The organism is Polynucleobacter necessarius (assembly GCF_900096765.1).
In the GTDB taxonomy this organism is placed as follows: domain Bacteria; phylum Pseudomonadota; class Gammaproteobacteria; order Burkholderiales; family Burkholderiaceae; genus Polynucleobacter; species Polynucleobacter necessarius_F.
On record NZ_LT615228.1, the window covers coordinates 1,658,187 to 1,825,583 of the forward strand.

The window sequence follows — 167,397 nt, forward strand, 5'->3', positions numbered from 1 at the left end:
CCCTCTCAGAAGGAATTCATTTTGAGCGTCGTTTATTCCATGCTTGTTTTGGTATGAATGATCAAAAAGAGGGCATGGCGGCGTTTATGGAAAAAAGACCAGCTAAATTTACCAACTCATAGTATTTTTTTAATACAAGAAAAATTACTTGAGGTAGCGCTGAGCTAGGGTTACCCAGTAGCTCGCGCCTACCGGAATAAGGGCATCATTGAAATCATAGGATGGGTTGTGTAGATGACATGGTCCCATGCCGTGACCCACGGAGCGATGATCGCCATCCCCATTTCCTAAAAAAACGTAGCAGCCCGGTTTTTCTAAAAGCATAAAAGCAAAATCTTCAGCGCCCATAGTGGGGTCAATGGAGGTATCTACATTTTGCTTGCCCACAAGATCACTCATGACTTCGCTCGCGAATTGAACTTCATTGGCGTGATTAATGAGTGGCGGATAATTTCTAGTGAAGGTAATTTCAGCCTGACAATCAAAGGCGACAGCTATGCTATGGGCAACCTCTCTCAGTCTTAGTTCGATGAGATCTAACACCTCAAGTGTGAATGTGCGTACAGTTCCACTGATAAAAGCGCTATCTGGAATGACGTTACTGGTTTCGCCAGCATGAAATTGGGTCACAGAGAGAACGGCTGCATCTACTGGTTGTTTATTGCGAGTGATGATGCTTTGGAGTGCTAAAACAACTTGCGCTCCTGCGAAAACCGGATCCGCACTGTTATGTGGAAGCGCCGCATGACCGCCTCTGCCTTGAATGGTGATTTCAAAAGTATTGCTGGAGGCCATCATAGGCCCTTCTGTTACACCGAAATGGCCTTCTGCTAATCCTGGCCAATTATGCAATCCAAATACGGCATCGCAAGGAAATTCTTTAAAGAGACCATCTTTAATCATTTCACGTGCACCTGCGCCACCTTCTTCGGCTGGCTGAAAAATAAAGATGATCGTGCCTTTAAAGTCGCGATGATTGGATAAATATTGAGCCGCACCTAACAGCATGGCTGTGTGACCATCGTGCCCACACGCGTGCATTTTTCCAGGGTTGCGGGAGGTGTGCTCAAATGCATTGTGTTCTTGGAGTGGCAGCGCGTCCATATCAGCACGTAAGCCAATCATTTTTCCGGGGCCCAAATCTCCATCTAGTCGACCAACAACACCCGTTTTGCCCATGCCGCGAAAAACAGAGATACCCCAACTTGATAAAGCCTCTGCAACTAAATCAGATGTACGATTTTCTTCAAAACGCAACTCAGGATGAGCATGAATATTGCGTCGAATATCTTGAATATCGTTTGCGGAATCGACAATTTCAGGGATTAAATGCATCCCTTCATCTTATCCGAAAAATAGTAGGCAGTGCTTGCCCATCGGTTTAGCTAGGATTATTAATCTGGCAATACGATGTGCTGCGCAGCAAATTGCATTGCCTCAATCGAGTATGGCTTGTTGATGGGTTTTTCAATACTTTTTGGAAATGTTGGAATAAGACCTAAAAAAGGTGCTTCAATTCTGGAGCGTAGAGTTTTGATGTTTTCATCTAAATATGACATTTCAGTTGATAAGGTATTGGCAACCCAGCCCGCAATTTTGAGATCTTTATTTTTAATAGCTGCGCAAGTCAGCAGGGCGTGATTAATGCAGCCCAGTTTCATGCCAACCATCAAGATCACTGGTAAATCAATTGCCTTCGCAAAATCACTTAAATCTTCCTTGTGATTGAGGGGAGTAAAAAAGCCTCCAGCACCTTCGCACACAACCCAATCGCATTTAGCTCTGATGCCGTGATAAGCCTCCAGCATAGTGCCAAGTTCCAGATCTATTCCCAAATCTTGAGCTACCAAATGTGGAGCTGCAGGAATGTCTAAAACATAGGGACATAAATTTTCTTCACCTAGCTTAAGGCTGGAAGCAATTCGGAGTGTTTCCAGGTCTTCATTGAATAATTGGCCGTCTAGGCTCGTATAAGTTCCGGCAACAACTGGCTTAAATCCAAGTGTATTCTTATTTAAATGACGTAATTTCAAAATGAGGGCGCCGCTTACTAAAGTTTTGCCAACTTCAGTATCCGTACCGGTAATAAAAAAGCCAAGATGTTTGCGCATCATACAGTTTTTCCAATAACAATTTTCTCAATCGCTTGAAGTGTTTGAATGAGTGCTCGAACATCATCTTCCGAGTGATTCGCAGAAAAAGTGATGCGTAAACGTGCGCTTCCTTGTGGAACGGTGGGTGGACGTATGGTCGGAATCCAATAGCCAGCCTCATCTAGTAGTTTGGCTGCCAGAAGGGCATTGGCGTTGCTACCAAGAATGAGAGGCTGTATTGGTGTGCACGAAGCAATTTTTCCCCATTGAGAAAAATGCATCTCTGTTTGCCAGATATCGATGAGCTTATGAAGCTGCGTGCGACGCTGTTTGCCTTGACCGGATTCGATAATTTCCAAACTTCTAAGGAGTGCATGAGCAATTGCTGGTGGCGTTGCAGTGCTGTAAATATAGGGTCTACCTTTTTGAATGAGCCATTCAATAAATGAGTCTTGGGCACAAATAAATGCACCACTTACACCAGCGGCTTTTCCAAGCGTGCCAACGTAGATGATGCGATCAGAGTAAATACCCTCTTGCTCTAAGATCCCGTGTCCTTTTTTGCCAAGAACACCAAATCCATGTGCATCATCGACGAGAAGAAGGGCGTCAAATTTTTCAGCAATAGCAAGCAAGTCTTTAACTGGTGCGAGATCGCCATCCATGCTAAAAACACCATCTGTCACAATGATTTTGAGAGGGCGATGATCTTTTTTGAGTGCGTCAATCAATGAGCTCAGTTGAGTGTGTTCAAACAAGGTGACCGTAGCACTAGTTTGTGAGCTAGCAAGACGCACGCCATCAATGAGTGAAGCATGATTGAGTTTGGCTGAGTAGATGCTGGCTTGTCCGTTGGGCCCAAGCCTTGTTAAACCAGTGATGGCCGTAATATTGGCGAGATAGCCAGTACTGAAAAATAGAGCGCGTGCATCTGGAATATATTTTGCTTCAAAGTTTGCCAATCTTTTTTCGAGTAACTCATGAGCAATGCTGTGGCCGCTGATTAGATGAGATGCGCCACTTCCAACCCCATATTTTTGGGCACCCAAAGCTAAAGCTTCAGCAATTTGAGGGTGGTTAGCAAGCCCAAGGTAATCATTGCTACAAAAGGCTTGAAGTTGTCTTTGGTCTACTAGTGATTTGGTATCGCATGGTGAGCTTGTGATTCGTAATTTGCGCTTGAGAAGCTGTAAGTCCAAGTCTGCAATTTGGTCTTTTACAAGCTGGAATGCATGAAAGGACTTGTTCATACCAAAACCTTATCAAGCGCACGTGCAATAGACAGACCCATTTGGGCTGATTCGTCTGCGGTCAGAATATAGGGCGGCATAACATAAACTGTATTGCCGATCGGTCTAATTAGCACGCCCTCCTCTAAGCATTTAGCAAACATTTCGCGTGGAAATGATTTTGGGTTTTTTAATGCGGAATTTTTTACATCAAATGCAATGATCATTCCCTGTTGACGCCAATGCTCAATGCGCGAATCCGTTCTTGCCCAAGCAAAAGCATTTGCTAAATCTTTTGCTCGATCAATATTTTTTTCAAGCACTTGTTCTGTTTGGAAAATTTCAAGACAGGCTAGCGCTGCTGCGCATGCTAGTGGATTGCCAGTGTAAGAGTGCGAGTGTAAAAAGCCCTGTTGAGTTTGATCGCTGTAAAACGCTTGATAAATTTTCTCAGTCGTCATGCATAACGATAGGGGTAGATAACCGCCACTAATCCCTTTGGAAAGTGTTAGGAAATCAGGCCAGATATCAGCATGCTCGCACGCAAAGAATTTACCGCTTCGTCCACAACCGACAGCGATTTCATCTGCAATCAGATGAATCTCATAACTATTACAAAGATTTCTTACGAGACGCAGATATTCTGGGGAGTGCATGGCCATTTGACCGGCGCATTGCACTAATGGTTCAACAATAATGGCGGCAATATTGTGATGTTCTTTTTCAAAGAGTTCTGCTAGCTCGGCAGCAGCTTCTTTCGCAACATCTTCAGAACTTTGGCCAGGCTTTGCTTTGCGTGCATCTGGGGACCGAGTGGTAAAAACATCTTGCAACAGCGCCCCATAAGCATCTCTAAAAATAGCAACATCTGTTACAGCCAGCGCACCAAGTGTTTCTCCGTGATAACCGTTTTCAAGACAAACAAATTTTTTCTTATTGGGTTTGCCGCTCAATTGCCAATAGTGGTGGCTCATCTTCAGAGCAATCTCTACAGCAGAGGCCCCATCAGAGGCGAAAAAAACATGCCCTAAGTTTCTTTTTGTGAGTGCGCAGAGTTTTTCAGAGAGCGCTACAACTGGTGGATGAGTAAAGCCAGCGAGCATGACATGCTCAATTTTTTCGAGCTGTTCTGTTATTGCACCATTAATTCTGGGGTTGGAATGACCAAATAAATTGGTCCACCAAGAGCTGATGCAATCGAGCAGCGCCATCCCTTGTTCATCGTATAGCCATGGTCCCTTACCTTTGGTGATGGCGACCAGCGGCATAGATTCGTGATGTTTCATCTGGGTGCAGGGGTGCCATACTGCTGCTAGGCTGCGATCAACGAGTGTGGGTTGATTTGGATCAGAAATAACCTTCATGTTTGATATTTGACCACTAGTTTTTCCAAATACAGGCCTGTATCTGTTATGTTTATGGCTAGAATTCATTTATTTTCTGGAATTTACCCATGTTGGATGCTCAAACTGTAGAAAAACCCCTTACTCACGTCAAATCTAAGGCTGATGTTCTTAAAGAGGTAGATGCGTCCGGCAAGTGGTCAGTAGCTGAGGTCGAGGCACTATTTGCCCTCCCTTTCAATGAGCTTTTGTATAAAGCTCAAGAAACCCACCGCACCCATTTTCCTGAAGGGGATGTGGAGTTAGCAACCCTGCTATCGATTAAAACTGGTGGATGCCCTGAAGATTGTGGTTATTGTCCTCAGGCGGCGCGTTATGACACTGATGTCAAAGCCGAAAAGCTGATGGGTCTCGAAGAGGTTTTAGAGGCTGCGAAAGCCGCTAAAGCAGCTGGCTCAAATCGCTTCTGCATGGGGGCTGCCTGGCGCGAACCAAAGGATCGTGATATCGAAAAAGTCACTGCCATGATTAAAGGCGTAAAAGCTTTGGGTTTGGAGACTTGCGCTACTTTAGGTATGCTTGAAGCAGAGCAAGCAAAGGCATTATCAGATGCCGGCCTTGATTTTTATAATCATAATTTAGATACAAGTGAGGATTTTTATCGCTCAGTAATTTCTACGCGCGGTTACCAAGATCGTTTAGATACGATTTCTCATGTTCGCTCAGCTGGAATGTCTGTCTGTTGCGGTGGCATCGTTGGCATGGGTGAATCTCGTCAGCAGCGAGCTGCCTTCTTAGCTCGCTTAGCAAATTTAAGTCCTTACCCCGAGTCTGTTCCGATCAATCATTTGGTGCCTGTTGCTGGTACGCCATTAGCCGAACAAAAGCCTTTAGATCCACTCGAATTTGTGAGAACTATTGCCGTTGCTCGCATCACTATGCCAAAGGCGCGTGTCCGTCTTTCTGCAGGTCGTCAAGAGCTCGGAAGAGCTGTCCAGGCCATGTGTTTTCAGGCTGGAGCCAATTCCATTTTCTATGGTGAGCAACTACTCACTACTGGCAATCCCGAGGCAGAACAAGACCGTGAGCTCTTGGCCGAGCTTGGTCTCAAGACCAAACAAAGTTGCAAAGCCGAGGTTTTGGTCTAAAGATTTTTTGTGATGTCACCCATAGATCGTTTCATTGCTGAGTTTGATACCGCTCTGCGTTCGGTTGTTGGTGGAGCAAATGCACAGCGACCCACTCCAGGTTCTGGTAGTGCTTCAAATCAAGCTTTAGATTCTGCACAACGTCAGCATGCTGCTGGTTTGATGCGGGTCAATCACGTCGGTGAAGTTTGTGCACAAGCCTTGTATCAATCTCAAAAATTGCTTGCAAGAGACCCTCAAATTCAAAAGATGCTTGAGCATTCAGGCCTAGAAGAAATGGATCATTTGGCATGGTGCGAAATACGTCTGCAAGAGCTTGATTCACATACAAGTTATCTGAACCCATTCTGGTACGCAGGTTCTTTTGCAATTGGATTGCTTGCAGGCTTAGCTGGCGATAAGTGGAGCTTGGGCTTTGTGGCTGAAACTGAAAAGCAAGTTGAGAATCATCTCGAAAGTCATCTTGAAAAATTACCAGAGGAAGATTTTCGTTCGCGAGCCATTGTTGATCAAATGCGAATCGATGAGATTGAGCATGGACAGTCTGCATTGCATGCAGGCGGAAAAGTTCTTCCGGAATCGATTCAAAAAGTAATGCAGGCAATGTCAAAATTCATGACCACAACAGCCTACAAAATCTAAAAAAGGTTCGTGTCCCCTTTTCATGGTTTGCAGCAAATATTGAATTATTTTGACTGGATTATTTTTCATATACTGTATTTAAATACAGTATATTTTTAGATTATCCTGCTCTATAGCTAAGACCTATTCTTAAGTGTATTTTCCAAGCTATTGTTTCAAGTAACTATTTTATTATCACCAATTTATTAACACATGACGCTAAGTGTTTGTAAACACTAGAGAAATTCCCAAAAAATACCCAAAAACACTTGACCCCCTTATTGCGATCCTCTAAAGTGGGAGGAAGTGTGAAAAAGTGGGGAAAATGGTGTTTCAAGGTGCGTCAGCTCTTAATTTAGATGCAAAAGGTCGGATGTCTATTCCGGCAAAGCATCGCGACGCCCTAATAGTGCAGGGTGAGGGCAGAATTACGCTCACCAAGCACCCAGATGGATGCCTCCTGCTATTCCCAAGACCCGAATGGGAAACTTTTAGAGCCAGGGTTGCGCAACTTCCAATGGATGCCCATTGGTGGCGCAGAATTTTTCTTGGTAATGCTGCAGAGGTGGAGCTTGATGGTGCTGGTCGCGTGCTGGTCAGTCCAGAACTGCGTTCGGCTGCAGGAATCGAAAAAGAAGTGATTTTGCTTGGCATGGGAAGTCACTTGGAGTTGTGGGATGCGGCAACTTATGCCGCAAAAGAACAGGCAGCAATTGCGCAAGGCATGCCTGATGCACTCAAGCAATTTAATTTTTAATGACAGGCTGCCATGAACTTATCTCATCGCCCAGTATTACTGGCCGAGGCGGTGACGGCGCTGATCAGTGGTCCGCTCATTCAAAAACAAACAGCAGAAAATCCCATTGTGGTAATCGATGGAACATTTGGGCGCGGTGGTCATACGCGAGCCTTGCTAAAAGAGTTGCCATCATCAGCACGCATGATTTCTTTCGACAAGGATTTGGATGCGATAGCAGTCGCAGAAAAAATCAACGATTCACGTTTAACCATCGTGCACGACAGCTTTGCGCAAATGGATCAGTATGCCCAAGCAGAATCAGTCGATGGGATTTTGTTGGATCTCGGAATCAGCTCTCCGCAGGTGGACGAAGCTCACAGGGGCTTTTCCTTTCGCCGCGAAGGTCCGCTCGATATGCGGATGAATACAGAGCATGGTTTAACAGCTGCACAGTGGTTAGAGCAAGCCCCGTTGGAGGAAATCACGCACGTGATTAAGACGTACGGAGAAGAGCGTTTTGCATTTCAAATCGCAAAAGCCATTGTGGCAAAGCGAGAAGCAGGATCGTGCCCAAAAACCACAATGCAACTTGCTAGCTTAATAGCCAGTGTTGTTCAGACTCGTGAGGTTGGGCAAGACCCAGCCACTCGTACATTTCAGGCTCTGCGTATTTTCATTAATCACGAATTAGAAGACCTAGAGCTTGGGCTGAAAGCTGCGTTGAAATTATTAAAGCCCGGAGCAAGGTTGGCTGTCATTAGCTTCCACTCTCTGGAAGATCGTATTGTTAAGCAATTTTTGCAGTCTCATGCAAGGATTGAAATTCCTCGTGGCTTGCCAGTACGTGAAAAAGATTTGCCCCAAAGTGATCTTGAGATTATTGGTCGTGTTAAGCCAAGCGATCACGAGGTCTCTGAAAATCCACGCGCTCGTTCTGCAATTATGCGTGTCGCAGAAAAACGTATGGAGGCGCAAGCATGAATCGCGCAACTCTAACTCTATTAGCGCTACTGTTGATTTGCGCTTTATCACTGGTTGCTGCCCAACAGCGCGCACGTACACTGTTTATTGCTCAAGAGCGTGCTCAGATTGAGGAGCGTAAGTTAAATCAAGAATGGTTGCGCTTAGAGTATGAGCAACGCAATCTTTCTAAATCGGCGCGGATTCGCGATGTGGCGCGTAATCAATTGCATATGGTGCCGATTACTCCTGAACGTACTCTGTACCTGAAGGAGTCTCAATGAGGCCGGTTGGATTTTCTACAACTCCAAATTTAGTCTTGCGTCTTCCGATGTGGCGCGTAATCAATTGCATATGGTGCCGATTACTCCTGAACGTACTCTGTACCTGAAGGAGTCTCAATGAGGCCGGTTGGATTTTCTACAACTCCAAATTTAGTCTTGCGTCTTCCGATGTGGCGTTCGAGACTAATGCTATTCCTTTTATTTTTCGTATTCATGATGTTGCTCTTAAGGGCTTTTTGGATTCAAGGTCCAGGCAATGCTTTCTATGAGGCGAAAGGTGTCCGTGGAACGCAGCGAGAGCTAGAGCTTCCAGCAAGTCGCGGAAAAATTTTAGATCGTAATGGTCAAGTGATTGCTACCAGTCTTGAGGCAAAATCGGTCATCGCCTATAACGACACAGTGTCAGACGATTTAGCGGCTGACAAGTTGCACAAATTAGCCAGCTTATTGCAAATCAGCGAATCAGAGTTGCGTAAAAAACTCAAGGATGAGCGCAAACAGGTTTTCTTAAAGCGTCAAGTTGATCCAGATGTCGCCCTACAGATTAAGCAATTAGAAATTCCCGGTATTGGCCTGAATAACGAATATCGCCGTTTCTATCCAGAGGGTGAAGCGATGGCTCATGTAGTGGGCTTCACCAATGTGAATGACAAAGGTCAAGAGGGAATGGAGCTTTCTCGTGAAAATGAGCTTGCTGCGCATCCCGGCCAAAGGCGTGTTGTAGTGGATCGTTTGGGTCGTGTCGTTGAGGATGTGGCCATTGAGCAGTTGCCGCAAAATGGAAAAGATCTGCAACTTTCGATTGATAGCAAGATTCAGTATTTGGCGTACAACGCGGTTAAGAGCGCTGTTGAGCAGCACCATGCTAAAGCCGGAGGTACGGTAGTTTTGGATACACAAACTGGTGAAATTCTTGCGCTAGCCAATTATCCAAGCTACAACCCAAATGACCGTAGAAATTTAAGTGGTGAGCAGTTACGCAATCGAGTCTTAACTGACACGTTTGAGCCTGGCTCAACAATGAAGCCATTAACTATTGCTATCGCATTAGAAAAAGGTGCGGTCACTCCAAATACCAATATGGTGATTGGTGCAAAGTATTTAGTAGGCCCCAAGCCGATTACTGATACACATCCTTATAGCAACTTAACCGTTGCTCAGGTCATTCAGAAATCAAGCAATATTGGTACCGCAAAGATTGCGATGAATAATCTCTCACCTGAAGAGATGTGGGATTTTTACACTGCAGTTGGATTAGGTCAGGCTTCCAAAATCGGATTCCCTGGCGCAGTGGCAGGTACAGTACATCCATTTAAAAAATGGATGCCAACTGATCAGGCGCGTATTGCATTTGGTTATGGCATTTCTGCATCACTTTTTCAGGTAGCTCGGGCTTACACCATTTTTGCGCGGGATGGCGAGCTAGTACCACTCACTATTGAGCGTAGCCCTGACGTCAAGCAAGGCACACGAGTTCTTTCAGCAAAAACTGCCATAGAAATGCGTGAAATGATGGAGACGGTTACTGAGCCTGGTGGCACAGCCGTTAAGGCTCAAACTGAAGGGTATCGCGTAGGCGGTAAGACTGGTACGGCTCACAAGTTAGTAGGTAAAGGATATGGAAATTCTTACCGCGCTTACTTTGCTGGCTTAGCCCCAATTAGTGCTCCCCGTATTGTTGTTGCCGTCATGATTGATGAGCCCACTGGTGGTAGTCACTATGGTGGTGATGTGGCAGCACCAGTTTTCTCAACCATTGTTGGCGAAACTTTAAGGACCTTAAACGTAGTTCCCGACAGTAAGTTGAATCAAATGGCTCTAGATGACAAAACTCCTCTAGAGATCCGTACTGCAAATGTACAAACTCAACACGTGGCTTTGAAAAGATGAGGGTGGCTTTGAATATAGAACCCAATCACTTGATTGACCACTTGCACACCTTGGCAAATCCAGCTGCTAAGGTAAGTGCAGATAGTCGCCAGATTGAACCTGGCGATATTTTTTTTGCTTACCCGATTGGACATGGGAACGCCCAACGAGATGGACGCCACTATATTCATGCTGCAATAGAGAATGGTGCAGCAGCCGTAGTATTTGATCCAGAGAATATGGGTGAACAATATTCAGATCATCCTCAGTGTTTTCCAGTTCCTAATCTTGCAAAGAGGGTTGGTGATCTGTGCGCACAATGGTATGGCTATCCTAGCAAGCACATGAACGTGATTGGGGTTACTGGAACCAATGGTAAAACTAGTATTACTCAGTGGTTGGCACAAACGCTCGATCAAGCTGATCATCGTGCGGCTGTAATTGGAACCTTGGGAACAGGATTTCCTGGAAAATTATTTAAAACTGGCTATACAACGCCAGATGCACCAAAACTGCAAACCCAATTCAAAGAGCTGCTTGAAGCGGGGGCTAAGCATGTAGCTATTGAAGTTTCGTCGCATGCCTTGCATCAAGATCGCATTACGGGCACTTGGATTAATTGCGCAGTATTTACAAATCTCACGCAAGATCATTTGGATTACCACGGCAGCATGACTGAATATGCTGAGGCAAAAGCAAAATTATTTAAACAGCAGGGCTTAGAGCACGTAGTTGTTAATTTTGATGATAGCTTCGGTCGCGAATTAGCACTAAATTTGTTAACAAAAGGTGATGTACAAGTTTGGGCTTACTCTTTAAATCAGGATGCTTTTAAGGGATTTGAAAAATTTACTGATCGCTTGCGCTCTGTTTATGCGAGCGGAACAAAATTCAGTAATGCAGGCTATGACTCGGTGTTTTCATATGCCGGATCTACTAATTCACTACATATTCCCTTGTTGGGTGAATTTAACTTAAGTAATGCTATTGCTGTTTGGACGGTGTTGCTGACGCAGGGTCTTAGTGCTGAAGAGGCCAGTAAGCGTGTGAGTCAATTGCATCCAGTCCTTGGCCGAATGGAGTTAATTTCGTTATCTAAAAATGCAAAAGCTGAAGGCCCATTAGCTGTAGTGGATTATGCGCATACTCCAGATGCTCTGCAAAAAACTTTACAAGCACTTCTTCCTATAGCAGCACAACGTGGCGGCAAGCTCTGGTGCGTTTTTGGATGTGGGGGCGACCGAGATAGTGGAAAGCGTTCGCAGATGGGGGCAGTAGCAGAGAGTTTTGCTGATCAAATTATTATTACCAGTGATAACCCAAGATCAGAGGATCCTCAGGTAATCATGTCGATGATTCGTGATGGCATGGATCCCTCATCTACTAAGGTCCAGGTAATTACCGATAGAGCTTCCGCTATTTTGGCTGCGGTAAGACATGCCGGGACGCAGGATATTGTCCTGGTGGCTGGCAAGGGTCATGAGACAACGCAAGAAATCGCTGGCAAGAAATTTGATTTTTCTGATCAAGAACACATTCGCTTGGCAGCAGGGGGAATGGCTTAATGACCCCCATGACAACACTTGCTCAAGTATGTGCCATGCTACCTACAAGTAGTTTGGTGAATATTTCTATGGAGGCCGCAAAGGAAGTTTCCATTACAAGAGTTGGTACCGATAGTCGTCAGATAGACACGGGGGAGTTATTTGTTGCCTTAGTTGGTGAGCGATTTGATGCACATGATTTTTTATCGGATGTAACTTATTCAGGTGCAAGTGCAGCTTTAGTCAGTAACATTAGTAAATGTCCAAAAGATTTTCCTGCAGTTTGTGTGGACGATACAAGAACTAGTTTAGGTGAGTTAGCAAAAACCTGGCGTAGGCAATTTGACATACCGCTTGCAGTAGTAACTGGTAGCAATGGCAAGACAACAGTAAAAGAAATGATCGCTGGGATATTTAAGGCGGCAGTAGGCGAAGGTCATGCCTTAGTTACTCAAGGCAATTTAAATAATGACATTGGTTTACCGCTAACTGTATTAAAGCTACGCTCGAGCGATCATCTTGCTGTAGTTGAGCTGGGCATGAATCATCCGGGTGAAACAGCAATATTGGCAGATATTGCAAAACCAACTATTGCATTAATTAATAATGCCCAACGTGAGCACCAAGAGTTTATGGCAACAGTATCTGCGGTTGCGCAAGAACATGCAGATGTGATTCGCGCCTTGCCACAAGAGGGCATTGCTGTATTCCCAGCAGATTCAGAATTCACACCTGTTTGGCGTGAAGCCGCTGCTAAACGTGTTGTGATGGATTTTGCTTTAGCCTCTGAGAAAAATAATGTGGCTGCTTCAGTAAAGGGCCAATTATTAAGTAATGGATGCGTAGAACTATCGACAGATAGCGGCTCTATAGAAATTAAGCTCAATACTTTAGGCAGTCATAACGTTCGCAATGCGCTGGCTGCTAGCGCAGTTGGCTTAGCTGCGGGCATCAGTTTAGAAAAAATTAAACAGGGCCTGGAATCATTTACTCCGGTGAATGGTCGCATGCAGTCTAAAAATATCACCTCCAATTACACACTCATTGATGACAGCTATAACGCAAATCCTGATTCAGTCAGGGCGGCAATTGATGCATTAAAGCAATCTGGAAATATTTCTTGGCTCATTCTGGGAGATATGGGTGAGGTTGGCAATCAGGGCCCTGAGTTCCATCGTGAAGTGGGTGCATATGCTGCCGAGCAAGGCGTTGCTAAATTATTTGCATTAGGCGAGCAATGCCAATTTGCAATTCATGGTTTCGATGACGCAAATAAAGCGAATTCTGTGCAGGCGATTCATTTTTCGGATATGGATAGCTTGATTGCGCAGTTACGCAATGCCGTATATGCCCAGTCAACTTGCAGCAATCAGCATCTCAATATTTTAGTTAAAGGTTCACGTTTTATGCGCATGGAGCGTGTGGTGCAAGCCTTATTAGAGGAGGCTAAAACATGCTCTTAATTTTGGCTCAGTGGTTGCAAGAAGATTTTGGATTCTTCCGAGTTTTCAACTACATCACCTTTAGAGCGGTGATGGCAACGGTAACCGCATTACTAATTGGTTTAGCCGCTGGTCCTTGGGTGATTCGTAAGTTATCAGAATTAAAGATGGGGCAGGCTGTTCGTACAGATGGGCCGCAAACTCACCTGGTGAAATCTGGAACGCCTACGATGGGTGGTGTATTGATTTTGATTGGTATTTTTGTCTCTTGCATGTTGTGGGCTGATTTAAGTAATCGCTTTATCTGGATTGTGATGATCGTGACATTTGGATTTGGAGCGGTAGGTTGGGTTGATGACTATCGGAAGGTAGTTCGCAAAGATCCCAAAGGTATGGCTTCAAGAGAGAAATTCTTTTGGCAAACCTTGATTGGATTGTTTGCTGCGATTTATTTGGCCTTCTCTGTTTCTGAGGTTAATAACCTCAAGGTATTGCAATTATTTTATGAATGGCTTAAGAGTGGATTTGCATTAGATCTGCCAGCAAAGACAAACTTACTGCTGCCATTTATGAAAGAGGTGAGCTACCCCTTGGGAATGATGGGCTTCATCATTTTGAGTTACTTAGTCATTGTGGGAAGTAGTAATGCTGTAAACCTAACTGATGGACTTGATGGCCTGGTCATCATGCCGGTCATTTTGGTAGGTGCTGCATTGGGTGCATTTGCCTATGTCATGGGTAATGCTATTTATGCCAAATATCTATTATCTCCCTACATTCCTGGGGCTGGTGAACTCATGATCTTCTGTGGTGCGATGGGTGGTGCCGGGTTGGCATTCCTTTGGTACAACACCCACCCTGCACAAGTGTTTATGGGTGATGTCGGTGCGCTCGCTTTAGGTGGCGCTCTTGGAACGATTGCTGTGATTGTTCGTCAAGAAATTGTGCTGTTTGTGATGGGTGGAATCTTTGTTGCTGAAACTGTTTCAGTCATGATGCAGGTCGTTTGGTTTAAGTTCACCAAAAAGCATTTCGGAGAAGGACGCCGCATTTTCCGTATGGCGCCTTTACATCACCATTTTGAATTGGGTGGTTGGAAAGAGACGCAAGTGGTTGTGCGCTTTTGGATTATCACCATCTTATTGGTATTGATTGGTTTGTCTAGCTTGAAATTACGGTGAGCCAAAGAATAAATATGCGTAATTTAGAAAACACTTTCGCCAATCCAGATGCAGTAGCTAATCCTGGCTATCAGGCCCCGCATCGCTTTTTGATTATGGGTCTGGGTGAGTCTGGTGTTGCCATGGTCAAATGGTGCTTGCGCAATGGCGCTGCAGTCCGTTTGGTCGATACCCGTGATCAATCTAAATTTACTGAGCGTCAATTAGCGTGGCTTGAAGAGTTACGTGTTGCAGGACTGAGCGATATTCAGTTTGGGCCCTTAGAAGATGAATTGCTAACTGATATTGATGTTATCGGAATTAGCCCTGGTTTATCACCAATTCAAGAGCCAACCGAATCATTCTTGATTAAAGCGCGCAAGGCACGCATTGATGTTTGGAGCGAAATCGAATTTTTTGCCCGCGCTATTGCAGCATTAAGTCGCATGGCTCAGGCAACTGAATCAAGCTATGCATCTACAGTGCTCGCGGTTACTGGTACTAATGGCAAAACTACTACAACTGCTTTAACGGGCCAATTATGCGAGCGTGCTGGCAAGAAGGTGGCGGTTGCTGGAAATATTAGTCCAGCTGCACTGGATAAATTGATGAGCTGTCTTGATGGCGCTGATCAAATTGAAGATATGCCAGAGATCTGGGTATTAGAGCTATCAAGCTTCCAGTTGGTACACACCTATTCATTAAATGCAACTGCTGCTGCGGTGCTGAATATTACGCAAGACCATTTAGATTGGCATGGCGATATGTCTGCCTATGCACAAGCAAAATCTCAAATATTTGGTTCTAATACGATTTGCATCCTTAATCGCGATGATGCCTTGGTGGTGAATCTCATTCCCGAAGATCAAAAAGTGGATAGATCTATTGTGACCTTTGGGTCAAGTAGGCCAGATGAGCAGGGTGCTTTTGGTATAGAGCATGATTTACGCGCCGGTGGGATTGATTGGCTGGTATGGGCTGAATTAGCTGAAGAGCTTGACTCAACATCTAAGCGCCGCCGTAAGTCTGCCGTGATTGAGGAGTCTGAGCCACTACGATTAAAGCGTTTGATTCCGGCTGATGCGCTTCGTATTCGTGGTCGTCACAATGCCTTGAATGCCCTGGCTGCTTTGGCTTTAGCGCGTTCCGCCGATTTGCCAATGAATGTGTTGTTACACGGTTTACGTGATTACCATGGTGAGCCACATCGAGTACAGAGTATCGCTATTCATAATGATGTGGAGTATGTAGACGACAGCAAGGGTACTAATGTTGGCGCAACAGTTGCAGCACTAAATGGGCTGGGAAGTAATGAGGCTGATAAGCGAATTTGGCTGATCGCTGGAGGCGATGGTAAAGGTCAAGATTTCAGCCCACTTCGCGAGCCAGCTTTGCGCTTTGTAAAGGGTGTTTTTTTAATCGGCAAAGATGGAGAAAAAATTGCTGAAGTGATCGGAAAAGATATTCCATGCACTATCAGTGGTGATTTGCCTTCAGCAGTTCAGGCTGCGGCTGCTCAAGCGGTTTCTGGCGATTTAGTTTTGCTCTCGCCAGCGTGTGCCAGCTTAGATCAGTTCCATGACTACAAAGAGCGCGCTCAAGTATTTACGTCTGAAGTTGAAGAACTGGGAATGCGCTTCGAAGGGGTTCGGGTATGAATTTAAAAGAAAAAATATTCCCGGAAAACAGCTTAGGGTTAGACCGCTTCTGGAATTTCTCTAGAGGAGGCATTGATAATTTCCGAAGTGGTTTAAGAGATGCCGTTACTGGAGTCGAACAAACGCGCTCGCGAATGATGGAATACGACCAATTATTGGTTTGGGCAGTGCTGTCTTTGGCTTTAATTGGTTTGGTGATGGTGTATTCCGCATCTATTACTTTGGCTGATGGTCCAAAGTACGCTAATTACAGCAGCAACTTTTTCTTAATACGCCATTTGATTTCTCTGGCAATTGCAATTGTCGTGGGCATTTGGGCATTTAAGATTCCCACTAAAGTTTGGGATCGTTATTCGCCGGTGGTCTTTGGCTTTGCAGTTCTATTGCTCATCGCCGTGTTGATTCCTGGTATTGGCAAGGGAGTGAACGGTGCAAAACGTTGGATCCCTCTGGGCTTGATGAACTTTCAGCCATCTGAGCTAATGAAATTTGCTGCAGTGATCTTTGCAGCAAGTTATACGGTTCAGCGTCAAGACTACTTGCACTCATTTGCAAAAGGAATGTTGCCAATGGGTATCGCAGTTGCACTAGTAGGCGGTCTCTTAATGAAAGAGCCTGATATGGGCGCGTTTGTAGTGGTTGCCTTAATTGCATTTGGCATTTTGTTTTTAGGCGGTATCAATGCAAAATTATTTGGAGGCTTGATCGCAGTTGGATTGCTTAGTGGAGCTGCGATGATTGCTCTCTCTCCATTCCGTCGCGGCCGGATGTTAGCTTTTATGGATCCTTGGCAAGTAGATAACGCTGCAAATAAGGGTTACCAACTTACTCATTCATTAATGGCCTTTGGTCGCGGCGAATGGTTTGGCACCGGCTTAGGTGGGAGTGTCGAGAAGCTTCATTACCTACCTGAAGCACATACTGACTTCATCATGGCGGTGATCGGTGAAGAGCTTGGCTTTGTTGGTGTAGTGGTGATGATCTTCTTGTTCTATTGGATCGTACGTCGTGCCTTCATGATTGGCCGTACTGCACTTCAGTTGGATCGAAGCTTTGCTGGTCTTGCTGCAAAAGGTGTGGCGCTTTGGATCGGCTGGCAGGCCTTTATCAACATGGGTGTGAACTTAGGTTTGTTGCCAACAAAAGGTTTAACTTTGCCTTTAGTAAGCTATGGCGGCTCTGGCATTTTGATGAATGCAGTTGCTGTTGCAATGTTGCTTCGAATTGATTACGAAAATCGTATTTTGATGCGCGGAGGGAAGTTGTGACAAAACCCTCAATTTTGGTGATGGCTGGTGGTACTGGCGGGCATATTTTCCCAGGGCTTGCTGTTGCTGAATATTTGCGGATCTGCAGTTGGAATGTCTCTTGGTTGGGCAACCAAAATGGTATGGAATATCGATTGGTTAAAGCTTGTGATTTTCCATTTGAGTCAGTCGAGTTTGGCGGACTGCGTGGAAAAGGAATCAAAGCTAAGCTCATGCTGCCGGTAAATTTAGCTCGTGCATGTTTCCAGAGCTGGAGGATTATGCGTCGCTTAAAACCTAGCGTTGTTCTTGGTATGGGTGGGTACATTACATTCCCAGGCGGTTTAGTGACAAAGTTATTAAAACGTCCACTGGTCTTGCATGAATCTAATTCTGTGGCTGGTAGCGCGAATCGTGCCTTAGCGAAGATTGCGATGCGCACACTGACTGGCTTTCCAGATACGATGGAAAAAGCAGAGTGGGTTGGTAACCCTATACGTCAAGAGTTTGAGGTAATGAAGTCGCCTGCACTTCGCTATGAAGAACGTCAGGGCCCGCTCTCTATTTTGGTTGTTGGTGGCAGCTTGGGTGCAGCAGCACTTAACGAAAATATACCCGCAGCCTTAGCCCTCATCCCCATTAATGAACGTCCTAAAGTCATACATCAAGCAGGTGAAAAACACTTAGCTGATTTAGAGCGGCGCTATGCTGATTTAGGGGTACAGGCTGATATTCGTCCTTTTATTGACGATATGCCAACAGCATATGCTCAGGCAGATTTAGTAATTTGCCGTTCTGGCGCTATGACTATTTCAGAGTTAGCGGCGTGTGGTGTTGCCTCTTGCCTGATTCCGTTCCCTTATGCGATTGATGATCATCAAACGGCAAATGCGAAATTTTTATCGGATGCGAAAGCTGCTGTATTGCTACCTCAGCAATATCTGAATGCTCAGGATCTAGCTTTGCTGATTCAAAATTTTAATCGTGTAGATTTAAAAGAGATGGCTATTCGTGCTCATGCCTTAGCAAAGCCTCATGCTACTCAACGTGTTGCAGAAGTATGCGCAGATTGTGCGGGGGTGGGCGTATGAAGCATATAGTTCAGCAAATTCACTTTATTGGTATTGGTGGTGCCGGTATGAGCGGCATTGCTGAGGTGCTTCTCAACTTGGGATACCAGGTTTCTGGCTCTGATCTTGCTGAAAGTGTTGCTACCAAGCGTCTCAAAGATTTAGGTGCGGTGATTCATATTGGCCATGATGCCAAAAATATTGGTACTGCTGAGGCTGTGGTGATTTCTACTGCGGTCGCTGGAAATAATCCTGAGGTATTAGCTGCTCGAGCAGCAAAAATTCCCGTGATTCAGCGTGCAGTCATGTTGGGCGAGTTAATGCGTTTAAAGCAGGGTATTGCGATTGCTGGAACACACGGCAAGACCACCACCACTAGTTTGGTCGCATCTGTATTGGCGGAAGGTGGGTTGGATCCAACTTTTGTCATTGGCGGCAAGCTCAATTCTGCTGGCGCTAATGCTCGTTTAGGTCGCGGCGATTTTATTGTGGTTGAAGCAGATGAATCCGACGCTTCTTTCCTGCAGTTATTCCCAGCGATGGAGGTGGTTACCAATATTGATGCTGATCATATGGATACCTATCAGCACGATATGGCGAGACTAAAACAGGCATTTGTGCAGTTCATTCAACGAATGCCTTTTTATGGCGTAGCAGTTTTATGTATTGATGATGCCAATGTGAGAGATATTATTCCCTTTGTATCTCAACCTGTATTGCGCTACGGTTTATCTGATGATGCGGATATCCGTGCAAGCAATGTTCGTGCTGATGGAACACGTATGCACTTTATAGTGGAGCGTCGCACTGTTCGTCGCCATGGAAATAAGCCTGGCCCGCTCGATGTAACTCTCAATTTACCTGGCCTACACAATGTTCGCAATGCTTTAGCGGCAATTGGCATCGCAACTGAATTAGGTGTTGGTGACAAGGCCATTGTGAAAGCATTGTCTGGATTTGGCGGTGTTGGCCGACGTTTCCAGCGTTATGGAGACATTCCTCTCGCGGCCGGTGGCAGTTTTACTTTGATTGATGATTATGGTCATCACCCAGTAGAGATGGCTGCTACTTTAGCTGCTGCACGGGGGGCTTTTCCAGATCGGCGTTTTGTTCTCGCATTTCAGCCTCATCGCTTTACAAGAACCCGCGATTGTTTTGGTGAGTTTGTGCAAGTCCTTAGAAACTTTGATGCTCTCGTGTTGACCGAAGTATATCCAGCTGGAGAAGCAAAAATTCCAGGGGCTGATGGCAAGAGTTTGATGAAAGCGGCGATAGCTGAAGACAAGTCAGCAAAGTTTTTGCTTAACTCTAACGCAGTGCTGTTTGCATCAAATGTAGCTGAAATGCAAGAAAAGTTAAGTCAAGTATTAAAAGATGGGGATGTATTGATTACGATGGGCGCTGGTTCCATATCTGCTTTGCCTCACACTTTATCGGAGGCGAATAATGTTTAATCAAAATCTTAGCTTGTGGGGTGATCGTGTAAAAGCTCGATTGGCCAATTTAGATGTGATGTCTCTGGGTCGTGTAGGTGTTTTATTAGGCGGGCGCTCAGGTGAGCGCGAGATTTCATTAATGTCAGGCGATGGTGTTTTGCAAGCACTCCTATCTAAAGGGGTTGATGCACATGGCTTTGATCCAGGTGAACGCGACCCTACTGAATTAGTGGATGAAAAATTCAATCGGGTGTTTATCGCACTGCATGGTCGATATGGAGAGGATGGAACTATTCAAGGATTGCTAGAGATCTTAGGATTGCCTTATACCGGCAGTGGAGTTTTGGCTTCTGCATTAGCGATTGACAAGATTGCGACTAAGCAAATCTGGATTAGCAATGGCTTATCTACTCCTGAGTTCGAGGAGTTAACTGCTACCAGTGATTGGAATGCGGTGGTTAAGCATCTTGGCTTGCCCTTAATTGTTAAACCAGCCCATGAGGGGTCCTCACTTGGTTTAACTAAGGTGAAATCGGTTGAAGAGTTGCCGGCAGCCTATCAACTAGCCGCAGGTTTAGATAGGAAAGTAATTGCAGAAACTTGCATCATTGGTGATGAATTAACTTGCCCGTTGGTTGGCTACGGTGAAGCTGCAGAAGCTTTACCGGTAATAAAAATTATCCCGCCGCAAGCCAATTACGACTTCCACAATAAATATTTTTCTAATGAAACCCGGTACCTATGTCCAACTGATTTAGCTCCCGATGTTAATGAGTGGGTACAAGAGCTCGCTTTGGCTGCATATAAGGCTTTGGGTTGCCGCACCTGGGGTCGTGCAGATCTCATGTTGGATCAAAAGACTGGCAAGCCTTATTTATTGGAGATGAATACATCTCCTGGGATGACCTCACATTCATTGGTGCCTATGGCAGCTAAGGCTGTTGGTGTTGAGTATGCAGAACTAGTGCTTTGGTTATTGAGTCAGACGCTAGAAGAAAAAGAGGGTGTTGCTGTATGAGTTCTTTTATGGACCGGTTCGGTGAAATTTTCACCATGCTGATGTCTCCCCTTTGGAATCACCCAGAGAGGATGCAAAAGCTTAGCCGTTTCTTGATGAACTGCTTCTTTGTAATGTTGGCTATTGGCATTTTCGTTTGGTTAAGCCAGCGGCCAGTGTTCTCTTTAAAGCAAATACAAATCGAACCAGTGGCTGGTCAAACCTTAAAACATATTAATAAGTCGATTGTGAAGCAACAAGTTTCAGAGACTGTGCAAGGTAATTTCTTTAGCGTTCGATTAGAGGATGTGAAGCGTGGATTTGAAGGTATGCCTTGGGTACGTCACGCAAACGTTCGGCGTGTGTGGCCCAATGGCCTGATCGTCAGTATTGAAGAGCAAAAGCCATTTGGTACCTGGGGTGGAGTAGATAGTCATGTCTTGATTAATAGTCATGGAGAGATTTTTGCCGGTCGTATTTCTGAGATCGGTGATGACGTGCGTTTGGTAGATTTTTATGGTCCCGAAGATGCGGGCAAAGAAGTGATGAGTCTTTATGAGAAAGCAAACAATTGGTTTAAGCCTTGGGGTGCTGAGATTGTTAGCTTGGCTCTTACTGAGCGCTATGCATGGCATATCAAGCTTTCTAATGGAATGAAGATTGAGTTTGGACGTGATGAAGAGAGCTCTGACAAGTCATTAACTGAGGAGCGGGTTGCGCGTCTCTTTAAATATTGGCCGCAGGTACAAGAGAGGTGGTCAAACCGAATTGATGGAGTGGATCTTCGTTACGCAAACGGTTTTGCGGTTCATTTGGCTTCTGCAAGTTTGAAGAAGAGTGATGTTGACGGCAAGAAAAGTGAACTGAAGCAATGAGGAATGTGAATGAGTAAAGATAATCGCGACTTGTTAGTCGGCTTAGATATTGGAACCTCTAAGGTGGTTGCCTTGGTTGCTGAATTGGCGCCGGACGGTCAGTTTAATGTTGTCGGTGTTGGTCAAACAGCCTCAAAAGGTTTAAAAAAAGGGGTCGTAGTCAATATTGAAGCTACCGTTCAGTCAATTCAAAAGGCATTGGAAGAGGCTGAGATCATGGCAGATCGTCAGATTGTTCAAGTCTTTACAGGTATTGCTGGCAACCACATTGTGAGTTTTAACTCTAGCGGCATGGTTGCGATTCGGGACAAAGAAGTCAGTGCTGGCGATGTTGAGCGGGTGCTAGAGACTGCCAAAGCAATCAACATTCCGACAGATCAACAAATTCTCCACATTCTGGTTCAAGAATTCATTATTGACGGCCAAGAGGATGTGCGTGAGCCGATTGGTATGAGCGGTTTACGTTTAGAAGTGAAAGTTCATATTGTCACGGGTGCAGTGAGCGCGGCACAAAATATTGTTAAGTGTGTTCGTCGTTGCGGACTTGAAGTCAATGATTTGATATTACAGCCTTTGGCTTCTAGCCTAGCGGTGCTAACTGAAGATGAAAAAGAGCTTGGCGTGGTTTTGGTTGATATTGGTGGCGGTACCACTGATATTGCAATCTATTGCCAGGGTTCTATTCGTCATACTGCGGTGATTCCAATTGCCGGAGATCAAATCACCAATGACATAGCAATGGCATTGCGTACCCCAACTATTGATGCAGAGGATTTAAAAATTGCTCATGGTATTGCTCGTCAAGAAATGGCCGATCCAGCGGCGATGATCGATGTGCCAGGCGTTGGTGATCGCGATCCGCGTCCAATGTCTAAGCAGGCATTGGCTGCCGTAATTGAGCCGCGTGTAGAAGAGCTATTTACTCTAGTCAGAGGTGTGGTTCGAGACTCAGGTTATGAGGACATGGTCTCTTCTGGAATTGTGCTGACTGGTGGCACCTCCTTAATGCCGGGGATGGTTGAGTTGGCGGAACAAGTATTTTTACGTCCAGCTCGTATTGGCACCCCTGAATATCGTGGACATTTACATGAGGTGTTACGTAGTCCTCGATTTGCCACCAGTATTGGTTTGCTAATGGAGGGTCAAGCACAGTTATTGCGTGGTCGTCGAGTTTCCCAATCAGGCGCGTTGCAAGGTGTTATCTCACGCATGAAGGAATGGTTTGCAGGAAATTTTTAAGTTTTTCGTCGTCGTCAATGTAGTAAGTTTTTTACCTAGGAGGGTATATGGAATTTGAAATGTTAGATCAGGAAACAGCCGGTAAAACCATTATTAAAGTGGTTGGAGTCGGTGGGGCTGGTGGTAATGCGGTCCAACACATGATCCGTCGTGGAGTTAACGGCGTAGAGTTCATTTGCATGAACACCGATGCTGGCGCGTTACAGCGTTCAGAGGCATCTGTGAATTTGCAACTGGGTTCTAGCGGATTGGGTGCTGGCGCTAAACCAGAAATCGGTGCGGCTTCAGCTGAAGAGGCGCGCGCCCGTATTGCTGATGTATTGCAAGGAGCACACATGGTATTCATCACTGCTGGCATGGGTGGTGGTACTGGTACTGGAGCGGCGCCAATCGTTGCTCAGGTGGCAAAAGAGATGGGTATTTTGACTGTTGGCGTTATCAGCAAGCCATTTGACTTTGAGGGTGTGAAGCGACTGAAGGTTGCTGAGAATGGCGCAGCTGAGCTCGAGTCTTATGTGGATTCATTGATCGTGGTTCTCAATGAAAAGCTATTTGAAGTCATGGGTGAAGATGCCGAGTTTGATAAAGCGTTTGCTTGCGCTGATGATGTATTGCATAACGCGGTTTCAGGCATTGCAGAAATCATCAATGTGCAAGGTTTGATCAACGTAGACTTTGAAGATGTGAAGACTGTAATGGGTGAGCAAGGTAAAGCCATGATGGGGACAGCGACTGTTTCCGGTATGGATCGTGCTCGCTTAGCAGCTGAGGCTGCTGTTGCATCTCCGCTTTTAGAGGGTGTAGATTTATCAGGTGCGCGTGGTGTACTCGTCAATATCACTGCTAGTCGTTCATTGAAGTTGTCTGAAACTCGTGAGGTAATGGCAGCAATTCGTGGTTATGCTGCAGATGATGCAACGGTAATTTTTGGTACTGTGTATGACGAGAGCTTGGGTGATGCCTTGCGCGTGACAGTAGTGGCAACAGGTTTGAACAATCCGCAAGCACGTCAAAACCATCAACCAGAAGTTGTTTGGAGACAGGCTACTGGTACGCATGATGCAATGCCAACGATGGCTGATCTCAATAGCTTTGCTCCTGCCAGTGCATCTGCTGCTATAAGCAAAGTCAATTTAGATTCTGCCTTAAGCACTAGTGCTGGCATGGCCTTGACAGGTTCTGCTAGTACGCTTGCGACCACTGCTCAATCAGCAGCTGGTGGCGTTGATTACAGTCAATATGACTTGCCACGTGTTTTTCGTAGCTCTCGTGAAGCGACTTCTGCGCCTACTTTAGGTGCGGATAGTTCTCCTCAAGCAAAAACCTTGCTTGATAAAGGGGCTGATTACTACGAAATCCCAGCTTTTTTGCGTAAGCAAGCAGACTAATTGACTGCTCAATACAATAGGTGATTGCTAAATGCCAGCGCGGCGCCCCTCCGGACGACGAATCCCGCGCTTGCGTTGGCATAATTACTAACAATGACTTATTGGAGACGCCATGATCGCTGTCGGACAAAAATTACCAAACGCTACCCTGTATGAATTCTTTAATGAAGAAACTGAGGGTTGCGCTTTAGGACCAAATGCCTTTGAGGTTGAAAAGCTTGCGGCTGGAAAAAAAATCGTGATCTTTGCTTTGCCTGGAGCATTTACTCCAACCTGTTCCGCTAAACATGTACCAGGATACGTTGAGCACTACGATGCGATTAAAGCAAAGGGTGTTGACGAGATCTGGTGTATTTCCGTAAATGACCCATTTGTAATGGGTGCCTGGGGGCGTGATCAAAAGGTTGGTAAGAAAATCCGTATGCTTGGTGATGGCAGTGCTGAGTTCACCAAAAAAGTTGGCTTAGAGTTAGATCTCACTGGTCGAGGATTTGGTGTGCGTTCAGATCGTTATGCCATGATTGTTGAAGATGGCGTAGTCAAATCTTTAGATCGTGAAGCTCCTGGAAAATTTGAAGTGAGTGACGCCGCTTCTATTTTGAAGAAGCTCTAACTCCTATTTATTCATTTTCCTGAAGTTAGAGAAGTCATCATGATGAAGCAAAGAACGATTGCCACCCCGGTTAAAACCGTGGGGATTGGTTTGCATTCGGGTCGCAAGGTGACTATCTCTATCAAACCTGCCCCCATTAACTCTGGGGTTCAGTTTGTGCGAGTGGATACGCCAGAGCAATCAGTTGTGCCAGCAACCGCTTTGGCAGTATGTGATACCCGCTTAGCTTCTGTTATTCAAAAAGATGGCGTTCGAGTTTCTACAGTAGAGCATCTACTCTCTGCTTGTGCTGGCCTGGGTCTAGATAATTTATTGATTGAGTTGGACGGTGAAGAGGTGCCCATCATGGATGGAAGCGCCGCTTCATTTTTATTCTTAATTGAATCGGCTGGCATCGTAGAACAAGACGCTCCTCGACAGTTTGTAGTCATTAAAAAACCAGTAGAAGTGCGTGATGGCGATAAGCTTGCCCGTCTTGAGCCATTTTTTAGTTTTAAGCTGGATTTCACAATCGACTTTAAACATCCGGCTGTTGATAAAACGGGTCAACGCTTTGTAGTGGATTTTGCAGAACATACCTATCGTAGTGAAATTGGTCGTGCTCGCACCTTTGGCTTTGCTCATGAAGTAGAAGCATTACGCGAGATGGGTTTAGCGCGCGGCGGTAGTCTGGATAATGCAATTGTTTTGGATGAGCACCGAATTCTCAATAACGAAGAATTACGTTATGAAGATGAATTTGTGCGCCATAAAATTTTGGATGCGATTGGAGATCTCTTTTTAGTTGGTCATCCGATTGTTGGGGCATATGTCGCTCATAAGTCAGGTCATGCCCTAAATAATGCGCTCTTACGCAAGCTTTTAGAGGATCCAAGCACTTACGAAATCAGCTCTTTTGCTGAAAATAAAGCCCCTGAGGCGTATTCACAGGAAAACCAACCCTTATTTTTTTGAGGCTTTTGGCCTATTTTGAGTTATTTTGGAGTAGCCGTTCAACGGTCTTGCGAAGTTCGGAGTCCGGAGCGAGCTTGCCGAGCAAGTCTTCCCAAGATTTTTTTGCGATTTCGTTAAAACCCTTTGGCGTATCCAATTTTTTATCGCCTGACCGCGGCTTGATTTCCCACTGTGATGGCGCGGGCCTTATTTTGACTTTAATGGCAGTGCACCGTACCCCCAAAATCCCTAACTCATTGATTAAACTAGGTAAAATTTGTTGTAAACGTGCAGCCATACTGGCGTTACTCACGAGCAGAAATAGCTCTTCTTTCCCGCCAGCCTGCCATCCAACCTCAATTTTGGATTGAATCTGGTCTAAACCTAACTTATCTAGGGCTTTGCCGAGTGAAACTTTCAGTTTGGCTAGATCCTCGGTTTTAGCCAAGATACTGCCTAGACCATTGGATTCCCGCAGGTAATCAAGCCAATCATGGGCTGTTTGCTTGCGGGTGGGTTTAAGGGAGAAGTTCATAAAAAAGGTTGCGAGTGATAAACTCAAGGACTTAATTTTCTTCAATATCCCATGGTAATCGGTCTTCTTAAAACCCTGGTCGGCAGTCGTAACGACCGCCTCTTGAAACAGTATCGCAAAGTTGTTGCTAAGGTTGCCGCTTTCGAGCCAAGCCTGCAGTCTTTGGATGATGCCGCACTTGCAGCCAAGACTGCAGAGTTTAAGTCGCGACTTGCATCTGGCGAGTCATTGGATGATATCGCTCCTGAGGCATTTGCGGTGGTGCGCGAGGCTAGCGTGCGGGTTATGAAAATGCGTCACTTTGATGCACAGCTCATCGGTGGTCTCGCCTTACATCAAGGCAAGATTGCTGAGATGGGAACGGGCGAAGGAAAAACTTTAACTGCTACCCTTCCTGTTTACCTAAATGCCTTGACGGGCAAAGGTGTCCATGTGGTTACCGTCAACGATTACTTGGCGCAGCGTGATGCTGAATGGATGACCAAGCTGTATAACTTTTTGGGAATGCAGGTTGGTGTCAATCTCTCGCAGATGGATCATGCTACCAAACAAGCTGCCTATGCGGCTGATATTACTTACGGCACTAATAATGAATTTGGGTTTGACTACTTGCGTGACAACATGGTCCAAGATTTAGGCCAACGTGTTCAGCGTGGTTTAGCTTATGCAATCGTCGATGAAGTTGACTCTATTTTGATTGATGAGGCACGTACGCCTTTGATCATTTCTGGTCAAGCTGATGATCACACAGATCTTTACATCAAAATTAATGCCTTGCCTGCTTATCTTGAGCGTCAAATTGGTGAGGAAAAAGCGGATGGCACTGGCGTTGAGAAGCCAGGCGACTATTGGGTTGATGAGAAATCTCAACAAGTATATTTAACTGAGCGCGGCCACGACAAGGCTGAAGAAGTTTTAGTGAAAATTGGCACATTAAATGATGGGGATTCGCTTTATGCTCCACAAAACATTACCTTAATGCACCATGTGTACGCCGCTCTGCGTGCCCATACTTTGTACAACCGTGATCAGCAATATGTTGTGCAGAACAATGAAGTCATCATTGTGGATGAGTTTACTGGCCGCCTAATGCAGGGTCGTCGCTGGTCTGATGGTTTGCATCAAGCAGTAGAGGCCAAAGAGGGTGTGCCGATTCAAAACGAGAATCAAACATTAGCCACTATTACATTCCAGAATTACTTCCGCATGTATGGCAAGTTAGCCGGTATGACTGGTACTGCGGATACTGAAGCCTATGAATTCAAGGAAATCTACAACCTAGAGACGGTAGTTATTCCACCAAATCGTATTAGCCAGCGTATAGATAAGCAGGATCAAATTTACAAGTCTTCACGCGAACGCTATGACGCAGTAATTAAAGATATTGAAGATTGCTACCAGCGTGGTCAGCCTGTATTGGTGGGTACTACGTCGATTGAAAACTCAGAATTAATTTCTGGTTTGCTAGATAAGCGCAAATTACCCCATCAAGTGTTAAATGCTAAGCAACACGCGCGCGAAGCCGAAATCATTGCGCAAGCGGGTCGTCCTAAGATGATAACAATTGCAACCAATATGGCTGGTCGCGGTACTGACATTGTGTTGGGGGGTAATGTAGGTAAGCAATCTGCCTTAATTGAGGTTGATGAGACCTTATCTGATGCAGAAAAGGCTGCAAAGATTCAGCAACTTCAAGATGAATGGCAAAGCATTCATGATCAAGTGCTTGCGGCTGGTGGTTTACACATTATTGGTACAGAGCGCCATGAGAGTCGTCGTATCGATAATCAGCTAAGAGGTCGCTCGGGCCGCCAAGGCGACCCTGGCTCCTCACGCTTCTATTTATCCTTGGATGACCCTCTGTTACGTATTTTTGCAGGCGACCGTTTGCGTGCAGTGATGGAACGCTTGAAGATGCCTGATGGCGAACCTATTGAGGCAGGCATGGTTACCCGCTCCATTGAATCCGCACAGCGCAAGGTAGAGGGTCGTAACTTTGATATTCGTAAGCAATTATTAGAGTATGACGATGTTGCAAACGATCAGCGTAAAGAGACTTATCGCCTCAGAAATGAAGTACTCGAGAGTGTCGATATCGGTGATTTGATTGCTAATTTACGTGAAGATGTGCTTCGCACAGTCTGCTCTTTCTATGTCCCTGTAGATTCAATGGAAGAACAGTGGGATCTTGCTGGCTTGGAGAATGTTCTGGCTAATGAGTGGGGCCTTGTCGTTGATTTGCGCAACTGGGTAGAAGGTTCTGCAAGTATTGAAGACGCTCAAATCATCGACCGTGTCCTTCAAGTCGCTAGAGAATCTTATGATGCAAAAGTAGAGTTAGCGGGTCGTGAATCTTTTGCTGGATTTGAGCGATCAGTTCTTTTGTATAGCATTGATACCCATTGGCGTGAGCACTTGGCGGCGTTAGATCACCTACGTCAAGGTATTCATTTGCGCGGCTATGCTCAAAAAGATCCAAAACAAGAATATCGTCGTGAAGCCTTTGAGCTTTATGGCGAGCTATTGAATGTTATCAAGAATGATGTAGTGAAAAGCATTATGTCAGTGCAGATTCGTAGCGCAAGTGAGTTAGATCGCGCTTCTGAATCTATGAATGAAGATTTAGCTAAGCTAAAAGATTTGCAATATCAGCATGCCGATGCTGATATGGAGGTTGCTGGTTCAACTGGGGATCGTGGGGCTGCAATGGATATTCAACCTGCACCAGTTCGTACTGGTCCTAAAATTGGTCGAAATGACCCATGTTCTTGCGGTAGTGGCAAGAAGTATAAAAATTGTTGCGGCGCATTGGCTTAAAAGCAGAATCAATTTATTCTCAGTATTGGAATGGCCCAGATCACTCTGGGCCATTTTTCTTGGTGGAATCCCTAATCATTTTCGTAAGCAGGAGGTAGGCATATCTGTCATGATTTGCGGGTACACAATCCGTTCAATTTTCACTTTTTAAGGGGGCGTCATGGCCGTTTCATTTACTCTCAATGGCAAAGCGATTACCTTTGATGGCGATCCCGAAACTCCGATTCTTTGGGTATTACGAGATCATTTAGATGTGACAAGTCCAAAGCATGGCTGTGGAGCAGGCCTATGTGGTGCTTGCACTGTTCACCTTGAGGGCGCTGCGATTCGATCTTGTTCAACGCCAATATCTGCGGCATCAGGCAAAACGGTTACCACTTTAGAGGGTCTCTCTGCAAAAGTGGGTAAGGCATTGCAAGATGCCTGGATTGAATTTGATGTTCCTCAATGCGGCTATTGCCAAACTGGGCAAATGATGTCTGCCGCTGATTTATTGGCTAAGAAAAAGCAACCAAGTAGCGATGACATTAAAAATGCCATGAGTGGAAATATTTGTCGCTGTGGAACATATTCCCGTATAGAAAAAGCAGTCAAGCGCGCTGCTGATAAATTGGCTTAAGGGGCAGATTAAATGAAAAATCATTCTTTAAAAAATCAAGGCCGTCGTCAGTTTTTGCAACAAAGCACAGCGCTTACGGGTGCATTTGTTGTTGGAATGTACTTGCCTTTATCAAGCGATGCTGCGACTTCTGCGAGTAGACAACCTACACTTGCGAATGCCTGGATTCGTATCACGCCCAGTAATGAAATTACCTTAATCTGTGCTCGCTCAGAAATGGGGCAAGATGTTTACACTTCTTTGCCTGCATTGCTTGCGGAAGAATTGAATTTGCCACTATCGATGATTCAGGTGGAAATTGCTGGTGTTGCCCCGGTATATATCAACGCGATGTTAGGTGGACAGATCACCGGTGGATCAACTTCGGTGCGCGAAGCATTCGATAAGCTCAGAACTGCTGGTGCGGCAACGCGGGCTGTGTTGGTGCAAGCTGCCGCTCAACGTTGGAATGTAGCAGTTGCAGATTGTAAGGCGATGAACGGCAAGGTGACCCATGCAAGCTATGGTGAATTAGCTGCAGACGCTGCAAAACTGCCTTTACCTGATAAGCCAGCTCTGAAGTCTCCGACCAATTTCATGGTTATTGGTAAAGAATCAATGCGTCGCTTAGATACTCCAGCCAAAGTGAGTGCTATGGCGGTTTATGGAATAGACGTAAAGATTCCTGGAATGGCTATCGCTTCTTTGGCCCAGTGCCCTGTTATTGGTGGAACGCCTTCATCCTATGATGCCTCAGAAGCTCTGAAGGTATCGGGCGTGCTTAAGGTAGTACAAATCTCTGATGGTGTTGCAGTTCTTGCAAAAGATTTTTATGCTGCTCGTAAGGGTCGTGATGCACTCAAAATTACTTGGAACGAGGGGGCTAATGCTTCCTTAAATAATGCCGTTGTGCGTAAATCACTTGAAGACGGCTTATCTAAAAAAGGAGCAGTCATTAAGACCATTGGCGATGTCAGCGCCAATGTGTCAAATGGTAAGTCAATCAGCGCTCAATATTTCTTGCCTTATTTAGCCCATTCGACTATGGAGCCGGTCAACTGCTCTGCTGATGTATCCAATGGCAAATGCAGAATTATTGGACCAATTCAGTTCCAGCAAGGTGGTCAGGCTGTTGCGGCGGCCGCTGCAGGGGTTAAGCCAGAGGACGTCACCATTGAAACTACCTTCTTGGGTGGCGGATTCGGGCGCAAATTAGAGCTCGACTTTATTCGCTAGGCCGCAGAAATTTCTAAAGCAGCAGGTATGCCGGTAAAAATGCTTTGGACAAAAGAAGATGACATTACACATGACTTTTACCGTCCAATGAGTATTCATCAGGTGGATGGCGTCTTAGATGCCAAGGGTCAATTGGCTAGTATGAAAGCCAAGATGGTCTCTCAATCAGTGACAGCGCGGGCCTTCCCAGGTTTCGTAAAAGATGGTTTTGATCCTTTCATGGTGGAAGGCTCCAATAACATCACGTACGACATTCCAAATATGGAAATCACAAATGTGATTACTGATACAGGCTTACGGGTTGGTTACTGGCGTTCAGTGAGCAATGCTCTAAATGCATTTGCAATTGAGAGTTTTGTGGATGAGGCTGCAAAAGCGGCAGGTAAAGATCCGGTTGCTTATCGTTTAGCTGCATTAGGTAAACATCCTCGCGCAAAAGCGGTATTAGAAACTGCCGTTAAGAAGTCAGGATATACATCGGGTAGTAAGCGTTTTGGTGTGGCACAGATGGAGTGTTACGACACCTACTCAGCCTGTATTTTGGAGCTGGACACCTCGGCGCCCGACACCAAGGTGAAGAAAATCACCTTTGTATCGGACTGTGGCATTACAGTCCACCCAGATCAAGCTAGAGCTCAGCTCATGGGAGGAGTGATTTATGGTTTAAGTGCTGCACTGGGTAATGCCATTACGATTGAAAATGGCCGAGTTCAGCAAACGAACTTTAATAACTACCCGAGTTTGCGCCAGAATCAGGTGCCAACCATTGAGGTTCATCTAATCGCCAGTCAAGAAAAGCCGGGTGGTCTTGGGGAAGTTGGGGTGCCTTTGGTAGCTCCTGCCTTAGCTAACGCGATTGCGGCTGCTACTGGTAAACGGATCAGGGAGTTGCCAGTAAAAGCTTAGAATTTGAACTTCTCAAACAGAGTAAAGCGCGTCTTCCCAAGGTGCGCTTTATTTTTTTTAGGCCTCATCTACAATAATCAAACTATGACAGTTAATCTACCTCTCCCCCAAAAAGCCGAGCTTAAACCCGTTAAAGGTTTTGAGATGGGCATTGCGCAAGCCGGCATAAAAAAGGCAAATCGTAAAGATGTATTAGTGATGACTCTTGCCCCAGGATCTCAAGTAGCAGGTGTATTTACCTTAAATCGCTTTTGTGCCGCACCTGTTCAAGTATGTCGAGAACATTTAGCGCAAGCAGGTCGTCATGGAGAAATTCGAGCTTTGGTCGTCAATACCGGTAATGCAAATGCTGGCACAGGAGAACAAGGCATGAAGCATGCGCTTGAGACCTGCGCTGCTTTAGCAAAAGACCTGAAGATTAATCCTGAGCAAATCCTGCCTTTTTCTACTGGTGTGATTTTGGAGCCATTGCCAATTGAGAAAATTGTGGCAGCACTACCTAAGGCTGTTGCAAATTTGGGTGCTGACCATTGGTTCGATGCCGCTGAGGCAATCATGACCACCGATACTCAGCCTAAGGCTAGCTCTATCACAGTGCAAACGCCTGCCGGTTCAGTTGTAATAACTGGCATCTGCAAAGGTGCCGGCATGATTCATCCAAATATGGCAACCATGTTGGGCTTTATTGCTACCGACGCTGGTTTTGCTCCAGGCTTATTAACTGAACTCACACGTGAAGTGGCCGATCTCTCGTTTAATGCAATCACGATCGATGGCGATACTTCAACGAATGATTCGTTCATCATCATGGCTACTGGACAATCGTCCGTTCAAATCCAAACTGCTAGTGATCCAAGTTATGTAATCGTACGTGATGCACTTGTAGGGTTAGCTCGAAAACTGGCCCAAATGATTGTGCGTGATGGTGAGGGTGCTACTAAGTTCATGACCATCGAAGTGGTTGGCGGAAAGACGGCGGATGAGTGTCGCTTGGTGTCCAAAGCAGTGGCGCATTCACCATTAGTAAAGACAGCATTCTTTGCAAGCGATCCTAATTTAGGACGAATTTTGGCGGCGATTGGTTATGCTGGCATTGCTGACTTAGATGTCAACCGTGTTCAAATGTGGCTTGGGGATGTTTGGGTCGCTAAAGATGGTGGTCGTAACCCAAGTTATCAAGAGGCAGATGGTCAAAGAGTGATGCAGGAGGCGGAGATTACTGTCAAGATTGATTTAGGTCGTGGCTCTGCTGCTCAGACCATGTGGACTTGTGATCTCTCTCATGACTATGTTTCCATTAACGCAGACTATCGCTCTTGAAGCATTAATCCGAAATGAATGAAAAATTAGACCGTCTTTTAGAGCATTTAGAGACTTTCTTGCCCAAACCACTTACTGAGGAGCAGTGGAAATCATCGACTGCCTTTAGATGGCGTCGTAGAGATAGTATTTTTGGCAGCATTGGTTTCTTGCAACCTGTCAAGCATGTGTCTGATATTACTTTTGAAGATCTACAAAATATTGACCGTCAGCGTGATGCTATTCGTGACAATACTAAAAACTTCATTCAAAAAAAAGCCAGCCAATAATATTTTGCTCACTGGTGCCAGGGGGACCGGTAAGTCTTCCTTGATTAAAGCATGCTTACAGGAATTTGCTGGACAAGGCTTACGCTTGGTAGAAGTTGAAAAAGAACATCTGGCGGATCTAGCCGAGATTACTGAGCTACTGGCGGACCGCCCTGAACGTTTCATTATTTTCTGTGATGACCTCTCCTTTGAGGATGGTGAATCAGGATATAAAGCCATGAAGTCAGCGCTTGATGGCTCTGTTTCAGCTCAAGTTGATAATGTTTTGATTTATGCCACCTCAAATCGTCGTCATTTATTGCCTGAGTATATGAAGGATAACGAGGGTTATGTGCACAGTGACGATGGAGAAATTCATCCTGGTGAAGTGGTTGAAGAAAAAATTTCTCTTTCAGAGCGCTTTGGTTTGTGGCTTTCCTTTTACCCACCCAAGCAAGATGAGTATCTTGCAATTGTTGGTCACTGGTTGAGTCATTTTGGTTTAAGTGCTGCGCAAATTGATGCTGCACGCCCCGAGGCTCTGGTATGGGCATTGGAGCGAGGCTCAAGATCAGGTCGCGTTGCTTGGCAGTTTGCTAAGCACTGGGCAGGGTCACACTCTTAAATCATTGTTTGTATGGTTGAAAATACTCGCCCTGTTACCGAGGTGGCTGCTGGAATTTTGCTGGATAAAAATGGCTGTTTTCTTTTGGGTCAAAGGCCAGAAGGAAAGCCTTACGCTGGATACTGGGAAGTGCCGGGCGGGAAGATTGAAAATGGTGAATCTGTGTTTGAGGCTTTGCGGCGTGAGCTTCAAGAAGAGCTGGGAATTGATATTCGGTCCAGCCAAGAACTGATAATCTTGGAGCACGATTACCCTCATGCTTATGTGCGCTTACACGTGAGCATTATTCGAGATTGGAATGGTACCCCAAGGGGTTGTGAGGGGCAGGCGTTTTCTTGGGAGCCATTAAATGCAGAAAAGCCCAGTGTTCAGCCTTTATTGCCAGCCGCTTGGCCAATGCTCGAGAGGCTGAAAGCCCTTTTAGCTTAGAACTGACAGAGGGTCAGCTTGAAGCCGACATCTTTATTCACAGGCTGAGCTTTTTTATCGCGGTCTGACTGCATAAAGCGAACGGATAAAAGATATTTATTGGCACTGATTTCAGAAAACAGAGTGTCATCATCAATTGCAATGCGCATTAATTGGTAGACTTTTCCAGAGGGCGCTTGTTGAAAAGAGCCATTGTGAGCAACCACATCCTTTGCTTCACCAGATTGTCGTAGTAAGCGCAAGAATAATTGGCACGCATCCTGCCAAGGCGAAAGCGGGGAAGCAAAACTTTCTAATAATTTGCGGCGCTCAGACGACGGGCTATTTTTCCAGGCGTGATAACTTGGTAAATCAATTGGACTTGTACCGCCGGGAATATTCAAGCGTGTGCGAATGGCGTTTAGCCACTCACTCTCGGTAATGGCTAAATTTGGCCTACCAGCAGACCGATTGATGTTGCTTGCAACGACATCAATTTCTGCCATAGTTTGGCTGAGTGCCTCCTGGTCTACTTTTTGAGATGACTTTAGGCCATTCAATGCGTATTTTTGACGCTCAAATTCTTTTAACAATAAAGACTTGATATCACCACGGGCGCCAATATCTCCGAGATCAAACAAAATAGAGATCGCATTGTGATGAAGTTCGGGATCATCTGAGCGAACAAAATGATTGAAACGGGCGAACAAATACTCCAGTCGAAGCATGCTTCGAACTAATTCGTTGAAGGGGTATTCGTAAACAATCACAAGCCCATATTCTATGACGAACTGAGCTGATCTTTCTTAATCTGTAGGATTTTTTGATGCAATTGGGCCACATCGGCCTCTAATTCTTTCAAGTTGCCTTGATTTTCGAGAACTATATCTGCGTGTTTCAAGCGATCTTCCCGAGAGGTTTGGGCCTGCAAAATTTTCTCTACCTCAGCGCGGGTTAAATTGCTGCGCTGCATTACTCTTTGGATTTGAAGTTCTTTAGGGCAGTCAACCACCACTAAAAGATCTGGCACACCGTGCCAACTGGTAGATTCAATCATTAGAGGCACGACAAAAACTAGGTAGGGAACGCCATTCTGGTCTAGTTCCTTTGCCAGTTTGATGGTCTCTTGTCTGATTAAAGGATGGGTAATTGCCTCTAGCTGTTTTCTTGCTCCAGAGTCTGTGAAGACAAGGGCGCGCATTTTGCTGCGATTGAGCGCCCCAGTGGCATCAATAAATTCGGCGCCAAATTTTTGCTCAATCGCTTTAATCGCACTCCCATTAGGCGCAGTGATCTGGTGAGCAATTAAGTCGGTGTCGACGATGCCGGCGCCAAGCTTACCAAGTAGCTCACTTACTGCCGTCTTCCCTGAGCCAATGCCCCCAGTTAAGCCAATCAGTGGAATGAAGCCTTTAAGCGAGTTAAGGTCAGATTGATCTGAATCGGTGTTTTGATGAAATGAGGCCATAACAGCTCAATAATGCCAGCAAAGGTAAGAAATGGTCCAAAAATGACAGTTGCAAATATTAAGTCATTAAAAAAGCGCAGATTCATTAAACCAGTAAAAGAAAGTTGTTAGGCCAGGCATTAAACAATCTGTCCTAAATTAAAGATCGGTAGATACATGATGATTACTATGCTACCGATAATGATTCCGACGGTGATAATGAGAAGGGGTTCCAGAGTTTGGCTTAGTTAACTTAATCGATTGCTTAATTCAGATCCTAGCGTGTTAGCCCGCTTGTTCAACATTTTTGGCAAGAAACCGCTCTCAGATGAGATATGAAGTAATTGTAAAGTTTCTGTATCAAATAGGACACGCTTAGGATCTGCTTTTTTAAAGCCTCACCCAAAGGCCACCCACGGGTTAAATGCTTAAAAACTTCAGCACTGCAGTCGTGAGTGAGCCAGTGGTTTGATGATTGTGCGGTGACTCGAAGAGCATCTGGCAAAGGTAGTCCTGAATCCAGTAAATGCCCTAAGGTTCGGCACCAATAGGTGAGAGTTGCTAAGCGGAATAATTGACCAAGTATGGGGATTTGAAAGCACCATAGATCACATTTCTTTTGAAAGTTTGCGGATTTAAACCATGCCAAGAAGAGCAGGGCGGCAATGCTCAGAATACATAAACTTATTTCGATAAAAAAGTGATTAATAGCTGATGAAACTTGAATTAGGACTTTTGTCGGCAGTGGTAGCTCTGCTTGAAATTGAGTAAACACATCCTTAAAAACGGGTACTACCCAAATCATCATGATTACTACCAGTATTAAGGAGCTGAATAATGTAATGAGGGGATAGCTCAGTGCTTGCTGTAGCTTGTGTCTTAATTCCAGCTGCGCTTCAAATTGTGCAATGATGGTCCGTAAGGCAAGTTTGATATCCCCAGTGCGCTCACTGACGCGGATGAGATTAATAAACTCAGGGCTAAAGCCATTCTTTGTGAGTGCTAGACTTTGAGAAAAGCTATTACCATTTCGTAGGTGGCTTTGTATCTCCTCAAGCCAGCATTGCCATTTCTTTGGTGCAGAAGCTTGAATTAGTTCAATTGCATTGAATAGGGCAAGACCAGCATCAAGTACGTTGAGCAACTGCTGAGCAAAGTCTAGTTGGCTTTGCTTATCTAATGCCATGTGCCAACCTCATCATCTAGAGAGGATTGATCAATCAATCCTTTTTGAACGTGCTGTAAGCCGGCCTCATAAAGATCAAGGCTGGGAAAGGTTGGATTAATTAGGTGCGCTGTGCTCAGTACTTCATGTACCCCTATTCGCCCAAAGAAACCACTGCCAGAGCATTTGATGCAAGTCTTACTAGGTTCTCGGTTGAATGGATTTTGGCAACTAGGGCAGATTTTGCGTATCAAGCGTTGCGAGCTGACACAACGCATGCAGGAGAGAAGAGTATCTTGATCTATGCCCAAACTTTGCATCCTGAAAGTGGCCGCTCTTGCATTTCGAGTATGGAGGGTGCTGAGAACTAGGTGGCCTGTCTGTGCGGCTTGAATCGCTATCTTGGCAGTTTGGCTGTCTCGAATTTCTCCAATCATGATGACATCTGGATCTTGCCGTAGAAGCGCTCTAATGATGACTGGAAAATCTAGACCTGCACGAGGGTGATATGCCACTTGATTAACACCTGGTAAACGAATTTCGATAGGATCTTCAATCGAGCATAAATTGCGATGGCTTTGATTGAGTGCATTTAAGCAACTATATAAAGTACGTGTTTTGCCACTTCCTGTCGGGCCGGTTACTAAGATAAGTCCGTTGGTTTGAGCTATTGCATTTTGGAAAATCGCTAACTGCTCAGGTAAAAGACCGGTTTGGTCTAAGGCTAATTCTTTTATTTGACTTTGTAGTATTCGAATCACTGCTTTTTCTCCGTGAAGTGTGGGCAGTATCGAAACCCGACAGTCAATATTGGGATTTGAAAAATTATGGCCTATGCATAAGCGCCCGTCTTGTGGAATACGCTTTTCAGCAATATCTAGGCGGGCTAATACTTTGATTCTGGTAATGAGTCGTTCGTGTAGTTCAATTGAAATTTTTGAGAGAACCTGCAACCAACCATCTACCCGAATCCGAATTATTGTCTCTTGTGCGCCCGCTTCAATATGAATGTCGCTTGCTCGAGCACGAAGCGCATCTGTTGCGATTTCATGCCAGGCGCGAATGATTAGAGAGTCATCATGTTGATTGCTCAATCTTGATTGTTGCTAGGGGTGGGTCGGTAGAGCTTGACGGTTTTTACGCCTTGATCGTCAAATTGAACAATTTCCATGACGATACCAGCAATTTTGAGGCTGACATCATGGTCAGGAATGGCCTCCAGTTTTTCAAGAATAAGGCCATTGAGGGTGCGCGGACCCTCTAGCGGGAGCTCTAAATTCAGAAGGCGGTTGAGGTCTCGCAAGGAAGCGCCTCCACTCGCTAGATAAGTTCCATCAGCTAGATAAGTTCCATCAGCCAACCAATGGGGATCGGTTGAGAGGTTAGAGAAAGATGTGGTGAACTCGCCAATGAGTTCTTCCACAATATCTTCAAATGTAACTAAACCTAGTACTTCACCATATTCATTGACGACCAAGCTCAGACGCTGTTGATTATCTTGAAAAAATTGCATTTGCTGTAAAACAGGCGTGCCGCTGGGAATGAAGTAGGGGTCGTTCAATAAAGATCGAAAATCTTCATGTTTTAAATCAGAATCGCCCAATAGGGACAACGCTTTTTTAACCGACAAAATACCAACAATGCGCTCTGAGTCGCCATCGCAAACAGGCAGTTTATTGTGATAGCAAGTTTCTAGTTGTTGCACTACTTCGTCAATAGGCCTGCCAAGATCTAACACCTCAATTTTGGATCTTGGGGTCATGACGTCATCGACAGTAATATTCTCTAAGTTAAAGAGATTTAACAAAATATTACGGTGGTGGGTTGAAACAAAGCGATTTGACTCAAGGACTAGGCTTCGCAACTCTTCCTTACTCATGGTTCTACTGTCTGCAGAAGACTGGAGTCCGGATACTCTCATCAGACCAGAAACAAAATTGTTGATAAACCATAGCAAGGGCTTGAGAACATATGTCAGAGGCAGAATTAACCAACCAACATTCGAGGCAATCTTTTCCGGGAACGCTGCCCCAATCACTTTTGGGGTAATTTCGCTAAAAATGATGATCAATAGAGCAACTATGAGAGTTGCAATTGAAAGTACAAATCCACTATCCCCAAAAAGATGTAATGCAATGCCGGTTACTAGAATCGGCAAGATCGTATTAATGAGATTGTTAGAAATCAGCAGAACAGATAGCAAGGAATCAATTCGCTTTAAAAGCCTCTCGGCTAATAAGGCTCCTGAGTTTCCATTATTAGCCATTGCCCTTAAGCGGTGCCGATTCGAAGACAGCATGCTCGTTTCAGTCATTGAAAAAAATCCAGAGAGAGCGAGCAAAAAGAGGACTAGAGCAACCTGACCATAGAGCGGCCAATCGTCAAAAAAAGTGTCCATAAAACCTGTCTACAAGAAAGTTATGAGGATTCAATATAGCAAAGTAGCATTTGATAGGCTATATCTAGCCCGGAAAAGCGGTGTGCTATGGCGCTCACAATTCTGTAAGATTCATTCAGAATGACTTTGCCAACCAATTCCTCCTCTATCAAAAGTAACGATTACTGCGTTATTGCTGCGCCCTTTGGCCGCTTGGGTATCCAAACTGAAATGGTTGAGGGCAGTTTGATGGTGTCCAGGATTGATTATTTGTCTGCAAAGGTGGCGCTGATCTTTCCTAAAAATCACCTTGCTAAAAAGGTGGCAGTGCAATGCCGGGAATACTTCAAGAATCCTGCAGCAAGGTTTGATTTGCCATTAAAGCCGCTTGGCACACAGCACCAGCAACGAGTGTGGAGTTACATTCGTGACATTCCAGTGGGTGTATCCAAAACATATGGTGAGATTGCTGCAGTGATTAAAAGTGGCCCACGAGCTGTCGGCTCTGCTTGTGGTGCCAATCCCTTCCCTTTGGTAACTCCTTGTCATCGAGTAGTTTCTGCCCAAGGAATTGGGGGATTTGTGAAGGAGAACTCGCCTGGTTTATATCGTCAAATTAAGATTTGGCTCTTAAAGCATGAAGGTGTTTTGTAGCGCTTAGGCCTTCTTGCTGAGAAATCTCCCGGCAATAATGAAAAATATTCTCATGAGACTATCGCTAGCCACGGCAATTTTTGTAAAAGCATAGAAAGTCATGACAGTCTTTCTGGAGAGTTTTATCTCACTCTGACCGTGCCAACTTTTACGCTCAGAAATTTTGGATAGTGTCATGACGGCCAAGCCAAAAGCTAAGAAGCAAAAACGCCTCATACCAGGCTCACTCTTGGGAATGAGGAGAATGTAGTCTAGAGCGTCTTTTGGCTTGCTATGTGCAATGTTGAGTAGGCTTGCTTGACTGATGTCTGCAGGTTTCCATGAAACACCGCGAGCTATGTCTTCCGGGGAGTCTTTGAGAATATTGGTCATTTGTAGTGCTTGTCCAAAGTCAATTGCTAAGGGCTCATGACCTTGAATGCGTTTTGCAAATGCGGGAGAGTGGTTGCTAAAAATAGTGGTCAAGAGCTCACCCACCACACCCGCTACTACATAGCAATACTCTTCAAACTCCTTGAGGTCTTTTAAGCCCGCACCAGTTTGTTTGCCGTGAAAGCGAGACATGCCTTCTGACATGATGGAAATACACCGACTTACTGCTGCTTGATCATTTGCCGAATAGGTATGCAAAATTCTGAGTACTGTTGGGGTGTGGGCAATTAAATCTAACTCGTCCTGATTTCGGTAATTTTGTAGCGCCAAAAGGCATGGCTCAACAAAAGACTCTACGGTTGTTCTTTCAAGCACAGCATCAAGAAATAGTTTTGAGAGCGCTTGCTTAGTTTCTGGACTTAAATCCGAGGCATCTTCAATGGTGTCTACGATTCGACAGAGCAGGTAAGTATTTCCAACCACCTTCTCAATTACCGGGGGCAATAGGGGAATCGTGAGAGCAAAGGTTCTTGAGACCGAGCCAAGAATTGCTTTTTGGTAGGCTAGGTCAGTGTCTAGGCTCTGGTTGGGCTGTATGAGGGATGAATGCACCCATGAATTATGTCAGACCTGTATGCTCTAAATTGGCCTTAATTCCCTTACTGGCAAAAGTGACATGGCCATATAATTTCACAAAATTCTGGAAGGAGAAGTAGGGCGTGCTCATTTGGTTCGTCATTATTTATTGGGTTGTCTCTGTTGGCATTGGTCTGTGGGCTGCGCTACGCGTCAAAAATACGGCCGACTTTGCTGCTGCTGGTCACAGCCTTCCAATGCCGATTGTGACGGCTACAGTTTTTGCTACTTGGTTTGGCTCTGAGACTGTCTTGGGAATTCCGGCAACTTTCTTAAAAGAAGGTTTAGGCGGGGTTGTGTCTGATCCGTTTGGATCCTCCTTGTGCTTGATTTTGGTTGGTCTATTTTTTGCGCGTCATCTTTACAATCGCCGCATGCTGACCATTGGTGATTTCTTTCGGGAAAAGTATGGTCGCACTGTTGAGGTCTTAGTAACTCTTTGTATTGTCGTTTCCTATTTGGGTTGGGTTGCGGCTCAAATTAAGGCATTGGGTTTGGTCTTCAATGTGGTTTCTGAAGGCAGTATTTCTCAAACGGGTGGAATGTTGATTGGCGCGGCCAGCGTTTTGATTTACACCCTCTTTGGTGGCATGTGGTCTGTAGCCATTACAGACTCTATCCAAATGATCATTATTGTGATTGGTATGCTCTATATCGGTGGGGAAATGACTATTCAAACAGGCGGTATTGGGGTAGTGATCGAGCATGCAAGTGCAGCTGGTCAGTTCAGTAATTTCTGGCCTGATCTGAATCTTGCTTCGATTCTTGGATTTGTCGCTGCTCTCTGTACCATGATGCTGGGCTCTATTCCACAGCAAGACGTCTTCCAGCGAATTACCTCTAGCAAGAATGTGAATATCGCTGTGAATGCAGCCATTCTTGGTGGCGTCTTGTATTTTATTTTTGCATTTGTGCCAATGTATTTGGCTTACTCTGCAACCTTAATTAATCCTGATTTGGTGAAGCAATATTTGGACAAAGACCCACAAATGATATTGCCAAAGTTAATTTTGAATCATGCGCCGATCATTGCTCAGGTCATGTTCTTTGGTGCATTGTTGTCGGCAATTAAGAGTTGCGCGAGTGCAACTCTCTTGGCGCCCTCGGTAACCTTTGCAGAAAATATTGTGAGGGGCTTTTTCCGACATCTTTCAGATCATGATTTGCTGAAGGTGATGCGAATAACTGTCTTGTGTTTTGCGGTGGTGGTGACCTTCTTTGCGGTGAACTCAGAGTTATCCATTTTTAAGATGGTAGAAAGCGCCTATAAGGTGACATTAGTCGCAGCGTTCGTGCCATTGGTCTTTGGGGTTTATTGGCCCAGAGCAAACTCTCTGGGTGGATTATTGGCAGTTGTAGGGGGTTTAACCATTTGGATTAGCTGTGAAATTTTGGCCCCAGATTCAATTGTTCCCCCGCAATTAGCGGGTTTATTAGCCAGCATTGCGGGCATGATTTTAGGTAGCCTAGTTCCAAAAGATGAGCTAAAAGCAGTTTTAAGCAAAATTTGCTTAAAAATTAGGCGATATAAATTGTTGCACCGCAAAATGTTCTCAACTAATATGACATTAATTCAAAAATTTTTGTTCTTATGGAGTTTTTATGAAAATCTGTGTGATCGGTGGGGGCGGCGCAATCGGCAGCTACCTAGCTGTCATGTTGGCTAGGGCGGGTAACGACGTTACTGTTGTCGCTCGTGGCGCAACATTGGCTGCGATTAAAGAGCGTGGCCTAGCGCTAATTGTGGATGATCAACCAGAGCCCTTAGTGGCTCAGGTCAAAGCGGTTGAAAAAATCCGTGATGCAGAGACGCCAGATGTTGTCATTCTCGCGGTAAAGGCTCACCAAGTTGAGCCAATTATTGATGACTTGGCTGCAATTATGGGTCCCGAGACCATCTTGATTCCAATGCAAAACGGTATCCCTTGGTGGTACTTTCAAAAGCTGGGCGGTGAGTATCAAGATCACTCTGTTGAAACTGTTGATGCAGGCGGACTTGCTAAGAAGGCGATCAATCCAAACAACATCATTGGTTGTGTAGTGTATCCAGCAACCTTTACGCAAGCCCCTGGCGTGATTCGTCACGTAGAGGGTAATCGTTTCCCTTTAGGTGAATTAGACGGCAAAACTACTGAGCGTATTCAGAAGATTTCAGAGATGATGGGTGCTGCAGGCTTTAAGTCACCTATTTTGGATGACATTCGATCAGAGATTTGGCTCAAGCTCTGGGGCAATATGACTTTCAACCCGATTAGCTCTTTGACGCACGGCACTCTTGAGGGTATCTGTCAGTATCCATTGACTAAAGAGTTGGCTCGTAACATGATGGCTGAAGCGCAAACTATTGCAGAAAAATTAGGTGTTACTTTCCGTGTCGATATTGAGCGACGGATTGCTGGCGCTGAGAAGGTTGGCAAGCATAAGACTTCCATGTTGCAAGATTTGGAAGCTGGCCGTAGCTTGGAGATTGATGCATTGCTTGGCTCTGTCATCGAGCTCGGCAAGATTACTCAAACCCCAACCCCATGCCTCAATACGGTATTCGCATTAACCAAGTACTTAGATGAGAATGTTCAAGCCTCTAAAGGTAGCTTGGCTTTGCCATCTGTATCGGGCTACTAAACGAAATAACTGCTACAGCAGTATATTTTGAGTGTTAAATACCCTTGCTAATAATTTAGCGAGGGTTTTTGTTTTGGGTAGGTCGAGATTATTCGAAACGATTGTCTAGACGCCCAACCCCATCAATGATGATGCTGACATTGCTGCCGGGTTTCATGGAGCCTACCCCAACAGAAGTTCCGCAGGCAATGATGTCACCCGGTTCTAAGGGGACATCTTGAGAGATGAGGCTGACCAATTTAGCGGGTGGGAAAATCATGTCTGCCACCGGATAATTTTGACGCTCTTGATCATTCAAAATAGTTTTAATGGTTAGTTTGCTAGGATCTACATCAGTGGTGATGTATGGGCCAAATACACCAAAGGTATTAAAGCTTTTTGAGCGCGTCCATTGTGCATATCTAGGATTACGATTGAGGATTTCAATAGCGGTGACATCGTTGATGCAGGTATAGCCAAAAATAGCTTGCGCCGCTTGAGCTTCGCTGACTTCATGGCAGCGCTTGCCGATCACAATCCCTAGCTCACCTTCGTAGACTACTTTTCCAGAGTAAGACTTCGGAGTGCGAATGACTTGCTTCGCAGCCAAGAAGGAGTTGTTGCCTTTGAGAAAGTACAGTGGCTCTACAGGCACAGCATGCTCAAGCTTAGTCACTAAGGCGTGGAAGTTATCAACCATTGCCACCATTTTGGATGGGGTGCAAGGAATATCGATGGTGACTTCAGCTAGAGTGAGTAGATCACCTGTTGGTTTGGGTTGGTTAAAGAGGTCGCCTGAGTAAACGGCAATTTGATCGCCTTGAACTTGCCCCAGTCCACTTTTTCCTTGGTGTGTAAACCTTAATCATTGAGCCATGATGTGTTCCTTAAAGTAAATGTAAAGTTTAAGTTTGGCGCGTGAGCGAATAGCTGCACAAGTTGCGTAGTGCTTTCGTGGCCTCATTTTCTGGAAAGTCTTGAATGCATTCCAGAGCTAAATCTGCTTCACGTTTAGCTGTCGCCTGGGTGTAGTCGAGGGCGCCAGAGTTTTGTACAGTTGCTAATATTTGTTCAAATACATCGTCCGGTAAGTCTTGATTTTGTTCAATGGCAGCGCGCACTAATAGTTGCTCCTCATGACTGCCATTTTCTAGCAAATAAATCAGTGGGAGCGTAGGTTTGCCTTCACGCAAATCATCGCCAGCATTTTTCCCCATCTGAGCAGCATTTGCGGTGTAGTCCAAAAGATCGTCCATCAATTGGAAGGCCGTTCCAATATGTCTACCAAATGCGCTTGCCTGCTCACGTTGCGAATCACTGGCTTTGGTCAAAATGGCTCCAAGCTCGGTAGAGGCTTCAAACAGTTTGGCAGTTTTGTAGCGAATCACTTGAAGATAGCTAGCCTCATCCACTTCAGGGTCATTCATATTGAGAAGTTGCAAGACTTCGCCTTCAGCAATCGTGTTGGTGGCATCAGACAAAATTTGCATTACCCGCAGATCCTCTGGTCCCACCATCATCTGAAATGCTCGGGAATATAGAAAATCTCCGACTAAAACGCTGGCGGCGTTACCAAATGCAGCATTGGCGGTCTCTCGGCCCCTACGCAAGGTAGATTCATCAACCACATCGTCATGTAAGAGGGTGGCGGTATGGATAAATTCGACAACCGCCGACATTTCTAGAATATGTGGGGTGGGTTTGCTGTTGGCAAGAGCCTTGGCCACCAACATCAAAAGGGCGGGTCTAACCCGCTTGCCACCGGCCTGGATGATATAAGTGGAGATTTGGTCAATTAGGGCGACTTTTGAGGCTAGTCTTTGGCGGATAACCTCATCTAAGGCCTTGAAATCTAAGGCAATTGGGGCCAGAATTTGGCTTAAGTCATTGGTTTTGACAGTGCTCGTCATGCAAGATATAATGATCGGCTTAGCTTCTCCGGGGTGGATTAGCTTAAATATAATAAATTGAGGTTTCAAACCATGTACGCGGTCATAAAAACCGGTGGCAAACAGTATAAAGTTGCTGCAGGCGAAAAATTGAAAATAGAACAGATACCAGCGGAAATCGGCAGCGAAATCACTCTTGACCAAGTCCTCGCCGTTGGCGAAGGCGCTTCACTGAAATTAGGTGATCCATTGGTTAATGGTGCAGCTGTGATGGCCACTGTCGTCTCCCAGGGACGTCACGATAAAGTGACAATCTTTAAGATGCGCCGTCGCAAGCATTATCAAAAGCACCAAGGCCATCGTCAGAATTTCACTGAAATTTTGATCAACACCATTAAAGCCTAATTCAAGGTAGGAGAAAGATATGGCACAGAAAAAAGGCGGCGGCTCAACACGAAATGGCCGTGACTCAGAATCGAAACGCCTAGGCGTTAAGGTATATGGCGGCGAGCATATCAATGCTGGCAGCATCATCGTTCGTCAACGTGGCACACGTGTTCATCCAGGTGCTAACGTTGGTATTGGTAAAGATCACACTTTGTTCGCTTTAATTGACGGCCAAGTGGAATTCGGCGTCAAAGGTGCTTTGAAGAAGGCCCAAGTTTCAGTTTTGCCTCGTTCATAAGGTGCCTGACTGAGACTCGTTTGATTCAGATTTATTCCGAATTTAACTCTTAGGAACAGGCCTCGCTAAGCGAGGCCTTTTTTATTCATGAAATTTATAGACGAAGCACGCATTGAAGTCATAGCAGGCCAGGGTGGCGCCGGGAGCGCCTCTATGCGCCGCGAGAAGTTTATCGAATTTGGTGGTCCTGATGGTGGCGACGGCGGCAAAGGTGGAAGTGTGTGGGCAATTGCCGATCGCAACATTAATACCTTGATTGACTATCGCTATGCAAAAACCCATACAGCTAAAAATGGTGAGCCAGGGCGAGGTGCAGATTGCTACGGTCGTGCTGGTGACGATATTGAATTGCGTATGCCAGTTGGAACCATTATTTCTGACTACGAAACAGGTGAGCCGATCGCCGACTTGACTACGCATGGTGAGAGCTTATGTCTGGCGCAAGGTGGTGTAGGTGGGTGGGGCAATATTCACTTCAAGAGCAGTACCAACAGGGCGCCACGTCAAAAGACAAACGGCAAACCTGGTGAGCGTCGCAAACTCAAGTTGGAATTAAAAGTATTGGCTGACGTTGGGTTATTAGGCATGCCTAATGCTGGTAAATCTACTTTGATTACAGCGGTTTCTAATGCAAGACCAAAAATTGCAGATTACCCATTTACGACTTTACACCCTAACTTGGGCGTAGTACGGGTGGGTAATGAGCGGAGCTTTGTCATTGCCGATATTCCGGGATTGATTGAAGGTGCCGCTGAGGGTGCGGGATTGGGGCATCGCTTTCTGCGTCACTTGCAGCGCACAGGTGTTTTATTACACCTTGTTGATCTAGCTCCTTTTGACGAGAATGTTGACCCAGTTGCCGATGCAAATGCGATTGTGAATGAACTTCGCAAATACGATGAAGCTTTGCTTGAAAAGCCGCGTTGGTTAGTGTTGAATAAAGTAGACATGATTCCGGAAGAGGATCGAAAAAAAGTAGTGGCTGACTTTGTGAAGAAGTTTAAGTGGAAAGGTCCAGTTTTTGAGATTTCCGCGTTGACTGGCTTAGGTTGCGAAAAGCTGTGTTATTCCTTGCAGGATTATTTGGATTCTGTGCGTCGCGATCGTGATGATGCTGAGGAGCGTGCCGCAGATCCTCGCTATCAGAATCAGGCTGAAGACAAAACTCCAGATTAAAGTATGGAATATTCTTTTTTATGAACCTGGTTAAAAATAAACGTATCGTTGTTAAAGTGGGCTCTAGCCTAGTCACTAATAATGGTGAAGGCCTAGATTATGCTGCGATTGCAATGTGGGCTGAGCAAATTGCTGCCCTCTTAAAGGCTGGGCATGAGGTATTGATGGTGAGTTCGGGTGCGATTGCCGAGGGTATGCAGCGACTCGGATGGGTAAAGCGTCCACAAGAAATTCATCAGCTTCAAGCAGCAGCAGCTGTCGGGCAAATGGGTTTAGTGCAGGTTTACGAAAGTGCGTTTGCGAAATTTAATTTACGTAGCGCTCAGATTCTGCTTACAAACGCAGACTTAGCCCATGACGAGCGTAATGCAAATGCAAAAGCTACTCTGGATACTCTACTGAAACTCGGTGTAGTTCCTATCATCAATGAGAATGATACGGTTGTTACCGATGAGATTAAGTTTGGTGATAATGATAGCTTGGCTGCATTAGTCACCAATTTAGTCCACGCTGATTTATTGGTAATTTTGACGGACCAAGGCGGTTTGTTCACTGCCGATCCTCGCCAAAATCCTGATGCAACTTTGCTGACAGATGCCATTGCCGGTGATCCTGCCTTAGAGCGCATGGCTGGTGGTGCTGCCAGTGAGCTGAGCAAAGGCGGTATGTTGACTAAGGTCTTGGCTGCAAAGCTTGCTCAGCAAACTGGGGCCTCAACGGTGATTGCTTCTGGGCGCGAACCCCACGTTCTTACTCGTCTTCTAGATGGGCAGAGAATTGGTACGTGCCTTAGACCCCAATAAGTACATTCCAAAAATATTTATTGCTATTGCACCCCAAAAGAATTGGTTGGCTTGGTGCCGCCAGTAAATGATTTGGGATTTAGTGATTCAATGATTGTCCTGAGGTTTTTTTCTTGAGAAGTGAAATTGCAAAATGCGCCTTGCGCTAAGGCTGCTTGATATCGGTTTGGAGATTTGTCTTTGATATCTAGCCAGCTCGATAGGGGATTTTCTCTCCAAGTGCCATTCTCTAGAGTTCCATATAGGCGCCACTGAAATGAATCACACCGAATACCTTCATATTGGGCTTGATCATTACCATTTGGGCTTGTAATCACCACGATATAGCGGGTGACGCCATCTGCGCCAATCAGAATTGAATCAGTGTCTACTGCGAACTTAAAGCTGGTCCCTGCAGAGACGTAAAACTTCTGCAGGGTAGATGGATTCGGAGGATTGAGGGGCATTTTAGTAGCGCCCTCCTTAAATACCATTGGCGCAAATGGATCAAGACCACTTTCCATGGGGTCTCCCGCGCATCCAAAAAGCGCGGTGGTAACGGCAAGGGTAATGAGGCAGTAGCTCAGCGGGCGAAAGAGCGAGTTCATATCAATGATCTTTATCCGATTTGGGGGTCTGATTAGAGGCCTCTTCATTTTTGGGATAAAAAGATTGAAGTAGGTCGAGCGGATAGCCCCATGCCAATTGTTGCATGCGGACCCCCTTTGCAAGATAGCGAGCTAACTCGGAGAGGGCTAGTTGATAAACCTCTCTTTTGAAGTCAATAACAGTATCCAATTGAACCCAGAAGGGAACCCAGCGCCAGGCATCAAATTCTGGTTGTTCTGTAGCGCGAAGTTGAATATCTGAATCTAGGCCAATAAAACGAAGCAGGAACCAAATCTGTTTTTGACCGCGATAAGCCGCGCGATGGATGCGGGTTGCATGTTGACGGCGCAGGTACTCCTCAGGGACGTCGTAGCGAAGCCAGTCCCTAGTTCGTCCAATAATCTGGACGTGTTCCGGTAGTAAGCCAACCTCTTCATGCAATTCGCGGTACATTGCCTGCTCAGGGCTCTCGCCATGAGCAATCCCGCCCTGCGGGAACTGCCACGAATGCTGCCCAACGCGTTTTCCCCAGAAAACCTCGTTACGGCTGTTGAGGAGGACAATGCTGACATTGGGTCTATACCCTTCACGGTCAAGCATGATCGTGCCCCAAATCCTTTAAAATCAATGATTTGATTATATCCATACATGATGATTATATCCATACATGAAAGCCATACATATGAAAGCATCACAATCATTTCTCGCTACTTTAAAAGAAGCCCCCTCTGACGCAGAGGTAGTTTCACACAAGCTTATGGTGCGCGCAGGCCTTATTCGCAAGCTGAATGCTGGCATTTATAACTATTTACCTCTCGGGTTAAAAGTCATTCGTAAGGTAGAAAACATCATTCGCGAAGAAATGAATCGTGCGGGCGCGATTGAATTGTTGATGCCAATGATTCAGTCAGCTGAACTATGGCAAGAGACTGGTCGCTGGGACAAAATGGGTCCTGAGTTGCTTCGCATTAAAGATCGTCATGATCGTGATTTTTTAATTCAGCCAACTTCCGAAGAAGTCATCACTGATTTAGCTCGTAATGAAATCAAGAGCTACAAACAATTACCGGTCAATTTTTATCAGATTCAAACGAAGTTTCGTGATGAGCGTCGTCCCCGTTTTGGCATTATGCGTGGTCGCGAGTTCAGCATGAAAGACGCCTATTCGTTTGATCGTGATGCAGAAGGCTTAAAAAAGTCTTATCAAAACATGTTTGATGCCTATACCCGTATCTTCAGGCGTATGGGCCTGCAATTCAGAGCAGTGACAGCGGATAACGGGGCTATTGGTGGCTCAGGTTCACAAGAGTTTCATGTGATTGCAGAAACTGGTGAAGATGCGATTGTCTATTGTCCAAATTCTGATTACGCAGCTAATCTTGAGGCTGCTGAATCTCTGACATTAATTGCGACGCGCGGTCCTGCAAATGCATCGATGACTAAGGTAGCAACCCCAGATCAAACCAATTGCGCTGATGTTGCTAAGTTCCTCAATATCCCACTTCATAAGACCGTTAAATCTTTATTGTTTGCCGCTGATCAAGAAAAAGGTCCAGCCAAACTGTTTATGTTGTTGATTCGTGGCGATCACGAACTTAATGAAGTCAAGGCTAGCAAGATTCCAGGAATGACCCAGTCTCGCTTTGCAACTGAGGCGGAAATTAAACAAGCATGCAATGCGCCTGCCGGATATCTCGGTCCTGTAGGTGTTAGCGCTGATGTTAAGGTTGTGGCAGATCGTACAGTTGCCAATATGTCTGATTTTATCTGTGGTGCCAATGATGCTGGTTACCACCTGACTGGCGTCAATTGGGTGCGTGATTTACCTGAACCATTGGTAATGGATATTCGCAATGCCGTAATCGGTGATCTTTCTCCTGATGGAAAAGGTGCGGTTGATATTTGCCGTGGCATTGAAGTTGGCCACGTTTTTCAGTTGGGTACGCGCTACTCTGAAGCAATGGGATGTACGTATTTGGACCAACAAGGAAAAGCGCAGCCGATGGTGATGGGCTGCTATGGCATTGGTGTGACTCGTTTGCTTGGTGCTGCAATTGAGCAGGGTCATGACGATAAAGGGATCATTTGGCCAATTTCAATGGCTCCTTTTGAGGTAGTGATTTGCCCAATGGGCTATGAGAAGTCTGAGGCGGTGAGAGCGGCATGCGATCAATTGCACGATGAATTACTCGCTGCTGGTATTGATGTGATTTTGGATGATCGTAACGAGCGTCCCGGCGCGATGTTTGCTGATTGGGAGTTGATCGGTGCACCATTCCGCGTAGTGATTGGTGATCGTGGTTTAGCTGATTCTCAAGTGGAATTTAAAGGCCGCACTGACGTTGAGTCACAAAATATTCCGTTGGCGCAAATTAAAGAGAAGGTGATTGCCGCAGTTCAAGCTGCTAAAACCCTTGTGAATTAATTCATTCACAAAACTAAGCACTAAGTACACGTATTGAGTTATTTTTTAAAAAGTCCGCCAATACCCTTGGCGGCTCCTTTGGCAGCCATCGCTGCCATCGTGCGGGCCATTTTCCCGCCTTTGAATTGTTTCATCATGGCCTGCATTTGCTCGAACTGAGCTAGCAGACGATTGACTTCTTGAACTTCTACGCCAGCACCGGCAGCAATGCGACGTTTACGGCTGGCTTTGAGTAATTCAGGTTTGCTGCGCTCGCGTGGCGTCATGCTGTCAATAATTCCACGCATACGTTTGGTTTGTTTGTCAGCGTTGCTCAGATTTGCTTTGGATGCCGCTTGCGCCACTTGACTAGGTAATTTATCCATCAAGCTGGCCATGCCACCCATTTTTTGCATTTGCATGAGTTGATCTCGAAAGTCTTCTAGATCAAACCCGCCTTTAGATATCTTGCTCGCTAGTTTTTCTGCCTTTGCAACATCCACATGTTGCTGCGCTTGTTCCACTAGAGCCAGAATGTCGCCCATTCCTAAAATGCGGTTAGCCATGCGCTCCGCATCAAAGGCTTCAAGACCATCCATCTTTTCTGCCACACCAATGAATTTCAGTGGCACACCAGTAACTTGGCGAACTGAAAGTGCGGCACCCCCACGGGAGTCGCCATCTAATTTGGTGAGGATGACGCCAGTGAGGGGAAGCGCCTCATGGAAGGCTTTAGCAGTGTTGACCGCATCTTGTCCGAGCATGGCGTCAACGACAAACAGAGTTTCAATCGGATTGAGGCTGGCGTGCAAGGTCTTAATTTCTTGCATCAATGCCTCATCAATACCAAGGCGGCCTGCAGTATCCACAATCACCACATCAAAATAGTGGCGGCGCGCCCAATCGAGTGCGGCTGTTGCAATGTCATTTGGCTTTTGATTGACGTTGCTTGGGAAAAATTCTGCACCTACTTGTTTTGTAACGGTCTCTAACTGTTCGATAGCGGCAGGGCGATATACGTCACAAGAAACTGTTAAGACTTTTTTCTTCTTTTTCTCTTGCAGCCATTTGGCCAGCTTTCCCACGGAGGTCGTTTTACCAGCACCTTGCAGACCTGCCATCAAGATGACCGCAGGAGGTTGGGTGGCTAAATTGAGTTCACCACTCTGATTGGCTTCGCCCATCATGACTTGGGCAAGTTCGCGTTGAACAACTCCTACTAACGCCTGTCCAGGGCTCAGGCTGCCAACCACCTCCTCACCCAAGGCTTTAAATTTAATTTGCTCGAGCAAAGACTTCACTACTGGCAGGGCAACGTCAGCCTCGAGCAAGGCTAGACGTATCTCCCGCAGCATTTCTGCGGTATTGGCTTCAGTGAGGCGGGCTTGCCCCCGCATGGTTTTAACAACGCGGGATAGACGGTCGGTGAGGTTTTCTAGCATTTATCGATTAGACTTTCCAGATGGATATTTTAGGTCACTCAAGTTACGGCTTGCTTCCCAGCGCACTTTACTTGCTTCTTTTGCTCTTTTTGAGCTTGAGATCAAAGGGTGGCGCCGAGTCCTTAGGCTCTACTGGACTAGTTCAAGTGTTCATTTTGATGATTTTGGTGATTCATGGAGTGGTCTTACATGAATCTGTTTTTACCGCCCAAGGTTTTGTATTTGGTTTTGCTCAAGACTTATCTCTCATTGCATGGGTTGGGCTTGCCTTTTATTGGTTTCAGTCCTGGTTCTTGCCGATTGCCAGTCTGCGTTGGCTTGCCGTTCTGTTTGCCTTGGTCTGCTCGTTGTTGCCAAGCTTATTTCCTGGAAATCTGATCTCTCCTAAGGCGGTTTCTGACCCTTGGTTTAAAGGGCATTTTATTGTGGCAACGATCTCAGTTGGTTTGCTCAGCTTGGCCGCCATGCATGCTATGCTTATGAGCATTCAGGACCGCGCCTTACATCGCCAGCTTGCTATTGTTCCCGATAGCCGAGTAGCGCATTGGTTGGAAGATTTGCCGCCTCTCATGACTATGGAAAGCTTGTTATTTAATTTGCTGTATGTTGGTTTTGCACTCTTAAGCTTGACAGTATTTTCTGGTCTACTTTTCTCTCAAACATTGTTTGGTAGACCCTTGGTCTTTGACCATAAAACCATCTTTGCTTTAATTTCTTGGTTTTTATTCGCGGGCCTGTTGTTGGCGCGTTGGCGAGTGGGCTTGCGAGGCCGGGCTGCGATTAGGTGGGTATTAAGCGCGTACACAGCTTTGTTACTTGCTTATGTAGGTAGTCGTTTTGTTTTAGAAGTGATTCTTCAAAGAGCATGACCCTTGATTAAATGGCTTTTATTAATTGCGATCGGGTATTTTTTCTATCGCTGGCTCAAGCTGCAAAAGCAAGCCAAAGAGAATGTAAATAATCCCTCCAAACCTATGTCAGATAAGGCTTTGGATTCAGAGCCAGTAGTCCAATGCCAGTCTTGCCAAGTGCATCTTCCAAGATCCGAGGCGCAGATCTATGACTCCCGTTTTTATTGCTCACAAGAGCATCTCAAAAGCATGGATGAGCAAGGTTGGCTTGGTAATGCGCATTGGCGTTTATCACCCAATCAAGATGATCGACCTGAAGAAGTGCGGCCTGATTTAGTGGTAATCCATCATATTAGCCTGCCACCCGGAGAATTTAAATCTGGCGAGGCTACTCAGTACGTCGTAGATTTTTTTCAAAATAAATTAAATCCCAATGAGCATCCATATTTTGCACAGATTGCCGATCAAAAAGTATCTAGCCATTTTTTGATTAGCAGATCTGGTGAGTTGTTTCAGTTTGTTTCCATTCAAAAGAAAGCTTGGCATGCAGGAGTTTCTTTCTTTAAGGGTCGAGAAAAGTGCAATGACTTTTCAATCGGAATTGAGCTCGAAGGTGATGGAGACACCCAATTTGAGCAGGCCCAGTATGAAACACTTGCCAATCTTGTCCGTGAACTAGCAGTGCGTTACCAGCATCTGCAATTTGCTGGACATAGTGATATCGCCCCGACTCGAAAGACAGATCCTGGAATCTTCTTTGATTGGAAAAGATTCCAAAATGACGCAGGTATTTCTTCCGATCGGCTTCCATACGGAATTGCTAAGCGTTAATCCTTTTTGTTTGTGAGCGTACGCTTACTTTTTTAGCCTTTTCCTAAAACGGTCTAAAAACTACGCACCAAAATAACCCTCAAATTGCTGAATTGCTTAGTAAAAATACTGATAAGTTTTTGTCAGAAAAACCTTACCAAACACTCAATATTTCCCTATACTTAGTGCCTAATACACTTTAAAATACTAGATGTAGTGTTTTAACCAAGCAATACTTCATTGTTTTTTAACGATTTTTTGTCCAAATTACTATATAGACGAGCAGGAGCAACATGACATGCGCCAATCCACAGACAGCAGGCCAAACACCCGGAGCAAATAACCCAGGAATGAGCCCTGCAGGAACAATGAATCAAGCTCCTTCTGCTAGTTTTGTAGCCGGTGGTGTTGGTGGTACTCAGGCAATCCAATTGTCTGAGTACAAAATTATTCGTCGTAACGGCTCAGTGGTGGCTTTTGAGCCATCCAAGATTGCAATTGCAGTAACAAAAGCATTTTTGGCGGTTAACGGTGGCCAAGGGGCTGCTTCTGCGCGAGTGCGTGAGCAAGTTGAGCAGCTTACTCATTCAGTAGTGCGTGCTTTGTTGCGTAGTCGTCCGAATGGCGGAACATTCCACATTGAAGATATTCAAGACCAAGTTGAATTGGCTTTGATGCGCAGTGGCGAGCACAACGTTGCGCGTGCATATGTTCTTTACCGTGAAAAACGCAATCAAGAGCGCGCTGCTCAACAAGAAGTTTCTCAAGATGCTCAAACAGCAAACCAAACTGCTGAGTCAGGTATTAAGGTAACCGACAATGGTGTCGAGAAGTGGCTGGATATGGCTGCCTTGCGGACTGTGATTGAGGCCGCTTGTGAAGGCTTGGGCAATCATATTGATGCCACTCCAATTATTACTGAAACGATTAAGAATTTGTATGATGGTGTGCCGATGGCGCAAGTATATGACTCTGCAATCTTGGCCTCACGTACATTAATTGAAAAAGATCCTGCATACAGTCAGGTAACCGCTCGCATCTTAATGCACGTGATTCGCAAAGAGATCTTAGGTAGGGAAGTATTACAAGGTGATATGCAGGCTGAGTACACCACCTATTTCGCTAAGTACATTAACGAAGGTATTTCTGCCGAATTGCTAGACCCACGTATGCGTGAGTTTGACTTGCCACGTCTGGCAGCAGCTTTGAATGCCAGCCGTGACTTGCAGTTTAACTATCTCGGTTTACAAACTTTGTATGACCGCTATTTCTTGCACATTGAAGATCGCCGTATTGAGATGCCACAAGCGTTCTTTATGCGTGTTGCAATGGGCTTGGCCTTAAATGAATTAGACCGCGAGCGTCGGGCTATTGAGTTCTATGAAATTCTCTCGACATTTGATTTCATGTCCAGCACTCCAACCTTATTCAACTCAGCGACAACTCGTCCGCAGCTCTCTAGCTGCTACTTGACTACTGTTGAGGATGATCTTGATGGCATCTATGAAGCACTAAAAGAAAATGCTTTGTTGTCTAAATTTGCTGGTGGCTTGGGTAATGACTGGACCAATGTTCGCGCATTGGGCAGCCATATCAAAGGTACTAACGGTAAATCACAAGGTGTAGTGCCCTTCCTAAAGGTGGTCAATGACACAGCTGTTGCTGTGAACCAAGGCGGTAAGCGTAAAGGTGCGGTTTGCGCCTACTTAGAAACCTGGCACTTGGATATTGAGGAGTTCTTGGAATTGCGTAAGAACACTGGTGACGACCGTCGCCGTACTCATGATATGAATACCTCTAACTGGATTCCTGACTTGTTCATGAAGCGCGTCATGGAAAACGGTGATTGGACACTGTTCTCGCCATCTAACACTCCAGATTTACATGACAAGTTTGGCAAGGCATTCGAAGAGGCTTATGTTGCTTACGAGCAAAAAGCGGATCGCGGTGAGTTGAAACCATTCCGCCGCATTCCTGCGCAGCAATTGTGGCGCAAGATGCTCGGTATGTTGTTTGAAACTGGCCATCCATGGATCACTTTCAAAGATCCTTGCAATATCCGTAGCCCACAACAACATATCGGTGTTGTGCATTCCTCTAATTTATGTACGGAGATCACCCTCAATACAAACGAGGATGAGATTGCGGTTTGCAACCTGGGTTCTGTGAACTTAACTGCACATATGACTACTGACGCGAACGGTAAGCTGGTTCTAGATCACGAAAAACTCCAAAAAACCGTACGTACTGCAATGCGTATGCTTGATAACGTAATCGACATCAACTACTACGCAGTAGCAAAGGCACGTAATTCCAACTTGAAGCACCGTCCAGTTGGAATGGGCATCATGGGCTTCCAGGATTGCTTACATATGCAACGCATTCCTTATGCAAGCGATGAGGCAGTGAAGTTTGCCGATTCTTCAATGGAAGCAGTTTGCTACTATGCTTACCAAGCTTCTAGCGAATTAGCTGAAGAGCGTGGCGTTTACAGTACTTATAAAGGTTCTTTATGGGACCGTGGCATTCTCCCGCAAGATTCAGTAGCTTTGTTGGCTGCTGAGCGCGGTGGTTATGTTGAGGTGGATAATTCCTCTACCATGGATTGGAATAACTTGCGTGCCCGTATTAAGCAACACGGCATGCGTAATTCTAATTGCGTAGCGATTGCTCCAACGGCAACGATTTCCAATATTATTGGCGTTTCAGCTTGTATTGAGCTTACCTTCCAGAACTTGTTTGTGAAATCTAACCTTTCAGGTGAGTTCACAGTGGTTAATGAGTACCTGGTACGTGATTTGAAAGATCGTGGCCTGTGGGATGAGGTGATGATTGCTGATTTGAAGTACTTTGACGGTACTTTGTCCAAGATTGATCGCATTCCACAAGATTTGCGCGATTTGTACGCAACCGCCTTCGAAGTAGAGCCAAGCTGGTTGGTTGAGGCAGCTTCTCGTCGTCAGAAGTGGATCGACCAAGCTCAGTCACTAAACATCTACATGGCTGGTGCATCTGGCAAGAAACTCGATGACACTTACAAGTTGGCATGGTTACGTGGCCTCAAAACTACTTATTACTTGCGCACTATGGCTGCAACTCACGTCGAGAAATCAACTGTTGCCAGCGGTCAATTGAACTCTGTATCCAGTGGTGGCGGGGTGAATGGTACCGATGCAGCTGCAGTTGCTAATGCTGCAGGCGCAGTAGAGGCGGATGGTCCAGTTTGCACAATGCGTCCAGGTGATGCAGGATTTGAAGAATGTGAAGCATGCCAATAAGCCATTTGCTTATTGGCCACAAATAGAAGAATTTAGGAGAAAGTTATGTTGAATTGGGATGAGGAAGTTGCTCCAGCACTGGCGAAAGCTGGGTTTGCACCGCAGCCGGTTGCAGTGGAGCCACAACGTCCACAGCCAGATCAAGCTGCAATGCCTGCACAAGATCAAAGTGCGCCTGCTGTGGGCGCAGCTATTGGCGCGGAAATGCGTCGTGTGAATGTGGCTGATAAGCGCGTGATTAATGCCAAGACTGACGTTAATCAGTTGGTTCCGTTTAAATATAAATGGGCTTGGGAGAAATATTTAGCTGGTTGTGCAAACCACTGGATGCCACAAGAAATCAATATGAATCGCGATATCGCTCTCTGGAAAGACCCAAATGGTCTTACTGAGGATGAGCGTCGCATTATCAAGCGCAATCTTGGTTTCTTTACCACTGCCGATTCTTTAGCGGCAAACAATATTGTTTTAGGTACATACCGTCAAATTACTGCTCCAGAATGCCGCCAATACTTATTGCGTCAAGCTTTTGAAGAGGCAATTCATACCCATGCATATCAATATATTGTTGAATCTTTGGGTTTAGATCAGTCCGAAATCTTTAATGCGTATCACGAGATTGACTCGATTCGCGCTAAAGACGAGTTTCTTATTCCATTTATTGACGTATTAACTGATCCAACATTTAAGACTGGCACATTAGAAAACGATCAAAAATTACTTCGTTCTCTAATTGTTTTTGCCTGCGTAATGGAAGGTTTGTTCTTTTATGTTGGTTTTACGCAAATACTTGCTATGGGTCGTCAAAACAAAATGACGGGTGCTGCTGAGCAGTATCAATACATCCTTCGTGATGAGTCAATGCATTGCAATTTTGGTATCGATTTGATTAACCAAATTAAGCTGGAGAACCCGCAGTTATGGACTTCCGCGTTCAAAGATGAGATCAAATCGATCTTCGAAAAAGCGGTCGAATTAGAGTACCGTTATGCTGAAGATACGATGCCTCGTGGAGTGCTCGGATTGAATGCTCCAATGTTCAAAGGGTACCTAAGATACATTTGTAATCGCAGATGTTTGCAAATAGGACTTGACGCGATGTTCCCAAATGAAGAGAATCCATTTCCATGGATGTCAGAAATGATTGATCTTAAGAAAGAAAGAAACTTTTTTGAGACACGCGTTATTGAGTATCAAACTGGCGGTGCGCTAAGTTGGGAGTAGTAAGTAGCAAGTAAGCGCATAGCCGGCTAAATAGGAGATTAGATGGTTGGATAGTTTAAGTAGTCAGCAAAAACAGACTCAAATCCAAAATCCCTCGCGTAAGGGTACCTGGGCTATTTCCCCTATTTTTTCCAGCAAATTTAAAAAGCCGTTGTCCTTCGGGGTCACGGCTTTTTTCCAAGATTCATTAGCGTGCAGCACTTAGCTTCAAGCCGCGCGCCGATGAATGGCTCGCTCGTCAGCTCCAAGGGGTTGCAAAACCCGGTGGAATTAGATGGTCGGGTCTTCTTAATGTAGTTTTGTACTAATCCTCACGTGAAGGAGTAACACACATGGCAACAAAGAAAAAACCTGCTGCAAAGAAACCGGCTGCTAAAAAAGTAGCTGCTAAGAAGCGTCCTGCTGCTAAAAAAGTAGCTGCTAAAAAAGTAGCTGCTAAAAAAGTAGCTGCTAAGAAAGTAGCTGCTAAGAAAGTAGCTGCTAAGAAAGTAGCTCGCAAAGTAGCAACTAAGCGCGTCGCAAAAAAAAAGTAATTAAGCCTGCTGCGAAGAAAGCGGGACCTGCTGTAAAAAAGCCCGCGGCTAAAAAAGCTGCCCCAACGACTAGTGCGTTGAATCCTGCAGCTGCTTGGCCCTTCCCAACTGGCACACGTCCTTAATAGACGGATGTTATTAGAAGGGGTCTCTTACGAGACCCCTTTTTTATTGGTCAAAGTTTGCATTTAAAAGCTAAATCCGAACGCTGATTTGAATTGTTCGACAATCTGCGATTTGCTGGTTTGGTGATTTTGTGGTCCTTGATGGGTAATTTTGATTGAACCCATTAGGCTGGCTAAGCGACCAGTAGTCTCCCAGCCCATACTATTTTCTAGTCCAAACAAAAGACCTCCGCGAAATGCATCGCCACAACCAGTGGGGTCTACTACTTTTGCAGCTGGTACAGGTGGGATGGCGATACATTTACCCTCGCTGTAGATATCTGCACCCTCAGCGCCTTTAGTAACGATTAAGGCTTTGACGCGCTCAGCGATTTTGGCCAAGCTCAATCCTGTTCTTTGCGAGAGCATCTCACCTTCGTAGTCGTTAACTGCTAAGTAGCTGGCGATATCGATCAGCTCTAGAAGCTCTGGGCCATCAAACATTGGCAAACCTTGGCCTGGATCAAAGATAAAAGGAATATTGGCCTCTGCTAACTGGTGGCAGTGCTCCCACATTCCTTGGCGCCCGTCGGGGGCTACGATTCCAAATTTAGGAACGCCCTTGGCATTTTTATTGCGCTCTGCAACTACAGCAGCAACTTGGTTTAAGTGAGACTCTCCCATAGCGCCTGGGTGGAAGGCAGTTATTTGATTATTCATTTGGTCAGTGGTGATCATGGCCTGAGCTGTAAAGGCGTGATCAATCTGACGAATATGGCTTGCATCAATTTTGAGATCTTTGAGTCGACTCAGATATGGTGCGGCATCAGCACCTACCGTTGCCATGATGATCGGATCGCCACCCAAAAGATTGAGGTTGTACGCAATATTGCCGGCGCAACCACCAAATTCACGACGCATACTGGGTACTAAAAAAGCAACATTCAGAATATGAATCTGGTCAGGCAGGATTTGATCAGCAAATTTGCCTTCAAAGTTCATGATGGTGTCGTATGCGATAGAGCCGCAGATCAGGCTAGCCATAAATTACTTTCTGTAGAGATGTAATTGAAATAAAAGGTTAAAGAAATTATTTACTGGGGGTAAGCAACGCGCAGTCGGTACCCCGCGGCATTTGTGGGCAAAGATATTGGTAATTCCGCTTGAATGATTTCACCGGAAGGTGCGCCTATTTTTAAAAAATCTGGATGAGATTCTTGCCAGCTAGCTGGTAACCACTCTTTTGGGCTGAGTAAAATGACTTTGATCTCAGATTCTTCCGCATCGGTGAGAGAAATTTCTAAATTAGGCAGCAAAATTGGTATTGCAAGTCGATTTTGTATTTCAACACGCAGCATGGATTGATTTGTAGTGCTTTTTAGGCCCTCTGTCACGTTTTCAGGAGATAGTGCGGCTTGAAATTATTTTCCACGCAGCAAAATCGCTTACAGGGCGATTTAGACATCCTAACGCATGACACAGTTTTTCATCAAAGCGCTGCAATATAGAAAATGCTTGCACGTAAACGGATGAGGAGCTTCCATCAACACGAGGCGCTAATGCAGGCAGCAATGAATTTCTGGAAAGATGCTCACCAAATGCGAGCAATACAAGAAAAAGTAGACTAAGAAAAACTAGCTTGAGAGATTTACTACTTTTTTTTTGAGTCAAAGTTGAAGGGGTGCCAGATTCTTTATTGCTTAAGACGCCATGTAGACAAACCCATCCTTCACTTTCTTTCCACACCGAAAGTGAGAGCCACTGGCTATAGGTGGCAATGACTTCATCTGCTTGTCTTGCTAACACTCCGGAGAGCACAATTTGACCGCCAAGCTTCATCTTGTTGACCAAAGCAGGAGCTAAGACCTGCAGAGGGTTGGCCAAAATATTGGCCATGACGATGTCATATTTGGTTTCTGCTGCGAGCTCTGGCGCGCCTTCATTCGGGAGTACAAAGCTGATGGTAGTGTGATTAATCTCTGCATTGCTGCGCGCCGCAAGCATCGCTTGAGGATCGATATCGGTCCCAACCACAGGATTGCAGCCAAGTTTTGCCGCAGCAATTGCCAAAATTCCCGAGCCGCAACCGTAATCGAGAAGACTTTGGTTTTTGAGCGTTGAATGTTCTTCTAGCCATAAGAGGCATAGGTGAGTTGTGGGATGGCTTCCTGTCCCAAATGCAAGTCCTGGATCAACTGCTAAGCAGATTGCGTTTGGATCGCTTGGTGCGTCGTGCCAAGACGGCACTACCCAAATGCGTTTTCCTATTTGGATGGGAGCAAATTGGCTTTGGGTAAGTCGTACCCAATCTTGTTCTTCTACTGTTCTTTCTTGGGGTGGGTCTAAATGAAACCCAGCCTCTAGGAGATCAGAAAGTAGTTGTCCAATAAAGTCCGGACTATTTGAGTTGTCCAGTTCTGGATTAAAAAGCGCAGTAACGGAAGATCTATCCCAGGCCTGTACTTCTGGCGATAAACCCGGCTCACCATACAGTGGGTTTTCATCGTAACCACCTGCAGCATCATCTTCAACGGTGACTGAGAGAGCGCCCAATTCCAGTAAAGCATCACCTAAGGGCTCAGCAGTTTGAGCTGCGACCGTGAATACGAGCTCACGATAAGACATGGGCTACTCGCATTAATTAAGATTTTCCGCGGCTCGCTGCCTGCTCTTCTAGGCGGTGCTCCAGATAATGAATGCTGGTGCCACCTTCCATGAAGTTGGGGTCGAGCATCAATTCGCGATGGAGCGGTATGTTGGTGGTGATGCCATCAATCACCATCTCAGAAAGAGCAATTTGCATCCGACGAATTGCTTGTTCGCGTGTATTGCCATAAGCAATTAGTTTACCAATCATGGAGTCGTAATTTGAAGGCACCATGTAGCCGCTATAAGCGTGTGAATCAACGCGAATGCCAGGACCGCCAGGCATGTGGAATGAACCAATGCGGCCAGGACTTGGAGTGAATTTGAATGGATCTTCGGCGTTTAAGCGGCACTCAATAGCATGGCCACGGAAAATAATATCTTTTTGGCGGTAACTTAACTTCAGGCCAGCCGCGATACGAATTTGCTCTTGAACGATATCAACCCCAGTAATCATTTCGGTTACAGGGTGCTCCACCTGAACGCGGGTATTCATCTCAATGAAGAAGAATTCACCATTCTCATAGAGAAATTCAAATGTACCTGCACCGCGATAGCCAATTTTTCTACATGCTTCTGCGCAACGCTCGCCAATTTTGGCGATCAGGCGACGATCAATACCAGGCGCTGGAGCTTCTTCAATCACTTTTTGATGGCGGCGTTGTATGGAGCAATCGCGTTCGCCCAACCAAATTGCATTCCCGTGAGTGTCGGCCAAAATTTGGATCTCTACGTGGCGAGGTTTTTCTAAAAACTTCTCCATATAGACTTCTGGATTGCCAAAAGCACGACCCGCTTCTTCGCGCGTCATATTGACCGCATTGATAAGATGCGCTTCAGTGTGAACAACACGCATTCCGCGGCCACCACCACCGCCGGCTGCTTTAATGATGACTGGATAGCCAACCCTCTTGGCTGTAGCAATAATTTCTTTCGGATCATCTGGTAAGGCGCCTTCCGACCCAGGAACGCAAGGTACGCCCGCTTTAATCATGGCGCGCTTCGCGGAGACTTTGTCGCCCATCAAGCGTATCGATTCTGCACGCGGACCAATAAAAGCAAAGCCGGATTTTTCTACACGCTCGGCAAAATCAGCGTTTTCAGAGAGAAAGCCATAACCCGGATGAATTGCTTCTGCGTCTGTGACCTCTGCAGCAGAAATAATGGCAGGCATATTGAGATAGCTCTGCGGTGATGGTGCTGGCCCAATACAAACAGCCTCATCTGCAAGCTTTACATACTTAGCTTCTTTATCGGCAGTGGAATACACCACCACAGTTTTGATTCCCAACTCGCGACATGCGCGTTGGATACGGAGAGCAATTTCTCCCCGATTGGCGATCAGAATCTTATCGAACATGTCGGCTCTGAGTTAATTTAATGAGTGGAAAGGGGTGCTAAGAAAATTTATGCAATGACAAATAGAGGCTGATCAAACTCAACGCCTTGGCCGTTTTCGCAAAGGATTTCTTTAATAACACCATCTTTTTCTGATTCGATTTCATTGAGTAACTTCATGGCCTCAATGATGCAAAGGGTTTGACCAACTTTGACGGTATCGCCGATGTTGACGAAATTTGGCGACTCTGGGTTTGGAGCGCGGTAGAAGGTGCCTACCATTGGTGAGCGTGCTACAAATCCAGACTCCACCGCAGGTGCTTCAGTCGCTGGTGCTGCTACAGCGGCCGGTACTACAGGGGAGGCTTGCATCATAGGTGCAGGAGCAGGGTTGGCGTAGACGACTTGTCCTGCGGGTGCTGGAGAGACTGCATTCACAATACGAACACGGTCCTCGCTTTCATTCACTTCTAGTTCAGAGATGCCTGATTCAGAAACTAGATCAATCAAGGTTTTGAGTTTTCTTAGATCCATTTAAGTACGTCCTCTCTTGAAATTCTTTCAATAAATTATTTTTGTAAACGGGCAATGGCAGCTTGTAGTGCTAGCTCGTAGCCAATTGCCCCTAGGCCACAAATGACACCAGTGGCGATATCGGATAAGTAGGAATGCCTACGAAATTCTTCGCGCTGATGAATGTTTGATAAATGTACTTCTGTAAAAGGAATGGCAACTCCGGCTAGCGCATCCCGAAGGGCAACACTAGTGTGTGTAAATGCGCCTGGATTGATGATGATGAAATTCACCCCATCTTTTTTAGCCTGTTGAATACGATCAATCAACTCGCCTTCATGGTTACTCTGATAAGTATCTAGTTCCACCGATTGGGCATTTGCAAGCTCACCCAGTCTATTGTGGATGTCTTGCATAGTAGTTTTGCCATAAACCTCTGGCTCACGAGTTCCCAATAGGTTTAGGTTTGGGCCTTGAATCACGAGAATTGAAGCTTTTTTCGACATAGATCCCTATTTTTAAAAGCAGTTAGGTGTCAATTGTTTAATTTGGCTGTTAGCCACCTGCGTACATCTTGCTTCACTTGTTATGGAGGGAAGTATACCTTTTTCGAGTTTGTATTAGGTTAAAAATTGGATTCTGAAGTTAAATTTTCACTACTCTTTTAAGCGCAAATATTGGAAATTAATGAGTTCAATGTCTTTTATTCGTGTATCAAAGAGTATGGTAATTTATCTGATTATTTGTTAAAAAACGCTATAAACTTTTATTTATAGCGTTTTTGATGTCATCTTCATTTATTTTTCCTAATTTTGTATAAATGGACTTGCCCTGAGGATTAATGATCACAGTGCAGGGTAGGGCTCCTTGAGTGTTTCCCATTTGTTTAGCAATATTGCTACCCTCCAGACCGCCAATCACTATCGGGTAGGAAACAGGGTTTTTTCCAGAAATTCACGTATGTTAGACGGTGAATCGATACCGATACCAACAATTAATACATTTTTATCTGCGTATTGCTGAGAGATTTTGTTTAAGGCGGGCATTTCCTCTACGCAGGGGGGCGCCAGGATGCCCAAAAATTCACAACGAGGATTTTGTTACGCCAATTTTCGGAATTTGCTGCTTTGCCATCTGCGGTTTGCCAAGAATTGCCAAAAAATGCCTTGATTGAGGGGTCACTCGCTAGCCCAGTTTGAGATATCCAGCGCGATGACACTACGCCAGCGAGAAGCGCAAGAATACAAACAGCGCCAGCAATAATCCATTGTCTTCGGTTCAAGGCAACTCCTTCGCTAAAATTCGCAGATGCATATACATATCTTGGGCATTTGCGGTACTTTTATGGGCGGCATTGCTGCAATCGCTCGGCAGGCCGGACATCGTGTTACGGGTTGTGACGCCAACGTTTATCCCCCAATGAGTACTCAACTTGAGGCTCAAGGTATCGAGCTGATCGAGGGATTTTCGCCAGACCAATTATTACAGTTTGAGACCATGCCTGATTTATTCGTGATTGGCAATGTGGTTTCTCGAGGCAACCCTCTGATGGAGGCTATTCTTAATCAAGGGTTGCCCTATATTTCTGGTCCCCAATGGCTTGGTGAGCAAGTTTTATATGAACGTCATGTTCTAGCGGTTGCTGGCACGCATGGGAAAACCACCACCTCTGCAATGCTCGCCTGGATTTTGGAATTCAATGGTTATAAGCCGGGCTATTTAATTGGCGGAGTGCCACTGAATTTCACTGTGTCAGCCCGCTTAGGCGAGAGTCAATATTTTGTGATCGAGGCTGATGAATATGACACTGCTTTTTTTGATAAACGCAGTAAGTTTGTTCACTACAGACCACGTACCGCTTTATTGAATAATTTGGAGTTTGATCACGCAGATATTTTTGCTGATCTCGCGGCGATTGAAACCCAGTTCCACCATTTGGTGCGTATTGTCCCAAGCGACGGTCTGTTAGTGGTGAATGGTGAGGAGCCAGCCTTAGAGCGGGTTGTCGCACGCGGCGCCTGGGCCCCAGTAGAACGTTTTGGTCATGATGACGCTAATGAGTGGTCCTTGGTTTCGCAAGAGGATGATGGCTTTATTGTGCTTAAAGCTGCCAAGGATGTAGCGATCGTCAAGTGGGCGCCAGATTCAGGTGTGATGGGGCGACATAATCAACTCAATGCTTTGGCCGCTATTGCGAGCGCAAATCACATTGGTATCTCACCAGAAAATGCTGCGCGAGCTTTGGCTGAATTTAAGAATGTGAAACGCCGTTTGGAAACCATAGGTATTGCAAATGAGATCACTATTTACGATGACTTTGCTCATCATCCAACTGCCATTACGACAACGGTTGATGGCCTTCGTCGCCGGGTAGGTAAGGCCCGCATATTGGCAGTCTTAGAGCCACGTTCGAATACGATGAAGTTGGGGGTTATGAAAGCGCAATTGCCGGACAGCCTGCAAAAAGCCGATCTGGTGTTTGCTTATGGTGCTAATAGCGGTAAAGAGTCTTTGGGTTGGGACTTGGCAGAGGTGTTATCACCCCTGAACTCCAAGATTGCTGCTAAGGCCCATGCTTTTGATGATCTCAACGTACTTGTCAGTGCTGTTGCTCAGGCGGCTAAGCCTGGTGATCATATCCTCGTAATGAGTAATGGTGGTTTTGGCGGAGTACATCAAAAAATATTACAAGCGATCACTGTTTAATGTGGTCTAAGCTAACTAAGTGAATACATTCTGAGAGTACATCATGAGCAATCGATTGAAAGATAAGGTAGCAATTATTACTGGTGCAGCAAAAGGAATTGGTTTTGCAACTGCACAACGTTTTGCGCAGGAAGGTGCGAAGGTCATCATTGCAGATATGAATTCTGAGGCAGTGCAAGCTGCGGCTGAGCTGATTCCTCATTCTGAAGCCCATGCAATGAATGTAACTGATCGCGCCAGTATTCAAGCGGTGGTGGACGAGATCATACAAAAACATGGTCAGATAGACATTTTAATTAACAATGCAGGCATTACTCAGGATGCTCGATTAATTAAGATGACGGAAGCGCAGTTTGATACCGTGATAGATGTCAACCTTAAGGGCGTCTTTAATTGCACGCAATTAGTTGTGCCACATATGCTAGAGGCGGGCTCTGGCGCCATCGTCAATGCCTCAAGTGTGGTGGGTTTATATGGCAACTTTGGACAAACAAACTATTCAGCAACTAAGTTTGGTGTTATTGGGTTTACCAAGACTTGGGCTCGTGAGTTAGGTCCAAAGGGCATTCGTGTAAACGCAGTCTGTCCAGGTTTTATTGCTACTGAAATGGTGAAGGCAATGCCAGCAAATATCTTGCAAGACATTGAGCGCAGAAGTTGGCTTGGCCGCCTTGGTACCCCTGAAGAAATGGCTAATGTGTATTTATTCTTGGCTAGCGATGAAGCAAGCTATGTCAATGGAGTGGCATTAGAAGCTAGCGGCGGGATATCCCTCTAAGCATGAATCTAGTCTATGAAGAAGGTGGTGATATCAAAATCGCTACAGTGCAGTCTGCATCTGGTTCGGGAGATGCTGAGTCATGGCATGCCACGAGTCTTTCTGGGAAAAAGATTAAGTTAAAAGCTAAAGAAGTGTGGTTGCGCTTTGCACAGCCAGAAGCCCAATCTGTGATGGATGAAGCAAATACTTTATCCAAAGATATCGATCTGCAATTGCTCTGGGATTGCGCACCTGAAGAAGAGTTTGCGCTAGCAGATGTCTCGCAAGAATATTTTGGGTCGCAATCGAGCGTTTCTCAGCAGGTAGCTCTGGCTATTGCTTTACAGGGCGCACCAGTTTTCTTTCGCCGCAAAGGACGCGGCCGTTTCCAGCGTGCTCCCTTAGAGCAATTACAAGCCGGTCTTGCTGCGCTTGAGCGAAAACAAAAAGAATTAGAACAGCAATCGGCTTGGCAAGCAGAATTGGTTGCTGGAGCTTTCCCGCAGACGCTCAAATCATCGGCCAATCAACTACTTTTTTCACCCGACAAAAATACAACTGCCTATAAAGCCTTAGTGGCAGCCTGTACCGAAACTGGAGAATCTCCTGCGCAGTTGATGATTCGTTGCGGCGCAATCGATTCACCATTGGCATATCACCAAGGAATGTTTCTGAAGGCGCATTTTCCAAATGGCGCTACTCATCAGGAGATCGGGGTTGATCAGGCTGCTTATGCTGCTGCAGTTGCCGGGTTGCCATTAGCGCAAGTCCAAGCATTTTCAATTGATGACTCCGGCACCACAGAGATTGATGACGCGCTATCAGTCACCGAATTGCCTGATGGCGGCCATCAGATTGGCATTCACATTGCAGCGCCAGGTTTGGCAATTTCAAAAGATGACCCCTTAGATCAAGTAGCTCGCAGCCGTATGTCTACGGTGTATTTCCCGGGCGACAAAATTACGATGTTGCCTGACTCGGTAATTGAGCAGTTCTCGCTTGATGAAGGAGCTCCAAGGCCTGCGCTATCGATTTATGTTGATCTAGATGCCGATGGCTTGGTGAAAAGAGGGTCATTACAAATGCGTACTGAGATGGTGCCGATGGCAGCCAATTTGCGCCTTGAAGATATTGAGCATCTTGTGAGTGAAGAGAGTTTGGCCGATGAGGGCGCAAATTATCCGTATCGCAAAGAGTTAGTAATTTTGTGGCGCTCGGCAAAGTTATTGCATGCAGGACGCCAAGAAAAGCGAATTGCAAATGGTCTTCGTGCTGAGCAGCTAGGTGTGATTGACCCCAATGCTTTGGCACGTGACTTTCATTTTCAAATCAAAGATGTTGATGATGTGCAGCGTGTTGAGATTGTTCCGTGTCAACGCGGATCAATTTTAGATACCGTGGTTGCTGAGTGGATGATTTTTTGTAATAGCGCCTCTGGTCAACTGCTTGCCGATCATGGTCTACCAGGGCTTTTTAGAACTCAAAAGGGTTGGGGCCCATTGCGTACGCGTATGCAAACTACCCCAGGACCCCACGAGGGTCTAGGCTTAGATTACTACGCTTGGTGCACTTCTCCTTTACGCAGATACTCGGATTTGGTAAATCAATGGCAATTGATTGCGCTTGCCAAGCATGGTGTTACTGCCAAGATGGTTGCTCCATTTCCGCCGCGTGATGCGGGTTTGATGGGAATTGCTGCCGATTTTGAAACTTGCTATCAAGCTTATGGTGAATATCAGGATCGTCTAGAAAAGTATTGGTGCTTGCGTTGGATTTGTCAGGATGAAGGCTTTAAGAGTGTTCACATGCGACATCTTAAAGAGGGTATGTCGAGAGTAGAGCCTATACCTCTGCACTTAGCTGTGCCAGAATTGGCGAGCCATCCCAGAATGACACGTGCGCAAGTCGAGATCTCTGATGTTGACTTGTTGCAACTGACTGCCGCAGTTCGGGTTCTTGACATTGAGACTAAGATAGATCAAGACGTCAAAACGCCAGATAGCTCTGAAGAAGATGTTAGCCCAGATTAAATCGCTCGAATGTCCGCGCTCTGACAAATGGTGTAGAGCAATACTCTATTTACAGCACGCTTGGCAACGTCATCCATTTCGTCTAGCGCTTTGTGCCTCACTGCTGATCCATGTTGTGTTCTTGTCCTTCCGCTGGGGTGTGGGGGAGATTCAAAACCGGCGCCTCAATACACCCCTCAGCGTAGTCTTGGTCAATGCCAGCAATAAAGCACCGCTAAAACAAGCCAACAAATTAGCGCAGGCTGATTTACAAGGCGGCGGTAATACACCGGATCAAGATGCCACTGCTTTGCATCGAGCCAGGTTGGGTGCCCAGGCGCGTCTAGAGGTTTTGGAGAAACAACAAAAGCAGATGTTGGCAAAGCTAGATGAGCAGCGAGCTCGTTCTAGCGGCCGTAAAAGTGGTGATGAGCAAAAAGCAGCATCCCAACTCAATTCTCTGGAGGCTGAGTTGGTCAAACGCTTTCAGGCTGATGGACGTGAGCCACGACGTAAGGTAATAACGGGTACCAATACTAAGGCAGTGAGTTTTGCGCATTACTACGATGCCATGCGGCAAAAAATCGAAGCCTATGGCAGCGCATTTTTCCCGCGTGCTAATGGCCGACCGCTTTATGGAAGCTTGATTATTGTGGTGAGTGTGGATTCACAGGGAAAAATTACCAATAATGCTCAAGGCAAAGATGGGTTATCGATCGGACGCAGCTCTGGCAACCCTGAGTTAGATCGTCAGGCATTGGCTATTGTTCGGGCGTCAGCTCCATTTGGTCCCTTCCCATCAGAAATGCGCAATCAGATCGATGTTTTGGATTGGGTTTCTACTTTCGAGTTCACACGAGACGGTGATGATCGCTTGGAATTAAAGCAAGTAAAGCATTAATCATTTTTAGAAATTGATCACAATTTGCCTTATTCTCTAAGCAATATGAACCCAGATAATTCCAGCGACCTCCATACTGATCCAAGCCAATATCCCGGCCTGGATGTCTATGCAGTTGCTGGTAATCCAATCTCCCATAGTAAGTCACCATTAATCCATGAGCAGTTTGCAAAACAGGCAAAACAAGCTATGTACTATGGCCGCTTGCAACCCGAGCTGGGATCTTTTGCGCAGGCTGCTAATACATTCTTTGCAGCAGGCGGTAAGGGTTTGAATGTCACAGTACCTTTTAAGTTGGATGCACAAGCGCTTGCTGCTGTTGTCAGTCCAAGGGCGCAACTGGCTGGTGCGGTCAATACTTTATGGTGTGAAGATGGCAAGATTATTGGTGATAACACCGATGGCGCTGGTTTAGTGCGTGATTTATTGGCGCAAGGCATTGCGCTTCACAGTGCGCGTATTTTGTTATTGGGAGCTGGCGGTGCTGCTCGAGGAGTTATAGGGCCTTTGTTAGAGCGGTCGCCTAAATGCATTGTGATTGCCAATCGCTCACCTGCTAAAGCAGATGAGTTAGTAAAGCTTTTTGCAAACTTGGCAGCCGCTAATGAGGTTTCATTAGAGTCTCGCACCTTGGCGGATCTAGAAGATTCGGAAAAGTCACCATATCCTTTTGAATTGGTGATTAATGCCACTGCAGCGGGACTCTCGGATGCATCACCCTTGAGTAGATTGGCGGTAAATAATATTTTTACGCCAAGTTCATTTGCGTATGACATGGTTTATGGCAAAACTACAGCGTTTATGCAGCAAGCCTTGCAAAGGGGCGCCAGAATTAGTGATGGATTGGGAATGTTGGTGGAACAAGCTGCCGATGCCTTCTTGCTGTGGCGTGGCGCTCAGCTAGCTTCAGCAATTGATCCGCGCGCCGTTCTATCTCAATTACGCAGCTAGCCCTTTTAACTCTCTTAGTAATGCGCTGGCTCGCTTACCCCATTAAATGTCTCTTTTGTGGTTTGCTGGCTATGCAGACCTATTTTGCAATTCAAATCCTTTTGTGGATCAGCCTAGATCCAATTAGTACGGCCTTTCAGAGAGCTGAGCAGTGGCGTCTCTGTTCTTGGCATTGGTCATGCTCGGTGCAATCGAAATGGACCCCTTACGACAAGATTTCCAATAATCTCAAGCGGGCCGTACTGGTCAGTGAGGACGATATTTTTTTTCAGCACAAAGGTGTGCGTGTCGAAGATATGCAAAAAGCCTGGGAAAAGAATCAGGAAAAGATGCAGTCAAAAAATAAAGCTAAAACTGCTTTAAGAGGTGGTTCCACGATTACACAACAGCTTGCTAAAAATTTATTTTTATCTTCAGAGCAAAATTATTTTCGTAAAGGCCAAGAGCTAATCATCACTGGTTTATTGGAATTCATACTGACTAAGCAAAGATTATTTGAGATTTATCTCAATTCAGTGGAGTGGGGCGAAGGTATTTTCGGAATTGGTGCTGCTGCCTCACATTATTACGGTATTAGTCCTGCCGCATTAGATCTTGAGCAATCTGCAGCCTTAGCATCTGCTTTGCCTGCGCCAAAATGTTTTGACAAAGAGAAATATTGCCGCAGGGGGAGTATTAATTACTCTGTCCGCCAAGAATTTATTTTAGAAAACATGGGGCGCGTGGCTTTGGCGCCTATACCAATACCTAAAAAAGCTAAGTAGCGGCTTTTAGCGCATCGCGTGTGCTCAGCGCAACTTTTCTGGCTGCCTGAGCAAAATCACTTCCTGAGCTGGCATACAAAATTGCTCTAGATGAGTTGATGATCATGCCTGTGCCGGGTTTTCCCGCGATGCTACCTGCCTTAACAGTTGCTTCAATGTCACCACCTTGTGCGCCAATGCCGGGGATCAGTAATGGCATATTACCCACAATGGCGCGCACCTTGGCAATTTCTTCGGGGAAGGTTGCGCCAACTACAAGACTAATTTGACCGCTGACATTCCATTGAGTGGCAGCCAGCTTAGCTACATGTAAATACAGAGGCTCACCACTGGGCGATACATTCAGAAACTGCAAGTCTGATCCCCCTGGGTTAGAGGTGCGGCATAGAACAATGACCCCTTTGCCACTATGTTTCAGGTAAGGCTCGATGGTGTCAAAACCCATGTAGGGATTGACGGTAATTGCATCTGCCCCATAACGTTCAAACGCCTCAAGGGCGTAATGGTCTGCAGTGCTACCAATATCTCCCCGCTTGGAATCGAGGATGACTGGAATGTGAGGGTATTTATTTTTTAGGTGGGCAATGAGCTTCTCAAGTTGAGCTTCCGCCCTTTGCGACGCAAAGTAGGCAAACTGAGGCTTAAATGAGCAAACTAAATCTGCCGTCGCATCAGCAATATCACGGCAGAACTCAAAGATCCCCTCGGGCTTACCTTGAAGGGCTGTAGGCAAGCGTTTCGGGTCGGGGTCAAAACCAACGCACAGCATGCTGCCTTGGGAAGCCCATGCAGACTGGAGTTGCTGGTTAAAGGTATTTGAGCGAGAGTTCATTGGGTTTGGATTTATTTTAGTGAAACTGTCATGGTCTATAGGATAAACTAGCGCACATTCCCTAGGAGTTCACCATGATCAACTTGTTCGTCCTGCAAAATGGCCGCCTCTCTCAAGAGCAAGTCGAAGATCGCAATGAATTATTGCAATATGCCAATCCTATCTGGATTGATGTGGTTGATCCAGAGGAAGAAGAGCTTATTTGGATTAAAGAGGCATTTGGTGTGCTTTTGCCTGAGCTCGATGACTTGGGTGACTTGGAGGCTTCCGCTCGCTACTTTGAGGCCGATGACGGCCATCTCCATATTCGTACTGACTTCCTCCTGGATGAAGAAGAAACCTCTCGTAACGTTCGAGTTGCTTTCGTGCTCACTAAGCAAGTCTTGTTTTCTATTCATGATGAAGATTTGCCCGTATTCCGCTTAATGCGTTTGCGTGCGCGTTTGCGTCCAGGCTCGGTAAGTAATGCAAAAGATGTGTTGCTTGACCTATACTCAACCGATGCCGAGTATTCCGCTGATGCCTTAGAAGAGGTCTATGAAAATTTGGAGCAGGCTGGCAAACGTGTTCTCTCAGACAACATTAATGATGCTGATGCTGCTGAGGTTTTAGAGACTATTGCAACTGAAGAAGACACCAACGGGCGCATTCGACGTAATGTAATGGATACCCGGAGAGCCTTATCTTTTTTGATGCGCAGTAAACTTCTCTCAGATGAGCAGCAGGAAGAGGCCCGTCAAATTTTGCGCGATATTGATTCTTTAGAGAATCACACTGCTTTCTTATTCGATAAGATTAACTTCTTAATGGATGCCACAGTGGGTTTCATTAATCTGAACCAATCCAAAATTATTAAGATCTTCTCGGTGGTATCTGTCGCCTTAATGCCGCCTACCTTGTTGGCGAGTATTTGGGGAATGAACTATAAGCATATGCCAGAGCTCGATGCGACTTGGGGTTATCCCATGGCGATTATCGCAATGATTATTTCAGCGATCATTCCATTATGGTACTTCCATCACAAAGGCTGGATGAAGTAATGCATTTCTGAGAAGGCAGAGCTAGTCCTGTTAGTTTTTCAGCAGCCTCAGTAACTCGCTCAGAACAAAATCACGCGCTTGCTCACGTACGCTTTGGCGGTCTCCAGTGAAGTGCATCGTTTTACTCAGCACACGGTTGCCAGAGTCTCCTCGAATCGCCCACCCAAAACATACTGTTCCAATCGGCTTTTCTATTGACCCGCCGCTAGGCCCAGCAATACCGGTAATGGAGATAGCGATATTGACTCCTGCTTGTACTTGGGCGCCCTCTGCCATGGCGATGGCTGTGGGCTCACTCACGGCGCCATGCATTTCAATTAACTTGGCTGGAATCCCTAAGTATGCAGACTTAGCCTCATTGCTGTAGGCTATAAAGCCACGTTCAAACCAATCGCTGGAGCCGGCTAGTTCGGTCAGTGCTGCACACACCAGTCCACCGGTGCAGGATTCGGCTGCCGCCATTTGCCAATTTCGAGAGCGCAATATTTCTGCTAATACTTTGATAGTCTCAATCGTGCTCATATCAGTCTCCATCCATTTTGTTGCATATAGAGTTGGAGTAAGGCGATGACTAAAAGTGTAAAAAATGCTGCAGCAAGGTCATCAACCATGATGCCAAATCCACGCCAAATGATTTGCCTGAAATTAGATGGTCCATCATGATGTTCAAGATCCTTAAAGTGACGATCAATCATGCCAATAGGACCTGGTTTGACTGCATCAAAAAACCGAAAGAGTGCAAATGCAATGATTTGTATCCAAATGCTGGTGGGCATGATCAAAATAAGAACGAGCCAAAAGGCTAGCATTTCATCCCAAACAATTCCGCCGAAATCTTTTTTACCAAGCTCCTCGCTCACTTGACCGCAGATCCAGCAGCCAAGTGGTATTCCGCCGACAATAATCCAAAAGATATCTTCGGTGGTGAAGAAGTGTTCGCCAATCAAGAATGCCGCCCAAGCCCAAAGGGTGCCAACTGTTCCTGGTGCTATGGGACTAAGACCGCTACCAAATCCGAACGCTAGCGTACGACTAGCAGTTTGAAGCATCCATTTAAAGCTAGGCTTTATTTCGGTGTGCACAAATTCAGTCATATTGCAAAGTGATTGAATGATTTTAGAAGTATGGCTGTTTGCGTCTCGTTTACGATACTGCCATCGGTATTGAAAAGACGGATTTCAGGAGTGTTGTTTTGAATAGGCACGATTTTGCCTATACGTGTCAATGGAAGATTGAATTCATTGCTGATCTTTAACAGATTAGCGCGATGACTTTCAGGTGCTGTGAAGCAAAGCTCATAATCATCGCCGCCACTCGCGGCGTATAGATTCTGGATTGAAATTTCTTGCTCTTGTAGTGTTGCCGATTTAGGGAGTTGATCTAAAACAATTTCAGCGCTTACTTCAGATTGGCGCAAGATATGTCTGAGGTCTCCAAGTAAGCCATCTGATATATCTAGAGCGGCGCTAGCAATTTCTCGTAAGCGTTTTCCAAGTTCTAATCTGGGCAACGGTTGATGCATTCGATTTTCAACCAGCTTTAGGGCCTTTTCAGTGAGGTGAATTTCATGACGCAGTGCAGCAAGTGTGAGGCGTGCGTCACCCAAAGTTCCCGAAACCCAAATATCATCATCAATTTTTGCGCCTGATCTGCGAATAGCTTTCCCGCTTGGAATGCTGCCAAATGCAGTAATCGAAATTGTGAGTGGGCCTGCGGTGGTATCGCCACCAATCAGTGGACAGGCAAACTGGTTTGCAAGATCCAACAAGCCCTTGGAAAACGCGCCTAGCCAAGCTTCATTGATTGCAGGTATGGAGATAGCTAGGGTAAAGCCAAGCGGGCTTGCCCCCATCGCTGCTAGGTCAGAAAGGTTTACTGCAAGAGCTTTGTGGCCTAGTTGTTCTGCATCCGTTTCTGCAAAAAAATGCCTGCCTTCAACCAGCATGTCGCTAGTAACGGCAATTTCTTCGCCGACAGGGGGGTTAATAAGGGCGCAGTCATCACCAATACCTAGTTTTAGAGTAAGGTATGAGTTTTTGAAGAGGGGATTGGCCCTCGTTTTGAAAAAACGATCAATCAGGTCAAATTCCCCAAGGGGGCTAGGTTGGGAATGCATGTCTCATTTTATGGCTCTTAGGAGTACGGTGTCCGAGAGGAATAGAATTAAAGTCTAATAAAACTGATATAAAACGAGTTAGCGAGTTAGTTGATGAGCAAAGAAAACAATAAAGAACAGCAAATTGCAGCCCTCAGAGAAGCTGCCCTTCATTATCACGAGTTTCCAGTTCCCGGAAAGATTGAAATTGCCCCGACCAAGCAACTCACGAATCAGCGAGACTTGGCGCTTGCATATACCCCTGGAGTAGCGGCACCTTGCGAAGAGATTGTTAAAGACCCGGCCAATGCTTTTAAGTACACAGCGCGTGGAAACTTAGTAGGCGTGATTACCAACGGCACAGCTGTCCTTGGCCTTGGAAATATTGGCCCTCTTGCGAGTAAGCCGGTAATGGAAGGCAAAGCAGTACTGTTTAAGAAATTTGTAGGTATCGATGTTTTTGATATTGAAGTCAATGAAAGCGATCCTGAAAAGTTGGTAGAAATTATTGCGGCTTTAGAGCCAACATTTGGTGGCATCAACTTAGAAGACATTAAGGCTCCGGACTGTTTTGTGGTTGAGCGCAAGTTACAAGCTCGCATGAAGATTCCAGTCTTTCATGATGATCAACATGGCACAGCTATTGTGGTTGCTGCCGCCATCCTCAATGGCTTGAAGGTAGTTGGCAAAGAGGTTGGTGATGTGAAATTGGTTACCTCTGGTGCCGGGGCAGCCGCACTAGCGTGCTTGGATTTATTGGTTGACTTAGGTATTCAGCGTAAAAATATTTGGGTAACCGACCTTGCTGGCGTGGCATATAAAGGCCGCAAAGAATTAATGGATCCAGAGAAGGAGCCCTTTTGCCAAGAAACAGATTTGCGTACCCTAGATCAAGTGATTGAAGGTGCGGATATATTCTTGGGTCTTTCTGCTGGTGGCGTTCTCAAGCAAGAGATGGTTAAAAAGATGGCTGATAAGCCATTGATTTACGCTTTGGCAAATCCAACCCCAGAAATTCTTCCGGAAGAAGTAAAGCTCGTTCGTCCTGATGCGGTGATGGCAACTGGGCGTACTGATTATCCAAATCAAGTTAATAACGTCTTGTGTTTCCCATTTATTTTCCGCGGAGCTCTTGATGTTGGTGCAACCACCATTACTCGTGGCATGGAAGTCGCTGCTGTAAAGGCAGTAGCAGAGTTAGCGCAAGCCGAGCAAAGCGAAGTAGTCACCTCAGTGTATGGAATTGAAAACCTTTCCTTTGGTCCTGAATACTTAATCCCAAAACCATTTGATCCGCGATTAATTACGGTAATTGCCCCTGCAGTAGCTAAAGCTGCAATGGATGATGGCGTAGCATCTCGTCCAATCAAAGATTTCGATGCATATCGCAATCAGTTACAGCAATTTGTGTATCACTCTGGCACTTTGATGAAGCCTCTCTTTAGTATTGCCAAGAGGGTACCTGCCAATCAAAAACGCATCGTCTTTGCTGAAGGTGAAGATGAGCGGGTATTGCGTGCAGTGCAAATTATTCTTGATGAAAACTTGGCAACCCCAATATTGATCGGCCGTCCTGCTGTTATTGAACATCGTATCGAAAAGTTTGGTTTGCGTATGAAGGCGGGTGATGATTTTGAGATCGTCAATCCTGAAAATGATTCGCGCTTTCGTGATTTTTGGCAAACCTACCTCGCACTAACAGAACGCAAAGGTGTGACCCAATCATTTGCTAAGTTAGAAGTACGTCGCCGCAATAGTTTGATTGGTAGTTTATTGATTCAAAAGGGCATGGCTGATGGCATGATTTCTGGTACGGTAGGTAATTTGGCTACGCACCTCAAGTATGTCGATGAAGTGATTGGTCGTGAGCCAGGTGCAAATGTGTATGGAGCAATGTCCGGCCTGATTTTGCCTGGCCGCCAAGTCTTCTTGGTTGATACTCATATCAATATCGATCCAACTGCAGAACAATTATCAGAACTAACTATGATGGCTGCAAGCGAAATGCGTAAATTGAGCTTGGTTCCTAAAGTCGCCCTGTTATCGCATTCAAACTTTGGATCGAGCAACGCCCCATCTGCAGTCAAAATGCGCCAGGTATTAGCTCTGTTGAAAAATGCAGATCCGACTCTCGAAGTTGATGGAGAGATGCATGGTGATAGCGCATTGGATGCAAGTATCCGCGAAGGTGCCGTGTCTTCATCCACCCTAAAGGGCGATGCGAATCTTTTGGTGCTTCCAAATATCGATGCTGCAAACATTTCCTATAACTTACTGAAGACGGCTGCGGGCAATGGTATTGCGATTGGACCTCTGTTGTTAGGTGTTGCCAAACCTATTCACATATTGACTCCAGCTGCGACAGTTCGCCGGATCGTGAATGTGACGACTTTGGCTGTTGTAGAGGCTGCAAGCAACGCCAGAGGCATTACTTAAGCCCTAGAATTTATGTAAGTTAGTAAAAACTTACATAAATTAATATTATATAAATCAATAGTTTATAGAAAATGCACTGTATTTGGGCTTGATTTGATGGCGTGTTAGGGGTAACCTAGCACCCATCATGAATAATCGCTATGAAAACATCAATACAGCAAGCTTTGAAGAAAATAGTCGCGCTGAAAGTTGGGATAGTAATGATCGTCTAGAAATAGAGTCATCTGCTGCCAATGTCTATGCTCAGGGCGGTTTATCTCGTTTACAAACCTATGCAGCAAATCAGGTGTCGGGGAAAAAAGTGACAGCTTCTTGGCGTGCCGCTTTAGCAGTTCGCGATGCCGGACCTCCGGCTATGTTGCGCAGTGTGCGTACCAATATCGTGCAATCGATACGTGCTTTCCGGACTCCAGATCTGCAGGAAGCAGCAACTGAGCTTGGTCAGCATTTTATTTACGCCAATTGCGTTAATGCAATGACCAAGGGCGAAGTACTTGAAGCTATTGCTATTGCTTACTCCTTCACCAAGCAACAGGCTAAGAACTTTGATCCCCTATTAGATGCCTTGACTACTACTACTGATAAGGCTGGCCAGCAGCCTGGATTTGTAGTGGTGCTTGAAGGGCTACCATGTACACAGAAATTTGATAAAGAAGCTCGTGAAACCTTGTTAGATGTTTTCCGTGATGCCGTGGATTACTGGGCTGAGCGTCGCACGCCTTATCGTGTGTTCTATTCTTTCGCGTAATCCAGTTAGTTTTTAAGTTCCTAAAAATCGCCTCTATTTGAGGCGATTTTGCATTTCCGGATTCCAAACGCTGTGAACTGCAGAGATTGCCACTACGCCAGCCGTTTCAGTGCGAAGAACACGCTCTCCCAGTGAAACAATTTGGTAACCTGCAGCTTGTGCTTGTGCTTCTTCTTGCGGGGAATGACCACCTTCCGGTCCAATCATCAGGATGATGTCTTGTGGGTCAGATTCAATTAACACTGAATATAGACTTTTGGTGGCATCTGGGCTCAAGAGAAGTTTTAGGGCTGGCTTTCCGCTATCACTTAAATATGCTTCAAAGGTTTGAATTGGCTCCAATTTGGCTAGGACGGTTCGGTCACATTGTTCACATGCGGCTTGAATAATCCCCTCCCAGTGGGATAGGCGTTTTTGAGCCCGATCCTGATCGCTTGGACGGGTTAATTTGAGGATCGAGCGTTCGCACTGCATCGGTGTAATGATTTGGGCACCAGTTTCTACCGCTTTTTCAATGATCCAATCCATTTTGTCGCTCCCGGCTAAGCCTTGGGCCAAAGTAATGGCATACGGGGTTTCGCGATGGGTATCAGTGCGAATGTCGCTGAGCTGGGCTAAACCACTTTTTCCACTCAAAGAAAGTAGTTCAGCCTTGGCTACAAGCCCCTTTCCATCGAATACCGGGAAGGATTCGCCGGTTTGGATGCGTCGAACGCGCAAGTGATGGGCAACCTCAGGGGTGAGGGTGGTCGGCTTTTGGAATTCCCATGGTCCGGGAAGATAAAATTGAGGCATTACTGAAATATAGCCAATTTATTTTCCTAGAGACCACTTTTACGATGTCAAACCTTCAAATTCGTATGGCCAATGCCATCCGCGCCTTATCTATGGATGCAGTACAACAGGCAAATTCAGGACACCCTGGTATGCCAATGGGTATGGCTGATATTGCTGTTGGATTATGGAATGAGCATTTAAAACACAACCCAACTGATCCCCGCTGGATTGATCGTGATCGTTTTGTTTTATCAAATGGCCACGGCTCTATGTTGTTGTACTCACTCTTGCATTTGACTGGCTATGACTTGCCAATGGAAGAGTTAAAAAATTTTCGCCAGCTGCATAGCAAAACTCCAGGACACCCTGAGTATGCAATTACACCAGGAGTAGAAACGACCACCGGCCCTTTGGGCCAAGGCATCTCTAATGCAGTGGGTATGGCATTGGCTGAAAAATTATTGGCCGAAGAATTTAATCGCCCCGGCCACAACATCATTGATCACCACACCTATGTATTTTTGGGTGATGGTTGTTTGATGGAAGGCATCAGTCATGAAGTGTGTTCTTTAGCTGGAACGCTGAAACTCAACAAGCTGATTGCTTTGTGGGATGACAATGGTATTTCAATCGATGGCAAGGTGGTTTCTTGGTTTAACGAAGATACCCCAACACGTTTTGAGGCTTATGGCTGGAACGTCATTCGTGGCGTTGATGGTCATGATGCAGAGGCGGTATCGGCCGCTATTGCTAATGCCAAAAAGAGTGATAAACCAACTCTGATCTGCTGCAAGACTGCGATTGGCCAAGGTTCACCGTATATGGCTGGCAGCGATAAGGTACACGGTTCACCATTGGGTGTCGCTGAGATTGCTGCAACCCGTGTTGTATTGAATTGGCCGTATGCACCTTTTGAAATTCCAAAAGATATTTATGCTGCTTGGGATTTTAAAAAGCGCGGCCAAGCAGCGGAACATGAATGGAATAAAGAATTCCAAAAATATAAAAATAAATTCCCAAAACTTGCTTCTGAATTGCAACGTCGTATGCAAGGGGACTTGTCGACAGACTTTGCAGAAACGCTAAATGCCTATCTCAAGACCTGCCAAGCAAAATCGGAAACTGTGGCAACCCGTAAGGCAAGTCAAAATGCAATAGAAGCACTTGCGCCTGTATTGCCAGAATTTATGGGCGGCTCTGCAGACTTAACCGGTTCTAACTTGACGAATTGGTCTGCCTGCAAACCGGTTCGCGCCGATCAGTGGGGCAACCACATAAACTATGGTGTACGTGAATTTGGTATGAGCGCGATCATGAATGGGATTGCCTTGCATGGCGGCTACATCCCATTTGGCGGAACTTTTTTAACCTTCTCAGATTACAGCCGCAATGCCTTGCGTATGGCTGCTTTAATGAAGTTGCGCAGCATTTTTGTATTCACTCATGACTCCATTGGCTTGGGTGAAGATGGCCCAACCCACCAGTCGGTGGAGCACGTTGCTAGCTTGCGTTTAATCCCAAATCTCATGGTTTGGCGTCCGTGCGATACCACTGAGAGTGCAGCAGCTTGGGGCGCAGCAATTGAACGTAAAAATGGCCCTAGTGCGTTGATTTTTAGTCGTCAAAATTGCCCATTTGTTTCTCGTACGCCTAAGCAAATCAAAGATATTGCTCGTGGAGGCTATGTATTACGTGATCCAAAGTTAGGCAAGATTGATGCAGTCATTATTGCAACTGGTTCCGAAATTGCCTTGGCACTACAAACTGCAGAGCAGTTAGATAAAGAAGGTTTGGGTATTCAAGTGGTTTCAATGCCGTCAACTACGGTCTTTGATCAACAAGATGCAGCTTATAAAGCAAAAGTTTTACCTGCAAACATTCCGCGTATTGCGGTTGAAGCTGGTGTGACTGATTTCTGGTGGAAGTATGGTTGTGCCGCAGTGCATGGTGTGGACACCTTCGGTGAGTCTGCGCCAGCGCCTGTGCTGTATGAGCATTTCGGTTTAACTACAGATTACATTACCAAGACGGTAAAGCAATGCATCGCGCAGAAGTAATGGGCAATAAATTTAATATTAGCTAGGGGAAATCAATGACAATTCGTGTCGCAATTAATGGTTATGGTCGTATCGGACGCATGGTTTTGCGTGCTTTGTATGAAGATCAAGTCAACGGTAAGCCACGTCGTGATATCAAGATCGTTGCAATTAATGCCATGGGCGATATCGCAATCAATGCCCATCTAACCCAGTATGACTCTGCTCACGGCCGTTTTCCTGCAGACGTTTCTGTTGATGGCGACTGCATGGTGGTCAATGGCGATCGCATCAAAATGTTCTGCACACGTAACCCAGCTGAGACACCTTGGGGTGAGTTGGGTGTAGATTTGGTATTGGAATGCACTGGCAAATTTACTTCCAAAGAAAAAGCCATGATTCATATTGAGCAGGGCGCGAAAAAAGTATTGATTTCTGCTCCTGGGGAAAAAGATGTGGATGCCACCATCGTTTATGGTGTAAACCAAAACGTTCTGAAGCCAAGCGATGTGGTTGTTTCTAATGCAAGTTGCACTACAAACTGTTTGGCACCATTGGTTAAGCCATTGTTAGAAAAGATTGGTATCGAATCTGGCTTGATGACAACAATTCACGCTTTTACTAATGATCAAGTTTTAACCGATGTGTACCACAAGGATATGCGTCGCGCGCGTTCTGCTGTTAGTAGCATGATCCCCACAAAAACTGGTGCGGCTAAAGCAGTTGGTTTGGTGTTGCCTGCGCTTGCCGGTCGTTTTGACGGTTTTGCGATGCGAGTACCAGTGATTAACGTGTCTGTTGTGGATCTCACATTTGCAGCAACTCGCGTTACTAGCGTGGATGAGGTGAATTCGATCCTCAAGATTGCAAGTGAGGGTGAATTAAAAGGCATTTTGGGATTTAATACCCTGCCACTAGTCTCCATCGACTTTAATCATGATCCGCGCCCAAGTATTTATGACGCTTCTCAAACTCGTGTATCTGCTGACGGTAAGTTAGTCAAAGTATTGGCTTGGTATGACAATGAATGGGGCTACTCAGTTCAAATGCTCAACGCAGCAGAAGCATTAATGGCTGTAAAGTGATTAAAAGTTCTTAAAAGTTTTTAAAAGTAGCTAAATAGTAAAAAAGACCTCTATTTGAGATCTTTTTTACTATTATGGGTTCTGAAAAACCCTCTAATAGACTTATTTCTGCAGTTTTTCTTCTGGCAATGGCCATACATCGCTAGTGAATGCTCCTGGAGCTTAAATCCAAGGGATTTGGCGATATCACGTTGCCTTTTTTCAATCGCTTCATCGACAAATTCCTCTACATGCCCGCAATCGAGGCAAACCAAGTGGTCATGATGTCGACCTTCATTGAGCTCATAGATAGCGCGGCTATCACCTTTGCTGGACTCAAAATGGCTTCGAAGCAGTAGGCCCGCCTGCTCAAACTGGCTTAGCACCCGATAAACCGTTGCTAAGCCAATTTCCTGGTCATCCTTGGCCAAGGCCATGAACACATCTTCGGCGCTGAAGTGGGTACCGCCATTCTGATGAAAAAAATCCAGAATTTTCATGCGCGGGCCAGTCGCTTTGAGGCCAATGTCACGCAAATTTTCGGGTGTAGGGTTTTGAGTCGTATTCATTGCTTTGGGAGCTAAAATCAATGTCTTAATGATACGGCCAGCCATGCAAAATTGCCTCGAACTTTTTAGTCGTTTTTTTCACCCCCTGCAAAAGGGGGATTTGTCCCTTGCTAGGGTATTTACAGTGGTTGTTACCATTTCTGGTCTTCTAGCTCTTGGAGGTTGTTCTTCAGCGGTTGACGACACTCAGCGCGCCTGGATGAATAAAATTTTTAGGCCATACGTTCCTGATGTTGTTCAAGGTAATTTCATTTCCAGCGAACAATATGCCAAGTTGCAGTTGGGCATGACTCGCGAACAAGTTCGCCAAATTTTAGGCACACCATTGTTGGCTAGTTATTTCCATGCTAATCGTTGGGATTACGTTTTTGAATTTAAGCGTAGCGGTCAACGCGTTGGGGCAGAACGTCACGTTACTGTGTACTTTGACGGCGATAAATTAGTGAAGTTTGAGGGTGACGCGTTGCCAACTGAAGTTGAATTGGTTGCAGAGATTGATAATTACTCTAAAACAAAACGCTCTTTCTGGGATGTGATGACCGGCTCCAATAAGCCGCCAGTAACACCACCTCTGCAGCAGCCTGAAGTAATGGTGCCTAGCAAGGCAGATAATTTACCGGCCGGAGTGGCCGTTCCTGCGGTCCCCGCTGAAAGTAAAAGCTCATTCTGGGAATTTTTTAGTTTTTCAAAAAAACCAGCGGATGGACAGTCTTTACCGCAGTCCGAAACTTTGGGGCCAGGCGCTTTAAATACTCCACCAGCTTCAGAGGTGAAGTAGTAAATCTGACTTTTGTATCGATGCTCCGGTAGTGGAAGGCATCCTAAAAAATTTTTATGAGAAGTGATGACACAGATGATGAAGATAGCAATTGCCGGATCAACAGGCCGCATGGGAAAAATGTTGATTGAGGCTGTTCTTAATGTAGCTGATTTTCAACTGGTTGGCGCGCTTGAGCATCCCTCATGCCCTCTATTAGGTGAGGATGCGGGCGCTTTCTTGGGCAAGAAAACAGGAGTAATTATTTCTTCGGATGTTGCTGCAGTCCTGGCTAATGCTCAGTTTCTGATTGACTTCACTAGACCAGAAGGCACGATGGCTCACTTGGCTGTAGCGGAAAAAACGGGGACCAAAATGATTATTGGAACTACCGGTTTAAATCAAGATCAAATTACCAGCCTACAAAAAGCATCAGAAAAGCTAGCCATTGTTTTCGCTCCGAATATGAGCGTAGGTGTTAACGCAACTTTCAAGCTACTGGAGATTGCTGCCAAGATGCTCAATCAAGGTTACGACATTGAAGTGATTGAAGCGCATCATCGACACAAAGTAGATGCGCCTTCTGGCACTGCACTCAAGATGGGTGAAGTCATTGCAGAAGCGCTTGGCGAAAATCTCGAGGATGTTGCGGTATATGCGCGTGAAGGACATACCGACGAGCGCAAAGAAGGCTCTATTGGTTTTGCAACCATTCGAGGGGGCGATATTGTTGGTGATCACACGGTCTTATTTGCTGGTGATGGTGAGCGTATAGAGATCAGTCATAAGTCATCAAGTCGTCAGTCATATGCTCAGGGTTCTTTGCGTGCAGCCCGTTTTCTACAGAACCAAGCAACCGGTCTATATGACATGCAGGATGTATTAGGTTTACGTAAACAATAGAAGAAAAGAGTTGTCTTGAATGAGTAAGGATTACGACTACCGCAGCATTGAAGCGGCGGCACAGGCTGACTGGGAGAGTGCGCAGGTTTATCAGGTTACCGAGAATGCTATCGATTCAAATGGAAAACTGAAGCCAAAGTATTACGCCTGTTCTATGTTGCCCTACCCATCCGGTAAATTGCATATGGGGCACGTGCGCAACTACACCATCAATGATGTCATGGCACGACAGTTACGTATGCAAGGTTATAGCGTTTTGATGCCAATGGGCTGGGATGCTTTTGGTATGCCCGCTGAAAATGCAGCTATTCAGAATAAAGTGCCCCCAGCTAAATGGACCTACGACAACATTGCTTACATGAAAAAGCAAATGGCCGCGATGGGTTTGGCGATCGACTGGTCACGCGAGATTGCTACTTGTAGTCCTGACTACTATCGCTGGAATCAATGGCTATTTTTGAAAATGCTTGAAAAAGGGATTGCTTATCGCAAGACCCAAGTAGTTAATTGGGATCCAATTGACCAAACAGTACTTGCAAACGAGCAGGTGATTGATGGCCGTGGCTGGCGCTCGGGTGCCTTGGTCGAGAAGCGCGAGATTCCAGGCTACTACTTAAACATCACTGCCTATGCAGAGCAGTTGCTATCTGGTTTGGAGAGCCTGGGTTGGCCCGAGCGTGTCAAGACGATGCAGCAAAACTGGATTGGCAAGAGTCGCGGCGTTCGCTTTGCCTTTAAGCATGAGATTGATGATGAGCATGGCAACTTCATTCAAGATGGTTTGTTGTATGTTTTCACGACGCGTGCTGACACTATTATGGGTGTGACATTTTGTGCGGTGGCCGCGGAGCATCCATTAGCGGCTAAGGCAGCTCAAAATAATCCAGCACTGGCAGCATTTATTGAGAAATGTAAAACAGGTAGCGTGATTGAGGCTGATTTAGCTACCCAAGAAAAAGAGGGTATGTTTACCGGGCTGTACGTCACACATCCATTGACTAATGAGCCTATCCCGGTTTGGGTTGGTAATTATGTGCTGATGTCTTATGGCGATGGTGCGGTGATGGGTGTACCAGCCCATGATGAGCGTGATTTTGCTTTTGCTCTTAAATATGATTTACCAATCAAACAAGTGATTGCGTTCAAGGGTGAGTCACCAATGTTTAATGCAACGCGTTGGGAAGATTGGTACGCGCAAAAAGAGGGTGTGGTTTGCTTGAATAGCGATCAGTACGATGGCTTGTCTCATGAAGAGGCTGTCAGCGCAGTTGCTAAAGATCTTGAAAAGATGGGTATCGGCGCAATCAAGACGACCTATCGTTTGCGTGATTGGGGAATTTCTCGTCAGCGTTACTGGGGAACACCCATTCCAATTATTCATTGCGGTGATGACAAGAATCCGGGATGTGGTGCTGTTCCGGTCCCTGAGGCAGATTTACCGGTAGTGCTACCAGAAGATTGCGTTCCAGATGGTAGCGGTAATCCTCTCAATAAGCGTGCTGACTTTTTGAATGTGAACTGCCCTCAGTGCGGAAAGCCAGCTCGTCGCGAGACAGACACAATGGATACCTTTGTTGATTCATCTTGGTATTTCATACGCTATACAGGTCCAAACGCAAAGACAATGGTCGACGAGCGGAATGAATATTGGATGCCAATGGATCAGTACATTGGCGGTATTGAACATGCCATTTTGCATTTACTCTATGCTCGCTTTTGGACTAAGGTCATGCGCGATTTGAATTTGATTCATTTTGATGAGCCATTTCAAAATTTATTAACGCAAGGAATGGTACTCAACGAAACGTATTATTCCGAAGAGGCATCAGGCAAAAAAACTTGGCTCAATCCTTTGGATGTGGAACTAGAGCTTGATGAAAAAGGTCGTCCACAAGGCGCTAAGATCAAGGGCGACACCACTGGTACCCCCGTCATGATTGGCGGCGTGGAGAAGATGTCCAAGAGTAAAAATAATGGGGTTGATCCACAAGCCTTGATTGATCAGTACGGCGCCGATACCGCTCGATTGTTTGTGATGTTTGCAGCTCCTCCTGAGCAACAGCTGGAGTGGTCGGGTGCCGGTGTTGATGGCGCATCTCGTTTCTTGCGTCGCGTATGGATGTATTCATGCAGTCAAGCGAATGCTATTCGTGAAGCTGGTGATATATTGTCTGCGAACTTAAGTGATACTGAAAAGGAATTGCGTCGTGAAGTGCATTCCATCCTCAAGCAAGCTAATTTTGACTATCAGCGTCGCCAATACAACACCGTGGTTTCTGCGGCCATGAAAATGCTCAATGTTCTCGAGCCAATCAAGTTGGATCAAGTTACGAATATTAGCGCGCCAGTATTGCGGGAGTGCCTCAGTATTCTTCTGCGCATTCTCTATCCAGTAGTGCCGCATTTAACCCATGTACTATGGAAGGACATAGGCTTTGCTAAGAGCTTTGGTCCACTTTTAGATGCCCCTTGGCCTCATGTAGATGAAGCTGCATTAGTTCAAACTGAAATTACCTTAATGCTGCAAATTAATGGCAAGCTTCGTGGAGAGGTAAAAGTTCCGGCCGATGCTAGCAAAGAGCAAGTTGAAGCTCTAGCCTTGGAAAGCGAGCCAGCAACAAAGGCTTTAAATGGTGGCGCACCGAAGAAGGTGATTGTGGTGCCTGGTCGTTTGATTAATATTGTTGCCTAATCGAATAGAAATCCACATGAGCGTTAATCTTCCTAGACGAACACTTCTTAGCTTCATTGCTAGCGTACCCTTAAGTGGATTGATCGCTTGTGGATATCGTTTGCGTGGAATGGTGGACTTACCATTCACGGCAATTGCAATTACTGGAAATCCTTCTCCACCCCTGCGTGCAGATATTCAGACATCGATTTTGACGGGAACTGGTGCCAAAGTGGCCATTAGCCCCAAAGATGCCGATTTAATTTTGGAAATCACAAACGATATTAGCGGCCGCGAGATTTTGGCATATAACTCAGCAGATCAGGTATCCGCTTATCGTTTGAATATTCGTGTTGGATTTAGAGCTTACGACTTAGCGGGAGCTGATGTTGTACCAGAGAGTGAGATCTACATGACTCGCGATATGGATTTCTCTAACACTACCGTTTTGGCAACCGATGTACAGCAACAACAATTTTTATCTTTAATGCGTAAGGATCTAGCCGTTCAGATTTTGCGCCGCGTTTCTGCTGCTGCTCTTTCACCGCAAGCGAAATCTTTCTAAAGAAAGATGCTGACCGCATGGTTAAAGTAGATGCTCTGCAAACCCATCTCAAAGCCTTGAGTTCGGGTACTGCAATGCTCCCCCTTTATGTATTTAGTGGTGATGAGCCTTTGCTGATGATGGAAGCAATGGATCAGTTGCGACTAGCTGCTAAGAAATTAGGTTTTACAGAGCGTGAGGTTTTGCTGCAAGAGCACGGATTTGATTGGAGTGCTCTCATGAGCGCCGGTCAAACGATGTCTTTATTTGGCGATAAGCGTTGGGTAGAGCTGCGGATTCCAACGGGTAAGCCTGGGCGTGATGGTGCGGATGCATTAAAGCAATTTGCCGCACAGATTGAATCGCAAATCAACCCACCCGAAGGGCCGGGTACCGTGGTGTGCATTATTTTGCCAAGACTCGATGGCAAAACAAAAACCTCTGCTTGGTTTACTGCCTTAGATGAAGCCGGTATGGCCATTCAGATTGATTCTTTGGATCGTTCACATTTGCCGCATTGGATTTCTGGAAGGCTAAAAAAACAACAACAAGAGGTAGAACCAGGCCCAGAGGGTCGACGTGCGTTGGATTTTATCGCTGACCAGGTTGAGGGCAATTTAATTGCTGCCCACCAAGAAATTCTCAAATTAGGTTTGTTATATCCCGCTGGGGTGTTGACTGAAGAGCAAGTTCGCTCATCGATATTAAAGGTTGCGCGTTATAACGTCTTTGAGTTGACTGAAGCAATGCTAGCAGGTGATTTGCCAAGATTAAATCGTATGCTGGATGGCCTAAAAGGAGAGGGTGAGCCCTTAGTGCTGATTCTCTGGAGCGTAATTGAAGAGCTTAGGCTACTATCTAAACTAAAGGCTGCCAGTGACGCTGGCGAGTCTGTGCAGCAGTTAATACGAGCTAATCGTATTTGGGGAAACAAAGAGCGTTTATACCCAGCTGCGCTCAGACGGGTGCAGCCCTTGAAATTGCGTAAAGCAATGCAGGTAGCTGCTGGATTAGATCGCCAAGTAAAGGGTTTGAAGGCTAGTGAGTTGCCGCCTGATCCCTGGGATGGTTTGCGCTTAGTTGGAAATTTATTGCGGTAAGCATTGTTAAAAGTAGAGCAAAAATACAGATTTAGAAAGTTAGGAATATGAGTACTGAGATGAGCACTGAGAAATCTTCTGCAATTCATGAATTGATGCAAGAGATTGGTCAGCGAGCACGCAATGCATCGCGTGCAGTTGCTCGTGCATCAAGCGAGCAGAAGAATCAGGCCTTATTGCATATTGCCAAGCTAGTTTGTGAAAAAACTGAGCAGATTCAAAAAGTAAATCAAGTAGACGTTGAGCGCGCTAAAGCCAATGGCCAAGATGCCGCATTCGTAGATCGTCTGACGATGACTCCTAAGACGATTGAAATCATGGCTTTAGGTTTAGAGCAGATCGTAAATCTAGAGGATCCTATTGGAAAAATTACGCCATTACAAAAACAAGCCTCTGGTATTGAGATTGGCCAGATGCGGGTTCCCCTCGGTGTAATAGGCATCATTTACGAATCTAGGCCTAATGTCACGATTGATGCTGCGGCATTGTGTTTAAAGTCAGGTAACGCGGTAATTTTGCGTGGCGGTTCAGAAGCAATCGACTCCAATACTTTGTTAGCTCAGATCATTCAAGAAGGCTTAACTGCCGCTGGCTTGCCTAAGGATGCTGTTCAGGTGGTGACAACTACTGATCGCAGCGCTGTCGGTGCGATGATCACGATGACTCAATACATCGATGTGATTGTGCCGCGTGGAGGTAAGAGCTTGATTGCGCGCCTAATGGCCGAAGCCCGCGTGCCCATGATTAAGCATTTAGATGGAATTTGCCATACCTACATTGATGCCGAGGCTGATGTTGCGATGGCTATCAAGGTATGTGATAACGCTAAGACACAACGATACGCACCATGTAATGCAATGGAAACCTTATTGGTGAATAAAGATATTGCTCCAAAGGTGTTACCAAGTCTTTGCAAAATTTATCAAGATAAAGGCGTGGAGCTCAGGGTTGATTCACTGACGCGCTCTACTTTAGAGGCGAATGGCTTTCAGAATTTAGTGGATGCCACAGAGGAGGATTGGCATACTGAATACCTGGCGCCAATTTTGTCGATTAAGACAGTAGCCGATATGAATGAGGCAATAAATCATATCGAGCGCTATGGTAGTAAACATACCGATGCGATTATTACGAATAATCAGGCACAAGCGAATCGCTTCTTGCGTGAAGTCGATAGTGCTAGCGTGATGGTCAACGCCAGCACTCGCTTTGCAGATGGTTTTGAATATGGTTTGGGCGCAGAAATTGGTATTTCTAATGACAAGCTGCATGCTCGGGGTCCTGTTGGTCTAGATGGCCTGACGTCCTTAAAGTATGTAGTGATGGGTCATGGCGAGATTCGTGCTTAATAGAGTGCTAATGGACTCAACAGTGAATTCAGCAAGGATATAAGTAAATCATTCATGGCAAATGCATACCTTTGGGTAAAAACTCTTCATATCGTCATGGTTACTTCATGGTTTGCGGGCCTGTTTTACCTGCCTCGTATTTTCGTGAACTTAGCTGATGAGAAAAATCCAGAAGTCTATCCTCGACTTCTGGGGATGGCCGATCGCCTCTTTCGTTTTATGACTATTTTGGCTGTGCCGGCAGTCATTCTAGGTTTATTACTCTGGCTATTTTTTGGTATCGGTATCGGTAATGCCTGGATGCATGCCAAACTCTTTTTTGTCGTGTTGGTCATTGGTTATCACCATGCATGCTGGAGTTTATTAAAGAAGTTTCGTTCTGGTAGCAACACTAGGTCAGGTGTCTGGTATCGCTGGTTCAACGAAGTTCCGGTTATTTTGTTGTTGGTGATTGTTGCTCTGGTCATTTTTAAGCCTTGATTTTGGTTTCCTTTTTAGACTGTTAGCCCCATGAGATTTTTTGTTGTTTGCCCAGGCGGTTTGGAAGTACCACTCGCACAGGAGTTAGCGGAGATTTCGCAGCGTCCGGATTGCAAGGCCTTGGGTACTTGGGTGATAGATCCAACTCCAACTAGCCCAACCGGCGGTATTGGTTTGGCTGGCCCAATCTCAGCAACAATGGCCCTGAATTTGCATTCGCGTATTGCAAGTCGCGTCTTAATGCAAATGGCACAAGCCCCCTACAGACAAGAGGATGACCTATATAAATTGACTAGCGGTTTGGCATGGGAAGATTGGTTTGGCTCCAAACAAACTTTGCGGGTTGATGTCACAGCACATCGCTCTCCTTTGAAGAGTTTAAATTTTGCAACACTCAAAATTAAAGATGCCATTGTGGATCGTCTGCGTGATGTCACAGGCGATCGTCCAAGTATTGATACAGCCTTTCCAGATGTACGGGTTCAGGCTCATCTCACTGCTACCCAAGTCACAATTTATTTAGACACCTCGGGTGAAGCGTTGTTTAAAAGGGGTTGGCGCGATGAAAAAGGCGATGCTCCTCTAAAAGAAAACTTAGCTGCTGGAATTCTATCGATTACAGGTTGGAAGCCTGGTCAAACACTATTTGACCCAATGTGCGGTAGCGGAACATTTTTAATTGAAGCCGCACAGATGGCGCTTGCTATACCTCCGGGCGCTATTCGCTCGGGAATGTATGGGGATGAGGTCAAGCCTAGTCGCTTAGCCTATCGTCCTCTAGTGACTTCTTCTCATGGCTTTGGTTTTCAAAGGCTTAAGCCTTTTCAAGAAGCTGCCGAGCAAAAGCGTTGGACAGCTTTAAAAGAATCTTCTTTAAATGAGATTTTAGAAAAGCGGAAGAGCTATCCTGATGCCAAATCCTTGGAGATTAGTGGCGGCGATATTAACGAGAAGTTAGTTTTGATGTTTAAGGGTAATTGGCAAAGAGCGCAGTTGCCAGATCAACCGGTCGTGCGCCAGATTGATGCGCTCGTTAGTAAGCCTCCGGGCAATCAGGGTGGGGTGATGCTATTGAACCCGCCCTATGGAGAGCGCCTGGTGATTAAGGGTGGACGTGGTCAGGATCGTGCAAGCAAAGCCGCTGACTATGAAACTGAGGAGCCTGAAAATCGCTTCGAGCTCAATCTTGAAACTGGTCGCCAAAGCGCCAAACGTTCAAGTCGTGAGTCCTTGAAAAAATTGCAGGCACAAGAAGAGCAAGACCCCAAGTTTGTAGAATTTTTGCGTCAGTTCGGGCAACACTTAAAAGATGCATTTGGTGGCTGGAATGTATTTGTCTTAACTGTGGATATGGCGCTACCTGGACAGCTTCGCATTAAGGAATCTAAGCGCACCCCTTTATTTAATGGTTCTTTGGAGTGTCGCTTATTTAAGTTTGAAATGCACCTTAAGCCTTCCATCTCTTCTGTATCACAAGACTGATGAGTGCTTAAAATGGTCACCTTGAAATACATGAAATTTCGGAGAATGAAGTAATGGAATTTAAAACCTATATGTGTTTAATTTGCGGCTGGGTTTACGATGAAGCTGCTGGTTTGCCTGATGAAGGTATTGCGCCAGGAACACTTTGGAAAGACGTGCCAATGAACTGGACATGCCCAGAGTGTGGTGCTCGTAAAGAAGACTTTGAAATGATGGCAATTTAACTTTGAAATTGCTTTAAAAAGAAATAGATTGAGAAAATAGTGAGTCAAAACGACGTTTTATTCGAGCGGGCACAAAAGACCATTCCTGGAGGAGTCAATTCACCTGTGCGTGCTTTCCGTCAAGTAGGCGGTACACCCCGTTTTGTCACTAAAGCTAAAGGCCCTTATTTTTGGGATGCCGACAATACACGTTATATCGACTTAATCATGTCTTGGGGTCCCATGATTGTTGGACATGCCAATTCTGAGGTGGTAGAGGCTGTACAAAAAGCAGCAGAAACAAGTTTTAGCTATGGCGCTCCAACTGAAGGTGAAATCGAGTTAGCCGAACGCATTTGCGCTTTGATGTCGAGTGTTGAGCAAGTACGCATGGTATCGAGCGGTACTGAAGCGACTATGAGCGCTCTGCGTTTGGCGCGCGGCTACACTGGTCGTGATCTGATAATTAAATTTGAGGGATGCTATCACGGCCATGCAGACAGTTTGCTTGTCAAAGCAGGTTCTGGCTTGTTAACGTTTGCAGACTCTACACAAAATGCTCCTTCATCCGGCGGCGTTCCACAGGATTTAGTGAAGCATACACTTGTTTTGCCTTACAACGATGTTGAAGCAATTGAGGCGGTATTTAAGCAGCAGGGCGATCAAATTGCTGCTGTGATTATTGAACCGATTGCAGGCAATATGAATTTGATTCAACCATCAAAGACTTTTTTGAGTGCTGTTCGGAATTTGACGAGCCAGTATGGCAGCGTCTTAATTTACGATGAGGTGATGACTGGTTTTAGGGTCGCTCTTGGTGGTGCGCAATCTTTGCAAGGAATCATTCCAGATCTCACTTGCTTGGGTAAAGTGATGGGTGGCGGTATGCCGATGGCTGCATTTGGGGGTAAAAAAGAAATCATGTCGAAGTTAGCTCCCTTGGGCAATGTTTATCAGGCCGGGACTTTGTCGGGGAATCCTGTTGCGGTAGCTGCTGGTTTAAAAACGCTGGAGATTGTCTCTCGTGATGGCTTTTATGAGCACCTGACCGGTCAAACTGAGAAGTTGATGATTGGCTTAAAGCAAGCTGCTGATAAAACTGGTATTCCGTTTGCAGTCGATAGTGTTGGTGGCATGTTTGGATTTTATTTTGCCGATGCGGTGCCTAATTCTTATGAGGCGGTTACTAAAACTAATATCGAGGCGTTTAAAAAATTCTTTCACTTAATGTTAGATGAGGGTGTTTACTTAGCGCCGTCTGCGTACGAGGCGGGATTTACTTCAATTGCCCACGATAATGATGTGATTGCAGCAATTATTGCTGCTGCAAACAAATCATTTGCTAAGTTGTAAGCAAAACCTGTAGTGAATGGGTAATTACATGCGAAGTGGATGGTTATAGCCAGCCACTTGGATGATTTTGGATTTTTTAGAATCACGATTGCTGTTCGATATTTCCATGGCGGTCAGTTTTCCGCCCCAGACACAACCTGTATCCAGGCCGACAACATTGTGATCTCGCAATAGCCCTAGTGTTGACCAGTGACCAAAATAAATCACAGTATCTTTGGTTTTTCTCTTAGGGGCCTTGAACCAGGGAATATAGCCCTTAGGGCCATTTTCTAGTCCCTGGGCGCTATCAAATTCCATAAGACCGCTAGGAGTGCAAAAGCGTAATCTAGTTAATGCATTGGTGATTACGCGTAAACGCTCATAACCCTTCAGTGAATTGCTCCATTTATTTGACGTATTACCATACATATTGCCTAAAAAATCTTTATAGGATTTGCTACGCAGAGTTTTTTCTACTTCTTGAGCACACTCAATAGTCTGCTGCAAATCCCATTTGGGGAGCACTCCTGCATGCACCATGAGAACATTCCCATCGCTCAAAGCCATTGGGCGCTTTCGTAACCAGTTGATCAATTCTCGGCGATCTGGGGGCCTTTAAGATATTCGCAACAGTATCTAGCCCTTTTGTTTTTCGAATACCTGCATCTATCGCCAGGAGATGTAAATCATGATTACCCAAAAGACATTCTGCCCGACCGGATTCTTGCAATTTTTTGAGCTGGCGCAATGCGCCCAAAGAATCTGGTCCGCGATTCACTAGGTCTCCCAAGAAAATCATCTTGGAATTGGGCGGTAATTTCTTGACCAGGGCTTTTAGTGAGGGCGCGCATCCTTGTACGTCCCCAATAGCGAATATCTTGCTCATGCTCTATTTTAAAACGGAATGGCGAATCATCAATATTGGCTAAGCAATTTTTTTGACAACGCTGTAGCGCACCAAAGTTTTCTTGCGAGCTTCATCATGGTCTACTACTGGTAGCGGGTAATCGCGCCCCAGCGTAATGCCTGCTGCCTCGAGCTCAATATGACCAGCCTTCCAAGGAGCATGGATAGACTTCTTAGAAAGCTTTTCTAATTGCGGTAAATAGCGACGAATAAATTTACCTTTTAGATCAAACTTTTCAGATTGAGTGATGGGGTTAAATATGCGGAAATAAGGCTGCGCATCGCATCCAGAAGACGATGCCCATTGCCAACCACCATTGTTTGATGAAAGCTCAAAGTCATTTAAATGCTCAGCAAAATAGGCCTCGCCCCAGCGCCAATCAATTCCTAAATCTTTCGTCAAAAAGCTCGCAACCACCATTCTTAAGCGGTTATGCATATAACCACTTTGATTGAGTTGATGCATGGCTGCGTCAACTAAGGGGTAGCCGGTTTTGCCTTCGCGCCAAGCGGTAAATAATTTTTTGGCTATAGCTCCGCTTTCCCAGACAATATTGTCGTAATCGGGTTTGAATGATGCGCCTTGCGCCAAGCGAGGGTGATTAGCCAAAATCATGAAATAGAAATCACGCCAAATCAGTTCGCTTAACCAAATCGTAGCACCCATGCTGCCAGCTAGCATGCGACGATGCGCCTCTCTCACTAAGCCACGAATGGAGAGCATGCCAAAACGTAGGTGCGTTGATAGATAGCTCACCCCCTTAATGGCGGGGAAGTCTCTGCCAACTTGGTACTGATCAATGCGAGAAAGAAAGTCTTCCAAAAATACTTGACCACCCTTAGAGCCTGGCGGAAGGTAGCTCTCAATCCCCGTCGGGCAAAAGCCCATGGATTCTAAGGATGGGAATGGCAGATCCAATTGTTTAGGAATCTCAGCATATTGACCGGCTTTGGGTTCGCACTCATAAGCCGCCAAATCTTTTTCTTGCAAGGTCTTGAGCCAATTATTTTTGTAGGGAGTAAAGATTGAGAAAACCGTATTAGAGTTTGTCAAAATTTCTTTTTTCTCAAAAATGACCTGATCTTTAAAACTCTCAAAACGGATATCTAAATTTTCTAAAGATTTTTGAATGGCTTCATCACGAGCAATTGCAGATGGCTCATAGTCATGATTAGTAAAAACAGTTTTTGCACCAAGTTCACTGGCAATCTGTGGAATGCAGTCGATGGGTTTACCAAAGCGCACAATCAATCCGCCACCGAGTTGGCGCAACTCTTCATCGATTTGCTTTAAGCCCTGCCATATGAAGTCAACACGGCGATCATGCTTGAGGCCTTTTGGGTCTAATTCCCCTTTGAGTAATGGCTCGAGAATATCGGTATCAAATATGAAAGCAAGCCATACCTGCTGACTTTCCTTGAGCGCGTGATGAAGCGCTGCATTGTCATGCAGGCGGAGATCTCGACGGAGCCAAACGAGTGCTTTTTGCATAGCCCCTATATTAGGGCCAATTGGCCGAATGTGTTGGAAGCGCTTTCATGTAAGCAGGTTAAAATCCTATTTAACGATGGATACGATCTTTTTTATTATCTCGAAAGTAGCGCAGTTCTGTATTGAGCCACTGAACTGGGTCATTATTTTTGTTTTACTAAGCCTATTGTTCTTATCCCTTCGAAAGTCACATTTGTGTCGTAGGTTTTTGATTTTGGCGCTAATGGATTTATTAGTCGTGGGGTGGTTGCCAAGCTCGGAATTACCCCTAAGAAGTCTTGAGGATGCAGTAGGCAAGTCTTCTTTGGCTAATCTTTCTGAGGATGAAATTGGGGGCATCATTATTTTGGGTGGTGCGATTGAAGGCGGCCAGATTGCTCTCGATCGCGGGGAGATCTCTATCTACTCTTCGGCAGAGAGAGTGACAAAAGCGTTTGAGCTCATTCGTAAGTTTCCAAATTTGCCGTTTATCTTCAGTGGCTACTCTGGGCGACTGAATCCCAAGGGGATATCAGAAGCAGATGCTTTTAAGCAACTAATTGCCGAACAAGGATTGCCGGATAAGAACGCGCACTGTGAAAATCAGTCGCGTAATACTTATGAGAATGTGCTGTACATGAAGCCAATGATTGAAAATTTGGGCTCCAAAACTGAGGCGCAAGCTCTAAAGCCTTGGCTCATCATTACCTCTGCCTCATCTATGTACCGTTCAGCCAAGATCTTTGAAAAACAGGGAATAGCCATAATTCCGGTGCCGGTCGATTATCAGACGGCAAATCAGCCACAATGGCGCTCTTTTGATCTTGAGGATGGTGCAAAAAACTGGAATCGCTTGATGCACGAGCTGGTTGGGCTTTTGGCTTATTGGATTACCGGAAAAATCTAGATATTCGGTAAAATGAAGCTATATGACTACGGCCAAAAAAAAAGCAAGCCCCCTCTGATGCACACTCTGGGTCTTTGATTTCCTATTCGGCCGACCACCTCGCAAACCAATTTCTCATCGCCATGCCAGGCATGGTGGACGCAAATTTTTCTGGCTCGGTGATTTACCTCTTTGAGCACAATGAGCGTGGCTTTGTATTGCATGAATCTAATCCGCATCTTGCATATAGCTCCTCATTAATCATTCCGGGCGGCCTGACGATGACTACCTCTAAGGATGTGCTAGAGGCAGTGGCTGCTGGGAATGGCCCGAGAAAATTTTTGATGACTTTAGGTTATGCAGGTTGGGGTGCTGGTCAGCTGGAAGAGGAGATTACCCTGAACGGTTGGATGAATGTGCCCTTATCTCGAGAGCAAATGATGGAGATTATTTTTAATACTCCTCCAAGTCAGCGCTACGAAAAAACAATGGGTCATCTCGGGTTTGACTTATCACATCTTTCGGGTGAGGCGGGACATGCCTGATTCCAACGGTGCGCCCTTTACTAAGCCAGTCACAGTCATGGCCTTTGACTATGGAACCCGTAGAGTTGGCGTTGCGATTGGTAATTCTGTAGTACGTGCTGGACAGGCTTTAAAAACTATCTCTGCACCCAGTGGCGATACATTGTTTTTGGAGATTAAGAACTTGCTGGCGGAATGGCAGCCAGATCAGTTGGTGGTGGGTCGCCCAGTGCATCCTGATGGTGCTGAGCATGAAATGACAGCTAAAGCCACACGATTTGGCAATCAGCTACACGGTCGCTTTGCTTTGCCGGTATTTTGGGTCGATGAGCGTTATACCTCGGCCATTTTGGAGGCGGACGCTAAGATGCGGGACAATCTAGATGCTCAATCTGCTGCTCTGATTTTGGAGCAGTATTTTGCAGAAAATGAATTGCATCAATAGTTTTAAATTGAGAAGCGCTGGAATAGAAGAATGAACGCTGAATCGTTATATGAAAAGTTGCTGGCAGCATTGCGCAATAGAGCGCAATCAGGAGAATTTGAGCTTGCCGGCTTAGCTATGGGTGGCGCATGGATTGCAGAACGTCTGGCGAAAGATCTTGCCCTATCTCGCTATGGCGTAATTAATGTGGCTTTTCATCGGGATGATTATGCTGAAAAAGGAATGACAGCCTTGCGCACAGCTAGCACTATGACAACTCATCTCCCTTTTGATGTCAATGGTGCAAATATTGTTTTAATTGACGATGTGTTGTTTACTGGCAGAACAGTACGAGCGGCTCTCAATGAGTTATTTGATTTTGGTCGCCCTGCACAAGTCGAATTGATGGTACTAGCAGATCGTGGTAACCGTGAGCTACCGGTAGCAGCAAATTTTGTAGGTGAAGAGGTGCAAATTCCTGAGAACCAAATTTTAGTTTTAGAAAAAAACGTTGACGGGAAATTCACTTTTCAGCTGGAGGAGCGTGAACAATGATTTCTGGAGCTAATGTGGTGAACCAATTTAACTCTGCTGGAGAGCTCACCCACCTTCTAACATTAGAGGGTTTACCTAAAGAGCAAATCTTGCATATTTTGGATACCGCACAGCAGTTTGTGAGCGTGACAGATCCCTCCAGAGAGGTCAAGAAAGTTCCCTTGCTACGCGGTAAGAGTGTTTTTAATCTTTTCTTTGAAAACTCTACGCGTACCAGAACAACATTTGAGATAGCTGCCAAGCGATTGTCAGCTGATGTGATTAATTTAGATATCTCCACTTCGTCAACAGCCAAAGGCGAGAGTCTGCTCGATACGATTGATAATCTTGTGGCTATGCGAGCAGATATTTTTGTAGTGCGCCATAGTGTCTCAAAAGCGCCGATTGAAATTGCTAATCATGTGCCATCCCATGTGCATGTGGTCAATGCTGGCGATGGCAGTCATCAGCATCCGACGCAAGGTTTGCTCGATATGTACACCATGCGCCATTTTAAGCAGCAGTTCAAAGGCTTGAAGGTTGCGATTGTGGGTGACATTGTTCATAGTCGTGTTGCTAAATCCAATATTCATGCATTGACCACTTTAGGTTGTGAAGATATCCGCGCAATTGGTCCAGAAAGTCTCTTGCCAAGCGACTTGGATATGTTGGGCGTCAAGGTCTATCACAGCATGGAGGAGGGCTTGAAGGATGTCGACGTAGTGATGACTCTGCGTATTCAGAAAGAGCGCATGGAAGCCGGTCAAGTGCCGGAAGGTGATGCGTTTTTTAGACAATATGGCCTTACGCCATCACGCTTAGCCTTGGCAAAGTCTGATGCGATCGTGGTGCACCCTGGCCCAATGAATCGTGGTGTAGAAATTGACTCAGCTGTTGCTGATGGGCCGCAATCAGTGATTCTGAATCAGGTCACCTTTGGCATTGCAGTACGTATGGCAGTGATGTCAATTGTTGCTGGAAACTAATTAGTTCAACTGGAATCACTAGTGAGTATTGAGAGCATCAACATTCCCAAAGTAGCAGAAAAAAAGCGCTGGTTAATTCTGTCACATGCCTTCAATATGGATGGACGCGCTGCTAGTCTGACTATTACCGACAAAATTCCCTATCTCTTAGAGGCAGGGGTAGAGCCTATCGTTTTCAGTGCGATTACTGGATTGAAGGATGATCGTTTTCCGCACTATCAATTTATTGCTTGGGGTCCATCAGGATTTCGATTTGATTTTCGACATTGGGTGGCCAATCAATATGGAAGAGGTCTAATATACAAGTTACTCACCACAACGGTATCTATCCTGCTGGCGCCATTCATTGCTGTTGAGAAATTGGTATTGGGTTATTCAAGTCAGTGGTCTTGGACATTGCCTGCCTTTGTTTGCGGATACCTTCTTATTCGAAGCGGTAAGGTTGACGTTATTTACTCTATTGGTAGCGCATGGTCAGCACATTGGGCTGGGGTATTGTTAAAGCGAGCAACTGGCTTGCCATTGATTTCTGAGGTGCACGATCCAATGGTGATTCGCAAGAGTCCAGATGATCAAGGATTTGAAAAACCTAAAAACCGTGATGCGCGCTTTCGACACTACTTAGAAAGCCAGCTGTGTAAATACTCTGATTACGTTTGGTGGTTCACTCAGGGAGCTTTGCACTACGCTAAGGTTCGAAATCCCAATCTTAATACCCCCGGTAATGCAAAAGGATTTGTGGTGATGCCTGGAGCTAATCCCCCGGGTAATATGGGTGAAAAGATACGCCATCAATATGGTGAGTATTTGAATCTTTGTCACTTTGGATCCTTGGCAAATGATCGCTCTCTAGCGATTATTTTGAATGCGGCAAATAGTCTTTTTGTAAAATACCCAGAGGCTCGAAAACATTTACGAGTTCATGCTTATGGAGCGCCTTTGGATACCCTATCAGTTCAGGTAATTGAGGCTTACGGTTATCAGGATATCTTATTAGCGCATGGCCGCCTAGAAAAAGATCCGCTCACTGGAAAATCTGGCCGTGAGCAGGTTGCACAGAGGATGCAGGAAGCGGATGTCTTGATTTTGCTTCACGGAAATGATGAGTGGTGTGCGGAATATATTCCCTCCAAGTTCTATGACTACCTATGGTCAGGAAGACCAATTTGGGGAATTACACATCGCAACCCACAGCTAGACAAGATGTTGCTCAATCGCAACTCTTATCTGAGTGCAGATGGTGACGATCCCGGCATTGCAATGGCCTTGGAAAAAATCTGGGTAGATTGGCAGCAAAAGCAACTGATCCAGCCTATCTGGCAACCTATTGGAGTAGATCAGGCTGTTAGCACTATCCTTTTACATATTGCTGAATAAAAGGTCGGCCTTGAAAGAAATTATCCTGTATTGCAAATCCTACCGTAAAGATTTTTTACGGCTAAAGCGTTTATTGCAATCGATTACCACCCATAATAGTGATGAAATATCAGTATATGTTTCTACGCCCAGCGCCGACCATGCTCTATTGGTAGAGCTGGTAGGTAATCAGGGATATGAGTGGGTTTCTGACGAATCTATTTTGCTAGCTAATAGGAAGGCGCCAGAAGGAATTGAGCGGAATAAATCAGGTAGTTTGACTCAGCAAATTATTAAGTCAGAATTTTGGCGCTTAGGCTTATGTCAAAACTATGTTTGCTTAGATTCTGATTGTATTTTTATCAAAGATTTTTATCGATCTGATTTTTTAGCGGAAGATGGAAACCCATATACCGTCATCTATCAAAATAAAGAATACTTTCAGCTGGCTATTGACCGTGGATTTGCAAAAGCACCAAGTCAATTAGTTGCTGAAGGCGATCGGGTAAAAGAATTATTTGGACGTGTTGGGCCGAATTACTATTGCCCCTGCCCACCATTCATTTGGTCTGCAAAAGTATGGGAGTCCTTGGAGAATCAATTCCTCAATCCCAAAGGAATTACCTTTTGGGATCTTTGTACCCCTGAGCATCCAGAAACCCTTATATATTTAGAAGCTTTATTAAAATTCAAAGCTATTCCTCTGTATCCCATTGAGCAGCTCTTTCGTATTTATTACTACGACTGGCACTACTATTTACTCAGACGTATTGGTGAAACACCAAAAAAACTCCAGGAGCATTATTTGGGTTTAATTTATCAATCAAGCTGGGATCTTGGTTTGGATTACGGCGCTAGTCAAAAATCAATTTTTTCTAGGGCTTTGAAGAAATTGAAGAGACTTAGTCGATATTTGCAAAGTTTTATCTAATGACCGCGACTCCTTTAATTAGCGTGCTGATGCCGGCATACAACTCCGAGCTGTATATTGGACAGGCAATTGACAGCATTCTTGGGCAAACGTATCAAAATATTGAGTTGCTTATTTTTGATGATGGCTCAAAGGATGCGACGCGGGAGATTATTGCTGCTTATAGCGATCCTCGAATTGTGAAAATCTTTGCAGATCAAAACCACGGCGTTGTAAAAGCTCGCAATGAAATGATTGATAGGGCTAGCGGCCAATACATTGCTCTAATGGATGCTGATGACATAGCGGATTCGACCCGCTTCGAAAAGCAATTGCATGTCTTGCAAAGCGGTCAATTTGATTTGATTGGTTGTGCCCAGTGGGTGTTAGATGAATCGTCTGGCAAGATAAAACAATCTAAGGATAAATTTACGGACTCCGATTTAAGGGCTCTCCTAACCGTTTATTGTGGGCTTTGTAATTCAGCGATGATGGGCAAAGCAGAAATATTTAAGCAATTTAAATACGATACTTCTATATTGACTTCTGAAGATTACTATCTCTGGGTGCAGATGGCTGCAGCTGGATATCGTTTTATGAACCTCAAGGAGCGCTTAATTACTTATAGAAGATATCCTGCTCAGACAAGCTCAGTGCATCTAGATAAACTCAAGGTCACAACCCTTGAAGTGCAAAAAAAATACCTAGAGCAGCTTGGAATTGCAGTGGATTGGTATCCGAGACGATTGCCTTGGGCGCAACGCTTGAAAATTGGCTCAAATTTACTGCGGGAATTAAATCGTCGATTTCCGGGTGTTTCGATTAAGGCCAATTCTGAAATATATGCTCGTTTTCAATACCGAAAAAATGGTTTATGGACGCCGCTCAATCGTCTTGAACGCCTAGTAATGGCGCTATGGGCGAGCCACTTGGTCGCTTGACTGTAGGCACGTTAGTTTAAATAAGTCTGTAAGTGCTTTGCAATAGCTTCACTGTCGAGTTCACTCTCTGTACCCGCCACTTCGATTAATTGATTGGTGCCGCGGTAAGAGTGCCACATGTGAGGCATGATTTTGACTTGAGAACTTAGCATTCCGGCTAAATGGCTCATACCGCTTTTGGAGCCGATCAGCAGATCTGCATGAAGTAGGTGGTGAAAAGTACTCATGAAATTGCTATCAATATGCTCATGTACTTCGTAAGGGCTATCCTTAAAATATTCTTTCCATGAGAAGGCTTGTCCGTTTTCAGAATGGTATTGACCCTCTTTGCCTTCACTAAAAATGTGAATAGCTAACCTGCCCTTTAGATGTTTAGTGGCAATATTTAGGATTTCTAGATACCAAGCGTCAGGCAGCATTCGTGATGAGAGGTCTGAAAATTGGCGTCCAGGCAGTAGATCGCCTCTGCGAATGTGCACGGCAATATTCACTAGATCGGGATTAAAACTTAAAGGTATGGGGTAAGATTCTCGAGCTTTTGAGTATGCGTTTATAAGTTTATAAACCAATCCCTTGATGAAGCATATTCATAATCGCCATAACGATTGTTGCTAATCTTAAAAGCTGTATTGGATTCAGGATGACTTTGAATAAATTGGTCCACTGCCTGATAAATCTCATCATCTGATTGTTCATTCGATGGGATGTGAATTTCAAATTCGGGCAGTATGATGAGTTTTATTTCTTTACTTGCAATCTTGCGCTCAATCTCTTCCCGACTTGCTAGCCAGGATTTGGGATTAAGCATTTCATTCAGATCATTGCCAATATTGTGGGTTTCATTGGCGCGTCTACCCGTGAGTTTGCGTAGAGATTGTTTTAAATTCCATTTAAAGGAATTTTTATGGGATTTGGAGAGCTGAGTCTCAGAGTAAGCAAACTGAAGATCGTTTCTAGTTGCAATTTTGATTGCGCGATTAATGATTCCCATCGAGTGCCCGATCCCGGCATCTGGATTATCGTAATCGAGCAGATATCTATTGGACTTGATGGAGGTCATTCAAGACTTGATCAATGATTGTTGACACATAGCGAGTAGTATCAAACTCCATTGCTTTCGGACTTAGTAAAAATGTGCGAATATGATCTTGATACTGAGAGTAACGCTGCTCATTGATGTTTAATAAATAACGATGAACCTCTTCAGTATTTTTGAAGTCTCTTCTATTAATAAAACACTCTTTGGGTATGTGTTGATCAACTGTATTGGAGCCCCAGTACACTGGAACACATCCAGCAAAGAAGCAATCAAATATTTTCTCACTAATGTAATCCGGAAGATTGGCAACGTTCTCAAAACAGTAGGCAAATTTTGTTTTTCGATAAACCGTTTCTTTATCAACTACTTCACCAGCATAGCTTGGAAAGGGCTTATAGCCAAAGAGTTGGCTCGCAACTCGCTTGAGTCGTCTTTCTATTTTTTCGGAGGCAGTAAAAGCGGGCGCTGGTTTATTCCAGCCAAGGCCATAAAGCGAAAAATATTCTGGTGCATTTTTTTCATACCAGCGAATAACATTAATCCGTTCTTTATAAAGATCATTATCAAGGCCGGGAGGAAATGCTTTATTAGCATTAATAATGCTGGAGAAAATTGGTCTGTCTATAAATGAGGGAGTTGCTTTGCTTTGTATCTGATTCGGTATGAAGACGTGGCTCACATTCGGAAGCGCAGCAAGATCTGTATTCCAGCTAAATACCCTATTAAACGTTTTTAGGTAGTGTAAATCTCTATTTAGTGGGCAAATATAGGGGTTTTCAGTGGCGATAAGATACTTACGGCCAGAAACTGGCTCTAGCATCTGCCCATCATGGAAAATACTGAAAGCAATGTCTCTGCCTTTATTGACGTCTGGATTATTGAGCTCAATCCCGCGCTTTAGAAATTCCGCCCTCAATAATCTATTGGTAAAGGTTGGGTTATAGGTATGATGTCTATCAATTTCCTCAAAAGAGGCATTTTTTACCCTATCGGGTTGATAGTAATTGGCAAATAACATTATTTATGGCTTTAATCAAATCCCCTCGCACTGCGCGCAAGGCAATTGAAGATTCCAAGATACTCTTGGCAGGACCAGTGAGAAATGTGGCGCATACGATTCAAAATGAAGTTAAAACCCTAGAAGCAGGCCTTGGTAATTTTAAAGAAATTCACTGTTTTGTTGTCGAGAGCGATTCTAGTGATGATACCGTGAAAAAATTAGAGGAACTACGGGGTCAGATTAAAAACTTCTCATTTGTGACTGTGGGTAATTTAAGTCAAAAATACCCGCGTCGTACGGATCGCGCATAGCCTTGTGTCGTAATTTGATTGTTGATGAAGTGGCTAATAATCCTCAGTTTGCCGATATTGATTATGTTGCCATGGCTGATCTTGACGGTATGAATGCTTTAGTTACGCCCGCAAAAATAGCTCAATGTTGGGAGGTTGATGAGCCGTGGGATGTTATTACCGCTAATCAATTGGGTGAATACTACGATATTTGGGGGCTTAGTCATCCATACTGGAATCCAATCGATTGCTGGGAGCAAAAACGTCATTTGGAAAATATATTGGGTGATAAGGCGGCAGAAAATATTGCCGTAGTATGTAAGCAGTCGCCCATCGATCCTCGCGCTGATTTAATAGAGGTTGATTCTGCTTTTGGTGGTCTTGGCATCTATACGCGCGAAGCTTTTCTAGCCGGTCGTTATGCTGGAACCGATGATCAAGCTGGCGGCATTGACGTTGCTGATCACATCCCATTTCACCGGGATTTGAAAAATAAAGGCTATCGTATTTTTATTAATCCAGCCCTTATTAATTGTGACAAAACGCCTGGAGGTGGGGTAAGCAGCCTGTATTACCCAAGCCTAGGGGCGGTTTAAAATTAGTTCAGAAATTAGGTATCGTGTTGTTTGGTAAAAAACGCTTAAATAAGTACCTCCAGATGATGCAAACACCATAACTTGATGACCCATTTAATAATTTAATAAAGTTAATGTAATGATCTTAGTAACTGGCGGTGCCGGATTTATTGGAGTAAATTTTGTTTTAGATTGGCTTGCTTCTGCAGATGCTGAGGGGTTGGTGAATTTAGACAAATTAACCTATGCCGGTAATCCTGCTAATTTGCAATCATTGCAAAATGACCCTAGACATGTTTTTGTTCATGGCGATATTGGTGATAAAGCGCTAGTAGCAAAATTACTTGCCGAGCATCGTCCGCGCGCTATTGTGAACTTTGCTGCCGAGAGCCACGTTGATCGCTCTATTCACGGCCCCGCAGAATTTATTCAAACGAATATCGTTGGTACATTTAATTTGCTTGAGTGTGCTCGCGAGTATTGGAATGGTCTTGAGGAGGCTGCAAAACAGCAATTTCGCTTTCATCATGTGTCTACTGATGAGGTGTATGGTTCTTTGTCGTCTACTGACCCTGCATTTAGTGAAACCAATCCGTATGAGCCTAATAGTCCCTACTCAGCCTCTAAAGCGGCATCGGATCATTTAGTTCGCGCTTGGTTTCATACCTATGGTTTGCCGGTAGTGACAACCAATTGTTCTAACAACTACGGCCCCTATCACTTTCCTGAGAAGTTAATTCCGTTAGTGATTCTCAACGCCTTAAATGGTAAGCCCTTACCGGTATATGGTGATGGGCAGCAAATTCGGGATTGGCTCTACGTGGGCGATCACTGCTCGGCTATTCGTGAAGTCTTGGCAAATGGCAAGCTAGGCGAGACCTATAACATTGGTGGTTGGAATGAAAAGGCTAATCTTGAAGTGGTAAAGACTATTTGCAACATCTTGGATGAATTGAGACCGCGTACGGATGGCAAGCCTTATGCAGATCAAATTGCTTTTGTCAAAGATCGCCCTGGTCATGACCGTCGTTATGCAATTGATGCTAGCAAGATTGAAAAAGAGCTTGGCTGGCGACCTGCTGAAACCTTTGATACTGGGATTCGTAAAACTGTGCAGTGGTATCTCGATAATCCAGTCTGGGTTGATGGTGTAGTGACTGGTTCATATCGAGAGTGGCTTGATAAGCAATACCAGAGTTAAGCTATCTTAGTCATGAATATTCTGGTTTTTGGAAAAGATGGTCAGCTAGGAAAAGCATTTGCTGAGCAACTTCAGAGCACTCCATTTAGTCAAATCAATACAATCCGTTTCGTGGGTCGCGCCGATTGTGATTTAGCTAATCCCAATTACTTACACTTACAAACTTTTTTAGAGTCCTATCACCCTCAGGTCATCATTAATGCTGCTGCTTATACGGCAGTAGATAAAGCTGAGTCAGAAGCAGAATTAGCGTTTGCTATCAATGCAGTTGCGCCGGAGATCATGGCGAAATATGCGGCCGCGAACAATGCTACGCTACTGCATTTTTCAACGGATTATGTTTTTGATGGTTCAGGCCAACGGGCTTGTACAGAATCAGATCAAACCAATCCTCTTGGTGTCTATGGGAAATCTAAAGAAGCAGGTGAGAAGGCTGTTGTGAGTGCTTTTGCAAGTCATCCCCAACTCCAATACGCTATTTTAAGAACTAGTTGGGTTTACGGAGATGGCGGTAACTTTATTCGCACTATTTTGCGTTTGGCAAAGGAGCGTAGCGAGTTGAGGATAATTGATGATCAATTTGGAGTACCTACAAGTGCTCAGTGGTTGGCTGAACTGGGCGTCGGCTTAGTTCTCGGTAGTGCCGCGCAAAAATTGAATTCCGGTATTTATCATGCTGTTCCTCGCGGGGAAACAAATTGGTTTGGGTTGGCTTGTTTAGCTGTGAAGACTGCTGCTGAAGCTGGAATGCAGCTTAAGACATCTCCAGGCGCGATTAAGCCAATTCCAGCCTCTGATTACCCTTTACCAGCCCCTAGGCCGATGAATTCTCGTCTTGCGACTGGCAAGCTTGAGCAAGAATTGAAGCATTTGGGTCTTGTGTCAAAATTACCCCATTGGAATACGCCGTGGGACGAGCAAGTTAGGGTGTATGTCAAGCAGTTGCCGGTAGATTAAAAATCACAGAATTCAAAAGAGAGTATTTGGGTACACATGGTAAAAAATCGCAAAGGTATTATTTTGGCTGGCGGGTCTGGTACTCGTTTATATCCAGTGACTCAAGCAGTCTCTAAACAATTAATGCCAGTCTATGACAAGCCAATGGTGTATTACCCATTAACGACTTTGATGTTGGCGGGTATCCGCGATATCCTGTTGATATCTACCCCACATGACACACCGCGCTTTACCGAGCTTCTTGGCGATGGTTCACAGTGGGGGCTGAATATTGAGTATTGCGTGCAACCCTCTCCAGATGGTTTGGCCCAAGCTTTTACCCTTGGCAAAAACTTTATTAATAACCACCCTAGCGCTCTAGTATTGGGTGACAATATTTTTTATGGCCATGAGTTGGTTTCTAATTTGGAAAGCGCTGATGAGCGTGAGCATGGTGCTACTGTATTTGCTTATCACGTGACTGATCCAGAGCGCTACGGTGTAGTAGAGTTCGATAAAGGCTATAAGGCAATTTCGATTGAAGAGAAACCCGCCGAACCTAAAAGCAGCTATGCAGTGACAGGGCTTTATTTCTACGACAATCAGGTATGTGATATCGCTAACTCAATAAAGCCCAGCGCTCGTGGCGAGTTGGAGATTACTGACGTTAATCGCGTGTATTTAGAAAAAGAGCAACTTAGTGTTGAGATCATGGGCCGTGGCTTTGCATGGTTAGATACTGGTACGCACGACTCTTTACTAGATGCAGCTGGCTTTATTGCTACTTTACAAAAGCGTCAAGGCTTAATGGTTGCTTGTCCAGAAGAGATCGCTTATCGCCAGAGTTGGATTGATGCAGAAGCGGTGCAAAAAGTGGCTGCGCAGTTGAGTAAAAATAGCTATGGTCAATATTTGTCTAAGATTTTGAATGAGATGAATAGTGGCTCTCAGCCAGTGACCTTGTCATCAAAAAAGGTGATGTAGTGACCGTACCCAATCCCCACCCTAAGATTACGGTAACGCCAACCGTAATACCCGAAGTGCTGATTATTGAGCCAAAAGTTTTTGGTGATGAACGCGGCTGGTTTACTGAGTCATTTAACGCGCAAGAGTTTTCTGCTGCTACCGGTTTGAAAGTTGAGTTTGTTCAAGATAACCATTCTTTTTCGCGTCAATGGACTTTGCGGGGCTTGCACTATCAATTGGAAAAAACCCAAGGTAAATTAGTGCGCGTAGTTTCCGGAAGCGTCTTCGATGTTGCTGTTGATTTGCGTAAAAATTCTCCGACATTTGGCAAGTGGGCCGGTGTGGAGTTAAGTGCTCAAAATCATCAGCAGCTATGGGTGCCTGCTGGTTTTGCTCATGGCTTTTTGGTTCTCTCTGATACCGCTGAATTTTTATATAAAACGACAGATTACTATCACCCTCAGAGTGAGGTTTGCTTGGCTTGGGATGATCCAGTAGTAGGAATTCAGTGGCCTTTACAGTCAGGGCAGTCACCCAACCTCAATGCCAAAGATCTCGCAGGGCTTTCATGGGATAAGGCGCCAAAGTTTTAATGAGTTCATCCGCTTCATCTGCCAAAATATTGTTGGTGAAGCTTTCATCGTTGGGGGATGTGCTACATAACTTGCCGATTGTGTGGGACATTCGTGCGCGTTTTCCAAGCGCACAAATTGATTGGGTGGTTGAGGAATCCTATGTCCATTTACTAGAGCCTTTGCTAACTCGGGATGGATTTAAGGGGATAGACCGGATCATTCCTTTTGGATTGCGTCGTTGGAAAAAATCCCTTTTTAGCCTGAATACTTGGAGGCAATTCTTTGTCTTTAAGCGCGATCTACAGGCAGTGACTTATGACTTTGTCGTTGAGACCCAAGGGCTTTTAAAGTCTGCTTTAGTTTGTGCGCTAGCAAAAAAATCACCTGATGCTGTAGTGGCTGGATTGGCCAATGCGACTGAGTTTTCGGGATATGAGGCAGCGGCTAGAACCTTTTATAGCCAAAGTGTTCAAGTGCCTTTGCAGTGTCATGCAGTAGATCGCTCGCGATACGTGATGTGCTCTGCCCTAGATATTCCTTTGATTGGTCGAGATGAACAGGTATATTTTTATCCCCAAAGCTATGTTGATGGCGTTTCTCGACAACAGATATTGAAGATCGAAAAACCCTATGTTTTATTCTTCCACTCGACCGCGAGAGCGGCAAAGCGCTGGCCTAATACGAATTGGGTCATCTTAGGTAAAGAACTTTCTAGGCGTGGATATTTGGTCGTGTTGCCATGGGGTAATGCTGCCGAGAAAGTAATTAGTGATGAACTTGCCTCGCAAATTCCTGAAGCACTGGTCCCACCAGCTTTTTCAATTGAGGCAGCCTTTTCAGTGATTGCTAATGCTGCTTTGACTGTTGGAGTTGATACTGGCTTGACTCATTTAGCAGCGGTAATGAATAAGCCCACCGTAGAAATCTATTGCGATTCGCCTCGATGGAAAACTGAAGGTTATTGGTCAAACAATATTTGTAATGTCGGGGATCTGCAGGCTGCGCCAAAGGCAATCGAAGTCATTAATGCTGCTTTGGATTTATTGGATCAAGCTTAGCGTAGAAGTGCGTTGATGGCGATGAGATCTTCATCGGTTAAAGAGGCCGCATGTGCCTTGAGCTTAATTGCATTGAGAACAGTGTTATAGCGAGCTTGTTGCAATTGGGATCTAGTGGTGATCAGGGTGTCCAGTGCAATGAGCACGTCAATGTTTATCAAGGTGCCCACTTGGAATCCAAGCTTACTGGACTCAAGCGCGGAGCTAGATGAGCGCTCAGCTGCTTCATAGGCTTTGACGCTAGCCAAGCCACCATAGGATCCAGTAAAAGCAGCGCGTGTATTTTGAGCAGCAGTACGACGTGCATTGTCATAGTTTGCTTTTGCTTGATCAACAAGAGCAGCATTTTGTCGAATAACTGAACTGTTAAATCCACCAGAAACTAGGGGAATATTCATCTGTAGAGCAACAGTATTGTTATACACATTGGTATTGGCAGGCTGATAACTATTAGGTGTGCCGTTGGAAGTGTTGTATCCAGAAGTGCCAACAAAATTAATTGAAGGATAGTTCAGTGCTTGAGAGGCGCGGTAAGTACTCTCTGCCAGATTAACCGTGAGTTGACCCGCTAAAACATTAAAGTTGGCTGCCTCAGCTTGATTAATCCAGTCATCTAAGGTTTGCCCTGGGGGTAACTGAGGGTTCACGCTATCAGCAATGGGATTACCTTTGGTATCTTTAGTTTTAGAACGTGGATCTTTAAGGACACCATCAATTTTGGCATCTTTAATCAATGGCTTGAGCGGGCCGACGGGGTGTCCAACTAATTGTTCCAATACGCCACGTTTAACCACTAAATCGGCTTGTGCAGCAATTTCTTGAGAGTTTGTTAGATCTAAGGCAGCTTGGGCAGTATTTACATCCACAATAGTTGCCAAGCCGGCATCAAACTTCGCTTGCGCAGCGTCGAGTTGTTGCTTGATTAATCCTTTTTTATTACGGTATAGCTCAACGTTATCTTGACTAGTGAGTGCATCAAAATAGGCTTGAGATACGCGAATGATTAAGTCTTGTTGCGCTAGGTAAAAGCGCATATCAGCAATCTTGGTATTTAAGTCACCTTGCTTAAATGCCTCAAGGGAAGCTAAGTTAAAAACAGGTTGAGTCAAGGTCACGGTGTAGTTTTTCTGATCGAACACTCGAGAATTGCCTGGGCCTGCAGCAACTACTGTTTGCCCAACACCATGTTGGTAATAACGGGTCCCTCCGGGTGATGCGGATGCTTGCGGCAAGAGTAGTGATAAACCTTGCCAATACAACTCTTTACTAGCTTGATAATTAAAGCGAGCAGCATTGAGAACGGGATCGCTAAAAGCAGCCTCTTGGTAAAGCTGAATTAAATCTGTCAGTTGCCCTTTGGTGTTGTTTTCATTGGCGCCTCGAAGATTTGACGGCGCCGGACTATCTGGTAGTGCAGTTTTGCTTGGCAAAGAAGACATTTGCGGTGGCTGCTCAAGCCCAATCAGGGAAGAGGGGCTAACTGGCGTTGGTAGCGCCGGGCGAGTGCCGTTCGCACTTTGGGCTAGGGCAGACGAACTCCAGGATTGAAGACCAAGTGCCTGACTAAGGATCAAGCCAAGAATGCTTAGTCTAGAAAGGCAAAAACGGGCTGGGGTCATCAAATTCATTTACTTTTTGGATGCAGGAAGTTTAAGGCCAAATCACTTTTATTGGTTTTTTCAGCCCAATTTTGCCAAATAAGCTTGCACTCTTCATAAACCTATAAAATTCGGGGATGGATCTTATATTGTTGCTAAAAGCAGTCATTTTGGGTGTTGTCGAGGGCTTGACTGAGTTTTTGCCGATCTCCAGTACGGGGCATCTTATTTTGGTCGGAGATTTGCTCGATTTTAATGATGAGCGAGGTAAGGCTTTCGAGGTCATTATTCAGTTTGGTGCCATTTTGGCGGTTTGCTGGGAGTTTCGCCAAAAGCTCATCAAAGTTGCCTCATCTGTTTTGACTAGCCCAAATTCTCGTCGTTTTGTTGTCAATTTATTGATTGCCTCAGCCCCGGCAATGGGTTTAGGTTTTCTTTTTGGTAAGCATATAAAAGCGGTTTTATTTGCCCCGATACCGGTTGCTATGGCATTCATTGTGGGCGCTTTGATTATTTTTTGGGCCGAGCGTCGCCAGGAAAAAATCAATGCCGCGAAGAGCTACATTCAGTCTGTAGATGACCTCTCTTATTTAGATGCATTCAAAGTGGGTTTAGCCCAATGTGCTGCGCTGATTCCTGGGACTTCTCGTTCAGGCGCCACCATTATTGGGGGCATGCTCTTTGGTTTGCCGCGCACTGTAGCAACAGAGTTTTCTTTCTTTATGGCCATCCCTGTGATTGGCGGCGCAACAGCTTATGAGTTACTCAAGCTTTGGAAAAATCCAGTAACCATTTCTGCTGACTATAGTGTTGCGATTGCAGTGGGATTTATAGCGGCGTTTATCTCAGCGTTTGTTTGCGTGCGCTGGCTAATTCACTATGTTGCTCATCATAACTTTATTCCATTTGCCTGGTACCGTATCGCTTTTGGTTTACTAGTTTTGATTACCTCATTTAGTGTTAGTGGCTTAATTGCTTGGTCGCATTAATTTATTCAATCATTTAAAAATCCCGGAATTGAATATGGATGTATCTATTGACGCAATCACCAACAATATTCAGCTAGCACTGGCCCTGGTATTTTTGTTAACTGCAGTTGCAACATTAATTAATGCAATTTCTGGTCGTCTGGCTAGAACCGTCGATCGGATGCGAGCAATTCAGAAGGCCCTGCACTCTGGTGATATTGCAGATCAGTACATGATTGAGCATATGCAAAAAGAAGCAAATGAGGCAATGATTCGTGGACGCTTATGTACCGCTGCAATTTTCTTTGATGTTCTTAGTGTGGTGTATTTATCTCCTTAACTGTGCTGGAACTGTTTTTCTTCCAAGCAGGTGCAGTGCACTCACTTCAAACTACTTATGTCATTTGGACCTTTGTGCTTGGCCTGATATCCTTCATGACATCCTTATCCATCGTTTTAGCTGAAGTGGTTTATGCCTATAGATCAGCCGGTTGGAGCGCTCCAAGAAACTATTAATCTTTTATTGACTAATTATTTTATAAACAAAATCCTCATCACTGGTGGCGCTGGTTTTTTAGGATCACATCTTACTGAGCGACTCTTGAAAGAGGATAATGATGTATTAATGGTAGATAACTATTTCACGGGATCCAAGGCAAATCTTGAGCATTTATTGCCCAATCCACGCTTAGAGCTCATGCGTCACGATGTGACTTTCCCGCTCTACGTGGAAACAAACCAGATTTATAACTTGGCTTGCCCAGCTTCACCAGTGCATTATCAATATGACCCAGTGCAAACGACCAAGACCAGTGTGCATGGTGCAATCAATATGCTGGGTTTGGCAAAAAGAACGCGCGCCCGTATTTTGCAAGCCTCTACTAGCGAAGTGTATGGCGATCCTGAGGTCCACCCTCAGCCAGAAGATTATTGGGGTAAGGTAAATCCGATTGGTATTCGTTCTTGCTATGACGAAGGTAAGCGCTGTGCTGAGACCCTCTTTTTTGATTACTATCGCCAGCACAAATTAGACATTAAGGTAGTTCGTATCTTTAATACCTATGGCCCACGTATGCACCCTAATGATGGTCGTGTCGTGAGTAACTTTATTGTGCAAGCCCTGCAAGGTAAAGACATCACCATTTATGGTGATGGCCAGCAAACCAGAAGTTTTTGCTACGTAGATGACTTAATTGATGCTATGGTCAGAATGATGAACTCAGAACAAGGCTTTACAGGGCCGGTGAATATTGGCAACCCAGGCGAGTTCACGATGTTGCAGTTGGCTGAAACTGTATTAAAGCTATCTGGCGGTAAATCAAAGATTATTCACCAGCCTTTGCCATCAGACGATCCCAAACAGCGTCAGCCCAATATTGAATTAGCCAAGTTAAAGCTTGGTTGGCAACCGAAGGTCAATCTAGAAGATGGTCTCAAGGAAACGATTGCTTACTTTAGGAAAGTTGTAGCCTAAGTTGACTCAAGAAGCTGCTAAGAAAGACTCCAAAGATACAGGTCGACACTTTGAGCGTATTCGCTCATTTGTTCTGAGGGCTGGTAGAACTACTGCTGGCCAACAGCGTGCTATTGACGAGCTAGGCCAACGCTTTTTGCTGCCATATCAAAATCAAGTTCTCGACTTAATAGCTGCCTTTGAGGGGTCTACTAAACCCAAGATTTTAGAAATCGGTTTTGGTATGGGTGAGACGACTGCCAAAATTGCCGCTCTTCGCGGTGAAGATGATTTTTTAGCGATTGAGGTGCACCCTCCGGGGGTTGGTGCTTTACTCAAACTCATTGGTGAAAATCGCCTCACCAATTTACGTTTGATTCGCCATGATGCGGTTGAAGTACTCGAGAACATGATTGCTCCAGATGCTTTGAATGGTATTCATATTTATTTTGCTGACCCATGGCATAAAAAACGGCATCATAAGCGCCGCTTGATTCAATCGTCATTTGTAAAGCTTTTGGTCTCCCGATTAAGGCAAGGTGCTTATTTACATCTCGCTACAGACTGGCATAACTATGCCGAGCAAATGCTCTTAGTGCTCAATGCAGAACCAGCTCTAAAAAATACCTCTAGCGAGCTCATTAAATTAGAGACTTTTACGAGTGAAGATATTGCCAAGGACTCGACTGAAAAAGATTCAAATGAATTTAAACCTAGCGCTGCGCAATTAAGTAGCGAGCATGCTGGCTATGTGCAGCGACCAGCATATCGCCCTGTTACGAAGTTTGAGAACCGTGGTATCAAGCTGGGCCACGGTGTGTGGGACTTGGTTTACAAGAAAATCTAAGTATCTGCTGAAAGTAAAGCTGTTAGAGACCTACGCAGACGTACTTCATCTCTAAGTACTCATCCATACCGTAGACACTACCTTCCCGACCTAAGCCTGATTGTTTGACTCCCCCAAAAGGAGCTACTTCATTGGTAATCAGGCCAGTGTTTACGCCCACCATACCGTATTCAAGGGCTTCAGCTACTTTCCATACCCGACCAATATCTCGGCTATAAAAATACGATGCCAGACCGAAGGGATTATTGTTCGCTAATTTAACTACTTCCTCATCGGTCTCAAAGGGGATGACAGGGGCAACTGGTCCAAACGTTTCTTCTTGGGTGATGAGCATATCGCTATTGACGTTGGACAAAATGGTTGGCTCGTAAAAGTTTTTACCTGGAGTGGTTGGTTTGCCACCAGTTACCAGCTTGGCTCCCTTGCTGATCGCATCAGCGACATGTTTCTCTGCTTTGACTAATGCGGCAGTCTCGATCAAGGGGCCCTGAGTGACGCCTGGTTCCATGCCATTACCAACTTTAATTTTGGTAATTGCTTTTGCAAATTTCTCTACAAATTCATCATGTACTTTTTTGTGTATATAAAAACGGTTGGCGCAAACACAGGTTTGACCAGAGTTTCTAAACTTAGACGCAATTGCTCCACTCACTGCTGCATCAATATCAGCATCCTCAAACACAATGAACGGAGCATGACCACCTAATTCGAGAGCCACTTTTTTGACGGTAGGCGCACATTGTTCCATGAGAATGCGACCAACCTCAGTCGATCCAGTAAATGAGAGGTGGCGTACAGTAGGTGATGCGCAAAGTGTTTTGCCAATCACGATGGATTGCTGTGCGTCTGCTGTCAAAATATTAATAACACCATCTGGAATGCCAGCACGAATAGCTAACTCAGCAAGAGCCAAAGCGGATAGCGGGGTAAGTTCTGCTGGTTTAATTACAATCGTGCAGCCAGCTGCTAGAGCGGGGGCAATTTTGCGAGTAATCATGGCAATAGGAAAATTCCAGGGAGTAATCGCTACGCAAACGCCGATGGGTTGCTTGAGAACCATCATGCGCTTATCACCCCAAGTCGTCGTCGGAATAGAGCCAGCGACGCGTTTCGCTTCTTCAGCAAACCATTCTACAAATGAAGCACCATAAATTACTTCTCCGCCTGCTTCTGCCAATGGCTTGCCTTGCTCCAAAGTCATGAGCGTGGCGAGGTCTTGGGTATTCTCAGTGATAAGCTCAAACCATTTGCGCATGATATGAGCACGTTCTTTGGCAGTCTTGCTCCGCCATGCGGGAAGCGCTTTTTCTGCGGCAGCAATAGCTAGCTCAGCCTCTGCGCTTCCAAGATTACTAACTGACGCAATGAGCTCATCGGTAGCTGGGTTGGTCACATCAAAGCGACTCTGAGAATCAATCCATTTCCCATTAATAAAAGCCTGCTCTTTAAAAAGCTGGTGATCTTTTAGAAAGCTACGAATATCCATTTTTTGCATGATGAACCTGACCAATTATTAGGTGTATTGGAATACCAATAGTTGCAATGATTTTATCTCTTATCTCTTATAACGTAAAAAGCCCCTAAACCAAGGCGGCTAGGGGCTCTTGGATTGGGTTAGCGTTGTTAGCTTGCCCCAGTTTCGGTACTGCGGAGTTGTTGAGCCAAGAGGTCTAAAACGCCATTAACGTATTTATGGCCATCAGTGCCGCCAAAAGTTTTAGCTAATTCCACAGTTTCATTAATCGCTACTTTGTAAGGAACAGAGAGATCAGCTGCCAGTTCATAAGTGCCGATCAGAAGGGCGGCATGCTCGACAGGGGATAGCTCATTAATCGGACGATCTAGGGCCGGGGTAATGATTGCCTCTAGTTCATCAGTGCGGTCTAGGACGCCTTGAAAGATTCCTTGAAAGAGATCTAACTGACAGCGTTTAAACGCAGGATCTTCTGCAAGCTGTTTAGCAATGGCTGCGCTGTTGGGAAGGCTGCCGGCACGGCGCACCACGAGACTTTGATACACACCTTGCAGGGCGTATTCACGAGCACGACGACGCGGGGTCAGAGAGCGCTTTGGCGCTGCTGACTTGCTATCCGCATCTTTGGTAGAGGTAATAACAGGATTGTTCAAATTGACTTTTGACATAGGGCTTACTCTTGACCCGCGTTATATTCGATATCTAAATCTGGTGTGAGAGCTAAGGCAAGGTTTGCCATTTCAACAACTGCTTTGGCGCAATCCGCACCTTTAACTTCTACACGAGCATACGCTTGTTCGTCAGTGTCGCAGGTGAGTACGCCGTTGGCAATTGGCAAACCAGAGTCAATCGAGATACGCGAGATACCTGCAGCAGACTCATTCGAAACCAGTTCAAAGTGATATGTTTCACCGCGGATGACAGCGCCTAAAGCAACTAGACCATCGAACTCATCAGTTTGGGCTAATTTTTGGAGCGCGAAAGGAATCTCTAGAGCACCTGGAACAGTGACTAATTTAATATCAGACTGGGCAACGCCTAATGCGAGTAATTCATTGATGCAGGCATTAGTCAGGGCTACACAATGATCTTCATTAAAGCGCGCTTGCACGATGCCAATTCGTAAATCTTGGCCATTGAGGTCTGCCTCTAATACTCCTACGAAGTCATTGTTTGAGTTAGTCATTTTTCTAAATAATATTATTTGGTTTGAATGGTGGCTCGATCATAAGGAGTGTAGCCAGTGACTTCCAGTTTGTAGCCAGATAGGCTAGGCACAGGACTTGGTTTAGCTAGTAGGCGCATTTTCCCAACGCCGATATCTTTGAGGATTTGAGCGCCAATACCGTAGCTTCTGAAATCCGTTTTGCGAGCTAAGGGTTTGCTTGCCTCATCATGGGTTTGATTGAGCTTCTGAAACTGGGCCAACCAATCCGCATCATTAGGCGCAGCAATGCCTGCTGCATTCAGCAATACGGCTACGCCTGCTGGTGCAGCAGCAATCTGTTGTAAGGCTTGTGCCAGAGGCCACGAATGGGTGCTGAGGTCTGATTCCAAGAAATCTAAAACAGTGACTGGCTCATGCACACGCACTAATGTTTCCTTGGCGTCAGAGGGTTTGCCATGGACTAGCGCAATGTGTACACATGAGCTAGGGGTATCGCGGTAAATGATGCCTTCAAACTTACCCCAAGGAGTTGAAAATTGACACGTACCTTCACGAACCACCATGCTCTCATGTTGACTGCGGTATTGAATCAAATCAGCAATACTGCCAATTTTGAGTTGATGCTCTTTAGCAAACTCCACTAAGTCAGGCAAGCGAGCCATGCTGCCATCATCTTTCATGATTTCACAGATGACAGCGGTAGGTGAGCAGCCGGCCATTGCAGCCAAATCACAGCCGGCTTCAGTATGTCCAGAGCGAATTAATACGCCTCCTGGCTGAGCCATTAAAGGGAAGATGTGTCCTGGTTGAACTAGATCGCTAGGCTTAGCATTGGGCGCTACTGCAGTTTTAATGGTGAGGGCGCGATCTGCCGCAGAGATTCCAGTAGTTACTCCACTGGCTGCTTCAATCGAAACCGTGAAGTTAGTACCCATAGAAGTGCCGTTATCGCGAACCATTAAGGGCAAATTAAGCTGCTGACAGCGATCACGAGTGAGTGTGAGACAAATCAGACCACGACCATGCTTTGCCATGAAATTGACCGCTTCAGCGCTGACATGGTCGGCAGCTAGAACAAGATCACCCTCATTCTCGCGATCTTCTTCATCAACAAGGATGACCATCTTGCCAGCACGCATCTCGGCAATGATTTCTTCGGTGGAGGCTAGGGTATTTGGCATAGCCCTCTATTTTAAGCCGAGCAGGAGAATGTCGTTCACTCTCACAGCAATATCCCGACTTTCTGACACAAGAGCCCTCAGAATCCTCTTTTGGCAAGAGTTCGAACTTGAAAAAATAGGTCATGCGCCCAAAACAGTCCAAGGGATTCATTTTGCTAGAGGCTTTAGTGGCCATGAGCCTGATTCTGGGTGCTTGGTTGGCTTCCGTAAATGTCTATCAAACGATTAGTCTGCGTTTTCTTGCCCAAGAAGCTAAGCAAGTGAATTTAAGGAAAGTTTTAGATGTTTATGAAACTCAAGAGCGTTTCCGGGTTTATCGGGGTCAATAGGAGTTTATAAGAACCCATGAGTCTTCTGGAGTGTTTCATCGGCATTGCTCTGTGCGGTATTTTGCTCGCCCCGCTATTGCAAACTAGTGCTCAGCTTGCGCATAAACAAATTGAATTTGAGAAAACCCAGCTAATGGTTTTTGAGGCAGAGCGTGCTCTTGAGTTAATTGGAAGAGCGATTCGGATAGCAGGCTATCGAAATATTAAATCTATGAAAAAAATCAATCAGTTAGATGGTGCCAATATGATCGTAGTTCAAAAGCGATCAGGATATCAAGGCTCTGATTCGCTCACGATCAGACATGAGTTGTCTGATGGAATAGATTTTGATTGCCTTGGAAATATTTTAAGTGCTGATCGTACGAAAAAAGACTTAGCGTTACAAGGCTTTATGGTTGATAGACAAGCAGGTCTTGCTAAAGGCGCACAGCCCAGGGGCGGTTCATTGATTTGTCAGTCCTTAGATCGTCAGGGGAGATTGCAAAACACTACTCTCATGAGTGGAGTTGGCCACCTGAATATTGAAGAGCTTGCTGGCGGACCAGCGGGGGCGCTGCAAAGGGTTTTTCGGGTTAAGTTAGAGATGACCGATGGCGCCAAGATTCACAAATCTGTGGAGCGAACCTTTAGCACCAGAAACCCCTCATGATTCTAGCCTGGGTGATTTCTTTGCTACTGCTGTGCTCATCATTGCTGCTGTATTTAGAGCGAACTACAGCACTTCGTATATTTGAGCTTGCGACTATTGAGGCCTCACAGAAAAACTTGATGGCTGCCGAGCAATCAGTCATTGAATGTGAGAAAAACCTGACAAATTTATCAGCAATCAAGGTGAATGATTGTTTTATTGAGTCTCTAGGAAAAAACTATTGGTGTATTACAAGCAAGCAAACGCCTGCTATTGAAATTCATGTGGTGGTGGATGAAAAAATGAATATGGTGACTCGCTTAAATTGGCGTCAAGCATTTGAGTAATGAATATTGCAGACAGATACCCAAAAGGGCATGAGTCTTTTAGAGATGATGGCAGTAGTTTTCATGGTCACCATCATGGTGACCATGACGATGCCACTTCTGCAAGAGCAGATTGCTATCCGTGAAATCAATACTATTGCAAGGCGCTTCACTGCGCATGCGCACTTTGCACGAGGGCAGGCAATACATCTTGGCCAATCTACGCGGATTATGCCGCGTCTTCAAGATTCATGGGATCAAGGTTGGGTTGTCGCCACTAAAGACAAGGTTTGGCTCACACAGGGTTCTATCGAACCCGTCTTTTTTAGGGGTGGAGGCAGGCATTTTGTTGACCCCCACTCAGGTAAATCTGGCATTGGATTTAACGCCGCTGGGGCAGCTAAGACCGCTCAAGGTGGTTTTGTCGCAAACCGCCTGATCTTGCGCCATCGCCGTAGCGACAACCTAGAGCGGCAGTTGATTTTGAGTAGTGGTGGGCGCTGGCGCATCTGCGATCCAGCAAGAGATGTCAAGAATTGCCATTGAATGGTTTAATAGACCCATGTACAGCGCAGTTGATCACCAATGGATGGGCGAGGCAATAGACCAAGCTCACAAGGCCCTCTATTTAGCTAATCCCAATCCACGGGTAGGTTGCGTCATCGTCAAAGATGGACAAGTGATTGGCCGTGGATTTACTCAACAAGTGGGCGGACCTCATGCAGAGATTCAAGCGCTATCAGATGTAAAAGCCAGTGGTAAGGATGCTGTAGGCTCAATTGTTTACGTTACCTTAGAGCCTTGTAATCACACTGGTCGTACACCCCCTTGCGTGGATGCATTGATTGCGGCTAGACCTGCAAAAGTGATTGCTGCAATGTCTGATCCCAATCCCTTAGTTTGTGGAAAAGGGTTGGAAAGATTAAAGGCCGCGGGCATTGAGGTGCAATGTGGTTTGATGGAAGTAGAAGCTACTGCATTAAATCGAGGATTTATTTCCAGAATGACGCGTGGCTTGCCATGGGTGCGCATGAAGATCGCTGCAAGTCTCGATGGAAAAACAGCTTTGCCAAACGGACAGAGTCAATGGATCACAGGACCTTTGGCAAGAGCTGATGGTCATCACTGGCGCGCGCAAGCCTGTGCCATTGTGACAGGTGTGGGCACGGTTAAAGAGGATGATCCTTTGTTGAACGTCAGAGAGGTACAGACACAGCGGCAGCCTTGGAAAATCATTATCGATTCTAAATTGGAGACACCGCTTACAGCTCAAATTCTCAAACATATTGATCAGTCTGGCGTCATTATTGTTTGCGCCAAGATCGCTCATTCTGAGCTGCAAGAAAAAGCGCGTACTCTCCAAGCGATGGGGGTTGAGGTAATTGAAATGCCTAACCCTTCTGGAAAAGTAGATCTACCCGAATTATTCTCTTATCTTGCAAAAGATCGTCAGATGAATGAGATTCATATTGAGTCTGGCTTTAAGCTCAATGGATCGATGCTCAGAGAGCATTGTGTTGATGAGCTACTGTTGTATTACGCTCCTTTTATGATCGGTGTTGGTATTGGGATGGCCAATGTGGACCTTGCAACATTGTCTGAGCGCCAAGACTGGCAGATCATTGATCAGAGTCTGATTGGGGCTGATTTAAGGCTGCGTCTGATAAAGAACTAAAATTACTCAATGTTTACCGGAATCATTACTGCCATTGGTCAAATCACAAGTGTTCAAGCTATGGGCGATGGCATGCATTTAATTGTGGAAGTGCCCGTCGGTTACTTGGATGATGTTGCTTTGGGTGACAGTATTGCTATTCAGGGTGCTTGCATGACAGCCACTCAATTTGAAGGTAATACCTTCGCTTTGGATATCTCTCGTGAATCTTTGAATAAAACAGTGGGCTTAGACAAGGTGGGCCCAGTCAATTTAGAAAAAGCCTTGCGTCTTAATGATCGTCTTGGCGGACATTTAGTCAGTGGGCATGTAGATGGCGTTGGTAAGGTGGCGCACTTTGCGCGGGTGGCTCAAGACGATTATGGTTCTTGGTTATTGCGCATTGAGGCGCCTAAAGAGCTTGCTCCATTTTTGGCTTACAAAGGCTCCATTGTGGTTAACGGTGTATCGCTGACAGTCAATCAAACAGAGGATAGGGCAAGCACTTGTATTGTGGATATCAACATTATTCCGCATACATTAGAAAATACTACTTTGGGCAAGCTAAAGCAGGGTGATGCGGTGAATTTAGAGATTGATTTGATTGCACGCTACGTGGCGCGCATGCTTGAGACTCAAGCGAAATAAACCATTTCGCTATAAAGAAGAAGTGTTTATTTATTTCGCTTACTTGCTTTTGCGGTAGCGAGTAGGGTCGGCGACATTGGCTTGCGCAAAGCCAGCCTGACGTAAGCGGCAAGATTCACATTGGCCACAAGCTTCGCCTAAATCATTAGCTTGATAGCAGGAAACTGTTTGAGAGTAATCAACGCCGAGCGTGCTGCCAAGTTGAATGATCTGAGCTTTAGTCAGGTTAATGATCGGAGCATGCACCCGAAAGCGATTTTCATTATTAGTTGCTTCTACGCTAGCCTTAGTGGCTAAGTTAGCCATAGCTTCAAAAGAAGCAACATACTCTGGACGACAGTCTGGATAGCCTGAGTAGTCAACCGAATTGGCGCCATAGAAAACGTCTAATCCACCAAGAGCTTCTGCCCAACCCAGGGCGAGTGATAACAAAATGGTATTGCGTGCAGGCACATAGGTCACTGGAATTTCTTGATCCTTGCCTGGTGCTGTCGGAACAGCAATAGAAGAATCAGTCAGAGCAGACCCACCAAAACGGGTTAAATCGAGATTCACTACTTCATGTCTTGCAACACCAATTTGCTTGGCAATATGTTTTGCTGCAGCTAGTTCGGATGAATGTCTTTGTCCGTAGCCTACTGAGAGGGCATAAGGCGTATAGCCTAAGTCTTTTGCCAGGGCAAGCACAGTAGTGGAATCTAATCCACCAGAAAACAGAATGACGGCTGGGGCGCCGGATTTGCGTGGAGCAAGATTCTCAAATGCAGCTGTCAGCGTTGACATGGAATAATTGAAAGAAATTACTTTGTCGCAGCAAGTAACTGCTGCGCATCTTTTGCTGCATCGGTATCAGGATATTTAGCAATAATCTCACTAAATGTTTTCTTAGCTGCTGCCTTATTGCCGCTTTCCAGCTGCGAGTTACCTAAGGTCACCATTGCCGCTGGAATGCGTGGATGAGTTGGGAATCGTTTAATGAGGCTTTGCAATTGACTAATAGCGCCAGCATATTCCTTGTTGGCATACTTGCTGTTACCACTCCAATAGAGCGCAAGCGGTAAGTAAGGGCTCTTAGGATATTTGGCGACAAATGCAGAAAAACTGTCGTCTGCCTTTTTCAGATTACCCGCTTGAAATGCTTTGAGCGCATCGTCGTATGCTTTTTTCTCACTTGGTTGAACGATGCCGCTCACGCCTTCGATGGTCACAGTGCGGGGTTCAAAATTGCCTAAACGAGTATCGAGATCTTGATAGTAAGTTTTTTGGCTGTTATTGATATCCTCGCTTTGCTTCTCGAGATCTTCAATTTTGCCGCGCAACTCAGCATTGTCTGCCTTGAGTTTATCAATCTGGCTTTGCATCTCTAGCTGTGTAGTGGCTAGGCTTTTACGCAGGTCAAGAATAGCTTTGCGAGCTTCGTCGTCAGAAAATAGTGCCCAAGCGCTATTAGATGCACCTAGACATACGACGGCTACACTTAAACAAAACGCTCGTGAGAGCGTTTGTTTGATAGCATGAACTGAAGAGCTCATTTAATTAGTGATGTAAACAATGTCAGCGCGGCGATTTTCTGCCCAAGCAGCTTCGTTATCGCCTTCAGCTTTTGGCTTTTCTTTACCAAAGCTCACTGCTTCCATTTGGTCATCAGAAACACCCATCAAGTTCAATGATTTACGAACGGCATCTGAACGGCGTTGACCCAATGCCAAGTTGTACTCGGCTGTGCCACGATCATCGGTACTGCCTTGAATGATGATTTTTTGTTTTGGATTGGCTTTTAAGTAGCTTGCATGAGCAGACAACATTTTTTGGTACTTCGTCTGAACGGTGTATTCATCAAAACCAAAATAAACACTCTTCTCAAATAAAGGGCTCTTAGGATCATTCCAAGGTTGCGCACTAAAGTTTCCGTTATCGCTGCCACTACCGTTTGCGCCATCTACATCGTCTAATTTAACGCTAGAGCAGGCTGCCATCAAAAATGCTGCTGTTCCAATAATTGCCAGGGTAGCAACACGGCGTGCAATAGAAACTGTCATGATTTTTCCTTTTCCTACAAACTAAATAAGATGCCCACAAAGTTTGAGCCAATGACTAATATTATGCCCTCAAGAATAAGAAAAGTGCTTCTTTTAGCCCTGAAAATGGGCATTTAGTCCATAAAAGGACCCCAGGAGGGCTGACGGACATCTGACCCCGGGATGCTTAATACTTGCTTAGAGTTGCCATCCACTGACACGGCTGCCAATACTCGCTTGCCATTAACCTTTGTTGAATAAAGGACATAACGACCATTCGCCGCAAATGAGGGAGACTCATCACTGCTGCCATCTGTAAGAGCCTGTGCATCCCCAGTGGCTAAATTGAGAATATAAAGTCGATACGCTCCGCCAACATTGGCGATGTAGGCTAAATATTTTCCGTCAGGTGAGATACGCGGTGATGTCACAAAACCTTGCTTGAAGGTCACTCGCTTAGCGCCTTCAGCCTGCTCACCTTCAGCGCTCATGCGATAGATTTGCGGATTGCCACCGCGATCGCTCGTGAAATAAATATAGCGACCATCAGCAGAGTACTGGGGTTCAGTATCAATCGTGCTGCCACGAGTCAGGCGATGTAATCCAGAGCCATCTGCATTAATACCGTAAATTTGTGTATTACCGTCTTTCGATAAAGAGATCGCTAGTTTTTTACCATCAGGCGACCATGCGGGCGCGCTGTTGTTTCCCTTTTGATTGGACAGGGAGATGCGACGGCCTGTTGCGAGCTCGTGAACATAAATCACCGGCTTGCGATCCTCAAAAGAAACATATGCTACTTTCTTGCCATCAGGAGACCAGGATGGAGAAATGATAGGCTCACTACTATTCATGGCATTGCGAATGTTTTGACCATCAGCATCCGAGATGACTAGGCGATAGCGTTTTCCATCTTTGATGACATAAGACAGACGGGTAGAAAATACGCCACGCTCACCCAGTAGCTTAAAGATAATGTCGTCTGCAATTTTGTGGGCGGCGGAGCGCAAATTATCGACGCTTGAGTCGAGCTTTAAGCCGCCAAGACTGAGCGATTTACGAATGTCAAACAGCTTGTAATGAATTTCATATTGGGCGTTGCCGGTTTGAATTACCGAGCCGACAACCAAGGCATCAGCTCCACGTGCTGCCCAGGATTTGTAATTGGGAGTGCCATCGTCACTCTCAACGGCGTTACCATTTTCAGTATTCTTAAAGTAACCACTTCGTGCTAGGTCTTGACGAATAATTTCTGAAATGCTGGTTGGTAATTTACTTTCATCTTTAAAGCGCATTACTGCGATCGGGTAGAGTGATTGACCAACGCCGGTAATTTCAATATTCATCTGGGCTAAGGCAGGGTTTGCAGAAACCACGAGTAGCGCAAATCCGATTGCGCTTGATAGGATTGATTTGAAAAGATGCTTTTTCATCAACTGCAACATGCATTAGTCCTTGGGTTTAAAAGTCAACTTCACTTCGCGTTGTGGAATTTTGCCATTGTCGTCTTTTGGCAGACTCTCTGCACGAGAGAGTGCTAGAAGGACGGCGCGATCCCACCCCGTATTGCCACTAGAAGTTTGAATACTGGTACTCAAAATAGCTCCATCAGGCGCGAGTGTCACCAAGACAACTGCCGCTGGGTTACCGCTGATGGATTCTGGGTTATAGACAATGAAAGGTTTGACTTTCTTAATGACTTTATCGGTCCAGCCAGGAGGAGCATTGCCACCACCGCCAACACCACTACCGACTGTACCGCCACGACCACCTTCGGCGCCAGCTGCTGCACGCAATCTAGCTAATTGATCAGCGCGCACTTTTTCAGCCGCAGCGTTGGCTTTGGTTTCTGCAGGTGAGAGAGCTTTTGGTGGCTCTACTTTTTTAGCTTCTTCCTTCTTTGGCTTTTCTTTTTCTTTTGGCGGAGGGGTTTGTGTTTTTGGTTTTTCTTTCACCACTTCTTTTTTAGGCGGTTCTTTTTCAAGCTTCTTTTCCTTGACGGCAATATCAGCTGCCTCTTCTTTGATAATGGTTTTGACTTCAGGCTCTGGAGGGGTCTGAATTTGTGGTGTCGAATCCCATAGCTCTACTTCAACACCTGCAGGAGTACTATTATTCCAACTAATGCCAATCATTAAAAATGCTAACAAACCTAAGTGGGCAATGAGTGAGAACGTAAATGCGCGTTTAGTGCTCTCCTGCTTGGAGAGCTGATTTTGTCGACCCCGTTTAAAAGGCGAGAGCGGTGATGGGTAAGAAGTCGCGCTATTCATGAATCAATACAAAAGCTAAGCAGCCTTATTGGCTCTTGACTGCAAGGCCTACACGTTTAACACCGTTTTCTTTGAGCTTAGACATCACATTCATGACGGTCTCATATTTAATGGACTTATCTGCTGCCAATACGATGGGTTGATCAGCAGATTTTTCTGCTTGTGATCTGGCAAAGGCACCCAGCTCAAAGGGGTTGAGTTTTTGCACTGGCTCACCATCTTTTCTGACAATGATGTTTTCATCGGCATCAATGGTTAAGAACACTGGCGGAAGTGCTTGTACTTTAGCGCCGCCAACGGTTGGTAGATTCACAACCCCAGGATTGACCATCGGCGCGGTGACCATAAAGATCACGAGCAAGACCAACATCACATCGATGTAAGGTACTACGTTGATGTCGGCCATTGCCCGACGTTTTGATTTTCGAAGTGGAGATGCGGCCATAACTTAGGGGATCCGATCAGCGTCCAGCACTTTGGCGTTGCAAAATATTCGTGAACTCTTCAATAAAAGTTTCAAAACGAATGGCTAAGCGATCCACATCAGTTGCTGCGCGGTTGTAAGCAACCACTGCTGGAATTGCAGCAAACAAACCAATGGCTGTCGCGATCAAGGCTTCTGCAATGCCAGGAGCCACAGCTGAGAGGGTGGCGTTTTGGACGTTTGCCAAACCCCGGAAGGAATGCATGATCCCCCATACGGTGCCAAATAGGCCAATGTAGGGTGAAACTGAACCGACGGATGCTAGGAACGGTAGGTTTGCCTCTAAGCCGTCCATTTCCCTATGATAAGTCGCTTTCATGGCCCTTCGAGCGGCATCGATTTCACGCACTTTCAAGAACTCTTGCATCCCGGCTTCAAAGATGTGTTCTAGAACGGCATCGCTACGGGTATTACGGTGTGCAGCTTCTAAAAGGGTGTTCAGAGGTCCTCCGCCTGCCCAAAAGTCGCGCTCAAAACGCTCTGTATCCTGTCTAACCCCCCTTAAAACAGCCGTTTTTTTGAAAATAATGGTCCAGGAGGCGATGGACATGCCCAGCAATAACAGCATTACCAACTGCACTAATAGGCTGGCATTGAGGACTAGGGAGAGGAAGGAGAGATCTTGTGTGGTGGTCATGGTGGATTTTGTATGATGTAGGTTGATTTTACTAAGTTAATCTCCTTAGTAATCCAACTTTTTCAGGATTATTGCCATGTTTGACCGTCAGAACACTTTAGCCAAAACCGATCCCCAATTATGGGAAGCCATTCAGAATGAAAACCAGCGTCAAGAAGACCATATTGAGCTGATTGCTTCTGAGAACTACACCTCACCAGCAGTGATGGCTGCCCAAGGTTCTCAGTTAACCAATAAGTATGCTGAAGGTTATCCAGGTAAGCGTTACTACGGTGGTTGTGAATTTGTCGACGTGGCTGAGCAATTGGCGATTGATCGCGTCAAAGCACTGTTTGGTGCTGAGGCTGCAAACGTGCAACCCCATTGCGGCGCTTCTGCCAACCAAGCGGTTTTCTTGGCCTTCTTAAAGCCAGGCGATACCTTTATGGGAATGAGCTTAGCAGAAGGCGGTCACTTAACGCACGGCATGGCATTGAACATGAGTGGTAAGTGGTTCAATCCAATTGCCTATGGTTTAGATAAGAACGAAGAAATTGATTACGAGCAAATGGAGCGTTTAGCTCGTGAGCACAAGCCAAAATTGATCATTGCTGGTGCATCTGCATACTCCAAGAAAATTGACTTTGAGCGTATTGGTAAATTAGCCAAGGAAGTGGGCGCGATTTTTATGGTGGATATGGCTCACTATGCAGGCCTGGTTGCTGCTGGTGTTTATCCAAATCCAGTGCCCCATGCTGACATCGTGACATCGACAACTCACAAGAGCTTGCGTGGCCCTCGTGGCGGCATCATTTTGATGAAGGCGGAGCATGAGAAAGCGATTAACTCTGCAGTCTTCCCAGGCTTACAGGGTGGTCCTTTAATGCATGTAATCGCTGCTAAGGCGGTAGCGTTCAAAGAAGCTGCAGAACCTGGTTTTAAAGAGTATCAAAAACAAGTAGTAGCCAATGCAAAGGCATTAGCAGAGACTTTAATCTCACGTGGTTTGCGCATTGTTTCTGGTGGTACTGATTCGCACGTGATGTTGGTAGATTTACGTGCCAAGAAAATGACCGGTAAAGAGGCTGAGCGTGTTTTAGGTGAAGCCCACATCACTTGTAACAAAAACGGTATCCCGAACGATCCTGAAAAACCAATGGTGACCAGCGGCATTCGTTTGGGTTCACCAGCAATGACGACACGTGGTTTTAAAGAGGCTGAAGCAAGGCAAGTGGGTAATTTCATTGCAGACGTTTTGGATAATCCAAATGATGCAGACAATATCGCTAAGGTTCGCGCACAAGTTGCTGAGCTCACTAAGCGCTTCCCAGTTTATGGCTAAGCCAATCTAGAAAAGAGCCCACATTGCGCTGCCCTTTTTGTCATAACGACGATACCCAGGTTCTAGATACTCGGGTATCGGATGAGGGCGATACCATTCGTCGCCGCCGCCGATGTGCCAAATGCGATAAGCGTTTTACTACGTATGAACGGGTAGAGCTCGTACTCCCAGCCATTGTGAAAAAGAATGGCAGTCGTGTGGAATATAGCCATGACAAATTGGCTAGTTCAATCAAGTTGGCTTTACGTAAACGCCCTGTATCTTCTGATTCAGTAGATGAATCCATTGGACGTATTGAAGAAAAACTCCTCAGCCTAGGCGAGAAAGAGATTCCTAGCGAGCGCGTTGGCGAGTTGGTCATGCGCGAGCTCAAGCGCTTGGATAAGGTGGCCTATATTCGCTTTGCATCGGTGTACCGCAGCTTTGCGGATATTGAATCCTTTGAGAGCGCTCTTAAAGAGTTGAAGTAGTTGTAAGCCCTCTAGAGCACAACTTCCAAACCCTTTTTCTCAATCAATGAAAGAAGCTTTAGGGATGTTCCGCTAGGGCTCTTGTCACCAGCCTCCCACTTTTGTACCGTTGATAAGCTTGTATTGATAGTGAGTGCAAAAACTGCTTGACTAAGATGGTTCTTAGCCCTCAAGCGTTTAATACGCGTAGGTGTCATTGGTGGCACGTCCAAATTTTGCAAGGCCTGGAACTCATCCATGCTTTTTTTAGTGATGATGCCTGACCGATGAAGGCCAGACATTGTCTCCTTCATTTCCTGAATAATGCGACTGTTTTTATTATGTTTCATCGGCCATTAACTCCTTTAATTCATTTGCATTAATTGCAATCTCAATTTCTCTTTCTTTTAAATCTAACAATCTTTTTGCTACTTCCTGCAAATATAGCAACTCCTCTTTACTTACATTTGATTTCTCATTTTTTGCAAACCCATATATGAAAAACCAGCGACTCATCAATTGAGTCGCAACAATGATTCGTGCACCTGACCTTTTGCCCGAGCCCGACATGCCAATCCGTTTTTTATAAACATGACATCCAAGATCAGCTTCAATCAAACCCATTGACATCTCTTGAGTTGCCGTCAAAAGATCTTGTTTTTGAACACCATTCTTCTTCATCCACTTTGCAAAAGATTTGGTTTTAAAGACACGTTTTTTGAGCATGCAAAACTATACCACTGAGTGGTATAGATAATATTACCCCAGAACTCGATAATGGAAAAGGGTCATAAATGGCTGTGCCACATAAACCAGTAATTTGAGGGGGTGAAGACTAGAAGAGCAGGACCGAGATCCTGGGTGAAGAAGCATTGAGAATGCTTAGTACTTAATTGATTTAGCCTTTTCGGCGCACATCATCTTAATCACGCCATCCACATCAGTAGGTTTTTCCCAACCTAAAGTTTTAATGGCTTTTTCTGGATTACCTACGCTACTAACAATTTCATTGGGACGGAAGAAGCTCTTCTCAATCTCAACATACTTTTGCCAATCGAGATCAAAGTACTCAAAAGATTTTTGTACAAAGTATTTGAGAGACTCTTGTCTGCCAGTCGCAATGACAAAATCATCTGGTTTATCCAGTTGCATCATGAGCCACATCGCCTTGACATACTCTGGTGCCCAGCCCCAGTCGCGAGAAATATCTAAATTACCCAACTGCAACTTGTCGAGTTGACCCGCTTTGATCTTGGCGGCGCCAGCAATAATCTTTTGCGTGACAAAACGCTCTGGACGCAGTGGTGATTCGTGATTAAACAAAATACCAGTACAGGCATATAAGCCATAAGACTCGCGGTAACTATTAATGAGCCACTTCGCGGTCGATTTAGCAACAGCATAGGGGCTACGTGGTGCAAAAGGAGTTTGTTCATTGGCAGGTGTGTTGCCAGTGTCACCAAAGCATTCGCTGGAGCCCGCATTATAAAAACGCACTGGCTTATTCAGTAAGCGAATGACTTCTAAAATATTCAGGGTGCCAATCGCAATACTCTCAATAGCCTCCACCGGCTGATCAAACGATAGTCCTACTGAAGTTTGACCAGCAAGGTTGTAGATTTCGTCGGGTTCGCTTGCTGAAATGGCATTAAAGACACTTCTAAAGTCATTGATCGATACTGATATCAGTTTGACTTGCGCGCGAATGCCTAGGGTATTGAGATTGTGAAATGAAGAAGCCATCACATCGCGTGACGAGCCAGTGACCTCGTAGCCTTGAGACAGAAGGTGCTTCGCTAGGTAAGCACCATCTTGTCCGGTAATGCCGATGATTAAGGCTTTTTTTGCCAATTTACTTCAGAGCAGCAAAGATCGATGCGGTGATGTCATCAACACTACCGGTGCCGCTTACTTTGCGATAAGCAGGCGCTTTTACTTTGTCTGTTGGGCTAGCTTGCGCAGCCCATGATGAGTAGTAATCTACGAGTGGACGGGTTTGATCGTCATAGACTTGCAAACGCTTGCGTACGGTTTCCTCTTTATCGTCATCACGCTGAATTAATTCCTCACCAGTGACGTCGTCTTTGCCTTCAACCTTGGGTGGATTAAATTTAATGTGATACGTACGGTCTGATGCGGGATGTACGCGACGACCGCCCATACGATCAATGATTGCATCAAAGGGAACGTCGATTTCCAAAACATAATCAATTGGAACGCCAGCATCCTTCATGGCTTGCGCTTGAGGAATGGTTCTTGGGAAGCCGTCAAATAAGTAACCTTTGCTGCAATCCGGTTGGGTTAAGCGATCTTTAACTAAGCCAATGATGATGTCGTCGGAAACAAGGCCGCCCGCATCCATAATTTTTTTAGCAGCAACGCCCAGTTCGGTTCCAGCTTTCACTGCAGCGCGCAACATATCGCCCGTAGAGATTTGTGGAATGCCAAATTTTTCGCAAATAAACTGAGCTTGTGTGCCTTTTCCAGCACCAGGTGCACCGAGCAGAATCAACCGCATTGTTTTTCCCCTTAGAAGATCTGACATTGTCCCGTATTTCGTCGGGATCACTTGCCTCTTTTGCTTAGGATTATCCCCGAGAAATGTATGCCACCCTCAAAAATATTTTGGCCTTTGCTAGCTGCCGCCCAGTAGGCCTCTAATTCGTTCCAGATCCTCGGGGGTGTCAACCCCAGCAGGGGGTGTCTCTGGGGCGGTATAAACGGCAATTTTGTAACCATTCCACAGGGCGCGCAGTTGCTCAAGTGCCTCAGCTTGTTCGGGCGGAGCTGGAAGGAGGCGTGCGTAGGCCTGTAAAAAGTCTGCCCGATAGGCATAAATGCCTAAGTGACGTAAATGCTCGATTTGATCAGTATTTTTTGCATCTCTGACAAAGGGGATGGGGGCTCTTGAAAAGTACAGCGCTTCCCCATGGCGATTGAGGACCACTTTGACAGCATTGGGATTGTTGATTTCGGCGGCATCATCGATCGGAACTGCTACTGTAGAGATCGCACAATCAGCATGATCTGCTAATGTTTTCGCAACTTGATTAATCAATTCTGGCGGAATGAGCGGCTCATCGCCTTGCACATTGACTATGAGAGCATTATCTGGAAGCTTTAGCAAACTAGCGACTTCTGCAAGGCGATCAGTACCAGTGGGGTGATCGGGGCTGGTGAGTAAACAATCAATATGGTGCTCCTTGCAGACTGCCAAAATCTCGGGAAAATCTGTAGCGACCACTACACTTTGAGCTTGTGATTTTTTTGCCTGTATAGCGACCTGCACCACCATCGGTTTGCCAGCAATATTAGCTAGTGGTTTGCGTGGTAACCGCGTAGATCCCAGTCGTGCAGGAATGACTACTAAAAAATCTGGAGCCAAGTTGGCCGAAGAAGAGTTGCTCATTGTGAAATGATGTTGAAAGTGAGGCTAGAGCACTTCATCTGCGCTGAGGCTACGCGCCTCTTCAACTAGCATCACCGGAACATCATCGCGTATGGGGTAGGCTAAGCGATCGGCTTTACAAATCAGCTCATGCCTATTTGCATCCAGATGCAATTGGCTTTTGCACAAAGGGCAAGCCAAAATATCGAGTAGACGTTTATCCATGATGTTGTGTATTCAATCGGTTGAACTGTATTGTTAAGTAGTTTAGTGCCTATGGACTGAAAGCTTGTTACAAAGTGTAGCGATAAGGATTTGGTCTTTGCAAAATGGAGACTAGCCATTCCATCAGGGTGTCGGGTAGGTGAAGTGACATCGGAACTACCCAGATGCGGTCATCATTAATACCAGAGCATTTCACTGCATCTTTTTCAGTTATCAAAATACATTGCGCTTTAATGTCACCAAAAAACTCGGCCGTGTAGTTGGCGTGATCGGGTAGTGGCATCTGTTTAGCATTAACACCATGTTTGGCTAAATCATCAAAAAAGCGCGCAGGATTGCCCAGTCCTGCAATCGCGGTGATGTTCTTGGGTAAGTATTGTTGACCAATACTTTCTAGGGACAGCGTTTTAGCAGAATTGATTAGTTGATAAGGCGTGCCTAAATACGTTCCTAGGTTAAATGCTCTGCGGCCCAAAAAATATTCATCTAGGATCCCGCTTTTAGGCTTGGCTGATGCTGTGTTGATGCCAGTGATGAGTGTGGCATCTCGATCTCGATTCGCAGGCTCTCGCAATGGTCCGGCGGGCAGCAGGAAGCGATTACCTTCCCTGCGGCCATCGCGTACGACAAATTCAATATCACGTCCACCTTCACGTGCCGGCCAGCGAGTTAAGCCGCTGTGTTGCAGGCCATCATCACTGATGATGACATTCACTTGCGGTGACGCCTTGAGTAGAGCGCTAATGCTTTTTTGACGCTGTGGAAAAACCCAAATCGGAAATTGATCGTGAGTGCGCTTCGCAATGAGTACCGGTTCGTCTCCTGCAACGGATGGATCAGATTCACTTGTTACTAGTAGAGGAGAAGTTTGCTGGGAGGATCCATAACCTCTGCTAATAATTCCTGGTTTCCAACCAAGTTGGCTTAAGCGTTCAGCTAGCGCAATCACAATTGGAGTTTTTCCAGTACCACCAACACGGATATTTCCCACAATGATGATGGGCACAGGCGCAGGTTGAGCTCTGGCGAGATTCAAATCAGCAATCAGTTTGCGAGCACGTAAGAGTGCCCCATACAAGCAAGAGAGAGGCCACAGTAAAAGACTAGTAGGACCACGCCTTTCCCAAAACCGGGGCGCTTTCCGAAGGAGATTGGCAGACATAACTCAGATTCGCTAGATTACTTCTTTGTTTGACTGCTAAAGACTATATTCGATAGATTTGCATCACGCGCAGCTTCTAGCGCAGTCATGACTGATTGATGGGGTGCTTTGACATCAGCATCAATATTGACCTGCAAGTTGCTTGCCCCTGCAGAACTTGCTTTTGTGAGTGCATTGCTCAGTTGAGAAGAATCAGTGACTTTGCCGTTAATGGCGTAGCGCCCATCTCTACTCACGGCAATATGAATTTGCTTAATCTCCGCTTGCGAGTCGCTGCCATTAGCGCTTGGCAAAGTAATGGCGAGCTCTTGATATCGCGTAAAGGTGGTGGAAATCATTAAAAAGATTAACACCACTAGTAGTACATCGATAAATGGGATGAGATTAATTTCTGGTTCAGTAGAAACTGATGTGCTTCCTAGCGAAAAGGACTTTGTACTCTGGGCGCGGGAATCTAGCCAACTCATTTTTTAGATTCAGTTGAGTAGAGTTTTTTAAATATCTGACGTGCAAATTCTTCACACTCACGTTGTCGTTGATTGGCAATCGCTCGCAATCCTCGCCATGAAGCTAGTGCTGGTATGGCAATGAGCAAGCCAAATGCGGTGTTGTATAGGGCTACCGAGATGCCGTGTGCTAATTGTTGTGGGCTACCAGCACTGCCATTGATGGCGCCCTGGCTACCAAATATTTCGATCATGCCTACGACGGTGCCAAACAGGCCGAGGAGTGGGGCAACAGTAGCAATTGTTGCCAGCGCTCCTAGATAGCGATCAAATTTAAGCCAAGTGCTTTGGGCAACTGCTTGCAGCTCCTCTAGTGCTGAGTCTGCACTGTGGCCTTGGAGTTTTTCTTTGAGAATGCAGGCAAATAATGGGCTAGCAGGTGAGATTTGGGCCAACTGATTGATCTGGACGTCGGCCACGGATTGTTGGCTATCCATTTGATTGGTGAGGGTAAAAGCAGCCTCCAGGCTGCTTTTGGGAAAAATATGGACTTGGCGTAGATACCAACTTCGCTCAATCACAATGGCTAAGCCGATAATAGAAATGATGAGTAAGGGCCAAATAGGCCAGCCAGCGGATAGTAAGATGGAGTGCATAAGAGCAGTACTTTAGCCCATTTAAAGCTATGTTTTAGAAGTCTTTTCTGTTGCGAGCCTGTGGATAACTCTGTGCAAAACTTTTTTGCAGTGGATGCCTAAGTCCTTGATTGATAGTGAAATGCTTAAAAATGTGTTGCAGTACAGCAAGAAAAGCGCACAATAATTAGTATATAAATCAGTTACTTATAAAAAAATTACTGTTGGATTTATGAAACGTTTTGGGTCAGTAATTGCTTACTTATGTTTTTTAAAGCTAGAGCCAATGAGCTTCTGTGGATATTTATTGCCTTCTAACCCTGATTCCTTAGGGAATTTAAGATAAACATGTCGGAAATATCAAGGGAAATTCTCTCAGTTGGCGATCTAAACCGCGCCATTGCGACCTCTTTGGAGGATCGTTTCGATACTGTTTGGGTTAGCGGGGAGATTTCGAACTTCAAAGCCTATGACAGTGGGCATTGGTACTTCCCGTTGAAGGATGAGGAAGGTCAAGTTCGCTGTGTGATGTTCCGGGGTCGTAATGGTCAAGTAGGTTTCATGCCGCAATCGGGCGACTTGGTTGAGGTGAGTGCTAATGTGTCGATGTATGTCCCTAGAGGCGATATACAGCTCACCATTCAAACTTTGCGACGCGCCGGAATGGGCGGTCTCTATGAAGCCTTCTTAAAACTTAAAGCGAAGTTGGCTAAAGAAGGCTTGTTTGATGAAGATCGTAAGCGTGAGATCCCAACCCACCCTCGCACGATTGGCATCATCACTTCCCCGCAAGCCGCAGCCTTGAAAGATGTTTTGAGTACTCTGGCAAGGCGCGCACCACATATTCCGATTGTGATTTATCTCACTCTCGTTCAAGGACCAGAAGCGCCTACCGGAATCATTGCTGCACTAAAAGCTGCAAACAAAGAGCAAGCAGTCGACGTTATTTTGTTGGTACGTGGCGGTGGCAGTATTGAAGATTTGTGGGCATTTAATGATGAACAATTGGCTTACGCGATCTCTCAATCAGAAATTCCCGTGGTCAGCGGTGTTGGGTATGAAACCGATTTCACGATCGCAGATTTTGTAGCAGATCTTCGTGCTCCCACCCCTACTGGCGCTGCAGAGCTTGCTGCTCCGAGAAGGGATCAGATGCTGGCAGAGTTGGACGCCATCATGGCTGCACTCTTGCAAAGAATAAATCAACGGGTCGAGCGTGAAGCACAAACATTGGATCAATTGGCCTTACGCTTAAGTCATGCGCTACCAAATCCAGATCGGATGCGTGAACAAATTGAGGGTTGGCAGCAACGCTTAAATCAAGCATGGTCAGTACGTATGGAAAACTGGAAACGCAATCAAAGCCACTATCAAGCGCAATTGGAGATGCTCAATCCGCAAAGAACGCTAGAGCGTGGATATGCGGTGATTTTGAAAGAAGAGCGAGAAATTCTTCAAGCAGTTAGAAATCCAAAAGAACTTACTACTAATGCCAGATACCAGGTTCGACTTGCCGAAGGGCAGGCAACAATCGAGTTAACTAAATCAAGTAGCTAAGAGCGGCGACTCAATCAGGGTTTGGGTCGGTCTCGGAGCTAACTTAGGAGCTTTCAAAAAAGACCCCAGCAGGAATCTTAAATCGCCTAGCTAAAGCATTAATCTGCCTCACATTGAGCTCTCGTGCTCCCGATAGAATTTGGGAGATAACGCTTTGATTGCCGACCTCAGGTAAGTCAGACTGCCTGAGCTGATGTTGCTCCATCAAATAGGCTAGGACCGCTTGTGGTTTTGCATCAGGACTTGGGAAGTGCTCGTACTCATAAGTGCGAATCAATTCGCTCACAAGCTCAAAAAGATCCAAGAGTGGGTGTTTTTTTGAGGATGCAACAACTTCAGAAAGCATATCTGCAAGCTGAACCATTTTTTTGTATTGTCGTTCATTGCGAATGGGGCTTAGATCAACTGTCTTGGCTAGATTTTCCCAGGCTTTTTTTAGATCGTTTAAGTTCATTTTTTCCACCCATCTTTATCGTATTGCTTATGAGTTAACACGGCTTTGATGTAACAAAGCTGTCTTTCAAACTGCAAGAATGTAATCAGACGATATTTATTTCCACAAATATTAAAAACATACAAGTCACCAACTTTGTCGACTGCTCTAAAAACTTGTCGAATATCGGCAAAATTTGCGTAGGACCCAAACTTCATTAATTTTCTCCAGGCCTGGAGTGGCGCAGAGGCATCTTTGTGAGAGGCTGCAAACTCTAATAAGCGACGATTAGTAATGACTCTCATCAATAAATAATATTGCAAATTGCAATATTAAGCAATGCAAAAAAAAGCCCCAAGGGCTTATCAAAAATAGGGGCTTACCGAATTACAGAATATTGGGCTCTATCACTAAGCTGACACCAAACTCTTTGCGTACCGTATCTTGAATGCATTTAGCCAGTCCTAAAATGTCCCCAGCTGTGCCGCCACCATGATTGACCAGAACGAGTGCTTGGTTTTCATAGACACCAACAGCACCCATGCGTTGACCCTTAAAACCGCATTGATCAATGATCCAGCCTGCAGCTAGCTTGCGTTTGCCTGGTGCATCGGGGTAAGAGACAAGCGTCGGATGTTTCTGTAGCAAGGTCTCATATTGCTCATGAGGAACAATCGGATTTTGAAAAAAACTGCCAGCGTTACCAATGATCTTGGGGTCAGGCAATTTGTTTGTCCGAATTTTGCAGACCGCCACAAAAATCTTTTCTGCGCTTGGGTTTGAGTTTGCCGCAAACTGCTTGGCTAAATCAGCATAATGAACGCGAGCTTGCCATTGTTTTGGAATTTTAAAAACGACCCTTGTCACAATAAAGCGATGGGGATTTTGTTTGAAGTAGCTGTCGCGATAAGCAAATTGGCAGGCTTCTTTTGAAAGGGTGACAAAGGCTTGGGTCTTGGTATCAAACGCTTCGATGTGATCAATGTAGTCGGCAATTTCAACACCGTAAGCGCCGATGTTCTGTATCGGTGCTGCGCCAACCGTCCCAGGAATCAGTGCTAGATTTTCTAAGCCAGGAAGATTGTGTTCCAGCGTCCAAGAAACAAACTCGTGCCAATTCACGCCACCACCAACAGCAATCACTGTTGCGTGTTCATCGGAAGAGACAATTTCCTGTCCAGTGATATTCATGAGTAAGGTGGCGCCAGGTAAGACCTTGGGCAAAATGACATTACTGCCGCCGCCCAATACGCGCCAAGGCAGTTTTTGCTCAGTGATTACTTCCATGATGGCGCCAATCTGATCGGGCGAGGTAATTTCGTGGGCAAACTCAGCACTAGCATCTAGACCAAAGGTATTGCGATTGGCTAGACCAACATTGGGAGTCAATTTTGGGGTGGCAGACGCATTAGAGGCAAAGTTCATGACACAATCTTATTCGAATGCGCACCAAAAGCGCAGATAATTAGCTTAAAAGAGTCTGACCGCTGAGAATGCGAATAGCTCGCCCCAGTAACAACACAAGGAATACAAGGAGTCGCAATGCCAACATTTGACGTAGTTTGTGAACCAGACATGGTTGAGCTTAAGAACGCCATCGAACAATCGAATAAAGAAATTAGCAATCGCTTTGACTTCAAGGGCTCTGATAGCCGCGTAGAGCAAAAAGATGAAGCCTTGATTTTGTTTGGTGATGATGACTTCAAATTAGGTCAAGTGCGTGATGTGTTGATTAACAAAATGGCTAAGCGCAACGTGGATGTACGTTATCTCAAAGATGACAAAACTGAAACCATTGGCGGCGATAAGAAAAAGCAAACTATGAAGATTCAAAAAGGCATTACTTCTGAGTTAGCTAAAAAGGTTGTACGCGTAATTAAAGATAGCAAGCTTAAAGTGCAAGCCAGCATTCAAGGTGATGCGGTTCGTGTGACGGGCGCAAAGCGTGATGATCTTCAGGCGACGATGGCATTGCTAAAAAAAGAAATCACCGAAGCGCCATTGGGTTTTAATAACTTCCGTGACTAAAAAGCCTCGCGGGGCTCCTGCAAAGGCCGCCCCAAAGATAGCGCCAACTAGCCAAGAGGCGATTGAGCGCTTCTGTGATGCCTGCTGGCTAGAAGATGGCTTATCGCAAAACAGCTTGTCTGCTTATCGCCGAGATCTTGTGCTGTTAGCACAGTGGCTCTATGCGCAATCAGAAGCAGATCTCTACTCTGTTGCTGAAAAAGATCTCACCGCTTACATTGCGCATCGTCGTGCCGATAAAGCGACAACAGCGAATCGACGCTTAACTGTTTTTAAGCGATTCTATCGCCACGCATTACGCATCAATTTAGTCAAAAGTGATCCTTGTATTGGATTGCGAGCTGCTAAGCAAGCTTTACGCTTTCCAAAAACTTTAAGCGAGGATCAGGTCACCGCTTTACTGAATGCACCCGATATCGACACACCATTGGGCTTGCGTGATCGTACGATGTTAGAGCTGATGTATGCCAGCGGGTTGCGCGTTTCAGAAATCGTCGATCTCAAAACGATTGCTTTGGGTTTAAATGAAGGAGTCGTGCGAATCGTGAATGGCAAGGGGGGTAAAGAACGTCTTGTGCCCTTTGGTGGGGAAGCGGGGCAGTGGTTAAGGCGCTATTTAGCCCAAGCACGCACACCTTTGCTAGAAGGTAAAACCAGTGATGCCCTATTTGTGGGTCGCCATACTGGTACAGCTTTGACACGACAGGCTTTTTGGGCGCTGATTAAGCGTTACGCTACCATCGCTAATATCCCGGTTGCGCTATCGCCGCATACCTTGCGACATGCTTTTGCAACTCATTTACTTAATCATGGGGCGGATTTAAGAGTGGTACAGCTTCTCTTGGGTCATGCAGATATTTCTACAACACAGATTTACACCCACGTCGCTAGAGAGCGTCTCAAGTCAATTCATCAGCAACATCACCCCCGTGGCACTTAAGCCCACAAGTGATTTAATGAGAAAAAGCGATAAAAGTGTTTAAGATGACGATATGACTTTTACCCTAGATCTATTACTCATTCCGATTGCCTATCTCATTGGCTCGATTTCATTTGCCGTAGTGGTGAGTAAGTGTATGAATTTGCCTGACCCGCATTCGTATGGCTCTGGTAACCCAGGCGCCACCAATGTATTGCGTACAGGTAATAAATTGGCAGCTGTCTTAACGCTGATGGGTGATGCACTGAAAGGCTATCTGGCGGTGATGCTTGCTCGGGTGCTGCTTGGTGATCAGTCGCTCACTGCATCGCTCAATTCTTGGCTCTTGTGTGGTGTAGTGCTGGCTGTCTTCTTGGGGCATTTGTTCCCGGTCTTTCATGGATTTAAGGGTGGCAAAGGTGTTGCCACTGCCTGTGGTATTTTGTTTGGCGTGAATGCGATCCTGGGTGTAGCGACTTTGGGTACTTGGATCATCGTTGCCACTTTTATGCGTTATTCATCATTGGCAGCCCTGTCTGCAGCCATTTTTGGGCCGATCTATTTTGTATTCTTGTTTGGTTTTCAGCCGATGGGTATCGCCTTATTGATTGTGTGCTTGCTGCTCATTTGGCGGCACCGTAGCAATATTCGTAATTTACTCAATGGCACCGAGAGCCGCATTGGCTCGAAAAAGACGGCTAAGTAAATACGCACCTAGTGCTATAGATAAAGAAGGCGCAAAATAGACTTATGACCATTGCTTATGCTTGCGTTCTCTTTATGGGTTTATTTCCCTACGTTGCTGCTGGAATAGCCAAAAAAGGCTTTGAGCAATACGACAATGCTAACCCAAGACAATGGCTTGCCAAGCAAACTGGATTTAGAGCTAGAGCCAATGCAGCGCAAGCCAATCTCTTTGAATCTCTGCCGCTCTTTTTTGCAGCAGTGATTATTGCCCACATCGCAAATGCGCCGCAGTCAAGGATTGATGCGCTTGCGATTGGTTTTGTGATTGCCCGTATTGCGTATCTCATTTGCTATATCGCCAATTGGCCCACCACTAGATCGATTGTTTGGTTGCTGGGCTTAATTTGTGTAGTTACTATCTTTTGTCAGGTTTAATGTGAGAGATGCATCGAGCCAATATGCGCAATAACAACCCAAATAGCAACGCAAAAAACAACGCCAACAACTACCTCACTGACATCTCCTATGCCTATTAAAAAAACAATCGCTCCGGTTAGCACCAAGACTTCTAAAAAAGTGACTACTCAAGCTGTTCCTAGCAAGAAAATAGCTGCCAAAAAAGCGGTCGCCAAAAAGGCTAGCATCAAAAAAGACGAGGGCACTCCTTTATCGGTTGTGATTCGTCGTCGAATCCAAGCTCAAAAAGCACGCTTTCATGCCAGTGACAATATCGCTGCCTTTATCAAGCCAGGCGAGTTAGAAGGTTTAATTGATGAAGTCTCTGAAAAGATGCAAGCAGTTCTTGAGAGTTTGGTGATTGACACCCAAAATGATCACAACACTAGAAACACCAGTCGTTGTGTGGCCAAGATGTATGTGCAAGAAGTATTTAATGGGCGCTACATCGATCAACCGACCTTAACTAAGTTTCCCAATGTCAGTCGCTTAAATGAGCTCATGATTATTGGCCCGATTACTGTGCGAAGTGCATGTTCACATCACTTGTGTCCAATCATGGGTCGTATTTGGATCGGCGTGTTGCCAAGCAAAGACTCTGCATTGATTGGTTTATCAAAGTATTCCCGATTAACCGAGTGGGTTATGGGTCGTCCACAGATCCAGGAAGAGGCGGTGGTGGAGTTAGCAGATATGCTCGAGAGAAAGATCAAACCAATTGGGGTGGCCGTGGTGATGGATGCCGATCACTTTTGTATGCAGTGGCGCGGGGTAAAAGACCGCGACTCTAAGATGATTAATAGCGTGATGCGGGGAGCTTTTCTAAAGGACTCTAATCTACGCCGTGAGTTCCTAGCGCTTATCGACCGGAAATAGCCCGATGATTGGAAGCTGAACTCTCTCAGAGGGCGCTCAAAGTTTGGGCAATAACCTTTTCCCCCATTCGAAACATTTACTCTTTTTTTGAAAGTTTCAATCCCTATGTATCGCTTTGCACTTTATGGCATTACTGCTTCTTTGCTTGCTTTACTCTTTGCTTGTGGCAGTGCTGTTCCCGATCAAAATCAAGACCCTAGCAAAAATAATGCGACAAGTTTTCGAAAAGACCTAGCCGAGTGCAAAGAAGATTATCCTGAGCAAGGTTCAGGCGTTCATATTCGCCAATGGCAAGGTTGTATGAAGCTTAAGGGCTGGAAATAATTCCAAGAATCATCTGTATTGATTGCTGAGAATAATTCTCAACTATATTTGTATATAAATCATAAGCTTAGCGAATCACTAGCAAGCTCAAATCATCTCCACTATGATCAGCTTTGGTTTTGAAAACTCAAATCAATTGCTGTTTTACTTTTTGGAGAACCCATGAAAAATAGTCGTCGTCAATTTATGATTTTGTCTGCTGCTGGTGCCTGTACTTTGGCATTGAATGGTAAAGTTCAAGCGCAAGCAATGGTTGCTGATACTGATCCACAGGCTACAGCCTTGGGTTACAAATCTGACGCTACTAAAGTAGATAAGGCAAAGTACGCCAAGTACGCCGCTGGTCAACAATGCGATAACTGCGCTCTCTACCAAGGTAAACCTGGTTCTGCTGCCGGTGGTTGCCCATTATTTGCGGGTAAACAAGTTGCTGGCAAAGGCTGGTGCTCTGCTTACGCTAAGAAGGCTTAATTTAGCCATCCTTAATTTAGTTTATAAAAAGCCACCGAACAGGTGGCTTTTTATTGGGTATAGTTTTAGCCTAGGCTAAGTCAAAAACTTCATACCTTCCTAGCGATCGCGGCGTACTCAACACAAATCGGTTTTTCAAATAAAGCTAACATCAATGCCTTTAGGAATCCCATCGTTAAAAGATTTGGAATTTTTGCATAAGGGCACCGAATATCGTGCAATGAAGAATAACCTGATTTTAGTAAGCTATTCATAACTTTATAACCATAGTACGAAAGCGTAGCTTGCTGGGTAATTTTGAAACCATGCCTTTTTAGGATAGAGTCAATGCCCTTGAGTGTGTAGAGGACGCGGTGGCATGGTTTCCAGTAGTTAATATCCATCTCGTTCTCACCTGCATTCTCATTAATTTTTATAGGAATACGTATGGCTAGTATTCCATCTCTTTGCAATTGCTCATGCGTTGACTGCAAGAAAAGATCGGGGTGATCCAAGTGTTCGAATAATGCATTTGAATAAATCAGATTACAAGGGATGGAGGACTTACCAGCAGCTTCACATACAACTCTGCTAGCGTAATGTGGAAAATTGCTTTTGAAGTTATTAACTACAGTACTAGATAAATCAATGCCAAAGCAGTTTGCGCCCCTTGCCAACCTTCTGTTTAGTTCATCACCTTCACCAAAGCCAATTTCTACTGATGTTGAAGCCTCATCAATAGCTGACTCAATTTGTTTTAATAGCTTTTGATATGTTAAAAATTCTTTTCTGTTAGATGCTTGATCGATTCGATTGAAAAATGAAAACAACAATGATCTGATCGGTACATTTTTATTTGTGGTTATTGAAATAGTTTTTGTTGTCTTCTTCTGCATTTCTCTCGGAAATATAATTTGCTGATCCGCATTCCTCACAGATAGCATAAGCGTCTATGGGGGTTGATTTCAAAGATGTTTGACAGGCATGGCATCTTTGGTGACTGAGGCTTAAGTGATGTATTCAAAATATTACATTAAGATCGTGTGGGCTACAGATTTCAGTACTGGGCAGTGAATTATAGGTTAATGATTTTTCCCTGTGGCGCCTACCAAGGTGCAAACAAGTTCTTATTGCGGGAAATTTCCTTTCAGTTAAGATGCCACCTGTGAAACATACACTTGAGCGCTTTATAAAGCACTACTCCTTCTACCTCGGGGGCGATCAACCTGCGGTCAGCCGGGTGGAGCGACTGCGTTCTTGTGCAGGTGCATTCGTGGGGCTGGTCTTGGTGCTCACCGTAGCCAAATTATTAGGTGAGTTCAGCGGCATAGATGAGTGGCTTATGGCTTCTTTGGGAGCAAGTGCACTACTAGTCTTTGCCTTGCCCGGCAGCCCCATGGCTCAGCCTTGGGCTGTGATTGCCGGCAATACTTTGTCAGCGCTGATTGGGATTAGTATTGCGATTCTGATTAATCAGCCGTTATTGGCCATGCCAATCGCAGCAAGTTTATCGATTATGGGGATGTTTATTTTGCGATGTTTGCATCCGCTAGCCGCCGCGGTGGCCATGATTGCAATCTTGGGTCATGTGACCCATTATCGCTACGCACTCTTTCCAGTACTCATTGACTCTGTCTTGTTGGTCTTAGCTGGAGCAATTTATAGCAATCTGACTGGAAAAGTCTATCCAAACAGGCCTAAATAGAGTATTCAAAAAGGTTCTTAGCTTAAATATCTCTGAAATAGGCCTATTTTTCAATAAATATAGTTATTTGTAGTGATCTGTAGCTATCTATTGAAAGGATAGTTTATTTGATCTTGGTCGCTGCAATTGAGGCGATACAGTCTTTAATGCCGTAGTTATGATATTTACCGGCATTTTCCTTTTTGAGTGACTGGGCGCACTCTGAAACGGAATTACGGACATTGATTTTTGGGATGTTACCTAAAGACATATTGGCTCCTGTAATGTTGTTATGGTTTCAATCAAGCAGGTCTTGCTAGCGCTATCTTGCGCCTTATTACACCTGCATGATACATTTTATAAAAAATTTGGAGCCTATATAAAGCTATAAAATCTAGGGCTAATCACTTAAAAAAACCGTAAAATTGCACACTACATTCAAAAGGTTGGCTATTTGCTTATGACGCAAGTTTTGCCCGTAATTCTCTGTGGGGGGTCTGGAATCCGTCTTTGGCCTTTATCTCGCTCGGGGTTTCCAAAGCAATTTCTGGTACTTTCGGGAGATGGTTCTAATCAAAGCCTATTTCAACAGGCGATCAATCGCATTCATTCTGTTGGCAATGAAGATATTACGCTAGGCAAAACACTCATTGTTACTAATGAGGAGCATCGTTTTTTAGCGCTTGATCAATTGCGCGAACTCAAGAATGTTTCAGCTACTCTATTGCTTGAGCCCTCGGGTAGAAATACTGCCCCCGCACTCACCTTAGCTACACTGTATGCCCAAGAACTCGGCGGTAATTTAGAGGATCCCATTTTGGTAGTAACCTCAGCCGATCAAACGGTGACCGATCCTGCGGCATTTGCTAAAGCATTGGCTCAAAGTATTGCGATTGCAAAAGAAGGTGCGATTGCAATATTGGGTATTACACCGACTACACCAGAAACTGGCTATGGCTACATCAAAGTCCAAGGCGCTAATTCAGATGCAGGTTATGTCGTTGAACGCTTTGTCGAAAAACCCAATGAACCCACTGCAAAACAATACTTAGCGGAAGGTGGCTACTTTTGGAACGGCGGGATGTTTGTGCTTAAAGCCAGCGTCTGGCTCGCGGCCTTAAAAGAATATCGCCCAGATATTCTAGTGGCCACTGAAAAATCATGGCAGGCCAAGAGCGCCGATGCATCAGGGGATGCCGACTTTGTGCGCCCAGCAAAAGAACTATTTCATGCGATTCCGAGCGAGTCGATTGACTACGCCGTGATTGAAAAATGTCCTGGCTCAAAATTTCCGATCAAGATGGTGGAGCTCGATGCTGGTTGGAATGACTTAGGCGCCTGGGATGCCGTATGGCAAGTAGGCAAGCAAGATGAGCAAGGCAATGTCACCAGTGGCGATACCCTACTCACCAATACCAAAAATTCACTCGTGCATGCCAGCACTCGCTTGGTGAGCGCTGTCGGTGTTGAAAATCTCATCATTGTAGAAACGGCAGATGCAGTGCTAGTTGCTGATCGCAAGAATAGCCAAGATGTAAAAAATATTGTTGGCCAACTTGAATCCCAAAAGCGGGAAGAGAAAAACTTACATCGCAAAGTCTCGCGTCCTTGGGGTTGGTATGACAGCGTAGACGAGGGCGAGCGTTTTAAGGTCAAGCGTATTCAGGTCAAGCCAGGTGCTAGCCTCTCCTTACAAATGCATCATCACCGCGCAGAACATTGGATTGTGGTGAAGGGCACTGCGCAAATTACTAACGGTGATCAAGTATTGCTCTTAACCGAGAATCAAAGTACCTATATTCCGCAGGGGCAGACCCACCGCTTGGCAAATCCAGGCAAGACTCCGCTGGAGATTATTGAAGTGCAATCCGGTAGTTATTTGGGTGAAGACGATATCGTACGTTTTGAAGATACCTACGGGCGAAGTTAATCAATAGTTCTAATCATTCAAACAGTTCATTAAATTGAGTAAAAAAAGAAGAGTGTATTTATGAGTAAGCAAAAAGTAGCGTTAATCACCGGCATTACTGGCCAAGACGGCTCTTACCTTGCCGAGTTCTTGTTAGAAAAAGGCTACATTGTTCACGGTATCAAGCGTCGCGCCTCCTCATTTAACACCGAGCGTATTGATCATATTTATCAAGATCCACACATTAATCATCCAGATTTGATTCTTCACTATGGTGATTTAACCGATACCAGTAACTTAGTGCGCATTATTAAGCAATGTCAGCCAGATGAGATTTATAACTTGGGCGCGCAAAGTCACGTGGCAGTTTCTTTTGAGTCTCCTGAGTACACAGCAGATGTTGATGCGATTGGCCCACTGCGGATGTTAGAAGCTATTCGCATTCTGGGTCTAGAGAAGAAAACCCGTTTTTATCAGGCCTCCACCTCTGAGCTCTATGGTTTGGTACAAGAAATCCCTCAAAAAGAGACCACCCCGTTCTATCCTAGAAGCCCATACGCCGTAGCGAAAATGCACGCTTACTGGATTACTGTGAATTATCGTGAAGCTTATGGCATTTATGCTTGTAACGGTATTTTGTTTAATCATGAGTCTAAGCGCCGCGGTGAAACTTTCGTCACTCGTAAAGTAACCAGAGGTCTGGCCAATATTGCGCAAGGCCTAGAGAAATGCCTTTACATGGGAAACATTGATGCACTGCGCGACTGGGGTCATGCCAAAGACTATGTACGGATGCAGTGGCTCATGCTTCAGCAAGACAAGCCAGAAGACTTTGTGATTGCTACTGGCGTGCAGTTCACTGTGCGTGAATTTATTATCCGCAGTGCCAAACAGTTGGGTATCACTCTCAAATTTGAGGGTAAAGAAGAAAATGAAAAGGCGATTGTCGCTGCTATTGAAGGTGACAAAGCTCCTGCATTGAAGGTGGGCGATGTGATTGTCCAGATTGACCCACGCTACTATCGCCCAACTGAGGTAGAAACCCTTCTAGGTGATCCTAGCAAAGCCAAAGAGAAATTAGGCTGGGTTCCAGAAATCACACTCGATGAAATGATTGTGGAGATGGTGGCCAGTGATTTAGATAAGGCCAAGCAGCATGCATTACTGAGCAAGCATGGTTACTCAGTATCCGTTGGTAAAGAGAATTAAGAAAAAATAAATAAGAAAAATAAATAAGAAAAATAAGCGCGTGAGTAAAGACCTCAATCAAAAAATATATGTTGCTGGCCATCGGGGTATGGTGGGGTCAGCCATTGTGCGCAATCTAGAGACTCAGGGTTATCAAAATATTGTTTTTCGTACACATGCTCAGTTAGATTTAACTAATCAAGCTGCGGTAGCTGATTTTTTTGCATCAGAAAAACCAGATCAAGTGTATTTAGCTGCTGCTAAGGTTGGGGGTATTCATGCGAATAATACTTTTCCGGCAGAGTTTATTTATGACAACTTGATGGTGCAAAACAATGTCATCCATCAAGCTTTTTTAAATGGCGTTAAAAAATTACTGTTCTTGGGTTCAAGCTGTATTTATCCGAAGTTGGCGCCTCAACCCATGAGCGAAGATGCGCTTCTCACTGGGAAGCTAGAGCCCACCAATGAGCCCTATGCAGTTGCCAAGATTGCCGGTATTAAGATGTGTGAGAGCTATAACCGTCAATATGGCCAAAGCCATGGGGTAGATTACCGCTCAGTGATGCCGACTAATCTGTATGGGCCAGGCGATAACTATCACCCTGAAAACAGTCATGTCATACCAGCGCTCATTAGACGGTTCCATGAGGCAAAAGTGAGCAATGCTCCAGAAGTAGTGATCTGGGGAACGGGTACCCCCAAAAGAGAGTTCTTGTATGTTGACGATATGGCCGCTGCATCGGTGTTTGTGATGCAGTTAGACAAGCATACTTACGATAGTCAAACAGAGCCCATGCAAAGTCATATAAATGTAGGCTATGGCTCTGATGTGACCATTGCTGAGCTAGCAAATGCAGTTGCTAAAGCAACCGGTTATCAAGGCAAGATCGGTTTTGATTCAAGCAAACCCGATGGTACGCCACGTAAGTGGATGGACTCTGGAAGGCTCAATCGGCTGGGCTGGCAAGCTAAAGTAGATTTACCAATCGGCTTAAAACAAGCTTATGCCGATATGCTGGCCAAGTAAATGAATCTTGCCCACTCACAATCTCAGGGTTATCAGAGGGATGGGCTTGGCTTAGTATTACTTTTATTAAGCTCTGTTCTTCTGGGAATTTGGGCTGTTAAAAATACGATTGCCTTAAGAAATATTTTCTTGGTGATTGGTGCAATTATCGGAACCCTATACTCGGTAAGGCAATATAGAGAGCCATCTTTAAAAAATGCCCTCGCACTAAGAAGTACGGTACCTCTAGTAATGCTGGGCCTCATGTTTTTATGGGTGATTTTTCACTATCTGTTTTTAAGTCGCTACCCGCAAGAACAGCTACAGGAGTTAACCAGCACCTGGTTTAGAAGTTTGCTGGCTGTTCTCACTGCCATTGGGACTGCCTTTGCGATTAACAAAAACAAAAATTTAATTAATTGGCTCTGGGTTGGAATTTTGGCGAGCTTTTTTTATTTACTATGCCAATACGTTCCAAAAGCAATCGCCGAGCACAGTCTTTTGGCTATTGATTGGTACGGGTATATCTTTTATGGAAAGATTAATGGCGTTCTGGCTGGTAGTCTGATGATTTCTGGATTAACCGGCAGCCTATTATTTTATTTGGTTGGTAGTGATCGCCGGCGCCTGATCTACGCCAGTCTTCTCTGGGTAGGGGGCTTGCTACTGGCAATGTATTGCTATGTATTTGTATTTGATGCGCGTAATGGTATCGGTCTCACAGTCTTAATTTTAATGGCTGCGTCAGTATGGTTTTTTATCAAACTGTTAAGTGGGCGACATTCTTTTAAATCGCCCATATCAGTTAAAGGTTTGCTGGTCATTGCCTTAGCTGTAATTAGTTTGGTGGTCTGGTTTGGTAAAGCGCAATCAGATCGTAACCCTGGCTGGCGTACCACTATTGAGGATGTCAAAGTCGCCATTCAGATTGATCGGTATCCTAATTGGCGTGACCCAGAGTTATTGGGCTATCCAAAAACCATAGATGGTAGACAGGTGGTTTTAAATAACTATGAAAGGACAGCTTGGGCTACCGCTGGATTAACATTATTTGCGCCAGAAAATCCACTGGGTATTGGGGTGATGAGTCGATCTTTTCCAAGATTACTCAAGCAAAAATTTGGCAAAGATGTTGATTACATTCCTTCTACCCATAGTGCATGGGTAGATTTCACGTTAAGTTATGGCTTTCCTGGCCTCGTGCTTTTATTGATGCCTTTAATCATGATTGTGTGGGGTTCATTGATTAGTGAAGTGCAAGATAAACTTTCTGGATTTAGATTTGTGATGGGAAGTGCTCTCATTTGTATGTACACCGTTGGCGAGATCAGCGTGCAACATGGGGTGGAAATATTGATGTACTGGATCGCCTTTTTGGCTGTTTTGCATCTATTAGCCAAACCTTCCCATGGCCATTTAAGCCCCCTAGTTGCCAATAACTAAACGATTTAATCATATGAATATTCTTCTAACGGGTGGCGCAGGTTATATTGGAAGCCATACTGCGGTGGTATTGGCTAAGGCTGGTCACCATGTGGTGCTTTTGGATAATTTTTGTAATTCTGATAAAAGTGTTTTGACGCGCCTAGAAAAGATTCTCGGACACTCCTTGATTTGTATCGAGGCAGATGTGCGAGATAGAGCTCTATTGGTCAAAACTTTATCTGAAAACCAAATTGATGCAGTTATTCATTTTGCTGGTTTGAAGGCTGTTGGAGAGTCTGTGCAACTGCCTATTGAGTACTATGCAAACAACGTGCAGGGTACGATTAGTTTGCTTGAGGCAATGAAAGTTGCGCAAGTAAAGAAATTGGTATTTAGCTCAAGCGCTACAGTTTACGGTGACCCTCAATATTTACCGATTGACGAAAATCACCCAACGAGTGCCACGAATGCTTATGGAAGAAGCAAGCTACACATTGAAGAGATGCTCAAGGATGTTTCTGCCTCAGATTCAGATTGGCGCATTATTTGCCTGAGGTACTTCAACCCAATTGGTGCTCACGAGTCGGGTTTAATTGGAGAAGATCCAAATGGGCTTCCTAATAATTTATTACCCTATATTTCTCAGGTAGCAATTGGCAACTTATCTAAGTTACATATATATATGGTGCTGACTATCCCACGCATGATGGAACTGGCGTTAGGGATTACATACATGTGATGGACTTGGCTGAAGGTCATGTTGCTGCTTTATCTCATATCCATCAAAGCAAAGGTTGGGATGTCGTTAATTTGGGTACTGGCAAAGGCTTTAGTGTGTTTGAGGTTTTAGAGGAATACGAACGTGCCTCAGGAAAATCAATACCATATTCAATCGAAAATAGACGCCCAGGAGATATTGCAATTTGTTTTGCACGAGTAGATAAGGCAGAGAAAATTCTTGGATGGAAAGCAAGGCGCAATTTCCAAGATATGTGCCGCTCCGGATGGCTATGGCAGGAGTATAGAAAGACCTGGGATTAATTGAGAAACCGCAATTTTTTTCAGATTGCCGACTTCAGGGATCTATTAAAGAGTCAACTGGGTCGCAACATCCTTACTAATTATCTTTCCGTAGTTTGGATGGGTGGTTTATCGATTTTGCTCATTCCATTTTATTTAAGATTTCTGGGACCTCAGCAATGGGGTGTTGTAGCTATTTGTATGACATTACAAGCATTTTTTAATCTTCTAGATGCCGGCTTGTCGCAAATTATGCCAAGAGATGTTGCAAGAGTCGCACATCAACCTAATGTGCGACTAAAAATCTTTGTCATTTATCAAAGGGCTTATATAGGTTTGGCATTGGGGGGATTTGTTCTTGGACAATTCTCCCTTCCTTGGCTAATCGAAAACTGGTTTGGCAGTGGTAAATCTTTTGCACCCGAAGCTATTTGGGCATTCCACTTAGTATTGTTACAGTTTTTGTTTCAGTTTTCGAATAACTCTAATATCGGTTATTGGAATGGCATGCAAATGCAATCCACGGCAAACATAAGACAATGTAGTTTTGGTCTTATAAAGCACCTTGGTGCATTAAGTTGCGTCTATTTTTGGCGCGCTGATGCTATTGCTTATTTAATACCTTTTACAACTATTGCAATCATCGAATATCTATCAAATCTTTATAGTATTCGTTCCTCGCTAAGAGAAAGTAGGTTGGATCCAATTTTGTGGATGGATTATAAAAAGCTAGGACATGAAGCGGGTGTGTTGCTAGTAGGGGTGCTGGTTGGGATGCTTGCTTCACAAATGGATCGTATAGTGTTACCAAAGTATGTTGATGTTGCCTCTTTTGGTATTTACGTGATCGTTGCAAATTTAGGCCTGGCGGTTATGCAGCTGCAGCAACCATTAATAAGAGCTTTTTTGCCTCGAATCACGCAAGATTTAGAGGAAAATAAAAAAATTCATTCAGATGGCTTGCTTTGGGAATAGTATTTTTTTGCGTGTTACCTAGTTTAGTTTTAGCTTTTGCAGCTTCGTGGATACTTCAAGTTTGGCTGGGTAATCCCGAAGTTGTTACCAAGGGATCAATTCCGCTCAGTATATTTTTCTGTGCGGTTGCATTAAATTCTGTCTATCAGATTTTATATCAGCGTATGTTGGTGCATGTGCATGGGGAGGGAAGAATTACTATCAAAATTAATGTTTTGATTCTAGTCACTCTACTGCCGTTATTAGTTTTAAGCATTCCGATCTTAGGCATTATTTCAGGGGCACTATACTGGCTGGCAATGACATCATTGCAATTGATTTTAGGATTCCTGTGGTTCCGAAATAATTCCAGCCATTTCTAAATTGACAAAGAAAAAATCATGTTTTTCATAACAAAATTTCCTCTATTAAGCCCGATGACTTAGTGTTAGAGGTCGGCCCTGGATCGAATCCGCATCCGAGAGCAAATGTTTTTCTGGAATATCAATTTAATGAGCAATCTGAGGCTATTCGCCAAAGGGGGGACGTAAAGATGACCCTTAATTATTCTGGGCGCCCCGTTACTTATTATCAAGGTGAGAATTTTCCATTTGTGGATGGTGAATTTGATTATGTGATTGCCTCGCATGTTATTGAACATGTGCCGAATCCTGCATTTTTTATGTCAGAAATTTATAGGGTGGGGAAAGGGCGCGGTTATGTAGAGTTTCCATTGCCACCATATGACTATTTATTCAATTTTGATGTTCATACCCAGCTAATGTGGCTTGATGATGAAAAAGTGATTAAGTTTTTAAGAAAGGATAAATTGCCCTTGAGGCAGTTTGATGCAATCACATCTCAATTACGTAAGGCTCTAGAAATGGGTTGGGATGAGGTAGTGTCACAAAATTTAGAATATTTTTTTGCAGGCATAGAATTTAATGAGCCCGTTCCAGTTGTAGAGCAAAATGATTTATCGGAATATAGCTCTATCTGGACAAAAAATGGTAATACCTTTCCAAGAAAGATAGGTCGCAAGATAACTCATTTGCTTGAGAAATTGGGCAATTCTTAATGCCTCCAAAATAAAGGATTTTCTGTGATCATTACAAAAATTAATGGTGGTCTTGGAAATCAGTTTTTTCAATACGCTGCAGGAAGAGCTTTAGCGCATCATCACAAGACTGAGCTGGTCTTAGATTTAAGTGATTTGCACAAGATACCGCTTGGAAATACTCGACGTATATTCGAGCTTGATAAATACCCAATAGTTGCAAGAGTAGCAAGTGCGCAGGAAGAGTTGCAATTTCGTTTCTATCACGGACGTGTGCTTCGAAGGCTACCATTTTTACCGCGTCCATGGTTTTATAAACGTGAGTTACATTTCCAATACGACCCTCAGTTTTTTGATGTGCCTAATAACGTATATTTGGATGGGTATTGGCAAAGTTATTTATATTTTGACAAAATCGGCGATCTAATCCGTACTGAATTAAAGCCTTTAATACGTCCAGGAGAAATTAATCAAGAGTTAATGGATGCTATGCGCAGTCAAAATTCTGTCGCATTACATATTCGCCGCGGAGATTATCTAACTAATCCTAAAGCTGCAGTGCATCATGGTGTATGTTCTTTAGACTATTACCAAAAGGCGATAGAGAGAATCCTTTTGCAAGTGTCAAATCCTCATTTCTACATATTTTCGGATGATATAGACTGGGCTGGAGCCAATTTGACTATAAGTGCACCAGTGCATTTGGTTGGTCATAATGTTGGCGATCAATCTTTTCAAGACTTACGCCTAATCTCTAACTGTAAACATCAGATTATTGCCAACAGTAGTTTCAGTTGGTGGGGTGCATGGCTTAACCCAAATCCACAAAAAATTGTGATCGGGCCAAAGAACTGGTTTCTAGTCAAAAAAGATACGCGTACTTTATTTCCGCCTGCGTGGCTCATCATATGAATTCTGCTTCCCCTTTTATATCGGTCATCATTCCAGTTTTTAATCGATCTTGGCAGTTGAGGCGGGCTTTAGAATCTTTGCGAGATCAGACTTTTAGGGATTTCGAAGTTATTGTTTGCGATGATGGATCTTCTGAGGATATTGCCTCAGTTGTAAAAGATTTTGAGGGCAACTTGAATATTCAAGTGATCCATATGTCCAATTGGGGTGGTCCAGCTAGACCTAGAAATAAAGGGCTTGAATTATCTCGGGGGCAGTGGATCTCTTTTCTGGATTCGGATGATTGGTGGGATCTTAATCGGTTATCAATCATGTCAGATTATATTTAGGAGATGACGTCGATGTTCTGTATCACTCATTGAGGGTAAAAAAAGAGTCTAACTCATCTAAATCCAGGGAAAAACGGTCAAAGATAGGAGACTTTTTATCCACAGATCCTTTTGTCCAAATGATGCTATGTGGAAATCCTCTGCCTACGTCGGCGACTATTGTTCGTAGAGAGTTGCTGATTAAAAATCAAGGTATGTCAGAAGATAGGGCGCTTATCGCTGTTGAAGATTTTGATTGTTGGTTAAGGTTGGCAAAAGCTAACGCACGATTTAGATATGTTGATAAGTGTTTGGGAAATTATTGGATAGGCGCTGATGCAATAAGTAACGTATCTCTAAAAAATATTGAAGCACAGCACTTACTTTATAGCCGTCATCACGCAGATATGCATCCTGAATTTAAGGATAGTGCATTAGCACGACATAACTATCTATTAGGAACGCTTTATTTAAGATTGAATAATCCCACTGCAGCCCTAAAATATTTATTAAATGCCAGTCCACTCCCAAATCTGAAATTTTTGACAAAGAAATGGGCTTACACAGCATTTTCATTGCTTCTCATTATTCGTAATGCTATGAATTAGATTGCTTAAGAGAGTCATTTATGCGCATTACCTTAATTTCGCGAGCTTGGCCCCCCAGTGAACGCTCCGGTGTCTCACTGGCAGCTATGAGCCATGCCAAATTGCTGTTACAGCAAGGTCATGATGTATCCATTATTGGGGCAGAAAACAATCTTCAAGCCATTCCCCTGCCTTTGAGTGGTCGAACCTGTGTACCTGCGAAAGGATCTGGAAGTTTATACTCCCCAGCTCGCATTAACCAGGGCCGGTTAAAACAAGCTATCGCGAGCAATAAACCTGAGCTGGTGATTGTTGAGGCTTGGCAAACAGCACTTACAGATAGTGCGATTGATGTGGCTTATCAATTGGGAATTCCTGTATTGATGATTAGTCATGGAATCTCAATGCACCCCTACAAAGTCAGCATTCCTCAGTACTTAAGATCACTAGCATGGTTACCTTATCGTTATTTGCGGTTGCCAGGCCTAGTAAAAAAATTAAATGCTATAACTACTTTGGATGAATCTTCAAAGTCTAATCGTTTCTTTGATCGTGAGCTTGCAAAGAAATGCCTTATTCCAGTGGTTGTTCTGAAAAATTATTCAGCCCATCAAATGGGGGAGTATGTTCCGCGATCTAAACGTCAGATGCAAATCTTGGTTGTAGGATATTTTTTTCCGGTTAAAAATCAGTTGGCAGCTATTAATCTAATGGCTAGATTACCGTTCGAAATATCTTGTTGTTTCATTGGCGATCGTCAGGGTCGGTATTTTGAAGAGTGTCGTACAAGAGTGATAGATTTAAAATTGAATGAAAGGATCTCTTTTTTGCAGGATGATGAATGCAATCTGGCTCAGAAAATTGCGCATTCCATTTTGATTTTCTCCCCTTCGATTACTGAGGTTTTACCAATCACTTTAATTGAGGCTATGGAATGTGGGACCCCATTTGTAGGAACTTCTGTGGGTGCAGTTAAAGGATTTTTGGGTGGAATAATTGCAGATGATCAAGAGTCTCAACTAGAGGCGATCCAAACTTTGGCTTTCAACCCGGATATTTGGCAACAATTCTCAGATGCCGGAAGAAAGCAGGTCAGTGCTGAGTTTACTGAAGAGCGTATTGCAAACCAACTAAAAAAGGCTATTCATGTTGCTGTAGCCAAAGGCAGTGCATGAGCACCAATATTAATTTTCCAGGCGGATTTTGTGTATTGATGGCTTTGTACGGTAAAGATAATCCTGCTTTATTTAAGCGGGCAATCCAAAGTGTGTTTGAAAATACATTATTGCCTAATCAGTGTATTGTGGTTTTGGATGGGCCTCTGCCTACTATGCTTGAGGAGTTGGTGAAGAATATAAAAGCCAGTTACCCAGCAATTGAATTAGTTAGACTGCCAAAAAATATTGGTTTAGCAAATGCACTTAATATTGGCTTACAGGCTGTCAGGTTCCCTTGGGTAGTACGTGCTGATTCTGATGACGTTAATTTAAATGAACGTTTCGAAGTTTTAGCTACAGCTCTACAAGAGCATCCTGAATTGAAATTATTAGGAAGTGCGATATTGGAAGTGGATGAGGATGGTAAGCCATTGACCATTAGAGAGGTTCCGGCGTCTGAGGAAGAGATTCGTATTTTTGCCAAAACACGTAACCCTTTCAACCATATGGCTGTCGCTTATCGATTAGATGCTGTCCTTGAGTGTGGTGGATATCCAAATATTTTTCTGAAAGAGGACTATGGCCTATGGTGTAGATTTTTAGCTATGGGTATGCCTGTAGCCAATATTAAAAAAGTTCTAGTACATGCCTCTGCTGGAGTGGGAATGTTTAGACGTTGAGGCGGATGGAAATATGCAAAATCTGAATTCCAAATGCAAAAATTACTCGTGCATTCTGGATTAAAAGGAGGAATTCGAGCATTATTTGATGGATTAGTACGAGCCTCTTTTTTTTTAATTCCGGCGAGTTGGAGGGGTTATTTATATGTGCGGTTTTTGCGGAACACCCCCAAATAATTAGAAAATTGTAGTGACCACTTTATTTTTTTTAACCAGCGCGATGTTTTAAATTGCACGATGCTACGATAGATATAAATATAAGTCAGGCAAAATAGCGCAGTTAATAATTCTAAAATCCACGTATTATTCCACCAGACTGCTGCTGGAAAAACAGCCAAGCTTGACAGCAACCACAAGAATGGAGAGGTTCTTGTATTGCTAGAAAAAAACTATTTGCTTGTTTTGGATTAATCCAGCGCGCAATGCGACCGTAGACCAACATGTGTAGATGTGTCCCATCTGGCATTCCAGGACTCATATTCTTAATAAATTTTTTACGCCAAATAGAAAAAAGTGTCTCAAAAATTGGATAGATGTTAATGAGACATGCAAACCATGGGGACACTGTTTGATTTCGCATGATTAACAGAATGGAGAGTACCCCGATCCAAAAGCCAATAAAATATGCGCCACCATCACCTAAAAATATCAGGCCACGAGGGAAGTTCCAGATAAAGAACCCGATAATGCTGCCGATAGTAGCAACCACTATAAATACAATGGTGAAGTCATTGTTACGAAAACCAACGTAACCAATTGCCACCAAAGTTATGATACCCACCATGCAAGCAAGACCATTAAAGCCATCAATGATGTTATAAGAATTTGTGAGGCCGGCAATCATTAAGCAGGAGAGAGTAGCTGCAATAATTGGTATTGCGAGAATGGGATCAATCCAGGAAATGGAAATAGAAGAAACAGAAGTGTGTAAGAAAAAATAAGCCAATACAGCGGAGCTAAAGCAGGCTACTAGACGAACCAACGGGCTCACCTTTTTGGTCAAGTCTTCAATGATTCCGGATAAAAAAGCGGGTAAGCTACAAGCTAGTATTTGTAATAACAATATCCCACTGGACCAGTCCGATATGAGGCGCATCGTGCCTCCAAATAAAAGCGCCAGGAAAATAGCTAAGCCGCCTATTCGTGGGACAGCAACAGTGTGAAATTTCTGCGGGCTATCAAAATCGGTATCGGCAGAAATATGCTCATGAATAAAATGATAACGAATTATGAGGATTGTTAAAAAACAAGACAATAAAAATGCAGCAAAAGCAGCGGCCATGCCAAATCCTAGTTATATGTATATTTATTTAAAATATAGAGCAAAAAGTAAGCTGGTACGGGCATTGCTTGCTTAGTGCCTCAAAGGCGTATTATCTATCCAATTAAATTGGATTCAAAGATATGTTTTTTCCGGCTTCAAATAAGCAAGAATGGCTTTCCAAAAAAATGTCTTTTACTGGCGTTTTTCTGCTTTTTTTCATTTAACAATATTGTTTTAACCAAGTACCATTTTCTATTGGGACAGGCCTCTTTTTACTTTGTGGCTTTAGCGCTCCTGACAAGCAACTTTCGTATTCCAAAAAAATCACTGATTTTCATCACCCTTTTTGTTACTTACTGTCTTAGCTCTGCAGCTTTTTTTTGCATCACTGGTCAAGGTCTTTGCACCACTAGGCCATATACGGCTTTAATCAGCATTATTTTTGTGTTCATAGTGGTGCAGTACGTAGCATATTTAACGCAACACGACCTAGCTTTTGCTTCATCGGTTGAACAATATTTAACCTATGGCGCTTGGGCAATGGTTCTGGTCATGATTCCAGATATCTGGACGATCATGAATGGGGGCGTCATTAATTTCCCGCCATTGCATGCGGATTTTTTAAGTCCATTCGCGCAATTGCCCTATGGTGGCAATCGCTTAAGAGGCTTAACTCAGGAGCCTTCCTACCTAGGAATGGTGATAGCTACCATATATCCCATCTGCTTTATTCGGCTAAATGAAAAAGCAAGCTTCAGTAGGGCCGCTTTGGTTATAAGCCTCTGGATATGCCTAGTATTTTCTTTATCAAGAACAGGAATATTAAGTTGCTTTTTATTAACGTTTTTAATTTTATTAAGCTGGCCTCAGCGGTTTCTTGTGGGTGTATTGGTGCTGGGCCTATTGGCGCTATTAAGACTGTGCATATTACAAGGGCAAGCAAATGTCTTTGTCGGCTTATCTTGGCTTCCCTATCTAAATCAGGGTAATTTAGAGGGTTCGTCCTTGGTGAGGGGCGCGCATATCCTTGCATCCTGTAAAGCTTGGCTAGCTAACCCCTTTTTTGGGGTGGGCTTGGGGCAGTTGGGATATGTGCTACCCGTTTTACCCTGCTTGGTATACGCCAGCTTCCCCGGAATACAGTCTGTGGGCTCCAAAAGCAGCCTTTGGTGGAGTGCCCAGCCTAGCATTTTTGCCTAAATTGCCGGCTGAGATAGGTCTTTTTGGGGCAATTGGCTTGATTTACGGGGTTTTTTCAAGATTTAGATCCTATATGAATGCTCTTAAAAGCAATAATCAGGCTAAAAAATGGTTTTGGTCTTTTGCCGGATTTTTGCTCGCTTCACTTGGTATAGAGGGTTATCTTTACCTACCCGCATGGCTAATATTAGGGTTATTGCTGGGCCTCTCAAGAGTGCCTCCTCAGAAAGCCGAGAGCTAAGGTAAAGGGCGGCTTCTTCTAGGTCCCGCCCCTTTGCCTTTAGGTCTTCGCGCTCACTCAAATTCTTTGTTTATAGATTTAAGAATGTAGTATAATAGTAAAAGTAAGTAGATTCAATGAGTTGATTCTCTGCTTACCCCGCCAACTTTTTAAATGCATTTGATTTCACAAAATATATTGCCAGAGAATATGCAGTCAACCCATCATCAGCAAAGGACAAATGATTTTGAGTCAGACTCAGATTGTGATTCTGAAATCTCCCTCATCGATATCCTGCTCTTTTTAAAAAGAGCCTACAAAACCATTGCGATCACTATCGTTTTGGGTCTAGTCATTGCAGGTATTTTTTTGCTGCTCACCCCTAATCAATTCGAAGCACTAGCCAACATCGCGATGGCGCGTAGCCTACCAACCGATAAAAATCCGCAAGGGGTCAATATCGAAGAGCCGCAAGCACTGATTAATCGCATGAGTTTGCCCACCAGCTGGGATCAGCAGGTGGTAAATGGCTGTGACTTACAAAACGCCAGCAATCCAGCGGCGCAATTAAGCAAAGTGATCAAACTGTCGATCCCAAAAGGGGTAGCCAATGTAGTGGAGCTCAAGGTTACCCGTCCTAGCCCAGAAGTTGCCAAGGCATGTGCCGATAATGTATTTGAGGCGATTAGCGCATCACAAGCAAAAATGATGGAGCCAATCAAGGCCGTCAATAGCGCGCGCGCGCGCTTAACCCAAGTAGAGGCGCGCTTAGCCCAAGATAAAACCTTATTTAAAACCTTATTGACTAACACAGGGGGAGGGGGTTCAAAAAATACGGTATCACCAACCTACTTTGCACTCCTCTCCGAAACCCGCAACCTAGAAGATGAGCGCGAAAAGTTGCTCACCACCATCGATGTTAGTAGTGCACAAACCGCGACCTTGCAATCGCCTGTCTATGTGGCCGACCAACCCATCTATCCCAAAAAAGCCAAGAGTTTATTGGCAGGTCTTTTTGGCGGATTATTTTTGGGAGTATTGATTGCACTCGTGCGTCAGATGATCCCCAAACTCAAAGCGCAGATGCTCAAAGCGCAGATGCAGGGGCAGTGTGATGTGGGGCATGATGAAAAAAGCGGGCGCTCGGGATCGGGCATTAGCGGGCGCATATAACTAATAGGTAGTTGATTAACACATACATTCAAAGAGTATCTATGAAGGCAGTCATTCTGGCAGGTGGTTTAGGAACACGACTTTCGGAAGAAACTGAAAGTAAACCTAAGCCGATGATTGAAATTGGTGGCATGCCGATTTTATGGCACATCCTCAAAATGTACTCAGCTCATGGAGTAAATGATTTTGTGATTTGCTGTGGTTACAAAGGCTATGTGATCAAAGAGTATTTCGCTAACTATTTTTTACATATGTCCGATGTCAGTTTTGATATGGCGCAAAACAAGATGGAAGTGCATCATCGTTATGCAGAGCCATGGAAAGTAACTTTGATTGATACTGGCGCTGAAACTATGACTGGTGGTCGTCTAAAAAGGGTTGCCCAGTATGTGAAGGATGAAGAGGCTTTTTGTTTTACCTATGGTGATGGTGTGAGCGATGTCAATATCACCGAGCTCATTGGCTTTCATAAGTCTCATGGAAAAAAGGCCACCTTAACTGCAGTTCATTCGCCGGGACGATTTGGGGCGGTTGATATAAATTCCGATCATCAAATTACCTCTTTTAAAGAAAAGCCTAAAGGTGATGGTGGCATGATCAATGGGGGTTTTTTTGTGCTCTCTCCCGAAGTGATTAACTTGATTAAAGATGATTCAACCATCTGGGAGCGTGAGCCTTTAGAGAGTTTGGCGCAGCAATCACAAATGATGGCTTATCAGCATCACGGATTTTGGCAACCAATGGATACATTGCGAGATAAAAATCATCTTGAAGAGCTTTGGTTCTCAGGCAATGCGCCTTGGAAAAATTGGTAATGAAAGTTGCAAAGGTTGATTCCGCTTTTTGGAAAGGCAAAAAAGTCTTTCTAACAGGACACACCGGATTTAAAGGGAGCTGGCTATCGCTTTGGCTTGCCTCTATGGGTGCAAAGGTGACTGGTTATGCCTTAGCGCCTAATACAACACCTAATTTATTTGATGTTTTAGAAATCGATTCTCTGATTGAGAAATCTCATATCGCTGATATTCGAGATTTGGCAAACTTACAAAAAGCGATGTCGCAGGCTAATCCCGATGTAGTGATGCACATGGCAGCACAACCTTTGGTACGCTATTCCTATGCCAATCCGGTAGAAACTTATGCCACCAATGTGATGGGCACAGTCCATGTTTTAGAAAGTACGCGAAGTATTGACTCAATTCGCGCGACTGTTGTGGTGACAACCGATAAGTGTTACGAGAACAAAGAGTGGGTTTGGGGCTATCGCGAGAATGAACCTATGGGTGGTTATGACCCCTACAGCAATAGCAAGGGTTGCGCAGAGTTGGTAACTTCAGCGTATCGTCAGTCGTATTTCTCTGACTCTAATTCAACTAATAAAGTGGCATCGGCTAGGGCCGGTAATGTAATTGGTGGAGGAGATTGGTCTGAAGATCGGTTAATTCCCGATGCGATCAAAGCTTTTGAAGCAAACAAGCCTTTGATGATTCGCAACCCCTTGGCAACGAGGCCATGGCAGCATGTTTTAGAGCCACTTTCTGGTTATCTAATTTTGGCTCAGGCTCTTTATGAGCAAGGTTCGGCATTTGCTTCGGGTTGGAACTTTGGACCAAATGATAAAGATAATCGCCCAGTCCAAGAGGTGATTGATTTGTTGATTGCTGGTTGGGGCGAGTCTGTGAGCTGGGAAAAAGAGGGTTTAGAGCAGCCCCATGAGGCTAATCTTTTAAAGCTAGATTGCTCTAAAGCGCATTCGCGATTAGGTTGGGTCCCCAAATGGAATCTAGAGACTGCTACGCAAAAAATCGTGGAGTGGCAAAAGGTCTATCAAGCCAAAAAAAATATGCAAGAAGTCAGTCTTTCGCAAATTAATCAATATATGAGTGCTAAATAGCAAATACAAAATAATGAATACACAAACCGTTGACATTAAAGAATTAGAGCAAGAAAAATTACGTAAGCAAATCGCTATGTTGGTAGATCAATATGCTGCCATTGAATTTGCTCCAAAAGCATTTGAGCCAGGACAAACTCTTGTACCACCTTCTGGAAAATTAATTGGTGCGCAAGAATTAAAGAATATGGTGGATGCATCTTTAGATGGCTGGCTTACCACAGGTCGCTTTAATGAACAGTTTGAAAAAAAACTTGCCCAATTTATCGGTGTAAAACATGCAATTACCGTGAATTCTGGTTCATCGGCCAACTTAGTAGCGTTTTCTACGCTCACTTCTCCAAAGCTAGGGGATCGAGCGATTAAGCAAGGCGATGAGGTTATCGGGGTAGCTGCCGGCTTCCCGACAACAGTTAATCCTGTTATTCAATTTGGTGCGATTCCAGTATTTGTGGATGTCGATAAATATACGCACAATATTGACGCTTCAAAAATTGAAGCAGCAATCAGCCCAAAAACTAAGGCCATCATGCTCGCCCATTCTTTGGGTAATCCATTTAATCTAGATATAGTGACTGCGCTTTGTAAGAAATACAACCTTTGGCTGGTAGAGGATTGCTGCGATGCTCTCGGTACAACCTACAAGGGGCAGATGGTCGGCACCTTTGGTGACATTGCAACTTTGAGTTTCTATCCTGCCCACCATATTACGATGGGTGAGGGTGGTGCGGTATTTACTGATAATTTTGAGTTAAAACAAATTGCCGAGAGTTTTCGCGATTGGGGTCGTGATTGCTACTGCCCTCCAGGAAAGGATAATACTTGTGGCAAGCGTTTTTGCTGGAAATTGGGAAATTTGCCAGAAGGCTATGATCACAAATATACCTATAGTCATCTGGGCTATAACTTAAAAATTAGCGACATGCAGGCCGCTTGTGCTTTAGCTCAATTAGAAAAGGCGCCGACATTTATTCAAGCACGTAAAGACAATTTCAAATTTCTTAAAGAGCGATTAACTTCTTGTGAGGAGTTCTTGCAGCTGCCAGAGCCAACTGAAAATTCTGATCCCTCTTGGTTTGGATTCCCGATTACGGTTAAAGAGGGCTCACCCGTCTCTAGGCATGAATTAATTACTTATCTTGATCAACATAAGATTGGAACACGTCTTTTGTTTGCTGGAAATTTAGTAAGACAGCCCTACATGGTAAATGCAAGCTATCGAATTAGCGGGGAATTAGTCAACTCTGATAATGTAATGAATAACACTTTTTGGATTGGAGTTCAGCCTGCCCTTACTCAAGAAATGCTGGAATTTGTAGCTCAAAAAATAGAAGCCTTTTTGGGCATAAGTTTTGAATAACTATGAGGGTAGAGCTTGAGCTGTTGTCTGGTTGTTATTTAATAAAGTGCGATGCTTTTGAAGATTTGCGTGGTACTTTTGTCAAAACTTATCACGAAAATTTATACAGAAAATTGGGTATAAGTTTTACCATGAGAGAAGAGTATTACTCTGCATCAAAAAAAGACGTAATTAGAGGAATGCATTTTCAATCCCCCCCCTTTGATCATGAGAAAATCGTCAGCTGTATTCGGGGGAGTGTGTTAGATGTTCTGCTTGACTTGCGTCAAGGAAATAGCTATGGAGCTACGGCATCAGTGCGATTAAGTGGAGAGGGGCATTACTTTATATACATTCCTAAGGGCATCGCACATGGCTTTCTTTCTCTTGAGTCCGATTCCTTAATGATCTACAAGACAAGCACAATTCACATGCCAGATAGTGATCTTGGCATACGTTGGAATAGTTTTGACTTTAATTGGGGCTTAGACGATCCTATTTTATCTCCGAGAGATCAACAGCATGTTCCATTTGATAAATTTCAAAGCCCGTTCTGATTTAAAGTAATAACAGCTATGAAAATATTCATAACAGGAGTAACGGGTTATATTGGCGGTAAGTTGTTAGATGAGCTTTTGAAAAAAAAATATCAAGTTGCTGGTCTTGTCAGGACTTTATCTGCTGATACAAACTTACAGATTCATGGCTGCAAGTTGTATCAATATCGAAATAATTTAGACTCTATCAAGGATGCCCTACAAGATTTTCGTCCTGATGTTGTTATTCATTTAGCCTCATTATTTCTAGCAAATCATCAGTCTGTGGACATAGATCCACTAGTTGAGTCAAACATTCTATTAAGCGCAAGGCTCTATGAGGCTATGCTGGATGCGGGAATAAGTAAAATAATTAATACAGGAACCTCTTGGGAGCACTATGAGAATGCAAGTTTTAATCCAGTAAATTTATATGCGGCAACAAAAGGAGCAGCAGAGTCTATTCTTGATTACTATTCGCATGCTAAAAATTTTACGACATTCAATTTTAAGTTATTTGATAGTTATGGCCCTGGCGATTTTCGAAAAAAGCTTTTTTTCTATCTTAGAGAAGCAGCTAGAAGCGGGGTAACCCTTAAAATGTCACCTGGAGAGCAGTTAATTAATCTTGTTTACATTGACGATATTATTTCTGCGTATATGCAGGCTATAAGTAGTATTCATAATTACACTGGTAAGCATACATTTGGAGTGGGCGCCGATAAGCTAATCAGTTTAAAAAATCTAGTTGCCATTTATTCCGATGTAATCCAACGAGATGTACCAGTGCATTTTGGAGCTCTACCGTATAGAGATAGAGAAGTTATGGCCCCATGGAATGATTATTTAAAGATTCCAAATTGGTCACCCAAGATATCTATATTGAATGGCATATCCAAAATGGAGTTAGACGAGTCTATAGGTGGATTATTGAGTGGCAAATAAAGAAAGTAATATCTATATAAACAAAATCCTCATCACTGGTGGCGCTGGTTTTTTAGGATCACATCTTACTGAGCGACTCTTGAAAGAGGATAATGATGTATTAATGGTAGATAACTATTTCACGGGATCCAAGGCAAATCTTGAGCATTTATTGCCCAATCCACGCTTAGAGCTCATGCGTCACGATGTGACTTTCCCGCTCTACGTGGAAACAAACCAGATTTATAACTTGGCTTGCCCAGCTTCACCAGTGCATTATCAATATGACCCAGTGCAAACGACCAAGACCAGTGTGCATGGTGCAATCAATATGCTGGGTTTGGCAAAAAGAACGCGCGCCCGTATTTTGCAAGCCTCTACTAGCGAAGTGTATGGCGATCCTGAGGTCCACCCTCAGCCAGAAGATTATTGGGGTAAGGTAAATCCGATTGGTATTCGTTCTTGCTATGACGAAGGTAAGCGCTGTGCTGAGACCCTCTTTTTTGATTACTATCGCCAGCACAAATTAGACATTAAGGTAGTTCGTATCTTTAATACCTATGGCCCACGTATGCACCCTAATGATGGTCGTGTCGTGAGTAACTTTATTGTGCAAGCCCTGCAAGGTAAAGACATCACCATTTATGGTGATGGCCAGCAAACCAGAAGTTTTTGCTACGTAGATGACTTAATTGATGCTATGGTCAGAAT

Annotated in this window: 172 protein-coding genes and 8 pseudogenes (1 of these 180 cut by a window edge); 118 read left to right on the top strand and 62 right to left on the bottom strand. The window is 44.9% G+C overall.

The genetic code is table 11. The annotated features are described in order from the left end of the window. A protein-coding gene (locus DXE33_RS08685; protein ID WP_114639515.1) for an enoyl-CoA hydratase crosses the window boundary here: on the top strand, nt 1–122 show its 3' end. 655 nt of this gene lie to the left of the window's left edge; the window shows 122 of its 777 coding nt (coding positions 656–777); its start codon lies beyond the left edge, outside the window; it ends in the stop codon at nt 120–122. Between the two features lie 22 nt (nt 123–144). On the opposite strand, the gene DXE33_RS08690 is transcribed toward DXE33_RS08685, so the two are convergent. From DXE33_RS08690 to bioA, 4 genes are read right to left on the bottom strand one after another with little or no spacing between them, the layout of a single operon-like run. Then, on the bottom strand, nt 145–1,335 hold the full coding sequence (locus tag DXE33_RS08690) for a M20 aminoacylase family protein (protein WP_114639516.1): 1,191 nt from the start codon (nt 1,333–1,335) through the stop codon (nt 145–147). Nucleotides 1,336–1,394: 59 nt separating this feature from the next. Next, nucleotides 1,395–2,114, bottom strand: a complete 720-nt coding sequence (gene bioD, locus DXE33_RS08695; protein ID WP_231970450.1) for a dethiobiotin synthase — start codon at nt 2,112–2,114, stop codon at nt 1,395–1,397. After that, nucleotides 2,111–3,343, bottom strand: coding sequence for an aminotransferase class I/II-fold pyridoxal phosphate-dependent enzyme (locus DXE33_RS08700; RefSeq protein ID WP_114639517.1), 1,233 nt, complete (start codon nt 3,341–3,343; stop codon nt 2,111–2,113). The genes bioD and DXE33_RS08700 overlap by 4 nt, the downstream gene beginning before the upstream one ends. Further along, nucleotides 3,340–4,686 carry an adenosylmethionine--8-amino-7-oxononanoate transaminase gene (bioA, locus tag DXE33_RS08705; RefSeq protein ID WP_231970451.1) on the bottom strand — a complete coding sequence of 449 codons (1,347 nt, stop codon included), beginning with the start codon at nt 4,684–4,686 and terminating at the stop codon, nt 3,340–3,342. The genes DXE33_RS08700 and bioA overlap by 4 nt, the downstream gene beginning before the upstream one ends. A gap of 89 nt (nt 4,687–4,775) precedes the next feature. Here bioA and bioB point away from each other — a divergent pair, with 89 nt between their 5' ends. The 19 genes from bioB (at nt 4,776) to lpxC (ending at nt 25,909) form a co-directional block, all read left to right on the top strand. After that, entirely contained in the window at nt 4,776–5,813 is a 1,038-nt protein-coding gene (gene bioB / locus DXE33_RS08710; protein ID WP_114639519.1) for a biotin synthase BioB, read from the top strand. A gap of 12 nt (nt 5,814–5,825) precedes the next feature. After that, nucleotides 5,826–6,455: a 2-polyprenyl-3-methyl-6-methoxy-1,4-benzoquinone monooxygenase gene (gene coq7, locus DXE33_RS08715; protein WP_114639520.1), complete on the top strand. Its 630-nt coding sequence runs from the start codon at nt 5,826–5,828 to the stop codon at nt 6,453–6,455. A gap of 307 nt (nt 6,456–6,762) precedes the next feature. Further along, a complete protein-coding gene (gene mraZ / locus DXE33_RS08720) occupies nt 6,763–7,191 on the top strand; it encodes a division/cell wall cluster transcriptional repressor MraZ (RefSeq protein WP_114639784.1) in 429 nt (142 codons plus the stop codon). A 12-nt stretch (nt 7,192–7,203) separates the two neighbouring features. Further along, nucleotides 7,204–8,154 (top strand): 16S rRNA (cytosine(1402)-N(4))-methyltransferase RsmH, encoded by a 951-nt coding sequence (gene rsmH / locus DXE33_RS08725; protein WP_114639521.1) that lies wholly within the window; start codon nt 7,204–7,206, stop codon nt 8,152–8,154. After that, on the top strand, nt 8,151–8,417 hold the full coding sequence (gene ftsL, locus DXE33_RS08730; protein ID WP_114639522.1) for a cell division protein FtsL: 267 nt from the start codon (nt 8,151–8,153) through the stop codon (nt 8,415–8,417). The genes rsmH and ftsL overlap by 4 nt, the downstream gene beginning before the upstream one ends. Nucleotides 8,418–8,534: 117 nt before the next feature. After that, nucleotides 8,535–10,307: a peptidoglycan D,D-transpeptidase FtsI family protein gene (locus tag DXE33_RS08740; protein WP_114639523.1), complete on the top strand. Its 1,773-nt coding sequence runs from the start codon at nt 8,535–8,537 to the stop codon at nt 10,305–10,307. Nucleotides 10,308–10,309: 2 nt separating this feature from the next. After that, nucleotides 10,310–11,851, top strand: coding sequence for a UDP-N-acetylmuramoyl-L-alanyl-D-glutamate--2,6-diaminopimelate ligase (locus DXE33_RS08745; protein WP_231970452.1), 1,542 nt, complete (start codon nt 10,310–10,312; stop codon nt 11,849–11,851). Then, complete coding sequence (locus DXE33_RS08750; RefSeq protein ID WP_114639525.1) at nt 11,851–13,293, top strand: UDP-N-acetylmuramoyl-tripeptide--D-alanyl-D-alanine ligase; 1,443 nt, start codon at nt 11,851–11,853, stop codon at nt 13,291–13,293. The genes DXE33_RS08745 and DXE33_RS08750 overlap by 1 nt, the downstream gene beginning before the upstream one ends. Further along, nucleotides 13,284–14,453, top strand: a complete 1,170-nt coding sequence (gene mraY / locus DXE33_RS08755) for a phospho-N-acetylmuramoyl-pentapeptide-transferase (protein ID WP_114639526.1) — start codon at nt 13,284–13,286, stop codon at nt 14,451–14,453. The genes DXE33_RS08750 and mraY overlap by 10 nt, the downstream gene beginning before the upstream one ends. 14 nt (nt 14,454–14,467) lie before the next feature. Beyond that, complete coding sequence (gene murD, locus DXE33_RS08760; protein ID WP_114639527.1) at nt 14,468–16,090, top strand: UDP-N-acetylmuramoyl-L-alanine--D-glutamate ligase; 1,623 nt, start codon at nt 14,468–14,470, stop codon at nt 16,088–16,090. Continuing rightward, complete coding sequence (gene ftsW / locus DXE33_RS08765; RefSeq protein WP_114639528.1) at nt 16,087–17,358, top strand: putative lipid II flippase FtsW; 1,272 nt, start codon at nt 16,087–16,089, stop codon at nt 17,356–17,358. Before murD ends, ftsW begins: the two co-directional genes overlap by 4 nt. Next, nucleotides 17,355–18,428 carry an undecaprenyldiphospho-muramoylpentapeptide beta-N-acetylglucosaminyltransferase gene (gene murG, locus DXE33_RS08770; RefSeq protein WP_114639529.1) on the top strand — a complete coding sequence of 358 codons (1,074 nt, stop codon included), beginning with the start codon at nt 17,355–17,357 and terminating at the stop codon, nt 18,426–18,428. The genes ftsW and murG overlap by 4 nt, the downstream gene beginning before the upstream one ends. Then, complete coding sequence (murC, locus tag DXE33_RS08775) at nt 18,425–19,861, top strand: UDP-N-acetylmuramate--L-alanine ligase (protein ID WP_114639530.1); 1,437 nt, start codon at nt 18,425–18,427, stop codon at nt 19,859–19,861. The genes murG and murC overlap by 4 nt, the downstream gene beginning before the upstream one ends. After that, complete coding sequence (locus DXE33_RS08780) at nt 19,854–20,861, top strand: D-alanine--D-alanine ligase (RefSeq protein ID WP_114639531.1); 1,008 nt, start codon at nt 19,854–19,856, stop codon at nt 20,859–20,861. Before murC ends, DXE33_RS08780 begins: the two co-directional genes overlap by 8 nt. Nucleotides 20,862–20,896: 35 nt before the next feature. Beyond that, nucleotides 20,897–21,715 carry a cell division protein FtsQ/DivIB gene (locus DXE33_RS08785; RefSeq protein ID WP_231970453.1) on the top strand — a complete coding sequence of 273 codons (819 nt, stop codon included), beginning with the start codon at nt 20,897–20,899 and terminating at the stop codon, nt 21,713–21,715. Nucleotides 21,716–21,724: 9 nt separating this feature from the next. After that, entirely contained in the window at nt 21,725–22,954 is a 1,230-nt protein-coding gene (gene ftsA / locus DXE33_RS08790) for a cell division protein FtsA (protein WP_114639533.1), read from the top strand. Between the two features lie 47 nt (nt 22,955–23,001). Next, a complete protein-coding gene (gene ftsZ / locus DXE33_RS08795; protein ID WP_114639534.1) occupies nt 23,002–24,342 on the top strand; it encodes a cell division protein FtsZ in 1,341 nt (446 codons plus the stop codon). 112 nt (nt 24,343–24,454) lie between these two features. Continuing rightward, nucleotides 24,455–24,955: a peroxiredoxin gene (locus tag DXE33_RS08800; RefSeq protein WP_114639535.1), complete on the top strand. Its 501-nt coding sequence runs from the start codon at nt 24,455–24,457 to the stop codon at nt 24,953–24,955. Nucleotides 24,956–24,994: 39 nt separating this feature from the next. Then, on the top strand, nt 24,995–25,909 hold the full coding sequence (gene lpxC / locus DXE33_RS08805; RefSeq protein ID WP_114639536.1) for a UDP-3-O-acyl-N-acetylglucosamine deacetylase: 915 nt from the start codon (nt 24,995–24,997) through the stop codon (nt 25,907–25,909). A 10-nt stretch (nt 25,910–25,919) separates the two neighbouring features. On the opposite strand, the gene DXE33_RS08810 is transcribed toward lpxC, so the two are convergent. Then, complete coding sequence (locus DXE33_RS08810) at nt 25,920–26,423, bottom strand: hypothetical protein (RefSeq protein ID WP_114639537.1); 504 nt, start codon at nt 26,421–26,423, stop codon at nt 25,920–25,922. Between the two features lie 51 nt (nt 26,424–26,474). On the opposite strand from DXE33_RS08810, the gene secA reads away from it, so the two are divergent. From secA to DXE33_RS08840, 7 genes and pseudogenes are all read left to right on the top strand, one after another. Further along, a complete protein-coding gene (gene secA / locus DXE33_RS08815; protein WP_114639538.1) occupies nt 26,475–29,240 on the top strand; it encodes a preprotein translocase subunit SecA in 2,766 nt (921 codons plus the stop codon). Nucleotides 29,241–29,400: 160 nt separating this feature from the next. Further along, complete coding sequence (locus DXE33_RS08820) at nt 29,401–29,859, top strand: (2Fe-2S)-binding protein (RefSeq protein ID WP_114639539.1); 459 nt, start codon at nt 29,401–29,403, stop codon at nt 29,857–29,859. Nucleotides 29,860–29,955: 96 nt separating this feature from the next. Then, nucleotides 29,956–31,470: pseudogene (locus tag DXE33_RS08825) on the top strand (molybdopterin cofactor-binding domain-containing protein); the annotation flags it as partial. A gap of 111 nt (nt 31,471–31,581) precedes the next feature. Then, a complete protein-coding gene (locus tag DXE33_RS10265; protein ID WP_231970499.1) occupies nt 31,582–31,980 on the top strand; it encodes a molybdopterin cofactor-binding domain-containing protein in 399 nt (132 codons plus the stop codon). 84 nt (nt 31,981–32,064) lie between these two features. Next, nucleotides 32,065–33,300, top strand: a complete 1,236-nt coding sequence (gene argJ / locus DXE33_RS08830) for a bifunctional glutamate N-acetyltransferase/amino-acid acetyltransferase ArgJ (RefSeq protein WP_114639540.1) — start codon at nt 32,065–32,067, stop codon at nt 33,298–33,300. 14 nt (nt 33,301–33,314) lie between these two features. Then, nucleotides 33,315–34,173: pseudogene (locus DXE33_RS08835) on the top strand (ATP-binding protein). A 12-nt stretch (nt 34,174–34,185) separates the two neighbouring features. Further along, complete coding sequence (locus DXE33_RS08840) at nt 34,186–34,602, top strand: NUDIX domain-containing protein (protein WP_114639541.1); 417 nt, start codon at nt 34,186–34,188, stop codon at nt 34,600–34,602. On the opposite strand, the gene zapD is transcribed toward DXE33_RS08840, so the two are convergent. The 5 genes from zapD to DXE33_RS08865 form a co-directional block, all read right to left on the bottom strand. Continuing rightward, nucleotides 34,599–35,351 carry a cell division protein ZapD gene (gene zapD, locus DXE33_RS08845; RefSeq protein WP_114639542.1) on the bottom strand — a complete coding sequence of 251 codons (753 nt, stop codon included), beginning with the start codon at nt 35,349–35,351 and terminating at the stop codon, nt 34,599–34,601. The genes DXE33_RS08840 and zapD overlap by 4 nt on opposite strands. Before the next feature lie 11 nt (nt 35,352–35,362). Then, nucleotides 35,363–36,049: a dephospho-CoA kinase gene (coaE, locus tag DXE33_RS08850; protein WP_114639543.1), complete on the bottom strand. Its 687-nt coding sequence runs from the start codon at nt 36,047–36,049 to the stop codon at nt 35,363–35,365. 277 nt (nt 36,050–36,326) lie between these two features. After that, a complete protein-coding gene (locus DXE33_RS08855) occupies nt 36,327–37,214 on the bottom strand; it encodes a type II secretion system F family protein (protein WP_231970455.1) in 888 nt (295 codons plus the stop codon). Beyond that, nucleotides 37,205–38,287, bottom strand: coding sequence for a GspE/PulE family protein (locus tag DXE33_RS08860; RefSeq protein WP_114639544.1), 1,083 nt, complete (start codon nt 38,285–38,287; stop codon nt 37,205–37,207). Before DXE33_RS08860 ends, DXE33_RS08855 begins: the two co-directional genes overlap by 10 nt. Continuing rightward, nucleotides 38,284–39,591 carry an HlyC/CorC family transporter gene (locus tag DXE33_RS08865; RefSeq protein ID WP_114639545.1) on the bottom strand — a complete coding sequence of 436 codons (1,308 nt, stop codon included), beginning with the start codon at nt 39,589–39,591 and terminating at the stop codon, nt 38,284–38,286. The genes DXE33_RS08860 and DXE33_RS08865 overlap by 4 nt, the downstream gene beginning before the upstream one ends. 120 nt (nt 39,592–39,711) lie before the next feature. On the opposite strand from DXE33_RS08865, the gene DXE33_RS08870 reads away from it, so the two are divergent. After that, nucleotides 39,712–40,224: a methylated-DNA--[protein]-cysteine S-methyltransferase gene (locus tag DXE33_RS08870; protein WP_114639546.1), complete on the top strand. Its 513-nt coding sequence runs from the start codon at nt 39,712–39,714 to the stop codon at nt 40,222–40,224. A 3-nt stretch (nt 40,225–40,227) separates the two neighbouring features. Here the strand turns inward: DXE33_RS08870 and DXE33_RS08875 are convergent, their stop codons facing one another. After that, on the bottom strand, nt 40,228–41,208 hold the full coding sequence (locus tag DXE33_RS08875; protein ID WP_197712021.1) for a squalene/phytoene synthase family protein: 981 nt from the start codon (nt 41,206–41,208) through the stop codon (nt 40,228–40,230). Nucleotides 41,209–41,315: 107 nt separating this feature from the next. Between DXE33_RS08875 and DXE33_RS08880 the strand changes: the two are divergent. Beyond that, nucleotides 41,316–42,710, top strand: a pseudogene (locus DXE33_RS08880) (sodium:solute symporter family protein); the annotation flags it as partial. 124 nt (nt 42,711–42,834) lie between these two features. Then, entirely contained in the window at nt 42,835–43,854 is a 1,020-nt protein-coding gene (locus DXE33_RS08885) for a 2-dehydropantoate 2-reductase (protein WP_114639547.1), read from the top strand. A gap of 88 nt (nt 43,855–43,942) precedes the next feature. Here the strand turns inward: DXE33_RS08885 and DXE33_RS08890 are convergent. Both DXE33_RS08890 and DXE33_RS08895 read right to left on the bottom strand, forming a co-directional pair. After that, nucleotides 43,943–44,698 (bottom strand): annotated as a pseudogene (locus DXE33_RS08890) (fumarylacetoacetate hydrolase family protein); the annotation flags it as partial. Nucleotides 44,699–44,738: 40 nt separating this feature from the next. Further along, nucleotides 44,739–45,743, bottom strand: coding sequence for a polyprenyl synthetase family protein (locus DXE33_RS08895; protein ID WP_114639549.1), 1,005 nt, complete (start codon nt 45,741–45,743; stop codon nt 44,739–44,741). A 72-nt stretch (nt 45,744–45,815) separates the two neighbouring features. Here DXE33_RS08895 and rplU point away from each other — a divergent pair, with 72 nt between their 5' ends. The 4 genes and pseudogenes from rplU to proB form a co-directional block, all read left to right on the top strand. Continuing rightward, complete coding sequence (gene rplU, locus DXE33_RS08900) at nt 45,816–46,127, top strand: 50S ribosomal protein L21 (RefSeq protein ID WP_011902040.1); 312 nt, start codon at nt 45,816–45,818, stop codon at nt 46,125–46,127. Nucleotides 46,128–46,146: 19 nt separating this feature from the next. Continuing rightward, nucleotides 46,147–46,407: a 50S ribosomal protein L27 gene (gene rpmA / locus DXE33_RS08905; protein WP_114639550.1), complete on the top strand. Its 261-nt coding sequence runs from the start codon at nt 46,147–46,149 to the stop codon at nt 46,405–46,407. Nucleotides 46,408–46,494: 87 nt separating this feature from the next. Next, nucleotides 46,495–47,583 (top strand): GTPase ObgE, encoded by a 1,089-nt coding sequence (gene obgE / locus DXE33_RS08910; RefSeq protein WP_114639551.1) that lies wholly within the window; start codon nt 46,495–46,497, stop codon nt 47,581–47,583. A 20-nt stretch (nt 47,584–47,603) separates the two neighbouring features. After that, nucleotides 47,604–48,374: pseudogene (gene proB, locus DXE33_RS08915) on the top strand (glutamate 5-kinase); the annotation flags it as partial. Nucleotides 48,375–48,409: 35 nt separating this feature from the next. Here proB and DXE33_RS08920 read toward each other — a convergent pair. Further along, nucleotides 48,410–48,973 carry a CNP1-like family protein gene (locus tag DXE33_RS08920; protein WP_114639553.1) on the bottom strand — a complete coding sequence of 188 codons (564 nt, stop codon included), beginning with the start codon at nt 48,971–48,973 and terminating at the stop codon, nt 48,410–48,412. A 1-nt stretch (nt 48,974) separates the two neighbouring features. Continuing rightward, nucleotides 48,975–49,574, bottom strand: coding sequence for an RNA pyrophosphohydrolase (locus DXE33_RS08925; RefSeq protein ID WP_114639554.1), 600 nt, complete (start codon nt 49,572–49,574; stop codon nt 48,975–48,977). Nucleotides 49,575–49,656: 82 nt separating this feature from the next. On the opposite strand from DXE33_RS08925, the gene DXE33_RS08930 reads away from it, so the two are divergent. Beyond that, nucleotides 49,657–51,399 carry a proline--tRNA ligase gene (locus DXE33_RS08930; RefSeq protein WP_114639555.1) on the top strand — a complete coding sequence of 581 codons (1,743 nt, stop codon included), beginning with the start codon at nt 49,657–49,659 and terminating at the stop codon, nt 51,397–51,399. 38 nt (nt 51,400–51,437) lie between these two features. On the opposite strand, the gene ffh is transcribed toward DXE33_RS08930, so the two are convergent. Next, complete coding sequence (gene ffh / locus DXE33_RS08935; RefSeq protein WP_114639556.1) at nt 51,438–52,820, bottom strand: signal recognition particle protein; 1,383 nt, start codon at nt 52,818–52,820, stop codon at nt 51,438–51,440. A gap of 20 nt (nt 52,821–52,840) precedes the next feature. Here ffh and DXE33_RS08940 point away from each other — a divergent pair, with 20 nt between their 5' ends. From DXE33_RS08940 to DXE33_RS10745, 5 genes are all read left to right on the top strand, one after another. Further along, nucleotides 52,841–53,689: a cytochrome C assembly family protein gene (locus DXE33_RS08940; RefSeq protein WP_114639557.1), complete on the top strand. Its 849-nt coding sequence runs from the start codon at nt 52,841–52,843 to the stop codon at nt 53,687–53,689. A gap of 3 nt (nt 53,690–53,692) precedes the next feature. Next, on the top strand, nt 53,693–54,502 hold the full coding sequence (gene ampD / locus DXE33_RS08945) for a 1,6-anhydro-N-acetylmuramyl-L-alanine amidase AmpD (RefSeq protein ID WP_231970457.1): 810 nt from the start codon (nt 53,693–53,695) through the stop codon (nt 54,500–54,502). Between the two features lie 329 nt (nt 54,503–54,831). Beyond that, nucleotides 54,832–57,759 carry a ribonucleoside-diphosphate reductase subunit alpha gene (locus tag DXE33_RS08950; RefSeq protein WP_408634205.1) on the top strand — a complete coding sequence of 976 codons (2,928 nt, stop codon included), beginning with the start codon at nt 54,832–54,834 and terminating at the stop codon, nt 57,757–57,759. Between the two features lie 45 nt (nt 57,760–57,804). Continuing rightward, nucleotides 57,805–58,983 carry a ribonucleotide-diphosphate reductase subunit beta gene (locus DXE33_RS08955; RefSeq protein WP_114639559.1) on the top strand — a complete coding sequence of 393 codons (1,179 nt, stop codon included), beginning with the start codon at nt 57,805–57,807 and terminating at the stop codon, nt 58,981–58,983. A 332-nt stretch (nt 58,984–59,315) separates the two neighbouring features. Beyond that, on the top strand, nt 59,316–59,516 hold the full coding sequence (locus DXE33_RS10745; protein WP_197712022.1) for a hypothetical protein: 201 nt from the start codon (nt 59,316–59,318) through the stop codon (nt 59,514–59,516). A gap of 188 nt (nt 59,517–59,704) precedes the next feature. Here the strand turns inward: DXE33_RS10745 and DXE33_RS08965 are convergent, their stop codons facing one another. The 8 genes and pseudogenes from DXE33_RS08965 to DXE33_RS10275 form a co-directional block, all read right to left on the bottom strand. Beyond that, complete coding sequence (locus tag DXE33_RS08965) at nt 59,705–60,664, bottom strand: carbohydrate kinase family protein (protein WP_114639560.1); 960 nt, start codon at nt 60,662–60,664, stop codon at nt 59,705–59,707. A 50-nt stretch (nt 60,665–60,714) separates the two neighbouring features. Continuing rightward, a complete protein-coding gene (locus tag DXE33_RS09890; RefSeq protein WP_197712023.1) occupies nt 60,715–60,978 on the bottom strand; it encodes a DUF3426 domain-containing protein in 264 nt (87 codons plus the stop codon). Between the two features lie 349 nt (nt 60,979–61,327). Then, nucleotides 61,328–62,245, bottom strand: a pseudogene (prmA, locus tag DXE33_RS09895) (50S ribosomal protein L11 methyltransferase); the annotation flags it as partial. 16 nt (nt 62,246–62,261) lie between these two features. After that, nucleotides 62,262–63,626: an acetyl-CoA carboxylase biotin carboxylase subunit gene (gene accC / locus DXE33_RS08975; RefSeq protein WP_114639561.1), complete on the bottom strand. Its 1,365-nt coding sequence runs from the start codon at nt 63,624–63,626 to the stop codon at nt 62,262–62,264. 47 nt (nt 63,627–63,673) lie between these two features. Continuing rightward, nucleotides 63,674–64,138: an acetyl-CoA carboxylase biotin carboxyl carrier protein gene (gene accB / locus DXE33_RS08980; protein ID WP_114639562.1), complete on the bottom strand. Its 465-nt coding sequence runs from the start codon at nt 64,136–64,138 to the stop codon at nt 63,674–63,676. Between the two features lie 35 nt (nt 64,139–64,173). After that, nucleotides 64,174–64,623, bottom strand: a complete 450-nt coding sequence (aroQ, locus tag DXE33_RS08985) for a type II 3-dehydroquinate dehydratase (protein WP_114639563.1) — start codon at nt 64,621–64,623, stop codon at nt 64,174–64,176. A gap of 414 nt (nt 64,624–65,037) precedes the next feature. Next, nucleotides 65,038–65,163, bottom strand: coding sequence for a thioredoxin domain-containing protein (locus DXE33_RS10270; RefSeq protein ID WP_231970458.1), 126 nt, complete (start codon nt 65,161–65,163; stop codon nt 65,038–65,040). A gap of 5 nt (nt 65,164–65,168) precedes the next feature. After that, the gene (locus DXE33_RS10275; protein ID WP_231970459.1) at nt 65,169–65,399 is read right to left on the bottom strand and encodes a TlpA family protein disulfide reductase; all 231 of its coding nucleotides are present in this window, start codon (nt 65,397–65,399) and stop codon (nt 65,169–65,171) included. 26 nt (nt 65,400–65,425) lie between these two features. On the opposite strand from DXE33_RS10275, the gene mpl reads away from it, so the two are divergent. The 6 genes from mpl to mtgA are packed head-to-tail and all read left to right on the top strand — an operon-like array spanning nt 65,426 to nt 72,208. Next, nucleotides 65,426–66,823, top strand: a complete 1,398-nt coding sequence (mpl, locus tag DXE33_RS08995; protein ID WP_114639564.1) for a UDP-N-acetylmuramate:L-alanyl-gamma-D-glutamyl-meso-diaminopimelate ligase — start codon at nt 65,426–65,428, stop codon at nt 66,821–66,823. A 43-nt stretch (nt 66,824–66,866) separates the two neighbouring features. Further along, complete coding sequence (gene fabG, locus DXE33_RS09000; protein ID WP_114639565.1) at nt 66,867–67,601, top strand: 3-oxoacyl-ACP reductase FabG; 735 nt, start codon at nt 66,867–66,869, stop codon at nt 67,599–67,601. A gap of 2 nt (nt 67,602–67,603) precedes the next feature. Beyond that, nucleotides 67,604–69,613 carry a ribonuclease catalytic domain-containing protein gene (locus DXE33_RS09005; RefSeq protein ID WP_114639566.1) on the top strand — a complete coding sequence of 670 codons (2,010 nt, stop codon included), beginning with the start codon at nt 67,604–67,606 and terminating at the stop codon, nt 69,611–69,613. Then, nucleotides 69,597–70,493, top strand: coding sequence for an energy transducer TonB family protein (locus DXE33_RS09010; RefSeq protein ID WP_114639567.1), 897 nt, complete (start codon nt 69,597–69,599; stop codon nt 70,491–70,493). Before DXE33_RS09005 ends, DXE33_RS09010 begins: the two co-directional genes overlap by 17 nt. A 45-nt stretch (nt 70,494–70,538) precedes the next feature. Then, nucleotides 70,539–71,444: a shikimate dehydrogenase gene (gene aroE, locus DXE33_RS09015; protein WP_114639568.1), complete on the top strand. Its 906-nt coding sequence runs from the start codon at nt 70,539–70,541 to the stop codon at nt 71,442–71,444. A 20-nt stretch (nt 71,445–71,464) separates the two neighbouring features. Continuing rightward, nucleotides 71,465–72,208: a monofunctional biosynthetic peptidoglycan transglycosylase gene (gene mtgA, locus DXE33_RS09020; RefSeq protein WP_114639569.1), complete on the top strand. Its 744-nt coding sequence runs from the start codon at nt 71,465–71,467 to the stop codon at nt 72,206–72,208. On the opposite strand, the gene pyrF is transcribed toward mtgA, so the two are convergent. Beyond that, nucleotides 72,201–73,040, bottom strand: a complete 840-nt coding sequence (gene pyrF / locus DXE33_RS09025; protein ID WP_114639570.1) for an orotidine-5'-phosphate decarboxylase — start codon at nt 73,038–73,040, stop codon at nt 72,201–72,203. The two genes, mtgA and pyrF, sit on opposite strands and share 8 nt — an antisense overlap. 74 nt (nt 73,041–73,114) lie before the next feature. Between pyrF and corA the strand changes: the two genes are divergently transcribed. Further along, entirely contained in the window at nt 73,115–74,080 is a 966-nt protein-coding gene (gene corA / locus DXE33_RS09030; protein WP_114639571.1) for a magnesium/cobalt transporter CorA, read from the top strand. 30 nt (nt 74,081–74,110) lie between these two features. Here the strand turns inward: corA and DXE33_RS09035 are convergent, their stop codons facing one another. The 3 genes from DXE33_RS09035 to thiL are packed head-to-tail and all read right to left on the bottom strand — an operon-like array spanning nt 74,111 to nt 76,196. Beyond that, complete coding sequence (locus DXE33_RS09035) at nt 74,111–74,602, bottom strand: CinA family protein (RefSeq protein ID WP_114639572.1); 492 nt, start codon at nt 74,600–74,602, stop codon at nt 74,111–74,113. Next, on the bottom strand, nt 74,599–75,174 hold the full coding sequence (locus DXE33_RS09040) for a phosphatidylglycerophosphatase A family protein (protein WP_114639573.1): 576 nt from the start codon (nt 75,172–75,174) through the stop codon (nt 74,599–74,601). The genes DXE33_RS09035 and DXE33_RS09040 overlap by 4 nt, the downstream gene beginning before the upstream one ends. Next, entirely contained in the window at nt 75,171–76,196 is a 1,026-nt protein-coding gene (gene thiL, locus DXE33_RS09045) for a thiamine-phosphate kinase (RefSeq protein ID WP_114639574.1), read from the bottom strand. The genes DXE33_RS09040 and thiL overlap by 4 nt, the downstream gene beginning before the upstream one ends. Before the next feature lie 93 nt (nt 76,197–76,289). On the opposite strand from thiL, the gene DXE33_RS09050 reads away from it, so the two are divergent. Continuing rightward, the gene (locus tag DXE33_RS09050) at nt 76,290–78,611 is read left to right on the top strand and encodes an NADP-dependent malic enzyme (RefSeq protein ID WP_114639575.1); all 2,322 of its coding nucleotides are present in this window, start codon (nt 76,290–76,292) and stop codon (nt 78,609–78,611) included. Nucleotides 78,612–78,738: 127 nt separating this feature from the next. Continuing rightward, the gene (locus DXE33_RS09055) at nt 78,739–79,359 is read left to right on the top strand and encodes a barstar family protein (RefSeq protein ID WP_114639576.1); all 621 of its coding nucleotides are present in this window, start codon (nt 78,739–78,741) and stop codon (nt 79,357–79,359) included. 33 nt (nt 79,360–79,392) lie between these two features. On the opposite strand, the gene DXE33_RS09060 is transcribed toward DXE33_RS09055, so the two are convergent. Beyond that, nucleotides 79,393–80,154 carry a 16S rRNA (uracil(1498)-N(3))-methyltransferase gene (locus tag DXE33_RS09060; protein WP_114639577.1) on the bottom strand — a complete coding sequence of 254 codons (762 nt, stop codon included), beginning with the start codon at nt 80,152–80,154 and terminating at the stop codon, nt 79,393–79,395. A 44-nt stretch (nt 80,155–80,198) separates the two neighbouring features. Here DXE33_RS09060 and tkt point away from each other — a divergent pair, with 44 nt between their 5' ends. Beyond that, nucleotides 80,199–82,193 (top strand): transketolase, encoded by a 1,995-nt coding sequence (gene tkt / locus DXE33_RS09065; protein WP_114639578.1) that lies wholly within the window; start codon nt 80,199–80,201, stop codon nt 82,191–82,193. Between the two features lie 35 nt (nt 82,194–82,228). Continuing rightward, entirely contained in the window at nt 82,229–83,257 is a 1,029-nt protein-coding gene (gene gap / locus DXE33_RS09070; RefSeq protein ID WP_114639579.1) for a type I glyceraldehyde-3-phosphate dehydrogenase, read from the top strand. A 50-nt stretch (nt 83,258–83,307) separates the two neighbouring features. On the opposite strand, the gene fur is transcribed toward gap, so the two are convergent. Further along, the gene (gene fur, locus DXE33_RS09075; protein ID WP_162785450.1) at nt 83,308–83,805 is read right to left on the bottom strand and encodes a ferric iron uptake transcriptional regulator; all 498 of its coding nucleotides are present in this window, start codon (nt 83,803–83,805) and stop codon (nt 83,308–83,310) included. Nucleotides 83,806–83,929: 124 nt separating this feature from the next. On the opposite strand from fur, the gene DXE33_RS09080 reads away from it, so the two are divergent. From DXE33_RS09080 to hemL, 10 genes are all read left to right on the top strand, one after another. Continuing rightward, nucleotides 83,930–84,583 (top strand): outer membrane protein assembly factor BamE, encoded by a 654-nt coding sequence (locus DXE33_RS09080; protein WP_408634188.1) that lies wholly within the window; start codon nt 83,930–83,932, stop codon nt 84,581–84,583. Nucleotides 84,584–84,661: 78 nt separating this feature from the next. Beyond that, nucleotides 84,662–85,465 carry a 4-hydroxy-tetrahydrodipicolinate reductase gene (gene dapB / locus DXE33_RS09085; RefSeq protein ID WP_114639787.1) on the top strand — a complete coding sequence of 268 codons (804 nt, stop codon included), beginning with the start codon at nt 84,662–84,664 and terminating at the stop codon, nt 85,463–85,465. Nucleotides 85,466–85,484: 19 nt separating this feature from the next. Beyond that, nucleotides 85,485–88,157: a leucine--tRNA ligase gene (leuS, locus tag DXE33_RS09090; RefSeq protein WP_114639582.1), complete on the top strand. Its 2,673-nt coding sequence runs from the start codon at nt 85,485–85,487 to the stop codon at nt 88,155–88,157. A 16-nt stretch (nt 88,158–88,173) separates the two neighbouring features. After that, nucleotides 88,174–88,701 (top strand): LPS-assembly lipoprotein LptE, encoded by a 528-nt coding sequence (locus DXE33_RS09095; RefSeq protein WP_114639583.1) that lies wholly within the window; start codon nt 88,174–88,176, stop codon nt 88,699–88,701. 17 nt (nt 88,702–88,718) lie between these two features. After that, on the top strand, nt 88,719–89,780 hold the full coding sequence (holA, locus tag DXE33_RS09100) for a DNA polymerase III subunit delta (protein ID WP_114639584.1): 1,062 nt from the start codon (nt 88,719–88,721) through the stop codon (nt 89,778–89,780). Between the two features lie 59 nt (nt 89,781–89,839). Next, the gene (locus DXE33_RS09105; RefSeq protein ID WP_114639585.1) at nt 89,840–91,129 is read left to right on the top strand and encodes a glutamate-5-semialdehyde dehydrogenase; all 1,290 of its coding nucleotides are present in this window, start codon (nt 89,840–89,842) and stop codon (nt 91,127–91,129) included. Nucleotides 91,130–91,183: 54 nt separating this feature from the next. Further along, entirely contained in the window at nt 91,184–91,609 is a 426-nt protein-coding gene (locus tag DXE33_RS09110) for a CopD family protein (RefSeq protein WP_114639586.1), read from the top strand. A gap of 30 nt (nt 91,610–91,639) precedes the next feature. Beyond that, nucleotides 91,640–93,091 carry a THUMP domain-containing class I SAM-dependent RNA methyltransferase gene (locus DXE33_RS09115; RefSeq protein ID WP_114639587.1) on the top strand — a complete coding sequence of 484 codons (1,452 nt, stop codon included), beginning with the start codon at nt 91,640–91,642 and terminating at the stop codon, nt 93,089–93,091. Between the two features lie 53 nt (nt 93,092–93,144). After that, nucleotides 93,145–93,315: a rubredoxin gene (locus DXE33_RS09120; RefSeq protein ID WP_071464595.1), complete on the top strand. Its 171-nt coding sequence runs from the start codon at nt 93,145–93,147 to the stop codon at nt 93,313–93,315. A 39-nt stretch (nt 93,316–93,354) separates the two neighbouring features. Beyond that, nucleotides 93,355–94,647 carry a glutamate-1-semialdehyde 2,1-aminomutase gene (gene hemL / locus DXE33_RS09125; RefSeq protein WP_114639588.1) on the top strand — a complete coding sequence of 431 codons (1,293 nt, stop codon included), beginning with the start codon at nt 93,355–93,357 and terminating at the stop codon, nt 94,645–94,647. A gap of 24 nt (nt 94,648–94,671) precedes the next feature. Here the strand turns inward: hemL and DXE33_RS10750 are convergent. Both DXE33_RS10750 and DXE33_RS09135 read right to left on the bottom strand, forming a co-directional pair. Next, nucleotides 94,672–95,512, bottom strand: a pseudogene (locus tag DXE33_RS10750) (symmetrical bis(5'-nucleosyl)-tetraphosphatase). Nucleotides 95,513–95,551: 39 nt separating this feature from the next. Further along, nucleotides 95,552–97,024 (bottom strand): cryptochrome/photolyase family protein, encoded by a 1,473-nt coding sequence (locus DXE33_RS09135; protein ID WP_114639589.1) that lies wholly within the window; start codon nt 97,022–97,024, stop codon nt 95,552–95,554. Between the two features lie 223 nt (nt 97,025–97,247). Here DXE33_RS09135 and DXE33_RS09140 point away from each other — a divergent pair, with 223 nt between their 5' ends. The 8 genes from DXE33_RS09140 (at nt 97,248) to DXE33_RS09175 (ending at nt 103,564) form a co-directional block, all read left to right on the top strand. Beyond that, complete coding sequence (locus DXE33_RS09140) at nt 97,248–97,910, top strand: YdcF family protein (RefSeq protein ID WP_231970462.1); 663 nt, start codon at nt 97,248–97,250, stop codon at nt 97,908–97,910. A 77-nt stretch (nt 97,911–97,987) separates the two neighbouring features. Next, nucleotides 97,988–98,434: a YqgE/AlgH family protein gene (locus DXE33_RS09145; RefSeq protein ID WP_197712053.1), complete on the top strand. Its 447-nt coding sequence runs from the start codon at nt 97,988–97,990 to the stop codon at nt 98,432–98,434. Continuing rightward, nucleotides 98,427–98,858 carry a Holliday junction resolvase RuvX gene (gene ruvX, locus DXE33_RS09150; RefSeq protein WP_114639591.1) on the top strand — a complete coding sequence of 144 codons (432 nt, stop codon included), beginning with the start codon at nt 98,427–98,429 and terminating at the stop codon, nt 98,856–98,858. Before DXE33_RS09145 ends, ruvX begins: the two co-directional genes overlap by 8 nt. A 30-nt stretch (nt 98,859–98,888) precedes the next feature. Then, nucleotides 98,889–99,392, top strand: coding sequence for a bifunctional pyr operon transcriptional regulator/uracil phosphoribosyltransferase PyrR (gene pyrR, locus DXE33_RS09155; protein ID WP_114639592.1), 504 nt, complete (start codon nt 98,889–98,891; stop codon nt 99,390–99,392). Next, on the top strand, nt 99,389–100,357 hold the full coding sequence (locus DXE33_RS09160) for an aspartate carbamoyltransferase catalytic subunit (RefSeq protein WP_114639593.1): 969 nt from the start codon (nt 99,389–99,391) through the stop codon (nt 100,355–100,357). The genes pyrR and DXE33_RS09160 overlap by 4 nt, the downstream gene beginning before the upstream one ends. A 21-nt stretch (nt 100,358–100,378) precedes the next feature. After that, nucleotides 100,379–101,734 carry a glycosyltransferase family protein gene (locus DXE33_RS09165; RefSeq protein WP_231970463.1) on the top strand — a complete coding sequence of 452 codons (1,356 nt, stop codon included), beginning with the start codon at nt 100,379–100,381 and terminating at the stop codon, nt 101,732–101,734. A 10-nt stretch (nt 101,735–101,744) separates the two neighbouring features. Further along, nucleotides 101,745–102,644, top strand: coding sequence for a DUF6492 family protein (locus DXE33_RS09170; protein WP_114639790.1), 900 nt, complete (start codon nt 101,745–101,747; stop codon nt 102,642–102,644). Next, nucleotides 102,644–103,564 carry a glycosyltransferase family 2 protein gene (locus DXE33_RS09175; RefSeq protein ID WP_114639594.1) on the top strand — a complete coding sequence of 307 codons (921 nt, stop codon included), beginning with the start codon at nt 102,644–102,646 and terminating at the stop codon, nt 103,562–103,564. The genes DXE33_RS09170 and DXE33_RS09175 overlap by 1 nt, the downstream gene beginning before the upstream one ends. An 11-nt stretch (nt 103,565–103,575) precedes the next feature. Here DXE33_RS09175 and DXE33_RS09180 read toward each other — a convergent pair whose 3' ends face one another. The 3 genes from DXE33_RS09180 to DXE33_RS09190 are packed head-to-tail and all read right to left on the bottom strand — an operon-like array spanning nt 103,576 to nt 105,621. After that, nucleotides 103,576–104,055, bottom strand: coding sequence for a hypothetical protein (locus tag DXE33_RS09180; protein WP_162785437.1), 480 nt, complete (start codon nt 104,053–104,055; stop codon nt 103,576–103,578). Nucleotides 104,056–104,114: 59 nt separating this feature from the next. Then, nucleotides 104,115–104,624, bottom strand: a complete 510-nt coding sequence (locus DXE33_RS09185) for a hypothetical protein (protein WP_162785438.1) — start codon at nt 104,622–104,624, stop codon at nt 104,115–104,117. Beyond that, nucleotides 104,602–105,621, bottom strand: a complete 1,020-nt coding sequence (locus DXE33_RS09190; protein ID WP_114639597.1) for a glycosyltransferase family 10 domain-containing protein — start codon at nt 105,619–105,621, stop codon at nt 104,602–104,604. The genes DXE33_RS09185 and DXE33_RS09190 overlap by 23 nt, the downstream gene beginning before the upstream one ends. A 5-nt stretch (nt 105,622–105,626) precedes the next feature. On the opposite strand from DXE33_RS09190, the gene DXE33_RS09195 reads away from it, so the two are divergent. The 7 genes from DXE33_RS09195 to waaC all read left to right on the top strand — a co-directional run bounded on the left by DXE33_RS09195 (nt 105,627) and on the right by waaC (nt 111,204). Beyond that, nucleotides 105,627–105,914 (top strand): hypothetical protein, encoded by a 288-nt coding sequence (locus tag DXE33_RS09195; protein ID WP_114639598.1) that lies wholly within the window; start codon nt 105,627–105,629, stop codon nt 105,912–105,914. A gap of 2 nt (nt 105,915–105,916) precedes the next feature. After that, nucleotides 105,917–106,489, top strand: coding sequence for a hypothetical protein (locus DXE33_RS09200; protein WP_114639599.1), 573 nt, complete (start codon nt 105,917–105,919; stop codon nt 106,487–106,489). A gap of 118 nt (nt 106,490–106,607) precedes the next feature. Continuing rightward, nucleotides 106,608–107,669: a dTDP-glucose 4,6-dehydratase gene (rfbB, locus tag DXE33_RS09205; RefSeq protein WP_114639600.1), complete on the top strand. Its 1,062-nt coding sequence runs from the start codon at nt 106,608–106,610 to the stop codon at nt 107,667–107,669. A gap of 12 nt (nt 107,670–107,681) precedes the next feature. Beyond that, nucleotides 107,682–108,626, top strand: a complete 945-nt coding sequence (gene rfbD, locus DXE33_RS09210) for a dTDP-4-dehydrorhamnose reductase (protein ID WP_114639601.1) — start codon at nt 107,682–107,684, stop codon at nt 108,624–108,626. A 36-nt stretch (nt 108,627–108,662) separates the two neighbouring features. Then, entirely contained in the window at nt 108,663–109,589 is a 927-nt protein-coding gene (rfbA, locus tag DXE33_RS09215) for a glucose-1-phosphate thymidylyltransferase RfbA (RefSeq protein WP_114639602.1), read from the top strand. Nucleotides 109,590–109,615: 26 nt separating this feature from the next. Continuing rightward, a complete protein-coding gene (gene rfbC, locus DXE33_RS09220) occupies nt 109,616–110,164 on the top strand; it encodes a dTDP-4-dehydrorhamnose 3,5-epimerase (protein ID WP_114639791.1) in 549 nt (182 codons plus the stop codon). Then, complete coding sequence (gene waaC, locus DXE33_RS09225) at nt 110,164–111,204, top strand: lipopolysaccharide heptosyltransferase I (RefSeq protein WP_114639603.1); 1,041 nt, start codon at nt 110,164–110,166, stop codon at nt 111,202–111,204. The genes rfbC and waaC overlap by 1 nt, the downstream gene beginning before the upstream one ends. Here waaC and DXE33_RS09230 read toward each other — a convergent pair. Next, entirely contained in the window at nt 111,201–112,823 is a 1,623-nt protein-coding gene (locus tag DXE33_RS09230) for a TolC family protein (RefSeq protein WP_114639792.1), read from the bottom strand. The two genes, waaC and DXE33_RS09230, sit on opposite strands and share 4 nt — an antisense overlap. 116 nt (nt 112,824–112,939) lie before the next feature. On the opposite strand from DXE33_RS09230, the gene DXE33_RS09235 reads away from it, so the two are divergent. From DXE33_RS09235 to trmB, 4 genes are all read left to right on the top strand, one after another. Then, a complete protein-coding gene (locus DXE33_RS09235) occupies nt 112,940–113,791 on the top strand; it encodes an undecaprenyl-diphosphate phosphatase (RefSeq protein ID WP_114639604.1) in 852 nt (283 codons plus the stop codon). A 34-nt stretch (nt 113,792–113,825) separates the two neighbouring features. Then, nucleotides 113,826–114,110: a DUF2721 domain-containing protein gene (locus tag DXE33_RS10290; protein WP_231970464.1), complete on the top strand. Its 285-nt coding sequence runs from the start codon at nt 113,826–113,828 to the stop codon at nt 114,108–114,110. Between the two features lie 198 nt (nt 114,111–114,308). Beyond that, nucleotides 114,309–115,244: a UDP-glucuronic acid decarboxylase family protein gene (locus DXE33_RS09245; protein WP_114639793.1), complete on the top strand. Its 936-nt coding sequence runs from the start codon at nt 114,309–114,311 to the stop codon at nt 115,242–115,244. A 1-nt stretch (nt 115,245) separates the two neighbouring features. Continuing rightward, nucleotides 115,246–116,070 (top strand): tRNA (guanosine(46)-N7)-methyltransferase TrmB, encoded by an 825-nt coding sequence (gene trmB / locus DXE33_RS09250; RefSeq protein ID WP_114639605.1) that lies wholly within the window; start codon nt 115,246–115,248, stop codon nt 116,068–116,070. 22 nt (nt 116,071–116,092) lie between these two features. Here trmB and DXE33_RS09255 read toward each other — a convergent pair whose 3' ends face one another. From DXE33_RS09255 to ribBA, 4 genes are all read right to left on the bottom strand, one after another. Then, entirely contained in the window at nt 116,093–117,565 is a 1,473-nt protein-coding gene (locus DXE33_RS09255; RefSeq protein ID WP_114639606.1) for an NAD-dependent succinate-semialdehyde dehydrogenase, read from the bottom strand. Between the two features lie 128 nt (nt 117,566–117,693). Beyond that, nucleotides 117,694–118,212, bottom strand: a complete 519-nt coding sequence (nusB, locus tag DXE33_RS09260) for a transcription antitermination factor NusB (RefSeq protein ID WP_114639607.1) — start codon at nt 118,210–118,212, stop codon at nt 117,694–117,696. 5 nt (nt 118,213–118,217) lie between these two features. Beyond that, on the bottom strand, nt 118,218–118,730 hold the full coding sequence (gene ribH / locus DXE33_RS09265) for a 6,7-dimethyl-8-ribityllumazine synthase (RefSeq protein WP_114639608.1): 513 nt from the start codon (nt 118,728–118,730) through the stop codon (nt 118,218–118,220). A gap of 14 nt (nt 118,731–118,744) precedes the next feature. After that, nucleotides 118,745–119,893 carry a bifunctional 3,4-dihydroxy-2-butanone-4-phosphate synthase/GTP cyclohydrolase II gene (gene ribBA / locus DXE33_RS09270; protein WP_114639609.1) on the bottom strand — a complete coding sequence of 383 codons (1,149 nt, stop codon included), beginning with the start codon at nt 119,891–119,893 and terminating at the stop codon, nt 118,745–118,747. Nucleotides 119,894–120,015: 122 nt separating this feature from the next. On the opposite strand from ribBA, the gene DXE33_RS09275 reads away from it, so the two are divergent. From DXE33_RS09275 to DXE33_RS09300, 6 genes are read left to right on the top strand one after another with little or no spacing between them, the layout of a single operon-like run. Beyond that, entirely contained in the window at nt 120,016–120,222 is a 207-nt protein-coding gene (locus DXE33_RS09275) for a hypothetical protein (protein WP_114639610.1), read from the top strand. Between the two features lie 16 nt (nt 120,223–120,238). Further along, complete coding sequence (locus DXE33_RS09280) at nt 120,239–120,871, top strand: hypothetical protein (RefSeq protein ID WP_114639611.1); 633 nt, start codon at nt 120,239–120,241, stop codon at nt 120,869–120,871. Then, entirely contained in the window at nt 120,868–121,197 is a 330-nt protein-coding gene (locus tag DXE33_RS09285; protein WP_114639612.1) for a hypothetical protein, read from the top strand. Before DXE33_RS09280 ends, DXE33_RS09285 begins: the two co-directional genes overlap by 4 nt. A gap of 30 nt (nt 121,198–121,227) precedes the next feature. After that, nucleotides 121,228–121,722 carry a GspH/FimT family pseudopilin gene (locus tag DXE33_RS09290; protein WP_114639794.1) on the top strand — a complete coding sequence of 165 codons (495 nt, stop codon included), beginning with the start codon at nt 121,228–121,230 and terminating at the stop codon, nt 121,720–121,722. 16 nt (nt 121,723–121,738) lie between these two features. Further along, the gene (ribD, locus tag DXE33_RS09295) at nt 121,739–122,851 is read left to right on the top strand and encodes a bifunctional diaminohydroxyphosphoribosylaminopyrimidine deaminase/5-amino-6-(5-phosphoribosylamino)uracil reductase RibD (protein ID WP_114639795.1); all 1,113 of its coding nucleotides are present in this window, start codon (nt 121,739–121,741) and stop codon (nt 122,849–122,851) included. Nucleotides 122,852–122,860: 9 nt separating this feature from the next. Then, nucleotides 122,861–123,478 (top strand): riboflavin synthase, encoded by a 618-nt coding sequence (locus tag DXE33_RS09300; RefSeq protein ID WP_114639613.1) that lies wholly within the window; start codon nt 122,861–122,863, stop codon nt 123,476–123,478. A gap of 39 nt (nt 123,479–123,517) precedes the next feature. Here the strand turns inward: DXE33_RS09300 and queC are convergent, their stop codons facing one another. From queC to tolQ, 7 genes are all read right to left on the bottom strand, one after another. Then, entirely contained in the window at nt 123,518–124,261 is a 744-nt protein-coding gene (gene queC, locus DXE33_RS09305; RefSeq protein ID WP_114639614.1) for a 7-cyano-7-deazaguanine synthase QueC, read from the bottom strand. Nucleotides 124,262–124,278: 17 nt separating this feature from the next. Further along, the gene (ybgF, locus tag DXE33_RS09310; RefSeq protein ID WP_114639615.1) at nt 124,279–125,010 is read right to left on the bottom strand and encodes a tol-pal system protein YbgF; all 732 of its coding nucleotides are present in this window, start codon (nt 125,008–125,010) and stop codon (nt 124,279–124,281) included. Next, nucleotides 125,011–125,517, bottom strand: a complete 507-nt coding sequence (gene pal / locus DXE33_RS09315; protein ID WP_114639616.1) for a peptidoglycan-associated lipoprotein Pal — start codon at nt 125,515–125,517, stop codon at nt 125,011–125,013. 113 nt (nt 125,518–125,630) lie between these two features. Then, entirely contained in the window at nt 125,631–126,929 is a 1,299-nt protein-coding gene (tolB, locus tag DXE33_RS09320) for a Tol-Pal system beta propeller repeat protein TolB (RefSeq protein WP_231970465.1), read from the bottom strand. A 15-nt stretch (nt 126,930–126,944) separates the two neighbouring features. Continuing rightward, a complete protein-coding gene (locus DXE33_RS09325) occupies nt 126,945–127,769 on the bottom strand; it encodes an energy transducer TonB (RefSeq protein ID WP_114639618.1) in 825 nt (274 codons plus the stop codon). Between the two features lie 25 nt (nt 127,770–127,794). Continuing rightward, nucleotides 127,795–128,214, bottom strand: a complete 420-nt coding sequence (gene tolR, locus DXE33_RS09330) for a protein TolR (RefSeq protein WP_114639619.1) — start codon at nt 128,212–128,214, stop codon at nt 127,795–127,797. A 16-nt stretch (nt 128,215–128,230) separates the two neighbouring features. Then, a complete protein-coding gene (tolQ, locus tag DXE33_RS09335) occupies nt 128,231–128,890 on the bottom strand; it encodes a protein TolQ (protein ID WP_114639620.1) in 660 nt (219 codons plus the stop codon). Between the two features lie 76 nt (nt 128,891–128,966). On the opposite strand from tolQ, the gene glyA reads away from it, so the two are divergent. Further along, complete coding sequence (gene glyA, locus DXE33_RS09340; RefSeq protein WP_114639621.1) at nt 128,967–130,211, top strand: serine hydroxymethyltransferase; 1,245 nt, start codon at nt 128,967–128,969, stop codon at nt 130,209–130,211. A gap of 23 nt (nt 130,212–130,234) precedes the next feature. Next, nucleotides 130,235–130,681 (top strand): transcriptional regulator NrdR, encoded by a 447-nt coding sequence (gene nrdR, locus DXE33_RS09345; protein WP_114639622.1) that lies wholly within the window; start codon nt 130,235–130,237, stop codon nt 130,679–130,681. Between the two features lie 11 nt (nt 130,682–130,692). On the opposite strand, the gene DXE33_RS09350 is transcribed toward nrdR, so the two are convergent. From DXE33_RS09350 to DXE33_RS09390, 9 genes are all read right to left on the bottom strand, one after another. Further along, complete coding sequence (locus DXE33_RS09350; protein WP_114639623.1) at nt 130,693–131,010, bottom strand: helix-turn-helix domain-containing protein; 318 nt, start codon at nt 131,008–131,010, stop codon at nt 130,693–130,695. Then, nucleotides 131,000–131,386: a type II toxin-antitoxin system RelE/ParE family toxin gene (locus tag DXE33_RS09355; protein WP_114639624.1), complete on the bottom strand. Its 387-nt coding sequence runs from the start codon at nt 131,384–131,386 to the stop codon at nt 131,000–131,002. Before DXE33_RS09355 ends, DXE33_RS09350 begins: the two co-directional genes overlap by 11 nt. A 156-nt stretch (nt 131,387–131,542) precedes the next feature. Continuing rightward, a complete protein-coding gene (locus DXE33_RS09360) occupies nt 131,543–132,511 on the bottom strand; it encodes a GDP-mannose 4,6-dehydratase (RefSeq protein ID WP_114639625.1) in 969 nt (322 codons plus the stop codon). 1 nt (nt 132,512) lies between these two features. Continuing rightward, entirely contained in the window at nt 132,513–133,178 is a 666-nt protein-coding gene (gene adk / locus DXE33_RS09365; protein WP_114639626.1) for an adenylate kinase, read from the bottom strand. Nucleotides 133,179–133,295: 117 nt separating this feature from the next. After that, nucleotides 133,296–134,069 carry a 3-deoxy-manno-octulosonate cytidylyltransferase gene (kdsB, locus tag DXE33_RS09370; protein WP_114639627.1) on the bottom strand — a complete coding sequence of 258 codons (774 nt, stop codon included), beginning with the start codon at nt 134,067–134,069 and terminating at the stop codon, nt 133,296–133,298. A gap of 24 nt (nt 134,070–134,093) precedes the next feature. Further along, nucleotides 134,094–134,273, bottom strand: coding sequence for a Trm112 family protein (locus DXE33_RS09375; RefSeq protein WP_114639628.1), 180 nt, complete (start codon nt 134,271–134,273; stop codon nt 134,094–134,096). 67 nt (nt 134,274–134,340) lie between these two features. After that, nucleotides 134,341–135,435 (bottom strand): tetraacyldisaccharide 4'-kinase, encoded by a 1,095-nt coding sequence (gene lpxK, locus DXE33_RS09380; RefSeq protein ID WP_114639629.1) that lies wholly within the window; start codon nt 135,433–135,435, stop codon nt 134,341–134,343. Nucleotides 135,436–135,452: 17 nt separating this feature from the next. Continuing rightward, on the bottom strand, nt 135,453–135,902 hold the full coding sequence (locus tag DXE33_RS09385) for an ExbD/TolR family protein (protein ID WP_114639630.1): 450 nt from the start codon (nt 135,900–135,902) through the stop codon (nt 135,453–135,455). Next, nucleotides 135,899–136,537, bottom strand: a complete 639-nt coding sequence (locus DXE33_RS09390) for a MotA/TolQ/ExbB proton channel family protein (RefSeq protein ID WP_114639631.1) — start codon at nt 136,535–136,537, stop codon at nt 135,899–135,901. Before DXE33_RS09390 ends, DXE33_RS09385 begins: the two co-directional genes overlap by 4 nt. 327 nt (nt 136,538–136,864) lie before the next feature. Here DXE33_RS09390 and xseA point away from each other — a divergent pair, with 327 nt between their 5' ends. Next, nucleotides 136,865–138,073 (top strand): exodeoxyribonuclease VII large subunit, encoded by a 1,209-nt coding sequence (gene xseA / locus DXE33_RS09395; RefSeq protein ID WP_114639632.1) that lies wholly within the window; start codon nt 136,865–136,867, stop codon nt 138,071–138,073. A gap of 43 nt (nt 138,074–138,116) precedes the next feature. Here xseA and DXE33_RS09400 read toward each other — a convergent pair whose 3' ends face one another. The 3 genes from DXE33_RS09400 to murB form a co-directional block, all read right to left on the bottom strand. Continuing rightward, complete coding sequence (locus DXE33_RS09400; RefSeq protein WP_114639633.1) at nt 138,117–138,527, bottom strand: helix-turn-helix domain-containing protein; 411 nt, start codon at nt 138,525–138,527, stop codon at nt 138,117–138,119. Then, nucleotides 138,524–138,811, bottom strand: a complete 288-nt coding sequence (locus DXE33_RS09405) for a type II toxin-antitoxin system HigB family toxin (RefSeq protein ID WP_114639796.1) — start codon at nt 138,809–138,811, stop codon at nt 138,524–138,526. Before DXE33_RS09405 ends, DXE33_RS09400 begins: the two co-directional genes overlap by 4 nt. Before the next feature lie 82 nt (nt 138,812–138,893). Then, nucleotides 138,894–139,931 carry a UDP-N-acetylmuramate dehydrogenase gene (murB, locus tag DXE33_RS09410; protein WP_114639634.1) on the bottom strand — a complete coding sequence of 346 codons (1,038 nt, stop codon included), beginning with the start codon at nt 139,929–139,931 and terminating at the stop codon, nt 138,894–138,896. 117 nt (nt 139,932–140,048) lie between these two features. Between murB and DXE33_RS09415 the strand changes: the two genes are divergently transcribed. From DXE33_RS09415 to DXE33_RS09445, 7 genes are all read left to right on the top strand, one after another. After that, on the top strand, nt 140,049–140,534 hold the full coding sequence (locus tag DXE33_RS09415) for a YajQ family cyclic di-GMP-binding protein (protein ID WP_114639635.1): 486 nt from the start codon (nt 140,049–140,051) through the stop codon (nt 140,532–140,534). Next, the gene (gene xerD / locus DXE33_RS09420; protein WP_408634206.1) at nt 140,518–141,474 is read left to right on the top strand and encodes a site-specific tyrosine recombinase XerD; all 957 of its coding nucleotides are present in this window, start codon (nt 140,518–140,520) and stop codon (nt 141,472–141,474) included. The genes DXE33_RS09415 and xerD overlap by 17 nt, the downstream gene beginning before the upstream one ends. A 52-nt stretch (nt 141,475–141,526) precedes the next feature. Next, nucleotides 141,527–142,159 carry a glycerol-3-phosphate 1-O-acyltransferase PlsY gene (plsY, locus tag DXE33_RS09425; protein ID WP_114639637.1) on the top strand — a complete coding sequence of 211 codons (633 nt, stop codon included), beginning with the start codon at nt 141,527–141,529 and terminating at the stop codon, nt 142,157–142,159. Between the two features lie 44 nt (nt 142,160–142,203). After that, a complete protein-coding gene (locus tag DXE33_RS09430; RefSeq protein WP_114639638.1) occupies nt 142,204–142,575 on the top strand; it encodes an MAPEG family protein in 372 nt (123 codons plus the stop codon). A gap of 90 nt (nt 142,576–142,665) precedes the next feature. Continuing rightward, complete coding sequence (gene folE / locus DXE33_RS09435) at nt 142,666–143,472, top strand: GTP cyclohydrolase I (RefSeq protein ID WP_114639639.1); 807 nt, start codon at nt 142,666–142,668, stop codon at nt 143,470–143,472. A gap of 87 nt (nt 143,473–143,559) precedes the next feature. Continuing rightward, nucleotides 143,560–143,796, top strand: a complete 237-nt coding sequence (locus tag DXE33_RS09440) for a hypothetical protein (RefSeq protein WP_231970466.1) — start codon at nt 143,560–143,562, stop codon at nt 143,794–143,796. Nucleotides 143,797–143,958: 162 nt separating this feature from the next. Beyond that, on the top strand, nt 143,959–144,267 hold the full coding sequence (locus DXE33_RS09445; protein ID WP_114639641.1) for a high-potential iron-sulfur protein: 309 nt from the start codon (nt 143,959–143,961) through the stop codon (nt 144,265–144,267). Between the two features lie 89 nt (nt 144,268–144,356). Here DXE33_RS09445 and DXE33_RS09450 read toward each other — a convergent pair whose 3' ends face one another. Continuing rightward, complete coding sequence (locus DXE33_RS09450; RefSeq protein ID WP_162785439.1) at nt 144,357–145,142, bottom strand: methyltransferase domain-containing protein; 786 nt, start codon at nt 145,140–145,142, stop codon at nt 144,357–144,359. A 269-nt stretch (nt 145,143–145,411) separates the two neighbouring features. On the opposite strand from DXE33_RS09450, the gene DXE33_RS09455 reads away from it, so the two are divergent. Then, nucleotides 145,412–145,951, top strand: coding sequence for an HPP family protein (locus DXE33_RS09455; RefSeq protein WP_114639797.1), 540 nt, complete (start codon nt 145,412–145,414; stop codon nt 145,949–145,951). Nucleotides 145,952–146,054: 103 nt separating this feature from the next. On the opposite strand, the gene DXE33_RS09645 is transcribed toward DXE33_RS09455, so the two are convergent. Continuing rightward, nucleotides 146,055–146,201, bottom strand: a complete 147-nt coding sequence (locus DXE33_RS09645; protein ID WP_162785440.1) for a hypothetical protein — start codon at nt 146,199–146,201, stop codon at nt 146,055–146,057. A 189-nt stretch (nt 146,202–146,390) separates the two neighbouring features. On the opposite strand from DXE33_RS09645, the gene DXE33_RS09460 reads away from it, so the two are divergent. From DXE33_RS09460 to DXE33_RS09520, 13 genes and pseudogenes are all read left to right on the top strand, one after another. Next, a complete protein-coding gene (locus DXE33_RS09460) occupies nt 146,391–147,860 on the top strand; it encodes a mannose-1-phosphate guanylyltransferase/mannose-6-phosphate isomerase (protein WP_114639643.1) in 1,470 nt (489 codons plus the stop codon). Between the two features lie 60 nt (nt 147,861–147,920). Beyond that, a complete protein-coding gene (gene gmd / locus DXE33_RS09465) occupies nt 147,921–149,048 on the top strand; it encodes a GDP-mannose 4,6-dehydratase (protein ID WP_114639644.1) in 1,128 nt (375 codons plus the stop codon). 40 nt (nt 149,049–149,088) lie between these two features. After that, nucleotides 149,089–150,057 carry a GDP-L-fucose synthase gene (gene fcl / locus DXE33_RS09470; protein WP_114639645.1) on the top strand — a complete coding sequence of 323 codons (969 nt, stop codon included), beginning with the start codon at nt 149,089–149,091 and terminating at the stop codon, nt 150,055–150,057. Next, nucleotides 150,058–151,479 carry an O-antigen ligase family protein gene (locus tag DXE33_RS09475; protein ID WP_114639646.1) on the top strand — a complete coding sequence of 474 codons (1,422 nt, stop codon included), beginning with the start codon at nt 150,058–150,060 and terminating at the stop codon, nt 151,477–151,479. Between the two features lie 13 nt (nt 151,480–151,492). Next, nucleotides 151,493–152,502, top strand: a pseudogene (gene galE / locus DXE33_RS09480) (UDP-glucose 4-epimerase GalE). After that, nucleotides 152,503–153,456, top strand: coding sequence for a lipopolysaccharide biosynthesis protein (locus DXE33_RS09485; RefSeq protein ID WP_114639647.1), 954 nt, complete (start codon nt 152,503–152,505; stop codon nt 153,454–153,456). Between the two features lie 11 nt (nt 153,457–153,467). Continuing rightward, nucleotides 153,468–153,818, top strand: a complete 351-nt coding sequence (locus DXE33_RS10295) for a hypothetical protein (RefSeq protein ID WP_231970467.1) — start codon at nt 153,468–153,470, stop codon at nt 153,816–153,818. A gap of 62 nt (nt 153,819–153,880) precedes the next feature. Next, nucleotides 153,881–154,513, top strand: a complete 633-nt coding sequence (locus DXE33_RS09495) for a class I SAM-dependent methyltransferase (protein ID WP_162785442.1) — start codon at nt 153,881–153,883, stop codon at nt 154,511–154,513. A 24-nt stretch (nt 154,514–154,537) separates the two neighbouring features. Beyond that, nucleotides 154,538–155,404 (top strand): alpha-1,2-fucosyltransferase, encoded by an 867-nt coding sequence (locus DXE33_RS09500; RefSeq protein WP_114639650.1) that lies wholly within the window; start codon nt 154,538–154,540, stop codon nt 155,402–155,404. Beyond that, nucleotides 155,401–155,733, top strand: coding sequence for a glycosyltransferase family 2 protein (locus DXE33_RS09505; protein ID WP_114639651.1), 333 nt, complete (start codon nt 155,401–155,403; stop codon nt 155,731–155,733). The genes DXE33_RS09500 and DXE33_RS09505 overlap by 4 nt, the downstream gene beginning before the upstream one ends. Nucleotides 155,734–155,927: 194 nt before the next feature. Further along, the gene (locus DXE33_RS09510; protein ID WP_231970468.1) at nt 155,928–156,320 is read left to right on the top strand and encodes a hypothetical protein; all 393 of its coding nucleotides are present in this window, start codon (nt 155,928–155,930) and stop codon (nt 156,318–156,320) included. Nucleotides 156,321–156,340: 20 nt separating this feature from the next. After that, entirely contained in the window at nt 156,341–157,474 is a 1,134-nt protein-coding gene (locus tag DXE33_RS09515; protein ID WP_114639653.1) for a glycosyltransferase family 4 protein, read from the top strand. After that, entirely contained in the window at nt 157,471–158,136 is a 666-nt protein-coding gene (locus tag DXE33_RS09520; protein ID WP_114639654.1) for a glycosyltransferase, read from the top strand. Before DXE33_RS09515 ends, DXE33_RS09520 begins: the two co-directional genes overlap by 4 nt. A gap of 289 nt (nt 158,137–158,425) precedes the next feature. Here the strand turns inward: DXE33_RS09520 and DXE33_RS09525 are convergent, their stop codons facing one another. After that, a complete protein-coding gene (locus DXE33_RS09525) occupies nt 158,426–159,418 on the bottom strand; it encodes an MraY family glycosyltransferase (RefSeq protein WP_331851810.1) in 993 nt (330 codons plus the stop codon). A gap of 678 nt (nt 159,419–160,096) precedes the next feature. Between DXE33_RS09525 and DXE33_RS10755 the strand changes: the two genes are divergently transcribed. The 8 genes from DXE33_RS10755 to DXE33_RS09570 all read left to right on the top strand — a co-directional run. Continuing rightward, nucleotides 160,097–160,600, top strand: coding sequence for an O-antigen ligase family protein (locus DXE33_RS10755; RefSeq protein ID WP_408634207.1), 504 nt, complete (start codon nt 160,097–160,099; stop codon nt 160,598–160,600). Between the two features lie 430 nt (nt 160,601–161,030). Further along, nucleotides 161,031–161,993, top strand: a complete 963-nt coding sequence (locus DXE33_RS09540) for a Wzz/FepE/Etk N-terminal domain-containing protein (RefSeq protein WP_231970469.1) — start codon at nt 161,031–161,033, stop codon at nt 161,991–161,993. 41 nt (nt 161,994–162,034) lie between these two features. Continuing rightward, entirely contained in the window at nt 162,035–162,808 is a 774-nt protein-coding gene (gene rfbF / locus DXE33_RS09545) for a glucose-1-phosphate cytidylyltransferase (protein ID WP_114639658.1), read from the top strand. Then, nucleotides 162,808–163,887 carry a CDP-glucose 4,6-dehydratase gene (rfbG, locus tag DXE33_RS09550; protein ID WP_114639659.1) on the top strand — a complete coding sequence of 360 codons (1,080 nt, stop codon included), beginning with the start codon at nt 162,808–162,810 and terminating at the stop codon, nt 163,885–163,887. The genes rfbF and rfbG overlap by 1 nt, the downstream gene beginning before the upstream one ends. 13 nt (nt 163,888–163,900) lie before the next feature. After that, entirely contained in the window at nt 163,901–165,247 is a 1,347-nt protein-coding gene (gene rfbH, locus DXE33_RS09555) for a lipopolysaccharide biosynthesis protein RfbH (protein ID WP_114639660.1), read from the top strand. Nucleotides 165,248–165,249: 2 nt separating this feature from the next. Further along, entirely contained in the window at nt 165,250–165,783 is a 534-nt protein-coding gene (locus tag DXE33_RS09560; RefSeq protein ID WP_114639661.1) for a dTDP-4-dehydrorhamnose 3,5-epimerase family protein, read from the top strand. Between the two features lie 18 nt (nt 165,784–165,801). After that, nucleotides 165,802–166,707 carry an NAD-dependent epimerase/dehydratase family protein gene (locus tag DXE33_RS09565; RefSeq protein ID WP_114639662.1) on the top strand — a complete coding sequence of 302 codons (906 nt, stop codon included), beginning with the start codon at nt 165,802–165,804 and terminating at the stop codon, nt 166,705–166,707. A 16-nt stretch (nt 166,708–166,723) separates the two neighbouring features. Next, nucleotides 166,724–167,397 (top strand): UDP-glucuronic acid decarboxylase family protein (locus DXE33_RS09570; protein WP_162785453.1); only part of this gene is annotated, 674 nt, incomplete at its 3' end.

Coding starts and splice junctions, on each gene's coding strand:
- DXE33_RS08690 (WP_114639516.1), bottom strand. CDS start 1,335: ATGCATTTAATCCCTGAAATTGTCGATTCCGCAAACGATATTCAAGAT.
- bioD (WP_231970450.1), bottom strand. CDS start 2,114: ATGATGCGCAAACATCTTGGCTTTTTTATTACCGGTACGGATACTGAA.
- DXE33_RS08700 (WP_114639517.1), bottom strand. CDS start 3,343: ATGAACAAGTCCTTTCATGCATTCCAGCTTGTAAAAGACCAAATTGCA.
- bioA (WP_231970451.1), bottom strand. CDS start 4,686: ATGAAGGTTATTTCTGATCCAAATCAACCCACACTCGTTGATCGCAGC.
- bioB (WP_114639519.1), top strand. CDS start 4,776: ATGTTGGATGCTCAAACTGTAGAAAAACCCCTTACTCACGTCAAATCT.
- coq7 (WP_114639520.1), top strand. CDS start 5,826: ATGTCACCCATAGATCGTTTCATTGCTGAGTTTGATACCGCTCTGCGT.
- rsmH (WP_114639521.1), top strand. CDS start 7,204: ATGAACTTATCTCATCGCCCAGTATTACTGGCCGAGGCGGTGACGGCG.
- ftsL (WP_114639522.1), top strand. CDS start 8,151: ATGAATCGCGCAACTCTAACTCTATTAGCGCTACTGTTGATTTGCGCT.
- DXE33_RS08740 (WP_114639523.1), top strand. CDS start 8,535: ATGAGGCCGGTTGGATTTTCTACAACTCCAAATTTAGTCTTGCGTCTT.
- DXE33_RS08750 (WP_114639525.1), top strand. CDS start 11,851: ATGACCCCCATGACAACACTTGCTCAAGTATGTGCCATGCTACCTACA.
- mraY (WP_114639526.1), top strand. CDS start 13,284: ATGCTCTTAATTTTGGCTCAGTGGTTGCAAGAAGATTTTGGATTCTTC.
- murD (WP_114639527.1), top strand. CDS start 14,468: ATGCGTAATTTAGAAAACACTTTCGCCAATCCAGATGCAGTAGCTAAT.
- ftsW (WP_114639528.1), top strand. CDS start 16,087: ATGAATTTAAAAGAAAAAATATTCCCGGAAAACAGCTTAGGGTTAGAC.
- murC (WP_114639530.1), top strand. CDS start 18,425: ATGAAGCATATAGTTCAGCAAATTCACTTTATTGGTATTGGTGGTGCC.
- DXE33_RS08780 (WP_114639531.1), top strand. CDS start 19,854: ATGTTTAATCAAAATCTTAGCTTGTGGGGTGATCGTGTAAAAGCTCGA.
- DXE33_RS08785 (WP_231970453.1), top strand. CDS start 20,897: ATGCTGATGTCTCCCCTTTGGAATCACCCAGAGAGGATGCAAAAGCTT.
- ftsA (WP_114639533.1), top strand. CDS start 21,725: ATGAGTAAAGATAATCGCGACTTGTTAGTCGGCTTAGATATTGGAACC.
- ftsZ (WP_114639534.1), top strand. CDS start 23,002: ATGGAATTTGAAATGTTAGATCAGGAAACAGCCGGTAAAACCATTATT.
- DXE33_RS08800 (WP_114639535.1), top strand. CDS start 24,455: ATGATCGCTGTCGGACAAAAATTACCAAACGCTACCCTGTATGAATTC.
- lpxC (WP_114639536.1), top strand. CDS start 24,995: ATGATGAAGCAAAGAACGATTGCCACCCCGGTTAAAACCGTGGGGATT.
- DXE33_RS08810 (WP_114639537.1), bottom strand. CDS start 26,423: ATGAACTTCTCCCTTAAACCCACCCGCAAGCAAACAGCCCATGATTGG.
- secA (WP_114639538.1), top strand. CDS start 26,475: ATGGTAATCGGTCTTCTTAAAACCCTGGTCGGCAGTCGTAACGACCGC.
- DXE33_RS08820 (WP_114639539.1), top strand. CDS start 29,401: ATGGCCGTTTCATTTACTCTCAATGGCAAAGCGATTACCTTTGATGGC.
- DXE33_RS10265 (WP_231970499.1), top strand. CDS start 31,582: ATGGAGTGTTACGACACCTACTCAGCCTGTATTTTGGAGCTGGACACC.
- argJ (WP_114639540.1), top strand. CDS start 32,065: ATGACAGTTAATCTACCTCTCCCCCAAAAAGCCGAGCTTAAACCCGTT.
- DXE33_RS08840 (WP_114639541.1), top strand. CDS start 34,186: ATGGTTGAAAATACTCGCCCTGTTACCGAGGTGGCTGCTGGAATTTTG.
- coaE (WP_114639543.1), bottom strand. CDS start 36,049: ATGGCCTCATTTCATCAAAACACCGATTCAGATCAATCTGACCTTAAC.
- DXE33_RS08855 (WP_231970455.1), bottom strand. CDS start 37,214: ATGGCATTAGATAAGCAAAGCCAACTAGACTTTGCTCAGCAGTTGCTC.
- DXE33_RS08865 (WP_114639545.1), bottom strand. CDS start 39,591: ATGGACACTTTTTTTGACGATTGGCCGCTCTATGGTCAGGTTGCTCTA.
- DXE33_RS08870 (WP_114639546.1), top strand. CDS start 39,712: ATGACTTTGCCAACCAATTCCTCCTCTATCAAAAGTAACGATTACTGC.
- DXE33_RS08885 (WP_114639547.1), top strand. CDS start 42,835: ATGAAAATCTGTGTGATCGGTGGGGGCGGCGCAATCGGCAGCTACCTA.
- DXE33_RS08895 (WP_114639549.1), bottom strand. CDS start 45,743: ATGACGAGCACTGTCAAAACCAATGACTTAAGCCAAATTCTGGCCCCA.
- rplU (WP_011902040.1), top strand. CDS start 45,816: ATGTACGCGGTCATAAAAACCGGTGGCAAACAGTATAAAGTTGCTGCA.
- rpmA (WP_114639550.1), top strand. CDS start 46,147: ATGGCACAGAAAAAAGGCGGCGGCTCAACACGAAATGGCCGTGACTCA.
- obgE (WP_114639551.1), top strand. CDS start 46,495: ATGAAATTTATAGACGAAGCACGCATTGAAGTCATAGCAGGCCAGGGT.
- DXE33_RS08920 (WP_114639553.1), bottom strand. CDS start 48,973: ATGAACTCGCTCTTTCGCCCGCTGAGCTACTGCCTCATTACCCTTGCC.
- DXE33_RS08925 (WP_114639554.1), bottom strand. CDS start 49,574: ATGCTTGACCGTGAAGGGTATAGACCCAATGTCAGCATTGTCCTCCTC.
- DXE33_RS08930 (WP_114639555.1), top strand. CDS start 49,657: ATGAAAGCATCACAATCATTTCTCGCTACTTTAAAAGAAGCCCCCTCT.
- ffh (WP_114639556.1), bottom strand. CDS start 52,820: ATGCTAGAAAACCTCACCGACCGTCTATCCCGCGTTGTTAAAACCATG.
- DXE33_RS08940 (WP_114639557.1), top strand. CDS start 52,841: ATGGATATTTTAGGTCACTCAAGTTACGGCTTGCTTCCCAGCGCACTT.
- DXE33_RS08950 (WP_408634205.1), top strand. CDS start 54,832: ATGAGCCCTGCAGGAACAATGAATCAAGCTCCTTCTGCTAGTTTTGTA.
- DXE33_RS08955 (WP_114639559.1), top strand. CDS start 57,805: ATGTTGAATTGGGATGAGGAAGTTGCTCCAGCACTGGCGAAAGCTGGG.
- DXE33_RS10745 (WP_197712022.1), top strand. CDS start 59,316: ATGGCAACAAAGAAAAAACCTGCTGCAAAGAAACCGGCTGCTAAAAAA.
- DXE33_RS08965 (WP_114639560.1), bottom strand. CDS start 60,664: ATGGCTAGCCTGATCTGCGGCTCTATCGCATACGACACCATCATGAAC.
- DXE33_RS09890 (WP_197712023.1), bottom strand. CDS start 60,978: ATGCTGCGTGTTGAAATACAAAATCGACTTGCAATACCAATTTTGCTG.
- accC (WP_114639561.1), bottom strand. CDS start 63,626: ATGTTCGATAAGATTCTGATCGCCAATCGGGGAGAAATTGCTCTCCGT.
- accB (WP_114639562.1), bottom strand. CDS start 64,138: ATGGATCTAAGAAAACTCAAAACCTTGATTGATCTAGTTTCTGAATCA.
- aroQ (WP_114639563.1), bottom strand. CDS start 64,623: ATGTCGAAAAAAGCTTCAATTCTCGTGATTCAAGGCCCAAACCTAAAC.
- DXE33_RS10270 (WP_231970458.1), bottom strand. CDS start 65,163: ATGCCCGCCTTAAACAAAATCTCTCAGCAATACGCAGATAAAAATGTA.
- mpl (WP_114639564.1), top strand. CDS start 65,426: ATGCATATACATATCTTGGGCATTTGCGGTACTTTTATGGGCGGCATT.
- fabG (WP_114639565.1), top strand. CDS start 66,867: ATGAGCAATCGATTGAAAGATAAGGTAGCAATTATTACTGGTGCAGCA.
- DXE33_RS09005 (WP_114639566.1), top strand. CDS start 67,604: ATGAATCTAGTCTATGAAGAAGGTGGTGATATCAAAATCGCTACAGTG.
- DXE33_RS09010 (WP_114639567.1), top strand. CDS start 69,597: ATGTTAGCCCAGATTAAATCGCTCGAATGTCCGCGCTCTGACAAATGG.
- aroE (WP_114639568.1), top strand. CDS start 70,539: ATGAACCCAGATAATTCCAGCGACCTCCATACTGATCCAAGCCAATAT.
- mtgA (WP_114639569.1), top strand. CDS start 71,465: ATGCGCTGGCTCGCTTACCCCATTAAATGTCTCTTTTGTGGTTTGCTG.
- pyrF (WP_114639570.1), bottom strand. CDS start 73,040: ATGAACTCTCGCTCAAATACCTTTAACCAGCAACTCCAGTCTGCATGG.
- corA (WP_114639571.1), top strand. CDS start 73,115: ATGATCAACTTGTTCGTCCTGCAAAATGGCCGCCTCTCTCAAGAGCAA.
- DXE33_RS09035 (WP_114639572.1), bottom strand. CDS start 74,602: ATGAGCACGATTGAGACTATCAAAGTATTAGCAGAAATATTGCGCTCT.
- DXE33_RS09040 (WP_114639573.1), bottom strand. CDS start 75,174: ATGACTGAATTTGTGCACACCGAAATAAAGCCTAGCTTTAAATGGATG.
- thiL (WP_114639574.1), bottom strand. CDS start 76,196: ATGCATTCCCAACCTAGCCCCCTTGGGGAATTTGACCTGATTGATCGT.
- DXE33_RS09050 (WP_114639575.1), top strand. CDS start 76,290: ATGAGCAAAGAAAACAATAAAGAACAGCAAATTGCAGCCCTCAGAGAA.
- DXE33_RS09055 (WP_114639576.1), top strand. CDS start 78,739: ATGAATAATCGCTATGAAAACATCAATACAGCAAGCTTTGAAGAAAAT.
- DXE33_RS09060 (WP_114639577.1), bottom strand. CDS start 80,154: ATGCCTCAATTTTATCTTCCCGGACCATGGGAATTCCAAAAGCCGACC.
- tkt (WP_114639578.1), top strand. CDS start 80,199: ATGTCAAACCTTCAAATTCGTATGGCCAATGCCATCCGCGCCTTATCT.
- gap (WP_114639579.1), top strand. CDS start 82,229: ATGACAATTCGTGTCGCAATTAATGGTTATGGTCGTATCGGACGCATG.
- fur (WP_162785450.1), bottom strand. CDS start 83,805: ATGAATACGACTCAAAACCCTACACCCGAAAATTTGCGTGACATTGGC.
- dapB (WP_114639787.1), top strand. CDS start 84,662: ATGAAGATAGCAATTGCCGGATCAACAGGCCGCATGGGAAAAATGTTG.
- leuS (WP_114639582.1), top strand. CDS start 85,485: ATGAGTAAGGATTACGACTACCGCAGCATTGAAGCGGCGGCACAGGCT.
- DXE33_RS09095 (WP_114639583.1), top strand. CDS start 88,174: ATGAGCGTTAATCTTCCTAGACGAACACTTCTTAGCTTCATTGCTAGC.
- holA (WP_114639584.1), top strand. CDS start 88,719: ATGGTTAAAGTAGATGCTCTGCAAACCCATCTCAAAGCCTTGAGTTCG.
- DXE33_RS09105 (WP_114639585.1), top strand. CDS start 89,840: ATGAGCACTGAGAAATCTTCTGCAATTCATGAATTGATGCAAGAGATT.
- DXE33_RS09110 (WP_114639586.1), top strand. CDS start 91,184: ATGGCAAATGCATACCTTTGGGTAAAAACTCTTCATATCGTCATGGTT.
- DXE33_RS09115 (WP_114639587.1), top strand. CDS start 91,640: ATGAGATTTTTTGTTGTTTGCCCAGGCGGTTTGGAAGTACCACTCGCA.
- DXE33_RS09120 (WP_071464595.1), top strand. CDS start 93,145: ATGGAATTTAAAACCTATATGTGTTTAATTTGCGGCTGGGTTTACGAT.
- DXE33_RS09135 (WP_114639589.1), bottom strand. CDS start 97,024: ATGCAAAAAGCACTCGTTTGGCTCCGTCGAGATCTCCGCCTGCATGAC.
- DXE33_RS09140 (WP_231970462.1), top strand. CDS start 97,248: ATGGATTTATTAGTCGTGGGGTGGTTGCCAAGCTCGGAATTACCCCTA.
- ruvX (WP_114639591.1), top strand. CDS start 98,427: ATGCCTGATTCCAACGGTGCGCCCTTTACTAAGCCAGTCACAGTCATG.
- pyrR (WP_114639592.1), top strand. CDS start 98,889: ATGAACGCTGAATCGTTATATGAAAAGTTGCTGGCAGCATTGCGCAAT.
- DXE33_RS09160 (WP_114639593.1), top strand. CDS start 99,389: ATGATTTCTGGAGCTAATGTGGTGAACCAATTTAACTCTGCTGGAGAG.
- DXE33_RS09175 (WP_114639594.1), top strand. CDS start 102,644: ATGACCGCGACTCCTTTAATTAGCGTGCTGATGCCGGCATACAACTCC.
- DXE33_RS09185 (WP_162785438.1), bottom strand. CDS start 104,624: ATGACCTCCATCAAGTCCAATAGATATCTGCTCGATTACGATAATCCA.
- DXE33_RS09190 (WP_114639597.1), bottom strand. CDS start 105,621: ATGTTATTTGCCAATTACTATCAACCCGATAGGGTAAAAAATGCCTCT.
- DXE33_RS09195 (WP_114639598.1), top strand. CDS start 105,627: ATGGCTTTAATCAAATCCCCTCGCACTGCGCGCAAGGCAATTGAAGAT.
- rfbB (WP_114639600.1), top strand. CDS start 106,608: ATGATCTTAGTAACTGGCGGTGCCGGATTTATTGGAGTAAATTTTGTT.
- rfbD (WP_114639601.1), top strand. CDS start 107,682: ATGAATATTCTGGTTTTTGGAAAAGATGGTCAGCTAGGAAAAGCATTT.
- rfbA (WP_114639602.1), top strand. CDS start 108,663: ATGGTAAAAAATCGCAAAGGTATTATTTTGGCTGGCGGGTCTGGTACT.
- waaC (WP_114639603.1), top strand. CDS start 110,164: ATGAGTTCATCCGCTTCATCTGCCAAAATATTGTTGGTGAAGCTTTCA.
- DXE33_RS09230 (WP_114639792.1), bottom strand. CDS start 112,823: ATGACCCCAGCCCGTTTTTGCCTTTCTAGACTAAGCATTCTTGGCTTG.
- DXE33_RS09235 (WP_114639604.1), top strand. CDS start 112,940: ATGGATCTTATATTGTTGCTAAAAGCAGTCATTTTGGGTGTTGTCGAG.
- DXE33_RS10290 (WP_231970464.1), top strand. CDS start 113,826: ATGGATGTATCTATTGACGCAATCACCAACAATATTCAGCTAGCACTG.
- DXE33_RS09255 (WP_114639606.1), bottom strand. CDS start 117,565: ATGCAAAAAATGGATATTCGTAGCTTTCTAAAAGATCACCAGCTTTTT.
- nusB (WP_114639607.1), bottom strand. CDS start 118,212: ATGTCAAAAGTCAATTTGAACAATCCTGTTATTACCTCTACCAAAGAT.
- ribH (WP_114639608.1), bottom strand. CDS start 118,730: ATGACTAACTCAAACAATGACTTCGTAGGAGTATTAGAGGCAGACCTC.
- ribBA (WP_114639609.1), bottom strand. CDS start 119,893: ATGCCAAATACCCTAGCCTCCACCGAAGAAATCATTGCCGAGATGCGT.
- DXE33_RS09275 (WP_114639610.1), top strand. CDS start 120,016: ATGCGCCCAAAACAGTCCAAGGGATTCATTTTGCTAGAGGCTTTAGTG.
- DXE33_RS09280 (WP_114639611.1), top strand. CDS start 120,239: ATGAGTCTTCTGGAGTGTTTCATCGGCATTGCTCTGTGCGGTATTTTG.
- DXE33_RS09285 (WP_114639612.1), top strand. CDS start 120,868: ATGATTCTAGCCTGGGTGATTTCTTTGCTACTGCTGTGCTCATCATTG.
- DXE33_RS09290 (WP_114639794.1), top strand. CDS start 121,228: ATGAGTCTTTTAGAGATGATGGCAGTAGTTTTCATGGTCACCATCATG.
- ribD (WP_114639795.1), top strand. CDS start 121,739: ATGTACAGCGCAGTTGATCACCAATGGATGGGCGAGGCAATAGACCAA.
- DXE33_RS09300 (WP_114639613.1), top strand. CDS start 122,861: ATGTTTACCGGAATCATTACTGCCATTGGTCAAATCACAAGTGTTCAA.
- queC (WP_114639614.1), bottom strand. CDS start 124,261: ATGTCAACGCTGACAGCTGCATTTGAGAATCTTGCTCCACGCAAATCC.
- ybgF (WP_114639615.1), bottom strand. CDS start 125,010: ATGAGCTCTTCAGTTCATGCTATCAAACAAACGCTCTCACGAGCGTTT.
- pal (WP_114639616.1), bottom strand. CDS start 125,517: ATGACAGTTTCTATTGCACGCCGTGTTGCTACCCTGGCAATTATTGGA.
- tolB (WP_231970465.1), bottom strand. CDS start 126,929: ATGAAAAAGCATCTTTTCAAATCAATCCTATCAAGCGCAATCGGATTT.
- DXE33_RS09325 (WP_114639618.1), bottom strand. CDS start 127,769: ATGAATAGCGCGACTTCTTACCCATCACCGCTCTCGCCTTTTAAACGG.
- tolR (WP_114639619.1), bottom strand. CDS start 128,214: ATGGCCGCATCTCCACTTCGAAAATCAAAACGTCGGGCAATGGCCGAC.
- tolQ (WP_114639620.1), bottom strand. CDS start 128,890: ATGACCACCACACAAGATCTCTCCTTCCTCTCCCTAGTCCTCAATGCC.
- glyA (WP_114639621.1), top strand. CDS start 128,967: ATGTTTGACCGTCAGAACACTTTAGCCAAAACCGATCCCCAATTATGG.
- DXE33_RS09350 (WP_114639623.1), bottom strand. CDS start 131,010: ATGAAACATAATAAAAACAGTCGCATTATTCAGGAAATGAAGGAGACA.
- DXE33_RS09355 (WP_114639624.1), bottom strand. CDS start 131,386: ATGCTCAAAAAACGTGTCTTTAAAACCAAATCTTTTGCAAAGTGGATG.
- adk (WP_114639626.1), bottom strand. CDS start 133,178: ATGCGGTTGATTCTGCTCGGTGCACCTGGTGCTGGAAAAGGCACACAA.
- kdsB (WP_114639627.1), bottom strand. CDS start 134,069: ATGAGCAACTCTTCTTCGGCCAACTTGGCTCCAGATTTTTTAGTAGTC.
- DXE33_RS09375 (WP_114639628.1), bottom strand. CDS start 134,273: ATGGATAAACGTCTACTCGATATTTTGGCTTGCCCTTTGTGCAAAAGC.
- lpxK (WP_114639629.1), bottom strand. CDS start 135,435: ATGTCTGCCAATCTCCTTCGGAAAGCGCCCCGGTTTTGGGAAAGGCGT.
- DXE33_RS09385 (WP_114639630.1), bottom strand. CDS start 135,902: ATGAGTTGGCTAGATTCCCGCGCCCAGAGTACAAAGTCCTTTTCGCTA.
- DXE33_RS09390 (WP_114639631.1), bottom strand. CDS start 136,537: ATGCACTCCATCTTACTATCCGCTGGCTGGCCTATTTGGCCCTTACTC.
- xseA (WP_114639632.1), top strand. CDS start 136,865: ATGTCGGAAATATCAAGGGAAATTCTCTCAGTTGGCGATCTAAACCGC.
- DXE33_RS09400 (WP_114639633.1), bottom strand. CDS start 138,527: ATGAACTTAAACGATCTAAAAAAAGCCTGGGAAAATCTAGCCAAGACA.
- DXE33_RS09405 (WP_114639796.1), bottom strand. CDS start 138,811: ATGAGAGTCATTACTAATCGTCGCTTATTAGAGTTTGCAGCCTCTCAC.
- murB (WP_114639634.1), bottom strand. CDS start 139,931: ATGAACTTTGCCTCTAATGCGTCTGCCACCCCAAAATTGACTCCCAAT.
- DXE33_RS09415 (WP_114639635.1), top strand. CDS start 140,049: ATGCCAACATTTGACGTAGTTTGTGAACCAGACATGGTTGAGCTTAAG.
- plsY (WP_114639637.1), top strand. CDS start 141,527: ATGACTTTTACCCTAGATCTATTACTCATTCCGATTGCCTATCTCATT.
- DXE33_RS09430 (WP_114639638.1), top strand. CDS start 142,204: ATGACCATTGCTTATGCTTGCGTTCTCTTTATGGGTTTATTTCCCTAC.
- folE (WP_114639639.1), top strand. CDS start 142,666: ATGCCTATTAAAAAAACAATCGCTCCGGTTAGCACCAAGACTTCTAAA.
- DXE33_RS09445 (WP_114639641.1), top strand. CDS start 143,959: ATGAAAAATAGTCGTCGTCAATTTATGATTTTGTCTGCTGCTGGTGCC.
- DXE33_RS09450 (WP_162785439.1), bottom strand. CDS start 145,142: ATGCAGAAGAAGACAACAAAAACTATTTCAATAACCACAAATAAAAAT.
- DXE33_RS09645 (WP_162785440.1), bottom strand. CDS start 146,201: ATGTCTTTAGGTAACATCCCAAAAATCAATGTCCGTAATTCCGTTTCA.
- DXE33_RS09460 (WP_114639643.1), top strand. CDS start 146,391: ATGACGCAAGTTTTGCCCGTAATTCTCTGTGGGGGGTCTGGAATCCGT.
- gmd (WP_114639644.1), top strand. CDS start 147,921: ATGAGTAAGCAAAAAGTAGCGTTAATCACCGGCATTACTGGCCAAGAC.
- DXE33_RS09475 (WP_114639646.1), top strand. CDS start 150,058: ATGAATCTTGCCCACTCACAATCTCAGGGTTATCAGAGGGATGGGCTT.
- DXE33_RS09505 (WP_114639651.1), top strand. CDS start 155,401: ATGAATTCTGCTTCCCCTTTTATATCGGTCATCATTCCAGTTTTTAAT.
- DXE33_RS09510 (WP_231970468.1), top strand. CDS start 155,928: ATGTCAGAAGATAGGGCGCTTATCGCTGTTGAAGATTTTGATTGTTGG.
- DXE33_RS09515 (WP_114639653.1), top strand. CDS start 156,341: ATGCGCATTACCTTAATTTCGCGAGCTTGGCCCCCCAGTGAACGCTCC.
- DXE33_RS09520 (WP_114639654.1), top strand. CDS start 157,471: ATGAGCACCAATATTAATTTTCCAGGCGGATTTTGTGTATTGATGGCT.
- DXE33_RS09525 (WP_331851810.1), bottom strand. CDS start 159,418: ATGGCCGCTGCTTTTGCTGCATTTTTATTGTCTTGTTTTTTAACAATC.
- DXE33_RS10755 (WP_408634207.1), top strand. CDS start 160,097: ATGGTGATAGCTACCATATATCCCATCTGCTTTATTCGGCTAAATGAA.
- DXE33_RS09540 (WP_231970469.1), top strand. CDS start 161,031: ATGCAGTCAACCCATCATCAGCAAAGGACAAATGATTTTGAGTCAGAC.
- rfbF (WP_114639658.1), top strand. CDS start 162,035: ATGAAGGCAGTCATTCTGGCAGGTGGTTTAGGAACACGACTTTCGGAA.
- rfbG (WP_114639659.1), top strand. CDS start 162,808: ATGAAAGTTGCAAAGGTTGATTCCGCTTTTTGGAAAGGCAAAAAAGTC.
- rfbH (WP_114639660.1), top strand. CDS start 163,901: ATGAATACACAAACCGTTGACATTAAAGAATTAGAGCAAGAAAAATTA.
- DXE33_RS09560 (WP_114639661.1), top strand. CDS start 165,250: ATGAGGGTAGAGCTTGAGCTGTTGTCTGGTTGTTATTTAATAAAGTGC.
- DXE33_RS09565 (WP_114639662.1), top strand. CDS start 165,802: ATGAAAATATTCATAACAGGAGTAACGGGTTATATTGGCGGTAAGTTG.